This is a genomic window from Phaeobacter sp. JH204B, assembly GCF_048055755.1.
In the GTDB taxonomy this organism is placed as follows: Bacteria; Pseudomonadota; Alphaproteobacteria; order Rhodobacterales; family Rhodobacteraceae; genus Phaeobacter; species Phaeobacter bryozoorum.
On the sequence record NZ_JAYMXF010000019.1, the window covers coordinates 112,362 to 292,202 of the forward strand.

Annotated in this window: 173 protein-coding genes, 1 tRNA gene and 1 riboswitch (1 of these 175 cut by a window edge); of the genes, 81 read left to right on the forward strand and 93 right to left on the reverse strand. The window is 60.2% G+C overall.

Annotated elements, in window-relative coordinates:
- Positions 1-429 carry the beginning of a DMT family transporter gene (locus tag VXL81_RS10840; RefSeq protein WP_416554214.1) on the reverse strand. The gene continues 435 nt to the left of window position 1, outside the view, so only the first 429 of its 864 coding nucleotides appear in the window; its start codon is at positions 427-429; the stop codon falls past the left edge of the window.
- Positions 426-1,367, reverse strand: a complete 942-nt coding sequence (locus VXL81_RS10845; protein ID WP_416554216.1) for a transcriptional regulator GcvA — start codon at positions 1,365-1,367, stop codon at positions 426-428. Before VXL81_RS10845 ends, VXL81_RS10840 begins: the two co-directional genes overlap by 4 nt.
- 113 nt (positions 1,368-1,480) lie before the next feature.
- On the opposite strand from VXL81_RS10845, the gene VXL81_RS10850 reads away from it, so the two are divergent.
- Positions 1,481-1,627 carry a hypothetical protein gene (locus tag VXL81_RS10850; RefSeq protein ID WP_416543660.1) on the forward strand — a complete coding sequence of 49 codons (147 nt, stop codon included), beginning with the start codon at positions 1,481-1,483 and terminating at the stop codon, positions 1,625-1,627.
- 74 nt (positions 1,628-1,701) lie between these two features.
- On the opposite strand, the gene phbB is transcribed toward VXL81_RS10850, so the two are convergent.
- From phbB to VXL81_RS10880, 6 genes are all read right to left on the reverse strand, one after another.
- A complete protein-coding gene (gene phbB, locus VXL81_RS10855) occupies positions 1,702-2,424 on the reverse strand; it encodes an acetoacetyl-CoA reductase (RefSeq protein WP_416536434.1) in 723 nt (240 codons plus the stop codon).
- Positions 2,425-2,629: 205 nt separating this feature from the next.
- Positions 2,630-3,805 carry an acetyl-CoA C-acetyltransferase gene (locus VXL81_RS10860; RefSeq protein WP_340544269.1) on the reverse strand — a complete coding sequence of 392 codons (1,176 nt, stop codon included), beginning with the start codon at positions 3,803-3,805 and terminating at the stop codon, positions 2,630-2,632.
- A gap of 301 nt (positions 3,806-4,106) precedes the next feature.
- Positions 4,107-4,928, reverse strand: a complete 822-nt coding sequence (locus tag VXL81_RS10865; RefSeq protein WP_416537323.1) for an EAL domain-containing protein — start codon at positions 4,926-4,928, stop codon at positions 4,107-4,109.
- 135 nt (positions 4,929-5,063) lie between these two features.
- On the reverse strand, positions 5,064-5,999 hold the full coding sequence (locus tag VXL81_RS10870; RefSeq protein ID WP_416536435.1) for a sterol desaturase family protein: 936 nt from the start codon (positions 5,997-5,999) through the stop codon (positions 5,064-5,066).
- Positions 5,992-6,435, reverse strand: coding sequence for a hypothetical protein (locus VXL81_RS10875; RefSeq protein ID WP_416554218.1), 444 nt, complete (start codon positions 6,433-6,435; stop codon positions 5,992-5,994). The genes VXL81_RS10870 and VXL81_RS10875 overlap by 8 nt, the downstream gene beginning before the upstream one ends.
- A 166-nt stretch (positions 6,436-6,601) precedes the next feature.
- Positions 6,602-7,189 (reverse strand): TlpA disulfide reductase family protein, encoded by a 588-nt coding sequence (locus VXL81_RS10880; protein WP_340544275.1) that lies wholly within the window; start codon positions 7,187-7,189, stop codon positions 6,602-6,604.
- Here VXL81_RS10880 and argH point away from each other — a divergent pair.
- The 4 genes from argH to VXL81_RS10900 all read left to right on the forward strand — a co-directional run bounded on the left by argH (position 7,188) and on the right by VXL81_RS10900 (position 13,038).
- Positions 7,188-8,582: an argininosuccinate lyase gene (gene argH / locus VXL81_RS10885; protein ID WP_416554220.1), complete on the forward strand. Its 1,395-nt coding sequence runs from the start codon at positions 7,188-7,190 to the stop codon at positions 8,580-8,582. The genes VXL81_RS10880 and argH overlap by 2 nt on opposite strands.
- A 71-nt stretch (positions 8,583-8,653) precedes the next feature.
- Entirely contained in the window at positions 8,654-8,839 is a 186-nt protein-coding gene (locus VXL81_RS10890; protein WP_416554222.1) for a hypothetical protein, read from the forward strand.
- Positions 8,840-8,891: 52 nt separating this feature from the next.
- Positions 8,892-10,157 (forward strand): diaminopimelate decarboxylase, encoded by a 1,266-nt coding sequence (lysA, locus tag VXL81_RS10895; protein ID WP_340544278.1) that lies wholly within the window; start codon positions 8,892-8,894, stop codon positions 10,155-10,157.
- Between the two features lie 52 nt (positions 10,158-10,209).
- A complete protein-coding gene (locus tag VXL81_RS10900; protein ID WP_416554224.1) occupies positions 10,210-13,038 on the forward strand; it encodes a DUF4175 domain-containing protein in 2,829 nt (942 codons plus the stop codon).
- Between the two features lie 68 nt (positions 13,039-13,106).
- Here the strand turns inward: VXL81_RS10900 and VXL81_RS10905 are convergent, their stop codons facing one another.
- Entirely contained in the window at positions 13,107-13,967 is an 861-nt protein-coding gene (locus VXL81_RS10905) for a zinc-ribbon domain-containing protein (RefSeq protein ID WP_416554226.1), read from the reverse strand.
- Between the two features lie 216 nt (positions 13,968-14,183).
- On the opposite strand from VXL81_RS10905, the gene VXL81_RS10910 reads away from it, so the two are divergent.
- Genes VXL81_RS10910 through VXL81_RS10925 form a run of 4 tightly spaced genes read left to right on the forward strand, consistent with a single transcriptional unit; the run spans position 14,184 to position 17,086 of the window.
- The gene (locus tag VXL81_RS10910; protein ID WP_340544281.1) at positions 14,184-14,861 is read left to right on the forward strand and encodes a cell division ATP-binding protein FtsE; all 678 of its coding nucleotides are present in this window, start codon (positions 14,184-14,186) and stop codon (positions 14,859-14,861) included.
- Positions 14,858-15,757, forward strand: coding sequence for a cell division protein FtsX (locus tag VXL81_RS10915; RefSeq protein WP_416554228.1), 900 nt, complete (start codon positions 14,858-14,860; stop codon positions 15,755-15,757). The genes VXL81_RS10910 and VXL81_RS10915 overlap by 4 nt, the downstream gene beginning before the upstream one ends.
- The gene (locus VXL81_RS10920) at positions 15,754-16,503 is read left to right on the forward strand and encodes a lysophospholipid acyltransferase family protein (protein WP_416554230.1); all 750 of its coding nucleotides are present in this window, start codon (positions 15,754-15,756) and stop codon (positions 16,501-16,503) included. The genes VXL81_RS10915 and VXL81_RS10920 overlap by 4 nt, the downstream gene beginning before the upstream one ends.
- The gene (locus VXL81_RS10925; RefSeq protein WP_416536442.1) at positions 16,481-17,086 is read left to right on the forward strand and encodes a pyridoxamine 5'-phosphate oxidase family protein; all 606 of its coding nucleotides are present in this window, start codon (positions 16,481-16,483) and stop codon (positions 17,084-17,086) included. The genes VXL81_RS10920 and VXL81_RS10925 overlap by 23 nt, the downstream gene beginning before the upstream one ends.
- Before the next feature lie 67 nt (positions 17,087-17,153).
- Here VXL81_RS10925 and VXL81_RS10930 read toward each other — a convergent pair whose 3' ends face one another.
- From VXL81_RS10930 to sucC, 9 genes are all read right to left on the reverse strand, one after another.
- Positions 17,154-17,468, reverse strand: a complete 315-nt coding sequence (locus VXL81_RS10930) for an EthD family reductase (protein WP_416545569.1) — start codon at positions 17,466-17,468, stop codon at positions 17,154-17,156.
- Between the two features lie 116 nt (positions 17,469-17,584).
- Positions 17,585-18,982 carry a dihydrolipoyl dehydrogenase gene (lpdA, locus tag VXL81_RS10935; protein ID WP_416545567.1) on the reverse strand — a complete coding sequence of 466 codons (1,398 nt, stop codon included), beginning with the start codon at positions 18,980-18,982 and terminating at the stop codon, positions 17,585-17,587.
- A gap of 107 nt (positions 18,983-19,089) precedes the next feature.
- On the reverse strand, positions 19,090-19,500 hold the full coding sequence (locus tag VXL81_RS10940) for an MAPEG family protein (protein ID WP_340544289.1): 411 nt from the start codon (positions 19,498-19,500) through the stop codon (positions 19,090-19,092).
- A 7-nt stretch (positions 19,501-19,507) separates the two neighbouring features.
- Positions 19,508-19,915: a hypothetical protein gene (locus VXL81_RS10945; protein WP_416554232.1), complete on the reverse strand. Its 408-nt coding sequence runs from the start codon at positions 19,913-19,915 to the stop codon at positions 19,508-19,510.
- A gap of 6 nt (positions 19,916-19,921) precedes the next feature.
- Positions 19,922-21,475, reverse strand: a complete 1,554-nt coding sequence (gene odhB / locus VXL81_RS10950; RefSeq protein ID WP_416554234.1) for a 2-oxoglutarate dehydrogenase complex dihydrolipoyllysine-residue succinyltransferase — start codon at positions 21,473-21,475, stop codon at positions 19,922-19,924.
- A gap of 6 nt (positions 21,476-21,481) precedes the next feature.
- On the reverse strand, positions 21,482-24,439 hold the full coding sequence (locus tag VXL81_RS10955; protein WP_416554236.1) for a 2-oxoglutarate dehydrogenase E1 component: 2,958 nt from the start codon (positions 24,437-24,439) through the stop codon (positions 21,482-21,484).
- Positions 24,440-24,704: 265 nt separating this feature from the next.
- A complete protein-coding gene (sucD, locus tag VXL81_RS10960; protein ID WP_008559701.1) occupies positions 24,705-25,589 on the reverse strand; it encodes a succinate--CoA ligase subunit alpha in 885 nt (294 codons plus the stop codon).
- A gap of 74 nt (positions 25,590-25,663) precedes the next feature.
- Complete coding sequence (locus tag VXL81_RS10965; protein ID WP_416543360.1) at positions 25,664-26,182, reverse strand: hypothetical protein; 519 nt, start codon at positions 26,180-26,182, stop codon at positions 25,664-25,666.
- Positions 26,183-26,186: 4 nt separating this feature from the next.
- Positions 26,187-27,380: an ADP-forming succinate--CoA ligase subunit beta gene (sucC, locus tag VXL81_RS10970; protein WP_340544296.1), complete on the reverse strand. Its 1,194-nt coding sequence runs from the start codon at positions 27,378-27,380 to the stop codon at positions 26,187-26,189.
- A 360-nt stretch (positions 27,381-27,740) separates the two neighbouring features.
- Between sucC and VXL81_RS10975 the strand changes: the two genes are divergently transcribed.
- Positions 27,741-28,283 carry an AAA family ATPase gene (locus VXL81_RS10975; protein ID WP_416545563.1) on the forward strand — a complete coding sequence of 181 codons (543 nt, stop codon included), beginning with the start codon at positions 27,741-27,743 and terminating at the stop codon, positions 28,281-28,283.
- A gap of 103 nt (positions 28,284-28,386) precedes the next feature.
- On the opposite strand, the gene mdh is transcribed toward VXL81_RS10975, so the two are convergent.
- Positions 28,387-29,349 (reverse strand): malate dehydrogenase, encoded by a 963-nt coding sequence (mdh, locus tag VXL81_RS10980; protein WP_340544298.1) that lies wholly within the window; start codon positions 29,347-29,349, stop codon positions 28,387-28,389.
- A gap of 163 nt (positions 29,350-29,512) precedes the next feature.
- Between mdh and VXL81_RS10985 the strand changes: the two genes are divergently transcribed.
- Positions 29,513-30,268 (forward strand): sulfite exporter TauE/SafE family protein, encoded by a 756-nt coding sequence (locus VXL81_RS10985; RefSeq protein WP_416554238.1) that lies wholly within the window; start codon positions 29,513-29,515, stop codon positions 30,266-30,268.
- A 176-nt stretch (positions 30,269-30,444) separates the two neighbouring features.
- Here the strand turns inward: VXL81_RS10985 and VXL81_RS10990 are convergent, their stop codons facing one another.
- Positions 30,445-30,774, reverse strand: a complete 330-nt coding sequence (locus VXL81_RS10990; RefSeq protein WP_416537191.1) for a hypothetical protein — start codon at positions 30,772-30,774, stop codon at positions 30,445-30,447.
- 383 nt (positions 30,775-31,157) lie between these two features.
- Here VXL81_RS10990 and VXL81_RS10995 point away from each other — a divergent pair, with 383 nt between their 5' ends.
- The 13 genes from VXL81_RS10995 to VXL81_RS11055 all read left to right on the forward strand — a co-directional run bounded on the left by VXL81_RS10995 (position 31,158) and on the right by VXL81_RS11055 (position 42,635).
- Entirely contained in the window at positions 31,158-32,012 is an 855-nt protein-coding gene (locus VXL81_RS10995; RefSeq protein ID WP_416554240.1) for an HpcH/HpaI aldolase/citrate lyase family protein, read from the forward strand.
- Positions 32,013-32,047: 35 nt separating this feature from the next.
- Positions 32,048-32,596 carry an NnrU family protein gene (locus tag VXL81_RS11000; RefSeq protein WP_340544303.1) on the forward strand — a complete coding sequence of 183 codons (549 nt, stop codon included), beginning with the start codon at positions 32,048-32,050 and terminating at the stop codon, positions 32,594-32,596.
- 6 nt (positions 32,597-32,602) lie between these two features.
- Positions 32,603-32,806 (forward strand): DUF1737 domain-containing protein, encoded by a 204-nt coding sequence (locus VXL81_RS11005; protein WP_340544304.1) that lies wholly within the window; start codon positions 32,603-32,605, stop codon positions 32,804-32,806.
- On the forward strand, positions 32,806-33,837 hold the full coding sequence (locus tag VXL81_RS11010) for a MaoC family dehydratase (protein WP_416554242.1): 1,032 nt from the start codon (positions 32,806-32,808) through the stop codon (positions 33,835-33,837). The genes VXL81_RS11005 and VXL81_RS11010 overlap by 1 nt, the downstream gene beginning before the upstream one ends.
- Before the next feature lie 25 nt (positions 33,838-33,862).
- Positions 33,863-34,495, forward strand: coding sequence for a histidine phosphatase family protein (locus VXL81_RS11015; RefSeq protein WP_416554244.1), 633 nt, complete (start codon positions 33,863-33,865; stop codon positions 34,493-34,495).
- Positions 34,496-34,527: 32 nt separating this feature from the next.
- The gene (locus VXL81_RS11020) at positions 34,528-35,217 is read left to right on the forward strand and encodes a DUF1194 domain-containing protein (protein ID WP_416554246.1); all 690 of its coding nucleotides are present in this window, start codon (positions 34,528-34,530) and stop codon (positions 35,215-35,217) included.
- A 192-nt stretch (positions 35,218-35,409) separates the two neighbouring features.
- A complete protein-coding gene (sdhC, locus tag VXL81_RS11025) occupies positions 35,410-35,793 on the forward strand; it encodes a succinate dehydrogenase, cytochrome b556 subunit (RefSeq protein WP_416536455.1) in 384 nt (127 codons plus the stop codon).
- 18 nt (positions 35,794-35,811) lie between these two features.
- Positions 35,812-36,183 (forward strand): succinate dehydrogenase, hydrophobic membrane anchor protein, encoded by a 372-nt coding sequence (sdhD, locus tag VXL81_RS11030; protein ID WP_340544311.1) that lies wholly within the window; start codon positions 35,812-35,814, stop codon positions 36,181-36,183.
- A 15-nt stretch (positions 36,184-36,198) separates the two neighbouring features.
- Positions 36,199-38,004: a succinate dehydrogenase flavoprotein subunit gene (gene sdhA, locus VXL81_RS11035; RefSeq protein WP_416543355.1), complete on the forward strand. Its 1,806-nt coding sequence runs from the start codon at positions 36,199-36,201 to the stop codon at positions 38,002-38,004.
- A gap of 90 nt (positions 38,005-38,094) precedes the next feature.
- Positions 38,095-39,006, forward strand: coding sequence for a hypothetical protein (locus VXL81_RS11040; protein WP_416554248.1), 912 nt, complete (start codon positions 38,095-38,097; stop codon positions 39,004-39,006).
- A 150-nt stretch (positions 39,007-39,156) separates the two neighbouring features.
- A complete protein-coding gene (locus tag VXL81_RS11045; RefSeq protein WP_340544315.1) occupies positions 39,157-39,936 on the forward strand; it encodes a succinate dehydrogenase iron-sulfur subunit in 780 nt (259 codons plus the stop codon).
- A gap of 539 nt (positions 39,937-40,475) precedes the next feature.
- Positions 40,476-41,657, forward strand: a complete 1,182-nt coding sequence (locus VXL81_RS11050; RefSeq protein ID WP_416545555.1) for a type III PLP-dependent enzyme — start codon at positions 40,476-40,478, stop codon at positions 41,655-41,657.
- A gap of 102 nt (positions 41,658-41,759) precedes the next feature.
- Positions 41,760-42,635: an urea carboxylase-associated family protein gene (locus VXL81_RS11055; RefSeq protein WP_340544318.1), complete on the forward strand. Its 876-nt coding sequence runs from the start codon at positions 41,760-41,762 to the stop codon at positions 42,633-42,635.
- A 75-nt stretch (positions 42,636-42,710) separates the two neighbouring features.
- Here the strand turns inward: VXL81_RS11055 and deoD are convergent, their stop codons facing one another.
- The 3 genes from deoD to VXL81_RS11070 all read right to left on the reverse strand — a co-directional run bounded on the left by deoD (position 42,711) and on the right by VXL81_RS11070 (position 45,843).
- Complete coding sequence (deoD, locus tag VXL81_RS11060) at positions 42,711-43,415, reverse strand: purine-nucleoside phosphorylase (RefSeq protein WP_340544319.1); 705 nt, start codon at positions 43,413-43,415, stop codon at positions 42,711-42,713.
- A gap of 23 nt (positions 43,416-43,438) precedes the next feature.
- Positions 43,439-43,756 (reverse strand): H-NS histone family protein, encoded by a 318-nt coding sequence (locus VXL81_RS11065; protein WP_340544320.1) that lies wholly within the window; start codon positions 43,754-43,756, stop codon positions 43,439-43,441.
- A 119-nt stretch (positions 43,757-43,875) separates the two neighbouring features.
- Positions 43,876-45,843, reverse strand: coding sequence for a protein meaA (locus VXL81_RS11070; RefSeq protein ID WP_416554250.1), 1,968 nt, complete (start codon positions 45,841-45,843; stop codon positions 43,876-43,878).
- A 179-nt stretch (positions 45,844-46,022) separates the two neighbouring features.
- Here VXL81_RS11070 and VXL81_RS11075 point away from each other — a divergent pair, with 179 nt between their 5' ends.
- The 6 genes from VXL81_RS11075 (at position 46,023) to VXL81_RS11100 (ending at position 53,042) form a co-directional block, all read left to right on the forward strand.
- Complete coding sequence (locus VXL81_RS11075) at positions 46,023-47,477, forward strand: 1-acyl-sn-glycerol-3-phosphate acyltransferase (RefSeq protein ID WP_416554252.1); 1,455 nt, start codon at positions 46,023-46,025, stop codon at positions 47,475-47,477.
- 110 nt (positions 47,478-47,587) lie between these two features.
- The gene (gene ccrA / locus VXL81_RS11080; RefSeq protein ID WP_340544323.1) at positions 47,588-48,868 is read left to right on the forward strand and encodes a crotonyl-CoA carboxylase/reductase; all 1,281 of its coding nucleotides are present in this window, start codon (positions 47,588-47,590) and stop codon (positions 48,866-48,868) included.
- Between the two features lie 315 nt (positions 48,869-49,183).
- Complete coding sequence (locus VXL81_RS11085) at positions 49,184-49,903, forward strand: helix-turn-helix transcriptional regulator (protein ID WP_416554254.1); 720 nt, start codon at positions 49,184-49,186, stop codon at positions 49,901-49,903.
- A gap of 94 nt (positions 49,904-49,997) precedes the next feature.
- Positions 49,998-50,639, forward strand: a complete 642-nt coding sequence (locus tag VXL81_RS11090) for an acyl-homoserine-lactone synthase (protein ID WP_340544326.1) — start codon at positions 49,998-50,000, stop codon at positions 50,637-50,639.
- Between the two features lie 109 nt (positions 50,640-50,748).
- Entirely contained in the window at positions 50,749-52,287 is a 1,539-nt protein-coding gene (locus VXL81_RS11095; protein ID WP_416554256.1) for an ATP-dependent DNA helicase, read from the forward strand.
- On the forward strand, positions 52,284-53,042 hold the full coding sequence (locus tag VXL81_RS11100; RefSeq protein WP_416554258.1) for an SDR family oxidoreductase: 759 nt from the start codon (positions 52,284-52,286) through the stop codon (positions 53,040-53,042). The genes VXL81_RS11095 and VXL81_RS11100 overlap by 4 nt, the downstream gene beginning before the upstream one ends.
- Before the next feature lie 117 nt (positions 53,043-53,159).
- On the opposite strand, the gene VXL81_RS11105 is transcribed toward VXL81_RS11100, so the two are convergent.
- From VXL81_RS11105 to pcaF, 18 genes are all read right to left on the reverse strand, one after another.
- Complete coding sequence (locus tag VXL81_RS11105) at positions 53,160-53,927, reverse strand: TIGR02186 family protein (RefSeq protein WP_340546273.1); 768 nt, start codon at positions 53,925-53,927, stop codon at positions 53,160-53,162.
- Between the two features lie 112 nt (positions 53,928-54,039).
- Positions 54,040-54,963, reverse strand: a complete 924-nt coding sequence (locus tag VXL81_RS11110; RefSeq protein ID WP_340544330.1) for a sulfite exporter TauE/SafE family protein — start codon at positions 54,961-54,963, stop codon at positions 54,040-54,042.
- 240 nt (positions 54,964-55,203) lie between these two features.
- Positions 55,204-56,169 carry an ABC transporter permease gene (locus VXL81_RS11115; protein ID WP_340544331.1) on the reverse strand — a complete coding sequence of 322 codons (966 nt, stop codon included), beginning with the start codon at positions 56,167-56,169 and terminating at the stop codon, positions 55,204-55,206.
- A complete protein-coding gene (locus tag VXL81_RS11120; protein ID WP_340544332.1) occupies positions 56,169-57,263 on the reverse strand; it encodes an ABC transporter permease in 1,095 nt (364 codons plus the stop codon). The genes VXL81_RS11115 and VXL81_RS11120 overlap by 1 nt, the downstream gene beginning before the upstream one ends.
- A complete protein-coding gene (locus tag VXL81_RS11125) occupies positions 57,264-58,793 on the reverse strand; it encodes an ABC transporter ATP-binding protein (protein ID WP_340544333.1) in 1,530 nt (509 codons plus the stop codon). It lies immediately after the preceding gene.
- Positions 58,794-58,992: 199 nt separating this feature from the next.
- Positions 58,993-59,988, reverse strand: a complete 996-nt coding sequence (locus tag VXL81_RS11130; protein ID WP_340544334.1) for a BMP family lipoprotein — start codon at positions 59,986-59,988, stop codon at positions 58,993-58,995.
- Between the two features lie 129 nt (positions 59,989-60,117).
- Positions 60,118-60,534 (reverse strand): GNAT family N-acetyltransferase, encoded by a 417-nt coding sequence (locus VXL81_RS11135; protein WP_416537201.1) that lies wholly within the window; start codon positions 60,532-60,534, stop codon positions 60,118-60,120.
- A 54-nt stretch (positions 60,535-60,588) separates the two neighbouring features.
- The gene (gene tsaB, locus VXL81_RS11140) at positions 60,589-61,185 is read right to left on the reverse strand and encodes a tRNA (adenosine(37)-N6)-threonylcarbamoyltransferase complex dimerization subunit type 1 TsaB (protein ID WP_416536465.1); all 597 of its coding nucleotides are present in this window, start codon (positions 61,183-61,185) and stop codon (positions 60,589-60,591) included.
- A complete protein-coding gene (locus VXL81_RS11145; protein ID WP_340544337.1) occupies positions 61,175-61,738 on the reverse strand; it encodes a NifU family protein in 564 nt (187 codons plus the stop codon). The genes tsaB and VXL81_RS11145 overlap by 11 nt, the downstream gene beginning before the upstream one ends.
- Before the next feature lie 168 nt (positions 61,739-61,906).
- Positions 61,907-62,362 carry a universal stress protein gene (locus VXL81_RS11150; RefSeq protein ID WP_340544338.1) on the reverse strand — a complete coding sequence of 152 codons (456 nt, stop codon included), beginning with the start codon at positions 62,360-62,362 and terminating at the stop codon, positions 61,907-61,909.
- Between the two features lie 85 nt (positions 62,363-62,447).
- On the reverse strand, positions 62,448-63,314 hold the full coding sequence (locus tag VXL81_RS11155) for a branched-chain amino acid aminotransferase (protein WP_416536466.1): 867 nt from the start codon (positions 63,312-63,314) through the stop codon (positions 62,448-62,450).
- Between the two features lie 129 nt (positions 63,315-63,443).
- A complete protein-coding gene (locus VXL81_RS11160; RefSeq protein WP_416536467.1) occupies positions 63,444-64,211 on the reverse strand; it encodes a Phenylacetic acid catabolic protein in 768 nt (255 codons plus the stop codon).
- Between the two features lie 66 nt (positions 64,212-64,277).
- Entirely contained in the window at positions 64,278-65,351 is a 1,074-nt protein-coding gene (gene paaE, locus VXL81_RS11165; RefSeq protein ID WP_416554260.1) for a 1,2-phenylacetyl-CoA epoxidase subunit PaaE, read from the reverse strand.
- A 10-nt stretch (positions 65,352-65,361) separates the two neighbouring features.
- Positions 65,362-65,835: a 1,2-phenylacetyl-CoA epoxidase subunit PaaD gene (gene paaD, locus VXL81_RS11170; protein ID WP_416554262.1), complete on the reverse strand. Its 474-nt coding sequence runs from the start codon at positions 65,833-65,835 to the stop codon at positions 65,362-65,364.
- A 99-nt stretch (positions 65,836-65,934) separates the two neighbouring features.
- Positions 65,935-66,696, reverse strand: a complete 762-nt coding sequence (gene paaC, locus VXL81_RS11175; protein WP_416554264.1) for a 1,2-phenylacetyl-CoA epoxidase subunit PaaC — start codon at positions 66,694-66,696, stop codon at positions 65,935-65,937.
- The gene (gene paaB / locus VXL81_RS11180; protein WP_008562338.1) at positions 66,696-66,980 is read right to left on the reverse strand and encodes a 1,2-phenylacetyl-CoA epoxidase subunit PaaB; all 285 of its coding nucleotides are present in this window, start codon (positions 66,978-66,980) and stop codon (positions 66,696-66,698) included. The genes paaC and paaB overlap by 1 nt, the downstream gene beginning before the upstream one ends.
- A gap of 63 nt (positions 66,981-67,043) precedes the next feature.
- Positions 67,044-68,021: a 1,2-phenylacetyl-CoA epoxidase subunit PaaA gene (gene paaA, locus VXL81_RS11185; protein WP_416554266.1), complete on the reverse strand. Its 978-nt coding sequence runs from the start codon at positions 68,019-68,021 to the stop codon at positions 67,044-67,046.
- Positions 68,022-68,045: 24 nt separating this feature from the next.
- On the reverse strand, positions 68,046-69,248 hold the full coding sequence (gene pcaF / locus VXL81_RS11190) for a 3-oxoadipyl-CoA thiolase (protein WP_416554268.1): 1,203 nt from the start codon (positions 69,246-69,248) through the stop codon (positions 68,046-68,048).
- 316 nt (positions 69,249-69,564) lie between these two features.
- Between pcaF and VXL81_RS11195 the strand changes: the two genes are divergently transcribed.
- From VXL81_RS11195 to VXL81_RS11225, 7 genes are all read left to right on the forward strand, one after another.
- Entirely contained in the window at positions 69,565-71,211 is a 1,647-nt protein-coding gene (locus VXL81_RS11195) for a sulfatase-like hydrolase/transferase (protein WP_416554270.1), read from the forward strand.
- Positions 71,212-71,489: 278 nt separating this feature from the next.
- On the forward strand, positions 71,490-73,583 hold the full coding sequence (locus VXL81_RS11200; RefSeq protein WP_416554272.1) for a 3-hydroxyacyl-CoA dehydrogenase NAD-binding domain-containing protein: 2,094 nt from the start codon (positions 71,490-71,492) through the stop codon (positions 73,581-73,583).
- Position 73,584: 1 nt separating this feature from the next.
- Positions 73,585-74,760, forward strand: coding sequence for an acetyl-CoA C-acyltransferase (locus tag VXL81_RS11205; protein WP_416554274.1), 1,176 nt, complete (start codon positions 73,585-73,587; stop codon positions 74,758-74,760).
- 95 nt (positions 74,761-74,855) lie between these two features.
- Complete coding sequence (locus VXL81_RS11210; RefSeq protein ID WP_416554276.1) at positions 74,856-76,055, forward strand: acyl-CoA dehydrogenase family protein; 1,200 nt, start codon at positions 74,856-74,858, stop codon at positions 76,053-76,055.
- Positions 76,052-77,197, forward strand: coding sequence for an acyl-CoA dehydrogenase family protein (locus VXL81_RS11215; RefSeq protein WP_416554278.1), 1,146 nt, complete (start codon positions 76,052-76,054; stop codon positions 77,195-77,197). The genes VXL81_RS11210 and VXL81_RS11215 overlap by 4 nt, the downstream gene beginning before the upstream one ends.
- Positions 77,178-77,642, forward strand: coding sequence for a PaaI family thioesterase (locus VXL81_RS11220; protein WP_416554280.1), 465 nt, complete (start codon positions 77,178-77,180; stop codon positions 77,640-77,642). The genes VXL81_RS11215 and VXL81_RS11220 overlap by 20 nt, the downstream gene beginning before the upstream one ends.
- Positions 77,643-77,710: 68 nt before the next feature.
- Positions 77,711-79,228: a class I adenylate-forming enzyme family protein gene (locus VXL81_RS11225; protein WP_416554282.1), complete on the forward strand. Its 1,518-nt coding sequence runs from the start codon at positions 77,711-77,713 to the stop codon at positions 79,226-79,228.
- A gap of 128 nt (positions 79,229-79,356) precedes the next feature.
- On the opposite strand, the gene rpe is transcribed toward VXL81_RS11225, so the two are convergent.
- A complete protein-coding gene (rpe, locus tag VXL81_RS11230; protein WP_416537214.1) occupies positions 79,357-80,046 on the reverse strand; it encodes a ribulose-phosphate 3-epimerase in 690 nt (229 codons plus the stop codon).
- A gap of 177 nt (positions 80,047-80,223) precedes the next feature.
- Here rpe and phnC point away from each other — a divergent pair, with 177 nt between their 5' ends.
- From phnC to VXL81_RS11255, 5 genes are all read left to right on the forward strand, one after another.
- Positions 80,224-81,042: a phosphonate ABC transporter ATP-binding protein gene (gene phnC, locus VXL81_RS11235; protein ID WP_416554284.1), complete on the forward strand. Its 819-nt coding sequence runs from the start codon at positions 80,224-80,226 to the stop codon at positions 81,040-81,042.
- A 59-nt stretch (positions 81,043-81,101) separates the two neighbouring features.
- Positions 81,102-82,010 carry a phosphonate ABC transporter substrate-binding protein gene (phnD, locus tag VXL81_RS11240; protein ID WP_416543336.1) on the forward strand — a complete coding sequence of 303 codons (909 nt, stop codon included), beginning with the start codon at positions 81,102-81,104 and terminating at the stop codon, positions 82,008-82,010.
- 160 nt (positions 82,011-82,170) lie between these two features.
- Positions 82,171-83,040, forward strand: coding sequence for a phosphonate ABC transporter, permease protein PhnE (gene phnE, locus VXL81_RS11245; RefSeq protein WP_340544364.1), 870 nt, complete (start codon positions 82,171-82,173; stop codon positions 83,038-83,040).
- Positions 83,037-84,407, forward strand: coding sequence for a phosphonate ABC transporter, permease protein PhnE (gene phnE, locus VXL81_RS11250; RefSeq protein ID WP_416540694.1), 1,371 nt, complete (start codon positions 83,037-83,039; stop codon positions 84,405-84,407). The genes phnE (VXL81_RS11245) and phnE (VXL81_RS11250) overlap by 4 nt, the downstream gene beginning before the upstream one ends.
- 51 nt (positions 84,408-84,458) lie before the next feature.
- Entirely contained in the window at positions 84,459-85,073 is a 615-nt protein-coding gene (locus VXL81_RS11255; RefSeq protein WP_416554286.1) for a chloramphenicol acetyltransferase, read from the forward strand.
- Positions 85,074-85,119: 46 nt separating this feature from the next.
- Here the strand turns inward: VXL81_RS11255 and phnF are convergent, their stop codons facing one another.
- A complete protein-coding gene (gene phnF, locus VXL81_RS11260) occupies positions 85,120-85,854 on the reverse strand; it encodes a phosphonate metabolism transcriptional regulator PhnF (protein WP_416554288.1) in 735 nt (244 codons plus the stop codon).
- A 108-nt stretch (positions 85,855-85,962) separates the two neighbouring features.
- On the opposite strand from phnF, the gene phnG reads away from it, so the two are divergent.
- The 7 genes from phnG (at position 85,963) to phnN (ending at position 91,258) form a co-directional block, all read left to right on the forward strand.
- Complete coding sequence (gene phnG, locus VXL81_RS11265; RefSeq protein WP_416540692.1) at positions 85,963-86,439, forward strand: phosphonate C-P lyase system protein PhnG; 477 nt, start codon at positions 85,963-85,965, stop codon at positions 86,437-86,439.
- Positions 86,439-87,035, forward strand: a complete 597-nt coding sequence (phnH, locus tag VXL81_RS11270) for a phosphonate C-P lyase system protein PhnH (RefSeq protein ID WP_416554290.1) — start codon at positions 86,439-86,441, stop codon at positions 87,033-87,035. Before phnG ends, phnH begins: the two co-directional genes overlap by 1 nt.
- Before the next feature lie 3 nt (positions 87,036-87,038).
- Positions 87,039-88,148 (forward strand): carbon-phosphorus lyase complex subunit PhnI, encoded by a 1,110-nt coding sequence (locus tag VXL81_RS11275; protein ID WP_340544370.1) that lies wholly within the window; start codon positions 87,039-87,041, stop codon positions 88,146-88,148.
- A 220-nt stretch (positions 88,149-88,368) separates the two neighbouring features.
- Positions 88,369-89,226 carry an alpha-D-ribose 1-methylphosphonate 5-phosphate C-P-lyase PhnJ gene (locus VXL81_RS11280; protein WP_340544371.1) on the forward strand — a complete coding sequence of 286 codons (858 nt, stop codon included), beginning with the start codon at positions 88,369-88,371 and terminating at the stop codon, positions 89,224-89,226.
- Positions 89,226-89,996, forward strand: a complete 771-nt coding sequence (gene phnK / locus VXL81_RS11285; protein ID WP_340544372.1) for a phosphonate C-P lyase system protein PhnK — start codon at positions 89,226-89,228, stop codon at positions 89,994-89,996. The genes VXL81_RS11280 and phnK overlap by 1 nt, the downstream gene beginning before the upstream one ends.
- A 9-nt stretch (positions 89,997-90,005) precedes the next feature.
- A complete protein-coding gene (phnL, locus tag VXL81_RS11290) occupies positions 90,006-90,689 on the forward strand; it encodes a phosphonate C-P lyase system protein PhnL (protein ID WP_340544373.1) in 684 nt (227 codons plus the stop codon).
- Positions 90,686-91,258, forward strand: coding sequence for a phosphonate metabolism protein/1,5-bisphosphokinase (PRPP-forming) PhnN (gene phnN / locus VXL81_RS11295; RefSeq protein WP_416554292.1), 573 nt, complete (start codon positions 90,686-90,688; stop codon positions 91,256-91,258). Before phnL ends, phnN begins: the two co-directional genes overlap by 4 nt.
- On the opposite strand, the gene VXL81_RS11300 is transcribed toward phnN, so the two are convergent.
- Complete coding sequence (locus tag VXL81_RS11300; protein ID WP_416543327.1) at positions 91,240-91,923, reverse strand: DUF1045 domain-containing protein; 684 nt, start codon at positions 91,921-91,923, stop codon at positions 91,240-91,242. The genes phnN and VXL81_RS11300 overlap by 19 nt on opposite strands.
- 52 nt (positions 91,924-91,975) lie before the next feature.
- Here VXL81_RS11300 and VXL81_RS11305 point away from each other — a divergent pair, with 52 nt between their 5' ends.
- Positions 91,976-93,118 (forward strand): alpha-D-ribose 1-methylphosphonate 5-triphosphate diphosphatase, encoded by a 1,143-nt coding sequence (locus VXL81_RS11305; protein ID WP_340544377.1) that lies wholly within the window; start codon positions 91,976-91,978, stop codon positions 93,116-93,118.
- 25 nt (positions 93,119-93,143) lie between these two features.
- On the opposite strand, the gene VXL81_RS11310 is transcribed toward VXL81_RS11305, so the two are convergent.
- Genes VXL81_RS11310 through VXL81_RS11340 form a run of 7 tightly spaced genes read right to left on the reverse strand, consistent with a single transcriptional unit; the run spans position 93,144 to position 99,678 of the window.
- Entirely contained in the window at positions 93,144-93,620 is a 477-nt protein-coding gene (locus tag VXL81_RS11310) for a class I SAM-dependent methyltransferase (RefSeq protein ID WP_416536491.1), read from the reverse strand.
- On the reverse strand, positions 93,621-94,379 hold the full coding sequence (locus tag VXL81_RS11315; protein WP_416545508.1) for a polysaccharide deacetylase family protein: 759 nt from the start codon (positions 94,377-94,379) through the stop codon (positions 93,621-93,623).
- Complete coding sequence (locus VXL81_RS11320) at positions 94,376-95,518, reverse strand: glycosyltransferase family protein (protein WP_340544381.1); 1,143 nt, start codon at positions 95,516-95,518, stop codon at positions 94,376-94,378. The genes VXL81_RS11315 and VXL81_RS11320 overlap by 4 nt, the downstream gene beginning before the upstream one ends.
- On the reverse strand, positions 95,518-96,105 hold the full coding sequence (locus VXL81_RS11325; protein WP_416554294.1) for a histidine phosphatase family protein: 588 nt from the start codon (positions 96,103-96,105) through the stop codon (positions 95,518-95,520). Before VXL81_RS11325 ends, VXL81_RS11320 begins: the two co-directional genes overlap by 1 nt.
- The gene (locus VXL81_RS11330; RefSeq protein ID WP_416554296.1) at positions 96,102-97,214 is read right to left on the reverse strand and encodes a glycosyltransferase family 4 protein; all 1,113 of its coding nucleotides are present in this window, start codon (positions 97,212-97,214) and stop codon (positions 96,102-96,104) included. The genes VXL81_RS11325 and VXL81_RS11330 overlap by 4 nt, the downstream gene beginning before the upstream one ends.
- A complete protein-coding gene (locus VXL81_RS11335; RefSeq protein ID WP_416554298.1) occupies positions 97,211-98,470 on the reverse strand; it encodes a glycosyltransferase family 4 protein in 1,260 nt (419 codons plus the stop codon). Before VXL81_RS11335 ends, VXL81_RS11330 begins: the two co-directional genes overlap by 4 nt.
- Complete coding sequence (locus VXL81_RS11340; protein WP_416537228.1) at positions 98,467-99,678, reverse strand: glycosyltransferase family protein; 1,212 nt, start codon at positions 99,676-99,678, stop codon at positions 98,467-98,469. The genes VXL81_RS11335 and VXL81_RS11340 overlap by 4 nt, the downstream gene beginning before the upstream one ends.
- Before the next feature lie 441 nt (positions 99,679-100,119).
- On the opposite strand from VXL81_RS11340, the gene VXL81_RS11345 reads away from it, so the two are divergent.
- The gene (locus VXL81_RS11345; RefSeq protein ID WP_416554300.1) at positions 100,120-102,465 is read left to right on the forward strand and encodes a mechanosensitive ion channel domain-containing protein; all 2,346 of its coding nucleotides are present in this window, start codon (positions 100,120-100,122) and stop codon (positions 102,463-102,465) included.
- A 4-nt stretch (positions 102,466-102,469) separates the two neighbouring features.
- Here VXL81_RS11345 and VXL81_RS11350 read toward each other — a convergent pair whose 3' ends face one another.
- The 5 genes from VXL81_RS11350 to VXL81_RS11370 are packed head-to-tail and all read right to left on the reverse strand — an operon-like array spanning position 102,470 to position 109,793.
- On the reverse strand, positions 102,470-103,846 hold the full coding sequence (locus VXL81_RS11350) for a CoA transferase (RefSeq protein WP_416554302.1): 1,377 nt from the start codon (positions 103,844-103,846) through the stop codon (positions 102,470-102,472).
- 38 nt (positions 103,847-103,884) lie between these two features.
- Complete coding sequence (locus VXL81_RS11355; protein ID WP_416536500.1) at positions 103,885-105,039, reverse strand: ABC transporter permease; 1,155 nt, start codon at positions 105,037-105,039, stop codon at positions 103,885-103,887.
- Positions 105,036-106,064, reverse strand: a complete 1,029-nt coding sequence (locus tag VXL81_RS11360; protein ID WP_340544391.1) for an ABC transporter permease — start codon at positions 106,062-106,064, stop codon at positions 105,036-105,038. Before VXL81_RS11360 ends, VXL81_RS11355 begins: the two co-directional genes overlap by 4 nt.
- Before the next feature lie 14 nt (positions 106,065-106,078).
- Positions 106,079-108,022 (reverse strand): ABC transporter substrate-binding protein, encoded by a 1,944-nt coding sequence (locus tag VXL81_RS11365; protein ID WP_416554304.1) that lies wholly within the window; start codon positions 108,020-108,022, stop codon positions 106,079-106,081.
- Positions 108,015-109,793, reverse strand: a complete 1,779-nt coding sequence (locus tag VXL81_RS11370; protein ID WP_416554306.1) for a dipeptide ABC transporter ATP-binding protein — start codon at positions 109,791-109,793, stop codon at positions 108,015-108,017. Before VXL81_RS11370 ends, VXL81_RS11365 begins: the two co-directional genes overlap by 8 nt.
- Before the next feature lie 276 nt (positions 109,794-110,069).
- On the opposite strand from VXL81_RS11370, the gene VXL81_RS11375 reads away from it, so the two are divergent.
- The 3 genes from VXL81_RS11375 to VXL81_RS11385 all read left to right on the forward strand — a co-directional run bounded on the left by VXL81_RS11375 (position 110,070) and on the right by VXL81_RS11385 (position 112,102).
- Positions 110,070-110,579: a class I SAM-dependent methyltransferase gene (locus VXL81_RS11375; protein ID WP_416537232.1), complete on the forward strand. Its 510-nt coding sequence runs from the start codon at positions 110,070-110,072 to the stop codon at positions 110,577-110,579.
- Positions 110,580-110,686: 107 nt separating this feature from the next.
- Positions 110,687-111,316 carry a glutathione S-transferase family protein gene (locus tag VXL81_RS11380; protein ID WP_416554308.1) on the forward strand — a complete coding sequence of 210 codons (630 nt, stop codon included), beginning with the start codon at positions 110,687-110,689 and terminating at the stop codon, positions 111,314-111,316.
- A gap of 120 nt (positions 111,317-111,436) precedes the next feature.
- Positions 111,437-112,102 (forward strand): TetR/AcrR family transcriptional regulator, encoded by a 666-nt coding sequence (locus VXL81_RS11385; protein ID WP_340544397.1) that lies wholly within the window; start codon positions 111,437-111,439, stop codon positions 112,100-112,102.
- A gap of 9 nt (positions 112,103-112,111) precedes the next feature.
- On the opposite strand, the gene VXL81_RS11390 is transcribed toward VXL81_RS11385, so the two are convergent.
- Positions 112,112-115,534, reverse strand: coding sequence for an indolepyruvate ferredoxin oxidoreductase family protein (locus tag VXL81_RS11390; RefSeq protein WP_416554310.1), 3,423 nt, complete (start codon positions 115,532-115,534; stop codon positions 112,112-112,114).
- 140 nt (positions 115,535-115,674) lie between these two features.
- Between VXL81_RS11390 and VXL81_RS11395 the strand changes: the two genes are divergently transcribed.
- Positions 115,675-116,145, forward strand: coding sequence for an Lrp/AsnC family transcriptional regulator (locus VXL81_RS11395; RefSeq protein WP_340544400.1), 471 nt, complete (start codon positions 115,675-115,677; stop codon positions 116,143-116,145).
- Between the two features lie 44 nt (positions 116,146-116,189).
- Here VXL81_RS11395 and VXL81_RS11400 read toward each other — a convergent pair whose 3' ends face one another.
- Positions 116,190-116,582: a DUF3307 domain-containing protein gene (locus tag VXL81_RS11400; RefSeq protein WP_416554356.1), complete on the reverse strand. Its 393-nt coding sequence runs from the start codon at positions 116,580-116,582 to the stop codon at positions 116,190-116,192.
- Positions 116,583-116,874: 292 nt separating this feature from the next.
- Between VXL81_RS11400 and VXL81_RS11405 the strand changes: the two genes are divergently transcribed.
- Positions 116,875-119,832, forward strand: a complete 2,958-nt coding sequence (locus tag VXL81_RS11405; protein ID WP_416536548.1) for an ABC transporter transmembrane domain-containing protein — start codon at positions 116,875-116,877, stop codon at positions 119,830-119,832.
- Between the two features lie 100 nt (positions 119,833-119,932).
- Here VXL81_RS11405 and VXL81_RS11410 read toward each other — a convergent pair whose 3' ends face one another.
- The 9 genes from VXL81_RS11410 to VXL81_RS11450 form a co-directional block, all read right to left on the reverse strand.
- A complete protein-coding gene (locus tag VXL81_RS11410) occupies positions 119,933-121,165 on the reverse strand; it encodes a mandelate racemase/muconate lactonizing enzyme family protein (protein WP_416554312.1) in 1,233 nt (410 codons plus the stop codon).
- Positions 121,166-121,192: 27 nt separating this feature from the next.
- Positions 121,193-122,284, reverse strand: coding sequence for a zinc-binding dehydrogenase (locus tag VXL81_RS11415; protein WP_416537236.1), 1,092 nt, complete (start codon positions 122,282-122,284; stop codon positions 121,193-121,195).
- Between the two features lie 139 nt (positions 122,285-122,423).
- Positions 122,424-123,773, reverse strand: a complete 1,350-nt coding sequence (locus tag VXL81_RS11420; protein WP_416554314.1) for a class-II fumarase/aspartase family protein — start codon at positions 123,771-123,773, stop codon at positions 122,424-122,426.
- Positions 123,773-124,495: an alpha/beta fold hydrolase gene (locus tag VXL81_RS11425; protein WP_416554316.1), complete on the reverse strand. Its 723-nt coding sequence runs from the start codon at positions 124,493-124,495 to the stop codon at positions 123,773-123,775. The genes VXL81_RS11420 and VXL81_RS11425 overlap by 1 nt, the downstream gene beginning before the upstream one ends.
- Positions 124,488-125,279, reverse strand: coding sequence for a 3-oxoadipate enol-lactonase (gene pcaD, locus VXL81_RS11430; protein WP_416554318.1), 792 nt, complete (start codon positions 125,277-125,279; stop codon positions 124,488-124,490). Before pcaD ends, VXL81_RS11425 begins: the two co-directional genes overlap by 8 nt.
- A gap of 96 nt (positions 125,280-125,375) precedes the next feature.
- Entirely contained in the window at positions 125,376-126,578 is a 1,203-nt protein-coding gene (locus VXL81_RS11435) for an endonuclease/exonuclease/phosphatase family protein (RefSeq protein ID WP_416554320.1), read from the reverse strand.
- A gap of 52 nt (positions 126,579-126,630) precedes the next feature.
- Entirely contained in the window at positions 126,631-127,605 is a 975-nt protein-coding gene (locus VXL81_RS11440) for a threonine ammonia-lyase (RefSeq protein WP_416554322.1), read from the reverse strand.
- Positions 127,602-128,474, reverse strand: a complete 873-nt coding sequence (locus VXL81_RS11445; RefSeq protein WP_416540806.1) for an alpha/beta fold hydrolase — start codon at positions 128,472-128,474, stop codon at positions 127,602-127,604. Before VXL81_RS11445 ends, VXL81_RS11440 begins: the two co-directional genes overlap by 4 nt.
- 7 nt (positions 128,475-128,481) lie before the next feature.
- On the reverse strand, positions 128,482-129,168 hold the full coding sequence (locus tag VXL81_RS11450; protein WP_416536512.1) for a haloacid dehalogenase type II: 687 nt from the start codon (positions 129,166-129,168) through the stop codon (positions 128,482-128,484).
- 198 nt (positions 129,169-129,366) lie between these two features.
- Here VXL81_RS11450 and VXL81_RS11455 point away from each other — a divergent pair, with 198 nt between their 5' ends.
- Together VXL81_RS11455 and VXL81_RS11460 are read left to right on the forward strand one after the other, a co-directional pair.
- Positions 129,367-129,795 carry an FKBP-type peptidyl-prolyl cis-trans isomerase gene (locus VXL81_RS11455; RefSeq protein WP_340544413.1) on the forward strand — a complete coding sequence of 143 codons (429 nt, stop codon included), beginning with the start codon at positions 129,367-129,369 and terminating at the stop codon, positions 129,793-129,795.
- A gap of 83 nt (positions 129,796-129,878) precedes the next feature.
- The gene (locus VXL81_RS11460; protein ID WP_416554324.1) at positions 129,879-130,952 is read left to right on the forward strand and encodes an NAD(P)H-dependent flavin oxidoreductase; all 1,074 of its coding nucleotides are present in this window, start codon (positions 129,879-129,881) and stop codon (positions 130,950-130,952) included.
- A gap of 72 nt (positions 130,953-131,024) precedes the next feature.
- On the opposite strand, the gene VXL81_RS11465 is transcribed toward VXL81_RS11460, so the two are convergent.
- Genes VXL81_RS11465 through fabA form a run of 3 tightly spaced genes read right to left on the reverse strand, consistent with a single transcriptional unit; the run spans position 131,025 to position 133,608 of the window.
- Positions 131,025-131,816 (reverse strand): enoyl-ACP reductase FabI, encoded by a 792-nt coding sequence (locus tag VXL81_RS11465; RefSeq protein ID WP_340544415.1) that lies wholly within the window; start codon positions 131,814-131,816, stop codon positions 131,025-131,027.
- Between the two features lie 6 nt (positions 131,817-131,822).
- Positions 131,823-133,052, reverse strand: a complete 1,230-nt coding sequence (fabB, locus tag VXL81_RS11470) for a beta-ketoacyl-ACP synthase I (RefSeq protein WP_340544416.1) — start codon at positions 133,050-133,052, stop codon at positions 131,823-131,825.
- Between the two features lie 46 nt (positions 133,053-133,098).
- Complete coding sequence (gene fabA / locus VXL81_RS11475; RefSeq protein ID WP_340544418.1) at positions 133,099-133,608, reverse strand: bifunctional 3-hydroxydecanoyl-ACP dehydratase/trans-2-decenoyl-ACP isomerase; 510 nt, start codon at positions 133,606-133,608, stop codon at positions 133,099-133,101.
- Positions 133,609-133,842: 234 nt separating this feature from the next.
- Here fabA and irrA point away from each other — a divergent pair, with 234 nt between their 5' ends.
- Positions 133,843-134,259, forward strand: coding sequence for an iron response transcriptional regulator IrrA (gene irrA, locus VXL81_RS11480; RefSeq protein ID WP_260099685.1), 417 nt, complete (start codon positions 133,843-133,845; stop codon positions 134,257-134,259).
- 35 nt (positions 134,260-134,294) lie between these two features.
- Here the strand turns inward: irrA and VXL81_RS11485 are convergent, their stop codons facing one another.
- The gene (locus VXL81_RS11485) at positions 134,295-135,194 is read right to left on the reverse strand and encodes a LysR family transcriptional regulator (RefSeq protein ID WP_416554326.1); all 900 of its coding nucleotides are present in this window, start codon (positions 135,192-135,194) and stop codon (positions 134,295-134,297) included.
- A 125-nt stretch (positions 135,195-135,319) separates the two neighbouring features.
- Between VXL81_RS11485 and VXL81_RS11490 the strand changes: the two genes are divergently transcribed.
- On the forward strand, positions 135,320-136,117 hold the full coding sequence (locus tag VXL81_RS11490; protein ID WP_340544421.1) for a phytanoyl-CoA dioxygenase family protein: 798 nt from the start codon (positions 135,320-135,322) through the stop codon (positions 136,115-136,117).
- A 36-nt stretch (positions 136,118-136,153) separates the two neighbouring features.
- Here VXL81_RS11490 and VXL81_RS11495 read toward each other — a convergent pair whose 3' ends face one another.
- The gene (locus VXL81_RS11495) at positions 136,154-137,023 is read right to left on the reverse strand and encodes a glycosyltransferase family 2 protein (protein ID WP_416554328.1); all 870 of its coding nucleotides are present in this window, start codon (positions 137,021-137,023) and stop codon (positions 136,154-136,156) included.
- A gap of 142 nt (positions 137,024-137,165) precedes the next feature.
- Here VXL81_RS11495 and miaB point away from each other — a divergent pair, with 142 nt between their 5' ends.
- From miaB to trpB, 17 genes are all read left to right on the forward strand, one after another.
- Positions 137,166-138,488, forward strand: a complete 1,323-nt coding sequence (miaB, locus tag VXL81_RS11500) for a tRNA (N6-isopentenyl adenosine(37)-C2)-methylthiotransferase MiaB (RefSeq protein WP_416536518.1) — start codon at positions 137,166-137,168, stop codon at positions 138,486-138,488.
- 205 nt (positions 138,489-138,693) lie between these two features.
- A complete protein-coding gene (locus VXL81_RS11505) occupies positions 138,694-139,245 on the forward strand; it encodes an OmpA family protein (RefSeq protein ID WP_102876144.1) in 552 nt (183 codons plus the stop codon).
- An 11-nt stretch (positions 139,246-139,256) separates the two neighbouring features.
- Positions 139,257-139,553 carry a hypothetical protein gene (locus VXL81_RS11510; protein ID WP_340544426.1) on the forward strand — a complete coding sequence of 99 codons (297 nt, stop codon included), beginning with the start codon at positions 139,257-139,259 and terminating at the stop codon, positions 139,551-139,553.
- A gap of 153 nt (positions 139,554-139,706) precedes the next feature.
- Entirely contained in the window at positions 139,707-140,714 is a 1,008-nt protein-coding gene (locus tag VXL81_RS11515; RefSeq protein ID WP_416536521.1) for a PhoH family protein, read from the forward strand.
- Between the two features lie 127 nt (positions 140,715-140,841).
- Positions 140,842-141,372, forward strand: coding sequence for an rRNA maturation RNase YbeY (gene ybeY / locus VXL81_RS11520; protein WP_416537249.1), 531 nt, complete (start codon positions 140,842-140,844; stop codon positions 141,370-141,372).
- 5 nt (positions 141,373-141,377) lie between these two features.
- On the forward strand, positions 141,378-142,277 hold the full coding sequence (locus VXL81_RS11525; RefSeq protein WP_416536523.1) for a hemolysin family protein: 900 nt from the start codon (positions 141,378-141,380) through the stop codon (positions 142,275-142,277).
- Positions 142,274-143,785 (forward strand): apolipoprotein N-acyltransferase, encoded by a 1,512-nt coding sequence (gene lnt, locus VXL81_RS11530; protein WP_416554358.1) that lies wholly within the window; start codon positions 142,274-142,276, stop codon positions 143,783-143,785. The genes VXL81_RS11525 and lnt overlap by 4 nt, the downstream gene beginning before the upstream one ends.
- A 61-nt stretch (positions 143,786-143,846) precedes the next feature.
- A riboswitch (SAM-SAH riboswitch) is annotated at positions 143,847-143,895 on the forward strand.
- A gap of 6 nt (positions 143,896-143,901) precedes the next feature.
- Positions 143,902-145,083 carry a methionine adenosyltransferase gene (metK, locus tag VXL81_RS11535; RefSeq protein ID WP_340544431.1) on the forward strand — a complete coding sequence of 394 codons (1,182 nt, stop codon included), beginning with the start codon at positions 143,902-143,904 and terminating at the stop codon, positions 145,081-145,083.
- A 245-nt stretch (positions 145,084-145,328) separates the two neighbouring features.
- Positions 145,329-145,976, forward strand: a complete 648-nt coding sequence (locus tag VXL81_RS11540; protein WP_416554330.1) for an ATP-dependent Clp protease proteolytic subunit — start codon at positions 145,329-145,331, stop codon at positions 145,974-145,976.
- A gap of 105 nt (positions 145,977-146,081) precedes the next feature.
- Positions 146,082-146,846 (forward strand): tRNA (guanine(46)-N(7))-methyltransferase TrmB, encoded by a 765-nt coding sequence (trmB, locus tag VXL81_RS11545; protein WP_340544433.1) that lies wholly within the window; start codon positions 146,082-146,084, stop codon positions 146,844-146,846.
- 127 nt (positions 146,847-146,973) lie between these two features.
- Complete coding sequence (gene aroA / locus VXL81_RS11550; protein WP_416554332.1) at positions 146,974-148,323, forward strand: 3-phosphoshikimate 1-carboxyvinyltransferase; 1,350 nt, start codon at positions 146,974-146,976, stop codon at positions 148,321-148,323.
- Entirely contained in the window at positions 148,320-148,925 is a 606-nt protein-coding gene (gene cmk, locus VXL81_RS11555) for a (d)CMP kinase (RefSeq protein WP_416554334.1), read from the forward strand. Before aroA ends, cmk begins: the two co-directional genes overlap by 4 nt.
- 392 nt (positions 148,926-149,317) lie before the next feature.
- Positions 149,318-150,997 (forward strand): 30S ribosomal protein S1, encoded by a 1,680-nt coding sequence (rpsA, locus tag VXL81_RS11560; protein WP_340544437.1) that lies wholly within the window; start codon positions 149,318-149,320, stop codon positions 150,995-150,997.
- A 341-nt stretch (positions 150,998-151,338) separates the two neighbouring features.
- On the forward strand, positions 151,339-151,623 hold the full coding sequence (gene ihfB / locus VXL81_RS11565; protein ID WP_008560927.1) for an integration host factor subunit beta: 285 nt from the start codon (positions 151,339-151,341) through the stop codon (positions 151,621-151,623).
- Positions 151,623-151,973: a LapA family protein gene (locus tag VXL81_RS11570; RefSeq protein WP_340544448.1), complete on the forward strand. Its 351-nt coding sequence runs from the start codon at positions 151,623-151,625 to the stop codon at positions 151,971-151,973. Before ihfB ends, VXL81_RS11570 begins: the two co-directional genes overlap by 1 nt.
- A 6-nt stretch (positions 151,974-151,979) precedes the next feature.
- Positions 151,980-152,630, forward strand: coding sequence for a phosphoribosylanthranilate isomerase (locus VXL81_RS11575; RefSeq protein WP_416536528.1), 651 nt, complete (start codon positions 151,980-151,982; stop codon positions 152,628-152,630).
- Between the two features lie 135 nt (positions 152,631-152,765).
- Positions 152,766-154,019 (forward strand): tryptophan synthase subunit beta, encoded by a 1,254-nt coding sequence (gene trpB / locus VXL81_RS11580; RefSeq protein WP_416543303.1) that lies wholly within the window; start codon positions 152,766-152,768, stop codon positions 154,017-154,019.
- Positions 154,020-154,110: 91 nt separating this feature from the next.
- Here the strand turns inward: trpB and VXL81_RS11585 are convergent, their stop codons facing one another.
- From VXL81_RS11585 to VXL81_RS11615, 7 genes are all read right to left on the reverse strand, one after another.
- Entirely contained in the window at positions 154,111-154,494 is a 384-nt protein-coding gene (locus VXL81_RS11585; RefSeq protein ID WP_340544451.1) for a DUF2237 family protein, read from the reverse strand.
- Between the two features lie 9 nt (positions 154,495-154,503).
- Positions 154,504-155,667, reverse strand: a complete 1,164-nt coding sequence (locus tag VXL81_RS11590) for a serine hydrolase domain-containing protein (protein WP_416536531.1) — start codon at positions 155,665-155,667, stop codon at positions 154,504-154,506.
- Positions 155,668-155,744: 77 nt separating this feature from the next.
- Positions 155,745-156,497, reverse strand: a complete 753-nt coding sequence (pth, locus tag VXL81_RS11595) for an aminoacyl-tRNA hydrolase (protein WP_416554336.1) — start codon at positions 156,495-156,497, stop codon at positions 155,745-155,747.
- Between the two features lie 200 nt (positions 156,498-156,697).
- Entirely contained in the window at positions 156,698-157,327 is a 630-nt protein-coding gene (locus VXL81_RS11600; protein ID WP_416554338.1) for a 50S ribosomal protein L25/general stress protein Ctc, read from the reverse strand.
- Positions 157,328-157,455: 128 nt separating this feature from the next.
- Positions 157,456-158,619, reverse strand: a complete 1,164-nt coding sequence (locus VXL81_RS11605) for an alpha-hydroxy acid oxidase (protein ID WP_340544455.1) — start codon at positions 158,617-158,619, stop codon at positions 157,456-157,458.
- 153 nt (positions 158,620-158,772) lie between these two features.
- Positions 158,773-159,564 (reverse strand): tryptophan synthase subunit alpha, encoded by a 792-nt coding sequence (gene trpA / locus VXL81_RS11610; protein ID WP_340544456.1) that lies wholly within the window; start codon positions 159,562-159,564, stop codon positions 158,773-158,775.
- Between the two features lie 108 nt (positions 159,565-159,672).
- The gene (locus tag VXL81_RS11615; protein ID WP_416536534.1) at positions 159,673-160,185 is read right to left on the reverse strand and encodes an acyloxyacyl hydrolase; all 513 of its coding nucleotides are present in this window, start codon (positions 160,183-160,185) and stop codon (positions 159,673-159,675) included.
- Between the two features lie 297 nt (positions 160,186-160,482).
- Between VXL81_RS11615 and ychF the strand changes: the two genes are divergently transcribed.
- The 3 genes from ychF (at position 160,483) to VXL81_RS11630 (ending at position 162,922) form a co-directional block, all read left to right on the forward strand.
- On the forward strand, positions 160,483-161,580 hold the full coding sequence (gene ychF / locus VXL81_RS11620; RefSeq protein WP_416537256.1) for a redox-regulated ATPase YchF: 1,098 nt from the start codon (positions 160,483-160,485) through the stop codon (positions 161,578-161,580).
- A 154-nt stretch (positions 161,581-161,734) separates the two neighbouring features.
- Complete coding sequence (locus tag VXL81_RS11625; RefSeq protein ID WP_416545453.1) at positions 161,735-162,655, forward strand: nucleoside hydrolase; 921 nt, start codon at positions 161,735-161,737, stop codon at positions 162,653-162,655.
- A gap of 177 nt (positions 162,656-162,832) precedes the next feature.
- Positions 162,833-162,922: transfer RNA gene (locus tag VXL81_RS11630), tRNA-Ser, on the forward strand.
- Between the two features lie 613 nt (positions 162,923-163,535).
- Here the strand turns inward: VXL81_RS11630 and VXL81_RS11635 are convergent.
- From VXL81_RS11635 to VXL81_RS11695, 13 genes are all read right to left on the reverse strand, one after another.
- Positions 163,536-164,213 carry a DUF2461 domain-containing protein gene (locus tag VXL81_RS11635; protein WP_416554340.1) on the reverse strand — a complete coding sequence of 226 codons (678 nt, stop codon included), beginning with the start codon at positions 164,211-164,213 and terminating at the stop codon, positions 163,536-163,538.
- A gap of 9 nt (positions 164,214-164,222) precedes the next feature.
- Positions 164,223-164,567, reverse strand: a complete 345-nt coding sequence (locus VXL81_RS11640) for a TfoX/Sxy family protein (protein ID WP_416554342.1) — start codon at positions 164,565-164,567, stop codon at positions 164,223-164,225.
- Positions 164,567-164,965, reverse strand: coding sequence for an MAPEG family protein (locus VXL81_RS11645; RefSeq protein ID WP_340544464.1), 399 nt, complete (start codon positions 164,963-164,965; stop codon positions 164,567-164,569). The genes VXL81_RS11640 and VXL81_RS11645 overlap by 1 nt, the downstream gene beginning before the upstream one ends.
- Positions 164,966-164,977: 12 nt before the next feature.
- Entirely contained in the window at positions 164,978-165,364 is a 387-nt protein-coding gene (locus VXL81_RS11650) for a VOC family protein (protein WP_340544466.1), read from the reverse strand.
- A 67-nt stretch (positions 165,365-165,431) separates the two neighbouring features.
- A complete protein-coding gene (locus VXL81_RS11655; RefSeq protein WP_416554344.1) occupies positions 165,432-166,667 on the reverse strand; it encodes an RNA polymerase sigma factor in 1,236 nt (411 codons plus the stop codon).
- A gap of 4 nt (positions 166,668-166,671) precedes the next feature.
- Positions 166,672-167,178 (reverse strand): YciI family protein, encoded by a 507-nt coding sequence (locus VXL81_RS11660; RefSeq protein ID WP_416536539.1) that lies wholly within the window; start codon positions 167,176-167,178, stop codon positions 166,672-166,674.
- 262 nt (positions 167,179-167,440) lie between these two features.
- On the reverse strand, positions 167,441-169,045 hold the full coding sequence (locus tag VXL81_RS11665; protein WP_416554346.1) for an amidohydrolase: 1,605 nt from the start codon (positions 169,043-169,045) through the stop codon (positions 167,441-167,443).
- A gap of 10 nt (positions 169,046-169,055) precedes the next feature.
- Positions 169,056-169,979 (reverse strand): oligopeptide/dipeptide ABC transporter ATP-binding protein, encoded by a 924-nt coding sequence (locus VXL81_RS11670; RefSeq protein ID WP_416554348.1) that lies wholly within the window; start codon positions 169,977-169,979, stop codon positions 169,056-169,058.
- Positions 169,976-170,959: an ABC transporter ATP-binding protein gene (locus VXL81_RS11675; protein WP_340544472.1), complete on the reverse strand. Its 984-nt coding sequence runs from the start codon at positions 170,957-170,959 to the stop codon at positions 169,976-169,978. Before VXL81_RS11675 ends, VXL81_RS11670 begins: the two co-directional genes overlap by 4 nt.
- On the reverse strand, positions 170,956-171,813 hold the full coding sequence (locus VXL81_RS11680; RefSeq protein ID WP_340546277.1) for an ABC transporter permease: 858 nt from the start codon (positions 171,811-171,813) through the stop codon (positions 170,956-170,958). Before VXL81_RS11680 ends, VXL81_RS11675 begins: the two co-directional genes overlap by 4 nt.
- An 11-nt stretch (positions 171,814-171,824) precedes the next feature.
- On the reverse strand, positions 171,825-172,763 hold the full coding sequence (locus VXL81_RS11685; RefSeq protein WP_416536542.1) for an ABC transporter permease: 939 nt from the start codon (positions 172,761-172,763) through the stop codon (positions 171,825-171,827).
- 73 nt (positions 172,764-172,836) lie between these two features.
- Positions 172,837-174,399: an ABC transporter substrate-binding protein gene (locus VXL81_RS11690; protein ID WP_340544474.1), complete on the reverse strand. Its 1,563-nt coding sequence runs from the start codon at positions 174,397-174,399 to the stop codon at positions 172,837-172,839.
- 22 nt (positions 174,400-174,421) lie between these two features.
- Positions 174,422-176,404 carry a CocE/NonD family hydrolase gene (locus VXL81_RS11695; RefSeq protein WP_416554350.1) on the reverse strand — a complete coding sequence of 661 codons (1,983 nt, stop codon included), beginning with the start codon at positions 176,402-176,404 and terminating at the stop codon, positions 174,422-174,424.
- A 12-nt stretch (positions 176,405-176,416) separates the two neighbouring features.
- On the opposite strand from VXL81_RS11695, the gene VXL81_RS11700 reads away from it, so the two are divergent.
- A complete protein-coding gene (locus tag VXL81_RS11700) occupies positions 176,417-177,298 on the forward strand; it encodes a helix-turn-helix transcriptional regulator (protein ID WP_416554352.1) in 882 nt (293 codons plus the stop codon).
- Positions 177,299-177,366: 68 nt separating this feature from the next.
- Here VXL81_RS11700 and VXL81_RS11705 read toward each other — a convergent pair.
- On the reverse strand, positions 177,367-179,841 hold a 2,475-nt coding region (locus VXL81_RS11705), incomplete at its 5' end, for a Hint domain-containing protein (protein ID WP_416554354.1).

Sequence of the window (179,841 nt, forward strand, 5' to 3'; positions counted from 1 at the left end):
AAACTCGGCTCCGCCACCGGTGATGATCGTTGCGGCACCGGCGAAGCCGAGGAGGGCCCCCAGCAAATGCCCCGCGCGCAGTGTTTCCCCGGGCAGCAGGCCGGACAACAGCACAATCAGCAATGGCCAGAGATAGGCAATGAGCCCTGCTTCGGCTGCGGGGGCCATCCTCAGCGCGGAGAAGTAAAGCGCATGATAGCCAAAGAGACCGAGGCTGCCGAAGAGATAGACCCGCCATGACACTTGTCGCAGTGCCGTGAGGCCACCACTGCGCCAACACCAAATGAGGCCCAATGAACCGCCGATTGTGAAACACAAGGCGTTCAACAGGAGCGGTGGGGTCGGCGCAGTGCCAACGGTGAGAACAGCCAGTAGCGACCAAAGCAATACCGCGACAAAGCCGGTTGCCGTTGCGCGGTTCCTGGTCATGTGAGACTGTCTACCGACACGATGGTCAGCCCATCTGACACAGCGGCGGTCTTTTCGATTTCGGCCAGGATCCAGTCGCGGAATGCCACGATCTGCGGGCGCGTTTCAGCGCCTTTCTGACAGAGGAAACTAAATCGGGCCTTGCCGGTTAGCGCCGTTTTGAAGGGGGCAATCAGACGCCCTTCGGCAAGATCCTTTACCACCAGCGCGCGCCGCCCTAAAACCACCCCGGCCCCCGCCAAAGCGGCATCCACCGCGTGGTCGGCGTTGCTGAAGCGGGCGCCATGGGTGGGGTTGAACTCCTCACCCATCAACTTGAACCAGGCGGTCCAGTCGAGCTGCGGTGACATAAAGTTCAGTGAATCGTCGTGGATTAGCGGCGCGTCTTTCAGCGCGGCGACGGTGGGGTAACGCTGCGCGATATCAGGTGTCATGACCGGCATCACCCACTCCACAGGCAGCGGCATTGAATAGACGTCTGGGTATGGGCCGTAGCCAAAACGGATCGCCACATCAACGTCGTCGCGCATCAGATCGACACGGCGCAGGCTGGCCGAGAACCGAAGGTCGATTTCAGGGTGGGCGCGCGCAAACTCGTAAAAGCGCGGCGCCAGCCATTTCGCGGTAAAGGCAGGGCCGGCCGTGACCGTCAGGACCCCATCGTCCTGTAGCCGGATTGCCGCGCGCCAGGCTGCCGTCAGTGCCTGAAACCCATCAGACGCCCCGGGCGCCAGGGCAGCCCCTGCTTCTGTCAGCTCGACGGCGCGGTTCAGGCGGCGGAATACCGGTGTTCCCAAATGCTCTTCCAGGGATTTGATCTGAAATGACAGCGCTGCCGGGGTCACGTTCAACTCCTGTGCCGCACGGGCAAAGGACATATGGCGGGCGGCGGATTCAAAGGCTCGCAGGGCGGTCAGTGGTGGCAGGCGATCAGACATATGAGATAAGTAATACTTAAGTGAAGTGCTGAAAAGTCTCGTTTGTCTGTTGTCACGAAAAGGCGCATATCTAGGTCAAGTTAGCAACACTGATCTGAATGGAGGCCGAAACGATGGAATATTCTGCCAGTGCTACCGTGAAACTCGCCCTGCAACGCGCACATGAGGAGCGCGGCCAGGTCGTACGTGCGCTGTGGGCGCGTATATTTGCACCGCGTCGCGCCACGCGGCTGCGTGCCGGGGTTTCCCGCTGGGCATAGCGCGCATGTCCTTACGGGATTGGAAAAGGGCCGGCCCAGTGGACCGGCCCTTGCCATGTGTGCTTGGTGCGGTCTTACACGAAGAACTGCGCGCCATTGGCCGAAATGGTGGAGCCGTTGATAAAGCCCGAGTCCTCTGATGCGAGGAAGGTCACGCAGCGAGCAATCTCTTCCGGCTCACCCAGGCGGCCAGCTGGGATCTGGCCAATGATCGACTCGCGGACCTTCTCAGGAACGGCCATCACCATCTCGGTCGCAATATAGCCTGGGCAGATCGCGTTGGCGGTGATGCCCGCCCGCGCCCCTTCCTGGGCCAGAGATTTCACGATGCCGAGGTCGCCTGCTTTGGTCGCGGCATAGTTTACCTGAGCGAACTGCCCTTTCTGACCATTGATCGAGGAGATCACGATCACACGGCCGAACTTGCGTTCGCGCATGCCGGGCCAGATCGGGTGCACGGTGTTGAAGACACCAGTGAGGTTGGTGTCGATCACCTGCTGCCATTGCTCCGGTGTCATCTTGTGGAACGGAGCATCGCGGGTGATGCCTGCATTGGCGACGACGATATCGATCGGGCCGATATCCGCTTCAACCTTGGCGATGCCAGCGGCGCTGTCCTCGTAGCTGGCAACGTCCCACTTGTACGTCTTGATGCCGGTTTCATCGGTAAACTTCGCCGCTGCCTCATCATTACCGGCATAGGTCGCCGCCACAGTATGGCCTTCCGCTTTCAGCGCCTGTGAGATTGCAGCGCCGATGCCGCGAGAGCCGCCGGTGACGAGTGCGTTACGTGCCATGGAAAAGTCCTCCGTTATTTGACTTGGTAATCTTGCTACTATTTTGTTTTTGATTGCGCAATTATATTACTCCGTGAATCCGGGCGCTGGAGCCGATACGGAGTACGACGCTGCGTCGCCCTCTTCGACAAAGCTATCGTAAAATGCGCTCCATATAGAAAAGGGCGCCAATCGGGCGCCCTTGATATGGTCAGAATAATGCGCCTCAGGGACGCTCCACGCACATGGCAACGCCCATACCGCCGCCGATGCAAAGCGTGGCGAGGCCTTTCTTGGCACCCCGCCGCTTCATTTCAAACAGCAGCGTATTGAGGACGCGGCAGCCGGAGGCACCAATCGGGTGACCAATTGCGATTGCGCCACCGTTGACGTTGACGATTGCCGGATCCCAGCCCATATCCTTGTTCACGGCGCAGGCCTGCGCTGCGAAGGCTTCGTTGGCCTCAACCAGATCGAGGTCATCCACGGACCAGCCGGCTTTCTCCAGTGCCTTGCGCGAGGCGTAGATCGGACCAACGCCCATGATGGAGGGGTCCAGACCTGCGGTGGCATAGGAGGCGATCCGGGCCAGCGGTTCGATACCCCGCTTTTCGGCGTCATCGGCACTCATCAACAGGGTGGCCGCGGCGCCGTCGTTCAGGCCTGAGGCATTGGCGGCTGTGACCGAACCGTCCTTGGTGAAGGCGGGGCGCAGCTTCTGCATGGCCTCGATGGTGGCACCGTGGCGGATGTATTCGTCCTGATCCACAATGATGTCGCCCTTGCGGGTCTTGACGGTGAAGGCTGCGATTTCATCGGCGAATTTGCCCGCCTTCTGTGCCGCTTCGGCCTTGTTCTGGCTGGCAACGGCAAATTCATCCTGCATGTCACGGGAGATCTGCCATTTCTCGGCAACATTCTCCGCAGTCTGGCCCATGTGGTAGCCGTTGAAGGCATCCCAAAGGCCATCGCGGATCATGGTATCAATATAGCTCATATCGCCCATTTTGTGCCCGGCGCGCAGATTGGCGGCATGGGGCGAGAGGGTCATGTTTTCCTGACCGCCCGCACAGACGATGGCCGCGTCACCGAGTTGGATGTGCTGGGCGCCAAGTGCCACGGCACGCAGACCGGACCCGCAGACCTGATTGATCCCCCAGGCTGCCGATTCCTGTGGCAGGCCGGCATTGATATGGGCCTGGCGAGCAGGATTCTGACCCTGCGCCGCCGTCAGCACCTGACCCAGAATGGTTTCGGAAACTTCGGATTTGTCGATCCCGGCACGTTCAACCACAGCCTCCAGCACTGCGGCGCCAAGATCATGGGCGGGGGTATTGGCGAATGCGCCACCAAAGCTGCCGACGGCGGTGCGTGCGGCGGATGCAATTACTACATTGGTCATCAGTTAGGGTCCTCTGCCATTCATAGTCCCGGGAGGCCAACCGCGCAGTCCGCATTTCGCAGCCGCAGCAACCGGGATCCCCCTGCCTTTTTTTAAAGGCCGTGTGTTTCGCTGCAATTGCAGCACGTGCAAGGTGTCCCACAGGGAGAGCCTGTGTCAATCAATACTATGGCACATATTCTGAGGCAGGTCCGGTCGTTTGCCAAGCGATCATTCCCGACAGGAATTCTCCCTTAAGTTGCGCGGCGGGTATCTGGCGCAAAGATGCGCGAATTTACCCATAAGGCAACGTGCTGTGAGGTCAGGATGCGCGACTGTTCCTGCGCAGCTCTTCCAGCCATGGCGGGCTGACTGAGGGCGCGCCGAACAAATAGCCCTGCAGGCAGTCCACACCGATGGAGATCAGGAACTCGGCGTCAGCTGGGCTTTCGACGGATTCCGCAACCACCAGCATATCGAATTGCTTGGCGATCCCTACCAGCGCGCGGACAACAGCCTGATTGTCGTGGTTGGCATGAATGTTACGGATGTACTGCCCGTCAATTTTCACCGCATCAAAGAAGAACTGCCGGAAATAGCTGACGGCCGTTGCCCCGGCGCCGAAGTTATCAAGCGCAAAGGCGATACCGTGTTTCTGCATCCGGTCCATGAAGTCGATGACCAACTCGGGCGCAGCCATGGCAGAGGCCTCAGTGATTTCCAGCACCAGCCTTTCGCCTGCGGCGGCATCTTTCTTCAGATGTTTTTCAAGGACACGCATCCAGCGCTGATAGCCGATCGAGCGCGCGGACATATTGACGGAGAGGCGGATATTGGGGCTGCGCGCAAGTGCCTTCAGGCCATGTTCGAGGGCAAGACAGTCCAGTTCACGCCCGGTTTCCTTATCCTCGACCAGCGGCATGAATTCGCGCGCAGGTATCACGCGACCCGTTGAATCGAGAACCCGGATATACCCTTCGTAAAAGGCAACCCCTTGTGGCGGCATAGCCTGTATGATGGGCTGATAAGCAAGCATCGTCTGGTTGTGGCGAATCGCGTCGCTGACCATGTCGAGAGTCGACCGATCACGCGATACAACCGCAGAGGTCAGCGGGTTATCGCCGCCTTCTGGCATGTCGGCCATGACCTTTTGCTTCTTCTTCACGGGTATATCCCTTGGCGCTGGGGTGGTCTGATCAATATGGATCAGACCGGACCTTGGCGCAAAAGCGTTGAGCTAGGATTAAGGCGACAATTTTACCCAAATTGAGAGTTGCACTCAGGTCTTGTCAAAGCCAGCGCTGCCGATGTCCTCAGGATGACGTTGCAAATGCTTTGCGCGGATTGTGTCGGAGCTGTCGCGGCTGCCGTCATGGCTGTAGCCCGGCGGGGCAACCGCATATAGCAACCGCTGCCGGAACGTCAGCCCGGGTTGGGTCACATCCTTGAAGATGCTGACCCATTCGTGGAAGGCGACACGCAGTGGGTTGAAGGTGCCGATGTTGTGAACCAGGCCGTAATCCGGGCGGTCGTGATCCTGTTCGGGTACGAATGTGCCGAACATCTTGTCCCAGATGATAAAGACACCAGCATAGTTGCAATCAAGATAGCGCGGATTGCGGCCGTGGTGTGCGCGGTGATGGCTGGGTGTGTTCATCACGGCCTCAAACCAGCGCGGCATCCGGCCGATGGCCTCGGTGTGGATCCAGAACTGGTAGACCAGATTGATGCCTCCGACAAACAGTACCATGGCAGGATGGAAGCCCAGGAGAACCAGCGGCGCGCGCACCACCATCATAAAGGTGAATGTGCCCGTCCAGGTCTGCCGCAGAGCGGTGGTGAGGTTGTAGTGCTGGCTTGAGTGATGATTGACATGGCTGGCCCAGACCCAGCGCACCCGGTGGCCAAAGCGATGCACCCAGTAGTAGCGCAGGTCGTCCAGGACGAAGCACAGAACGATCACCCAGACCGATGTGCCCAGGTCCAACGGCGTGATCTGCCACAAAAGCATGAAGAAGGCCCAGGCGATGAAGCCAAGCGCAATGCCTGACGCCACGCTACCGGCGCCCATAACAAGAGATGTGACGGCGTCGCGGGTTTCATATCGCCCGCCACGTCCCTTGATGGCGATCCAGAGGAACTCAGCCAGAATCGCGGCGATGAAGAAAGGGACCGCCCACTGGGTGACATCAGGGTACGAAATCGTATCAGGCATGTGTCTGTCCTTCTGTCTGCGCTGTCACGGTCGGTGTGATTGGTGCGCTGTGGTCGCCCATGATGCGCCGTCGCCAATCGTTGCGCTCGGCATCCGACAGGTGGAGCACCACGGAGGGGGTAGCAAAATCGGCGAACCGCAGCTTCAGGCCCTTGGGGTGATCCAATAGTCGCACCCCGGCAAGTGGCCGGGCGATGGTATCGGCGCCAAAACACCAGACCAGACCAAGCCCGAGATCGGTTTCAATCAGGGCCGCCTGACCAAGAGTGCTTGGCCATGTGTTCAGGATTTGAGTATCGGGATCATGACGAGACCAGGCCTTGGCGGCGGTGTCTCGCGTCATCAGAACCGGAGCGGACCGCCCGGTGACATGAAGCAGTATAGCTATGACAACAATGCCGATCAGCACCATCGCCACCAAGATTTCCAGCGGCATTACGTCCTCCCTGCCGCTCAGATTGGCGGCAGGGTGACGGCTCTGTCAAAGGTGGCGTTGGGTCAAGCTCCGAAAGATGCCAGCTATCTGGCCACCGCCCGCGCACGCCCGGGAAAGCTGCTGCACTGCGGTACGGCCGCGGAACTTCTTAATGAGCGTCAATCAGTCATTCTGCGTCGATTAGAGTTTGCAGGATTGCCTTGGCACTGTCAGAGTTCCACTCTGCATCGCCACGCAGGCGGCCGATTTCATTGCCGTCGCGATCGAGGATCATTGTCATCGGCAGGCCAAATACGGCCATTTCCTTGGCCAGCGCACCCTTTGGATCCTGATGGCGGGGCAGATTGGTGATGCCCGTTTCATCAAAGAACTTCTGAATCCCGGCGGGCGAGTTGCGGCCGGTGGCTAGGGTCAGGACCTCAAAATCCTCACCGCCAAATTCACTTTGAAGTTCGGACAGCATCGGCATTTCTTTCCGGCAGGGAGCGCACCAGGTGGCCCAGAAGTTCAGCAGGACAACCTTGCCTTCATAATCGGCAAGCGAGGCGCTGCCCTTGCCGTCTTCCAGTTCAAAGCTGTTGCTGGAGGTCGGTTTTGCTTCCGGGTGGAGGATCAGACGGCGCATGTCACCTTCGCGGAGCTCGGAAAGGGCTGCGGGGTCCGCGGCAAAGGCGGCATTTGCACCGAGGGCAAGGGCCATATAAAGGGTTAGCTGACGAAACAGACGCATATTATCTCCGGGGTTCCACACCATGACAGATCAATCCTCGAACCAGATGTGGGGCGGCCGCTTTGCCGCTGGCCCGGACGCGATCATGGAGGCGATCAATGCCTCGATCGGGTTCGACAAGCGGATGGCAGCGCAGGACATTGCCGGCTCCAGGGCCCATGCGGCGATGTTGGCCGCGACAGGTGTCATTACGGATAATGATGCCGAGGCCATTCGGGAAGGGCTGCTCACCGTATTGTCAGAGATCGAGGGCGGAACCTTCCAGTATTCCACCGCACTGGAAGACATCCATATGAACGTGGAGGCCCGCCTGAAGGAAATCATCGGTGAGCCTGCGGGCCGCCTGCACACGGGCCGGAGCCGCAACGACCAGGTGGCAACCGACTTTAAACTCTGGGTGCGCGACCAGCTGGACGCCGCCGAAAGCGGCCTCTTGGCGCTGATCCGCGCGCTTCTGTCGCAGGCAGAAGCTGGCGCCGATTGGGTGATGCCGGGCTTCACCCACCTCCAGACCGCGCAGCCGGTGACCTGGGGCCACCACATGATGGCCTACGTGGAGATGTTCGGCCGCGATCTGTCCCGCGTCCGCGATGCCCGCGCGCGGATGAACGAATCGCCGCTGGGCGCGGCGGCGCTGGCCGGTACCTCCTTCCCGATCGACCGGGAAATGACCGCCAAGGCGCTGGGCTTTGACCGTCCGGCGGCCAATTCGCTCGATGCCGTCTCTGACCGCGATTTCGCGCTGGAGTTCCTGTCCTGCGCCTCGATCAGCGCCATGCACCTCTCCCGCTTTGCCGAGGAGCTGGTGATCTGGTCCTCCGCCCAATTCCGTTTCGTGACGCTCAGCGATCGTTTCTCCACCGGCTCGTCGATCATGCCGCAGAAGAAGAACCCGGACGCGGCTGAGCTGATCCGCGCCAAGGTGGGCCGGATTTTTGGCGCCAACACCGCGCTGATGATGGTGATGAAGGGGCTGCCGCTCACCTATTCCAAGGACATGCAGGAAGACAAGGAACAGGTCTTTGACGCTGCCGATAACTGGATGCTGGCGCTGGCCGCGATGGAAGGCATGGTCAAGGACATGACCGGCAACCGCGAGTCGCTGGCCGCTGCGGCAGGCTCCGGCTTCTCCACCGCCACAGACCTGGCCGACTGGCTGGTTAGGGTGCTGAAGGTGCCGTTCCGCGATGCGCACCACGTGACCGGCACCCTGGTGGCGATGGCCGAACAGCGCGGCTGCGACCTGCCGGACCTCTCCCTGGAGGATATGCAGGGCGTGCATGCAGGCATCACCGAGGACATCTTCACTGTGCTTGGCGTCGAAAACTCGGTAAACTCGCGCATGTCTTACGGCGGCACCGCACCCGCCCAGGTGCGCGCGCAGGTGGCCCGCTGGCAGAGCCTTCTGGCGGACTGATAGCAAGGCGGTTGCGGTTAAGCGGTGATGTGCCGGTTCAATCGCAACCGCCCAGATCGAAAGGGATCAATATGCAGAAAACCGTTCTGATCCTGGGTATGCTGGTGGCCTGCGTGGGTCTTGCGGCCTGCGGGGTCGACGGAGAGCCGGTACGACCCTCGCTCAATGCCGGAGTTGGCGTGTCCAGCAGCGGCGTCCACGCGGGCGGCAGCCTTGGCCTGCACAAAGGGCCACTCAGCGTCTATCTGGGCGTCTGACCCTGAGCGGAATCATTTGATCCGCGCCCCGGTTCTGGTCTAAGCGCGATCTATGGATCATTTTCTCTATCGTGACGGCGCTCTCTACGCCGAAGATGTGCCGGTGGCCGAGATCGCGGCTGCTGTGGGCACTCCGTTTTACCTGTATTCAACGGCGACACTGCTGCGCCATTTCCACCTCTTTGATGATGCGCTGAAGGAGATGGATCATCTGGTCTGCTACGCAATGAAGGCAGCCAGCAATCAGGCGATCCTGAAAACGCTGGCACAGGCCGGCGCCGGCATGGATGTGGTCAGCAAGGGCGAATATCTGCGCGCCAAGGCGGCCGGGGTTCCCGGTGACAAGATTGTGTTTTCGGGCGTCGGCAAGACCGAGGACGAGATCCGAACCGCCCTGAGCGGTGGTATCCGTCAGTTCAATGTGGAATCCGAGCCGGAAATGGACGTGATCAACGCGGTTGCGCAGGAACTGGGCGTTGTGGCGCCGATCACCGTACGCGTGAACCCGGATGTCGATGCAAAGACTCACGCCAAGATCGCGACGGGCAAATCTGAGAATAAATTCGGCATTCCGATTGCGCGGGCGCGGGAAGTCTATGCCCGTGCCGCCAGCCTGCCAGGGCTGAAGGTGATCGGCATTGACGTACATATCGGCTCGCAGCTGACCGAACTGGCCCCGTTCGAGCTGGCCTATCAGAAAGTGGCGGAACTGACCGAGCAGCTGCGCGCTGATGGTCATGAGATTCACCGTCTCGACCTTGGCGGTGGCCTTGGTATTCCCTACACCCGCTCGAACGATACGCCACCGTTGCCGGTTGAATACGGCGCTATGGTACAGCGCACCTTGGGGCATCTTGGGTGTGAGATCGAAATCGAACCGGGGCGTCTGATTGCCGGCAATGCCGGCATCATGGTGAGCAAGGTGATCTATGTGAAATCCGGCGAGGACCGGGATTTCCTGATCATCGACGGCGCCATGAATGATCTGATCCGCCCCGCCATGTATGAGGCGCATCACGAGATTGTTCCGGTGATCGAAGCCGACGCCGGAGTGGAGCAGCGTCCATATGATATCGTTGGGCCGGTCTGCGAAACTGGCGATACCTTTGCGCGCCATCGCGATATGCCGCCCCTGGAAGCGGGGGATCTGGTGGCTTTCCGCAGTGCCGGCGCCTATGGCGCAGTGATGTCGAGCGAATATAACTCGCGCCCGTTGATCCCTGAAGTGCTGGTCAATGGGGATCAATTCGCGGTTATCCGCCGACGTCCGGACTTTGACGAAATGATAAACCGCGATACCATCCCCGAGTGGCTCTGACGGGTACCGCGACATCTGACGCGGCGCAGGGCTGATCGGAGGCGCCGCCCGCATGGTCAACAACCCCAAGTTTCGCCGCAAGGCTGACGCGACATCTGCCGCCGCGCCGGGTCCACCGGCGCGCCCGCAGGCGGAGGGCGGGTACTCGCGGAAAGACGGCGGTTCCGATCTGCCGTCCGATCCGATCCCAACAGGTCGCGGCTCAGGCCCGAGGCTCTCAGATCCGCGCCTTGTGCGGCTTCGCTGGCCGGTGCGGCTGACCTGGGTGGGGCTGTTGTCGGAACGTCTGGTGCGCGCCTTCTGGCCGTTGGTTTCGCTGCTGATGCTGGCGCTTGCGGCTGTGATGTTGGGCCTGCACGAGCAGTTGCCGATCGAACTGGTCTGGGTGGGGGCCGTGCTGCTGGTGTTGGCTGCGGCAGTCGCGATTGGCTTTGGGGGCTGGCGGTTCAGAATGCCAGGTCTGTCCGACGCCCTGGCTCGTCTGGATATGACGCTGCCCGGTCATCCTATTGCGGCGCTGCTGGACGCGCAGGCCATCGGGTCGGATGATCCAGCCTCGCAAGCCCTGTGGCAGGCGCATCAGCGGCGGATGCAGGCGCGCGCCGCCACCGCAGTTGCCCCTAAACCCAATCTGTCAGTCGCGCGCGCTGACCCCTTTGCTCTGCGCTATCTGGCGCTTCTGGCGCTATCGGTTGCCATGCTCTTCGGTTCCATCTGGCGGGTTGGTAGCCTTGGCGAGATGACCCCCGGCGCGGTGAATGCGGCAGCAGGGCCGACATGGGAGGGCTGGATCGAACCGCCGCGCTACACCGGTCTGCCGGTGCTTTACCTCAATGATCAGTCCGAGCCGGTTCTGACCCTGCCCGAAAACAGCCGCCTGACCCTGCGGTTTTACGGTGAGGTCGGAGATCTTACACTGGATGAAACCCTCTCGGGACGCACCGGAGACGTGCCCTCTGCCGCCGCGGCTGAGCAGAGTTTCGTGATCACCCGCGACGGGACATTGACCATCAATGGCACCGGTGGCCGCAGCTGGGATGTGACGCTGATTGAGGACCTGCCTCCGACGATTGCCATTGTGGGAGAGCCGACGCTGGAGTCCGATGATACGACCTCGCTTGCCTATACCGCCAGTGACGATTACGGCGTGGCGGCTGGTCAGGTCGAAATCTCGCTGGATATGGCCGAGATTGATCGGAGCCATGGGCTGGCAGCCGAACCAGATACGCGGGAGCCGATTGTTCTGGACCTGCCACTGCCGCTGACCGGTGATCGCCACAGCTTCGATGAGCAGGTGATCGAGGCCTTCGCCAAACACCCCTGGGCCAACATGCCTGTCAGCTACCGTATGGTCGCACAGGACGCCAAGGGGCAGGAGACCGAGGCAGAGGTGCTCAGGGCGCCGCTGGTGACCCGGCGTTTCTTTGATCCGATGGCCGCAGCGGTGGCAGAGCAGCGGCGCGATCTGCTCTGGGCGCGTGCCAATGCGCCACGGGTGGCCCAGGTCCTGCGCGCCCTGTCGACCTATCCGGCCGAAGTGTTCCACGACCATGGGGATTATCTGCGTCTGCGCACTATCCTGCGTCGTCTGGAACAGCACAGCAACGCAGGAACGCTTGGGCCAGAGCAGCAGGACGCGTTGGCTGAAGCGCTCTGGGATTTGGCAATCCAGCTGGAGGAAGGCGATGTCGGCGACGCTCTTGCCCGCATGCAGCGCGCTCAGGAGCAGCTGAGCCAAGCGATGCGCGATGGTGCCAGCGATGAAGAGATTGCCCGTCTGATGCAACAGCTGCGCGATGCCACGCAGGACTATCTGCGTCAGTTGCAGCGACAGGCGCAGGAGCAGGGCAATGACGGGCAGCCGCAAGGCGCTCCGGATGAGAACGCCATGCAGCTCACTCAGCAGGATCTTCAGGCGATGATGGATCGTATTCAGGAGCTGATGGAACAGGGCCGGATGGCCGAGGCCGAGCAGGCGCTGCGCGAGTTCCAGCAGATGATGGAAAACATGCGTGTCACCCAAGGGCAGGAAGGTCAGGATGGCAGCCCCGGAGAGCAGAGCATGGAGGGGTTGGCCGAAACCCTGCGTGAGCAGCAGGGCTTGTCGGATCAGGCATTTCGGGATTTGCAGGAGCAGTTCAATCCCGGTGCACGCCGCGGCGAAAGTCAGGGAAATGAAGGGCGCAATGGCGGCCTGGGCCGTGGGGAGTCCCACGAGGGCGGTCAGGGCAATCAGGGTGGCCAAGGCGACAGGCCCGGCTCCGGCGACCCCAGCGGTGACCGGCAGCCCGGTCAGGGTGGTCAGGGACAGCGCGCGCCTGATAATGATGGGACCGGGCAGGGTGGCGGCGCCAACACTCCGCAGGGCGGCACACAGGGTCCTGCCGGGTCGCTGGCTGATCGCCAGCAAGCTCTTCGCGATCAGTTGCGGGCGCAGCGGGATGGCCTCCCGCTTGGCAATGGCGAAGGCGGTCAGGCGACGCGTGATGCGCTTGATGATGCCGGACGGGCCATGGATGGGGCGGAGGAGGCTTTGCGGCAGGGTGACCTCGCCGAGGCCATCGACCGCCAGTCCGACGCGATGGAAGCTCTGCGAGAGGGAATGCGCGCGCTGGGAGAGGCAATGGCCGAACAGCAGCAACCGGGTCAGGGACAGGGGCAGGGGCGCACCAGCAGCTCAAGCCAAGGCAACCAAATGGATCCGCTTGGCCGACGCAATGGGGAACAGGGTGATGGTGGTGTTTCCGACGGGCAGTTCAGCGAAGGGCAGGCCTATCGCCGCGCCTGGGATCTTCTTGAAGAGATCCGCCGCCGCGCCGGCGAGCGCAGCCGTAGCGAGACTGAGCGAAGCTATCTTGAGCGTCTTCTGGATCGCTTCTGACGACGGCGGTGGACCTGCGGGACGACCGTTCGTGTCCGATCGGTCGCCGGTACCGTCTGGTTGCGGTTCTACTGCTGCACTGTGAAGGCACGCACCTGCGTATCTAGCCACAGCCGCGCCGCGTCCACCTTGGCGACATAGGTGCTGAGGTAGGGATCCGCCTGTGGCAGCTTCTGGGCGATCAGGGGCGCGTTGTCATAGGCCATGGCAAGACCCAGCGCGATCAACAGTGCAAAGGCAAAGCCCCGCGCAAAGTTCCGCTTTTTCCTTGGGGCCGGTGCATCGACTGGTGGTGCGATCGGGGCCGCAGGCCCTTCACCGGATCGCAGGGTGGAGTTGATTTCGTCGATATTGGGCAGCAATCCGCGACGGGATTCGGTTTCCGAGGTGGAGAGCTGCTGGGGATCTTCGCCACGCATCCGGGCCATCTGCTCGCGGGCTTCGCGGGCACGGCGGGCGGATTCTTCTTCCGGCAGAGAATCCAGTCCCAAATCCGTCTGTGTTTGTAAGCTGTTGCTTTCAGCGGCGCGCAGCCGGGCTTCACGCTCAGCCTCCTCGCGCAGAATATCGCTGATCGTCGGGTCAAGACCTCGCGACGTGGCTGTGATCTCTGGCGGTTGATTCTGGATTTCATCCTGCTGATCAGGCTCTGCGGTCTCCTCCTCCGGCGCGTCTTCCACGATATCATCGTCTTGTGTCGCCGTAAGGGAAGCAGGATCAGGGGCGCCGATTTCGTCCTCAACCGGGGCTATATCGTCGCCGGTTTCCGCAGCGGGGGAAATGCTCGGGTCATCCTCCGCCTCAATCGCACGGCCAGCCTGAAACCACGTTTGCCCGCAGTTGGAACATTGCACGTCGCGCCCCTCATCGGGGATCACATCATCCGGCACCTCATATTGGGCGGCACAGTTCGGACATGTCAGTCGCATGGGTCACTCCTTGGGACCTGAGGTGGCTCCCGGGGGGGCCGGGCGGCTGTCGGCGGGTGATTGTTGAATAATCATAGGCAGTTCCGTCTTTCCACGAAAGAGCCAATCGCTCTCATCTGAACGGACTGTTTCAGCCGGGGTGGCGTGGCAACAGCGCGGACCATTGAAACTGGGCGCACAGTCGGGCAAAACACCGGTGACCAAAAGGGGACCGCCGTGATCGAGCTGGACAATGTGGGGTACAACTACGGTGGCGGGGAACTGCTGAGCGACGTGTCGGTGCAGCTGGCACCGGGGTCGTTCCATTTCCTGACAGGCCCATCGGGCGCGGGCAAGACCACCCTGTTGAAACTTTGTTACGGCGCGCTGACACCAACGTCAGGCCGCGCACGTGCTTTCAACATGGATATCAAGGGGCTGGATCGTGACCAGATGGCCTATCTGCGCCGCCGCATCGGGGTGGTCCACCAGGATTGCCGGTTCCTCGATCACCTGCCGGTGCTGGAGAATATCGCGTTGCCGTTGACGGTCTCCGGGCGGGATATCACCCAGGAAGAGGCTAATCTGCGCGAGCTGTTGAACTGGGTTGGCCTGTCGGAGCGCGCCCATGCCACCCCACCGGAGCTCTCTGGTGGTGAGCGGCAGCGCGCGGCGCTGGCCAGATCGGTGATCCTCTCGCCTGAGGTGATCATCGCCGATGAACCAACTGGCAACGTGGATTGGGACATGTCGCAGCGGCTGCTGCAATTGTTGGTGGAATTGAATCACATGGGCAAAACCGTTCTGGTCGCGACACATGATCTGTCGTTGATCCGGGCCGCCAAGAAGCAGGTTCAGGCACGAGTCCTGCGGATTTCGAACCGCCAGCTTCAGCAGGCCGGAGCGGACCTATGAAACTGACACGTTTGCGCAACCTGATTGTCGGGGATGCCCAGGCTGACCGTGTTGTTCCGCCCAGTGGATTTACCGCCCAGCTGACTTTGTTTGTCTCTGGTGCGATGGCGTTTCTGGCGGTTTTTGCCTTGGCGCTGTCGCTGGCCTCCGGCCGTTTGGCAGATCGCTGGGCAGAGGAACTGGCGCGCGCGGCCACGCTACGGATCAATGCACCGGCGGAGCAGCGTGCTGCCCAGACCGAGGCAGCAATGACCATTCTGGAACAGACGCCGGGTGTCGCCTCTGCTCGTGCGCTGAGTCGCGAGGAACAGGCGGCTCTGTTGGCGCCATGGTTTGGCACCAAACTGCCGCTGGATACGCTGCCGATCCCACAGCTGATCGAAGTGATCGAGGACGATCCGGGCTATGATGAGACCGGTCTGCGCTTGCGCCTTCAGGCTGAGGTTCCGGGCGCGATCTTGGATGATCACACGCGCTGGCGGGCGCCGCTGGTGGATGCTGCCCAGGCGCTGTGGCGGTTGGCCTGGGTGTCCATCCTGTTGATCGGCGGGGCCACCGCGGCGATGATCACCCTTGCTGCGAATGCAGCGCTCGCGGCCAATGCCCAGGTGATTGAGGTGCTGCGTCTCGTCGGCGCGCTGGACACCTATATCGCTCAGGCCTTTATCCGGCGTTTCACCCTGCGCGCGCTATTTGGTGCCGGCGTTGGCATGGCGCTGGGAATGCTCGGGGTCTGGCTGATGCCCGAAGCCTCCCGCGAGGGCGGGTTCCTTACCGGGCTTGGCTTTCAAGGCTGGAGTTGGCTCCTGCCACTCTGCATCCCTCTGCTTGGCGCGCTTGTCGCCTTTGCCGCGACCACCCGTGCGGCCAACAAACGTCTTGGAGATTTGGCGTGATAACTGCGTTTAGATGGCTGCTCTCGGCCGTGTTCATGATTCAGATCTATGTGATGATGCTGATCTTTGGTCTGGTCTTTGCGCCATGGGCCCTGGTCTCGCCGCGCGGTGCCCGGGTGGCCTGTCGCAGCTATGCCGGTTATGTGCTGTGGTGCGCGCGTTGGATGCTGGGCCTGCGTACGGAGGTGCGTGGCGAGGTCCCGACCGATGAGGTGATCATTGCGGCCAAACATCAGAGTTTTCTGGATATTCTGATTATCTTTCACGCCACGCCAGCAGCCAAGTTCATCATGAAACGTGAGCTGTTGTGGACGCCGATTATCGGCATTTATGCCAAGCGCCTGGGCTGTGTGCCGGTCAACCGTGGCAAGAAAGGCAATGCCATTGCCCGCATGGTCAAGGACGTGGCAGCAGAATTCGCAGAACCCGGCCAACTGGTGATCTATCCGCAAGGCACGCGGGTCGCGCCGGGGGTTGACCGGCCCTACAAGATCGGCACTGGCGTCCTTTATGCCGCGCTGGAGCAGCCCTGTGTGCCTGCGGCGACCAATGTGGGGTTGTTCTGGCCACGCACCGGGATCATGCGCAAACCGGGGTTGGGCGTTGTGGAATTTCTGCCTGCTATCGCCCCGGGACTGGACCGCGATGCCTTCATGGCCACGCTGGAGCGCGAAGTTGAGACACATTCAGACAAGTTGATGCAGGAAGCGGGGTTCAAGGTCGATGGAATTTCTCAGCACAGTTGATGAGTTGGAGGCGCTTTATGGCGCTCCGGGAACACCGTCCCTGCGCAAGGTGGCACGGCAGATGACGCCGCTGTACCGGCAGTGGATCATGGCATCGCGACTGTGCATGTTGGCCACCGTTGGGCCGGAGGGGACCGATGACAGCCCGCGCGGTGATGATGGTCCGGTGGTGCTGGAGCTGGATCCGGGAACGCTCGCGCTGCCGGATTGGCGCGGTAACAACCGTATCGACAGTTTGCGAAACATCCTGCGGGACCCCCGGGTTTCGCTGATGTTTCTGGTACCGGGGTCAAACAATGTGGTGCGGGTCAACGGGCGGGCACGGGTCACTGCGGATGCGGCGATGTTGGCCCGGTTCGACAAGAACGGCAAGCAGCCGCGCACAGTGATTGTGATCGAGATTGGCGAGATCTACAGCCAGTGCGCCCGCGCGCTGATGCGGGCGCGGACCTGGACCTCAGGCGACGAAAGCGCGGGGCTTCCTTCTATGGGCGAGATCCTGGCCGAGCAGACCGCAGGGCAAGAGGGCGGTGTAGCCTATGACGAGGCCTGGGCGCCCCGTGCAGCCAAGACCCTCTGGTAACCGGGAGCGGCTGTGAATGCCCCATCCGGGCTTTCACAGCAGGGTTCGCCCGGGTGGCAGAGCAGGGTCAGCTCATCAAGACCTCACCGACAAGGATCTGCGGACGCACATTGGTGAAATTGGCGACGTCGTCGATGATTGGTCCGCTTTTTTCGCCCATCGCGCGGTCCAATGTGTCCATATCTGGAAAGGTGATCGTGGCGATCAGCAGATAGGCCGGCGGAATATCCGGGCCGCTTGCAATCCCGCGCGATGCCTCGACGGTTTCCATCAGATCGCCAAAATGTTCTTCGACCAGCGGCAGGTGGGTGGTCTCATAATAATCATAGTCAAACGTCGCGTCGGCGCAGGCGGGGTAGATCACTTGCAGGCTGACAGTCATGGCAGAGGCTCCGGTTCATGAGAAAGCGGCCCACCATGGATGGGCCGCTCTGGTGTGGGTTAGATATCTAGCAGGCGGAGCCCGGGTAGGGCACCCGGTTTCCTGCGCTGCTCCATTTAGCTGTGGATCGGACCGTCACCGCAGGCCAGCGCCGCTTCGCGGACAGCTTCGGAATAGGTCGGATGTGCGTGGCAGGTCAGCGCCAGATCCTCGGCGGAGGCGCCGAACTCCATTGCTACACAGATTTCGTGGATCAGGTCACCGGCTGCCGGGCCAATGATCGAAGCGCCCAGGATGCGGTCGGTCTCCTTATCGGCGATCAGCTTGACGAAGCCGCCTTCTGCCTGATGCACCGCTTTGGCGCGGGCGTTGCCCATGAACATGAACTTACCCACCTTGATCTTGCGACCTTCGGCTTTCAGCGCATCTTCGGTCTGGCCGACGGTGGCCACCTCCGGTGTGGTGTAGACCACGCCAGGGATCACGCCGTAGTTGACGTGGCCATGTTTGCCCGCAATCACCTCGGCAACGGCCATGCCTTCGTCTTCGGCTTTATGGGCCAGCATAGGACCTTCGATGACGTCACCGATGGCATAGACGCCTTTGACATTGGTCGCCCAATGGGCGTCGGTGGCGATCTGACCCCGTTCGGTCATCTTGACGCCGAGGGCGTCCAGCCCCAGCCCCTCCGCAAAGGGTTTGCGACCCGTCGCTACCAGCACCACATCTGCGTCGATCACCTCTTCGTCGCCGCCTTTTTTCGGCTGGTAATTCACCTTTGCCTTGGTCTTGGCGGCGTCGACCCCTTGGACGGCCGCGCCCATCACAAAGGTCAGGCCCTGTTTTTCAAGGATCCGCTTGAAGCTGCGCTGAACGTCCTTGTCCATACCGGGGCAGACGGCGTCCATATATTCCACCACGGTGACTTCGCTGCCCAGGCGGGCATAGACCGAGCCCAGCTCCAGACCGATAACGCCAGCGCCGATTACCACCATTTTCTTTGGGATCTTCGGCAGGTCCAGTGCGCCGGTGGAATCCACCACGATGCCCTTGTCATTGTCGACCTCGACGCCCGGCAGAGCCGAGGGAACGGAGCCGGAGGCAATCACGATGTTCTTTGCCTCATGGGTGTCATCGCCCACCTTGACCTTGCCAGCCTCCGGGATGGAAGCCCAGCCCTTGATCCAGTCGATCTTGTTCTTCTTGAAGAGGAATTCGATGCCACCGGTGTTCTGGCCGATGACCTCTTCCTTGTAGGATTTCATCTGTGCCCAGTCGACTGAGGGGCTTTTGCCCTTGAGACCCATATGGGCGAAGTTGTGCTCGGCCTCATGCAGCAGATGGGTGGAGTGCAAGAGCGCCTTTGACGGGATACAGCCGACATTGAGGCAGGTGCCGCCGAGGGTTTCGCGGCCCTCGACCACTGCGGTCTTGAGGCCCAGCTGGGCGCAGCGGATAGCGCAGACATAGCCACCGGGGCCGGCGCCGATTACGATCACGTCATAGGATGCCATATTGATGTGCTCCTTGAGGGGTTAGCGATGAAGATCATGGGGAAAGGGGGCGCTGCCCCCGGCCCCTGGCGGGGCCTCCCCCGGAGTATTTTGGGAAAGATGACGGCTCATGTCAGGGCCGCAATCAGCATGAGGGTGGTTGCGAGGTAGCCCACAGACCAGATCAGCGAGCGCCACGGGACCCAGCCAAAGGCATAGGCGGGAATGTAGAGGACGCGCGCGCCGAGGTAGGCATAGGCGCAGGCCGCGGTGAACCCGGTTGACTTGCCCGCCAGTGACACCACCAGGCAGGCGATCCCGAAGAGGATCAGCCCCTCAAAGTGGTTTGACATCGCCCTGTGTAGACGCGCGGTGCGGGTCGAGAGCTGATCGCGCAGATCACCGCCGAGACGATCCCGGTCGCGCGGGCCAAGCGTTTTGCCCTGACCCAGCTCAAGGTTCGCAGGCACCGCCATCAGGGCGATCTGAAACACCTGCAAGAGCGCGGCGAGGGTGAGGGCGGTGAGTTCAGGGGGCATCTAGACCTTACACAATGCTTGTAGAGGTTGCAGATCGGTTTCGCAGCCAGATCACGATGCCGCACAGCGCCACGAAGTTCAGGATACTGGAAACGATGGTGCCAAGAGCGTAAAGCAAGCCCAACCCGATAAGATTGCTGCCAACAAAAAATCCTAGCAGAAGGTATCCACCGTAAAGAATGCCCACTACCGCCCAATCGCGGGCGAGAGCATAGAGAAAAAAGATATAGAATATGCAAACCGCTACCATCGCTTGCGAGTAGGGCGCAATCTCATTCCCAGCAGCAATCTCCAGCGTGCCCATAACGGCGAACAGCCCCCAGACAACGGCGAGCTGAACAAGAGTTGCGCGCGCTGCGAGGCGGCGGCCATCAGCCGCCCGGCCCTTCTCCGTAATCTGGAACAGCGCGCGCATGCTATCCTACAGATCCATCAGCAGACGGCGGGGATCTTCCAGCGCTTCCTTGACGCGCACGAGGAAGGTCACGGCACCTTTGCCGTCGACGATGCGGTGGTCGTAGGATAGCGCCAGGTACATCATCGGGCGGATTTCCACCTTGCCGTTGATCGCCATCGGGCGGTCCTGGATCTTATGCATGCCGAGGATACCGGACTGCGGCGGGTTCAGGATCGGCGAGGACATCAGCGAGCCATAGACACCACCGTTGGAGATGGTGAAGGTGCCGCCCTGCATTTCCGCCATCGACAGCTTGCCGTCGCGGGCGCGCGCGCCTTTTTCGGCAATCGCTTTTTCGATGTCAGCAAAGGACATTGCATCGGCGTCGCGGATGACCGGAACCACCAGTCCCGTGGGCGTGCCTGCGGCGATGCCCATGTGGACGAAGTTCTTGTAGACGATGTCGGTGCCGTCGATCTCGGCATTGACCTCGGGCACTTCCTTCAGCGCGTGACAGCAGGCCTTGGTGAAGAAGGACATAAAGCCCAATTTTACGCCGTGCTTCTTCAGGAACAGATCCTTGTACTCGTTACGCAGGGCCATCACCTCGGTCATGTCGACCTCGTTGTAGGTGGTGAGCATGGCCGCGGTGTTCTGGCTGTCCTTCAGACGCTTGGCGATGGTCTGGCGCAGGCGGGTCATTTTCACCCGTTCTTCGCGCGCGGCGTCGTCGGCTGCCACAGGTGCGCGCACCGGAGCGGCAGCTGCGGGCGCCGAGGCAGTAGCCGCCGGTGCCGCTGCGGCCGCAGCCACAGCGCGGGCGACATCGTCCTTCATGATGCGGCCATCGCGACCGGTGCCCTGGACCTGATCTGCGGACAGACCGGCCTCGGCCATGGCTTTCTCTGCGGAGGGCGCATTGGCGACATCCTTTGCGGGACCGCCCTGACCTGCAGGAGGTGTGGTGTATTGCGCACCACCGGCGGTTTCTGCCTTTGTCGGCTCGGGGGTGACGGCGCCGGCGTCGCCACCGGAGATCACACCGAGTTTGGCCGTTGCATCCACGGTGCTGCCTTCTGCGGCGGTGATTTCGGTCAGAACGCCGGAGACCGGCGCGGGCACCTCGACCGAGACCTTGTCGGTTTCCAGCTCACAGAGCATTTCATCCTGCGCGACGGTATCGCCGACCTTCTTGAACCAGGTCGAGACGGTGGCTTCGCTGACCGATTCACCGAGAGTGGGGACCATCACATCGGTGCTGGCCCCCGCCTTGTCACCGGTGTCTGCGGCTGGCGTGGTATTGCTCTTGGGCGCATCCGAGGTTGCGGCGCCGGAGGACGCACCTTTGGAGATGGTGGCCAGAAGGGCGTCGACCCCTACGGTCTCGCCTTCGGCGGCGACGATTTCACCCAGGGTGCCTGCGGCAGGGGCGGGGACTTCGACGGTGACCTTGTCAGTCTCCAGCTCACAGAGCATTTCATCAGCCGCTACGGCATCACCGGGTTTCTTGAACCAGGTGGCAACGGTGGCTTCGGTCACGGATTCGCCCAGGGTGGGCACGCGAACTTCGGTGGTCATAGGGTGTTATCCTTCGATGCTCAGCGCTTCGTTGACGAGCGCAGCTTGTTGGGCTTTGTGTTCGCTGGCCAGACCCGTCGCGGGTGAGGCCGATGTGGCGCGACCGACATAGATCGGGCGGCTGTTCTTGGCGCCGATACGGGTCAGCACCCATTCGATATTCGGCTCGATGAACGTCCAGGCACCCTGGTTCTTGGGCTCTTCCTGGCACCAGACCATCTCGGCGCCCTTAAAGCGCTCCAGCTCTTTTACGAGGGAGATGGCAGGGAAGGGATAATACTGTTCGATCCGCATCAGGTAGATGTCGTCGATGCCGCGCGCGTCACGTTCTTCCAGCAAGTCATAGTAGACCTTGCCAGAGCAGAGCACCACGCGCTTGATCTTGTCGTCGGCCACCAGCTTGGTGTCGGAGTTGCCGTGCTGTGCATCATCCCACAGCACCCGGTGGAAGCTTGAGCCGGTGGTGAATTCCTCGGCCTTGCTGACCGCCAGCTTGTGACGCAGCAGCGATTTCGGCGTCATCATGATCAGCGGCTTGCGGAAGGTGCGGTGCAGCTGACGACGCAGAATGTGGAAGTAGTTTGCCGGTGTCGTGCAATTCGCCACAATCCAGTTGTCCTGGCCGCACATCTGCAGGAAGCGTTCCAGACGGGCGGAGGAATGCTCCGGGCCCTGACCTTCGAACCCGTGCGGCAGCAGGCAGACGAGGCCCGACATACGCAGCCATTTGGACTCGCCGGAGGAGATGAACTGGTCGAACATGATCTGGGCGCCGTTGGCGAAATCGCCGAACTGGGCCTCCCACAGGGTCAGCGCATTGGGTTCCGCCAGCGAGTAGCCATACTCGAACCCGAGGACAGCATATTCCGACAGGGCGGAATCGATCACCTCATACTGCGACTGGCCGCTGCGGATGTTGTTCAGCGGATAGTAGCGCTCTTCGGTCTCCTGGTTCACGATGCCGGAATGGCGCTGCGAGAAGGTGCCGCGCGTGGCATCCTGACCGGCGAGGCGGACAGGGTAGCCTTCAGTCAGCAGCGAGCCAAAGGCGAGTGCCTCACCGGTCGCCCAGTCGATGCCTTCACCGGTCTCGAACATCTTGCCACGGGCTTCAAGGAAACGGCCGATGGTCTTGTGGATCGGGAAGCCCTCCGGCACGCGTGAAAGTGCGGTGCCGATTTCGTTCATGGTGTCCGGCTTGATGGCGGTACGGCCGCGCTGATACTTGGCGCCGTGCTTGTCGAGGTGCGACCAGCGTCCGTCCAGCCAGTCCGCCTTGTTCGGCTTATAGTTCTTTCCGGCTTCGAATTCCTCGTTCAGGCGAGCTTGGAACGAGGCTTTCATATCCTCAATCTCGCCCTCGGGGATCAGCCCGTCCTTCACCAGACGTTCGGTATAGAGCGACAGCGTGGTCTTGTGGCCCTTGATCTTCTTGTACATCAGCGGGTTGGTGAACATGGGCTCGTCGCCCTCGTTGTGACCAAACCGGCGGTAGCAGAAGATATCCAGAACCACGTCCTTGTGGAACTTCTGCCGGAACTCGGTCGCGACCTTCGCGGCATGGACCACCGCTTCCGGGTCATCGCCGTTGACGTGGAAGATCGGCGCCTCAACCACCAGCGCGTTGTCGGTGGGATAGGGGGAGGAGCGAGAGAAATGCGGTGCGGTGGTAAAGCCGATCTGGTTGTTCACCACGATATGCATGGTGCCGCCTGCCTTGTGGCCGCGCAGCCCTGACAGGGCGAAGCATTCCGCCACGACCCCCTGGCCGGCAAAGGCCGCATCACCGTGCAACAGGATCGGCAGAACCTTGCTGCGATCGCGGTCTTTCAGCTGATCCTGCTTGGCGCGCACCTTGCCCAGAACCACCGGATTTACCGCTTCGAGGTGAGAGGGGTTCGCGGTCAGCGACAGGTGGACGGAATTGCCATCGAATTCACGATCTGACGACGCGCCAAGATGATATTTCACATCGCCCGATCCATCCACGTCTTCGGGTTTGAAGCTGCCACCCTGAAATTCGTTGAAGATCGCCTTGTAGGGTTTCTGCATCACATTGGCGAGCACCGACAGGCGGCCCCGGTGCGGCATCCCGATCACGATGTCTCTGATCCCCAGCGCGCCACCGCGCTTGATGATCTGTTCCATCGCCGGGATCAGGCTCTCGCCGCCATCAAGGCCAAAGCGTTTGGTGCCCATGTACTTGACGTGCAGGAATTTCTCGAAGCCCTCGGCCTCCACCATCTTGTTTAGGATCGCCTTGCGCCCTTCGCGGGTGAAGGTGATTTCCTTGTCGTAGCCCTCAATCCGCTCCTTCAGCCAGCTGGCCTGCTCGGGGTCCGAGATGTGCATGTACTGCAGGGCAAAGGTGCCGCAGTAAGTGCGTTTCACGATGTTCACGATCTGGCGCATCGAGGCGACCTGAAGACCCAGAACATTGTCGATGAAAATCGGGCGATCCATGTCGGCTTCGCTGAAGCCGTAAGTGCGCGGATCCAGCTCAGGGTGCTGGGCGTCCTCGCGCATCCCGAGCGGGTCGAGGTTGGCCGCAAGATGACCGCGGATGCGGTAGGCCCGGATCAGCATCAAGGCCCGGATCGAATCCAGCACGGCGCGCTGGACCTGATCGTCGGTCACTTCGACACCCTTGGCTGCGGCCTTATCCTTGATCTTCTTGCCGGCGCTCTTGCTCTCTTCCGGGGCGGGCCATTCGCCGGTCAGCGCGGCCGTCAGGTCGTCATTGGGAGCAGGCGGCCAGTCGGAGCGCGCCCAGGAGGGGCCTGCGGCCTCGGCCTTCACGTCGAGCTCTGCATCCCCCATCTGCCGGAAAAACTCCGCCCAGGCGGCATCCACCGCGTTGGGGTCATTGGCATATTGGGCATAGAGCTGCTCCAGATACTCCGCGTTGTGCCCCTGCATGAAGGAGGAGGCATGGAAGAGATCGTTAGGGCTCTGGTCGGTCATGAGAGTACCTCTTGCGGGTTGGGACCGGTTTTGGTGCGACCTTGGGTCAATGCGTTGCAGCCTGATCAGAAGGCGTTTCGGAAGAGTAAAACGCCCTCGGAATCCTGCAGCAGATAAGAACGGCCTCTGGAGGTAACAATCTTATCTGCAAAAGGATCCCTGAAACGGGAAGACGAGCGGCCCGGACAGCCGCTCGGTTCCCGGACAGACAGGGTGTGCCCGTCCGGGATTTGGTCCTTGATGCCATATGAGGCAGCCTTCGGCATTATTTGCCGATAGCTTTCAGAACGGCCTCGCCCAGGGTGGCCGGGCTGTCAGCCACAACGATACCAGCGGATTTCATCGCTTCGATCTTGTCCTCTGCGCCACCTTTGCCGCCTGCGACGATCGCGCCGGCGTGGCCCATGCGACGGCCCGGAGGGGCAGTACGGCCTGCGATGAAGCCAGCGACCGGCTTCCAACGGCCTTTTTTCTTCTGCTCGGCGAGGAATTCTGCGGCTTCTTCTTCAGCGGAGCCACCGATCTCACCGATCATGATGATGGATTCGGTTTCCGGATCGTCCAGGAACATATCCAGCACGTCGATGTGCTCGGTGCCCTTGATCGGGTCGCCGCCGATGCCCACAGCGGTGGACTGGCCGAGACCGATATCGGCGGTCTGCTTAACAGCTTCATAGGTCAGGGTACCCGAGCGGGACACAACGCCGACCGAGCCACGCTTGTGGATGTGGCCGGGCATGATGCCGATCTTGCAGGCATCTGGAGTGATGACGCCGGGGCAGTTCGGGCCGATCAGACGCGATTTGCTGTCTTCCAGCGCGCGCTTCACCTTCATCATGTCCAGAACCGGGATGCCTTCGGTGATGCAGACAATCAGCTCCATTTCGGCGTCGATGGCCTCAAGGATGGAGTCAGCCGCGAAGGGCGGTGGCACGTAGATCACGGAGGCATTCGCCTCGGTGACGTGCTTGGCTTCGTGCACGGAGTTGAACACCGGCAGGTTCAGGTGGGTCTGGCCACCTTTGCCGGGGGTCACGCCGCCGACCATCTTCGTGCCATAAGCGATGGCCTGTTCGGAGTGGAAGGTGCCCTGCGAGCCAGTAAAGCCCTGACAGATCACTTTGGTGTTTTCGTCGATAAGGACTGCCATTTTAGGAGTCTCCTTATTAGTGCGGCTTGGCCGCTGTTACAGCGCTGTGGAATCTAAGCTCTCCAGCAAATGCCTTAGTTCGCGAGGTGGACAGAAACGATAGTCCCCGAGGTTGAAGCCTGAAGGCTGATCTCATTCGTGCCCTTGATGAAATAGGTGAACTTTCTGCCTTTTCTGAACGTCCTTACTTCCTTGCGGTAGCCCTGCGCAGAAAGAACACGTTCAGCTCTCGCGAAATATGAAACCATTTCATTGCGGGTTTTCGGGGTGATTGTCACAAAACACTCATCTCCCCGAACCGTGGTAACGTATACTTTGGGGTCCTCGAAGCTTGAGGACGCTAGGAAAGGCTTAGTTGACCAAGCGTCCAAACTTTTCCTGAAGCCGACATTGCTCAAGGTCTCAATAGGAGTTCCTGACTGCAAATAACCAATGCAAAATTTGACACCATGGTCAAAGGCTGCATCTGCTGAAACAGATGTTTGGCTGGACCCCGCTGCCGCAGTTTGAGGCTGCGTGTCTTGCGTGGCTGAGCCAGTGGTCTGGCATGCAGCAAGCGCTAAAATCGGAAGGGAGAAGATGAGCTTCCGCAAAGAATTACCCTTTCACCGCTTTCACGATCTTCTCGGCGCCGTCGGACAGGTTGTCGGCTGCGATGACATCAAGACCGGAGTTGTTGATGATGTCTTTGCCGGCTTCCACGTTGGTGCCTTCGAGGCGAACAACCAGCGGAACCTTCAGGCCGACTTCTTTCACCGCGGCGACCACGCCTTCGGCGATGACGTCGCAGCGCATGATGCCGCCGAAGATGTTGACCAGGATGCCTTTGACGTTCGGGTCAGAGGTGATGATTTTGAACGCTTCGGTCACTTTCTCTTTGGTGGCGCCGCCGCCAACATCGAGGAAGTTCGCAGGCTCAGCGCCGTAGAGTTTGATGATGTCCATGGTGGCCATCGCCAGACCCGCACCGTTCACCATGCAGCCGATCTCACCGTCCAGAGCGATGTAGTTCAGATCGTATTTGGAGGCTTCCAGTTCCTTGGGGTCTTCCTCGGTGGTGTCGCGCAGCTCGGAGATATCGGCGTGGCGGTAAACCGCGTTGCCGTCGAAACCGACCTTGGCGTCCAGGACCTTCAGATCGCCACTGTCGGAGACGATCAGCGGGTTGATCTCCAGCATTTCCATGTCTTTTTCGACAAATGCCTTGTAGAGTTGGCCCATCAGTTTGACGCATTGCTTGATCTGTTGGCCCTCAAGACCCAGCGAGAAGGCGATGCGGCGGCCGTGGAACGGCTGGTAGCCGGTTGCCGGATCAACGGAGAAGGACAGGATCTTCTCGGGGGTGGCTTCCGCCACTTCCTCGATGTCCATGCCGCCCTCGGTGGAGCAGACAAAGGAAATGCGCGAGGTCTGGCGGTCCACCAGCAGCGCGAGGTAAAGTTCGGTCTGAATGCCGGAGCCTGCCTCGATGTAGATGCGGTTCACCTGTTTGCCGGCCGGGCCGGTCTGGTGGGTCACAAGCGTGCGACCCAGCATTTTTTTGGCTTCGTCAGCGGCTTCTTCGACCGACTTGGTCAAGCGCACGCCGCCTTTTTCGCCCGCGTCGGCTTCCTTGAAGGAGCCTTTGCCGCGGCCACCTGCGTGGATCTGAGCTTTAACCACCCAGAGCGGGCCGTCCAGCTCACCAGCTGCGGTTTTGGCATCTTCTGCCTTGAGAACCACACGCCCGTCCGAAACCGGCGCGCCGTAGCTGCGGAGGAGGGCCTTGGCCTGATATTCGTGGATGTTCATCTGAAACTGTCCCGTCTGGCTGCAATTGTCTTGTCTAATACGCCGTCATGGCGCCAATGTTTAAAGGGTTTTCTCACAGCTGGTAAAGAATTCCCGAAGATTTATCGAATTTGTGATCACAGTTTTCCAGCGTGTGATCACAAATTTACGGAATGTGAATGCAGTTGATTCGATGGGAGGGGTTTGGATCCTGACCGACCGTAAGATGCCCGGATGCGGCATTCGACCGCCCGGACGCCGCGCGTGTGGCACGAACTGGGCATGTGGGGTCGCCGTCTCAGCGGGGCACGGCAGAGATTTCCAACACCCGAGCGCTGAGGCGACGGGCAGTTTCCATGATGCAAAAGGGGGGGGGGCTTCATGACCGAGGGGACAGCGCGGCATGTCATTCTTTCGGGATGTTCAGGGGGTGGAAAATCCACTCTACTGACTGAGTTGGGATGGCGCGGGTTTGCGACTGTGGCCGAGCCGGGGCGTCGGATCGTCGCCGAGGAAAAGCTGGGGAGCGGCGCTGCGCTGCCATGGGTGAATATGGAAGCGTTTTCGCGACGGGCGATGGATCTTGCGCGCGAAGATCGCCGCGGCGTTTCTTCTACCCGGGGATGGGTGTTCTTTGACCGGGGGATGGTGGATGCGGCGGTCGCGTTGTCGCATGTCACCGGACGGCCTGTTGGCGATTTTCTGGCCAAATCCGAACGCTACCACGATCTGGTGGTCCTAACGCCGCCCTGGGCGGAGATCTATTGCCAGGACGCCGAGCGGCAGCATGGTTTCGGACAGGCTGTTGAGGAGTATGACCGCCTGGTAATGGCTTATCGACGGCTCGGCTATCGTGTCGTTGTCCTGCCTAAAACGACTGTTGCGGCTCGAGCCGATATCGTGCTGCGCCTTCTTGGGATCTAACTGGGTACGGGAGGGGGCGGCTTCCTGCTGGAGGCCGTGCGGCAAGAAAAAGGCCCGCCAAGATGGCGGGCCTTCTAAAATGACGTGTTTCTTGCCGTCGAATTCAAGCCAATGAGCCGTCGATACCTTTGCAGGCTTCGACCAGGCCTTTGACTGCGTTGACTGAATTGTCGAACATTGCCTGCTCGTCTGCGGTCATCTTGATGTCGATGACGCGTTCGATACCTCCGGCACCAATCACCGTGGGCACGCCAACATACATGCCTTTAAGGCCCAGAGCACCATCAACATAAGCCGCGCAGGGCAGGACGCGCTTTTGATCTTTGAGGTAGGCTTCTGCCATTTCAATCGCCGAGGTGGCGGGCGCGTAGAAGGCCGACCCGGTTTTCAGAAGGCCGACAATCTCGGCGCCACCGTCACGGGTGCGCTGAACGATCGCGTCGAGTTTCTCCTGGCTGGTCCAACCCATTTTCACCAGGTCCGGCAGCGGGATGCCCGCGACGGTGGAGTAGCGTGTCAGCGGAACCATCGTGTCGCCATGTCCACCCAGCACAAAGGCGGTGACATCTCTCATGGAGACGTTGAATTCTTCAGCCAGGAAGTGACGGAAGCGGGCGCTGTCCAGAACACCGGCCATGCCGCAGACCTTCTCGTGGGGCAGGCCCGAGAACTCGCGCAGGGCCCAGACCATTGCGTCCAGCGGGTTGGTGATACAGATCACAAATGCGTCCGGCGCGTGGTCACGGATGCCTTCGCCGACGGATTTCATAACTTTGAGGTTGATGCCCAGAAGGTCATCGCGGCTCATGCCGGGCTTGCGCGGGACACCGGCCGTGACGATGCAGACGTCGGCGCCTGCAATGTCCTCATAGGACTGGGTGCCCTTCATTTTGGCATCGAAGCCCTCCGAAGGACCGGATTCTGCGATGTCGAGCGCCTTGCCTTCAGGGGTGCCTTCGGCAATGTCGAACAGGACGACATCGCCGAGTTCTTTCAGTGCTGCGAGGTGGGCAAGTGTGCCGCCGATCTGGCCTGCGCCGATCAGGGCGATTTTGGGTCGAGCCATTGGAATATCTCTCCGGTCCGGTTGTGATTGCCGGGAGGACTAAGCCCTTCTGTGTCTTGGCGCAAGATCCCTGCGTGGCTACGGCTGATCTGCCGCAGACTGTTCATTTCGGACGGATCTGTTTAAAAAATCGACATATGAGGCACTTAGAGGGATTTCTCAGATGCCCGAGATCACGGTTATGTTTTTTCTGGTGGCGGTTCTGGCAGTTACCTTCGCGGGTGTTTCCAAGGCGGGCTTTGGTTCTGGTGCTGCCTTTGCCTCATCCTCGATTCTTGCTCTGATTGTGGAGCCTGGTGTAGCACTAGCCTTTATGTTGCCGTTGCTGATGCTGATTGATGTGGCATCACTCCGACCGTACTGGGGGCGCTGGCGGATGCGCGAGTCGCTTTTGCTGATTGTCGGCGGTTTGCCCGGTGTGCTGTTGGGGGCTGTCTTCTACCGATCTGTCGACGCAGATGCCATGCGGATCCTCATCGGTGTCATCTCGGTGGGGTTTGTGGCTTGGCAGCTGTCGGGGCATCTGCGGGCGCGATTGGCAGAGCCGCGTGAGAACGCTGATGTGACCGGGCTGTTGGCCGGACTGGTTGCGGGGTTCACCAGCTTTGTAAGCCATGCCGGCGGGCCGCCGGCGGCGGTCTATCTGCTGGGGCGCAACATGACCAAGACGGCATATCAGGCCTCTACCGTATTGGTGTTTGGCGTTCTGAATATGGCGAAGTTCGTGCCCTATGCGATGCTTGGGTTGGTGACCCCGGCATCGTTGACACTTGATCTGATGTTGGCGCCCTTTGCCTTGCTGGGGGCCTGGATCGGGGTGCGACTGCACCACCGGGTATCTGAGCCGCTATTTTTTGGACTGACCTATGTTTTATTGCTGGCCACGGGGACCAAGCTGATCTGGGATGGGTTGACCTAATGATCGCCCCCGCCCCAAAGGTTTAAAATGCCGGAGCCAGAGAAATCCAGGTGTCTTTATCCGTGCCCGTAGTCCCGGTCAGCCAGATTGGCAGAGGGCCGTTTGCTGCTCCCCTCCGCCGCTAGACGAACCGACCAATTAGGCAGGTGGTCCTCTGTCTTCGGGTGGGCCGTCTGTCAGGCGTCACTGTCGACGGCCGGGAGCGCCTCAGCCAGGAACTCAAAGGATTGGCCCGAGGCAACAAGGCATGTCACCCCACCCGGCGTTGTGATCGTGATTGTCCAGCTGCCAGTGTCGGCCGAGGCGAATGTTTCCATCACGACACCACGTTGGCCAATCCCAATGCTTTGGCGGCTTTCACCGTAGCGCTCAGCCAGCCGTTTCACGACCTGATCGCGGGGCGCGCAGTTATTGCTGGTTTGTGCCGCCGCCGGCAGGGTCATAAGACCAAGTGCCGCCAGCGTGGCGCCTTTGAGAACTGCAACTTCAAACGTCTTCTTCAACATGGGTTTTACCCTTTCCGGAAGATCCGGCAGCGGGGCGGTCCCTCGGGTCGTGTGATCCGACCCGGGCGGGTCATGCATCGCGCCGGTATCGCGTCATCGTCTGCGCGGATCTGTTTGCCCGCTCCCGGAAGGGTCATGCCGTTTTGGTTCGGTCCTCATCCGGTCTGAAAAGTGTTGCAAATAGATGCTGACATCCCATTAACGCAGAGTTCTCCTTGATTTTTCTTTAAAATAATAAATCGTTCCAAGTATTTAGGTTTTCACGGTGACTCGCTTCCAACCGGTGTGATGTCGGGAATTCTGCGCTGCGGCGTAATTTCACTTGAAAGCTTCCTTTCACTTGGATACCCGTTTGCGCAACAAAATGTCTCAGGAGGTCGCTCATGGATCCGCGCACACGTCCCTATCGTTCGGTACTTTACATCCCCGGTTCCAAGCCTCGCGCGCTCGACAAAGCGCGCAGCCTGCCTGTGGATGCGATTATCTTTGACCTCGAGGATGCCGTTTCTGCCGATGAGAAGGAAAACGCCCGGGCGAGGCTGGCGGCGGCACTGGACGAAGGGGGGTATGGCGGTCGGATGAAAATCGTTCGGATCAACGGTCTGGACAGCCCCTGGGGCGCCGCGGATGCAGAGGCGGCGGCCGAGATGGATTGCGATGCAATACTGCTGCCCAAGGTGTCCTCTGCCGCTGACCTGGATCAGCTGTCCAAGGTCACAGGCGATACGCCGCTCTGGGCAATGATGGAAACGCCTCGCGGCATGTTGAACGCAGCAGAAATCGCCGCACACCCGCTGCTTCAGGGCATGGTGATGGGCACAAACGATCTCGCCAAGGAGCTACAGGTCCGTTTCCGCGCGGATCGGCTGCCGTTGATGGCCGGGCTCGGTCAATGTCTGCTCGCGGCAAAGGCGGAAGGGATCATTATTGTGGACGGGGTCTATAATGCCTTCAAGGATGGCGAGGGCCTTGCAGTGGAGTGTGCCCAGGGCCGCGACATGGGGTTTGACGGCAAGACGCTGATCCATCCGGCGCAGGTCGATGTGGCGAATACGGCCTTTGCTCCGTCAGAGGATGAGATTGACCTCGCCCGTCGTCAGATCGCGGCCTTCGATGCAGCCGAAGCAGAGGGGCAGGGGGTCGCGGTGGTCGATGGCAAGATCGTCGAAAACCTGCATGTCGCCACGGCCCGCGAAATTCTCGCAAAAGCGGATGCAATTGCGGCGTTTTCCGCCTAGGCGTTGGGTCAGTCATATTTCTTGGGGAGACTGACATGGCATTGTTGCTTCTAGGCATCCTGATCTGGTGGGGCGCGCATTTCTTCAAAAGGCTGGCGCCGGATGCGCGCGCCGCAATGGGGGGGCGTGGCAAGGGGATGATGGCGCTTGCGCTGCTTGCAAGCGTTGTCTTGATGGTGATTGGCTACCGCAGCGCCGAATCCTTCGATCTGGCGCTGCCGCCCCCGTTTCTTACCCATATCAACAACACTCTGGTGTTGCTTGGCCTCTACTTTACCAGTCCTGGCCCCAGCAAGGGGGCGCTGTTTTACAAGCTGCGTCACCCCATGCTGCTCGGCTTTGCGATGTGGGCCGTGGCGCATCTTCTGGTGAACTGGGATCCGGCCTCTTTTGTGCTCTTTGGCAGTATGCTCGTCTGGGCGCTGGCTGAAATGGTTGTGATCAACCGGTCCGAGCCGAACTGGACCCCGAACCCTAAAGGCAGCATCGCAAAAGATGGGATGTTCCTTGTCGCGTCGATCGTGCTGCTGGGGGTGATCGGCTATATCCACGGGCTGGTTGGCCCTTCGCCGTTTCCGGGGTGATCGCTGATGAAACTCTATCGTTTTCTGTCCGAGGACGACACCTCGGCCTTCTGCCACAAGGTGACCGATGCACTGAACAAAGGGTGGGAGCTTTATGGCAGCCCCACCCAGACCTTCGATCCGGTGAAGGGTATCATGCGCTGTGGTCAATCTGTGGTGAAAGAGGTGCCCGGCACCTATACCCCTGACACCAAATTGGGAGATCACTAATGGCCAAGACCAATCCGGGCCGGTTCTTTGAGGACTATGCCGTCGGCGACGTGCTGCATCATGCGGTGCCGCGGACGGTTTCAGGTGGGGAGCGCGCATTGTATCATGCGCTCTACCCGGCGCGACATGCGCTCTATTCCTCGGATGAATTTGCGCGCGGATGTGGTCTGGCTCAATCGCCGCTGGAGGATCTGGCGGCGTTTCACATGGTTTTTGGCAAAACCGTGCCGGATGTTTCGCTGAATGCGGTGGCGAACCTCGGTTATGCGGAGGGGCGCTGGCACCTGCCTGTTTACCCGGGCGACACCCTGCGCGCCGAGAGTGAGGTGATTGGGGTCAAGCAGAACTCAAACGGAAAGTCCGGCGTGGTCTACGTGCGGACGCGTGGCCTCAACCAACGTGATGACTGCGTGCTTGACTATGTTCGCTGGGTGATGGTGCGCAAAGGCGATCTGGACGTCCCTGCGCCGGAGACCTGCATTCCGGACCTGGCCCGGGTGATCTCTGCTGAGGAGCTGGTCATTCCTGCCGGGCTGGATTTTTCCAACTATGATTTCACGCTGGCAGGCGAGACGCATCGCTGGTGCGACTATGAGGTTGGCGAGCAGATAGACCATATTGACGGGGTCACTGTTGAAGAGGCTGAGCACATGCTGGCCACGCGCCTGTGGCAGAACACGGCCAAAGTGCATTTCGACACCACCGCGCGGCCTGATGGCTCACGATTGATTTATGGTGGTCATGTGATTTCCATGGCGCGGGCGCTGTCGTTCAACGGCCTTGCCAATGCACAGATGATCGTGGGGCTGAATGGAGGCGCCCACGCAAACCCCTGCACATCCGGCATGACCATTCGCGCCTGGTCGGAGGTTCTGGACAAGGCGGAAACTGCGGCTCCCGGGGTTGGGGCAATCCGGTTACGTCTAGTTGCGACGAGTGGCGGTGCTCCGTTCCAGCTGAAGGGGGATGACAACAAATATCGGCCCGAGGTCCTGTTGGATCTGGACTATTGGGCGCTGATGCCACGATGACCTACGCGGGATCAATGGGTGTGAAATGATCGAACTTGATCCCGCCACTGTTCTTTACATCACGCATCCGCAGGTGGAGATAGACGCGGCTGTCGCCCCGCCTGATTGGGGGCTGTCCGCGGTCGGCTCAGCGCGGGTGGCGCATCTGGCGCAGCGTCTGACGATATTGAAGCCGACAGGCAAGGCGGCGGTGATCGCCAGCGCCGAACGCAAAGCGGTCGAGACCGCCGCGCCGCTGGCCGCCGCGCTTGGGGCGCTGGTCAGCTGTCGACCGGACACGCATGAGAACGATCGCTCCAGCACAGGGTATCTTTTGCCTGAGGCCTTTGAGGTGCAGGCTGATGCCTTCTTTGCGAAGCCGTCGCAGTCGGTACGAGGCTGGGAGAGAGCTGTGGATGCGCAGGCGCGGATCCAGCGGGAGGTTCAGGCGGTGGAGCAGGATTACCCGGATTCAGCGCTAGTTTTCTGTGGTCACGGGGCGGTCGGCACACTGCTATACTGCGCCTTGAGGGGCGTGGCGATTGACCGGCGCTGGGATCAGCCCGCTGGTGGCGGCAATTGGTTCGCCTATGATCGGCACAGCCGCCAGGTGCTGGGTCACTGGGCGCCGATCGAGACCCTGTTTGCGGGACAGCGGGCGGGCTGCGAAAAACGATAGGGCAACCGCCCGGTTTTCGCTAAGCTTGGAATATGCGGATCCTTCGACTGTGCGTTTTTATGCTTGTGACACTGGCGCCGATGCAGGCGCGGGCGTGCGATCTTGCCTTGGTTCTGGCGGTTGACGTCTCCGGCAGCGTCGATGTCGAGGAATACCGCACGCAGATGGAGGGATTGGCTGCGGCGCTGCGCGATGGGATCGTCGCCGAGGCTCTGGTGCGGGCACAGGCGCGGGTAGCGCTAATTCAATGGTCGGGCAGCGGGCGCCAGGACCTGACGCTCAGCTGGCGCAGCGTCACAGATTTCCCGGCGGTCGACCGGCTGGCTGCGGAGATTGCCAGTGCTCCGCGCCCCTGGCGCAACTACGCAACCGGCATCGGTGAGGCACTGCAGCTGGCGTTGGAGCAGTTCCAGCTGGTGCCGAGCTGTCGCCGCCGGGTGATCGATGTTTCTGGTGACGGGCCGTCGAATGAGGGGATCGAGCCGACGGCGATGCGCGGTGCTCTCAGCGCGGCAGGCGTGACTGTCAATGCGCTTGCAATTGAGGAGAGCGAGCCGGATCTGACGGCGTATTTCTTTGAACAGCTCATTCACGGACCCGGCGCCTTTGTTCAGACTGCGGCCAGATTCGACGACTATCCAGATGCGATCCGCAAAAAACTGTTGCGGGAAGTGGCACAGCAAAATGCAGATTTGGGCAGCTTTGTCCCGTCAGTCCATTAAATTCGCGAACACCATGTGATTCTGTAAGGATTCACCTATGTGCTGTTTTGTGATCACTTACCGGAACCGTGTGATCACATATTGTTGTTTTCGTAGCATTCCCAAAAATAACTGCGCATTTTTACCGCTCGTTTGCGTGACAGGACGCAAAAAACCGCTAAAACGTCGTCAGCTAACCGGAAAGGAGCCAACATGGCCGATGTAAATCGGGGCAACCGCCCGCTTTCGCCACATTTGCAGGTCTACCGCCCGCAGATCACTTCGATCACCTCGATCCTGACGCGGATTACGGGCAATGCCTTGCTTGTGAGCGCGCTATTGATCGCCTGGTGGTTTCTGGCGGCGGCAACTTCTGAAGATTATTTCCGCACCGCAAATGCGGTGATGACCAGCTGGCTCGGCGACATCGTGATGAGCCTGTCGGTGCTGGGCCTCTGGTACCACACGCTGGCCGGTGTGCGTCACCTGATCTGGGACAACGGCAAGATGTTGGATCTGGAACCCGCGCAGAAACTGGGCTGGGCCGTCATTATCGGATCGGTTGTTCTGACCGTCCTCACCCTTGTTATCGTCTGAGCTGAAGGAGTCGTCGCAATGCGCTATTTGACAGATCGCAAGCGTGCCGTTGGCATGGGTGCAGCAAAATCCGGTACAGCACATCACTGGTCGATGCAGGTCAGCTCCATTGGATTGCTGATCCTGGTTCCGCTGTTTGTCTTCACCTTTGGCTCCGCGCTGGGGGGATCCTACGAAGAGATCACAGCCTATTACGCGCGCCCGTTCCCGGCGCTGGTTGCTCTGCTGACCATCTGGGTGGGCATGATGCACTTCAAATCCGGCGCGCAGATTATGATCGAAGACTATGTTCACGGTTTTGCAGGTCGTCTGACGATTATTCTGATCACCTGCCTGTCCTATGCCGTGGCCGCTGTCAGCGCCTATGCGCTGATCCGCCTGGCCCTGTAAATTCCGAGGTTCTCAATGGCTGCTTACGAATACGAAACACATGATTATGACGTGGTCGTGGTTGGCGCCGGTGGTGCTGGCCTCCGTGCGACCCTCGGCATGGCAGAACAGGGCCTGCGCACAGCCTGTGTGACCAAGGTGTTCCCGACCCGCTCCCACACCGTCGCGGCGCAGGGCGGCATCGCGGCATCGCTGTCAAATATGGGGCCTGATCACTGGCAGTGGCATATGTATGACACCGTCAAGGGGTCTGACTGGCTGGGTGACACCGACGCGATGGAATATCTGGCCCGTGAAGCGCCCAAGGCGGTTTATGAGCTGGAGCATTACGGCGTGCCGTTCTCGCGTACCGAGGAAGGCAAGATCTATCAGCGGCCCTTTGGCGGTCACACCACAGAGTTCGGCGAGGGTCCCGCCGTGCAGCGGACCTGTGCCGCTGCGGACCGGACCGGCCACGCCATTCTGCACACACTCTATGGTCAGTCGCTGAAGAACAATGCTGAGTTCTATGTCGAGTATTTCGCCATCGACCTGATCATGTCCGAGGACGGGCAGTGTCAGGGCGTTGTCTGCTGGAAGCTGGACGACGGCACCATGCATGTTTTCAACGCCAAGATGGTTGTGCTGGCGACCGGCGGTTACGGACGGGCGTACTTCTCTGCCACCTCGGCGCATACCTGCACCGGCGACGGCGGCGGCATGGTGGCGCGCGCAGGCCTGGCGCTGCAGGACATGGAGTTCGTTCAGTTCCACCCGACCGGCATTTACGGCTCCGGCTGCCTGATCACCGAGGGCGCGCGTGGCGAGGGTGGCTATCTTACCAACTCCGAAGGCGAGCGGTTCATGGAGCGCTATGCGCCCCAGTATAAGGACCTCGCACCGCGTGACTATGTTTCGCGTTCAATGACCATGGAAATCCGCGAAGGTCGCGGTGTTGGCGAGCATGGCGACCACATTCACCTGAATCTCAGCCACCTTCCGGCCGAGGCGCTCGCTGAGCGGCTGCCGGGCATTTCCGAAAGCGCCAAGATCTTTGCCGGTGTTGACGTGACCAAGGAACCGATCCCGGTTCTGCCCACGGTGCACTACAACATGGGCGGTATCCCGACCAACTATTGGGGCGAGGTGCTGAACCCGACCGCAGGTAACCCGACCGCCGTTGTGCCGGGCCTCATGGCTGTGGGCGAGGCGGGCTGCGCCTCGGTGCATGGTGCCAACCGTTTGGGGTCGAACTCGCTGATCGACCTCGTGGTCTTTGGCCGCGCCGCAGCGATCCGTGCGGGCAAGGTTGTCGACGCGGATGCCCCGAACCCGGTGCTGAACCAGGCACAGGTCGACAAGGCCTTTGATCGGTTTGATGGTCTGCGCCACGCGAAGGGCGGTATACCGACCGCTGATCTGCGTCTTGAGATGCAGCGCACCATGCAAAGCGACGCTGCCGTGTTCCGCACCTCGGAGACCATGTCAGAAGGCGTAACCAAGATGACAGCGATCGCTGCCAAGCTTGATGATCTGGCTGTGACCGACCGGTCTCTGGTGTGGAACTCGGACCTGATGGAAACGCTGGAGCTGACCAACCTGATGCCAAACGCGCTGGCCACTATCGTTGGCGCCGAGGCGCGCAAGGAAAGCCGTGGCGCCCACGCGCATGAGGATTTCACCAACCGAGACGACGAAAACTGGCGGGTTCATACCGTCAGCCGCGTCGATGGCAACAAGGTGGATCTGTCCTATCGCCCGGTGATCGTCGAGCCGCTCACCACTGAGGCCGAAGGTGGCATCAGCGAGGCGAAGATCGCGCCCAAAGCACGGACCTTCTAAGAGCGTGATGCAGGCAGCCCCAGCATATCAGATTGCAACATTTCCCCGCATACGCGGGGGAGTGGCGACATCTGTGCAGGTGGTCGCGTGATGGCGACAGGTCGGACATCGTCGGTGACGCCGGTTGCAGGCGTTGTTGGCAATGCGGGCTGTTGGCCAGAACTCGGCTGGCGGCCCGATGCTGCGCTGCGGATGTTCGGGATGCGTCGTTCCGGCAATCATGCGGTTGCCAATTGGTTGCAGCGCAATGCGCCGCACGGACAGGCGTTGTTCTTCAACAATTGCAAATCGGGCCGGGGGCCGCTGGCGCATCATCAGGGAGTGGAGCGCAACGCTGTGCAGCTGGCGCGCCATGATACGCGCGATCTGGCAGGGTTGGGGGCAACGCTGGGGGCCGGTGGCCTTTTGCTCATCTCATATGAGGATACGGTGCCGTCGGACTTCGGTCTGGAACGGCCAGTTTCCGGTGATCTGGATGAGACTCTTCTGAGCGATGATATCCTGTTGCTGCGTGGGTTTCTGAACTGGTCGGCCTCGCTTTTGAAGAAGCTGCAACGGAACCCGGATTTCACGGTAGCGTATCGTAGCGCTTCGGTGCTGCGGGCGATCGACAGCTACCGCAAGATGCTGGAGTTGGTCGCGCAGGCGGATGATCTCGCTCTGACCGTGATTGATTATGATGTCTGGATACATGACGCGGAATACCGCTCCGCTCTGCTGGATCGACTGGGGCTGCCCTGCGTTGACAATACCCTTGGCAAGGTTCAGCGCTATGGCGGTGGTTCGTCCTTTGATACGCCAGAGGCTGGCGCCGATTTTGATTTGCGGACGGATCAGCGCTGGCAGCGCATGTCCGGTGACGCTGAGTATCAGGCGATCCTGCATATCGCAGCGCGTGACACGGCACTGCTTGCCGCGCTGAGCCGACACTACCCTCACGATGCCAAAAGGCTTGCGTCGCTTGCAGATCAGACGCCGATAGCGGCGGGAGGGCTGCGCTGATGCTGCCCTGCGCCTACCAGATTGCGACCGACCGGGTCGCTACACCGACAGATCTTCGTTCCGGCCTTTCCGGAGCGCGGACACCGATCTCCTGCCAGCGCAGCGCTTTGTGCCTGTGGCTGGCGGGCAGCTAAGCAAGGAGAACGATCTATGGTCGAATTCGCACTTCCGAAAAATTCCAAGATCACCACGGGTAAAACCTGGCCCAAGCCCGAAGGCGCAACCAATGTGCGCAAATTCAGCATCTACCGCTGGAATCCGGATGACGGCAAGAACCCGCAGGTGGATACCTATTTTGTCGATATGGACAAATGCGGTCCGATGGTTCTGGACGCGCTCATCAAGATCAAGAATGAGATCGATCCGACGCTGACATTCCGCCGGTCCTGCCGCGAGGGGATCTGCGGCTCCTGTGCGATGAACATCGATGGGATCAACACTCTGGCCTGTATCTACGGCCTCGATGAGATCAAGGGCGACGTAAAGATCTACCCGCTGCCGCATATGCCGGTGGTGAAGGATCTGATCCCAGATCTGACCCATTTCTACGCCCAGCATGCCTCGATCATGCCATGGCTGGAAACCAAGACCAACCGCCCCGCGAAAGAGTGGAAGCAGTCCATCGAGGATCGCAAGAAGCTGGACGGGCTGTATGAATGCGTCATGTGCGCCAGCTGCTCGACATCCTGTCCGAGCTACTGGTGGAACGGGGATCGTTACCTTGGGCCGGCCGCGCTGCTGCACGCCTACCGCTGGATCATCGACAGCCGCGATGAGGCAACACCTGAGCGTCTGGATGAGCTGGAGGATCCGTTTAAGCTCTATCGCTGCCACACCATCATGAACTGTGCGAAGACCTGCCCAAAGGGGCTGAACCCGGCCAAGGCAATTTCGCATATCAAGCAGATGATGGTTGAACGCGCGGTTTAAGCCCTGCCAAGCTTTGATTAGGGAGAACGCCGCTCACCTGCTGTGGGCGGCGTTCTGCGTTGTCGAGCAGCCACTGCGCCCCGAAGTTGCGGCTGACAGTGGGGATCGGTAAACAGGCGATATGCCAGTGTTGATCCTCTTTCTGTTGCTCGGTGTCCTTGGATATTTCCTTTGGCGCCACAATACATCCACCCTCAGCCGGGATTGTCGCTGGCGTCAGGAAAAGTCGGCGAGCCAGTGGCGCTGTGCATCCTGTGGTGCCGTCCAACCAGGAGACGGTGCGCCGCGTGCATGCCTCAGACTCCGAAACACCGGGTAAGTGTTGCAATAGGCGCATGGCTTAAATCTGATCAAATTACCCATGAAAATAAGGGCTTCAGTGGCCCAGAAAACTCTTGATCGACTCGTGTGTTTGGTAGATATGGCGGACAGACGCCAACGCACGCGCCTCTGTCCCAAGGGTTATCCCCCATGGTTACGTAGCGACGGTAACGTCTCTGATTGAAGTGAGCGGTCATAGATGGCCGGGTCTTTTGGAGATGACCATGAACGCAAACGTAACCGGGCAACTTGCCCGTCAAGATGCTATTGTCCCCGTTTCTCGCCACCTGTCCTATATCGCACAGACCGCGTTTGACCGCCCGACACTGGTGATTGACAGCCAAGCTGTTGCCCGGCAATACGCCGCCCTGGCCCAAGGCCTTGGGCGTGCCCGAATCCACTATGCGGTAAAAGCCAATCCAGAAGCGCAGATTCTGCGTCGGCTCACCACTATGGGGGCAAATTTCGATGCGGCCAGCCGCGCCGAGATTGAAATGTGTCTGGCTGCAGGCGCAAGGCCTGGCCAGATTTCCTTCGGCAACACCATCAAACGGCCGAGCGATATCGCCTTTGCTCATGAGATCGGGATCACCCATTTCGCGGTTGATGCCTTGGCCGAGTTGGACAAGCTGGCCGCCCATGCGCCTGGTGCCCATGTCTGCATCCGCCTGCTGGTCGAAGCCACCGGGGCGGATTGGCCGCTCAGCCGCAAGTTCGGCTGCTCCAGTGCGATGGCGCTTAGCCTGATGGACCGCGCCCGCGAGCTTGGGTTGATTGTCTCCGGCGTATCCTTCCACGTTGGCTCGCAAACCCGCGAGCCGCAGATGTGGGCTGGTACGCTTGATCAGGTTGCCCAGGTTTGGCAGGCCGCAAAATCCGCCGGTCATGAGCTGACCCTGCTGAACATCGGTGGCGGTTTCCCGGCGAGCTACGGCACCGAGGTGATGGCCCCTAATCGCTATGCGCAGGAGGTCATGGCGCTCGTGGAGGCACGTTTCCCCGACGCAATCGAGATCATGGCGGAACCCGGTCGTGGCCTGGTGGCTGAGGCTGGCGCGATCGCGGCCGAAGTGTTGCTGGTCTCGCGCAAGGATGCGCACGATCTGCACCGCTGGGTCTATCTGGATATCGGCAAATTTTCAGGCCTGGCAGAAACCATGGACGAGGCTATCCGCTACCGGATCACCACCGATCATGGGGATGAGCAGACCGGCCCCTGCATTCTGGCGGGCCCGTCCTGTGACAGTGCTGATGTGCTCTATGAAAAGCAGCTTTACCAGCTGCCGCTTGATCTGAAAGCAGGGGATCGCGTTGTGATCCATTCCTGTGGAGCCTATACGACGACCTACGCCTCCGTTGGCTTCAACGGCTTTCCACCGCTCGATGTGGTGGTGATCTGATTTCGGATCTTTGATCAGCAGGGCCTGAGCACCCTGCAATGTCGGCTTGTTTCCGGCGGCTGCATTGGATTTCATGGCGCAAACAACAGAGAGGTTTGCGCCATGTCCGCTACTGATTTTCCCGGCACCGAGGCACAGCCTCCCGAAGATGCAGAGCAAAGGCGTGCCGTGGCGCCAGTCATCTGCTACCCGAACGAGACATTGCCCAAGCCGGATCTGTCGCGATATGGGACTGCTCGTGAGACGGCGCAGAAAACCGCCGAAGTATTGGTCTCGCCGCGGGAGGCGGCCTGTTTCAGCGTCGCGGCTGGAAGCTTCTTTCGTATCACCTCGGTCGAGGGGCCGCAGGTCGGGGACCTCAATCTCTGGAACAGTGCTGATCTGACCGAGCGCTTTTTCTCCGGCAAGACACGTGCGCTGCATGGAACTCATGTAACCACGGGGGAGAGGCTGTGGAGCAGCCTGCCGCATCTGCGTCCGATGGCGACCATTGTAGCGGATAGCCTTGGCTGGTACGGGATCGACGGCTATGGCGGCTCGGTTCATGACGTGATCGGCACCCGCTGCGACCCCTATACCGGTAATCTGCTGTCTGGCGGTCACTATCATCATTGCTGCCATTCCAACCTGACCCGGGCGCTGGCAGATCATCTGGATATGCCACTGGACGCAGCCGAGCCGCATATTCACGATGTCCTGAACGTATTCATGTGTACCGGATTTACACGTGACACCGGGCAGTACTTCATGAAAGCGAGCCCAGTGCGCCCAGGCGACTATCTTGAGTTTTTTGCGGAAATTGACCTCTTGGGCGCATTGAGCGCCTGTCCGGGAGGCGATTGTGGTGACGAACACACCAGTGACACCGCGTCCTGTCATCCGTTGTTGATTGAGGTCTTCACCCCCGAAAGCGGTGCATTGGGAGATTGGCGGCCACCTGCGCGCAACGGGTATGACCGTAGTCACGGGCGCGGTTGAGCCTGGCTGCTGGCAGAACGAAAAAGGCAGCGCGATCGGCGCTGCCTTTTCTATGGGTCTTTGCGATTTCTCAGTTCAGGCAAAGGCCGCTTCGAGAGCGATTTCCACCATGTCGCCGAAACTCCGCTCACGCTGATCGGACGGCAGCGCCTCGCCTGTCCCGAGGTGATCGGATACCGTCAGCACCGCCAGCGCGCGGCGTCCGTAGCGGGCCGCCAGGGTATAAAGCTCGGCTGCCTCCATCTCGACGCCCAGAATGCCATGACGCACCATCTGCTCGTTCAGGTCCGGTCGCTCGTCATAGAAAACATCGGATGAGTAGATGCCACCGATATGCGGCGTGAGCTTATGCGCCTCTGCGGCCTTCGCGGCAGCCTGAAGCAGGGACCAGTCGGCACAGGGGGCGAAATTGACCTCTTTGAAAATCCCACGCGAAGGGGAGCTGACAGTGGTTGCCGTCATGGCGAGGATCACGTCACGGATTTTCACCTTGTCCTGCATTCCGCCACAGGACCCAATGCGGATCAAGGTTTTGGCGTCGTAGTCACGGATCAGCTCATTCACATAAATAGACAGGGAAGGCATGCCCATTCCGCTGCCTTGAATGGTGACCGGATGCCCATTCCAGGTGCCGGTGAAGCCCAGCATTCCGCGCACTTCATTCACGAGGCGGGCATCTTTCAAAAATGTTTCGGCGGCCCATTTCGCGCGATAGGGATCGCCGGGCAGCAATACCGTTTCGGCAATCTCGCCCTTGGCGGCTCCGATATGAACAGTCATACTTTGTCCTCAACTTCTGGAAATCAGATTTCCAGATCGGAAATATCAACGCCCGATGTCAGCGCTGCATGGACCCAATGAGGTTTGCGACCGCGACCGGTCCAGGTTTCTTCCGGGTTCTGCGGGTTGCGGTATTTCGGAGCTGCCTTGGTTTTCTTGGCAGTGCCCCGGTTGTTGCCTGCAATCTCGTCAAGCGAGAAACCATATTTTGCGGCAGCTTCTTCAGCGGCTTTCAATGCTTCGATGCGCTCGCGCTGCTCGGCTTCTTTCAGTGCCTTTTCGACATTCGCCTGCAATTCCAAAAGCTCTTTTCGTGACATCGTTGTGAGGTCAACGGCCATTTTCTTCTCCATAAATGAATGCGCATCGTGATGCTACGAGGCGCATTCATTTATGACCCTATTCCCAAGGTGATTTCACCAAGAAAATTGTGTCGATTAAATTGATTTGCGAAAATCCGCTAATGTGAAGTCGTTTGCGGTTGTTTTGCAAGTTCAACAATATCACCCATGATTGCGTTGAGTTCGAAATCCTTGGGGGTATAAACACGGGCCACACCCATCTTTTTAAGGCGGGCAGCGTCGTCGTCGGGAATGATTCCACCAACGACAACTGGAATATGCGACAGGCCCGCGTCATTCATCCGACCCATCAGCTCCTCAATCAGGGGCAGATGGCTGCCGGAGAGGATGGACATGCCGACCACATGTGCATCGTCCGCCAGTGCCGATGCTACCAGTTCTTCGGGTGTCATGCGGATCCCATCGTAGGTGATATCCATACCGCAGTCGCGTGCGCGAAAGGCGATTTGTTCGGCGCCGTTGGAGTGGCCGTCTAGGCCGGGCTTGCCGACGAGGAATTTCAGGCGGCGTCCCAGTTGGTCGCTTACGGCATTGACCTTTTCGCGCAGCTCATCCAGCCCCTCTGTCTTGTTGGAGGCGGACCCGGACACGCCGGTCGGGCCGCGATATGTGCCGTAGACCTTGCGCATTTCCTCGGCCCATTCGCCAGTGGTGACGCCGACCTTGGCCGCGGCAATCGACGGCTCCATGACATTGGCGCCGCTTTGCGCTGCTGCGCGCAGCGCGGCCAGGGCCGATTGCACAGCGTCATTGTCACGCTCGCCGCGCCAGTGGTTCAGGCGGCTGATCTGCTCCTGCTCCACCGCGGGGTCGACCACCATAATGCCGCCGTCCTCGGTCTGCAGCGGCGATGGCTCGCCCTCGGTCCATTTGTTGACGCCCACCACGATCGTCTCGTTCTTCTCGATCCGGTTCAGCCGGTCGGCATTGGATTCGACCAGCCGGCCCTTCATGTACTCGATCGAGGCGACAGCGCCGCCCATGGATTCGAGGTTGGCCAGCTCGGCGCGAGCGCCGTCCTTCAGTTCCTCGACCTTGGCATCGACCGTCGGGTTGCCGTCGAACAGGTCGCCGTATTCCAGCAGGTCGGTCTCATAGGCCAGGATCTGCTGCATCCGCATCGACCATTGCTGGTCCCAGGGGCGGGGCAGGCCAAGCGCTTCGTTCCAGGCGGGCAGCTGCACCGCGCGGGCGCGGGCTTTCTTGGAGAGCGTCACTGCCAGCATCTCGATCAGGATGCGGTAGACGTTGTTTTCCGGCTGCTGTTCGGTCAGGCCGAGCGAGTTCACCTGCACGCCATAGCGGAAGCGGCGGAACTTGGGGTCCTCGACGCCATAGCGGTCGCGGCAGATCTCGTCCCACAGATCGACAAAGGCGCGCATCTTGCACATCTCGGTCACGAACCGGATGCCCGCGTTCACAAAGAAGGAGATGCGTCCGACCATGGCTGGGAAATCCTCCGGCGCGATGCGCGGTTTCAGCTCGTCCAGCACCGCCTGCGCGGTCGCCAGAGCAAAGGCTAGCTCCTGCTCCGGTGTCGCGCCGGCCTCCTGCAGGTGATAAGAACACACGTTCATGGGATTCCACTTGGGCACGTTGGTGTAGCAGTACTCCGCCACATCCGCGATCATCTTGAGGCTGGGCTTGGGCGGGCAGACATAGGTGCCGCGGCTGAGGTATTCCTTGATCAGGTCATTTTGCACCGTGCCCTGCAGCTTGGACACGTCTGCGCCCTGTTCCTCGGCCACCGCGATATACAGCGCCAAGAGCCACGGCGCTGTTGCGTTGATGGTCATCGAGGTGTTCATCTGCTCCAGCGGGATCTGGTCGAACAGCGCCCGCATGTCGCCCAGGTGGCAAACCGGTACGCCGACTTTGCCCACTTCGCCGCGGGCCAGCACGTGGTCGCTGTCATAGCCAGTCTGGGTCGGCAGGTCGAAGGCGACCGAGAGGCCGGTCTGCCCCTTGGCCAGGTTGGCGCGGTACAGCGCGTTGGATGCCGATGCCGTGGAATGGCCGGCATAGGTGCGGATCAGCCAGGGGCGGTCTTTTTGCATCTGCGGCATGTCGGGCCTCGCGAGTCAGTGTTGCGGTAATTTTATTTCGTCAAGCTGATGTAGACTGCAATTTTAAACCCATGTCAATTCGCTGCGTTGCGGCATTTCATGCCAGCTGCTAAATATGGGGCCTCTGCAGATCCGGCAAAGTGCTTGTAATGACAGCAAGCATGGGGAAGGGTCTCAGGATGACGCAGACCGTGGAACTCCCGCTTTGGCTTTTTGTGCTTATCGTGCTGTTTGCCGCGATCACCTTTGCCTCGCATTTCCTGTTTCCGTCGGTGCGGTGGTTCTTCCGTCGTCGTTTGGAGCGGGCTGTGGCGCGGTTGAACCGCCGCCTGGAACGACCAATTCAACCGTTCAAACTGGCACGCCGTTACGACATGATACAGCGGCTGATCTATGACCCGCAGGTGGCCCAGGCGATTGCAGACCATGCACGTGCGCAGGGCATTCCCGAAAACGTCGCCTTCGAGGAGGCCCGGCGTTATGCCCGCGAGATCGTCCCGTCGTTTTCCGCAGTTGCCTATTTCAGCATCGCGATCCGTCTCGCGCGGTTTTTGTCCAATGCGATCTATCGTGTTCGCCTCGGTCATCTGGATGAAGCTGCAGTGAAGGCAATAGACCCTGAGGCGACGGTGGTTTTTGTCATGAATCATCGCTCGAACATGGATTATGTCCTGATCACCTATCTGGTGGCGGACCGGTCGGCCTTGTCCTATGCGGTGGGTGAATGGGCGCGGGTATGGCCGTTGTCGCGATTGATCCGGGCCATGGGTGCCTATTTTATCCGCCGTAAGTCACGCAATGACCTCTATCGTCGCGTTCTGGCGACCTATGTGAGGCTGGCGACGCAGGGCGGGGTGACCCAGGCGATTTTTCCCGAAGGCGGGTTGAGCCTAGATGGCGCTTTGGCACAGCCGAAGGTGGGGCTACTGAAATACATCGTTGACGGTCAGGCGGCACAGGGCGAGGGCGGGCGTGATGTGGTGTTTGTGCCTGTTGCGCTGAACTACGACCGCGTGCTGGAAGACAAGATCCTGACATCGGCTGCGAAATCCGGTGATCGACGATTCCGCGCACGCATCCATGTGGTGGCGGTTCGTATGCTGCGTCAGCTGTGGCTATGGGCGACGAGGCGCTACCAGCGATCCGGGTATGCGGCAGTCAGTTTTGGGCGCCCTCTCTGCCTGCGCGACTTTGTTCTTTGCAGCGGGGGAGAGGACACGCCGACGAGTCTTGCGCAGGAGCTGATGGGTCGTATCGGCGAATGTGTTCCGGTATTGCCGGTGGCCTTGGTCGCCGCCACTGTGGAGTACCTCCCAAAGGGTAAACAGCCGCTCAGCCGTACGGATATTGAAGCTGGGATGGACGCGCTGCTGTCGCGATTGCCCTATGCTTATATCCATACATCGCGCAACGACCGCGGTTCCGCCGCCGTGTCGGGGCTACGTCAACTGACGATGAGAGGCATCCTGCGACAGACAGCGGGCGGCTACGAGGTGGTGGCCGACCAACACGATCTGCTTGTCTACTACGCAAATTCAATCCGTCATCTGATCCCGGAGCCTGACACTGACGGGCCAAAAGAGGCTGGTATTGCTGCAGGTGCAAAAGGTTATTCTGCATCCGCTGGGTCATAAAATTACCCAAATCAAATAAATGATGTTGCATTGTTGCTTGGCGGATCTTATTCCCTAGGTAGCAGCTGCGATTCTGCATTGCGGCAAACAGCGGAAAAAAGGAGGCCAGCATGGCTTTGGACACGCAGAACGGCGCCCTCTCCTACGAGGCCCCTGAAAAAGAGCTTTATGAGATCGGTGAACTGCCGCCGATGGGCTATGTGCCACAGAAGATGTATGCTTGGACCATCCGCAAAGAGCGCCATGGCACCCCTGATACTGCGATGGTGCAGGAAGTGGTCGATGTGCCCGAACTGGACAGCCACGACGTGCTTGTGCTCGTGATGGCGGCGGGTGTGAACTATAACGGTGTGTGGGCGGCTCTCGGCACACCTATCAGCCCCTTTGATGGTCACGGTGCGCCGTTCCATATTGCCGGTTCCGACGCCTCGGGCATCGTTTGGGCCGTGGGCGACAAGGTTAAGCGCTGGAAAGTCGGCGACGAGGTGGTCATTCACTGCAATCAGGATGATGGCGACGACGAAGAATGCAACGGTGGCGATCCGATGTACTCTCCCAGCCAGCGCATCTGGGGGTATGAGACGCCCGACGGCTCCTTTGCGCAGTTCACCAATGTTCAGTCGCAGCAGCTTATGCCCCGCCCCAAGCACCTGACTTGGGAAGAAAGCGCCTGCTATACGCTGACCCTTGCGACCGCCTACCGGATGCTGTTCGGCCACGAGCCGCACGATCTTAAGCCGGGCCAGAACGTGCTGGTCTGGGGCGCTTCGGGCGGCCTCGGCTCCTACGCGATCCAGTTGATCAATACGGCTGGTGCAAATGCCATTGGCGTGATCTCGGACGAAAGCAAACGTGATTTTGTCATGGGGCTGGGCGCCAAGGGTGTGATCAACCGCAAAGACTTTGACTGCTGGGGTCAGTTGCCGACAGTGAACACGCCCGAATATGCCAATTGGTTCAAGGAAGCCCGTAAGTTCGGCAAGGCTATCTGGGACATCACCGGCAAAGGCGTGAATGTCGACATGGTGTTTGAACATCCGGGCGAAAGCACGTTCCCGGTTTCGACCTTTGTCTGTAAAAAAGGCGGCATGGTTGTGATCTGCGCAGGCACCACTGGCTATAACCTGACGTTCGATGTGCGTTACATGTGGATGCACCAGAAGCGTTTGCAGGGCTCGCACTTTGCGCATCTGAAGCAGGCCGCCGCTGCCAACAAGCTGATGGTCGAGCGCCGCCTAGACCCCTGTATGTCGGAGGTGTTCTCCTGGAACGATCTGCCGGAGGCGCATATGAAGATGCTCCGCAACGAGCACAAGCCGGGTAATATGTCTGTTCTGGTTCAGGCGCCCCGGACCGGTCTGCGCACACTGGAGGATGTTCTGGCAGGGTAAACACCCTCGAGAGACACATTATTTCACCCGTCAGTCGCTCCTGTGACTGGCGGGTTATTGTTTTTCTGGTGCGAACGTGGTTGTCGAACATTTGTGCGGAATGACCAGCGGTCATGCGCTGATGGTGAAGACATTTTGTGGCCGCGCCCTAGATAATCGCTTATGAAATAAAAACCTGATCATTATGCGGGCTTACCGTTGACGCTGCATCGATGATCGCGGCACAAAGGCCAGAGCTGCGGCAATTTGGATCTGCCGACAGCCAAATAGGTGCAGAGGTTCTGCGCTGAGACCAAGTGAGAATTCAGGCATTTCATGGCAACCAAAGTTAATCTTGATCTTATCCTTGAGGTTTTGGACGCCACGACAACGGTCGATGGTCTGCAAGAGATCATTGAGCGGGTCTGTGAGACCTTTGAGGTTGATCACGCCATGTATCACTGGGTCGACAGCGCTGGCGATCACTATCACTTTGGCACCTATTCGCAGGAATGGGTCGAGCGCTATCAGGAAAAAGCCTATGTGCGTGTCGATCCGGTCATTATCGGCTGCTATCAGCGGTTTCACCCGGTTGACTGGCGCCGCCTTGATTGGTCGTCTAAGCCTGCGCGCGAGTTTCTGCAGGACGCCCTTGCCCATGACGTAGGCAATCAGGGGTACTCAATCCCGATCCGTGGGCCAAACGGGCAATTCGCTTTGTTCACGGTCAGCCACAACTGCAACGATGAGACCTGGACGAAATTCACGGACAGACACAGCCGTGACCTGATCCTGATCGGGCATTACTTCAACCGCAAGGCGCTGGAATTTGAACCGGATCGCAGCCCGGAGCACGTCCAACCCCTGTCCCCACGTGAGATTGACGCGTTAACCTTGCTTGCGATGGGATACAGCAGAGCCCAGGTGGCCAAGACGCTGACCATTTCGGAGCATACATTGCGGGTCTATATTGAGAGCGCGCGATTCAAACTGGGGGCGATCAACACCACGCATGCCATCGCACGGGCACTGAGTCTCGGGTTGATCATCATCTAACACGTTGAAGCTGTTGGTGTTCATTAACCCTATAGTTGAAAATATCTTCTGATCGTAATCTGGTCCCACTTTTCTATCTAAAGGGGACTAAGTTATGCTTCGTTACGTATATGCACACGACCTGTATAAGCACCGTGAGCTTGCCCATTCGATGTTCGTGGATCGCGCGGATCAGTTCAAGACGCGGCTGGGTTGGGAGGTCTCGGTAGATGCCTGCGGGGAAGAACGCGATGAATACGATGCGCTTGATCCGCTATATGTGATCTGGCAGCAGCCCGATGGCAGCCACGGTGGGTCAATGCGTTTCCTGCCCTCCACGGGGCCAATCATGGTAAATGATGTCTTTCCTGAGCTGACCGGCGGGGAGGCGATCCGCAGCCCTCTGATCTGGGAATGCACCCGGTTCTGCCTGTCCCGACATGTCAGCGGCAATGTGGCCGGGGCGCTGACCCTGGCCGGGCTTGAGATCATGCGGAACTTCAATATCGCGCATTTTGCCGGGGTGTTTGATCGGCGGATGGTGCGGATCTACCGCTCTCTTGGGTTTAGCCCGGAAATTGTCGGCACCATGGGCGCGGGGCGGGACCGGATCTGCCTTGGCCTGTGGGACTATTCTACCGAGGCGTATCACCGGGTCGCGCAGAAGGCAGGCATTCAGCCGGAATTGTCGACACTCTGGTTCGACCGCTCCTTTGGCGGTGCAGGCGCGCCAGGACCCGTTGCGCTGACGGGGTGAACAGGGTGTCGATGGGCATAGCGCTGAAGGAGGGCGAGCTGCGCTGAAACGATATGATGTGGGGCCGTCTGCTCTGGTGCAGCCGGCCCGGCGGCTGTAGTGTCGCCGAATGAGCGCAGCACCCATTAAATTCTCCGACGATCAGGCCGTCGCTTTTGATCGTGTCAGCAGTCTTCTTCGTGACGCAGGGGTCGATCTCGAAGACGATCTGCTTCACCCGCCCCGCGGTGACGGTGGCGCAATGGCGGTTATTGGCAAAGCCGGATCTGGTAAGACGCTGTTGTTGGCGGAGCTCTATAAGGCGTTGGAAAAGGCCGGTGTCGAGGTTGTTTCCGGGGACTATGAGAGCCGCAGGAAGAATGAGGACCGGCGCACGCTCGCAATCCTTGCGCCCACAAACAAGGCCGCCAGCGTGCTGCGCCTTCGTGGTGTTCCCGCAACCACGATCCACCGGATCCTCTATACGCCTGTCTATGATCCGGAATATGAGCGGATAGCGGAATGGCTGGCCGGTAGTGGCGATGAGCCCGAAATCGAGGGGTTAACCGAAGAAGCCCTGGCGCGGGCGAAGGCGTTTTATGAACGCAACAAGTCGATCCCTGGTGCGTTGGCTGCTGCCGGTCTGCGCGGATCTGACTTCATCACCGGTTGGAAACGGCGGGAGGAGCCGCTGGATATCGGCTTTATCGATGAAGCTTCGATGCTGGATGACCGCCAGTTCCAGGACCTTCAGGAAATTTTCCCGACATTATTGCTGTTTGGCGATCCCGCACAGCTCGCCCCGGTGAACCAATCCGGTGCCATGGTTTTTGAAACGCTGCCAGAAGAGCGCAAACTGATCCTCAACCGCATTCACCGCCAAGAGGCAGGCAATCCCATTCTGGACCTCGCTCATGCTCTGGCTGATCCGAACATCGGGTTTGAGGATTTTGAGCGCATGGTTGAGGACCTCTCTCGCCAGGATGATCGCGTCGTCTGGGGGCAACGGGTCGAGGTGGATCTGATGGCACGTTCTCCGGTTCTGGTCTGGCGCAACAACACCCGGATTCGGCTGATCAATGCGTTTCGTAACGTGCACGGTGCGCCGGAGGACAGTTTGCTGGCTGGCGAGCCGCTGATCTGCGACGGAATCGAATTGCCGATGAAACATCGCAAGAAAAGGCTGGATCTGGAAGCCCGCGGCCTGATCAAGGGGGCCCAGGTCATCTACCTCGGACCGGGTCGCAAGCCTGGATTTTCGCGCCTTCACGTCATGGGGGCAGAGGACCCGCAGGTCTCTGCGGCCTCTATCGTGAAGATCGAAAAACCGGATGAAGAAGAGCCCTTCATTCCATTTGCTGCGCGTATGGGGGCGGCGTTTCTGCACGGGGCGGCCGTCACTATTCACAAGGCGCAGGGCTCGCAATGGCCCACGGCGCAGGTTTTTGCGCCTGATATCTATGCCGCGGCGCGCATGGGCCGGGTGGAGGCCGGGCAACCGCTCTGGAAGCGGCTTGCTTATGTGGCCATTACGCGGGCGCAGGAGCGCCTGATCTGGGTGGTGCGCAATCGTCTGGCAAAGCCGACAGGCCCTCTGCAGGTGGACGACCTGCGGGCCGCGCCCGTAGGCGCCCTGACCCTGGAACTGCAAGAGGACAGCCCACTATGACGATCCAAGCTCCAGATTCTAGACGCACGATCCTGATCACCGGAGCCAGCTCCGGAATCGGCCGTGCCGTGGCGGAGCTGTTTCTGGACGAAGGTTGGCAGGTGGGCCTGCTTGCCCGCCGCGCAGAGGCGCTGGAGGCCGTGGCGCAGGGGCGCGACACGGCTCATGTCTTGCCGGCGGATGTCACCGATGCTGAGGCTGTCGATCATGCCGTGGAGACCTTTGCAAAGCGGGCCGGGCGGTTAGATGTGTTGTTCAACAACGCAGGCATCTTTACCCCTTCCGGCACGATTGATGAGATTGCGCTGGAGGATTGGTTTGCAGCCGTCAATGTAAACTTGAACGGCATGTTCCTTTCGGCCCGAGCGGCCTTTCGCCAGATGCGCCAGCAGGCCCCGCAGGGCGGGCGGATCATCAATAACGGATCAATTGCGGCCCATGTTCCGCGCCCACATTCGGTCCCCTATGCGGCGACCAAAGCCGCGATCACCGGGCTGACCCGTTGCCTGTCGCTGGATGGGCGCCCGTTTGATATTGCCTGCGGGCAAATTGATATCGGCAACGCACGCACGCCGATGGTTGCGGATTTGAGCGCCCGGCAGGCCGAGACGGATCCGGCAGCGGGCGCGATGGAGACCTTCGCCGTTGAGGATGCTGCACGGTCGGTGCTGCATATGGCAAATCTTCCGCCTGAGGCAAATGTGCAATTCATGACCGTGATGGCAACCAAGATGCCTTACATCGGGCGTGGATAGACACTGCAGAGGTCTCCCGCCCGTTGTGACACCAGCAAGCTGGCACCACGCCCGTTGGGCGTAGCGCCGCGCTTTGCGCGGCGGTCTGGGTCTGGGTCTGGATCTGGTTCGTGGTCGTCAGCTGTTGCGCAGCAGGCGGAAGGCGGCAGAGGCACCCCAACCTGCGGCAATTGCAATGGCCAGTGACATAAGGCCGTAGAGAAACGGCTGTTCGCGTGAAAGTGTGTAAAGAAACCGTTCCAGCCCGACTTTGCGCACGTCGATGCTGGTTTCGTACTGCGCGACAACCGACCCGCCTCGTGTGAGCAGGATGCGGGTCCGATAGGCCCCTTCGGTCAGGTCGGCGGGCATCTCGATCGCAGTGCGAAACAGCGTTTGCTGATCGACGGCGACAGTGTTCTCCCGCAGAGAATAGAGATTGTTCTCGGACCGGATGCGGATCACGGCTTCGGCGAATTTCTGTGCCCCGCGGATGTGCATTCCGGCACCGACCGAGCGGATGGCCCGCCCCACGGAGACTCGATACCGCAGGTCCTCAGTATCGCTCAGCACCTGAGAGAGCGGCGCGCTTGTCGCAACTGCGTAGAAGCTCGGTGCCGAGTCTACCAGCACGCTGTCGGTGTTGACCCAGATCCCAAGCTTTTTCTCCTTGCGGCGTACCATCACGGGCGAGGCCGGACCGGATACGGCGACGATCACCTGAAGAGGGTCGTCCTGCGGGATAGGGGCTTCCCGCTTCACGGCCCCAAAGACGAGGATTTCAGATCCGTCGAAGTCGGCGGTGATGGCAACACGGTCTTGGCTCAGACCGAGCACGACTTCCTCGCGCGGGCCAGCGGGAGGGTCGCTATCTGCCGGATCGGTGGAGGTCTGAGCGGTGGCCATCGACCCGAGTGGCAGGACCAGGAGGAATGCAATCCAGAGCCGCGCGGAGCCGCAGGCCGGCTGGGATTGCGGCTCGCGACGGAGGCGTTGCCTGATGACGCGATGGAGCATCTCAGTGCCCTCCATCGCTGCCGAGCGAGTAAAGCTCAGATGGCATCAGCAACAGGTCCAGCCCGAGTTTGACGCAGACAATAATTACCATCAGCGCCAACAGAATGCGGAGCTGTTCAGCCTTGAGATAGACGCCGATCCGGGTGCCGATCTGGGCACCGATCACCCCGCCGATCAGCAATAGAACCGCCAGAACAATATCCACGGTATAATTCGTGGTGGCGTGCAGCATCGTGGTAAAGGCGGTGACCAGAATGATCTGAAACAGCGATGTACCAACCACAACCTTGGTTGGCATCCCGAGGATGTAGATCATGGCTGGCACCATGATGAAGCCACCACCAACACCCATGATTGCCGCGAGGATGCCGACGACGACACCGACCAGCAAGGGAGGAATCACGGAGATATAGAGGCCGGATGTGCGGAACCGCATCTTGAAGGGCAGGGCATGGACCCAGCCACGCTGCCGACGCGGCGCGGGGGCGCCACCTGCGGAGGCTTTGGATTTGCGGATCGCATTCAGGCTTTCGATGAACATCAGCCCGCCGACAACGCCAAGAAAGACGACGTAACAGAGTTTTACCAGCAGATCGACCTGGCCCAATGCTTTGAGATAGTTGAAGACCACAACCCCAAGCGCCGCACCGAAAAGACCGCCCGCTTGAAGAACCAGGCCCATCTTGATGTCGACGGTTCGGCGCCTGAAATGAGCAAGCACACCGGAGAATGAGGAGGCCACGATCTGATTGGCTTCGGTGGCAACGGCCACTGCCGGCGGGATGCCGATGAAGAACAGGAGCGGTGTCATCAGGAAGCCGCCACCGACACCAAACATGCCGGACAGGATGCCGACCATGCCGCCAAGCCCCAGCAGCAGGAATGCGTTGACCGAGACTTCGGCGATGGGAAGATAAATCTGCATATCAGTGTTAGAGCGCAGCAATTGGCTAAAATCAACTGCCGATGCCGCTCCGCAGAAAACAGGACTGACGCTAGGGCAAAAACTGGACCTATGAAAGTTGGCCGGAACTCGGATGGCGAGAACTGGTTTCCGAAAAATCTGACTCTGGCTGTGTCAAAACGGCAAGCGCCCGGCCGGAGCCGGGCGCTTGCAGATACCTTTGGTACAGCCCCTGCGGGCTGTACCAAATTGATTGCTCTATCAGCGCTCCTTGACGTAGGGCTCTCCACCGGCTTTGGGCGGAACCGCCTTGCCGACGAAGCCTGCCAGGATCACCACAGTCAGGATGTAGGGCAGGGCGTCCATCATCTGCACCGGAATCACAAAGTTGCCGATTTCGATGTTCTGAAAACGCAGGGCCACCGCTTGAAGCAGGCCGAACAGAAGGCAGGCACCAAGCGCGTGCCAGGGGCGCCATTTCGCGAAAATCAGCGCTGCCAGAGCGATAAAGCCGCGACCGGCTGTCATGTCCTTTACGAACCCGGCCTGTAGTGCTGTTGCAAGATAGGCGCCGGCAATGCCGCAGAGCAGGCCACAGATCATTACCGCCGCATAGCGCAGACCGACCACGGACACACCGGCGGTATCGACAGCTGCGGGGTTTTCCCCGACCGCGCGCAGGCGTAGGCCAAAGCGCGTACCAAAGAGGATCCAGGCGGTAGCAGGCACCGCGAGGAACGCCAGGTAGACCAGCACGGAGTGACCGGAAAGCAGCTCGCTATAGATCGGGCCTAACACAGGGACATCCGCCAGCGCATCTGCAAACGGCAGGCTGAGAGGCTCAAACCGGCCGCCCGAGAACAGCGAGGGTGTGCGCCCGCCCTGCTGGAACCAGTCTTGCGCGATCAGTACGGTCATGCCTGCGGCCAGGAAGTTGATTGCCACACCGGAGATCAGCTGGTTGCCACGGAAGGTGATCGAGGCGAGCCCGTGCAGGCCGCTGAGAACCAGCGATGATGCGATACCGGCCAGGAGGCCCAGCCAGACATTGCCAGTGGTCGCAGCCACCGCCGCCGAGAAGAAAGCGGCCATCAGCATTTTGCCTTCAAGGCCGATATCGAAGATCCCCGCCCGTTCGGAGAACAGTCCAGCCAGACAGGCCAGCAGCAGCGGTGTTGCGAGGCGAACGGTGCTGTCGAGCACCTGGATCAGAGTCAGAAAATCCATCACGCTTTCCCCCGGCGCAGAGCAAGGAAGATCCGTTCAAGCGGTCCTCGTACCATATTGTCCAGCGCGCCTGTGAACAGGATCACCAGTGCCTGAATGACGACGATCAGTTCCCGCGGGATGCTGGTCCATAGCGCCAGCTCCGCGCCGCCCTGATAGAGGAACCCGAACAGGATCGCGGCCAGAAACACGCCAAAGGGATGGCTGCGCCCCATGAGTGCCACGGCGATGCCGATGAAACCGGCGCCCTCGGTTGAGTTCAATACCAGGCGCTCGGCCTCGCCCATCACATTGTTGGTGGCCATCATGCCCGCCAGACCGCCAGAGATCAGCATCGCAATCATGGTGATCTTGACCGGCGAGATTCCGGCGTAAAGCGCGCCATATTCGGAGTTGCCATAGGCCCGGATCTCGTAGCCCAGTTTGGTACGCCAGATCAGCAACCAGACCGCAACGCAAGCAGCAAGCGCGACGAGGAAGCTCACATTGGCAGGTGCCGCCTTGGAAAACTCGATCCCGATAGGTGCGAGGAGCTCATGCAAGGACGGCAGGTGGACAGCTTCGGCAAAACGGGCTGTCGCCGGGTCCATCGAGCCTTCTGGACGCAGGAGATTGACCAGCACGTAGTTCAGAACGGCCGCCGCAATAAAGTTGAACATGATTGTGGTGATCACGATATGGCTGCCGCGCTTCGCCTGAAGATAGGCGGGGATCGCGGCCCAGGCCGCACCGAACAGGGCTGCACCAAGGCTGGCAAAGATCAGCGCCAGCGACCAATGCGGCCAGGGGATATAAAGGCATACGAGGGCCACACCCAAACCACCGAGCATCGCCTGACCTTCACCACCGATGTTGAAAAGCCGGGCGTGGAAGGCCACGGAAACGGCCAGACCCGTGAACAGGAAGTTGGTGGCATAATAGAGCGTATAGCCCCAGCCATAAGTGGATCCAAGCGCGCCCGAAACCATCAGCTTCACGGCGGCAATCGGGTCTTCGCCAATGCCAAGAATCACCAAGGCAGACAGAATAGCGGCCAATACGAGGCTGATCAGCGGGATCAGTACGACATCGGCCCATTTAGGCATTTTATCCATTTACGCGGCCTCCCCCGCGACACCGGCCATCAACAGGCCCAGCTCTTTCTCATCGGTCTGATCGGCCGGGCGCTCGCCCATGATCATTCCGTCAAACATCACTGCAACACGGTCGGCGAGTGACAGGATTTCCTCCAGTTCAACCGAGACCAGCAGGATCGCCTTGCCCTGATCGCGCAATTCGACGATTTGCTTGTGAATAAACTCAATGGCGCCGATATCGACGCCCCGTGTCGGCTGCCCAATCAGCAACAGGTCAGGGTTGCGCTCGATTTCGCGGGCAACAACGATTTTCTGCTGATTGCCGCCGGAGAAATTCTTGGCCGCAAGCCAGGGGTCCGGGGGGCGTACGTCAAACTTGGCCATCTTGGCCTCGGTATCGGCGCGCAGCGCAGCATTGTTCATTAACAGGCCGCGTTGGTATTCGGGCGCGTGATGATAGCCGAACGCCACGTTTTCCCAAGCGTGGAAGTCCATGATCAGACCTTCGCGCTGACGGTCTTCGGGAACGTGGGCAACATGTGCTGCGCGACGGGCGCGGGCATCGGATCCGGCACCTGACAGGGGCAGCGGCGATCCATTGAGACGAATGGTGCCCTGACCTTCGCGCATGCCACCGAGCACCTCCATCAGTTCGGACTGACCGTTGCCGGCCACCCCGGCGATGCCAAGGATCTCTCCCGCACGCACGGTCAGGTCGATATTCTTCACCCGCGCAACGCCCGCCTCATCGACGACACTGAGGTTCTCGATCTCAAGGATCGGCTTGCCGGGAGTGGCGGGAACCTTGTCCACCCGCAGCAGCACCTTGCGTCCCACCATCAGTTCGGCCAGATGTTCGGGGCTGGTTTCAGCGGTTTTCACGGTCGCGGTCATCTGGCCGCGGCGCATCACCGACACCGTATCGGTATACTCCATGATTTCGCGCAGTTTGTGAGTGATCAGGATGATCGTTTTGCCCTCGGCACGCAGCCTGTCCAGAATGCGGAACAGCTGGTCGGCCTCTGCGGGGGTCAGAACCCCTGTCGGCTCGTCCAGAATCAGAATGTCGGCCTGGCGGTATAGCGCCTTCAGGATCTCGACACGCTGCTGCATGCCGACACCGATTTCGTCGATACGGGCATCGGGATCAACGTTCAGCTCATATTCTGCTGCCAGGTCTTTCAGCGAATTTCGGGCCTTGCTGAGAGAGGGCTTCAACAGTTTGCCATCCTCGGCGCCGAGGATGATGTTCTCCAGTACCGTGAAATTCTCAACCAGCTTGAAGTGCTGGAACACCATGCCGATCCCTGCCGAGATCGCCGCCTGGCTGTCTGGAATCTCGGTACGTTTCCCGTGAATCCAGACCTCACCCTTATCGGCTTTGTAAAAACCGTACAGGATACTCATCAGCGTTGATTTGCCTGCGCCATTCTCGCCGATGATCCCATGGATCGTGCCGGGGGAAACACGGATTGAGATATCCTTATTGGCCTGAACGGGGCCAAAGGCCTTGGAGATGCCTTTTAGTTCAATTGCTGGTGCCGTCATTCGGGCTCCCCTTATTCATCCTGGATCGGTTGGCACAGATCCACGCCGAAGCGAGCGGCGGTTAACATGTGCAATTTGGCCAACCTAGGAAAAACCAAACCCGGAGGCGGCAAAGGCGCAGCCTCCGGGCAATATGAAACCCCCGGTCACCACCATAATCATCAAGAGGATCACGGTGGGCCGGGGGGCAGTTCAGTACTTAGAAGGACAGAGCCGGGCAGCTGTCATCCGACATATAGTCATGCACGGTGATTTCGCCGGTTGCGATCTTGGCTGCGGCTTCATCAGCGGCAGCCTGCATCTCTTCCGTGATCAGCGATGCGTTGTTATCGTCAACCGCAAAGCCGACGCCGCCGTTCGACAGGCCCATGACGGAGAAGCCGGTTTCCAGGTCAGGACCGTCGGAGAAGGCTTCAAACACAGCGTTGTCGACGCGCTTCATCATGGACGTCAGAACTTTGCCCGGGTGCAGGTGGTTCTGGTTGCTGTCCACACCGATTGACAGGATGCCTTCGTCGGCGGCGGTCTGCAGTACGCCAACACCAGTGCCGCCCGCAGCTGCATAGACAACATCAGCGCCCTGGCTGATCTGCGCCTTCGTCAGTTCGGAGCCCTTGACCGGGTCATTCCAGGCCGCAGGGGTGGTGCCGGTCATATTGGCGATCACAGTTGCGTCCGGGTTTGCGGCCTTCACGCCCTCGGCGTAGCCGCAGGCAAATTTGCGGATCAGCGGGATATCCATACCGCCGATGAAGCCCACTGTGCCCGATTTGGACGCTTTGGCCGCCAGCATGCCGACAAGGTAGGAGCCTTCATGTTCGTTGAAGACAACAGAACGCACATTCGGCGCATCAACAACCATGTCGATGATCACGAATTTGGTGTCGGGGTAGTCGGCTGCAACCTGGCCCAGAGCGTCGGCAAAAGCAAAACCGGCCATGACGATCGGGTTCGCGCCCGCTTCGGCAAAGCGACGCAGGGCCTGCTCACGCTGAGCTTCGGATTGCAGTTCGATTTCGCGAAAGCTTTCGCCGGTTTCCTCAGCCCAACGCTGCGCGCCGGTGAAGGCGGCTTCGTTGAACGATTTGTCGAATTTGCCGCCCAGATCAAAGATCAGTGCAGGCTCTGCCAATGCGGCACCCGCTGTCAGCGCCACGGCCGCCGCGGCGCTCATCAGGGATTTCATCAGGGTCATAGGGGTACTCCCAATTTGTTGTTCTTGTTGCGGCCAGTTTGACCGCCCCAACCCATGTGTTTTTAAAAAGGTGCGACAATTTAGGCCGTAGCCTGCGGAAAGGGTCAACCGTTTTTTGACCTTTTGGTGTTATTCTGCGGTTTCGGCCTTGCGTAAACTGACGCACATGAGCACTGCGTCCACTGAAGACGCGCCTTCGCGCGGGTAGTAGCCGACCCGCCGCCCGGTTTCGGCGAATCCATAGGAGTGATACAGGGCACGCGCCGATCGGTTGTCTGCGGCAACTTCCAGAAAGCCATCGGTTGCATCTCTGGCCAGCGCGGCTTCCTGCCAGCTGTCCAAGACCATACGCGCAAACCCCTGACGCCGGTAGTCGGGGTGGGTCGCTATGGTCAGCAATTCGGCCTCTCCAGCGACAACGCGTCCCAAGGCAAAGCATCGTGTATCGCCGACAGCATAGCTGAACGGGCTGTCGAGCAGGGCAGAAAATTCATCCGCAGACCACGGGCGCCCCTGCACAAAGGCAGCCCGATGGGTGTGGGCCATGTCCTGTGGTGTCAGATTTGAGGGACAGTTTCGTAGCATGGTCGACCGAAGGTATCAGCCATCAATCAGCGTTGGTGGGGCGTCTCTTGCCGGCGCGGCATCAGCAGCCCGCAGGTACAGCGGGGCAGGGGCAACTGCTTCTGTTTGGTAACGGTCGGCGGCGTTGCGGGCGATGGCTTCGGCGATATTCGGCGGAGTTGCCTCGGCCAGCAACTCTAGATCATGCGCGGCGGCAACCGCCTGCGCTTCAACAAGTGGCATCAGCCGGGGCTCGCCTCCGGGAGGCAGTGCATAGACATGATCGCGAGGTGCGGGCACCGCAGCGAGAGTGCCGGGGTGATGGCGTGCGTCAAATCCGTTTACACCGACTGCCGGAATATCCAGCCCCAGCGCCAAACCGCGTGCAGCGGACACGGCGATGCGAATGCCTGTGAAGTTTCCGGGTCCGATACCGACACCAATGGCATCAAGATCCGCCCAAGCTGCGCCACCTTCGGCGAGCACCTCGTCCAGCAACGGCATCAATCGTTCGGCCTGGCCGCGAGTCATCTCCTCCAATCGGGAGGCCAGCACCGTGTCCCCACGCAACAAAGCGGCCGCGCAATGCGCGGCCGATGTATCAAAGCCAAGGACGAGAGCGTCAGACGGCAACGGGGCGAACCTCGGTCACTTCGGGGATGTAGTGGCGCAGCAGGTTTTCGATGCCCATCTTCAGCGTCAGTGTCGACGAAGGGCAGCCTGCGCAGGCGCCCTGCATATGCAGGTAGACCACTCCACGGTCAAAGCCGTGGAAGGTGATATCGCCGCCATCCTGAGCCACAGCAGGGCGCACGCGGCTGTCCAGAAGCTCTTTGATCTGGTTGACGATTTCGCCATCCTCACCGGTGTGTTCCGCGTGGCCAGAGGTCTGTTCGCCACCTTCGGAAATCACCGGCTGACCGGACTGGAAATGTTCCATCACCGCGCCGAGGATCGCCGGTTTGATGTGGTCCCATTCAACTGTCTCTGCCTTGGTCACGGTTACGAAATCGTTGCCGAAGAACACGCCAGTCACGCCTGCAACAGCAAAAATGCGCTGCGCCAAAGGCGATGAGCCTGCGGCCTCTGCGCTGGGAAAATCAGCTGTGCCCATTTCCAGTACGGTCTGGCCCGGCAGGAATTTCAGCGTCGCCGGGTTGGGCGTGGATTCTGTCTGAATGAACATGTCGGGCCTCCTTAAAGCGTGGCAGAGATATGCGCCTCCGGTGGGCTTAAGTCAAGATTTGGAACGGTTCTAAAATTGCGGAACCTTGTGGCGCGCGCTGGGGCCTTTCGCTTCGGATCCACTCGCGGCGAGTTCGTGCAACCCGCAGATCGGTCAGCTTGGCAGCGATCAGGTGATCGCTTCCAGTTTTTCTTTAGACAGATCGCCGGGTACGATTGTGATCGGCACCGGCAGGCTGCCGGATGAGCGACTTAGCTGGGTGACGAGGGGACCAGGGCCTTTGCGGTCGTCACCGGCGCCCAGTACCAATACGCCGATTTCGGGATCAGATTCGATCTGGGCGATAATCTCTGGCACCGCTTCGCCTTCGCGGATCACGAGTTTGGGTTCGATACCTTGCCGGTCGCGCATCCACTTCGCGAATACTTCAAAATGGGCGTGTATGCGTTCGCGGGCCTCTTCGCGCATCACTTCGCCGACGCCAATCCAATGATTGAATTCGTCGGGGGGAATCACCGAAAGGATTTCAACTCCGCCGCCAGTCTTGGCGGCACGCATGGCGGCGAACCGCATGGCGTTCAGGCATTCGCGGCTGTCATCCAATACCACAAGAAATTTGCGCATATTGATCCTCTGGTTGTTCCGTCTGGATCATGGCGCAAGCCATCCCCCGGCGCAATAGATGAGCACAAATGCTAGTCGCACGCAGCTATCCACGGCTGCTTGTTGCCCAATCCCAATAGAGATCCCGTGTGCGCTTGGCGATTGGTCCGATCTGGTATTGCCGATCGTCAAAGGCGGCAACTGGCGTGACCTTGCTCATATTGCCGGACATGAAAACTTCGTCGGCGTCTTCAAAGTCTTTATAGCCAAGCACCGTTTCATGAACGGTGACACCATCTGAGCGCAGGTTTGCGATGTGACGAGCACGGGTGATCCCTGCAAGGAAGGTGCCATTTGCAATCGGAGTAAAGACCTCTCCGTCACGCACCATGAAAATATTGGCCGTGGCGGTCTCAGCGACATTCCCCATGGCATCGAGGGCGAGCGCGTTACTGAATCCTTTTGCGCGCGCTTCACGCAGCATGCGGGCGTTGTTCGGATAGAGGCAACCGGCCTTTGCATTGACCACAGAACTCTCCAGCACGGGCCGGCGGAAGGAGGTGCGTGTCAGAGTCGCTACAGCTGTCGGGGCAGCCATAGGGATTTCTTCCAGACAAAGAGCAAACTGGGTGCTTGCGGGTTCCGGCGCGATCATCGTGGAATCGCCCTCGGTCGCCCAGTACATAGGGCGGATGTAGACCGCGGCATCTGGTGCAAAGAGAGCGAGACCCTCTTTGGCGATGGCGACCATATCGTCGACGCTGACGGTTGGAGCCATCATCAGCGCGTGGGCCGATGCGTTGGCTCTGGCGCAGTGCAGATCAAGGTCGGGCGTGACACCATCGAACAGCCGCGCACCGTCGAAAACCGACGATCCAAGCCAAGCCGCATGGTCAGCGGCCTTCATGATAGCCACATCGCCCTCATGCCAGCTGCCGTTGAAATAGGTGCGAATGGTCTTGCTGATCGCCATGTCGGGCCTCGTTTTTGGGGTGCTGGAACAGGCTGACCCTAGGACGCAATGGGTCAGTCGTCCAGACCTTTTCCGCTGGGTTCTTCCGCCATATGGGTGGGTGTCGGGGGGTGCCTTGATGCCGCCGCTTCAGGCCGGTTCTGGGGCTTCCAGCCCCAGCTCTCGCAACACGCCACGCATCTCGCTTTGCCACCGTGCGCGCAGCTCTGCGTTGCTGCGATGGCGCAACCCCAGTGTGCGAAGGGCTTCGAATTTGTCGGAGTCATCGACCCCAAAGCTGATGGCGACACGTGGCCACCAGTAACCGATGGACTCCTGCAACATGCCGATGTCGCCTTCCTGGACGAGACGCGACAGGCCCTCATGGGCAAGCCGCGCGTGATGCGCCTCAATCGGTTGAATGGCGCGGAAGGCCTCGGCCAAGGGCTGGTAGGAGATCATGGACAGTTCTGCCAATTGCACGGCAACGGCGCGTCCCATCAAAAGGTTCATCACCACTGCATCGGCCCAGCCTTCAAGCGGATAATTGAACACAGCAAGGCGCCGGTCATGTTTGGATCTGGCCTGATCCAGTCCAGCCTCGCGGTCCAGTCGGGCTGTCCAGGGGTGGTGGTCGACATAGCGCTCCGTGTCGGCCCCGAAATCGCCCATGACCTGCAAGACCCGGTCTGCATTGGCGGTTTTTTCCAATACGATCCGGGCGGCAGCCATGCGCGATTTGATCCCCGGGCCTTCGTTTATGATATCGACAAACCCCGCCGCTCCCGCCAGCGCGCTATCCACGAAACTGGCCATGATGGTCATCAGCTCAGCGCGATAGCGTGGCGGTACGTTGGAAGGATTGCTGAGGACGCCACCGGCCGCCAGATAGCTCTCAATGCTCATCTCGTCACTCATGCGATTGTCCTCTTGAGTCTGTTGCTGTGTGTTTCGTCCTGATCGCTCGGGCTCTAACCTAGTGGGCTATTGATCGTAGTCCACCACCACCTGATCACTCAGCGGATAGGCCTGACAGGACAGCACATAGCCTTTTTCGACCTCGTAATCCTCCAGCGCGTGGTTGGCGACCATTTCGACCTCGCCCTCCAGCACCTTGCAGCGGCAGGTGGAGCATACACCTGCCTTGCAGGCATAGGGCGCGTCCATGGCGTTCTCGAGCGCCGCGTCCAGCAGGGTCATGTCCTTGCCCATTTCGATGGTCTGGGTGGCGCCGTCCAGCGTAATCGCGGCCTTGGTCTGGTTGGCGCTGCTGGCCGCATCCGTTGCGGTGGCCTTGCGCTTGGCGCGGCCCGGCTGAGCAGAGGCGAACAGTTCGAACTTGATCTGGCTATCGCCTAGACCGGCGGTGCGCAGTGCCGCAGCGATGCCCAGCATCATCGGCTCCGGGCCGCAGATAAAGGCGGTGTCGACCGACTGGATGTCAATCCAGTGCTCGAACAGCTGGGCGCATTTCTCCTCAGTCACCAGACCGGTGAACAAGTCGATTTCCTGAGCGTCGGATTCCAGTACATGGATCACATTGAAGCGGCCCATGTAGAGGTTTTTCAGATCCTCCAGTTCCTCGCGGAACATGATCGTGTTCACGCCCTTGTTGGCGTAGACCAGCGTGAAGGAGGATTTGGGCTCCGCCGCCAGCGTGGTCTTGAGGATCGACAGCACAGGGGTAATGCCGGAGCCGCCGGCGAAGCCCAGGTAGTGCTTTTCGGCGGTACCATCGAGCGGGGTGAAGAAGGTCCCCATCGGCGCCATCGCCTGCAGGGTATCACCTGCCTTCAGCTCGGTGTTAGCCCAGGTCGAAAAGGCGCCGCCGTTGACGCGCTTGATGCCGACCTGCAGGATGCCTTCGTCCTTGCCGGCGCAGATCGAGTAGCTGCGGCGCAGTTCCTCGCCGTCGAAGTCGCGGCGGAAGGTCAGGTACTGGCCTTGGGTGAAATCGAATTCCTCAGCCGCGCCACCCGCGGGCTTCAGGGTGACAACCACCGCATCGCGGATGGTCTTGCGGACGTCGGTGACTTCAAGGTCGTGAAAGCGCGCCATCAGGGTCTCCTCAGATGCACTTGAAATAATCAAAAGGTTCGAGGCAGTCCTGGCAGCGCCAGTGGGCCTTGCAGGGGGTCGAGCCGAACTGGCTGACCTTGGTGACATGTTTGCTCCCGCAGTGCGGGCATTTCTCGGGGCCGCCTGCGGGCTGGGGCGGGGCGATGCCGTAGGCCTCCAGCTTGGCGCGGCCTTTTTCCGACAGCCAATCGGTGGTCCAGGCCGGCGAAATCTGCGTTTTGAGCCGCAGATCAGTGATGCCGCGGCCGCGCAGGGCGGTCTCAATATCCATGGCGATCACCGCTGTGGCCGGGCAGCCTGAGTAGGTCGGGGTTACGGTGACCACCAAAGTCTCACCCTCCCAGGCCACATCGCGGATGATGCCGAGATCCACCAGCGAGATCACCGGGATCTCCGGGTCCGGCACGGCGTCGAGCCAGTCCCAGATTTGGGTGATGCTTGGCTGAGTTGTCACTTGGCTCATGCGGTTACCCTCATTGGCTGTTCCGCCCGAACTTCCCAGCGGAAGCGGGCCTCACCCCCGTTTGACGCCGGGGATGCCCTCAGTTCCTTGGCCGAGGCCTTACCACTTGGCGCCGGGATAGGCGCGCTGCAGCCATTGCATCTGGGTCAGCAGGTGGCCCAGATGCTCTGTGTGCATCGCACCGGTGCGCCCGCCTTTGTGGGCGAAGCGGCTTTCGGGAATGGTCAGCGTCGCATCACCCAGGATGCGGGAGATCAGCGCGTCGTATTCTTCGCGCAGGGCCGCGGGATCGGGGGCGATGCCAGCCTTCATCATTTCGGCGTCCACATCGTCGGACTGGAACATCTCGCCCACATAGGGCCAGAGGTAATCCAGCGCTTCCTGCATCCGGCGGTGGCTTTCCCCGGTGCCGTCGCCCAGGCCCACCACCGTGTCGGCAGAGCGTTCCAGGTGATAGGCCACCTCTTTCGAAGCTTTTTCGGCGATTGCTGCAACGCGTTCGTCCGACGACTTCATCAGCCGGCCCAGCTGGATCGAATGCCAGGCGTCAAACAAGAACTGGCGCATCAGGGTGCGGCCGAAATCGCCGTTCGGCACCTCGCACAAGAGCACGTTGCGGAAATCCCAGGCGTCGCGCAGGAAGGCGAGATCGTCGGCGGATTTGCCGTCGCCTTCAACTTCGGCGGCAAGGCCGAGCCACATCTGGGTCTGGCCGATCATATCCAGCGCAGTGTTGGCCAGCGCGATGTCCTCTTCCAGCACCGGCGCGTGGCCGCACCATTCGCTGACCCGGTGGCCGAGGATCAGGGTGTTGTCCCCCATCCGCAGCAGGAACTGGAAAAATGCGTCTTCGCGGGCCATTACATCGCCCCCACTTCTTCGGGGATGTCAAAGAAGGTCGGGTGGCGGTAGACCTTGCTCTCCGACGGCTCATAAAGCGGGCCCTTGTCGCTGGGCGAGGAGGCGGAAATGTGGTTCGCCTCGACCACCCAGATCGACACGCCTTCGTTGCGGCGGGTGTAGACGTCGCGGGCGTTCTTGATCGCCATTTCGGCGTCCGGTGCATGCAGGGAGCCGACGTGGCGGTGGCTCATGCCGTGCTGGCCGCGGATGAAGATTTCCCAGAGGGGCCATTCGTTTTTCATGTTTCAAATCCTCCTGGCTGAGGGGGCGCTGCGCGTCTGGGCGGAGCGCCGGAATGCTTGGGGTTATTCGGCGGCGTGCCGGCGTGCGGCTTTCTTTTTGGCGTGGGCCAGCAGGCCGTCGCGGACCCAGGTGCCGTCGTCCCAGGCCTTGTTGCGGGCAGCGAGACGGTCCACGTTGCACGGGCCGTTGCCCTTGATCACCTCAAAGAACTCGCTCCAGTCCGGATCGGTGTAGTCGTAGTGGCCGCGCTCTTCGTTCCATTTCAGGTCGGGATCAGGGATCGTCAGGCCCAGGTATTCGGCTTGCGGCACGGTCTGGTCGACGAACTTCTGGCGCAGTTCGTCGTTGGTGTTCATCTTGATCTTCCAGGCCATCGACTGGGCGGAATGGACCGAGTCCTTGTCGGAGGGGCCGAACATCATCAGCGACGGGTACCAGAGGCGGTTCAGCGCATCCTGGGCCATCTTCTTCTGCTCCGGGGTGCCCTCCGCCATCTTGCGGATCGCGTCATAGCCCTGGCGCTGGTGGAAGCTTTCCTCCTTGCAGATGCGGATCATTGCGCGTGAGTAGGGGCCGAAGGAGGTCCGCTGCAGCGGCACCTGGTTCATGATCGCAGCACCATCAACCAGCCAGCCGACCGCGCCGATGTCGGCCCAGTTCAGCGTCGGGTAGTTGAAGATCGACGAATACTTCATGCGGCCGTCCAGCAGCATCTCGGTGATCTCGTCGCGGGAGACGCCCAGCGTCTCCGCCGCGCAGTAAAGGTAGAGGCCATGACCGGCCTCATCCTGAACCTTTGCGAGCAGGATCGCCTTGCGCTCTAGCGTCGGCGCGCGGGTGATCCAGTTACCCTCGGGCAGCTGGCCGACGATTTCCGAATGCGCGTGCTGCCCGATCTGGCGGATCAGCGTTTTGCGGTAGCCTTCTGGCATCCAGTCCTTGGGCTCGATCTTCTCGCCCGCGTCGATGCGCGCCTGGAAGGCCGCCAGCTTTTCCGGATCGTCCTGGGTCGCTTCGGATTTGATCATCTGAGCATACATGTCTGGGACCTCCCCTAGGGTTCGTTACACGCGTTCGAGGATCAGGGCGGTGCCCTGACCGACGCCGACGCACATGGTGCAGAGCGCATACCGCCCGCCGGTGCGCTGAAGCTGATAGGCAGCGGTCAGCACCAGCCGCGCCCCGGACATGCCGAGCGGGTGGCCCAGTGCAATCGCACCGCCGTTGGGGTTAACATGGGGCGCATCGTCCGGAAGGCCAAGCTCGCGCAGGGTGGCAAGGCCCTGCGATGCGAATGCTTCGTTCAGTTCGATCACGTCCATCTGTTCGATGGTCAGGCCGGTGCGGGCCAGAACCTTGCGGGTCGCGGGCACCGGGCCGATGCCCATGATGCGCGGCTCGACCCCTGCGGCGGCCATGCCGACGATGCGGGCCATCGGTTTCAGGCCGTTCTTCGCCGCAGCCGCTTCATTCGCCATCAGGATCGCCGCAGCGCCGTCGTTGACGCCGGAGGCATTGCCTGCGGTCACGGTCTTGTCCGGGCCGTTGACGCCCTTGAGGCCCGCCAGCTTCTCGGCCGAGGTGCCGGGGCGGGGGTGTTCATCGGTGTCCACCACCAGATCATCGCCCTTGCGCTGGGGGATGGAGACCGGGGTGATCTCGTCCTGGAAGATCCCGGCCTCATGCGCGGCGGCCCAGCGGGCCTGGCTGCGGGCGGCGAAGGCGTCCTGATCGGCGCGGGAGACGCCGTAGTCCTCTGCAACATTATCGGCGGTTTGCGGCATCGAGTCGGTGCCGTACATCCCGTGCATCTTCTTGTTCACGAAGCGCCAGCCGATGGTGGTGTCATAGACCGCATTGGCACGGGTGAAGGCAGAGGTGGCCTTGGGCATCACGAAGGGCGCGCGCGACATGCTTTCGACGCCGCCGGCGATGGCCATGTCATAGTCGCCGGCCTTGATCCCGCGGGACGCCATGCCGACCGCATCCATGCCGGAGGCGCAGAGGCGGTTGATGGTGGTGCCGGGCACAGAGGTGGGCAGACCCGCCAGCAGCGCCGCCATGCGGGCCACGTTGCGGTTGCTTTCCCCGGCCTGGTTGGCATCGCCAAAGATCACATCGTCGAGGGAGCCCCAGTCCACATCCGGGTTGCGTGCCGCCAGCGCGGCAATCGGCAGGGCGGCAAGATCATCGGTGCGCACCTGGCTCAGCGCGCCGCCGTAGCGGCCGATCGGGGTGCGGGTGGCATCGCAGATGAAAGCATCCATGGGTGTTCGCGTCTCCAAGTCGCGGCAGTAGATAAGCCGACCATTTAGTCGGTGATACGCGCAGAAGTGATTCTGGGCAAGAGAGATGTAACCAGATCGAACAAAGTGGTGGAATTCTGTAACATATTAATGGTTCTCTTGCTGATCCTTCATATTTCGGTCGCTCTGCGCCTTTGCGCGTATGATCCATTCAGCGTCGCAGTGGCTGTCGAAAATAGTTTACATGTTGACTAATTGCGAGTGTCCGCTCTGATTGGAGAAGCGCGAGGTATCCGTTCGCTGCGATCTTTGCGGTGATCGGAAAGGGGAGGGGTGAATGAATATTCTCTATATCATGTTTGACCAGCTGCGGTTTGACTACCTCAGCTGTGCTGGGCATCCACATCTACAGACGCCTCATTTGGATGGGCTGGCACGGCGTGGGGTCCGGTTCACCAGAGCCTATGTGCAGTCGCCTACCTGCGGTTCCTCGCGTATGTCGAGCTACACCGGGCGCTATCCCTCAAGCCACGGAGTGCAGTTCAACGGTTACCCGCTGCGGGTGGGCGAATGGACAATGGGTGACCACTTGCGCAAGGCCGGGATGAGCTGCCACCTGATTGGCAAGACGCATATGGTTGCCGATGCCGAGGGGCTGGAGCGTCTGGGTCTTGCCCCTGACAGCATCATCGGTGTGCGCCAGACGGAATGCGGTTTTGACCCATTTGTCCGTGACGACGGGCTGTGGGCTGAGGGGCCGGACGGTTTTTATGACAGTAAGCGGAGCCCCTATAATGAGTATCTCAAATCGCGGGGCTACCCCGGCGACAATCCCTGGAGCGATTTTGCAAACGCCGGCGTGGATGGTGACGATATCGCCTCTGGCTGGTTCATGGTCTACGCAGACAAGCCCGCCAATATCGCGGAGGAGGACAGTGAGACGCCTTGGCTCACCCGTGAAGCCATGCGGTTTATCGAAACTGCGGAGAGGGAGGGCGATCAGCCGTGGTGTGCGCATCTGAGTTACATCAAGCCGCATTGGCCATATATTGTGCCTGCGCCTTACCACGATATGTATGGTCCTGAGCATGTTCTGCCCGCAGTTCGTTCGAGCGCCGAGCGCGAGAATGCGCATCCGGTATTTGCCGGTATGATGAACAATCAGATTGGTCAGGCCTTCTCCCGTGAGGAAGTGCGTCAGAAGGTGATCCCCGCCTATATGGGGCTGATCAAACAGGCTGACGATCAGATGGGTCGGCTGTTCTCCTGGCTTGAGGCAACCGGGCGAATGAAGGATACGATGATCGTGGTGACCTCGGACCATGGCGACTACCTCGGCGATCACTGGCTGGGCGAGAAGAACCTTTTCCATGAACCGTCGATCAAGGTGCCGCTGATCATCTACGATCCGCGGCCCGAGGCCGACGCCACCCGCGGCACCACCTGCGATGCACTGGTCGAGTCGATTGATCTGCTTCCGACCTTTCTGGAGGCAGCGGGCGGCGCGGCGGCGCCTCATATCCTGGAAGGGCGCTCATTGATGCCCTTGTTGCGCGGCGAGACTTCAGAGTGGCGCGACTACGCGGTGGCCGAGTTTGATTATGCGACGCTCCCCCTGTCCGAAACACTTGGCCTGGCTCCGAAAGATGCGAGGCTGTTCATGATCGTGGATGCGCGCTGGAAGTTCATGCACGCTGAGGGCGGGCTTCGGCCCATGCTGTTCGATTTGCAGGAGGATCCAGATGAGCTCGTGGATCTTGCCAAAACGAAGGCGCATCAGGAGGTGATCGACCTCATGTACGATCGACTGCTCGAGTGGGGGCTGCGGATGTCGCAACGCATTACCCTTTCTGACGAGCAGATTGCCAAGCGCCGAGGGAAATCGGCGCGCAAAGGGATCCTGTTGGGCGTCTATGAGCCGTCGGAGGTGGATGCAACCCTGACCGAGGCCTATCGTCGACCGGTTCCGAAAGCTGAGAGCTGACCGTCTAGCGCCCAAATACCGCGAGACGCACCGTCACGACCCGCAGGCAAATCGTGATGCTTGGCAAGCGGCGCAGACGCGCGGCATGATATCTCTTGTCAGGTCACGAAGCCGGATTTAGGGTCGGCATCAAGTTTGCGGAATGATGTTCCGCATGGCGAAATGTGCGGGGGTGACGTCTGCGTCCTGATCCGTGCCTGCCGCAAGGCAGCTGCGTTCCCGCGGTTGGAGCCTGTCGAAGTTTTGCTCGGCATCGCTCGCAATAAGAGGAAAGATCCATGACTGAAGCCGTTGTTTATGAGCGTATTGGCGATATTGCAGTGCTGGGCGCGCAGAACCCGCCAGTGAACGCTCTTGGCGTTGACGTGCGCCGTGGGCTTCTTGCCGGGATTGAGCGCGCCGAGGAAGAAGGCGCACGTGCCGTACTGATCTACGGCGAGGGGCGAACCTATTTCGCTGGCGCCGATATCCGCGAGTTCGGCAAGCCGATGCAAGAGCCCGGATTGCCTGACCTGTGCAACCGCATCGAAGCCGCCAAGCTCATCGTGGTTTCTGCCCTCCACGGCACCGCGCTGGGCGGCGGGTTGGAAGTGGCGCTGTCGTCGCACTACCGGATTGCAGTGCCGAGCGCCAAGATGGGCTTGCCTGAGGTGCATCTGGGCATCATCCCGGGCGCTGGGGGGACGCAGCGGCTGCCGCGCGTCACCGGAACCGAGGCGGCACTGGAGATCATCACCACCGGCCGCCATGTGTCGGCGGCAGAAGCCTTCGACAAGGGGGTCGTTGACCGTATTGCGGCGGGCAGTCCCCGCGAAGTCGGTCTGGCTTACACCCGTGAATTGCTGGACCAGGATGCGCCGCGTCGACCGGTCTGTGATATGTCGGCACCGGAACCCATCGATTTCGATGAAGCCTATGAGCGGGTGCTCGCCCGGTGCCGCGGTCAGCTGTCCCCGGCCGTCGCGGTGCGTGCCGTTCAGGCTGCATGTGAAGCCAAGAGCTTTCTTGACGGGGTGCGCCAGGAGCGAGAGCTGTTTAAGAAGCTGATGGAGAGCGATCAGCGACAGGGTCTGATCCACGCATTCTTTTCGGAGCGCGCGGTCAGCAAGCTGCCAGAGCTGGCCGATGTGACCCCGCGCGACGTCGCCTCGATGGGGGTGATTGGTGGCGGCACGATGGGCGCAGGCATTGCAACCGCCGCCCTGTTGTCGGGGCTGCCCGTAGTACTGATCGAACGTGATGATGCGGCGACGGTCGCAGCTCATGAACGGATCGAAGGCAATCTGAAAGGGGCGCTTAAACGCGGCAAGATCGATCAGTCGCAGTTTGATACCATGATGAACGAGGCGCTGCAGCTGGCGACGGATTATGCAGCGCTGTCGCAGGTCGATCTGGTGGTCGAAGCAGTGTTTGAAGACATGGACGTCAAACGCGACGTTTTCTCGGCGCTGGATACGCATTGCAAACCCGGCGCAATTCTCGCCAGCAACACGTCATATCTCGATATCAATGAAATCGCTGCTGCGACGCGCCGACCGGCGGATGTGATCGGGTTGCACTTCTTCTCCCCGGCGCATGTGATGAAACTGCTTGAGGTCGTGGTTGCAGATCAGACCGCGCCTGATGTGATCGCCACCGGAATTGCCCTTGGCAAGCGGCTGAAGAAGATCTCTGTGCGTTCAGGTGTCTGCGATGGCTTCATCGGCAACCGGATCATGAACAGCTACCGCAAGGCTGCCGATTACATGGTGCTGGACGGAGCCTCACCCTACCAGATTGACAAGGTGATGACCGGGTTCGGATTTGCGATGGGGCCATTTGCGGTGGCGGATCTGGCAGGGCTTGATATCGGCTGGGCAGCCCGCAAACGGCGAGCGCCGACACGCGATCCCCGTGAGCGGATTGTGCATTTTTCCGATATGCTCTGCGAAGCTGGAGATTTCGGGCAGAAGACCGGCCGGGGTTTTTATGTCTACGAAGAGGGCAAGCGCGGCGGGACCCCAAATCCACAGGTATCCGAGTATATCGAACGCGATCAGCGGGATCAGGGCGTGACGCCGCAGGTCTTGGCCAATGACGAGGTCCTGCGGCGCTACATGTGCGCGATGGTCAATGAGGCGGCGAAGGTTGTCGGCGAGGGCATAGCCCGGCGTCCGCTGGATGTGGATATGGTATTGCTGTTCGGCTATGGCTTTCCGCGGTTTTGGGGCGGCCCGCTGAAATGGGCTGACCTGCAAGGTTTGGATAGCATCCTCAAGGACATCAAACGCTATGCCAAGGAAGATGCGTTTTTCTGGCAGCCGGCGCCTTTGCTGGAAGAGCTTGTCGCCAAGGGCCGCAGCTTTGACGATCTCAACAAGGAGGCCCGGTGAGATGAAACAGGCTGTCATCGTTTCCGCTGCCCGCACTGGGTTGGCCAAGTCTTTTCGCGGATCGTTCAACCAGACCCATGGCGCGACTTTGGGCGGCCATGCCGTAGCTGCAGCCGTCGAGCGGGCTGGCCTAGATGGTGGCGAGATCGAGGATTGCATTATCGGCTGCGGGTTCCCCGAACAGGCTACGGGTCACAATATCGGACGTCAGATTGCACTGCGCGCGGGATTGCCGCAGACCGCAGCAGGCATGACTGTGAACCGGTTCTGCGCCTCGGGTCTTCAGACCATCGCGCTTGCGGCCCAGCAGATTACGGCCGAAGGGGCTGGCCCGATGGTTGCAGGTGGGGTCGAGAGCATCTCCATGGTGCAGCCCAATGTGAAGCAGGTGCAGGACCCCTGGCTGCAGGCGCACAAGCCAGACGTTTATATGGCCATGATCGATACCGCAGATATCGTTGCCGAGCGTTACGGGATCAGCCGGGAAGCGCAGGATGCCTACGGGCTGCGCAGCCAGCAGCGGATAGCAGCGGCGCAGGGTGCAGGGCTGTTTGACGACGAAATCGTGCCCATGCAGACCGTTATGGCTTTAAAAGATAAGGAAACCGGTGAGGTTGGCACCCGCGAGGTGACTGTGGATCGCGACGAATGTAATCGCCCGCAAACCACTTTGGACGGGCTTGCCGGATTGGACCCGGTGCGTGGCGAGGGCAAGTTCATTACCGCAGGAAACGCCAGCCAGCTTTCCGATGGTTCGGCGGCGGTCGTGATGATGGAGGCCACCGAGGCAAGCCGTCGAGGGCTGAACCCGATGGGGGCGTTTCGCGGGTTCTGCGTTGCCGGCTGTGCGCCTGACGAAATGGGCATCGGCCCGGTACATGCGGTGCCGCGCCTGCTGGAGCGGCACGGGCTGACAGTCGCGGATATCGATCTGTGGGAGCTGAATGAGGCTTTTGCCAGCCAGGCGCTCTATTGCCGTGACCAGCTCGGTATCCCGGATGAAATCTGCAACGTGAACGGCGGATCAATTGCCATCGGCCATCCCTTTGGCATGACAGGCGCACGAATGGTCGGGCATCTGCTGCGTGAGGGCCGTCGACGTGGGGCCAAGCTGGGTGTTGCAACCATGTGCATCGGCGGCGGCATGGGTGCTGCGGGCCTGTTCGAGATCTACTGACTATCTGGGTACGGCTTCGCCGGTAGGTGCGGTCCAAGTAGATCCCGGATGAGAGCAGCGGGCACTATCGAAATAGCGCGGGGAGGTACGCGGAGATGGATCTGAATTACTCGACCGAAGAGTTGGCCTTTCGCGCGGAAGTGCGCGCCTTTCTGGAGGCGAAGCTGCCTCAGGATCTGTCGGACGCTGTGCGCCTGGGGCGGGGTATCGGCAAAGAGGGGCATGATCGCTGGCACCAGATCCTGAACGATCAGGGGTGGCTGGCACCGACCTGGCCGCAGGAGTCTGACGGCTGCGGCTGGAATGCGGTCCAGCGCCACATCTTCGAAGAAGAATGTTGTCGCGCCCATGCGCCGCGCATCGTTCCGTTTGGTTTGACCATGCTTGCGCCGGTTCTGCAAAAATTCGGATCCGATGCGCAGCGCGCGTATTTCCTGCCCAAAATTCTGTCCGGTGAACACTGGTGGTGTCAGGGATATTCCGAACCGGGCGCGGGGTCCGATCTGGCCAGCCTGAGCACGCGCGCAGTTCGCGATGGTGACCATTATATCGTCAACGGACAAAAAACTTGGACCACGCTTGGCCAATTCGCCAACTGGATTTTCTGTCTCGTCCGCACTGATCCTCAGGCCAAGCAGCAGGAGGGGATCTCCTTTCTGCTGATTGACATGGCGACACCAGGCATCGAAGTGCGGCCGATCATCCTTCTTGATGGCACCCATGAGGTCAACGAAGTCTGGTTCAATGATGTGCGCGTGCCTGCTGAAAATCTGGTTGGTGAGGAAAACAAAGGCTGGACCTATGCCAAATATCTACTGACCCATGAACGCACCAATATTGCAGGTGTCGGGTTCAGCCAGGCAGGGCTGGAGGCGGTGAAACGTCTCGCGCGTCACCAGCTTCATCGCGGTCGCCCGCTGATCGAAAATCCACATTTCGCCGCGCGACTCGCCCGCGCGGAAATCGATCTGATGGCCATGTCCACCACCAATCTGCGCATCATCTCAGCTGCGGCCCAAGGGCAGGCGCCCGGCGTCGAAAGCTCCATGCTCAAGGTGAAAGGCACCGAAATACGTCAGGAGATCAACGATCTCGCACGGCGCGCAGCGGGCGTTTATGCCCTGCCGTTTGCGTCGGAGGCGGTAGCCGGTGACAACAACGCGCTTTCTCCACCAGAGGGGAGCGAAGCTGTCGCGGCCCAGTATTTCAACAATCGAAAACTGTCGATCTTCGGTGGATCGAACGAGATCCAGAAGAATATCATTGCCAAGGTTTCTCTGGGAGGCAGGACATGAACTTTCAGCTGACAGAAGAGCGCCAGATGCTTCAGGACAGTTTGCGCCGGTTTCTTCGCGATCGGTATTCTGTCGCCGCCCGAAACCAGGCGCTTACCGATCCTTCGGGGTACTCTCCGGCAATTTGGGGACAGCTTGCTGACCTCGGGGTGATTGGCGCGCTGTTGCCCGAGGCCGCTAATGGATATGGCGGGGCTGGATTCGACATTGCGACGGTGTTTGAGGAATTGGGCCGGGCCGGCGTTGTTGAACCGGTGCTTGACAGCGCCGTTCTTTGTGGCGTGCTGCTGTGTGGCTCTGGCACAGATCCGATTTCGCCGCGTGATCAGAAAATGATTGATCGGCTGATCGCTGGAGATCTGCAGCTGGCCTTTGCCCACGGCGAGCCTGCCAGCCGGTATGAGCGTACCTGGATCGAAACCAAGGCTGTCGACGAGGGGGATGACATTCTGCTCACCGGGCGGAAATCCGTGGTGGTGAATGCAGAGGCGGCCGACTTGCTGATTGTTGCCGCGCGCGAAGCAGGGTCACCCGGAGATCGTGACGGTCTGTCCCTATTTTGTGTTCGCCCCGATGCACCCGGTCTGCGAATGCGGGGTAGCGCATTGCTGGCAGGCGGCAGAGCCGCCGAGATGGAACTGGATGGTGTTCGGCTGTCGAAATCAGCGCGGATCGGCGCAGCTGGCAATGCTGCGGACCGTATCGAAGGCGCCATTGCCGCGGCGGAGGTTGCGCTCGCCGCAGAGACGCTTGGCGCGATGGAAACAGCCGTACGGCTGACGATGGGTTACCTGACTACACGGCAGCAATTCGGACGTCCAATCGGCACGTTTCAGGCCTTGCAGCATCGCGTTGCAGAGATGTTGATCGAGCTCGAACAGGCGCGTTCTGCCGTGATCAATGCAGCAGGCCACCTGGAGGATCTGCCACTGGTGCGGGATCGTCATATCGCCGCCGCGCGCAATCTCATCGGGCGGACGGGGCGCCATATCGCGGAAGAGGCGATCCAGCTTCACGGAGGCATCGCGATGACTGCCGAATATGAGCTGGCCCATATCGCCAAACGCATCGTCTTGGCGGAACACCGCTTTGGTGATGCTGATACCCAGTTGGAGCGGTTCATTGACCTCACGGCGGCCTGATCCGATATCGCAGGCCACCGAGGCTGCGGCAGCACATGGGTCCGGGGGCACCAAGCGCATCATTGACGATCCAGGTTGTCAGCAGATGGTCGGGTATCGCACCGAGATCGATGCGCAGACCGGGGCGTGCCTTGTGATGCTGGAGCTTGCTCCACAGCACCTTAACCGCAATGGCCTACTGCATGGTGGCATCGTTGCGACCCTGATGGATGTGGTCTGTGGCAATACGGCATCTCAGCATTTTGACGCAGCCTTGCACCCGCCGGTGGTGACCGTCTCACTGACCTTGTCCTATATCGCGGCTGCACGGTCCGGGCAGGTTGTGGCATCGGCAACGGCAACAGGCGGTGGCGCCTCCCTGGCCTATGTGGCGGGAGAGCTGGTGGATGGTCGCAGGCAGATCTTGGCCACCGCGAGCGGGGTCTTCAAAAGGATACGGGGCTGAGGCCCCCGCGGCGCAGCTTTGTCTGCGGAGGGGGGGACAGATATCAACACGACCACGGGGAATCGAACATGACGCTTTGGCACGAGTATCTTGAGCAACATGCGCGCCATCGTCCGGGGTCTCCGGCCTTCAGCGACAGCGGCGGGACGAAGTGGACCTATGGTGAGCTTGCCCGCGTCTGCGATGAACTGCGATCTCATCTGGTGGCCGCTGGAGTGGGGCCGGGTGACCGGGTCATGTTAGTCTGCGAGAACTGCTGCGTCGCCGTTGCAGCCCTGTTTGCTACCTCACAATTGGGCGGTGTTGCAGTTCCCGTGAATGCCCGGATGCGAGCGCCCGAGGTCGAGCGTATCCGTGCCCATGCCGAGCCGACAGTGATCCTGCTGACGGTGGCCGCTTCGCCGGATGCTGCGGCTCACGCGGCCCGATTGGGCGCACACCCGATGCCGGGCGATCTGGGCAGCTTGCAGATCGTGATGTCAGCCCCCGGAGAGGGTGTTGCGGCGGGCGATCGAGGCGATGAAACGATACCGTCCGATCTGGCCGTGCTGCTCTACACAACCGGTACGACCGGTGATCCAAAGGGGGTGATGCTCAGCCATGGAAACCTGAGTTTCGGCGGCGGTGCCTCGGCTCGCTTGCGCGATATGACCGTACGAGATGTGATCTATGGCGTTTTGCCACTTAGCCATGTGTTTGGCCTCGCGTCCGTTCTGACCGCCTCCGTGATGATCGGGGCCGAGGTTCGTCTTGAGGCGCGCTTTAGCGCGGCGCGGTTTTATCAGGCGTTGCGGAGCGGCGTCACCTTGGTTTCCGCCGTACCGCAGATGCACGCGCTGGTGATGCAATACGCTAAGGAACAGGGGTTGGCGCATCTTGATAGTCCCGATCTGCGCTATGTCTCGTCTGGCGCGGCTCCGCTCGACCCGGATTGGAAACGGCGGGCGGAAGATTTTTACGGCGTTGCCCTGCAGAACGGCTATGGGATGACCGAGGCCACGGCAGGGATCTGCGCGACACGCAACTGCCTGGGTGACCCTGATACATCGGTTGGCCCACCGCTATCGGGGGTTGAGGTGCGTCTGGATGAAAATGTTCCGGGCGGCGGCGGCGGGCTGGGAGAGATCTGCCTGCGCGGAGACAACGTTATGCTCGGCTATTTCCGCAACCCGAACGCCACGCGGGCGGCTCTCGATCCCGAAGGTTGGCTGCGCAGCGGCGATATGGGGCGTTGGGACCAAAGCGGCAATCTGCACATCGACGGACGCGCCAAGGAGCTGATTATCCATGGCGGTTTCAATGTCTTCCCGCCGGAGGTCGAAGCAGCTCTGAATGCCCATCCGCAGGTGGTTCAATCCGCTGTTGTCGGCCGCCAGATGGACGGGGACGAACAGGTAGTCGCCTTTGTGCAGGTGGCCACTGCCGATGCGCCTCGGGTTGAGGACTTACGTCTCTTCGTGGCAGAGCGTCTGGCAGGCTATAAACGGCCCGGCCTTATTGTGCTCACAGAACAGCTGCCAGCGGCACCGACAGGCAAGATCCTGAAGCATCTTCTGCTGTCCCATTTCGCGGACCGGCTGGCGTGAAGCGCCCGCGCCGCGCAACGCGCGGCGCTTGGCCCAACGGCTTCAGCGCCTTTCTTGAAAGGCGTCGCAGCGGGCGGGAGTTCCTTGTGTCCGCCCTACTGAATGCGCGCTGCTGTGATGTCGCTCGCTCAGGCCCAGACGCCAGCAGCAGCGGCTCGGATGCTGCGGATATTTTCTCCGTAAACCTCCGGCGTATCGACGGAGCCGCCCTTGAACACTGCTGATCCGGCGACCAGCACGTCCGCCCCGGCTTCTGCCACCAGCGGTGCGGTCTTGGGGTCAACGCCGCCATCAATCTCGATATGCACCGGGCGATCACCGATCATGGACCGCAGGCTGCGAATCTTGGCGGTCATATCGATGAACTTCTGACCGCCGAACCCGGGGTTCACCGTCATGACGCAGATCAGATCGGTCAGATCCAGCAGATGGGCAACCGCCTCGGCAGGGGTGCCGGGGTTCAGGGCCACACCGGCTTTCATACCTGCCCCACGGATCGCTTGCAGGGTGCGATGAATATGCGGCCCGGCCTCGACATGTGCGGTCAGCACGTCGGCCCCGGCATCTGCATAGGCGTCGATATAGGGGTCAACCGGTGCAATCATCAGATGCACATCCATCACGGTTTTGACATGTGGGCGAAACGCCTTCACCGCCATCGGACCAAAAGTAAGGTTGGGTACAAAATGCCCGTCCATCACATCGATATGAACCCAATCGGCGCCTTGGGATTCGATGGCCTGAATCTCCTGACCAAAATTGGCAAAGTCGGCAGACAGGATCGAAGGTGCGATTTTGATGGAGCGGTCGAAAGACATGGCAGCAGTTCCTTGGTTTCGTGGGCAGCGTTTCGTCGCCGTATAGCGGCTTGTTGTCGGCGCGCCTAGGGGCGTGCTGGCTGTTGTCATGCCGGCCGTTACAAAAGCTTCACCGCGATGACACACAAGTTTTGATCTGGCAGCTTAGTCAGTCCCGCAAAGAGACGGGAGCCTCAGGTGCTGCGAATTGACAAACTGACCAAGAGATTCGGCGACAAGATCGCGGTGGATGCCGCGACGCTGGATATCGACAAGCCCTGCATGATCGGCATCATCGGCCGCTCGGGTGCGGGGAAATCCACGTTGCTGCGGATGATCAACCGGCTTGGGGACGCCAGTGAGGGGCGCATCCTTTTCGAAGGGCGCGATGTGACCCAGCTGCGCGGCAAGGAGAAACGCGCCTGGCAATCCGATTGTGCGATGATCTTTCAGCAGTTCAATCTGGTTCCGCGGATGGATGTCGTATCCAACGTGCTGCACGGCACGCTCAACCGTCGCTCGACCCTTGCAACGTTGTTCAATCTCTACCCGATGGACGACATCCATCGCGCGATTGATATCCTTGACCGGCTTGGTATCGCCGAACACGCCGCCAAACGGGCCGAGGCGCTCTCGGGTGGTCAACAACAGAGGGTCGCGATTGCACGGGCTCTGATGCAGGATCCGAGGATCATTTTGGCGGATGAACCGATTGCCTCGCTTGATCCGATGAATGCCCAGACAGTCATGGAGGCACTGCGCCGTATCCACGAGGAGGACGGCCGCACTGTCATCGCCAATCTGCACACACTGGATACCGCACGTCGCTACTGCGACCGTGTTGTCGGCATGCGGGATGGGCGCATCGTGTTCGATGGTCTGCCGGAGCAGCTGACGACCGGTGTCGCCCGCGAGATCTACGGAGCAGGCGCGGACTTCTCCGAGGCCGCTACCTCTACAGAGATTGAGACATTGAACCGTATTCAGCCGCGCCGACAGCCTGTTCCGGCGAACTGACAGTTTTTTCCAAACCCGGCGGTTCGTTCGCCGACATGACCAACCAGAGAGATTGACTAATGAAAAACCTTATTGCTGCCATTCTGGCGACCACCGCGCTGACCGCACCGGTTCTTGCTGAGACCTCGGAAATTCAGGAATTCCGTATCGGTATTCTTGGTGGTGAAAACGCTCAGGATCGCCTGAACAACAACGAGTGCCTGCGTCAAAAGACCGAGGATCTTCTGGGGGTCGAAACCAAACTCTTTGCCCCGGCCGACTACAACGGGGTGATCCAGGGGCTGCTGGGCGGCACCATCGACATGGCGTGGCTGGGTGCATCCGGCTATGCCAAAACTTATCTCAGTGATCCGGCGGCGGTAGAGCCGATCCTGGTAAAGGTGAACAACGACGGTGGCTATGGCTACTATTCCATCGGTTTCACGCGTAAGGATAGCGGCATCACATCGCTCGATGACATGCAGGGCAAGACATTTGGTTTTGGTGATCCAAACTCCACCTCCGGTTTCCTGATCCCTTCGATCGAGATTCCACAGGTAACCGGCGCGACCATGACCTCCGGCGATTACTTTGGCGAGGTTAAATTCACGGGCGGGCATGAGCAGACAATCGTCGCTGTTGCGAATGGCGATGTGGACGCCGGCGTCAGCTGGGCAGACGGTCTGGGCGAATGGGAAGATGGTTTCAACTCTGGCGCGCTGCGTCGCGCGGTTGATGCAGGTCTCGTCGATATGAACGATCTGGTGCAGATCTGGCAGTCCAAGCCTATTCCCGAGGGCCCGGTTGTTCTGCGCACCGAACTGCCCGAGGACGTGAAGCTGAAGATGACTGGCCTGATGGCCTCTCTGAAGTCGATGGATGCTGAATGTTTCTATGGTGTGGCCGCCGGTGAGGCGAAAGGCTTCATGCCGATCACCCACGAGGCCTACGAGGTTATCATCGAAGCGCGGAAATTGAAGTCCAACTAATTTCAGTACCTAAGCGCGCGGGGTTCGGAGCATTCGTGCCGAACCCCGCCATTTTATCTGCCAACTGCCCTGGTTCGGAACTGACTGCGCGCAGTCTCCACCACGTGAAACATCGAAAGCCCAGCCGTTCGGCTGTTTTCGACGACACAGGATCCCATTCATGACAGATGCAACAGCCTCGGCCCCTTCGGTGTCCGACATTCAGGCCGATTACCAGGCGCTGATACAGCGCAAGCGCCTTTATGGCGGGATCCTTCTGGCCGTATTTGTGGCGATGATGGCCGCCGGTTTCAGGATCGCCGACGATCGCAACGCAGGGTCTTTCTGGAATGGGATTACCCATGTTTTTGACTACCCCTCTGAGGTGCTTTCGGAAGCGGTCGAGAAGGTGGCCCTATTGCCCGGGCATGTGTTACAGTTTTCACCGGCCCTGATCGAGACCTTGAACATCGCTGCCGCTGCCACGCTGATTGGGGCAATCTTCGGAACCATCCTGTCTTTGTTGGCAACACGGGGGCTGGCGCGCTGGCCGCGCCTTATCCCGCTGTTCCGCCGGATGCTGGATATCTTTCGTGCGATCCCGGAAATCGTCATCGCACTGGTGCTGATCTTTCTTTTGGGTGGTGGACCGGTGCCTGCGATGATCGCGATTGCGATCCACACTGCGGGCGCTCTGGGCAAGCTGTTTTCCGAGGTGAATGAAAACGCATCGCTGAAGCCTGTCGAAGGACTGGCCTCTGTCGGGGCCGGTTGGGCGCAGCGCATGGTGCTGGGCGTTTTTCCCCAGGTCGGCCCGAACTATGTGAGCTACGCACTTCTGCGGTTCGAAATCAATATCCGCGCCTCCGCCATTCTCGGCTTCGTCGGGGCAGGCGGTATCGGCTACGAGCTGCGTAACGCCATGTCCTGGGGGCAGGGGCGGTATGATGAAGCTGCGGCGATCTTTCTTTTGCTGTTTTTTACCATCGTCCTGGTGGATCAACTGTCGGGCCTGCTGCGCGACCGGCTGACCCACGGAGCCAAACAATGACGACCTTTGACACCACTGTTCCGCCGACCTTGCGCAAACTGGACATGGAGCGCCTGTTCATCCGCAAGCGCGTCCTGAGCCTTTCTCTGCCGCTCTTGGTACTGGTCTATCTCGCCTATGTCTTCGTCGCCTTCGACGTTGCGGGACTGGCCGCGCGGATGAATCCGCAGAATGCCCGCACGCTGGTGGCGGATAGTTACAGCTACAAAACCCACGTCACGCGCGACAATCGGACAGGTGACGTTAGCGTCGCCATCGAGGGAGAGCGCAAAGGGGCCTATCCCGATGGGCAAGCGCCGGAGTGGGTTTCCCTCGCGACGACACCGTCCGACGTTACCGTGATTGACCTCGAAGATGGTCATCAGGTTCGCTTCGGCCCCGAGAGCATTGTTTTTGATATCCCCGGCTATGGTAGGATCCGCGCAACCCCAAGTCGCAGCGCTGGCGTGCAGGCCGAATTTCCGGCAGGCGATCTGCCGGATTGGATCAATGTCTCAAAGAACCGGTTGGCGGTGACGACCGATGCCGGGCGTCTGACGGTGACCCGTAACCGTGCGGAGGTGTTTCGGTATTTTGCTGGTTGGGAGCTGTTCTTCTTCACCCTCGACAGCCGTTACCACGGTCTGGGGCCCGGTGAGCTGATGACCCGGGCCGCAACCGGTGAAGCGGGCGCGATCTTCCACGATTTCTGGACCAACAAGATGTGGCGGCATCAGGATGTGGCCTGGGCCATTTTCGAAACGCTGCTGATGGCGTTCCTTGGCACGATGGGCGCGGGGCTGATTGCGCTGCCGCTCGCATTTGCTGCTACCCGGAACTTCATGCCGCTGCGCGCGGTCCGCTTTGCAACCCGTCGCCTTTTTGACTTCGTGCGCGGCGTCGACTCTCTGATCTGGACCGTGGTCCTTGCCCGGGCCTTTGGACCCGGTCCGCTGACTGGCGCTTTGGCGATCCTGGTGACCGACACTGGTACCTTTGGCAAGATTTTCTCAGAGGCGCTGGAGAATGTGGACGAGAAACAGATCGAAGGCGTTGCCTCCACAGGCGCGAAGCCGGCGCAGCGCTATCGCTTCGGTGTCATTCCACAGATCACGCCTGTCTTGCTGAGCCAGCTGCTCTATTTTCTGGAATCAAACACGCGCAGCGCAACGATCATTGGCGCCATCACCGGTGGCGGTATCGGCTTGCTGCTGACCCAGGCCATTATCACCCAGAAGGACTGGGAAGAGGTTGCCTATTACATCGTGCTGATCATTCTCATGGTGATGGTCATGGATTGGGTGTCCGGTTGGCTGCGCCGCCGCCTAATCAAGGGCGAGCCGGGCCGCAAGGCCCGCCGTCAGGGTGGCGCGATGCTGCTGCCGTGACCGTTGGCGGTGCTAAGAACCTGTCTCTTCAATATCTTCGAAAGCCACCCAATGCCCCGTCTCTCTGCCGATCAGCCGTATCTTCATTCCAACTGTTCGATCGCAAACAGCCAGTTTGGCGCCTTCGTCGAAATCGGGGCGGAAAGCCGGGTACTGAACAGCCGGTTCGGCGATTACAGCTACTGTGATCGCTACTGTGATATCGCCAATGCTGAGATCGGGAAGTTCTCGAATATCGCCAGCGCCACGCGTATTGGCGCCACCGATCATCCGCTGCAAAAGGCCTCGCTGCATCATTTTCTCTACCGCTCGTCGGCCTATTGGGACGACATCGAAGATGACGCGGACTGGTTTCAGCATCGTGCCAGTCGGCTGGCACATATCGGCCACGACACCTGGATCGGGCATGGTGTGCTGATCAAGCCCGAGGTGACCGTTGGCCACGGTGCCGTGGTGGCGGCCGGGACTGTCGTCACCAAGGACGTTGCCCCCTATACGATCGTCGGGGGAAACACGGCGCGGCTCATCCGGCGTCGGTATACCGAAGCAGTCGCTGAGGCGATGATCGCCTTGGCCTGGTGGGACTGGGACAATGCCCGGTTGAAGGCGGCGGTCCCCGATTTCCGAGCGCTAGGCGCCGAAGCCTTCTTAGAGAAATACGCCTAGCACCTGCCTGCGGATCAGCCATCAACGAGGGCGTCATGCAGGCAGGTCACCCGTCGGCCAAACCCGCGTCATCCTGATCGCTGACGGTCAGGGTCACCCGGTCCCCGGCAAACCAAGTTCGGCCAAATTCGACAGGGGTCCCGTCTGACGCTGCGTTGATGCCGGTTGTCCGCAGGATCGGGCTGCCCTCGGAGATCCTGAGGTGCAGTGCCTGCGTGGCAGTTGCGAGTTTGGCCGTGATACGGGTCTCCACCCTCGTATAGTCGGTGACCCCGCAGATCTTCAGCGCCGCTGTTACCGATTGGGTCTCTTGCAACGCGGGGAGCAGATCAGGCAGGTCTTCGGCGGGGAACACGCTTTGGAAGAGGGCAATCGGCTGGCCATCCGCCAGTGACAACCCATCATAGACATGTACGGCTGTTCCTGATTCCAGCCCCAGTGCCTCGGCTTCTCGGCGGTCGGCAGCCCGGGTCTCCAGGCTGAGGATTTTCTTTGCTGGAATACGTCCCAGCCGAGCGACGTTCTGGTGAAAGCGGACTCTTTTGCCAATCGGGTAGTCTGTTGGCTGAGCCGCAACAAAGACACCGGCGCCCCTGCGGGCGTGAACCAGCCCCTGGTCTGCCATCTCCGACAAGGCGCGACGGACAGTGTGGCGGTTGACCCCAAATCGGCCTGCGAGCTGCACCTCTGGCGGAAGCTTGTCGCCGGTCTGATAGCGCCCCTGTGCGATGTCATCGGTGAGGCTGATGGCGATGGATTTCCAGACCGGGGTGCGGGGCATGTCACGAAACTTTCACAAGGTTGTCGTTGCGCCGCGTGGGGCGACTCAGGTAGCATTTGTCTAGTTGTATAGATAAGCTAGACAAACAGGCCAAGAGGCTTCGACAAGATGAACAGAGAAAACAGCATGACAGCGGGTGGTACCGGCAGCGGGGTGGACCGCCAAGCATGGATGAGCCTTCTTGCCTCTGCAAATGCCGCGGCATTGCAGGAGCTCTGGCAGAGCTATGGGCAGAACCCCGATCACGCATGGCTGCGCCCACCCGAAGTTGGCGGCGTGATGGTGCGGGGGCGCATGGGGGCCAGCGGAGCGGCCTTCAACCTAGGTGAAATGACGGTTACCCGCTGCGCGCTGACATTGGCCGATGGCGTTGTCGGCCACGGCTATGTTCAGGGCCGTAACAAGGTACAGGCTGAGATCGCCGCCAAGATTGATGCGCTGATGCAGACCGGGGCGGCGGCTGACGTGCAGCGTCAGATCCTGGCACCGCTGCGCGAGGCAAAGCAGGCGAAAAAGGCGGCTCGGGCTGCAAAAGCCGCCGCTACGAAAGTTGATTTCTTTACAATGGTGCGGGGGGAAGACTGATGTCGACGCAAGCCCAGGCTTCTCATTTCTCTGGTGGTTTTGCTTCTCCTGCGGTGCAGTCGGCGCATGCGTTTCGCGCTGCGATGACCGCCATGGCACGTCCTGGCCAGATCATGGACATCACTGGCGCAGCGCCACCCGATGACCTGTCTGTCGCCGCTGGCTGCCTGTTGCTGACGCTGTGTGATCCCGACACGGGTCTCTACCTAGCGCCGGATGTTGACACGCTGGCGGTGCGGGAATGGGTCACCTTTCATACAGGCGCGCCGCTGGTGGCGGCTGATGTTGCAGATTTTGCGCTGGGCGGCTGGGCTGCGCTGGCACCAATTGATGCCTATCGTATCGGCACGGCTGAATACCCGGATCGCTCGGCCACTCTGATCGTTGAAATGGACGAACTTGCACGACCTAACGCTGAATTGAGCGGCCCCGGCATTAAAGACACCGGCCAGATCCACCTGCCTGATCTGGGCGCATTTCAGGATAACTCTGCGCTCTTCCCTCTGGGGTTCGACACTTATTTCACCGTCGGCTGCCAGCTTTGCGCGCTGCCACGTTCCAGCCGGATTGCTCCGCTGTCCAAGAAGGAGGGCTAAGACATGTATGTTGCCGTAAAAGGGGGCGAACGGGCGATTGACAACGCCCATGCGTGGCTGGCCGAAGAACGCCGGGGCGATACATCGGTGGCCGAGCTGAGCCTGGCCCAGATTCGCGAACAGCTGAGCCTGGCGGTGAACCGGGTGATGGCTGAGGGCTCGCTTTACGATCCTGACCTGGCGGCGCTGGCGATCAAACAGGCGCGTGGGGATCTGATTGAAGCGATTTTTCTGATCCGCGCCTATCGCACAACGCTGCCGCGCTTCGGCGCATCTGAGCCGGTTGAAACGAGCCGTATGGCCTGTGACCGACGGATCTCTGCGACCTTTAAGGATGCGCCTGGTGGTCAGGTGCTTGGACCGACCTTCGATTACACCCATCGCTTGCTGGATTTCAAACTGGCGGCGGAGAGTGATGCCGGAGATCTGCCGGAGGCCCAGACAGCTGAGCCGCGGAGCGAAGACACGCCACATATCCTGACTTTCCTCGATGGCGAGAACATTATTGAACAGGAGCCTCAGGACGATACCGAACCGGGCGACCTGACGCGCGAGCCGATGTCATTTCCGGCGGGGCGGGCGGTGCGTCTACAGTCGCTCACGCGCGGGGACGAAGGCTTCATCCTTGGCATGGCCTATTCGACCCAGCGTGGCTATGCGCGCAACCACGCCTTTGTGGGGGAGCTGCGCATCGGCACCGTACCAGTCGAAATGGAGATCCCAGAGCTGGGTTTCGCGATTGAGATCGGAGAGGTTGAGCTGACCGAATGCGAGACCGTGAACCAGTTCAAGGGGTCGAAAACCGTGCCACCACAGTTCACCCGCGGTTACGGTCTGGTATTTGGTCAGTCAGAGCGCAAATCCATCGCCATGGCCTTGGTTGATCGGGCGCTGCGCTGGAAGGAGCTGGGCGAGGATAACCTCGGCGCCGCGGCCCAGGACGAGGAATTTGTTCTGAGCCACGCCGACAACATTCAGGCCACAGGCTTTCTGGAGCACATCAAACTGCCACATTATGTGGATTTCCAGTCCGAGCTGGAACTGGTGCGCAAATTGCGCCGCGAGGCAACCGAGCTGGCAGAAACACTTGCTGCGCAGGAGGCTGCGGAATGACGTTAGTCGCAGCCGCCATCTCCTCCCCCACAGCCATGATCTCCTCCATCGTATTGCCCCTCGGCACCAGCGTAACTGCCGTTCTGTGGTCGCGACTTAAGCGGTTGAACACGGAACAGTTTGACGACCAACAGTATTGCGACCACAGCCAGAACGAGGGTCGTTACGGAAAATTCCTGCAAAACAAATGCTCCCAAATACGGGCCGTGAGGGAAAAGTAATGACCGACTACAACTTTGCATATCTCGATGAACAGACCAAGCGGATGATCCGCAGGGCGATCCTGAAGGGGCTGGCGGTACCGGGCTATCAGGTCCCCTTTGCCAGCCGTGAAATGCCAATGCCCTATGGCTGGGGTACAGGTGGCGTGCAGGTGTCGGCAGCGACGCTGACGCCGGATGATACGTTGAAAGTGATCGATCAGGGTGCCGATGACACCACCAACGCGGTCTCGATCCGGAAGTTCTTCGAAAACACCGCAGGCGTAGCCACCACTGAAGAAACTGCGAAGGCCAGTGTTATCCAGACCCGCCATCGTATCCCTGAGGCGGAGCTGAGCGAGGATCAGATCCTGGTCTATCAGGTGCCAATCCCGGAGCCGCTGCGCTTTCTCGAGCCGCGGGAGACCGAGACCCGCAAGATGCACAGCCTGCAGGAATATGGGCTGATGCACGTGAAACTTTATGAGGACATCAGCCAGCACGGCGCGATTGCGACCTCCTATGCCTATCCGGTGAAGGTCGCAGGCCGATATGTGATGGACCCCTCGCCGATCCCGAAATTTGACAACCCGAAAATGAACATGGCGGCGATCCAGCTGTTTGGCGCAGGGCGCGAGCAACGCATCTACGCGGTGCCGCCTTATACCGAAGTGGTCTCCCTGGATTTTGAGGACTATCCGTTTGAAGCCAGCAAGGCGGATCACCCCTGCGATCTCTGCGCGGCCGAAGACAGCTATCTGGATGAGGTGATCCTCGACGACGCGGGCAACCGGATGTTTGTCTGCTCGGACACGGATTATTGCCGATCCCGGCGTGACGCTGGCCATATTGGCCGCCTGAGTGAGGAGGCCGCGTGATGACACCGCTGCTGCAAGTAAAGAACCTGGCCAAGATGTATGGCGCGCGGATTGGCTGCACAGATGTCAGCTTTGATCTTTATCCGGGCGAAGTCATGGGCATTGTTGGTGAAAGCGGGTCGGGGAAATCGACTCTGTTGAACAGTATGGCGGGGCATCTGACGCCGGATCGTGGTGAAGTGATCTTCGACACCCGTGCAGACGGGCCGGTGGACACAGTCACCATGTCGGAACCGGCACGTCGTATGCTGGGGCGAACGGATTGGGCGTTTGTCCATCAGCACGCCCGCGATGGGCTGCGGATGTCTGTGTCAGCCGGTGGCAATATCGGTGAACGGTTGATGGCTGTGGGGGATCGCCACTACGGCAGCATCCGCGCCCGAGCGGCCGATTGGCTGGGCCGCGTCGAGATTGCCGAAAGCCGCATCGATGACCGGCCCACAGCTTTTTCCGGCGGGATGCAGCAGCGACTTCAGATTGCCCGCAATCTGGTCACCGGGCCGCGCCTTGTCTTCATGGACGAACCCACTGGCGGGCTTGATGTTTCGGTGCAGGCGCGGCTGTTGGATCTGTTGCGCGGGCTGGTGCGGGAAATGGGCCTGAGCGCCATTATCGTGACCCATGATCTCGCGGTGGTGCGTCTCCTGGCGGATCGGCTGATGGTCATGAAAGACGGTCATGTCGTCGAGGCTGGTCTGACCGATCAGGTGCTGGATGACCCGCAGCACGCCTATACCCAATTGCTGGTTTCCAGCGTTCTTCAGGTCTGAGGATCCGAGATGATTGAACTTCAAAACGTCAGCAAGAGCTTCACCCTGCACAATCAGGGCAGTGCGGTCATCCCGGTCATGGAAGGTGCAAATCTAAAGGTGGCCCCCGGAGAGTGCATTGGCCTGATAGGCGCATCCGGGGCGGGAAAATCCACCCTGATGCGGGTAATCTACGGGAATTATCTGGCGGCATCTGGCAGGGTTATGGTGGGCGGCGTGGATGTGGCGAAGGCGGCTCCGCGCGAGATCTTGGCGCTGCGCCGCGAAACGCTGGGCTATGTGAGCCAGTTCCTGAGGGTCGTGCCGCGAGTACCAACGCTCGATGTCGTGGCTGAGCCGCTTCTGTCGGTGGGCGTTGATACAGCTGCGGCGCGCGACCGGGCCGCGACCCTGCTTGCCGGATTGAACATACCGGAACGCCTGTGGCAGCTCAGCCCGACCACCTTCTCGGGTGGGGAACAGCAGCGGGTGAACATTGCTCGCGGTTTCGCCCATACCTACCCGGCGATGCTCTTGGACGAACCAACGGCGAGTCTCGATGCGCAAAACCGGGCGACCGTTCTGTCTCTGATCGAAGACGCCAAGGCGCGCGGCGCCGCCATTATCGGTATCTTCCACGATGAGGCCGCACGCGAGCAGGTCTGCGATCGTTTTGTCGATGTTTCAGCCTTTACCCCAAAGGCTGCTGCATGATCCTGGAGCCTTCGATAGCCCCTGTTATCGCTGTGGTTGGCCCCTCAGGGGTTGGCAAGGATAGCCTGATGGATGCGCTGATGGCCCGTCTGCCGGGCGTGCAGAAGCAGCGGCGCGTCATCACGCGGGCGCCGGAACTGGGTGGTGAAGACTATGAGGCTGTAAGCGAGGCCCGTTTTGCAGCGCTCCGTGCCGAGGAGCGGTTTGCGCTCCATTGGCAGGCGCACGGTCTGCACTATGCGATTCCACGAGAGATAGACGAGGCGCGTGGGGTCGCATCGGGCGTCTTGGTGAACCTTTCGAGAAAGGTGCTCCTCGAAGCGCAGGGTGTTTTTGGGGTCCTGATTGTTCTGTCTGTCACAGCCACCCCAGAGGCGCTGGCGGCGCGGTTGGCCGAGCGCGGGCGCGAGGATGGCGCTGAAGTCAGCCGCAGGCTTGCCCGCGCGGCAACGCCGTTGCCGACCGGGCTCGAGCATGTAATCGACATCGACAACAGCGGTGAACTGGACGGGGCGATCAAGGCCGCAGAAGCAGCCCTGACACCCTGGCTTCAGCCAGTGAGGGCATGACGATGGATCAGCTGAAAACGACCGTCGCTGCCCTCGCCGACCAGAGCCAGATCTCCAAGAACAAAGGGCGCTGGCACCAGCGGCACGAGCCGGTCCTGCAACATGCTTTCGATGGCAGGCAGTTCCGCCTTAGGCCGTTTGCCGGTCAGCGTGATGTGGAACCGGAAGCTGTCGCCGACATAGGGGTAGCCCCAGGTGAGAAGCGCCTGTTCCTGAGCGGGCGTCAGACCTCCAGTGCGGCGCCGATCCAGTTCAGCTGCCGAAGGTGGAGAGCGGAAATCGTCCAGATCCCGCACGCAGTTAAACGCAAGGCGGTTCAGCGACAGCTGATCCCCGGTCGGACAAAGGGCGAGGAAACGGCCAAGCCGTGTGAGCGTCAGCCCGTCCAGCCTAACTGGTGCCATCTCAGTTGCGAACTGCGCAAACCGCTCAGCCAGAGCGTCCGCTGTCTTGCCCTCAGCGAGCCGAAACGGCGGCTTGATGGTCGCGTGAAGCCCGTATTTGCGCGGCACGTCAGTGATTGCAGCAACGTCCAGACCGGTGTTCGGGGGATGATCCAGCGGACGCCCTTCGCAAAGGTCCCAGCCCAGCCAACTGGATGCAAATCGGCTCCATTCCGCCTGCTTGGGCGGCACATAATAGATCGCGTATCGCGTGAATGTCACAATGGCCTCCTAGGTGTGGCCCGTTCTATAGCTCAAACCGTGTGAAACTCAGATGACAGAACCTATGATCCTTGCCAATGCCACGCTCGTTCTTCCCGGAGAAACCCGCACCGGTTCCGTCACCCTGAAAGATGGGCAGATCGTGGATATCGCCGATGGCGCATCCGTACCGAATGGGGCTATTGACCTTGAGGGAGACTTTCTGTGCCCCGGTCTGATTGAGCTGCACACCGACAACTTGGAGCGACATATTCAACCGCGACCGAAGGTCGACTGGCCCCATGCCGCGGCCATTATCGCTCATGATGCCGAGCTGGCGGGAACCGGGATTACCACAGTTTTTGATGCAATGCGCGTTGGCTCGATCAAGGCGGCTGAGTCCCGCTACGGCGCCTATGCCCGTAGTCTTGCATCTGAATTGCTTGAGCTTCGCGATCAGGCGGCGCTCAAGATCAGCCATTTTCTACATCTGCGCGCCGAGGTGTGTTCTGAAACCCTGGTACAGGAGTTGAACGAATTTGGGGAGGAGGACCGGGTCGGTCTGGTGTCCCTGATGGATCACACGCCGGGACAGCGCCAGTTCCGCGACATGTCAAAGCTGGAAGCCTATGTGAAGGGCAAGCATGGCTTTGATGACGACGGCTTCCGAGCGCATGTAGCGGGACTGAAGCAAATGCGCGAGACCTATGGCGACCTGCACGAGGTCGAGGCGGTGAATGCTGCGCGCCGCTTTGGAGCGGTTCTGGCGAGCCATGATGATACAACTGCAGACCAGGTGGCGGTTTCAGCCGGTCACGGCATCCATCTTGCTGAATTCCCCACCACCGTCGTGGCGGCACAGGCCTGCCATGCGCACGGCATCAAGGTGATGATGGGCGCGCCGAACCTGATCCGCGGGGGTTCGCATTCCGGCAACGTTGCGGCAAAGGAGCTTGCGGAACTAGAGCTTCTTGACGTGCTGTCCTCCGATTATGTGCCTGCGGCCCTGTTGCTGGCAGCGGCGCAGCTTGGCGATATCTGGGGTGACATGTCGCGAGGCCTCGCGACCGTCACTTCGGCACCGGCGGACGCGGTGAACCTGACGGATCGTGGACGTATCGACATCGGCAAGCGCGCAGATCTGATCCGCTTCCGAATGCGGGCAGGGGTGCCAGCCTTGTCTTCCGTCTGGTCACAAGGAAACCGCGTCGCCTAGTGCCTGCGCGGTAGGGCTGCGCCAGTCAGGCGCGATAGAACAGGTAGCGCCCCGGTGGAATATCCGCCGGGCCTTGCAACTCTTCAAATCCGACCAGCGGCTGACCTGAAACGATGACCCCGCCCGGCGTCATCACTGCCGCAATGGCCGGTGACAGAGCCGCAGCCTCGGCGATGTCCCGCTCCGGGACGCCGAAACCCAGATCATAATGGGCCAGCGCTATTGGGCTGTTCTCGCCGGCCAGCTGGTCCAGCATCGGGCGCGCTTCCCCTTGGAGGAAGTCTGCTTCTGGCGGCACGCAGGAGGGATGGCACTGCAGCACCCGGTCGATGACCCGCACCCTGCGGTCAGGCAATGTTTCGCGCAGGTGGTCATAGGTGCGGCCGTTGCCCAGCCCGATATCAAGAACATCACCGCTCAGGCCACGAATTTGGTCTGCGGCCCAGTTGAGCCCATCTCGCTGCGCGGTCAGGCGACGCAGCATGGAATCCAAGCGGCTCATTCAGTTAATCCTTTCATCAAAAACCCAAGCACGCCCCGGGCCGTCCAGCAGGCGGCGTATCACATCGCTGCAGAACGTCCATGTCACATCGTCCTGCACCAGATGATGGGTCAGGATGCCATAGGGTTCGGCGACATCGGCCTGCCCCTTGCGGCGCGCTGCGAGCTGCGTGACCAGCTGTGAAAGAAGCAACGCTGGCGGTACGAGTGAGCGCGTGCCCTTCCAGTCGATCGGGTCCAGATGCGTATTGATCTGCCATAGACCCGGGGCTGCCTTGGCCCGTCGCCGAGGAGCAAAGGTCGATAGCGCGCTATAGCCGAGTCCGGCCAGCCAGGGTTCAACTTCGGCGTCGATCCGGTTCCAGGGAGGGACGAACATCGGTCTTAGCCGATCGCCAAAAAGGTCACGCAGAAGGGTCAGGGCGTTCTCTGCATCCTCCAGCACGTCATCTATCGGTCGATGGGTGCCGAACTCGGCCTTCTTTTCACCATGCGGGGCATGGTTCTGATGCGCCCAGCCATGAACCACCGGCACCAGCGTGTCGACCTGAGCCAGCCGATTGGCAAGGGAGGAGGTTGCGTCACGTCCCACAACCGCGAGATGGGCAGGTAGCGCCAGTTGCTGCGATTGTTCGATTAGCCGGTCGAGCTGTGGTGTCGCCGCAATCGCGTCGTCATCGCGCCACCACAGCGGCAGGATCAGCCCATCCTCCTGCCACCTGGCAAGCTCTCGGTCCAAATTGGTCCAATCGGGTGTCATGAACGCTCCTTTGCCATTTCGCGGGCAATCTCTACCGTTCGGGAGGCGCCGTCAAACCGGAAGCCATCTGTTGGCCGTGCGGGTGCCGCCATAACCGCGTCAACGGCCCTGCAAAGCGCCTCCGGCGTCAGATCGGCCGAGGGTATCGCCGCGATGCCATCCAGCTGCGTGAGACTGCTGGCGCGCAGGGTCTGTTCGACCTCATTGCCCGCATCGAATGGAACGATCACTGCGGGCACCCCTGTTTGCAACAGATCGAGCGCAGTATTGTAGCCACACATGCTGACCGAAGCGGCTGCGCCTTTTAGCATCTGCCTGAAATCTGGCCGTGCGGGTTCCAGATGTGCGAGTGTTTCGCCGTGCTCCGCCACCAGCTGGGCGATTTGCTCCGCTGCGGACGGGCCGCCCACCAGAATCCGCCAGCGTAGAGCGGGACGCAGCGCAGCGGCTTTGAGCGCGATCCGGTAAAGCGTTTCACCGACGGCGCCGCCACCGGCGCTGACAAGGATCTCGCCTTTGCCGGTTCCTTCTGGGTGCGGTGCTGGCGGGGGCGGTGCGACATATCCGGTATAGTGCAGCATTGACGAGATCGCCGGTGTGACAGGCCATGAGGCCTCCAACTGCGTGGCCTGGGGATCTGAATGAACCAGCACACCATCATAGCGTGTTGTCAGAATGGCCGCGGCGTCATCGGCCTTCTTGGGTTTCGAGGGTGGTGCCAGGATATCGCGCACGGACGCCAACACGACAGGTCGTTTCGGCAGGTCGTGAGCCGCATCGAGCAGTGCCAGAAACTCCTGCCGCAAGCTGCGCCGTCCAAAGGGGAATAACTCAGTGATGACAATATCCGGCTGGATCCGTTGAACCGTGTCGCACAGCATTTCGATCCGGCTGTCGAAATAGGCATCGTCGGCCACTTCACCGGTTGGTGTCAGCAGGCGCGAGAAGCTGACGCCGTCTGATCGCAAAGGAGGCAGCTGCACGAGATCAACACCGCTATGATCAAGCTGACGCGCCGACCCGCCGCCGGAGACGACACAGGGCTGCTGTCCGGCAGCGCTGAACGCCCGGCCCAGTGTCAGGGCGCGTGACAGATGCCCAGTGCCCAACAGATGCGTGACGGCGATGAGGACTTTCATCACATGTCACGTTTGCTGAGACGCACTGGTTCAGCGACGGGTGTGAGCCTGCCGTCAGCGTGTCGCTCCACCACGAACAACCGGTTGCGCTTGATCTGAAACGGGGCTGGCGAGTCAAAGTTCCAGCCATATGCCCGCGCCAGGATCATCCGCATGATCCCGATATGGCACACGGCCAGGGCGTCCTCTGTCAACTGGGCGAGCCATGGCACGATCCTCTCCCAGACCTCCTGTGGGGTTTCGCCGCCGGGCGGGCGGTAGTCCCAGCCCCACTCCTCGATGTCGCGAAATCCGCTGGTCGGGTCGGCTCTTAGATCCTTGCCGTGCCGGCCTTCCCAGTCTCCCCAGTTCATTTCGATGAGCGCCGGGCTGGTCTGGGGGGGACGGTCTGCAACCAGCTTGGCGGTCTCGGCCGCGCGTTTCAACGGGCTCGACCAAAGCGAAGCTTGATCCCAAGGGGCAGGCAGGGCCTGCACGGCGAGTTCGGCACGTGCCGTGTCGTCCAACGGGATATCGCTGCGACCTTGAATTCGGCCGGCACGGTTCCAGTCGGTGTGGCCGTGGCGCAGGAGGGCAAGCCTGATCATGATGAAATCTCCAGCAAGGGTGAGAGCGTGGCCCACAATTTTTGTGCCGCCACCGGTGCGAGGTGTCGCGTGGCAATCCGGTCGCGGGCGCGTTTGGCCTGCCGGTTCCGCAAGGCTCCATCATCCAGCGCCCGTTCGAGCGCCCGGGCGTAGCCCGCAGCGCCGCTGTCTGTCGTTGGATTAAGGTCTGGTTCCTCCCATTGGGTGACGACATCGCACAGGCCAGGGCGATCCTGCGCCACGACAGGCACCCCATGCGCCTGGGCTTCAAGATAGACCATTCCAAACGCTTCGTTGACACCGGGCCAGAGAAAAAGGGAGGCCTGTTGATAGAGCGCCTCCAATGCCTCCCAGTTCAACTCACCAAGAAATCGGACATGCTCGCCGAAGGGGCGCATCAGGGTTTCGACCTCGGGGCGGGCCGGGCCGTCGCCGACGATGTCCAACCGCCAGGGCTGGGATACCCTGGCGAGCGCATCCGCGAGCAGACGATATGAGGCGAGCTTGTCGCCCGGTCGCATCATACCGACGCTCAACAGCGGGCCGGAGTGATCGCTGGCGGTTGGCAGCGTCTTCGCTGTCAAGAACGGGGGCAGGTGGACCAGCCTCTGGTCCGCGTATCTGTCGCGCAGCAAGGTCTCGTGGTCCTGTTCGGTCAGATAGAAGATGACCGCAGCCGCATCGGCCGCCTCATGGGCTGCCCTGGCGAAATCCGACCATGGACCTTCGAGCCTTTTGTTGGCGCGTGTCGATTCTACCTGAACATAGGGGATGCCGAGACGCTCCGCGACGGCAGGGCCGATCAGATCGGGGGCCTTGTAATAGTTGTGGTAGGTAAGCCAGAGCGCAGGCCGGTCGGCCTCGGGAGTGGCGCGAATCTCGGTACAGATGCGGTCGATCTCATGTGCTGCCTTGCCGCGCAGTGTGGCTTGGTGTTCGGTGTCACCGGATCTGTCATACACCCGAAGCTCGCTGGCCAGAGTGACGGTTGCCCCAGTCCCGGCGAGTAATCCCATCAGATTGCGGGCCATCTCTCGATCACCTGAAGGCACCGGGTGGCGCGGTGACTTCATCGGCGCATAAAAGGCAATCTTGTGGCCCCGGCTCATGTCTCGCGTATCATCGTCTTCAGCCGCTCCGACAGGCGGGCGATGCCGGGGTCCATGCCAAAATCATGACGCAGTCGAACGAGTGCCGCTTCTGCCATTCGGGCGGCTTGCTCGGGATTCCGGCTCAGGGTCAGGATGGCCTCTGCCAAGGCTTCGGGGGTATCTTGGCTGAGCACGCCGTGGGTGCCATTTTCGATGAACTCCGGGATCGCAGAGACCGCGGTGGACAGGATCGGCAGGCGCTGCGACGCGGCTTCCATCAGCACGTTAGGTAGCCCGTCCCGATCACCATCGCTGGCGATGCGGCTGGGCAGGACGAATATGTCACATGCGCGCATGGCCGAGATAACCTCTGGCTGATCGCAGGCGCCGCGCCAGGTGATCCGATCGACCACGCCTAGATCCTCTGCCATGCCTCGTAGCAGGTCTTTCAGGGCGCCGCCGCCGATGTGGGTCCAGTGCCAGTCAAGCGAACTGGGCAGGAGGGCGAGCGCGGCGATCAACCGGTCAAAGCCCTTCTTCTCGACCAAACGGCCGACCGACATCAGATGCAGCGGGTCGCCCGGAGCACGCCATCTGCGCTGGGGCGGAGAGGGGAAACGCGAGAGATCCAGACCGTGATAGATCAGGTCAACCCGGTCAGTTCTGTCCGAAAGCGCTTGCAGGTGTTTCGCCCCAAACCCGGTGCAAGTGGCACCAAAGGCAGCGCCATGTGTCGCGGCTGCAAGCTTTTCTTTCAGTTCCCACTCGGGGGATGTCCAGATGTCCTTGGCATGGGCGGAAAAACTCCAGGGCAGACCGCGCATGATGGCGGCATAGCGCGCCACTGAAGACGGCGTGTGCAGGAAATGAGCATAAAGCCCGAGGACCTGCTCCGGCATTTCCGCAGCCAGGACGCAAGCCTGGCCAAATCGGCGGATCCGGTTGCGGGAGGGATCGCGGCGCAGGTCCTGCCGCCAGATCCGATAGGCGGTCTGATAGCCGGGCATGGCCTGTGCCTGTTGCCGCGCGCTCCAGACACGATCAGGTTCCTGATAAAGATACTCCGGCAGGTAGTGGACCGCGGCGCTCAGCTTCTCATGTAAGGGGTGACGTTTGATATCCGTGGGATGACGAAGGGACCAGATTTCAAAACTATGGCCTGCGGCCTCCAGCGCGACCAGTTCCTGCGCGATGAACGTTTCGGACAGGCGCGGCCAACCTTTGACGATCACGGCAAGAGGCGGGCGCGACGGCGTGGTCTTGCGAGAGTTCATTCGGCGGCCTTCCCGCTGGTCTTATGCAGAAGTGCATCGACCCGGTCGGTTACATAGTCGAGACCGTCTAACAACCCGTCGGGAATCGCCGCCGAGGGCGGTGGTTGGTCGGCGAGCGCACGGATCGCACGGATCATCGCCTCTGGTGTCCAGCCGTCTCGACGCTCATCCAGCATGGCCGTCAGCCCAAGTTCTTCGGCGCGGCTGGCGCGGATCCACTGCTCAAGCCTCGGGGTGGTGCGCGGTACAATGACGGCGGGTTTGTCAAAGGACAAAACCTCGCAGAACGTGTTGTAGCCGCCCATGCAGACAACGCCCTGCGCCCCGGCGAAGAGGGTTTCGATCTCGGATTCGAACCCCACTGCTGTGACGCGGCCGTTCAGAGCGGCAACACGAGTCTCGAACTCGGTTCGGGTCTCGCCCGACAGGAAGGGGCCGTAGACCAGCATGGCCCGGGGTGCCAGGCCCGGGTCGCGTTCATAGGCGGTCAGGACAAGGTCGACCATCATCGCGCCATCGCCACCGCCGCCGGGGGTGATCAGGACATATGGCTGTTCTGGAGGGGTTCCCAGCTCGCCAAGATCGCGGCGCAGATACCCGGTCCAATGCATCCGCGCCTGTGCGTCCGCGCTGAGGGGAAGCCCGGCGGTGGGATCATAGACGGAGCGGATGCCATAGACCCAGATCTCGTCATAGAATTGTTCAGTGGCGGCAACGGCATCCTTGCGGGCCCACTCGGTGGCCAGCACCTCCGGCTCATCCAGAACATCGCGCAACCCGAGGATCAGGCGTGTTTTGCCCTTGCGCTGCAGCTCTTCCAGGGTGGGCAGCAATTCGCCGCGAAACCCGGTTGGTTCCTTGTCGACGATCAGCACATCGGGGGCGTATTCCATCGCGGTAGATCGGATAAGACCTGCCCGCAGCGTGGTGGTCTCTTCAATCGACATTCCCATTGTCCGTGACGCATAGGAGCCGTCCGACCGCTTGATTACACCGGGTAGCCGCACATGGTCGACGCGTGAGGGAAAGGCGAAACGCCCGGCCACGGGAGAGCCGGTCAGGATCAAGGCCGAGGCCGACGGGTCCGCATCGGTAATCGCACCGGCCAGGGCCCTCGACCGTCGCAGATGACCCAGCCCGAAGGTATCGTGGCTGTAGAGCATGACACGGGGGCCGCGAGGGGTGCTGGAGGGTGCGTTGACTGTCATCGCTGGGCCTGCGTCTGGTACAAGGATAGGAGAGATGAAACACCGGGCAACCCAAGTCGGGAGGACGTGCAGAGATGTTCTGGACACGGGTGCCCATCCTCCGCATCAGCGGCTGTGCGTAACAGCTCGGCCAGGGTCCGCCTCAGCATAGTATCGCCTCAGGTTGCTCAGCCTGACACGCTACGGGCCAAGGCACAGATCATCGTTGCGTCAGATCCAGAACGTCGAAGGGAGAATCCTGCGCCCGTCGGCGTGGTCTGCCCTCCTGCGCTCTGTGTGGTACGCTGAATTTTCTATAACGTGCAGAGGTATAAGTTGCAATCAAGCGCTTGCGAACCGCACTTTCACCACTGAAACGCCGTGCCAAGGTGCAAAGACTTGATATTTTCACCGTTTTGCGGCCTTGGTGAAGGGATGGTTCCAAAAAATCGGGTTGTTCTCATGTGGCGAATGGTATCGCAGTATCTTGTCTGTTTGACGCTGGCGCTGGTTGTGGCGGCCTTTGGTCCGGCAGCAACATGGGCGCAATCGACGTCACCTCAGGGTGGGGATGATCTAGCCAAGGCGATTGAGCAGGCAGCTGAGAGCGGCGTCGGCGTCATCATCGTTGATGGTCGCGGCCAGCTGGTTTCGCCCTCGGATGCGCAGGGTGGAACGATACCTGTTCCCGCCACGGATCAGATGGAAGGGGCCTCGGCGCTGATGAAAGCGCAATCGGAGGTGGAGCAATTCGGGGATGCCCTGAAAAGTCGTCTGGAGGCGATGCCCTATTCGATCTTTGAGGTGCAGTACATCCTGCGACAGACGAGCCCGGATGGCCGCATTATCACCTACGTGAAGGTGCTCGGCTGGAGCTTGTTTCTGCTGTTCATCGGTCGCTGGGTCTCAGTCGAGATTTACGGCAAGCGTATAGCCAAGAAACATGTGGTGTCGCGGATCAAGGAACAGCCCGAAGGCTATCAGGATAAAATGCCGTTCCTGGTCTTCCGTTTCATTATGGGGGTCGGCGGTACAGTTGTCGCCATGGCGTTTGCGTTGCTGACGTCCTATCTCATCTTCGGAACTTCCGGCAATTCATCGGTGAAATTCACCGTCACCGCGATCTACACGGCGTTTTTCTTGTCGCGGACAGTTTCGGACCTGTGGCGCATGGTGCTGTCGCCTTACCTCAGCCAATACCGCATTCCCGTGTTCTCAGACCGGGACGCTCGGCGTCTGTATTTCTGGGCCTCCGGGCTGGCGACCTACGATATCTGTTCGGTGCTTTTTGCGACTTGGGTTGGCGATTTCGGGCTCAATTACAATGTATATGCGCTTGTCTATGGCGTGTTGGCATTGGTTGGCACGTTCGGCAATCTTTTGATGGTTGTGATCAATGCGCGACCCATTTCCAACGCCATACGTGCAGGCCGCGCCCCGGAAACCTGCTCCTGGCTCGTCCGGCTTCTGTCTGTTGCCTGGGCACCTGTTCTGGTGGTCTACATCATATTTGGATGGCTGGAGCTCGCCTTCGATCTGGTGTTGGAGCGCGATATGTCGCTGCCGCTCATGGCGGGCAGCTATTCGGTGCTGACCTCTATTCTGGTTGTCTACGGCCTCATCAACTATGTGATCGAACGCTTCTTCAATCGGTCGCAGCGACGGGTGCTGGTCAACGCTGCCGATGGAAGCGACGAAGACAGTGACGCAGAGACCAACGACGATGCCGAGATGCTTCCGCAACAGCAGCGGCACCCGATAGCCACTTTCGAAGATCTCGCGCGCCGCATCGCCGGTATACTGGCCTTTACCGTCGGCTTTCTCGCCATGGTCACGATCTGGAACCCCGAAGCAGCCTGGATGGAAAACTCCCGTCTGGACCGGATGAGCGATATAATCGTGATCCTGTTCATCGGTTATATTGTCTACCACATCGCCCGGATCTGGATCGACAGCAAGATCGACGAAGAGGTTGGCGACATGCCGGTTGGCGAATTAGGGGACGAGGGCGGCGCGGGCGGTGCCAGCCGGTTGGCAACCCTGCTGCCGCTGTTCCGAGGCGCGATCTTGGCGGTTGTCGTGGTCTCCATCATCCTGATCGTTCTGCTGGAACTGGGGATCAACGTCAGCCCGTTGTTCGCCGGTGCCGGTGTAGTCGGTCTGGCGGTGGGTTTTGGGTCGCAGACCCTGGTCCGGGATATCTTTTCGGGTGCCTTCTTCCTCGTGGACGACGCCTTCCGCAAAGGCGAATACATAGATATCGGCGATGTCAAAGGCACGGTCGAACGTATTTCGGTGCGATCCTTTCAGTTGCGCCATCACCTGGGAGCGTTGCACACCATTCCCTTTGGTGAGATCCGCGTGCTGACCAATTATTCCCGCGACTGGGTCATGATGAAGCTGCCGCTACGGGTGACCTATGACACCGATGTGGAAAAGGTTCGCAAACTCATCAAGAAACTGGGGCAAGAGCTGCTGGATGATCCGGTGATCGGAGACACCTTCATACAGCCGCTGAAGTCGCAGGGTGTGATCGAGATGCAGGATTCTGCAATGATCATTCGGGTCAAATTCATGACCAAGCCTGGCGACCAATGGCTGGTGCGCAAGAAGGTGTTTCAGGAAATCCGCGATCTCTTTGCGCGCGAAGGTATCAAATTTGCCCATCGCGAGGTTACCGTGCGTTTGGCTGGGGATCAGGTCGAGCAAACCCCCAAAGAGAAGCGCGATCTGGCTGTCGGGGCTGTTCAGGCGGCCATCGATGAGGATCTGATGGATGTGAACGATGGCGACGGCGACGATCGCTAGTAGTTCAGCGAGGCCAGTCCGGCGCTGCTGTTCCTGATGCCGTCGCGGGCAGGACCCACTGCATCTGCGTCTTACCAACCGCCAGCGGCGCCAGCAGCCGCTGTCCGGGTCCCCAGCTTGTCTGCTCCACTTCCGGTGAGAAGTCGTGATCGACTGCGCCCGCCAGTTCCTGGCCGGGTGCGCTGTCATCGCCATGACAGTCGGTTAGGGATGTGAGCTCATGCGCGGTGCGGGCCAGCGACAGGCGCGCATCGGCAACAGGCTCGCCTCTGCTTGCCTTGCTCAATGCCTGTAGAACTGCTGCGGCCATCAGATAACCGGTTGCGTGGTCCAGTGCCTGTACAGGGAGCGGAACCGGTTTTGCCGCTGGGTCAGATGTCGATGGAAATCCGGCGACCCATTGGCGCCCACGTTCGGCGATCCCGCTGCTCATCTGCACAAGGCTGTCAAATCCCCTGCGCTGCGCCCACGGGCCGGTCCAGCCATAGGCATTCAGGCGCACATCAATGAGGTTCGGCGCGAGTTCCTGCAGCTTTGCGGTATCATATCCCAGCCCGTCCAGCGCGCCGGGACGAAAGCCATGCACCAGAACATCGGCGTCGGCTAACAGAGTTTCAAAGCGATCACGCCCGCTGGCGGAGCGCAGATCCAATGACGCCATATGTTTGCCCAGCGAGATATCCTGAAGCACGCCGGGTTCGTCCCAGCCCGGCGGATCAATCCTGAGGACAGTTGCACCGAAGGCGGCCAAGGTCCGGGTCGCTACGGGGCCTGCCAGCACCCGCGTGAGGTCCAGCACCCGCAGTCCCGCCAAAGGCCGAGCCCCTGTTGCCAATGGTTGCCTCCGAAGGTTGATGTGACGGGGCCGCCCCCAGGCGATCAAGGGCTCGGAACCGACTGCCTGCCCCTGTTGATGGGCCTGCCAGTGTGCATGGCTGCGCATCGCTGCCGCGACACCGCCCGCACCAACGATGGCCTGCTCCAACGTATCCGCGGATCTGCTAGCAACAGCGTCGCGTACCGCCTCCGGGGTAGGTTGGCAGCCGAGGGTCGTCAGCGCCGCGTCGCGATGATGGGGAAGGTTGGTATGAAGCCGGATCCATCCGTCGGCTGTGCGATAATCGCCGGCCAAGGGGTCCCAGAGATTGGGCATCTCCCAGCCCATGGGACGGAAGCTGTAGCGAAACCATAGCGCAGCCCGGCGCTGATCGACGGTAACGGCCAGATCTTCGGTGCTGAGGTTCATCGCGGTCATCAGTTCGGCTAGGGCGACCCCGACCGCAGCCAGCGAGCGGTTGGCCAGTTCCGAAACAGCATAGCAGCTGGGCCAGCGAGCACCTGCGATCACGGAGTAGGTTTCAGGGTCTGGTAGCGCCTGCATTGGGCTCTCCTTTCGCGGGTCAGTTGATCACCTGGGGGTTATTGCTGGTAGGGATCCAGGCTGTCGCGCAATCCGTCGCCGAGGAAATTGAATGCAAGCACAACAATGATGATCGGAAGCATGGGAATAGCGGTCCATGGGTAAATCTCGATCGAAGCAAGATTTTGCGCGTCGTTCAGCATGACGCCCCAACTAACGGCCGGGGCGCGCAAACCGAGGCCAAGGAACGAGAGCGCCGTTTCACCAAGGATCATCGCCGGGATCGACAGGGCAGCAGAGGCGATAAGATGTGACATGAAATTCGGCAGCAGGTGTTTGCGTATCACCCGCCCCGAGGACGCTCCCATCATTTCTGCAGCGCGGACGTATTCTTCTTCGCGCAGGGACAGGAACTTCGCTCTGACGGAGCGCGCCAGTCCGGGCCAGTCAAGAATGCCCAGAATGATTGAGATGACAAAGAACACCGCGACTGGCGACCAGTTGGATGGCACAGCGGCGGAGAGCGCCAGCCACAGCGGCAGTTCAGGCAGCGAGCGCAGGATTTCGATCATCCGGTTGATCATCCAGTCCAGCTTGCCGCCGAAGTATCCCGCGAGGGAGCCAAAGAATATCCCCAGCACAAAGGAGACGGTGATGCCAATCAGACCCACGGTGAGTGACAGCTGGGCGCCATAAAGAATACGGCTGAAGACATCCCGGCCCAGCCGGTCGGATCCCCAGATAAACAGAGTTGCGCCTTCGGGGGGGCAGAACAGATGGGTGTCGGAGGGGAACAGCCCGGCAATCTTGTAGGTTGCACCCTCGCAGAAGTATCGCAGCGGTTGCGGGTTTTCCAGATCTGGCTTGAAGACCCATTGAAAGGTTTCGAGATCCGCCTCCGAGGTCATCGGATAGATAAACGGCGCGCGCAGCTTGCCCTCATGGAACAGGTTTATGGATTGAGGCGGCGAGTAGATATGCTCGCTGTCGCGCTCATTCGGGCCGTAGGGTGCTATGAAGCCGATGACAGGAAGAAGCAGGTAGCAGACCAGCAGGAAGATACCCGAGGTGAGGCCCAGTTTGTGCGTTTTGAACTTGCGCCAGATCAACACCCAATTGGGGGCGTCGAGATCCTTGCGCTCCAGCTCTTGCAGGGCCGTATTGGGATCATAGGGCGTGGTATCGACGTAGCGATTGTCGGGTTGGGTGCTCATCGCTTGCGCTCCTCATAGCGGATGCGGGGATCGAGCATCACCAGCAAGACATCGGAAATCATGGTCCCGATCAGGGTGAGCAGTGCGACGAACATCAAGACGAACCCGCTCAGGAACATATCTTGTGTTTTGAGTGCGGTGAGTAGGGTAGGCCCAATGGTCTGCAGGCCCAGAACAACGGAGACCAGAACCGAGCCGGAGATCATGGCTGGCAGCAGGTTGCCAATGTCCGCAACAAAGGGGTTGAAGGCCACACGCAGCGGATATTTTGTCAACATCCGGGCCGGTGCCATCCCCTTTGCTATGGCGGTTTCCACATAGGGTTTGCCGAGTTCATCCAGCATATTGGCCCGCAGCCGCTGCATCATGGCCGAGGCGCCGGAGGTTCCGATCACGAAGGTTGGCACAATCAGGTGGATCAGAATGGATTTCACCTTTTCCCATGTCATCGGCTCTCCCTCATAGGCGGGATCCATCAGGCCACCGATTGGCAGATCGAAATATTTATGCCCATAATAGAACAGGATAAGCGCCAACAGAAAGTTCGGCGTTGCGAGCCCGAGGTATCCAACGAAGGCAGAGGTATAGTCGACCCAGGTGCGAGAGCGCGCTGCCGCCAGGACCCCCAGCGGAAGTGCAACGAGGTAGACGAACAGCACTGCTGCAACATTGACCAGAACGGTGAGCCAGAGGCTCTCGCCGACGATCTCGGCAACCGGGCGGTCAAATTCGAAAGACCAGCCAAAATTGCCCTGTATCATCCCGGAGAACCCATGCGGGCCGGGCATGAACCCCATCCAGATCATGTACTGCTGCCACAGCGGGCGATCCAGCGCATATTCCTTGCGAAGGAATTCCGCCTTGTCCACGCCGGACGACTGGCCGGAGGCTCGCAGCTCCGCGATCTGGTTGGACAGGTAGTCACCGGGGGGCAGGTTGATGATGACGAAGATCAGCACTGATACCACAAGCAGCGTCAGCAACATGGTTCCAAAGCGATAGATGGCGTAGCGCAGGATCTCCATCTGGTCGTGGTCCCTCAGCCTTTGCCGTCTTCGAAGAAGAACTCATCCGGGCGGTAGATGCCAAAATGGGCGCCCGGATCCCAGGCCCAGGTGCCTTTTGTCGGCACATTGCGCAGACGATTGCTGACAACAACAGGTTGCGGGGCCGCAGCGACCAGACCGATTGCATAGACTTCATCAGCGTGGATCTTCAGCATTTCCTGCCAGACCTTGGTGCGGGTTTCGTCCGTTGTTGCGGCTTCCCAGGCGTGCCAGAGTTCCATCAGTCGCTGGGCGGGTTCGAGGTCCGGTGCCTCCCCAACGTCACCTCCGGTCTGATGGTATTGGCCCCATTTCGGCCAAGACAGAAACACCTGATCGGTCGGTGCCAGATAAGCAGGCGAGGTATAGGTTTGCGGCAGCCCGTTGTCCCAGCCATACCAGACCGAGGCCATTGTGGTGCCGGAAAACACCCGGTTGCGCAGGATGTCTCGATCAAGGGGCCGCATCACCAGTTTGACGCCAACATCGCGCCAGTCATCGGAGATGATCTGTAGCGCGTTTTCTACCTCCTGACGTTCGCCGGCGGTCTCCACGACAAGTTCCATGGGGCGGCCATCGGGCAGTTTACGGATGCCATAGCTGTCACGCTCGCTCAGCCCGGCTTGGTCCAGAAGCTGGTTTGCCAGCTCGGGGTCATATTGAGCCCAGGCCTCGCGCAGGGCGGGATCAAAGAAGGGGCTGGCCTCAAGCACCGTCATCGCCCCCGGCTTTGCCAGTTTGAAATAGAGCGCCTTGTTGATGCCGGCCCGGTTGATCGCGACAGAGAGGGCCCGGCGTACGCGCGTGTCGCGCAGAACCTGGCGCCATTGGTCGTCGTTTACGTTGAGATTTGGATAGATGGCGATCTGAGAAGCAGTTCCATTGCCCCAGAGATAGGTCTTGTAGGCGGCGCCATCGCTCTCTCCCTTGCGCAGGATCGGAATATCGCGAAAGCCAAGTCCGCGGGCTTGCAGGTCCGCTTCGCCGGCATTGGTCTTGGCGGCGACCAGGCCGCCTGCCACGATTTCCATCTCGACCGTGTCGATATAGGGCAGCTGCACGCCCTTGCTGTCGACACGATGGTAATAAGGATTGCGCACGAAGAGATGCCGGATCTTCTTGCCCGAGGTTGCATTGATCCAAGGCTGCAAAGTCGGCAATTCGTGGTTGTCGAACTTATACATATTGTCGAGCTTGTTGTGCAGGGCGGCCCAGCTCTTGACCCGGGCATAGTCCACTTCCTCAGCGAGCTTTTCGGGGTCGGCGTAATCGGCATGAAACTGTTTCAGATAGGCCGATGGGCGATAGATGAAGGGCGGGCTGGCCTGCGCAAGACTGTGCAGGAAACTGGGATTGGGGGCAGCCCATTCGTAGATGATGGTTGTTTCATCAGGAAAACTGACGGTTGGCAGCGCCCCATCCACCCGCAGATAATCCGGGGCGCCAGTAGGGTTGAGCAGCAGGTTATTGGCGACGTCTTTCCACCAGTATTCAAAATCGGCAGAGGTGAAGGGATCACCATTTGACCAGCGGTGACCCGGACGCAGTTTCAAGGTGAAGCGGCGATTATCCTCAACCTCGAAATCCAGCAGGATGTCTGGCTGTAGCTGATAGGTCTCGTCATAGCCCGCCAGTCGGGCGTAGCCGTACACCACCATCTGCCGGATGTCCTTGGACCGCGTCACCATGGTGTTGAGCGTGCCGCCCTGGACCCCGAACTGACGGCCCTTGGCTTTCAGATCGACGATCAACGGGACCTCGGGCACTCGTTCGGCGACAGGCGGCAGGTCGCCGGATTGCACCTCCTGTTCCCAAAACCCGCTTTCGATCAGTTGTGCGGGCGTGGCGAGGGCAGTCGAGGCCATTGCCAGACTGAGGGCATGGGCCAGAACCGCGCCAGTTGCGAGGGTTTTCAGAGATGAGCGCAGATTAAACATGACAACGTACCTTATGTCCGGGCTCCACTTGTACCAAAGGCGGTGCCGTGATGCCGGAGAATTTGAAACGGTCTGGCCAGCTGTCGGGCGATCCGGCGCCCTGTGCTACCAATTTGAGATTGATCGGGCGCTTGATGCTCGGTTCCGGCTGCGCAGCAATCAGTGCCTTGGTGTATGGATGCTGAGGATTGTAAAACAGCGTTTCAGGCGGCGCCTGTTCTACCACCATACCACGGCGCATTACAGCGACCTCATCGGCGATGCGTGCCACCACAGCGAGGTCGTGGCTGATAAAGAGATAGGACAGCTGCTGCTGATCGCGGATGTCCTCCAGCAGTCGCAGGATCTGTTCCTGCACCGAGACGTCCAGGGCCGATGTCGGCTCGTCGCAGACGATCAGCGATGGATCGAGCATCAGCGCGCGGGCGATCGACAGGCGTTGGCGCTGACCGCCCGAGAACGCATGTGGATAGCGAAGCAGCATTTCAGGTTGCAGGCCCACCAGCCGCAACATCTCTTCGGCGCGATCCCGGCGGCTGCTGCGATTGCCCAAACCGTGGATCTCCAGCGGTTCCGTCATGGCATCCTGAACACGCATCCGCGGCGACAGCGATGAATAGGGGTCCTGAAACACCATCTGGGCGGCTCGTTGAAACGCCGTCCGGCTGCTGCGGTCCATGTCATGAACAGAAATCGGTGCGGCATCTGCTGCGGGTCTGAACAAGACTTCCCCGCCGGGGTCGGGGGCTTCGGCGCCAAGCGCAATACGTGCGGCTGTTGTCTTTCCCGAACCACTTTCGCCGACGATTGCCAGCGTCTTGCCGCGCGGGAGCGCTAGATTCAGCTCTTTGCAGGCATGAATAAGGGTGGGTGCAGACCAGCCTTTGCCAGCCCGCAACGCGTATGTCTTGGAAATGTTGCGCAGTTCAAGGATCAGATCGTCCTGCGGCACAGGGGAGACGGGTTCTGGTGTCTCGGGGATCTGCGGGGCCGCCCTGAACAAAGCCTGAGTGTAGGGATGCGCGGGCGCGCCAAGGACAGCTTCGGCACTGCCGGATTCCATGACGCGGCCTTTGTGCATGACGACGACTTGCTCTGCCATATTGGCGACAACACCCAGATCGTGGGTCACCAGGATCATCGCCATGCCGGTATCGCGCTGGAGGTCTTTCATCAGGCCCAGTACCTGTGCCTGGGTGGTTACGTCCAGCGCCGTCGTCGGTTCGTCCGCGATCAAAAGATCAGGCTTGGCGACCATCGCCATCGCAATCATCGCGCGCTGACGCATCCCGCCGGACAGCTCAAAAGGATAGGATTTATAGGTGCGCTCAGGATCCGGGAAGCCCACCCGTTCAAAACAGGTCAAGACCTCGCGCTTGGCGGCGCTTTCGCTCTTGCCACCATGCAGCCAGAGTACTTCGGCAACCTGATTGCCGATCCTGTGCAGTGGCGAAAGAGAGCGCATCGGCTCCTGAAAGATCATTGCGATTTCATTGCCGCGAACGTCTCGCATCTGCCGCTCGCCCAGCGTGCGCAGATCCCGTTCGCCACCGCCGTTGGCGCCACGCCACAAGATCCGGCCCTGCCTGATCTGCGCGGCCTTCGGCAGGATCCGCAGGACAGCACGACAGGTCACGGTTTTGCCCGAGCCGCTTTCTCCGACAAGCGCAACGGTTTCACCTGTGGAGACGGAAAAATTCACGTCTCTCACAACCGGGTCACCCTGGCCAAATCCGATACTGAGGTTCTCGACAGACAGCAGAGGCGTCATTTAGCCTAAGCCGCCAAGCCGTTGCGGCGCTTGCATAGCGGTTCCATATCCCCTGTTTTTTTCGCCCACTGTCGCGCGCCACTGGGGCAATAGTCAAATCCCATTTCCATACCCTAAAGATTGATGCCAAAAAATTGAGTGCGCGCGAGCAGCCCAGGTTCGTGCAAAAGCGCAGAGACGCATAGCTTCCGGATGCTACACATTCGCGACAATCTCTGTCACAGCTGTCGCAACTTGCGGCCTTAGTGCTGCCACGGTCATCTAAGGGAGAATGTCATGAACGCGCAGAATACCACCACACGGCTTGATCTGTTTATCGACCGGATGGTGTCGCAGCGGGCCTGTCTGGATGCGGCTATTGCGCAGACCGCGGGCCGGACAGAGCCGGTGTTTGAACTGGGGTTAGGCAATGGCCGTACCTTTCACCACATGCGCGAACGCATTCGTGATCGTGACGTCTATGTGTTCGAGCGCGCCGTCGCCTCGCATCCCGACAGCACGCCAGCGGAACATCTGACCATCCTTGGTGACGTTCGTGAAACACTGCCCGCAGCCGCAGACCGGTTTTCGGGAGGCGCCAGCCTGATCCACGCCGACCTGGGCGGGCATGACCGCGAAAAGAACGACGCCTTCGCGAGGATGATCTCGCCTCTGGTCGAGCCGCTTCTGGCGGTGGGCGGCCTTATGGTGTCCTCAGACCGGATGTATTTCGACTCGCTGGTGGAACAGCCTTTGCCAGCGGGGGCGGTTCCGGGGCGGTGTTTCATCTATTGCCGTGTGAGCTGATCCGCGCGTGTCAGCTGCGGTTGCGACGTCGGGTTTGACTGGCGCCGTGGCCTTCCGGCGACCTAGGCTGCTTGAGACGTTCCGAAACGCAGATGAGAGGCCGCACTATGATATTTTACGATTGCAGCACCGCCCCCAACCCCAGACGAGCGCGGATGTTCATCGCAGAAAAGGGGCTGGAGATCGAGACGCGCGACATTTCGATTGCAAAGGGCGAACAATTGTCTGAGGCGTTTCGGGCGGTCAATCCGCAGGCGACGCTGCCGGTTCTGGTGACGGATGACGGGCTGACCTTGACTGAGAACCTGGGGATTGCGGCCTATCTGGAGGCGCTCCACCCGGAACCGCCGTTGATGGGGCGCACTCCGGCGGAAAAAGGGCAAGTCTTGATGTGGCATGCGATAGTAGAGGCGCAGGGCGGACTGCCGATCGCCGACGCGCTGCGAAACAGCCACCCGGCCTTTGCCCACCGGGCCATTCCCGGCCCCGAAAATCATGCTCAGATTCCAGAGTTGGCAGAACGAGGTCTTGCCCGAACTGCGAGGTTTTTCGATCTGCTGGAGGCGCGCTTGCAGCAAAGCGTCTTTGTCGCTTTGGACGATCTGACCCTGGCCGACATTGCCGCCTTTGTTTTTGTCGACTTCGCCCGGGTCATCAAGATGCGTATCCCGGCAGACAATACTGCGACCCGCGCGTGGTACGATAGGATCGCCGAGCGCCCAAGCGCCCGATTGTGAGAACACTTGTAGGACCGGATGGACAGCCTGTACAAACAGCGGCAAGTTGTGCGGTCAGATCATTCGTGTCGTCTGCGGCCCGCCCGCCGAGGTTTCAATCCAAGTATTCAGAGGTCAGCCATGGCTGAAAAACCGATCCTGCACCGCGATGATCCCGAAGCCATCCCATTGGTTGGCAACGTCAAGGTCACGCGTGCAGATTGGCTGAATGTGGCAATGGATGTGCTGATTACCGACGGGGTCGAGCAGGTCAAGGTGCTTGCGCTGGCGGAACGCATGGGGGTTTCTCGGTCTTCGTTCTATTGGTATTTCAAGTCACGGCAGGATCTGTTGGACGCGCTGCTGACCAATTGGGAACAGACCAATACGGTTGGCCTGATGGGGCAGGCTGAAGCTGCGGCAGAGACCATTACCGCCGCTGTCCTGAATGTGTTTCGCTGTACGGCGAACCCGCAGTTGTTCAACACGGCTCTTGATTTCGCGATACGGGACTGGGCGCGCAGATCCGGCCATGTGCGCAATATTCTGGACATGTCGGATGCCCGCAGGATCGATGCGTTGACCTCGATGTTTCGGCGCTATGATTACCCTGAACGCGATGCAGAAACGCGGGCCAAAGTGCTCTATTACATGCAGCTGGGCTACGACATGGCGGGCCTTAATGAGCCGTACGAGCAGCGGCTCAGCATGACGGGGGCTTATCTGGAGGTCTTTACCGGCCAGTCGGCCAGCCCCGCAGAGCTGGCCGAATTTGCGGAATACGCCAAACAGTACTGGCGCCCCTGAGACGCGGTCTCACATCGCAGTGAGCAGATTGTCGACGTCGGCCCTGGTCTTTTCGGCGGCGGCCATGCGCACCGGTCCGTATCCACGGATATCCATCGGTGCAGTCAGCACGGACAGCCATTTGTCGTGATCCTCTGCTGTATAGCGTACGGCGGCCTGCTGGAGGATGCCCTGATACCAGCTGAGCAGATCACGGTGCAGACGTGCCTCTTCGTGATGACCGAAGGGGTTCCAGCGATGGGCTCTCAGGCGGCGTCCCTTCGCCAGAAGGCGGAGTGCCGGACGCATCCAGCCGCCGAACTGGATTTTGCGGGGCCGGCCCCGCGCATCGGTTTTGCGGCTGAGGAGAGGCGGGGCAAGGTGATAGTTCACCTGAAAGTCGCCCTCAAATTCGGTTTCGAGCTGATGCGTAAAACGATCGTCGCTCAGAAGGCGGGCCACTTCGAATTCGTCCTTGTAGGCCATCAGTTTGAACAGCGATCTTGCGGCCGCCTTGACCAGCTCTTCAGACCGATCCGCAGGAAGGGCATCGCGCAGGGTTTCCAGCTGGGCAGTATAAGATTGTGCATAGGCAACATCCTGATAGCCGGTCAGAAACGTGGCACGGCGGTCAATCAGCTCGGCCAGGGTTTCTGTGCGCGCCTCCTCTTCGGAGTAGAGATCTGACAGGCGCGCCGGATCATGAGCGAAGGCCCGCCCGATGGCCAGGGCCAGGCGGTTCTTCTCGATCGCAACACCGTTCAAGACAATAGCCTGATCAAGGGCGACGAGGCTGACCGGAACCAGTCCCTTTTGCCAGGCAAAGCCCAGCATCATGACATTGGCCAGAACGGCATCGCCAAGCAGAGTTTCTGCCGCTTCATTCGCGTTGAAGCCCGACAGGTTGTCGGCGCCGATGACATCGGCGATGGATTTTTCGCGCAGAGCGGCCATCAAGTCGGCATCACGGCGCAGGACCAGATCGCCTGTGGGCATTTCGGCGCGGTTCAGCACCATTTTCGTGCCCTCGCGATAGTGGGCTGACGCTTTCGGAGCGGAACTGACCACCACGTCGCAACCGATTACCGCATCTGCCGCACTTTGGTCGATACGCACCTGATGCAGCGCGTCCGGTGCATTTGAAAGGCGGATGTAGCCGAGTACGGTGCCGAACTTCTGTGCGAAGCCGGTAAAGTCCAGGACGCTGGCGCCTTTCCCTTCCAGATGCGCGGCCATAGTGATCAGAGCACCTACCGTGACGACGCCCGTACCGCCGACACCGGTCACCAGAAGATCGAACGGATCCTCCAGCGATGGCAAAGCAGGCATAGGTAGGCCAGCGGTCAGCGTACCAATGTCCAAAGCGGCAATTTCTTTCTTGCGCCGCGTTGCACCTTCCACGGTTACGAAGCTTGGGCAGAAACCATTCAGGCAGGAGAAATCCTTGTTGCAGCTTGAAAGGTTGATCTTGCGTTTTCGGCCAAAGGGGGTCTCTTTCGGCTCGACACTCAGGCAGTTGGATTCCACCGAACAATCGCCGCAGCCCTCACAAACCAGATCATTGATAAAGGCAAACCGCTTTGGATCCTCCATTGTGCCACGCTTGCGGCGGCGGCGTTTTTCGGTGGCGCAGGTCTGTTCGTAAATCAAGACGGTAACGCCGGGGATCTCCCGCAGCTCGCGTTGGACGGTGTCCATTTCGGCACGGTCGTGAAAACTGGTGCCCGCAGGGAAATCGGAGGAGGAGAACTTGCCGATCTCATCGGACACCAGCGCAATCCGGTCGACGCCTTCTGCGCGGCAGGTCTGGGCGATGCCTGAGACACTGACCGGTCCATCCACCGGCTGGCCGCCGGTCATCGCGACCGCATCATTATAGAGGATTTTATAAGTGATATTTGTGCCCGCAGCGACCGCCTGACGGATTGCCAGAGAGCCGGAGTGATACCAGGTGCCCTCGCCAAGGTTCTGGAACACATGCTTGCCGCCGTTGAATTTCGAGGCAACTGTCCAGGGCACCCCTTCGCCTCCCATCTGGGCATAACCGGCCGTGTCGCGGTCCATCCAGCTGGCCATGACATGGCAGCCAATTCCCGAGTTGGCCTTGCTGCCTTCAGGCAGTTTAGTGGAGGTGTTATGAGGGCAGCCCGAACAGAAATAGGGGGTGCGGGTGGCACCGGGGATATTCAGCAACTGAGGGGGCTTGGCGGTCAGGCTATCTGCCCGCTCCAACAGGTTTTCCTCTGGGAAGAACCGGTTCAGGCGTTCCGCCACGATCGGCACCAGCTGCAAAGGCGACAGCTCACCTGTCCAGGGGATCAGCGGGTTGCCCTGACTGTCATGTTTGCCGACCATCCGTTCCGGTTTGTCGCCTGGCCAGTCGTAGAAATATTCCTTGAACTGGCTCTCGATGATGCCGCGTTTTTCCTCGACTACCAGAACTTCCTGTTTGCCTTTTACAAAACGCAGCGCCTCGGTGCGGGCTAGGGGCCAAACCATCCCAACCTTGTAGATATCAATACCGAGACGTTTGCAGGCGGCGGCATCAAGTCCGAGCAGGCGCAGCGCCTCCATCAGGTCCAGATGTCCCTTGCCAGTGGTGACAAAGCCGAATTTTGCCTCCGGCAGATCGTAGATCCGCGTATCAATCGGATTTGCCTCGGCGAAGGCACGCACCGCACGCAGCTTGGCGTGGATCCGGGTCTCGATCTCCGGCGAGGGCAGGTCTGATCTGCGGATGTGCAGCCCGCCTGGATAATCGGGCAGTTCGGGGTAGGAGAAAGCGCGGTCCGGGCGCAGGTCCACGGAGCGTGCGCTTTCCACGGTTTCCGAGACGGCTTTGAACCCCACCCAGGTGCCCGAATAGCGCGACAGCGCAAAGCCGTATTCGCCAAACTGCAGGAATTCCCCGACATCGGCCGGGTTCAGGACCGGCATGAACCAGGACATGAAGGCCACGTCGGACTGATGTGGCATTGAGGAGCTGACGCAACCATGGTCATCGCCGGCAACGACCAGAACGCCGCCCTTCTCGGATGAGCCATAGGCGTTGCCGTGCTTCAGCGCATCGCCGGACCTGTCGACCCCCGGTCCCTTGCCATACCACATGGAGAACACGCCCTCGACCTCGCAGTGAGGGTCAAGAATGGCCTGCTGCGCGCCCAAGACGGCGGTTGCGCCCAGATCTTCGTTCACTGCGGGCATGAAGGTGATGTTATTGGCGTCCATGCGTGTGCGGCTGCGCCAGAATTCCAGATCAACGCCGCCCAGCGGAGAGCCGCGATAGCCGGATACAAAGCCTGCGGTATTCAATCCGGCCGATCTGTCGCGCCGTGCCTGATCCAGCATCACGCGCGCCAGTGCCTGGGTGCCGGTCAGAAAGACGCGGCCCGTCGTCATCTCATACCGGTCATCCAGCTGGTAACTGCGAAAATCGTGGCTGAGCTGGGTCATTGGAGTATCCCTTGCAATGATACGATCATATGCGCGAAATGATAATCCACATTGTCTGGATATTCTTGCCAGATTACCTCTGTTTTACTCCATTCATGAATGATATTTCCATGTGATGTAAGAATTTGGATGATTTTACCATGGATGATGATCTCACCCTTGATGATCGGGACCGTCGGATCCTGACGCTGCTGCAACAGGATGCGCGGATGTCGAATGCGGATCTGGCAGAGGCGGTGGGGATGTCAGCTTCGGCGTTGTGGCGGCGGGTGCGCGCACTGGAGGAGGCGGGTGTCATTGAGCGCTATGGCGCGGTGGTGAACGCGGCGGCTATGGGGCTGGGATTTCACGCGATTGTCCATGTGCAGCTGACCCGTCACGACCGCGAAAAGCTGGCGGACTTCATCAAGGCGGTTGAGACCAGCCGTCTGGTTCAGGAATGCTATGCCACCACGGGGCAGTCGGATTACCACCTGCGGGTATTGGCGCCTGATCTTGACGCCTACAATCGGTTTCTTGAGGAGTTTCTGTTCCGCCTGCCTGCGGTTGCCAGTGCGCAAACAAACGTGGTGCTGCGGACCATCAAGCGCGACGAACCTGTCACGCGCTGAGCTTTGTCCCGGCGCCAACAGCTTAGGTCGCGCTGCTTCGGCTTTCAGCCGAAACTGACATGCGCCCAGGCAGCTGCCATCGCAAGATAGGTGAGTTGGTGTAAGGCCTGGTCGGTGCCCATCGCGCGCCAGTAGACAGCCATATTCGGTGCCAGTTCCTTGCGTTTGGAATAGCAGGCCTTGCAATAGTCGATGTTGAAATGTGCCACCCATTCCAGCGCGCAGATGATCAAGATGAAGCCAACCGGAGCCCCCATGATAACAAAGGCAATAATGGATCCCATCACATGCACCCCCGCATGTTGTGCCCGTCCGGCATGCAGATATTCACTACGACCCGAGAGCATCTTGGGTGTTTGCAGGTAGAAATCCGCAAACATGTGTTTGATCTGAAGCAGGCAAAGCAATCCCAAAAGGGATGCGAGGTGGTCTGTCAAAGCAATGGCCCCGTTTTGTGTCGCGCGCTGAAAGCTTACGTATTTTTTCGAAACAGGCAAATGGCCTGTGGCACTAATCGCCACGACGCTCCGTCATCTGGATAGGCTTTGGGCAAGGTCAGCTGGATTGAACCGGACGACACGGCGTGCGACGTCCGTCTTGCCATTGCCTGCAACTGGCAATCCGGGCTAGGCATATCGGGATCAGTTTCCGTAACATTTTCCATTTCGGAGCCGTCCCATAGAACGCACTCTTTTTCGGTTTATCTGGAACTACTCAAAGCGCGACCAACTGGTTCTGTTGGTGGTCACGGCCTGCCTGTTTCCACTTCTCTATCTCACTCTGGAACTGCCAAAACGCATCATCAACGATGCTATCGGGGCGCAGAGCTCCACGATTGACCTGCTTGGGTACGAGTTGAACCAGCTGCATTATCTCTGGCTTCTCTGCGGTGGATTTCTTCTGGCGGTTCTCGCGCATGGTCTGCTGAAAATGCGCATCAACACGATGAAGGGGGTTCTGGCCGAGCGGATGCTGCGGCGGTTTCGCTATCGGTTGATCTCGCGTGTTGTGCGGTTCCCACAGCCGTATTTCGAGCGGGTAAGCCAGGGCGAACTGGTGTCTATGATCACCTCGGAAAGTGAGCCGATGGGGGGGTTGATGGGGGATGCGGTCAGCCAGCCGGTGCTACAGGCCGGTCAGATGCTGACGATCCTCTATTTTCTGTTCATGCAGAGTGTCTGGTTCGGTCTGGCGGCGGTTGCGCTAATTCCCTTGCAGGGCTGGTTGATCCCGATGTTGCAGCGGCAAATCAACCTGTTGAACAAGAAGCGTATTCATCAGATCCGCGCTTTGGCCTCCGAGATCGGCGAAAGCGCCGCTGGCGCATCTACCCTACGTCTGAACGGCGGTTGGCGTTACCGGATGGCTGTGATCACGGATCGGCTCGGATGGCTCTATGACATCCGGTTTGCGATCTATCAGAAAAAATTCTTCATGAAGTTTCTCAACAACTTCATTACCCAGCTGACACCGTTCCTGTTCTATGCAGTTGGCGGCTATCTGGTGCTTGAAGGCAAGGTCTCGCTCGGTGCACTGGTTGCAGCCCTTGCCGCCTACAAGGACTTGGCATCGCCCTGGAAGGAACTTCTGGCCTATTACAACCAGACGCAGGATATGGCGTTGCGCTGGGATGTGATCCTGGAGAGATTTGACCCGCCCGGCATGGTCGATGAGGCCTTGATGACGGGCGCTCCCGAGGATTTGAAACGGCTTCGGGGCGATATCGTCGTGGAGGGGGTCAACGTCCGCGATGCGGATGGCAATCTTGTTCTGGAAGATCTCAATGCCCGCTTCCCGGCAGGCAAGGTGATCGGGGTTGCCGCGCCCTCGGAGGAGGATCGCCGTGCGTTGGCGGGATTGTTGACCCGCGAATTGCTGCCTTCGGCGGGCAAGGTCTGTATCGATGACCAGAACATGCGTGACATTCATCAGGCGGTGATCGCTGCCCGCATCGGTCATGCCACGTCCCGCCCGGTGCTGTTTCAAGGCTCTTTTGGCGACAATGTGATGATGCCGATCAGGCAGCGGCCGCTTGGTACCGCGCAGGACCTGCGGCGCTATGATGTGGCGCAGCGTGCGGGTAACAGCCCAGATCCACTGGACGCCTCCTGGCTGGACCCGAGCCTGGCCGGGTTCTCCAGCGAGGCGGAGCTGCGCGACTGGTGGCTGCGGTTGGTGTCGGGGATCGGGTCCGATACCGCCCTGTTCCGTCGTGGCGTCGAACAGCGTTTTGATGCCAAGAGTCATTCAGAATTGGCGCATCAGCTGGTCGAACTGCGGCCAAAGGTGCAGCAGGCGGTTACCAAGGCGGGCCTGGAACAATACGTGCACTTTCTGGCGGCAGATCGGTACAATCCGGCCCTGCCGGTGGCGGAGAACCTTCTCTATGCAACCACGCAAGCGCGGATCACCGAAGACGTCCTGAGGCAACAGAATGATTTTCTGGATCAACTCAGGGCACTCGATCTTGACGTCGATCTCGTCGCGCTCAGCCGTGACGTGGTGGAAATGCTGCGGCAAATCTTTGGCATTGACGGTACCGATCATCCGCTCTTCCGCAAGCTTGGGCTGGAGGCTTCGGCCTATGAGGGGGCGCTGGCGCTGGTCGACAAGACCCGGAACGATGGCGTCTCTACGCTGAGCCATGAAGAACTTGCGCGGTTACTTATCGTGCCTTTCAGCATCTCTGCCGAACAAATCGGTGCTGCGTTCAGCGATGAGATAGAAGAGCGCATTCTTGCGTTCCGCCAAAGCCACTCCAAGCAGTTGATGGCGACGCTGGGTGATATTTTCGAGCCGCTTGATGAGGCGGCCTTTGCTCCGGGTCTGACGGTGCTCGAGAATGCCCTGTTCGGCAAGATTTCCGATAGCGCCGGCGGGCGAGCCGAGGAGGTGCAGAAGCTGGTCTCAGAGGTTCTTGTCGAGAACGGCGTGCGTGATCGGGTTGTTGAGCTGATTTTTGATCTGCCGATTGCGATAGGCGGGCAGGGGCTTGCAGCCAGCTTTGCCGAGCCGCTTGCCTTCTCGCGCGCTTCGATCAAGCGCCCGGATATCCTGATCCTAGACGCTGCAATGGCGAGCTACGATCTGGATACACGCATCGCCATTCACAAGAACCTGCGCCATCTTTTGCCAGAGACGACGCTGATCTATCTGGGCAGCAGTTTTGAAAGCCCGGATGTCTTCGACAGTTATTATGAGCTTCGCCAGGGCCGGTTGGTGAGTGACACCCCCGCTGCGGATGCGGTCAGTGATGGTGCGGGCAGTGCTGATCTTGCACGGAAACTACGGGCGCTTGAGCAAACGGAGCTGTTCTCCGAGCTCAACCGTCGCCAGCTCCGGCTTCTTGCCTTTGGGGCGCGCTGGTATACCGCCAAGGCTGGTGACACGGTGTTTCTCAAGGACGATGAAGCGAGTGACGGCGCTTATATGATTCTGGAGGGCGAAGCGGGCCTATATCTGCCGCAGGAAGGTGATGACAGCCGTCTCGTAGCCAAGGTCGGTGCCGGTCGTCTGGTTGGCGAACTGGGATTGATCCGGAAGGAACCCAGGGCGCTGAGCATGATTGCCGAAAGCGAGCTGACGTGTTTGCGGATCGGTGAGGAGGAGTTCCTCGCAGTTGTCGAGAACGATGCCGCAACGGCTTTCAAACTGTTGCAGGTGGTTGCTGGCTACGTGTCGAGCTAGCGCGGCCGAGACTTGTGGCAGGGCAAGCGCAGGCCGGATGGTCAGACAGGCGGCGCGCATGCGCGACAGGGTCGAAATCCTACTGCGACGGGTAGTTCTGTTATTTGGTTTTGGGCGGCGCGCCGCCGACAAAACTGTTACCATCGGCGTAGTTGCAGGGGGCGTCTTGCATATTGAGGTGCAAATCGTCTCCCTCGAATGGATGGGCGCGGGCGAGATCTTCGTCTACCTCGATACCAAGGCCGGGGGCGTCCGAGGGGATGACGAACCCAGCTTCGATCGTGATGCTCTGCTTGATCAACGACATGTGGAACGGCGTTTCAATGGTCTCGATCATCAGAAGGTTGGGGATCGACGCTGCCAACTGGATATTGGCAGCCCATTCCACCGGACCGGCGTAGAGATGCGGGGCCATTTGGGCACCAAAAACCTCGGCGATGGCCGCAATCTTCTTGACCTCCCAGATGCCACCTGCCCGCCCCAATGCGGGTTGCAGGATTTCGGCCGCGCCAGCGCGCAGCACAGCGGCAAACTCAGCCTTGGTGGTCAGTCGTTCTCCGGTGGCAACGGGAATGCGCACCCGTTCAGCGACACGGGCCATATCCGCGACCAAATCGGGGGGGGTCGGCTCCTCGAACCATAAGGGACTATAGGGTTCAAGAGCCTGCCCCAACCGAATGGCGCCGGCGGGCGTGAACTGGCCATGGGTTCCGAATAGCAGGTCGGCACGATCTCCCACAGCCTCACGGATCGCTCGGCAGAAGGCGACGGATTTCGTGATGTCAGATTGTGCCGGCATATGCCCGCCGCGCATCGTATAGGGACCGGCGGGGTCGAATTTGATCGCTGTATATCCGTTCTCCACAGCTGAAATGGCGGATTCAGCTGCCAGCTCGGGGCTGTTCCAGAACGCATCCATGTCGTGATGGGGTTGCGGATAGAGATAAGTATAGGCGCGCAGCCGCTCGTTCATTCGCCCGCCGATAAGTGCGTGAACCGGACGATTGCGATCCTTTCCGAGAATGTCCCAACAGGCGATTTCCAGTCCTGAGAATGCGCCCATGACGCTGAGGTCGGGCCGCTGGGTGAAACCTGACGAGTACGCCCGTCGGAACATCCATTCGATGTTTTCTGGCGATTGTTCCAGCATGTGGCGGTCAAATACATCACGGATCACGTGGCTCATCGCGTCTGGGCCGATCGAGGCCGCGTAGCATTCGCCCCAGCCGATGATGCCGGTATCGGTGGTCAGTTTGACGAGGATCCAATAGCGCCCTCCCCAGCCGGGCGCGGGTGGGGCTGTGACGATGATGTCGAGGTCTTGCAGTTTCATGTCATTTCCTCGTGGCTACTGAACGGTTTATTGGTCGAAAACGATGATGTTGCGGCGCGCCGAGCCCGTCTTGGTGTCTGCGATCGCTGCATTAATCTCTTCAAGCCGCCACCGGCCGGAGATCAGCTCGTCCAGCTTCAAACGTCCTTGTTTGTAGAGGTCTACCATCCATGGAATATCGCGCTGGATAACGACGTCGCCCATTTTCGACCCGATCATGCCCTGACCTATAGCCGCCATGATCACGGGTTCGTAGCTGGCTTTCGCGCCGGAATGGGGCATGCCGATCATCACCATGCGCCCACCGACACCGAGATACCTTGTGGCCTGATCGTAGGCGGGGATCGCACCAACGGTGACCAGGACGACATCTGCACCGCGACCGCCAAGCGCTTTGTAGGCTGCCTTCCAAGGGGCATCCAGACTGCCGAGAACCGTATGGGTGGCCCCGAACTCTTCGGCAATGGCCAGCTTGTCCTCGCTGAGGTCGACAGCGACGATGCGGCGGGCGCCGGCGATACGGGCGCCCTGAATCGCATTGAGGCCGACACCGCCTGCACCAATCACCACAACATCCTGGCCTGCGCGCAGCTGGGCGGCGTTCACCGCAGCGCCGACACCGGTGATCACGCCGCAGGACAGAAGTGCGGCAACGTCTTTACCCAGATCTGCCGGAATTTTCACAATCTGGCGTTGGTCAACCACCACCCGCTCTGCAAATGCACCGCAGGCCATGGCCTGCATCAGGGGGGAACCTGCAAGGGTTTTCAGCGGGCCATTGATAGCATCATAGGGGGTCTCGCACAGCGTTGGAGCGCCCCCTGCACAGCTGGGACAGCTGCCGCAGGAGCGGATCAGGGTCACGACCACGCTGTCGCCTTCGGCGAAGCCATGAACATGCTCGCCAACGGCGCTGATCACGCCGGCAGCCTCGTGACCATAGACAGCGGGCAGGAAACCGCCCCAGGCACCCTCCGCATAGGAGATATCACTGTGGCAGATTGCGACGGCATCCAGTGTGACCTCCACTTCACCGCTACGCGGCGCGGCAAGCTGGACATCCTCGATCACAAGCGGGCTGCCGAACTGATGGCATACGGCTGCTTTAACGATAGGCATGTCGCGTCTCTCCCCTTTTAGTGGTCACGGTGGACCGGGGGAAGCGAGCCCGCAAGCCCGAAACCGTCTGTGACGCGTCGTATCTTGAAGACGAATTGGCGCAGGGGGCAGGGAAACGGTTGCGCCGATCACCGCCGGGTCAGGAGGGATTTCGTCTGGCTTGCAGGGCGGTGACGCTTCTCGCAAATTGCTGTGCTTCTTCCGGGGCAGAGCCAAGTTGCCGTGCTGCGTCAAAGATCGCGGTGTGATCAAGCTCTGGATAATGCGCGACCGTGATCTCCTGCAACGACTTTCCGTCTTGGGCGGCCTTGGCACAGAGCTCCTTGACCATCGCCTGCGCCTCACCGCGCCGCATATGCTCAGCCAGAGCAAAGCTCAACGCTTCGGCATGAATGGTACCGTTGGCAGCGTTCAGATTGTGCCGCATGCGGTCGACATCCGGTGTCAGCCCCCGGGTCATGGAATTGGCAATCCGCACGGCACTGGCGGCGCAGAAAACGGTCTGCGGCAGGCTTAACCATTCGCCGAACCAGCTTGTGCCGTCCCGTTGGTGCTGATGACCAGCAGAATGATGCAGGGCCGAGAGCTGGGCGTTTGCCTGCGACGTCAGCGCAACCAATGCGGAGGCGCCTACCGGGTTTTGCTTCTGTGGCATTGTGGATGAGGCGCCGCGACTGCTGATCGCAATCTCATCAATACCACTCTGACGGAGGGCGAGGCAGTCAGTACCCAGTTTGCCCAATGCAACGCAGACCCGGGTAAACCAATCGGCAATACGTAAGACCGGCGTGCGGTCGGTATGCCAGCTGCGACCCGGATCGGCGAGCGACAGACCGGCGGCCAGTTCTGCGCGCAGCTCCGCAACCCGTGGGCCAAGCGCGCCAGAGGTGCCCGCGGCGCCTGAAAGTGACACCAGCAGACAGCTGTCGCGCAACCTTGGCAATTCGTCCAACAGCCCAAGCAGGGGCTGTCCCCAGGCGGCCACGACAGCGCCAAAACTTGTTGGCGTGGCCAGCTGGCCGTAGGTGCGTGCGGCCATCGGCAGGCTGGCATGGGCTTCAGCCAAATCGGAGAGCTGGGCCAGCAGCGCCATCAGATCTCCTTCCACCGCCGCAAGCGCCTGTCGCAGGCGTAGCATCAGCGCGCTGTCCATGATGTCCTGCGAGGTTGCGCCCCAATGAACATACTGTGCATGTTCCGGCGCGCTCATCTCGCTCCGCAGCGCTGCGACCAGACCTGGAACCGGCACGCCGTTCTGCCCAGCCGCGGCAGCCAGTGCCCCAGGATCAAGAGCGACCTCCATCACGGCGCGTCCGATCGCGGCGGCGCTGTCTTCGGGGATAATGCCGACTTTGCCCTGCGCCTTCGCTAGAGCACCTTCGACCAGTAGCATGGCACGGATTTCAGCACTGTCTGAAAACAGCCGGGAGACATCTCCGGCAGGAAAAAGCGCGGCATAGAGCTGACTGTCAAAAAGAGAAGCGGCCATCAGAGATCTTTCACTATGGTTGCCATCACCGTTGCCAGTTGATCGGGCGCGGCAAAGAACGGCGAATGTGACGTGTCGAGATTTTTTATCCGATCAGTGGGCCAATCCGCCACCATTTCTGCCTGATATTCTGGCGGGATGACGCGATCTTGGGTGCATCGAATATAGGCTTTTGGTGTCGCGGCCCATTGTGGACCCAGTTTCACGGGCGTGTCTTGCGGCCTGATCGGCTGCGGTGCCAGTCGCGACAGCGCATAGTCCACCACTGACCTCGGGCAATCGTGGTATAGCAGATCCGGTGCGGCTTCGGGGTCGAAACAGTAGCTTTGCCCGTCCGCGGTTTTCAAAACCTTGCCGATGAGCGGTTGGCTTGGGCCGCGTTTGCGCATGTCGATCATCGACAGGCCATTCCGGGGGACATAGGCGCAAAGGTAAATCAATCCACGCAGCGGTGGGCCGATATCGGCTGCGGCTGACATCGGGTAGCCGGCCCAGGAATGGCCCACAACGATAGTCTCTGATCGCGCGGCGTCGCGGACAGCGGCTACGGTTTCCTCCAAAGTGACAGCGACTGGATCGCACCCCCGCGCGTTGCCGCCTATACGAGGGCCGGGAAGGTCGATGGTTCGCGCGTTGATCCCGCGTGCTTCCAGTTGAGGCAGGACGTCGCGCCAGCACCACGAACCGTGGCAGGAGCCGTGGACCAGCAGCAGATCAGTCAATATGCCCGAGCTCCTTCAGGAAGGTCACCAAACGGTCAGCAAAGATATCGGGCTGTTCGACACAGGGAAGATGTCCGGCTCGGCGGATCAGCTCGAACCTTGATCCGGGGATTAAATCCACCGTTTCGCGAACCAGATCTGCCGGCGTTGCACCATCATCCGATCCCGCGATGCCCAAGGTTGGCAGGCGCAGGCCGCTGGTTGGGGTGTAAAAATCAGTTCCGGCGATGGCCGCGCAGCAGCCGATATAGCCTTCGACCGATTGCCCAAGCAGCTGGGCGCGCCAATGGGCCAGCTCCGGGGACCTGTAGAAGGCCGGAGCAAACCAGTTCTGCATGATCGTGTCGGCGACCGCATCAAGCCCATCCTGCTTGATCGCATCAATGCGCTGTTGCCATTTGGCGGCGGTGCCAATCTTGGCCGCCGTATTCGAGAGCACCAGTCCGCGTATCAGATCCAGCCGCTTGACGGCCAGCCCCTGCGCGATCATCCCGCCGATCGACAAACCAACAAAAATACAGTCCCGCACCCCCAGATGATCCAGCAGACGCTCGGCATCGCGTACCAGAGCGCCCATCGAATAGGGAGCGGGCGTGGCCGACGTGCCGCCATGGCCGCGCAGGTCATAGCGAATGATGCGCAGCGACGGCGGCAAGCGCGTCACCACGTCGTCCCAGACATGCAGATCGGTGCCGAGGGAATTGGCGAACACCAGCGTCGGGCCGTCAGGCGGTCCATCCAATTGATAGTTCACCCGGATGTCACCCAGATCTGCAAGCGGCATGGAACTCCTCCTGAGCTTATTCGATGCGCTTCCCTAGCCTGCGTGTTTCAGGACGTAAACCCGATCCTAGCACCGCCATGCGGCTGGATCGCGGCTCTATTCGGCAGTCTCGAGCCGCATATGGGCCATGATTTGCCCATGGTCGGAGGCCAGCTTGTTATAAGGCGCTTCGGGGTGGCTGCCATCAGTAAGGTGGTCGTTGAAGACGCTGAAATATTGCATTTCGCCGATGGCCCCTGTCCATCCGGGATCAAAATGGCGGGACATATAGATCTGATCGATGCTCTGGTGCACGCCTCCGAATGTGGTGGTGTATACCACGTCACGGAGAGATTTCTTGAGAAACAGCTTTTCCGCCGAACGCAGGCGAACCCGGTCGATCATCTCCCGGATCTGACGGTCTTCGTCCGGATTGTAGCGATCTCCCGAGTGGCGAGCGTCATGCCGCAGCATCCAGGAGTAGTTGCGAAACGGTGTCTCGCCGCTGATGATTTCAGAGCTGACAGCATCCTCGCCATCATTGAAGTCTCCCAGGACCATGACCGGCCGGTCCTGTTCCAGCTCGTCCAGGATGGCGCGGCGCAGAACCCAGGCCTCGGCCATACGCCGCAGAGCTGCCCGCAACGCGCCCATGGCCCGCCCACTGGCATCATAAGCCGTGAGCACGGTTTCGGGCGCATAAGGCGCCCCAAGTGGTGTTATGAACTCGCCCAGTTTCGATTTCAGGTGGCAGTTGAATACGCTGATGATCTGGTTCGCGACGGGAATGCGGGCCTTCATGATCGGTCGAGACAGCCGTCGCAGCGTGTAGTAGCCTGCGTCATCCTCGCCGCCCAGGCAGGCCATCGGGATATCCAGCGGCAGCGGCAGGTCCTGAATAATCTCGACCGGTTCCACAAAACCTGTACGTGACAGAATCGCGAGACCGGGGCGACGCTTGCCCGGAGTGTCGTGGTCATTCGTATTGGCAGCATAGGCCAGCTTGGCATCGGTATAGGGCGTATAGACCAGTTTGCGGAATATGGCCTTGCGGTGATAGCGTTTGGAGCGATCGGGCAGGGTCGCGGCGTTTACCTGTTTGCCACGCCGATCGGTTTCGGCGACCACCTCGCGCAGCGTCGCCTCATCGAAGATTTCCTGAAACCCCACGATATCGGCATCGAGCGTCAGCAGCTGATCGGCCAACCAATCGGATTTCCAAGCATATTCCTCGGGCGTGTAGCTTTGAAACCTGTAGTATTCTTGATCGGGACCAATCAGGTTCTTCACATTGAAGGAGGCGATAGTGAACTCGGTCATAGGGGCACTCCAGGGGCGAAGGGCACCGGATCGACCGGTGCGAGTGTGAAGCCTATCCGAACTTTTGTAGCGCTTCGGCAAAAATGGCGGGGTCGACATTACCACCGGTCGCAATGGCAATCGCGCTCGATCCGTTGAGGTGGTCTGCGTGAAACAATGCTGCCGCCAGCGAGACAGCACCGCCAGGCTCCAGCACGATTTTGAGCCTCGAATAGGCCAGCGCCATGGCGTGCATGGCCTCGTCTTCGCTGACAGCAATTCCGGAACCGCAGAGCCGTGACAGGATCGGGAAGGTGATTTCGCCGGGTGCAGGCGTGAGAATAGCGTCACAGAGTGAGCCGGCCGTGGTCTCATTGCGACAGATCCGCCCGGCGGCCAGTGACCTGGCAACGTCATCGAACCCCTGCGGTTCGCAGGGGCGAACCCGCATTTTTGGCGCAGCTTGTTCCAGCGCCAGGGCAACACCCGAAGTCAAACCACCACCGCCGCAGCAGACCAGAACATCCGCCTCGGTCACGTCTTGTTCAGCAGCCTGTCGGGCGATTTCCAGACCAACTGTGCCCTGACCGGCGATGACCTCGTTGTCGTCGTAGGGCTTGATCAGGGTGAGGCCGCGAGTCTCTGCCAGCTCTGCCCCAATGGCATCACGATTATCGGTGGCGCGATTGAACAGCACCACCTCTGCGCCGAGCGCACGGGTGTTGGCGATCTTAATTCTTGGGGCGTCCTGCGGCATCAGGATCACGGCGGGTGTGCCATGGGCGGCCGCCGCTGCGGCCACACCCTGCGCATGATTGCCACTTGAATAAGCAAGCACGCCTTTCTTGCGCTGATCCTGGCTGAGCGCAGACAGCGCGGCCCAGCCCCCCCGGAACTTGAACGATCCGGTATGTTGCAGGCACTCGGCCTTGATCAGTACCCGGCGACCCGCGATGTCGTCCAGAAAGGGGGAGGAGAGCAACGGCGTTTCGCGGGCGTGGCCCCGCAGGCGCTCCGCAGCGGCACTGATTGCGGCAAAGGATGTCATTGGGCGACCTCGAGAATTCGGTGGATAAGGGCAAGTGCTTTGGGTTCGTCCAGAAACGGGACATGGCCGCGATCCTGCACTTCCATGGCGATCAGGTCCGGCAGACGGCGCTGCATGTTCTCATAGGTCTCAGCCGTCAGAATGTCGGAGTTCGCGCCTCGGATCACGCCGCAGGGCAGACCTTCAAGTGATTGAAACAACGGCCAGAGATCCGGCGCTGGCCCCGCTGCAGCCTGCGCCAAGAGAGCTTCACGCAACCGGGCGTCATAGCGCAGCGCCAAACCCGTCCGGGTCTGCGTGTAAAAAACCTCGGCTTCTTCGCGCCAGCGTGTCATCGGCACATCGGGAAACGCTGGCGCCATATGGGTCGCAAGCGCCGAGGCGGCTTCTTCGTGGGTTTTGGCTGCCGGACGATATCCGACATAGGCCATAATCCGGGTGATCCCATCTGCCGGAATTTCTGGCCCGACATCGTTCAGGATGACACCGGCCAATCGCTCCTTGTGTAGAGCGGCCAGTGCCATCGCCACCAACCCGCCACGCGAGGTGCCGAGCAGCGTCACGCGATCAATGCCCAGATGGTCCAGCAGCTCGATCACATCCTGCGCCTCGCGCGGGACCGAATAGCTATGGATATCGTCTGCATATTGAGACCGGCCCCGACCCCGGGCGTCCAGGGTGATCAGGCGATGGCCATGAATATGCGGCCGCAGGTAGCGAAAGTCCTGCCCGTCGCGTGTGAGCCCTGCCAGGCACAATAGGGGTGGGCGGGAAATGGCTGTTGTCTGGGGGCCGAAGTCTGGATCGTCATAGGCCAGCTCCAGCCCGTCAGAGCTGGTAAAATATGAGAGTGCGCGTGGCGTGTTCAGCACGGGTTTATCCCCCCGCCAGGTCAGGGATACTGGCCAGATTCCTCAGCACGTGATGCGGCCTCCACGGCAGGCGATCCATAGGTTCACCACTTCGGTTCACCCAAGCCGTGGTAAACCCGTATCCCGCCGCACCGGCAGCGTCCCAGCCGTTGGAGGACACGAAAAGCACTTCATCGCGCTGGCAGCCAAAGCGTTTGCCGACAAGATCATAGACCTGCGGGTCCGGTTTAAAGACACCAACGCTTTCGACAGAGAGCACATCGTCCAACAGGTCGCCGACCCCTGCGGATTGAACGGCTCCGTCCAGCATCTCGGGTGATCCGTTGGAGAGGATTGCGGTCTGCAGGCCCGCAGTCTTGAGGGCGCGCAGCATCTGCGGAACCTCATCATAGGCCTGAAGCTGCCAGTAGAGATCCAGCAGGCGCTTTCGCAGCTGCGGGTCACCGCTCAGGCCGGTGGCCTCCATGGCCCAATCCAACCCGTCCTGGGTGACCTGCCAGAAATCGGCATGTGAGTTTGTGATTACACGCAGCCAAGTGTATTGTAGCTGCTTCAGCCGCCAGTGGTTGGCCAGCTCTGCCCAATGGTCGATCAGATGCGGAAATTCCGGCTCACCTGCAGCTTGCCGTGCGGCCGCTGTCACATCGAACAATGTGCCATAGGCATCAAAGATACAGGTGCTGATTGCCATGGGGCCTCCGGTTCGATGTCCTGCGGTTGACCCAGCCTAGGCGCAAACGGGGCGCAAATTCCAGCCACAATCATCTCCCGCCGCTCTGCTGACGCCCGGGCACGGTGCGACCGGGGCTGCTTCGGATCATCGGGTTTACATCACGGTGGTGTCCTATACTGTGCGCGCCTTTGTAACGTGAAAGCAACTGGAGGTCCCATGACCGAGGTAAAAAGCGGCGATACCGTACGCATCCACTACACAGGCAAGCTGACAGACGGCAGTGTCTTTGACAGCTCTGAAGGGCGCGAGCCGCTTGAGTTCACCGTCGGCTCTGGTCAGGTTATCGAGGGTATGGACGCCGGTCTGCTCGGCATGGCCGCAGGCGAGACGAAAACGCTCAACATTCCCGCGGATCAGGCCTATGGCCCCAGCCACGACGAGGCGCGGCAGAGCATTCCGCGTGAAGGGATCCCTGATGACATCCCGCTTGAGGTCGGAACACAATTGCAGATGCAGGCTCCGACGGGCGAAGTGCTGCCGGTGACCGTGGTTGAGGTGAGCGAGGCGACTGTGACCCTTGACGCCAATCATCCCCTGGCAGGCAAAGACTTGATCTTTGATATCGAGCTGGTCTCGATCAACTGATTGCATCTGAGGCGGTGCCTCTTGCGCCGCCTCGTCAAACCGGCTCTTTTGCAGCGGGATATGCCGTGGTGAAAGAGGACGGAATGACTGATATTTCTACGTCAGCCGCATTGATGGATCTTCTGGGTATATCCGTGCCGATTCTCCAGTCTCCCATGGCCGGCGTCAGCACGCCCCAGATGGCGGCGGCTGTCAGCAATGCCGGTGGGCTGGGCGCCCTGGGTATCGGAGCGGCAAGCATCGACCAGGCTGAGGAGATGCTGCGTCAAACGGTGGCACTGACTGGCCGACCCTTTAACGTCAATGTGTTCTGCCACCGGCCAGCGCTTGAGGATCCCTCCCGCGAGGCGGCCTGGCTCAGCGCCTTGGCACCGGTGTTTCACAGCTACAATACGGCGCCGCCGGAGGCGCTGCGCGAAATCTACACCAGCTTCTGCGTTGATACCGATATGCAGGAGATGCTGATTGCGCAGCGCCCGGCAGTTGTCAGCTTCCACTTCGGTTTGCCGCCGCAGGGGGTGATCTCGGCTCTGAAGTCAGCCGGCATCATCTTGCTGGCCACAGCAACCTCACTTGCCGAGGCTGCTGTGTTGGCGAGCGCCGGGATCGACGCCATTGTTGCACAGGGGTGGGAGGCCGGAGGCCATCGGGGTATCTTTGATCCGCGCGGCGCGGATCCCAGGCTTGGAACTCTTGAACTGGTCCGCGAACTGGTCACCAACCTGAACCTGCTGGTGATCGCCGCAGGCGGGTTGATGACCGGTGCCGATATTGCAAAGGCGCTGGTAGCAGGTGCCGCTGCTGCGCAGTTGGGCACCGCGTTCATCGCCTGCCCCGAGAGCAGTGCCGATGCGGGCTATCGGGCCGCCTTGCTGGCCGCGGATCCGAAAACAGAGATGACAACGGTAATTTCAGGGCGCCCGGCCCGCTGCCTGAGAAACCGTTTCACCGACCTTGCGCAGAAGCTCGATCCGACGATCATTCCTGATTACCCCATTGCCTATGATGCCGGGAAAGCCCTGAATACTGCGGCGAAGCAGGCTGGCGAGCCCGGATATGGGGCGCAATGGGCCGGGCAGGGCGCTGCCGGAGTTCGTGCTATGCCCGCGGCTGATCTCATGCAGCAGCTTCTTTCAGAACTGGCTGCGGAACAGTGATTTCAAGCGGAGACAGCAACAAGAAAGGGCATCCGCTGGGTGCCCTTTTTTGTGACAGGGATTGGCAGCAGGTCAGAGATTGTCCTGCTGCGGCATGCCAAGGACATGAAAACCACCGTCGACGCGGATGATCTCGCCCGTCGTGCAGGCCCCTGCGTCGGAGGCGAGATAGACGGCTGTACCACCAACCGCTTCCAACGTGGCGTTATCGCGCAATGGGGCGTTCTGCGCCGTATGTTTAAACGTCTTGCGGGCACCACCGATGGCGGCCCCTGCCAGGGTTTTCATCGGGCCGGGGGAGATGGCGTTCACACGGATGCCTTCGGGGCCGAGATCATTGGCCAGGTAACGCGTGGCGCTTTCCAATGCCGCCTTTGCGACACCCATCACGTTGTAGTTGGGCACCACTCGGTTCGATCCCTGGTAGGTCAGGGTCAGCAACGTGCCGCCATTGGCCTTCATCAGCGGGTAGGCGCGGCGCGCCACCTCGACAAAGGAATAGGCGGAGATATCCATCGAATTCTTGAAGTTCTCGCGGCTGGTGTCGAGGAAACGTCCGGTCAGCTCGGTCTTGTCCGAATAGGCGATGGCGTGCACCACAAAGTCGACGCTGTCCCAGCGTGCCGCCAATTGCTCGAACGCGGTGTCGAGCGACGCATCATCGGTGACGTCCACATCGACCATAAAGTCGCTGCCAACGCTCTGGGCCAGCGGTTCCAACCGTTTACCAAAGGCTTCACCCTGATAGGTGAATGCCAGTTCGGCCCCCGCATCGGCCATGGCCTTAGCGATGCCCCAAGCGATCGAACGGTCGTTTGCGACCCCCATGATCAGGCCACGTTTGCCCGTCAATACTCCTGACATCCGCCGTTATCCTTTGTATTTGCTCAATACCATTGAGCCATTGGTGCCGCCAAAGCCGAAGCTGTTGGTCATTACGCTGTCAAGGCCCGCGTTTTCCACCAGCTGGGTTGCGACCTCTCCCGGCTCGATGCCCTCGGCCAGCGTGTCGACGTTGATCGACGGCGTGATGAAGTCATTGTCCAGCATCAGAAGGCAGAAGATCGCCTCCAGTGCGCCCGCCGCGCCCTGCGCATGACCGGTCATTGATTTGGTCGAAGAAATCGGCGGCACGTTGCCCGCGCCGAAAACCCGGCGGGCCGCTTCGATCTCGCCGACGTCGCCGACCGGGGTCGAGGTGCCGTGGGCGTTGATATAGTCCACCTTGCGGCCGTCCGGCAGGGATTGCAGGGCCAGACGCATGGCGCGCTCGCCGCCTTCGCCGGAAGGGGCGACCATATCGTGGCCATCGGAGGTGGCGGCAAAGCCGGTCACTTCGGCGTAGATCTTGGCACCGCGCGCCAGGGCGTGATCCAGATCCTCCAGCACGACGATACCGCCGCCACCAGAGATCACGAAACCGTCACGGTCCTGATCAAACGCGCGGGAGGCTTTCTCCGGCGTGTCGTTGTATTTGGACGACATCGCGCCCATCGCATCGAACAGGCACGACAGGGTCCAGTCCAGTTCCTCGCCACCACCGGCGAACATCACATCCTGCTTACCCATCATGATCTGCTCAGCCGCATTGCCGATACAGTGCAGCGAGGTCGAGCAGGCCGAGGTGATCGAGTAGTTGATACCTTTGATTTTGAAGGCTGTGGCCAGATTTGCCGAGATCGTGGAAGACATGCACTTGGGAACAGCAAACGGCCCGATCCGCTTCGTGGCTCCGGTTTTCAGCACGGTCTGATGGGCTGCCAGCATGGCCGATGTGGACGGCCCGCCCGAACCGGCCACCAGACCGGTCCGCTCATTCACCACTTGATCTTCGGAGAGGCCGGCATCGGCAATTGCCTGGCTCATCGCTATATGGGCATAGGCCGCGCCAGCCCCCATAAAACGCAGGGTACGCTTGTCGACATGGTCAGCAACATTCAGCTTGAGCGTTCCCGCAATTTGGCTGCGAAAGCCATGCTCGACCATTTCGGGGCTGGCCTCGATGCCAGATTTTCCTGCTTTGAGAGAGGCAAGAACCTCTTCGGCATTGTTCCCGATGGACGAGACGATGCCCAGACCGGTGACGACGACGCGACGCATGATGCGTACTCCTATTTCTTGTTCAAGGGGCGGGGAGAGCTGCGGATCAGCTCTCGGAGAGGGCCACCTTCATGTCCTTGACCTGGTAGATAACTTCACCATCGGCTTCCACGATGCCGTCGGCAACCCCCATGGTCAGGCGACGGGTCTGGATCGCTTTGGTGAAATCGATCTTATAGGTCAGCATCTTGCGGTCGGGGCGCACCATCCCAGTCAGTTTCACCTCGCCTACACCCAGCGCATAGCCGCGACCCTGCCAGCCACGCCAGCCCAGGTTGAAGCCAGTGAGCTGCCAGAGGCCGTCAAGACCCAGACATCCGGGCATGATCGGGTTGCCGGGGAAATGACAGTCAAAGAACCACAGGTCAGGCGTGATATCGAACTCGGCCGTAATGTGACCCTTGCCGTGGGCGCCGCCATCGGCCGACACATCGGTGATGCGATCCATCATCAACATGGGAGGGGCGGGCAGCTGTGCGTTGCCAGGGCCGAACAGCTCGCCTCTGGCGCATTTTAGCAAATCGTCTTTGTCAAAGCTGCTGGGGTAATCGGCCATGCTGGCGCTTCTCCTGCCTATGTTATGATCGTGTATCTGGCTCCCTGTAGCACCCGTTTCGACTCTCCTGCAAGGGTTCCGGGTGCCGAGGGCACACCAGCATTCAGCCTGTGGCCTTCAGGTTTTTCAACTGTGACAGTCTACAGATACAGATCGGAGCTACGCAAATTGAATTGAATGCAAGGACCCTTTCGGCCTATAAATGCGGCCAGCAACGCTATGCAGGACCGCTACATGACGCCAACACCAGCAGATATCGCTACCAACTGGCTGGAAACAGCCGGATTGCGCCCGACCCGTCAGCGGGTGGCGCTGGCAGAGTTGTTGGTGGGCGACGGCAAGCATCGCCATGTGACCGCCGAGAGCCTGTTTGACGCGGCAAAGGACAAGGGTGCAGCTGTTTCACTTGCGACGGTCTACAACACGTTGCGCGCCTTTTGCGATGCTGGCGTCTTGCAGGAAATCACAGTCGATGGGTCCAAAAGCTATTTTGACACCAATACGCACGACCACCCCCATTTTTACTGGGAAGACGAGGGGCGTCTGTCGGATGCGCCATCCGATCAGCTGGTGATCAAGAGCCTGCCCGCGGCGCCGCAGGGCGTTGAAATCGCGTCCGTCGACGTTGTGATCCGACTGCGCAAGGTCTGATCGTAGGAACGCCGGGCGCTGCGCTCATGTGCGTGCTAGAGTATTTCCGTAACCGTTTTCGCCAGAATCTGCTGCGCGGTCTCTATCACGCTGCCTTTTGACGGCGGGCTGTGGCTGATCAGGACCAAGGGCTCCTCTGCCGATGTGTCGCTGATGGATATCGCGACCAGTGGCTTGCCATCGTAGGAGCGTAAATCGGGGGGCCTGCTGTAGGTGATGCCGATCCCTTCGCCATGGGCGGCCAGGCTGCGCAGCAGCTCGACCGATGCCGCCCGGTGGGCAATTCGGGGCAGCGCGCCAATGGATTTGAACAGCCCAAGCATGTGGCGCACGGACAATCCTTCTTCGGACAGAATCAGGGGCTGTTCGGCCAGATCGGCCAAAGACAGGCGGTCACGATCTGCAAGTGGGTGACCATTGGGCATCAGCGCTACGGGGCCGCGCCGCAACACCTCCTGCCGGACGAAGCTTGCATCCACGCCCAGGTCATAGCTGATCGCCAAGTCGATATTCCCGGCGGTCATCGAGGCCAGCAGTGGTTCAAAGTGATCCGTCCTGTAGCGGATGGCCACACCGGGCAAGCCGATCCGAAGGCGCTGCAGCGCTGGGGCCAACAGAAAGGGAGCCAGATCGGTAAAACATCCCAGGGTCAGCTGCTGGCCGTCGGTTTGATCTGCGCCCCGACGTTCCAGCCGCGCGGCCTGATCCAGGAGCGCTTGCGCACGGTCTGCGAAACTGCGGCCTTGTGGAGTCAGGATCATGCCGGCCCCGCGACGCCTCAGGAACAGGGGCTCTCCCAGCTGCGCCTCAATCCGGGCAAGCGCTGTGGACAACGCGGGCTGGCTGACATGCACGGCGGCAGCCGCCGCCGACAGGCTGCCGTGCTGAGCGATCGCGCAGACATATTCGTAGTGGCGTAGAGTTAAGTATAACATCAGTTTATTTTCTGCATACTAAGATATTATTTGAGCACGCCGCCCCGCCGGGTGCAACATCGGCCCGAAACGGGTGACTGCAACCAGATGCTGTCACCCGTACTCCCGATACTAAGGATTGATCGATGCCCCATCCCCTCATCACCCGAGACCATATTGACGATTTCCAACGCGATGGCGTTGTGTTGATCCGCGGTCTCTTCGTCGATCAGGTCGATATTCTGCGCGACGGCGTCGAGGCGAATATGGCGCAGCCCGGTCCCTATGCTTCCAACAATGAAAAACCCGGGCAGACCGGGCGGTTCTTTGATGACTATTGCAATTGGACCCGGATCCCTCAGTTTCAGCAGGCAATCGAACAATCGCCCGTTGCGGAGGTGGCCGCAGATCTGATGCAGTCCAAACGGGTGCAGATGTTCCACGACCACGTGCTGGTGAAAGAGCCGGGCACCTCCATGGCGACGCCCTGGCATCAGGATGGGCCTTATTATTTCGTCGAAGGGCAGCAGACCATCAGCTTCTGGTCGCCGCTCGATCCTGTCACGAACGCCTCGCTGCGATGCGTTGCAGGCTCGCACCGCTGGGAGAAGGAGGTGTTGCCAACGCGCTGGGTCTCCGAGGAGGGCTTCTTTGCTGATGAGGGGCAGTACATGCCGGTGCCGGATCCCGATGCCGAAGGGATGACAATCCTGGAGTGGGAGATGCAGCCAGGTGACGCCGTCGCCTTTAATTACCGGACGCTGCACGGCGCCCGTGCCAATACCAGCGAAACCCGTCGCCGCGCCTTTTCGTTGCGTCTGGTCGGGGAGGACGCACGCTATATTGAACGCCCCGGCCCAACCTCGCCGCCCTATCCGGGCCATGACATGGTGTCGGGTCAGACCCTCCGCGAGGATTGGTTTCCCGTTCTATTGCAGCGCTAAGCTATGACAGGGTCGCGCTGCATTGGCGCTCGGAGCCTAGAACCACTGTCCCGGCTCCATCAGGCCCAGATCAAGCAGCTGACGAGAATGCCAGTCAAAGGGGGCCGAGTTGTGCCATCGAAAACTGTCGATCTCAAAGGAGGATCCCGGGTTGCGTTTCAACGCCTTTGCGGTGCGAAAAGAGCAAATCGCGGCGGTCAGATTGTGGTGCCAGGGGCAGGCGTAGGTGTTGTACTCCGGTTCGTTGAACCGGTGATCCTCAAACAGCCATAGTTCCGGTTTTGCACGGAACAGCGAAATCCGGTCGATCTTTCGGCTTGCTGCGGGGATATGTTCTTCATAGCGCCAGCGTATGCCGCCGTAGAAATCCAGCTGGCGATCAAGCGGATGGCCGGTCTGTGGATCAATGCGGGCCTGTGCATAGTAGCCGGATTTATCCAGATGCGCGGTTTCCAGCGATACGCCGTTTGGTGCTGCGTCCAGATCGGCGGCATAAAGATCAATGACATAGGTCAGCATGGCCGAGCGCCGCTCTTCGCCATGAAACCCCAAGAGTTCGACAACATTGCGGCTCTCACAGAAGGGGTAGAACAGGTACTCTGCATTATAGCAGTAATAGAGCCAGCAACCCGGTGCGGCTCTCGCGATCACCTTGTTGATGGCCTCAATCACCGCTTCACGCGCGCTACAGTCAAACGGCACACGGTGGATGCGCGTCTCCAGATCGTAGGGGATGTCGAAAGCGTCCGGCATAAAGGCCACAACGGTTGTAAAGCCGAGATCAAGATGGTGGCGCAGGGTGGTCGCAATCTCCACCTTATCCTCGACAAAGATCAGAGCGACGGGCCCTGTTGTCAGGATCTTGTCCCCGGCGCCAAGAAACCCTTCGAGTGATGAATGCATCATATCTGATTGCCTGCTGTTCTCTGCCGACTTCCCTGTCTGGCGATTGCTGCTAAAGTCGGGTAATCCGCGCGCCATTGCAAGCAGAGCCGTTTCCGGCTATGCCACGCCGCTGTTGCGACCCTCCGGTGAAAAGGTTGTCCCCATGAGCGCCCCGAAGAAGCTGTTTATCAAGACCTATGGCTGTCAGATGAATGTCTATGACAGTGAACGCATGGCCGAGGCGCTGGGCGGCGAAGGTTACGTTGAAACCAAATCGCCGGATGACGCCGACATGATCCTGCTGAACACCTGCCACATCCGGGAAAAGGCGGCGGAGAAGGTCTATTCCGAACTGGGGCGCTTCAAGGGGCTGAAAGCGCAGAAGCCGGACCTGAAGATTGGCGTCGCGGGCTGCGTCGCCCAGGCCGAGGGCGAGGAGATCATGCGCCGCCAGCCGCTGGTCGATCTGGTGGTCGGCCCGCAGAGTTATCACCGGCTGCCGGAGATGGAAGCGAAGGCCCGCAAGGGGGAGAAGGTGCTGGACACCGATTTCCCCGAGGAAGACAAATTCGAGAAGCTGAAGAACCGCCCCAAAGCCAAGCGCGGCCCGACGGCGTTTCTGACCGTGCAGGAGGGCTGCGACAAGTTCTGCGCCTTCTGCGTGGTGCCCTACACCCGCGGCGCCGAAGTGTCGCGCCCGGCGGACCGTATCCTGCGCGAGGCTCAGGAATTGGTGGAGCGTGGCGTGCGCGAAATCACGCTCCTCGGCCAGAACGTGAACGCTTATCACGGTGCTGGCGCCAACGGCGACCTGACCCTGGCCCAGCTTATCTGGGAGCTGGACAAGATCGACGGGCTGGAGCGCATTCGCTTCACCACCTCGCACCCCAATGACATGCAGGACGACCTGATCGAGGCGCATGGCACCTGTGCCAAGCTGATGCCCTATCTGCACCTGCCGGTACAGGCGGGTTCCGACAAGATCCTCAAGCGGATGAACCGCGCACATACCGCCGAGAGCTATATCCGCCTGATCGAGCGGATCCGCGCCGCGCGCCCAGACATCCTGATCTCAGGCGACTTCATTGTTGGCTTCCCGGAAGAAACCGAAGAAGATTTCCAGGCCACCATGGACCTGGTGGAAGAGGTGAAATACGGCACCGCCTATTCCTTCAAATACTCCACCCGGCCTGGCACCCCGGCGGCCGAGCGTCCCCAGGTTGACCCGGCTGCGGCTGACGACCGGCTTCAGCGCCTGCAGGCCCTGCTGACCAAGCAACAGCGCGAGGTTCAGGACAGCATGGTTGGCCGCGAGGTTGGTGTTCTGTTTGAAAAGGCGGGCCGCTTCGCGGGCCAGATGGTTGGCAAATCCGATTACCTGCATGCGGTGCATGTTGCGGATTGTGATCGCGCCATCGGTGATCTTGCCCGCGTGCGGATCCTGTCCTCTGGGGCCAACTCACTGGCGGGCGCTCTGATCGATTGATCATGGGCGGGGGCGGTCGCGCAGCCGATTGCGCCCCCAGCGCGACATGGCGTCGTGAAACTTCTGATTTCCTTAAGCAAATGATTGCAATTTGCGTTCTATACCTGCGAATATCACGGTAACGGCCCGAATAAAGCCTGCGTGGCCGCAAGAATGACGCCTGCGAATGACTGGTGTAAGGGGGATATTGGGTGTGTTGAAACCAATGAGGAAACAACTCTGCGGACTCGTGGCCACCGTTGTCGCGACTGTCGGCTTGAATGTGGGCGCTTTGCTGGCGCAGGACGCCGGTGTGATCGGTCAAAGCTATATTCCAACCATCTGGGTTGATCCCGACGGTTGCGAGCATTGGGTGATGGACGATGGCGCCGAAGGTTTCATGACACCCCATGTCACGCGAGACGGGAAACCGGTTTGCCGTCGGGGCAATATCTGCGGCGTGATGCCCAGCGATCAGTTCTTTGCCACCAACAGGCATCACATCAGCGCCGCCGGGCAACAGCGCCTGCGCGAGTTTTTCCAGTCCGCGAATGCCCGATCCTTCATCATCACGGGCCATACCGACAGTCGCGCATCAGATGAATATAACATGCGGCTGTCTCAGCGCCGTGCCGATGCGGTCGCAAAAGTCGGCCAATCGGTTGGCGCCCGCATCCTTGAGGCGCGGGGTTACGGCGAACGCGATCCGCGTGTCCCCAATGATTCTGCCGCCAACATGGCGCAGAACCGTCGCGTCGAAATTATCTGCCTGCGCTGAGGAGCATCGTTATGTCATTCACCAGAACAGCGCTTCTTGCGTCCTTGGCGATCGGTCTGTCTGCCTGTGGCGACAAGGTCGACAAAACCGTGGATCGTGGTTTTGACAGCAAGGATCTGTCTCAGCTGAAGGCGGGGATTTGGGTTGATCCGACCGGCTGCGATCATTGGATCATTGACGACGGGGTAGAAGGTTACCTGTCGCAACGGCTGGCGCCGGATGGCCGCCCGGTCTGTTCCGGCGTCGCTCCTCCGAATACGGCGGTTGGTCCGTTCAAATCCGGGTCCAGCATCGAGGACCCGATTTGACGGAATTTCGTTACCACTGCAAACAACTGCCTATTGGCCGTCCTTTTCGGGCGGCCATTTTGTTTCAATCGCGTGAAATTGCCGACGCGTAGCTTGCGCCGGGGCGACCGGAGAGGCACACTGAAAGAGCAACGTCAAAGACAGGAGACCGGATTGGCCATTGGCACTTTGACCCCATCGCATGAGCAGGATTCCTCACATGAGGCGCTGCTCGAATTTCCTGATAACCGACTGCTGATTGATCTGTGCGGTGAATACGACCGCAATCTCGCGACGCTCGAGCAGACGCTTGGTGTTCAGATTGTCCGGCGCGGCAACCAGCTTTCGGTGCTGGGAGAAGAAGCCGCCCGCGATCAGGCCGCGGCGGTTCTGGCAGCGCTGTATGACCGGTTGGAAACCGGCCGCAGTGTTGAGGCCGGCGATATTGATCGTGAATTGCGGATGGGACAGGAACAGGTGGAAAATCCCGGCAGCCAGCTGGAGATGTTTCGGGGCGGCAAGGTCGAGATCAAGACGCGTAAGAAACTCGTCGAGCCACGTACCGACGCTCAGAAAGCCTATGTCCAGTCGCTGTTCGAACATGAGCTTGCCTTTGGGATCGGTCCGGCTGGCACGGGCAAAACCTATCTTGCTGTTGCTGTTGGCGTGAGCATGTTCATTACCGGGCATGTCGACAAGATCATCCTCAGCCGCCCTGCGGTGGAGGCGGGCGAGAAGCTCGGCTATCTGCCCGGCGACATGAAAGATAAGGTCGATCCTTATATGCAGCCGCTCTATGACGCGCTGAATGATTTCCTACCCGGCAAACAGTTGGCGAAGCTGCTGGAAGAAAAACAGATCGAGATCGCGCCGCTGGCCTTTATGCGGGGGCGTACGCTATCCAATGCTTTTGTTGTTCTGGATGAGGCGCAGAATGCCACCACCATGCAGATGAAGATGTTCCTGACACGTTTGGGTGAGGGATCGCGCATGGTCATCACCGGCGACCGCAGCCAAGTTGACCTGCCGCGCGGCGTGGCGTCGGGGCTGGCGGATGCGGAACGTCTGCTGAGCAAAATCCCCAAGGTGAGCTTTAACTACTTCACATCTCGTGACGTGGTGCGACATCCGCTTGTGGCGGCCATCATCGAGGCCTATGAGGCGGATGAGAAATCCGTCTGAACCAGCCTTCGGTTGCTGAACGAGGGGGATGCAAATTCATATTGGGTTGGGGCCTTCATGGAAAACCACCCAAGAAACGCCCTCCCGGACCTGTCGGAACGGGCTGCCTTGGCATTGAGACTGGACTATGACTCTCGACATCTCCATTGAAGACGCTCGCTGGCAGGACATCGGCTTGTCAGCGCATGCCGAGCAGGCCGTTGATGCGGCGCTGTCGCATTTCAATCTCGATCCGGACGACTGCGAACTATCCCTGCTGGCCTGCAATGATGCGCGGATCATGGAATTGAACACTGAGTTCCGTCAGAAGGCCAAGCCGACAAATGTGCTCAGCTGGCCAGCCGAGGAACTTGCCGCCGAGGAACCGGGGGGTGACCCGCTGCGACCCGAGGCGGATTTTACCGGCGAAATACCGCTCGGCGACATTGCGATTGCCTATGAGACCTGCGCAGGTGAGGCCGAGGCCGCTGGCAAGCCATTGGCCGACCATTTGCGTCATCTGATCGTTCACGGAGTGTTGCATCTTTTGGGTTACGATCACATTCGTGACCCGGACGCCACTTTGATGGAAGGTCTTGAGGTGGAGATACTTGGCAAAATGGGTATCGATGACCCATATACATTGGATGACAGCCCCAATCACGGGCGTATCGGATAGGAACGATGGACGATATAGACGGAAGTTCTAACGCAGCGCAGGGCGCGCTGGAGAACAAGGACAGCGCTGGCGACACCGCAGCGGCTGCACAATCGACGGGGTTTCTGGGGCGTATTTTCAGCTCCTTTACTCCGACCGAAAGCGAGGAAGACGTGGATTCCGGACCGGAAACACGCCTGGCGAACCAGCCGCACGGGATGATCAATCTGCGGCGTTTGCGGGTCGAGGACGTTGCCATTCCCGCAGCGGAAATCGTGGCAATCCCGGCCTCGACTCCGAAAGATGAACTTGTTCAGGTCTTCCGCGAAAGCGGTTTTACCCGTATCCCCGTCTACGAGGGCACGCTGGATACACCCATCGGCTTTGTCCACCTCAAGGACTTTGCCCTGATGCACGGTTTCAACGGCACCGATGCCGATTTCGCGCTGGACGCTATGGTGCGTCCTTTGCTGTTTGTCCCGCCGTCCATGACGATTGGCGTTCTGCTGACAAAAATGCAGGCAGAGCGCCGCCACATGGCGTTGGTGATTGATGAATATGGCGGCGTCGATGGTTTGCTGACCATCGAAGACCTGATCGAGCAGGTTGTTGGCGAAATTGAGGACGAGCATGACGCGGGCGAAGATCAGACCTGGTTCCGTGAGAAACAGGGCTGTTATGTCGCGCAGGCACGTACCCCGCTGGATGAGTTCGAGAATGAAATCGGTCGGTCGCTGACCAGTCACGATGACGTCGACGGCGAGGAGATCGATTCCCTTGGCGGTCTGGTCTTCATGCTGTCAGGACGCGTCCCTGCACGGGGTGAGGTCATTCAGCATCCCGACGGGCCTGAGTTCGAGGTTATGGACGCCGACCCGCGCCGGATCAAACGCCTGCGGGTGCGGTTGCCCGATTGTTCGGGATGATTGCTGCGGTCCGGCGGCGTGCCGGGCTGCGGCCGGTCATTCTGCCATTGGTCACGGCGGTTGCTGCGGGTGGTCTTCTGGCCTTCGCGCTTGCACCGTTCCATATGCTCTGGCTGGCTCCGTTCTGCCTGGGCGCAGTGGGATATCAACTGCTTCAGCTTTCGACCTCCCGGCAGGGCGCATTTTTCGGCTGGCTTCTGGGGACGGCCTATTTTTCCGTCGGCATGATCTGGATCTACGAGCCGTTTCAGATTGATGCAGAACGCTACGCCTGGATGGCGCCCTTTGCCGTCGTCGGTCTTGCCGCCGGATTGGCGCTGTTTTGGGCGCTGGCGTTTGGTCTGGCTGTTCGGCTCAGGCGCGGTGGCAACCGGATTGTCCTGCTGATTGCCGCGCTGTCGCTTGCCGAGTTTGCACGGGCCTATGTCCTCACAGGGCTGCCCTGGGCAGCGTTCGGGCAATTCTGGATTGATACGCCTGCCGCAGGGCTGCTGCCCTGGATCGGGCCACATGGTCTAGCCTTCTTCACCCTCGTTGCGACTTTACCGCTAGGGCTGATATCGCGTCGTCCGGTCGTTGCGCTGCTGCCCATGCTGCTTGTCGGTGGGGCTATCCTGCTGATGCCGCAGCAGCCCTCTGCCATGCTGACGGGTAAGATTATTCGTCTCGTTCAGCCCAATGCGCCGCAGGACGAGAAATGGCACCCGGATCTGCGCTGGTCGTTTGTTGATCGCCAGCTGGACTATTCGCGCGCGCCAGCTCGCAGCGGACAGCCCGTCGATCTGATTGTCTGGCCTGAAACAGCCGTTCCGTTGATGCTGAATTATGCGGATGACGTGTTGAGCGAGATTGCGGATGCGGCTGGAACTACCCCAGTTCTGCTGGGCATTCAGCGCCGGGAAGAGGGCCGCTATTACAATTCAGCAATCGTACTGGATGGCGCTGGTAACGTTGGCCAGATCTACGACAAGGCGCATCTGGTTCCCTTTGGTGAGTATATTCCAGCTGGCAATCTGATGGCGCGTATTGGCGTCCATGGGTTCGCCTCTCAGGCCGGGGCAGGTTACGCATCGGGGCCGGGACCGCGGCTGTTGGATCTGCCGGTCGGCAAAGCGCTGCCACTGATCTGCTACGAAGCGGTTTTCCCACAGGATGTGAACGGGGCACCGGACCGGGCTGATCTGCTGATTCAGATCACCAATGATGCCTGGTTTGGCACCTATTCCGGTCCGTATCAGCATCTGGTCCAGGCGCGGATGCGTGCTATTGAGCAGGGGCTGCCCATGGTGCGGGTTGCCAATACCGGCATCTCGGCAATGATTGATCCACATGGCCGCGTCCTGGATGCGCTGCCTTTGGGGGAGGCCGGCTATCTGGACGCAGCGCTGCCTGCGCCGCTGCCGCCTACGCTCTATTCGCGGACCGGTGACCTGCCAGTGTTTCTCGGCTGCATTCTCCTCGGCGGGTTGGCGCTGCGACGCAGAACCACAGTTGCGCGCGGGTCATAGCTGCTTAACCTCTCGGCTTTATAGATTGACGACACACGTCTCCCCGCGTACTGCGGATCGATTACTGCCACAACGGCTTCCTGGCGTGGCAGGCTAAACCCAACGGAGCACCTTTCATGACCCGCACGAACTATACCTTCACCTCGGAATCGGTTTCCGAGGGCCATCCGGATAAGGTCTGTGACCGTATCTCGGACGCTGTTCTTGACGCCTTTCTGAGCGAAGAGCCTGAGGCCCGCGTTGCGGCCGAAACCTTTGCTACCACCAATCGCGTGGTGATCGGGGGGGAAGTGGGTTTGTCGGATCAGGACAAACTGCACGACTACATGGGCCGGATCGACGAAATCGCCCGCGCCTGTATCAAGGACATCGGCTACGAGCAGGACAAGTTTCACCACGAAACCGTCGAAATCACCAATCTGCTGCACGAGCAGTCTGCCCATATCGCACAGGGTGTTGATGCGGCCGCCGACAAGGAAGAGGGTGCCGGCGATCAAGGCATCATGTTTGGCTTTGCCACGAATGAGACCCCAGCGCTGATGCCGGCCCCGATCCAGTACAGCCATGCGATCCTGCGCCGGCTTGCGGAAGTGCGCAAGAATGGCTCCGAGCCGACGCTTGGCCCGGACGCAAAATCGCAGCTGTCGGTGGTCTATGAAAACGGCAAACCCACACGCGTCAGCTCATTGGTTCTGTCGACACAGCATCTCGATGAAACGCTGACCTCCAACGATATCCGTGCCATCGTCGAGCCTTATATCCGCGAAACCCTGCCGGATGGCTGGCTGACGGATGAGACGGTATGGCACGTCAACCCGACGGGAAAATTCGTCATCGGCGGACCGGATGGGGATGCGGGGCTGACCGGTCGCAAGATTATCGTGGATACCTACGGTGGTGCGGCGCCTCATGGCGGCGGCGCGTTTTCCGGCAAGGATCCGACCAAGGTCGACCGTTCGGCCGCCTATGCCGCGCGCTATCTGGCCAAGAACGTCGTCGCTGCGGGCCTCGCCGATAAATGTACAATCCAGTTGTCCTATGCGATCGGCGTGGCCAAGCCGCTGTCGATCTATGCGGATACCCACGGCACCGGCGATGTTGATGCGGCCCGGATCGAGGCGGCCATTGATCAGATCATGGACCTCACGCCTCGTGGCATTCGTCATCACCTCGGCTTGAACAAACCGATCTACGAGCGAACAGCGGCTTATGGGCATTTTGGCCGTGAGCCTGACACAGATGGCGGGTTCAGCTGGGAGCGCACCGATCTGGTCGACGCGCTGACAAAAGCGATCTGACGCCATTAGGCGATAAGACAAGAACGACAAAGGCGGGGAAGTCCCCGCCTTTTTTTCATCCAGCCGTAGCCGCTCATAACGGCCTTGGCAAAAGACGTGGAAGATCGGGCGCTTTGCTGGCAATATAGCTGCGAACCCGGATCTACATGGAATTGCGTTTGCCCTGTCTTCGTCATGTTCTGTTATTTTCTCAACGCGCCCCTGCCAGGGCTGCGCAATGCGGCTTGCTTGGACTTGTCGCTCTGATGTCTGTCGGCCTCACCGGGCTTGGCCCCGCCATGGCCCGCGAGACGCTGCCCGCGAAGTTCAAGATAGACGGCAATACGCTGATCTATGACACCGACGCCCAGTTTGCTGACAACGGGGATGGCACATCTCAGGAGACAGCCGGTGAGATTACGGATGATGATATCGAACCCTTCCGTGAAATCCTTGATGCGAACCCGGCCATAACACGGCTGCAGCTCAATAGCGGCGGCGGCAGCGTCTACGCAGGTGAAACGATTGCCGACATTGTTCAGGGCCACGCGCTTGATACCTGGGTGGTCGGCGAATGTATCAGCGCCTGCGTCGATATCTTTCTGGCCGGTGATCGTCGCCAGATGACGCTGGGATCAAAGATCGGCTTTCATCAGCGTGATTGGGCGCCCAAAGCGGTGCAGAGCTATTATCGCCTGTGGCGCAAGGATGAGAACTGGGCGACGCCCTTTGAGTTCGGCACCTGGATCTATCGCGACACGCAGTCGGAGGTCTTTCGGCATCTGAAGTATATGATGCAGCGCGGTGTTGATCCGGCCTTTGCGATCGAAACGTTCAAGACCGAGCCCGAGGACGTCTGGTACCCGACACGGTTGCGGCTGATGGCGGCCGGGGTGCTGCGCGAGAAGCCTTGATAGGGCCTGCCCCGAACCGCATCTATTGCCGGCTGACTTGACCCAGACGCAAGCATGGGGCAGAGGGGCGGCCAGGTTTTGAACGCGCGATAGGAAAGTCTCCCGATGTCTGATGACAGCAAACCCACCCAGGCGCCTACTGGCGACAGCCGGCCCAATGCGGTTGACAAACATCAGAGCGGTGCGCCCTGGCGGAACTTTTACGGGCGGCTCAAAGGCAAGCAGCTGAAAGACAGCCAGCAGCGCTACATCGACGAAGATCTCGCCTCACTCAGCCCGGGCGCTGTTGGCTGGGACGTGAACCCCGATCGCTCCGATCTTGATCTGGCGGCGATGTTCGGAGGGCGCGATGTCTGGCTGGAAGTTGGTTTCGGCGGCGGCGAACATCTGGTGCATCAGGCGAAGTCGAACCCGGATGTCGGGATCATCGGCGCAGAACCCTATATCAACGGTGTCGCTATGCTCTTGGGCAAGATCCGCCGCGCGGGGGTGGACAATATAAAGGTCCATCACGGCGATGCACGCGACCTGATGGATGTTCTGCCGGAACAGTCGATCTCCCGTGCCTTTTTGCTCTACCCCGACCCCTGGCCTAAGGCCCGCCATCACCGTCGCCGTTTCGTGACCCAAGAGCATCTCGAGCCGCTGGCAAAATGCCTAAAACCGGGCGCGATCTTCCGGGTGGCAACCGATATCCCCGATTATGTCCGCCAAACCATGGAAGAGGTGCCGCAGGCCGGATTCGAGTGGCTGGCAGAGGGGCCGGATGACTGGCGCGTGGCCTGGGATGACTGGATCTCGACCCGCTATGAGCAAAAGGCCCTGCGCGAAGGCCGTACGCCCCACTATATGACCTTTCGTCGCCTCTGATCTCATTCGGCCCGCTCGACGAACACGATATTCTGCCGGGAATGGCGGCAGCGGGAAAACACGCTGGACCGAAACCGAGCGATTGGGTAGGTCCAATTGTGAACGCTAGCATTTCGAAAGGTTCCTCATGTCCGGACACGGTACGCCCATCCCGATGACCTCGCACCGCGCCGATCCGCTGACCGGCATCGCTGAGGTTCCAGGCGACAAGTCGATTTCGCATCGCTCGCTGATCCTTGGTGCGCTGGCCGTTGGCGAGACCAAGATTTCGGGCTTGCTGGAAGGTGAGGATGTCCTGGATACAGCCAAGGCGATGCAGGCGATGGGGGCGGAGGTCATCAACCATGGTGGCGGAAACTGGTCGGTGCACGGCGTCGGCGTCGGTGGTCTGGCTGAGCCGGATCAGGTGATCGACTGCGGCAACTCCGGTACGGGCGTACGCCTGATCATGGGGGTTATGGCGACCTCTCCCATCACAGTAACATTTACCGGCGATGCCAGCCTCAACAAGCGGCCTATGGCGCGGGTGACCGATCCGCTGGCCCTGTTTGGTGCGCAGTCTGTTGGCCGCTCGGGCGGACGTCTGCCGATGACGATTGTCGGTTCCGCGGATCCAACCCCCGTGCGCTACACCGTTCCAGTGCCCTCGGCGCAGGTGAAATCCGCAGTCTTGCTGGCTGGTCTGAACGCACCCGGAAAGACGGTGGTGATCGAGAAAGAGGCGACCCGCGACCACTCTGAGCGCATGCTGGCAGGCTTCGGCGCCGAAATCACTGTCGAGGATACCGATGAGGGGCGCGTTATCACGCTGACAGGACAGCCCGAATTGAAGCCGCAGGTCATTGCGGTGCCGCGTGATCCTTCCAGCGCGGCCTTCCCGGTATGTGCTGCGTTGATCACTCCCGGATCTGATGTGCTGGTCCCCGGTATCGGCCTGAACCCGACGCGGGCAGGGCTGTTCTACACGCTTCAGGATATGGGCGCGGATCTCACCTTTGAAAACATGCGCGAAGAGGGTGGGGAGCCGGTGGCCGACCTGCGCGCACGCTATTCGCCCGAAATGAAGGGGATTGATGTCCCGCCAGAACGCGCCGCCTCGATGATCGACGAATATCCGGTTCTGTCTGTGGTGGCGTCTTTTGCCACCGGCAAAACGATGATGACCGGTGTGAAGGAGCTGCGTGTCAAGGAAAGCGACAGGATCGACGCGATGGCCCGTGGCCTGCGGGCCAACGGCGTGATGGTCGAGGAGGGTGACGACTGGTGGGCGGTCTCTGGTCTCGGTCCGGAAGGTGTGCCCGGTGGCGGCACCTGCGAGAGTTTTCTCGATCACCGCATTGCAATGTCCTTCATGGTCATGGGCATGGGAGCGCAGAAACCGGTGACGGTTGACGATGGCACGCCAATTGCCACCTCCTTTCCGATTTTCACGTCCCTGATGACCGGTTTGGGGGCACGGCTAGAGACACCGTCATGAGCTTCACGGTCGCAGTTGATGGCCCCGCTGCTGCAGGTAAGGGCACGATATCGCGGGCGGTTGCGGCTCATTTCGGCTTTGGTCACCTGGACACCGGGCTGCTCTATCGTGCCGTTGGCGCGCGGATGCTCGCAGGTGATAAGCCGATTGAGGCCGCGCTTGCGCTGCTGCCTGAGGATCTTGAGCGCCCTGAACTGCGTACGGCACAGGTGGCCCAGGCCGCCTCAAAGGTTGCTGTGATCCCTGAAGTGCGCGCGGCCCTGGTCGATTTTCAACGCGCCTTTGCCCGTCGGGCTGGCGGCGCGGTGCTGGACGGGCGGGACATCGGCACCGTGATCTGCCCGCGTGCGCAGGCAAAGCTTTTCGTGACGGCAAGCGCCGAAGTGCGCGCGCAGCGACGTTTGCAGGAGCTGATGGCTGCTGGAAACCCCACTAGCTTTGCCGAGGTGCTGGAAGATGTGAAGGCCCGCGATGCACGCGACACAAACCGTTCCGAGTCGCCTCTGAAACCTGCCAGCGATGCGGTGATCCTGGACACCAGCGCGTTGAGCATTGTGGAAGCTGTGGCGATGGCCATTGCAGCCATTGAGGCACGCCGCTAGCGGCCGTTGGCAATCCCTAATCCGCAGTTTGCAGGGCAGATCAGATAGCCATGTCACGGCGATAAGCCGCTGTTGCGTCCCATGGCAGAGTGAAACCTCGCGTGTTTTTGCTCGTTCCAGCGGTTATTGTCGGTGTGCCGGCCCTTCCTTTGCGGAGATTTATGACGGTTTCCCTTGCGCCGAAGGGGGAATCCGCATACTAAGCGCGCTGTCACTATAGAGGCGGTTAACGCACGGGCGGCATTCTGAGCAGGGTCGGGGCATACCTCGGCCCTTTGTGTTTGTCTGATCAGACCGGCATGTGCTGCGCCTCATACGGACCAATCTTCAAGACCGGCGGAGACAACCGCCCGGCCAGATAAAACCGATTTGTAAAGGAAACCTGAGACCACATGGCTCAAGACACATCGATGGAGGAATTCGAAGCCCTCCTGAACGAAAGCTTCGAAATGGACACACCCGAAGAAGGGTCTGTCGTAAAAGGCAAGGTCATCGCAATCGAAGCGGGCCAGGCCATCATCGACGTCGGCTACAAAATGGAAGGCCGCGTTGAGCTCAAAGAATTCGCAAACCCTGGCGAAGCTCCCGAAATCTCTGTTGGCGACGAAGTCGAAGTCTTCCTGCGCGCCGCTGAGAACGCCCGTGGCGAAGCAGTTATCTCCCGCGAGATGGCCCGCCGCGAAGAAGCATGGGATCGCCTGGAAAAAGCATACGCAGACGACCAGCGCGTCGAAGGTGCGATCTTCGGTCGTGTCAAAGGCGGCTTCACCGTCGATCTGGGCGGCGCAGTTGCCTTCCTGCCCGGTTCGCAGGTTGACGTGCGCCCCGTGCGCGACGCTGGCCCGCTGATGGGTCTGAAGCAGCCGTTCCAGATCCTGAAGATGGACCGTCGTCGTGGCAACATCGTTGTGTCCCGCCGTGCGATCCTCGAAGAGTCCCGCGCCGAGCAGCGCGCCGAAGTTATCGGCAACCTGTCCGAAGGCCAGGCAGTGGACGGTGTCGTCAAGAACATCACCGAATACGGTGCGTTTGTTGACCTGGGCGGCGTTGACGGCCTGCTGCACGTCACCGACATGGCATGGCGCCGTGTGAACCACCCCTCCGAGATCCTGTCGATCGGCGAAACCGTCAAGGTTCAGGTCATCAAGATCAACAAAGACACCCACCGCATCAGCCTCGGCATGAAGCAGCTGCAGGAAGATCCGTGGGATCTGGTTGGCGCCAAATACCCGCTGTCCTCCGTGCACAAGGGTCGCGTCACCAACATCACCGATTACGGTGCATTTGTTGAGCTGGAGCCGGGCGTCGAAGGTCTGGTTCACGTCTCCGAGATGTCCTGGACCAAGAAGAACGTCCACCCGGGCAAAATCGTCTCCACTTCTCAGGAAGTCGACGTCATGGTTCTGGAAATCGACGGTGCCAAGCGCCGCGTGTCTCTGGGCCTCAAGCAGACCATGCGCAACCCATGGGAAGTCTTTGCTGAGACTCACCCCGAGGGCACCCAGGTCGAAGGCGAAGTCAAGAACATCACCGAATTCGGTCTGTTCATTGGCCTCGACGGCGACATCGACGGCATGGTTCACCTCTCCGACCTCAGCTGGGACGAGCGCGGCGAAGACGCGATTCAGAACTACCGCAAAGGCGACATGGTTTCGGCCGTTGTTTCCGAAGTGGATGTCGAGAAAGAGCGTATCTCGCTGTCGATCAAAGCCCTGGGCGGCGACAAGTTCGCAGAAGCCGTGGGCGGCGTGAAGCGCGGCTCCATCGTGACCGTGAACGTCACCGCCATCGAAGAAGGCGGCATCGAAGTGGAATACGAAGGCATGAAGTCCTTCATCCGCCGCTCCGATCTGTCGCGTGACCGTGCCGAACAGCGCCCCGAGCGCTTCTCGGTTGGTGACAAGGTTGATGTGCGCGTGACCAACGTGGACAGCAAGACCCGCCGTCTGGGCCTGTCGATCAAAGCACGCGAAATCGCGGAAGAAAAAGAAGCTGTCGAACAGTACGGCTCCTCGGATTCCGGCGCATCGCTGGGCGATATCCTCGGCGCAGCGCTGAAAACAGGCGACTGATTTCAGCAGCCAGCCTAGGCTGACGAGTACGAACGGTCCTGCCCTGTTGGGTGGGGCCGTTTCTTTTTGTCGCAGGCCAATCCTCTCTCCCGTGGCGGCAGGCGGGGGGAAAACACCGCCGGGCCTGACTGCGAATCACAAAATCTGTCCCGACCCTTGCAGATGAATCCGGCGTGCCCCATCTCTGCTTTGTGGGTGAAAGTCGCCTGAACGAGCCTAATGATAGGCAAACGCTGACTTATTTGCGGGGCAGGCCCGTATCCACTGTTCCCGGTTTGAGGTTTTGTACCTATAGTCGGTGGATAGAAACTGTGCCTAGCTTGGCTTGGGAGGGCCGAGAGATGATCCGCTCGGAATTGATCCAGAAGATTGCAGACGAAAACCCGCACCTGTATCAGCGTGATGTGGAGCGGATCGTGAATACCGTGTTCGAAGAGGTGACCGACGCAATGGCGCGCGGTGATCGTGTGGAGCTGCGGGGCTTTGGCGCCTTTTCGGTGAAACAGCGGGATGCGCGGGTTGGTCGCAATCCCCGTACCGGCGAAACGGTCCATGTTGAGGAAAAACACGTGCCGTTCTTCAAGACAGGTAAACTCTTGAGGGATCGCCTGAACGGAAAAGCCTGATGCGCTATATTCGCTATGCCTATCTTGGGGTGATTGCTATCGCCCTTATCTCTGTTTCTTTGGCGAACCGGGGGCTGGTTGAACTCAAACTGATGCCCACGGCTTTTGCCGAACTTCTGGGATATAATTTTCAGATCACGTTGCCGCTGTTTGTGGTGGTTCTGGGTGGCATTGCGGTTGGATTGATCATCGGCTTCATCATCGAATGGCTGCGTGAACACAAACATCGCCGCGAAGCAGATCTGAAGGCTCGCGAGGCGAAGAAGCTCTCGCGCGAGGTCAATCGCCTGAAGAAGCAGAAACACGAGGGCAAGGACGAGGTCCTCGCTATTCTCGACGAAGCGAGCTGACGCCCCATGGACATTCGGGTCAAGATCTGTGGGCTGAAAACGCCGGGCGACATCGCGGCTGCGGCTGAGGCGGGCGCCGCCTATATTGGTTTCAACTTCTTTCCGAAATCCCCCCGGTCTGTGACCCCGCAGGAGGCGGCAGTACTTGCTGTTGAGGCGCCGATGGGCTTGTGCAAGGTCGCGTTGGTGGTCAATCCAGATGACGCCCTGCTGGATGAAATCACCAGTGTTGTACCATTGGACATGATTCAGTTGCACGGGCAGGAAACGCCGGAGCGGGTTGCGCAGGTCAAAGCACGCTACGGCCTGCCGGTGATGAAGGTTCTCGGAGTCTCGAATGCTGAGGATATCCAGGGGATCGAAGCCTACGAATCCGTTGCGGACCAGATTCTCGTCGATGCCAAGGCGCCGAAGGGGGCCGTTCTTCCCGGCGGCAATGGGGTCATCTTTGACTGGGGTCTGCTGGCGCGCAAGAAATACTGGCGGCGGCCCTGGATGCTGGCAGGCGGCTTGACGCCTGAGAATGTCGCCGAGGCGATCCGGGTCACCGGTGCGCGCCAGGTCGATGTGGCCTCCGGTGCAGAGAGCACGGTTGGCGTGAAGGATCCGGCCCGCATTCGTGCATTCTGTGAAGCCGCCGGTGCGCCACGCCGCTGAGCGGCACCTTGGCTCCGGCGATCCAACGCCAGCGCCGCGACATTGCGCATCAGCCCCGATAATCCGCTGCACCTCTCTTTACCCGGGGCAGGCTGCGCTATACTCATATCGAGCGCCGCGAAGAAGGAAAGAACCATGGCCGAAGATCTATTCAACAGCTTCATGAACGGTCCCGACGAACAGGGACGGTTTGGTATTTTCGGGGGACGGTTTGTCAGCGAGACCCTGATGCCGCTGATCCTCAGCCTGGAAGAGGAGTATGATCGCGCCAAGGATGATCCAAGCTTCTGGGCGGAGATGGATGACCTTTGGAAGAACTATGTGGGTCGCCCCAGCCCGCTCTATTTCGCCGAGCGGTTGACGGACCATCTCGGCGGTGCCAAGGTTTATCTGAAGCGTGATGAGCTGAACCACACTGGCGCGCATAAGATCAACAATGTTCTGGGGCAGATCCTGCTCGCCCGCCGCATGGGCAAGAACCGGATCATCGCCGAGACGGGCGCCGGGCAGCATGGTGTTGCTACAGCAACGGTCTGCGCTAAGTTCGGCCTGAAATGCGTGGTCTATATGGGCGCTCATGATGTGCAGCGTCAGGCGCCCAATGTCTTCCGTATGCGGCTTCTGGGTGCTGAGGTGATCCCGGTCACCTCGGGGCGTGGAACGCTGAAAGATGCCATGAATGACGCGCTGCGCGACTGGGTGACCAACGTCCACGACACCTTTTACTGCATCGGGACGGTGGCTGGCCCACACCCCTATCCGGCGATGGTGCGCGACTTCCAGGCGGTGATCGGCAAAGAGGTCCGCTGGCAGCTCGCTGAGCAGGAGGGGGAGGGTCGCCTGCCTGACACTGTGATTGCGGCCATCGGTGGCGGATCGAACGCCATGGGCCTGTTCTACCCCTTCCTTGATGACAAATCGGTCAACATCATCGGGGTCGAGGCCGGCGGCAAGGGTGTCGACGAGAAGATGCAGCATTGCGCATCTCTAACTGGCGGTCGCCCGGGGGTGCTTCACGGCAACCGAACCTACCTGTTGCAGGACGACGACGGGCAGATCCTTGAGGGCTTTTCGATCTCTGCCGGACTGGACTACCCGGGGATCGGGCCGGAACACGCCTGGCTGAATGATATCGGCCGCGCCAACTACGTCTCCATCACCGATAAGGAGGCGCTGGAAGCGTTTCAGCTGTCCTGTGCGCTGGAGGGGATCATCCCGGCGCTTGAGCCAAGCCATGCACTGGCGCATGTGATGAAGATCGCACCGGATCTGCCAAAGGACCATATCATCGTGATGAATATGTGTGGTCGTGGCGACAAGGATATCTTTACCGTCGCCCGTCACCTCGGCTTTGACATGTCTGACACCGAAGGCCGCGACAGCGACTGAACCTGCCACAATGCACGAATAATCAAAAAAGGCGCCTCGCATCGCGGGCGCCTTTATTCGTGGCTCTAGGCTCGCAGGCGGTCCGCTGCGCCTAAGAGGTTTCCCCTGATGCAGCATGGTTTTTCAGCACGCTGAGCGGAACGATCTCCAAAGCACGCTTATGTGTCGCCGCAAGGTTGACCTGTGGTGCGCAACCTTCGTCAGCCGCCTGAAGGAAACGCGCGGCACAAAGGCACCAGCTGTCCCCGGCCTTCAGCCCGGCAAAGCCGAATTCGGGGCGCGGTGTGGAGAGGTCATTGCCGACGTATTTGGAATAGGCCAGAAACTCATCCGTCATCACCGCGCAGACCGTATGGCTGCCCTGATCCTGCGCGCAGGTGTTGCAATGGCCGTCACGAAAGAACCCGGTCATCGGAGCGGTGGAACAGGAGGCCAGGGCTCTCCCGAATACGTTTATGCTGTCGTCTTGGTCCATGGTCGGATCCTACAGAGATTTGGCAAGGGCCCGCAGTATTCTGACGTTTTCATCAGCGACACCGGGATCACGGAACCGCCGATCAGCGCTGGTTACCACAATCACCACCTCGCGGGCCTGATTGATATAGATATACTGCCCGTAGACCCCTCTGGCCAGAAATTCGCCCGGTACGGCATTCTTGGGGATCCACCATTGAAACCCATACCCGATACGACCGGCCTTTGTCGGCGCCGATGGCCGGGTGGAGGCGGTGATCCAGGCCTGCGGAACCACCTGCATGCCGTTGTAGCGGCCGTTCTGGGCAATCATCTGACCAAAGCGTGCATAGTCGCGCGTGGTCTGGTTGATCCCTCCCAGCACAAAGGCAACGCCCTCGCCATCCGTCAGATAATAGCCCGCCTGTTCCAGGCCGAGATGCCTCAGTATTTTCTCTGACAGGAGGTCCGGGACGGTGCGGCCCGTTGCCCCGCGGATGACCATTCCCAGCACATGGGTGTCGATGGAGACATACTGCCAGGCCTCGCCCGGGGCTCCGATTGTTTCGGTCAGGCCAGCGGCGAACTCATCCAGCGTGCCGCCAAGCGCCAGCGTGCGCCCCATACGGTTGATGTCGGAGTTATAGTCCAGATAATCCTCGTTGAACTTAACTCCGCTGGCCATATTCAACACATTGCGGATGCTGGCCCGCTCATAGGCACTGCCCTTCAGCTCGGGCGCATACTCGATGACAAGATCATCGAGCGAGCGGATCTTATCCTCCTGCAACAGAATGCCCAGCAGCGCCGAGAGGTAGCTCTTGGCCATCGACCAGGAAATCCGCAGATCACCCGGCTTGGTCCCCTGATAATAGCTTTCGTGACGAAGCTGACCGCCCTTCAGTACCAAGAGAGACGTAACCGTCCGCTCATTGATCCAGTCTTGGGCGCCGGCTGGCAGTGTCATTTCGACGCCGCGCGGCAGGGGGCTGACCGCAGTGTCGCCACGATCAAGGGGGACCGTCAGGAATGCCGCCTCCATATTTGAGAAATTAGAAACAATACGATCTGCATCAAACAGCCTGTTCACGGCCATCAGACGGCTCAGCGACTCTCGCTGCCAATAGGCAAGGGCGGCCGCGCAGATCAGTAAGGTTATGAGAAAATAGGAAAATAGCTTTAAATATCGACGCATAAAAATCCTCCTCGGGCGCGGCTGAGCCTAGCCAGCCGGAGCCTGCCCGCGCAAACAGGACGCAACGGAAACTTTGATTACTTGAACTTGTTCAGCAGCCGCTCCATGGCGGATGGCTGGGGTTGATTGCCGGTGTCAGTTCTATCGGCTTGTGAAGGCTGGGAGGGCTGCGACTTGGCCGTGTCTCCGGATTTTGCCGCTTTTTCCGAAGGTACGGCAGCTTTCTGCCCCTTTGGCGCCGACCCGGCGCTCGAGCTGCGCGGTGGAGCCACGCGCAGGGCAACAGCATTCATGAATTTTCCGCCATCTCCCGCCGCCAAATGGGCGGCGCCGTCGGAGATACCGCGCATTAGATCATCGAGCCAGACCTCATCTGCCTTCGCGAAATCGCGTAGCACATATCCTGCAACGGCGTCCTTGTGACCCGGGTGACCGATACCGAGCCGCACGCGACCGTAATCTGCACCGATATGAGAATGGATCGAGCGCAGCCCATTATGGCCTGCATGACCGCCGCCCTGTTTCACCCGCGCCTTCCCCGGTGCAAGGTCCAGCTCATCGTGCAGGACAATCACATCGGCGGGGGCGAGTTTATAGAACCGCATAGCTTCACCGACGGACTGACCGGACAGGTTCATAAAGGTCTGCGGTTTCAGCAGCAGGACCTTGGTTTCGCCAAGCATACCTTCACTGATCTGGGCCTGGAACTTTGATTTCCAGGGCGAAAACCCGTGGTCGCTTGCAATCTGATCCAGCGACATAAAGCCGATATTGTGCCGGTTGCCTGCATATTTCGCGCCGGGGTTTCCGAGGCCAACAAAAAGTTTCATGGACAATTCTACGATGTGTTTGGTGTGGGGCTCTATCTCATCAGGCTACATGGCGCGTTTGCGAACAAAAATCCAGCCCCTGACGCGATTCGACATCCGTTTGAAAGGTGGCGACCTGCCAAGACTGCCGCCCATATCTACAAAAAAAAGCGAGGCCAAAGATGGCCTCGCTTCGTCGTTCCGGACCTTTCGGTCGGAGCTTATTCTTCTGCGGTCACTTCGGCTTCGTCTTCAGACGCTTCGTTGTCAGCGGACTTCAGGCCCGACGGAGCGGAGATGTTGGCTACAACGAAATCGCGGTCGATGGTCGGCTTTGCGCCTTCCGGCAGTTTGATTGAGGAGATGGTGACGGTGTCGCCAACATTCAGACCGTCAAGATCAACAACCAGCTTCTCGGGGATGTCGCCAGCGGTCACAACCAGCTCAACCTCGGGACGGACGGCGGTCAGAACGCCGCCACGCTTGATGCCGGGGGCTTTGTCTTCGTTGATGAACTCTACGGGAACGAAGAGATTCACCTTCGAGGTGCGACGCAGACGCATCAGGTCGAAGTGTGTCGGCAGGTCCTTGACAACGTCACGCTGAACGTCGCGGCAGATCACGCGCACGTCTTCCTGGCCTTCCACTTTCAGGTTCCACAGGGTGGACTTGAAGCGGCCGGCTTTCAGTTTTTTCAGCAGTTCGTTGAAGGGGATCTGGATCGACATCGGTTCGGCATCGCCACCGAAAACAACACCAGGAACCATGCCAGCACGACGTGCTGCACGAGCGGCGCCCTTGCCCGACCCCGTACGTTCTTGGCAAACAAGATCAGGAATCTGACCAGCCATGATAATTCTCCAATTTGATAATGGGGGTGCCTCCAAGGCTGTCACCCCGCGTGAAGCCGTGCGCATAGACCGGATTGGCTGATATTGCAAGTCGCAAACCGGAAATACGGCTGTCGCCGCACCGTATGTTACTGCCAGCGTCCGCCGAAATCTTCGGGGATCAGCAGGTTGTGACGACCCAGATTGGCGACGGATTTCTCACCGCATAGCGCCATTGTTGTATCCAGCTCCTTGTGCAGCACCTCCAGTGCCCGGGTGACGCCGGCCTGTCCCATAGCGCCGAGCCCGTAAACAAAGGCGCGCCCGATCATGGTTCCCGTCGCGCCAAGGGCAAGTGCCTTCAGGATATCCTGGCCGGAGCGGATGCCGCTGTCCAAATGAACCTCGATCTGATCGCCGACAGCCTCCATGATTGCCGGAAGCATCTGAATGGAGCTCAGTGCGCCATCCAGCTGGCGGCCACCATGATTGGAGACCACGATTGCGTCGGCACCAACTTTTGCTGCCATCCTGGCATCTTCTACATCTAGAATTCCCTTAAGGATGACCTTGCCATCCCAAAGCTCGATCAGCTTGGCAATCTTGCCCCAGTCGAGCGAGGGGTCGAATTGTTCCGCTGTCCAGGCACCCAGTGACGAGGCGTCCGAAATCCCGTCCACATGGCCGACGATATTGCCGAAGTTACGCCGCTTGGCGCCCAGCATCTGCAGGCCCCAGGTCCATTTGGTCATCAGGTTGGCGATGGTCTTTGGGGTCAGCTTCGGCGGTGCGGAAAGGCCGTTTTTCAGATCCTTGTGCCGCTGGCCAAGAATTTGGAGGTCCAGCGTGATTACCAGGGCGGAGCATTTGGCGTCTTTTGCACGCCGGATCAGACGACGGACATAATCCTCATCCTTCATCGTATAAAGCTGAAACCAAAAGGGTTTTGTCGTAGCCTCGGCCACGTCCTCGATCGAGTTGATGGACATTGTCGACAGCGTGAACGGCACGCCGAAAGCCTCGGCGGCGCGGGCTGCTTTTATCTCGCCGTCGGCATGTTGCATACCGGTCAGACCAACCGGCGCGAGGGCAACAGGCATCGACACTTCCTGCCCGATCATCCGGCTTGCGGTGCTGCGGCCAGCCATATCGACCGCCACCCGTTGGCGCAGTCGAATCTTTTCAAAATCGCTGGTGTTGTCGCGAAAGGTCTGCTCGGTCCAGCTGCCACTTTCTGCATAGTCATAGAACATGCGCGGGACACGCCGTTCATAGATGCGTTTCAGATCGTCGATATTGGTAATGACTGGCACGGTGTCATCCTCGCCCTTGTTTGGTAATAATTTATTACCAATCCATTGGGTGAGATGCAATGCAGGATGCTCGCGCGCGGATGTGAACGGCAAAAAAGCCGCACCCGATGGGATGCGGCCTGATGATTGTTGGCGGCGATCAGCTGATTGCGATCAGGCAGCGTGTGCCCCGTCAGAGAGAGACTTTACGAAACTGAGGACCTCGGCGACGGATTTGCCTGCGCCAATCTGGCCGACAATGGCAGAGCCGACCACCGCGCCATCGGCGACGGAGGCGATGGCCTTTGATTTTTCAGGCGTATTGATGCCAAAGCCGACGATAACAGGCAGATCGGTATTGGCTTTGATCCGTGCCACTTCCGGTCCGACATTGGTCGCTTCGGCTTCGGCTGCACCTGTGATCCCGGTGATCGAGACGTAATAGACAAAACCGGAGGTGTTTTGCAGGACGCGGGGCAGGCGCTTGTCGTCGGTGGTAGGAGTGGCCAGTCGAATGAAATTCAGCCCTGCCTCCTGCGCGGGGAGGCACAATTCGCTGTCTTCTTCCGGCGGCAGGTCAACCACGATCAACCCGTCGATGCCGGCTGCCTTGGCGTCTTTGAGGAACTTATCAACGCCCCGGCTATAGATAGGGTTGTAGTATCCCATCATCACAATGGGTGTGGTGTCGTCTTCGGCGCGGAACGCACGCGCCAGCTCAAGTGTGCGCTCAAGGGTCATACCGGCTTCCAGCGCGCGCTGTCCGGCCAGCTGAATGGTCGGGCCATCGGCCATCGGATCGGTAAAGGGTAGGCCCAGTTCGATCACATCGACGCCCGCCGCGGGCAGCCCCTTTACCAGTTCAAGCGAGGTGTCGAAGTCAGGGTCACCCGCCATGACATAGGCGACAAAGGCCTTTTTGCTGGCAGCTTTCAGTTCGGCGAATTTGGCATCAATGCGGGTCATGATCGGGCCTTTTGAATGTGTCCGCTTCGGTGTGCCGAATGTTGCGGCGGAAATCAATCCCGCTCGCCTTATTGCCACGCTGCTCCTCCGCCAGGCGGGCGCCTGCCTCTAGCCTTTGAAGGGGACGTGCCAGCGCAGCAGTAGCGAATTTACCCCGGGGTTGATATCGGCTGTGGATGCGTTTGATTTATGGGTCAGCGCCAGCGACAGCGATTTGCCATTTGCGAATTCCTTGCCAAGGGCGATTGCGCTGCGAATTTCAAATGTTGAGCCCAGATCGTTGAGCCGGACACTCTCGGCGTAGGCACCGGGCATTACGCTGGTTTCAATGAACCAGCCGCGCTGGAGATGCCACGTGCCGACCGCACCTGCGCCGATGAACAGATCGCCAGTGGTTTGCACATCAAGTGCGGCACCAAAGGCTGCGTCGAAGTTGCCACGCTGCCAGAACGCATCATGCTGGTATTCCACCGAGATCAATGCGCTATCCTCTGCGCCTTCACGGGAAAAGCTTGAATATCCTGCACCAAAGATCCAGTCGGCGGCAGCCGAAGGGAGGGCGCTGGCAAGCGTCAGGGCGCAGGCGAGGGGCGTCGCGGTAACGAAGGTGCGTAATGTCATTGTCAATAGTCTCGTTTTGGTCAGCCTAGCTGAAATGAGCCGTTAAATCATAAGAATGTCCACCTTCTGGCGGGGCAAAGGGATCACATTCCGATCAAAGGAACGCGAGTGTCGCCAATTGGTTGCACCTTGTTTTGAAATTTTCCTTGTTCAGAACCTCCGCATCGGGACTGGGTCTTCACGGCTCTTTGCACCAGCCTCGACCGGGGCGCTTGGCGGAGGGGGCGGGAGATGCGCGCTTGCGTCACTTCGAAATGCTGCCTAGAAGCACCTCCCAAGTGGCATCAGGAGGCCGAAATGGGCTTTAAAATGGGAATCGTGGGTCTGCCGAACGTCGGCAAGTCGACCCTGTTCAACGCATTGACGAAAACCGCATCGGCGCAGGCGGCGAACTTTCCGTTTTGCACGATCGAACCGAATGTCGGTGAAGTCGGCGTGCCCGATGCCCGGCTGGACAAGCTGGCGGCCATTGCGGGCTCTAAACAGATCATCCCGACGCGGATGACATTTGTTGATATCGCAGGCCTGGTCAAAGGCGCTTCGCAGGGCGAGGGTCTGGGCAACCAGTTTCTCGCCAACATCCGCGAAACCGATGCCATCGCCCATGTGCTGCGCTGCTTTGAAGATGGCGATGTGACCCATGTTGAAGGGCGCGTTGACCCGGTTGCCGATGCCGAGGTGATCGAGACTGAACTGATGCTGGCCGACCTAGAAAGCATTGAAAAACGCCGCGCCAATCTGGTGCGTAAGCTGAAGGGCAACGACAAGGAAGCTCAGCAGCAGGACCGCCTTCTGGCGGCGGCACAGGCGATGTTGGAAGATGGCAAACCCGCGCGCCTGGTCGAGGTCGATGCAGAGGATGCCAAGGCCTGGAAAATGCTGCAACTGCTGACAACCAAGCCAGTGCTTTATGTCTGCAACGTCGGCGAGTCGGAATCGGTCGAGGGCAACGAGCATTCGGCCAAAGTGGCGGACATGGCTGCGGCTCAGGGCAACAGCCATGTGATCATCTCGGCCCAGATCGAAGAAGAAATCAGCCAGCTGGAGCCGGAGGAAGCAGAGATGTTCCTCTCCGAAATGGGGCTTGCCGAGGCTGGTCTCGACCGGCTGATCCGTGCAGGCTATCAGCTGTTGCATCTGGAGACCTATTTCACCGTTGGCCCCAAGGAAGCACGCGCTTGGACCATCCGGTCCGGTACTGCGGCACCACAGGCGGCGGGCGTCATCCACGGCGATTTCGAGAAAGGTTTCATCCGCGCTGAAACCATCGCCTATGACGATTTCATCGCCCATAACGGCGAACAGGGTGCCAAGGAAGCGGGCAAGATGCGCGCCGAGGGCAAAAGCTACATCGTCAAGGATGGCGATGTGCTGCACTTCCTGTTCAACACCTGATCTTTCTGCTCTCCGCGACAATATTGGTGCCCGTCTTCCAGTGAAGGCGGGCATTTTCTTGATACAGCTGTTGTCTATTCCTGAAAGTGGCAGGCTTGAGTTGCCGCTAACGGAAATGCTAAACCCGCACGATTAATTAGTCGGAAGGATAAAAATGACAAAGCTGATCATCGACACGGATCCCGGTATCGACGATGCCATGGCGATTTTCTACGCGGCCGCGGCCCCGGATATCGAGCTACTCGGGCTGACGACAATCTTTGGCAATGTGACCACCAAAACGGCCACCCGTAACGCGTTGCGTTTGCTGGAAGCTGCGGGTCTGGACCTGCCTGTCGCCCATGGCGCCGAGACCCCGCTGGTGCTGCCGCCCTTTACGCCCTCTGCCCATGTGCATGGCGCCGAAGGGTTTGGCGACATTCCGGCCAAGACGCCGAAAGGGCAGGCTCTGGAGGAGGATGCAGCTGACTTCCTGATCCGCATGGCGCGCGAGCACAAGGGTGAGCTGGTGATCTGTCCGATTGGTCCGCTGACCAATATCGCCCATGCGATTCAGCGCGACGCCGAGTTTGCAAAAAATGTGAAACGGATCGTGATCATGGGTGGCTCGCTGGAAGAGGGCGGCAATATCACCCCCCACGCCGAAGCCAACATCTATCATGACCCCCACGCGGCCGACGTCGTCTTCGGTTCCGGCGCGCAGGTCGAGATGGTCGGTCTGGATGTCACGCATCGCATTCTGTGCACCGCCGAGGATTTCTCCGCCATTGCCGCGCAATCCCCGGAGCTGGGTGGGATGTTGCAGGAAATGTCGGTCTTCTACCTGCATTTCTATGAAACCGTCGGCAAGTTTGACGGCTGCTCGCTTCATGATCCGGCCGCAGTCATTGCCTGCACGCATCCTGAGTTTTTCACGGCGCGCTCGGTTGCAATGGAGGTGTCCTGCGACGGTGAAACGTCAGGCGAAACCCGCCTCGCCACAGACAGCGACCGCAAGCCGATCGACGTCTACATGGCAGTTGACGCCGATGCGGTGAAAACTCTGTTCCTGAAGCGGCTTGCCATCCTGCCCTGAAGCGGTGCGCGACGATGGTTTCCTTCGTCCGAACAGCGTCTCACATCGCCCCGCTGCAGCACGCCTGCGGCGGGGCGATTGCTGTTTTTGTCCCCCTGGTCAAGGGCTGCAATTTTTTTGCCGAAAACAGCATTTCGCCCTTGTTCTTGGCTTGGTTGCGCTGATAGACGGGTCAGCGGAGACGTGGCCGAGTGGTCGAAGGCGCTCCCCTGCTAAGGGAGTAGGCCCGGAAGGGTCTCGTGGGTTCGAATCCCATCGTCTCCGCCATCTTCCTCAATATTGTCGTATTCTGTTTCTCTTAATGTTGGGGTGGAATAGGGCGCTCACGATGGATTTCCATCCGGCTGATGAGCCGCACATATTGGGGATCGCTCTGCCCTGAGGGCCGTGAATGTGGTCCTCTTGACCACCTTCGCTTTCGCGTCGGGCGCCGGTATCGCAGGTGCGGGCCGCGCGAAACGGTCTGGATCAGCCTGTGTCTTGGATCGAGCGGCGGGCTGCCACTATCTCGCTCAAGGCGCCATGCTCCAAGCGGACAACGTCGGCAATCGCGCCGGAATCCTCTCTGTGTCCGTGAAGCAATCCGCTTACCGGTCGCGCCTCGGCTGTAAGCACATGGCCATGGATGAAAATAGTCGTTCACCGAGGCCTTCGCCAAGCGACTTGGCGGCCGGTCGCCCGATATGGTTTTGCGGCGATAAGCAAGCCGAGTAACTTCGTTATGGTCACCGCGCCACGCTGAGATCGGCCTCCGCTCTGCCGCCGTCTATCGGGCTCTGTCATCTAGAGGTGCTTCAGGCCTATCAAATGACGCGCGTCAACCGCCTGTATTCCCACACAAGTGTCATATTGCGACCGTGCCGATGATACTGCGGATTCTTTAGCAGGGGCCGGTAGGGGAACCGATGTCGGAAAGCAGGTCAAATACCGGGATGAGCTTTTGAAACGTCGCAGTGGTACGTTCGACGAGATCTGGCTCCGTGACAAAGGCTGTGTCGGTGATGTCGATCCATGCGGCAAACCCCTTGCGTCGCAGTGCAACCTCGTTCGGATGATCCTTATCAAAACCTTTGGGGACCCGTTTCAGGTCCGGCTCACCGATGCGGATACCTGAGGCACGCAGTTCGTCCGTCAATGCGATCAACTCGGCCCCTTTAGGACCCGCCATCGCCCTGCGGAAATTGGCGAGTGCTTCGTTGTCGTATTGAAACACGCCACAGCCCAGCGTCAGCTTCTCAGGCGAGAGACCGAAGAACCACATGGGCGGCTGCGCTGTTGTTCTTTCTGGTCTCAAGGCGACGTGGATATGAGCGTTGTAGGGCGTCTTGACCTTGGAGAAGCGGACGTCGCGATGGATACGGAAGATCTTGCTGCTATGCGGTTGACCGGTCAGCGCACCAAGTGCGCTCTCCATGTGAGCCGCAAAGACCTTGGTGGGATCTTTGATGCAGTGTTCATATGTCGTTTTATGTGCCGTGAACCAGTCTTTGGTGTTGTTCGCCTTCAGATCGCGCAGGAATTGCAGCGCATCGGGGCTGTAGCTGTCGAATGTATTCATGATTGTCCCTCACTTTTTGGCGGGCAGGGTTGCTGCATGTTCCAGGCATTGCTGCAGCCAGCGCTTCATTGCGGGGTCCGGGCAATCGGCCTCATCTACCAGGACGAAGCCACCCAGCTTGCGCTTGCCGTGGGTGACGACGCGGGCGGTCGGGTCTTCAAGGGCGGCCGCTTCGTTCTCCTTGCCGATACGGAACATAAACCGCCCGACACCATCTTTGTGCCGTCGCGCACCGCAAAGCATATTGCCGTTCAGGAAAAAACACACACCGCCCATCATCCGCTTTTCAGTGATCCCCACATGCGCGGCGAGTGCGCCGCGCATGTGTTGGCTAAGGCCTTCGTCATAAGGCATCAGGCAGCCCCAAATAGTTGCCACAGGATGGCGATGGCGAGCATGAACATCGCCAAGGTTGTCAGCGCGGCACCGACGGCGCGCCCTTTGCTATCCGCCGATGCAAGCAGGCCAAAGTAGTGGATGAGCCGCGCCAGGATGAGCACGGCACCGCAGAGGGCCACCAGCCAAGCTGCGGTTCCGGCGATTTCAGCACCGGCGAGGGCCAGAAGCGCAAGCGGGACATATTCGACAAAGTTGCCATGGGCCCGGATCCGACGCAGCAGCACATCATCGTCACCATGCAGCAGCAGGATGCCGGTTTTGGCCCGGCGCACCCCGACCGAGATCGCCATCGGGATGCTGAGAAGGACGAAAATCGCCGTTACGGCCAGCGCGATCTGTGGTGTTTGTTCCATCTGAGCGCGTCCTTAGGCCGGGTTCTGGGCATAGGTGATCACTGCAAAGCGGGCGCCCTGCGGATCTGTGAGCGTTGCCATGCGACCGACACCGGGCATATCCATGGGGGCTTGCAGGACGGTTGCGCCTTTGGCCTTTGCGGTGGCCACGCAGCTGTCCACATCGGCAACGGTAAAGAAAATCGTCCAACTTCCGCTCTCCTCGGGCATGGGAGAAAAACCGCCAATCGCCGTTTCGCCCACCGCAATCGCCGAGTAGCTGGACCCGTCCTGCATCGGCATATTGTTGATCGTCCAGCCTAGCACCTCCTGATAAAAGGTTTTGGCCTTCTCCTGATCCGGCCCGGAGTGCCCGATCCAGCCGGCGTTTCCAATTGCTGTCATCTCAAGAATGCTCATATGTCTTCTCCCTGTTTGCCTGCCCGAATGCAGGTCTGACCCAAGGACGCATGACCACTCCCAACCCCTACACGTCGGGCAGTTCTTTTTTGCTGAGCGCGATTTTTCCTTGAACGGCGGCGCGTTCCGGTGCTGTCGGGTTGAGTGAAAGCGCTGCTTCAAACGCCTTGATGGCCGCTGGATGATTGCCGGTGTCCTGCAACAGCCGGCCTCTCATGGCATGAAACCAGCGGTATTGCGACAGATCGTCAGCCAGCGGCTCCAACGCGGCCAACGCGTAGGCAGGGCCTTCAATCCGTGCCTCCGCTGCGATGAGGTTGAGACGCACAACGGGCGAAGGCTGCAGGGCATAGAGCGCGGCGTAATGCGCAGCGATCAGTGACCAATCGGTCTCTTCTGCGGAGGGCGCGCGGGCATGGACCGCAGCAATCGCGGCCTGAATGATGTAACCCCCCCGATGATTGATCCTCTGGGCCTTTTGTAGCAGCGCCGTCGCCTCGGCGATTTGGGAGAGATCCCATCGGCTGCGGTTCTGATCCTCCAACGGGACGAGCTGGCCATCAGCATCCATGCGCGCGTCACGCCGCGAATGTTGAAACAGCAGGAGCGACAGAAGCGCCGCCTGCTCGCCCATGGCAGGGAACAGGTTTGCCAGCAGACGAGCGAGGCGGATTGCCTCTTCGCAGACTGTGAGCTTGATCTGGGTCTCACCACCAGAAGCCGACCAGCCCTCGTTGAACATCAGGTAGACCATCAGCGAGACCTCACCCAGCCGCGCGCCCCGCTCCTGCGGGCTGGGTGTTTCAAAGGCGACGGTGCCACTGGCGATTTTCTTCTTCGCGCGGGTGATCCGTTGTTCCATGGCCTTCGGTTTGATCAGGAAGCCGCGTGCAATTTCCGCAACGCTGAGCCCGGCGACGATCCGCAGCGCGATGGCAATCTGATCGCGCCGTTCCAGCTCCGGGTGGCAACAGATGAATAACAGGCGCAGGACGTCATCGCGCAGTTCATCGGGATCAGGGGGTGCCTCTGTCATGGGTTGAAACTCTGCACAGTGCCGCGCCAGGATGGCATGGTGCCGCTGGGACTTGCGCAGCGTGTCGAGCCCCGCGTTGCGGGCGGTGGCCAGCAGCCAGGCCAAAGGATCACGGGGTGCGCCGATGTCCGTCCAGACCTTGAGGGCTTTGAGACAGGCCTCTGCAAAGGCGTCCTCCGCGATGTCTATATCGCGGAAGTAGCGGGTCAGCGCGGCCAGCGCCTGCGGACGCTGTCTGGTGATTGTTGCTTCTAGCCAGTCCGACACATGCCTATTCCGATGAAATCGCACCTCCAGCCCAGGCCACGGGCCGCACTTCTAGCCGAACCACCGGGGATGAGATCATCTTGGCATGGGTTAGAGCATCGTCCAGGTTTTCAAAGTCGGCGGCGTAAAATCCCAAGAAACTCTCTTTGGTCTCGGCATAGGGCCCATCCACAATCAACGGAGGCTGATCGACCGCCGGTGCAGGGTCAAGCATCACTGCCGAGGTTGGCGGCATCAGCTTGATCGAGATGAACTCCCCTCGTTTCTTCAGCGCCTCCTGCAACGCGCCATGTCCGGCCAGTACTTCGTCCTGCCGTTCTTTGGGGAGTGTTTCAAAAAGCCCGGCTTCTCCGTAGATTGTAATTGCATAGATCATGGTTTTCTCCAGTGCACTGATCACATGCTGCAAGAACGCGCGGGCCAATGCAAATCCGACAATACCTGCGTGGATTTCTGAAAAAAGATGATTGCTGGTCGCGCGGCTGGATCGCGAACCCTTGTAATCGCCCATGACGCTGCGCTTGCGCGGCGGGTATTCTAGCAGGTCTGCGTCCTATTGGTTCTTTGCAACGCTTGAGCGTGGCATCCCCTCCCAATGCAACAGCGCAATGGAGATGAGGCATGTTGCGGGCGCACACGCATACGAGATTGGGTAATTGCCAAATGCAAAGCTGCTGCAATCTGTGTCCTCGGCTATGGTCTCTCTGAATAGGTTGTGAAGCGATCAAAAATGAACCCGTCACGACCACAGTCACACAGACCTCGTCGGAGGGTCAGTCTCCCGACACCATTTTGCCCGCTCGAATTGTCGCCGTCACTTTCAAATCCAGAAGGTTCTCTGAGGCCGCAATCGGATTGCCTGAGAGAACTGCAAGATCGGCGCATTTTCCCGGCTCTATTGATCCACGAATATCTTCCTGGAAGACCTGCCAGGCCGCGTCTATCGTTTGTGCCCGCAGGGCCGAGAGGACGCTGATTTTCTGGCTTTCCCCGAGCACCCGCCCGCTTGATGTGGTGCGGTTGACGGCGCAATGGGCCAGATGCAGCGGCCTGGTTGGCGTTACGGAGGCGTCATTGTGCAGGGTGTAGCGGACCCCAAATCGCTCGGCCGACGCGGCGGGGGACAGGCGGCTGGCGCGCTCGGGGCCGAGAAACGTACTGTAATGGCGATCGCCCCAGAAATGGATATGGGCCGAGAAGAAGCTGACCGTGATGCCAAGCTCAGCCATACGGCCAAGCTGGTCGTCGCGCAGGGTCTGGCCGTGAATGATCGTGTGGCGGTGATCCGCGCGCGGGGTGTCGGCCAAGGCGGCGGCCACGGCATCGATGAACATGTCGGCCCCGGCATCACCGTTGCAGTGGCAATGGATCTGGTGGCCGAGGTCATGGAGTTTCCTGACTTCGCGGCGGTGTTCCTCAGCGGCCACATAGGGCATCCCGCAGGAATGTTTCGGGTCAATTGGCCGGTGATAGGGCGCAGAGAGATAGGCGGTCTGAAGCTGGAATGCCCCATCGGTAAATAGCTTGCGCGGGCCAAGGGTGAAATGCCGATTGCCGGGCCAGTCGAGAGTGTCCCAAAGCCCCGGTTCAAGCTCTCCAATGGGCAGCAGCATCAGGTCGATACCGGGATCATTGTCTGACCCGAGCGAGGCAAAATGCTCCAGCATTACCCGCGAGGTCCAGGCGTTCTGCGCATAGGTCACGCCATGGGCGAGGTAATCGTCGCGGCAGACCGCGAAACCCTGCCAGAATCTATCGCGATTGATCAGGAAATCGGTATCGCCCATTTCGCCCATGGCGGACAGGCCTTCGATGAGACCTGTCAGCGCGCCGTCATCCCGGCGGCCATAGCGGCCGCCCAGTGGGTCCGGCGTATCGCGTGAGATGCCGCGCATTTCAAGGGCGGCGGAGTTCGCGACGCCATTGTGGCCCGAGGCATGAAGCACCCAGATGGGATGATCTGTGGACACGTCGTCCAGTTCAGCCCGGGTCGGCATCCGACCCTCGGCGATTGCGGTGTTGTCAAAAAGAACCCCCATGACCCATTCGCCTTTTGGGGTGTCGGCTGCCTTGGCACGCAGGCGGTGCAGCGCCGTTGCCATATCGATGCAGTCGCCACGTGGCGGTGACGCAAGATCGACACGGAAAAGCGCAATGAACCCCGGATCGGGAAAGTGCCCATGCGGGTCGATAAAGGCCGGGATAAGCGTCTGGCCCTGCAGGTCATGGAGCCGCGTGCCGCCGGGCATCTGGGCGCGCAGGACGGTTTCGTCGCCGACGGCACGGATCAATCCGCCTTCGGTCAGCACCGCCTCGGGCTGAGAGTTTTCGGCGTCCATCGTCAAGATGATGCCGTTGGAATAAAGCGTGGCTGTCATTGCGGGCTCGCTACGAGAGTGGCGCGAGGCAGCGCAGGCCGTGGCCTGCGGTCACCTCCCATCTGGGTGTTTGGGTGCAAATGTCCTGGGCAAAGGGGCAGCGCTCGCGGAACTCGCATCCCTTTGGCCGGTTCAGCAAACTCGGCGGTTCGCCCTTCAGCGCGATGCGTTCCAGCCGGGCGTCAGGGTCAGGTTCCGGGTTCGCGCTGAGAAGGCAGCGGGTGTAGGGATGGCGCGGGCTTTCGAATATTGCTTCGGTGGTGCCTTCTTCCACCAGCCGCCCCAGATACATGACCCCCATACGGTCGGCCACATGGCGCACGACGCTGAGGTTATGGGTGATGATCACCATGGCCAGCCCCAGCCGTTCGCGCAGTTCATTGAGCAGGTTCAGCAACTCGCCCTGCACGGAGACGTCCAATCCCGCTGTCGGTTCGTCGGCCAGGATCAACCTGGGTTCCAGCGCCAGTGCGCGGGCCACCCCGACACGCCGTGCCTGACCGCCGGACAATTGATAGGGATAGCGGTCGGCAAAATGCGCAGGCAGGTTGACCATCTCCAGCAGGCGCTTCGCCTCGGCGTGCTGATCGCGGCTCTTCATGCCCTGAATCCTGTAGGGTTCCGTGATCAGACTGCCGATGGTCAGCCGCGGAGACAGGCTTCCGACCGGATCCTGAAACATCATGGCGATGTCCTTGCGCAGGGGGCGCAGCTGCCGTTCGGGCAGGCCGCGGATTTCCCTGCCGTCGAATTTGACCGAACCGGCCTGCGCCGGGGCCAGCCCGGCAATTGCTCGAATGACGGTTGTCTTGCCCGATCCGCTTTCGCCGACAAGCGCGTAGGTTTCGCCCGGGGCCACGTCAAAGCTGACGCCAGCCAGTACATTGACCTGACCGTAGCTGGTTTGAAGGTTATCAACAGACAGAAGGCTCACGCCGTCATCTCCTCATGGTTCAGCCAACAGGCAGCCAGATGACCGTCGTCTCCCAGTCGCTCAAGTGGCGGCACGTCTGCCGCGCAGCGGGCGATTGCCTGATCGCACCGGTCGCGAAAAATGCAGCCGCCGGGCAGGTTCGCCAGATCGGGAACTTCGCCCGGAATGGTCGGCAGGACACGGGCGCGGGTCTTGATGTGGCCCGGATCACATTCGATCAGGCGGCGGGTGTAGGGATGTTTCGGGTTGTGAAAGATCTCGCGCACATCGCCGCTTTCGACGACTGCGCCCGCATACATCACCACCACCCTGTCACAGAGTTCCGCAATCACGCCCAGATGATGCGAGATGAATAGGATCGCGCAGTTCATTTCGCGCTGAAGCTCCTGCAAGCGTTCGATAATCTGTACTTCAAGCGTGGCATCCAGTGCCGTTGTGGGTTCATCGGCGATCAGCAGGTCAGGCTCGGACATCAGCGCCATGGCAATGGCGATCCGCTGGCGCATCCCGCCGGAGAATTCATGCGGGAACTGGTTCAGCCGCGCGTCGGGATCGGGAATGCCCACAGCCCCCAGCATTTTCGCGGCGGTTGCGCGTTTTGCGGCCTTGGATGCGGAGGACCGGTGCTGGATATCGACCATCTGCTGACCGACGGTCAGCACCGGGTTGTGGGTCTGCATCGGGTCCTGGAAGACGATTGAGATATCGTCGCCGCGCAGGGCGCGCATCTGACGCTCGTTGGCCTGCAACAGGTCCTGCCCCTTGAACCGCACCGCGCCCTCACGGAACCGCGTGTTCGGTGCCGTCAACCGCAGGATCGACGAGATCAGCGTCGACTTTCCGCAGCCGCTTTCGCCGACGATCCCGACGATTTCCCCTTTGCGGACGTCAAAGGTGATATCGCGCAAGGCTTTCAGGTCGCCGCGTTCGGTTTTATAGTCGACGCTGAGATGGTCGATCTCCAACAAGGTTTCGGTCATCGGTTCTTTCTCAATTTCGGGTCAACCACGTCGCGCAGGGATTCGCCGAGGAAGGTGAAGCCCAGCGTTGCGATGATGATCGGCAGGCCGCCTCCGACCACCAGCCACGGCGTTTGCCGGATCAGGGCATAGCCATCTTTCAACAATGCACCCCAGCTGGGTGTCGGCGGTTTTACCCCGAGACCGAGGAACGACAGACCGGCCTCAAGCGCGATCACCGTGGGGATGTCCATGGCAGCCAGAACCGCCAGGACGCCAATGATATTGGGCAGCAAATGGACACCCAGAATACGGGCCATGCTGGCCCCCATGGAGCGTTCGGCCAGTATGAACTCCGAGTTGCGCAATGTGAGCGTCTGCGTGCGCGCCACACGGCCATAGGTCGGGATCGAGGTCGCCATGACCACGAAAACCACAGTTTGCAGGCTGGGACCCACCAGCGCGACGACGGCCAGCGCGAACATCACGGTTGGGAATGACCGGATGGTGTCAAACAGAAGCATCAGCAGATTGTCGAGCCATTTTGGTCCGTAGCCCGCGATCATTCCCAGTGTCAGACCGATCACCATGGCCCCAAAGACCGCAGGCAAGGCGACCTTCAGCGCCACCTGTCCGCCCATGATCACGCGGCTGAAGGTATCTCGGCCCAGCTGGTCGGTGCCCAGCCAATGGCTGGCCGATGGGCCTTGCATACGGTCCTGAATATTCATGGCAATCGGATCGTAGGGCACAATCCATGGCGCGAAGATGGCGCTGAACACGATGGCCCCGACGATGATCAGCCCCATCAGGCCCAGCGGGTTCCCGGCGACGCCTTTGAGAATAATGCCGAGTTCGGAGCGCGGTTTACCCATGGTCGAGGCCGTCATGTCGAGGTCCTCGCGCGCGGGTCCAGCCAGGCGTTGACAAGGTCCGCAACGGCGGTCGAGATAACGAACAGCCCCGTTGAGATGAGCACCGAGCCCATGACGATCGGGTAGTTGCGGGTGGTGATGCTATCGATCACCAATTTGCCCAGACCGGGCCGGGCAAAGACGATCTCGGCAAAAACGGCAGCACTGAGCAGAAAGCCCATCCCGACGCCGATCACGGTGACGACCGGCAGAACGGCGATCCGCAAGGCGTAGACCATGACGATCCGTCGCTCGGAGAGACCAAAGGCGCGGGCGGTCCGGATGTGGTGTTCACCAAGCACTTCCAGCATCGAGGCACGTACAAGCCGCGCGATATACCCGACCCAACTCAGCCCGATTGCAAACGCGGGCAAAACCAGATGATCCAGCCGGTCCCAGAACCCGTCACCGACACCAATCGCCGGGAACCACTGGAGCTGCACGGCAAACAGCAAAAGCGACAAAAGCGCAACGACAAATGCGGGGGCCGCGACGAAACTCACCGACAGCACCGCGACGCTTCGGTCGATCAGGGTGTTGGGATGGGCCGCGGCATAGGCGCCAAGCCCGATGCCGAGGGCGGCAGACCAGAGGATCGACGCAAAGATCAGCTCAAGCGTGAAGGGAAGCTGTTGAAAGACAATCTGGGTGACCGAGCGGCCCGAAAACACGTCGGTGCCCAGATCGCCCTGCATCATGTTGCTGTAAAAGATCACCAGTTGCCGCCAAATCGGCTGATCCAGCGCCAGTTCGGCGGTGAGCCGGGCCTGAAGCTCCGGGGTCGCTCGCGGACCAAGCATGATCTGCACCGGATCGCCGGGGACTGCACGGATCATCAGGAACATGAGTGTTACCGCAACAAAGAGGATCAGCGCCGCAAGCGCAAACCGCCTCAGAGCAAAGTTGAACATCGATCGGGCCTTTCTGGGCGGGGTAATCACGTGCGGCCGCCCGAGGGCAGCCACACGCAGAGACGTAGGGAGGTTACGCCTTGCCGAAGTATCTGAGCAGCGAAAGCCCATCCGGGCGCAGGGCCGGAACAACACGCGAGGAATGCACGACCGGCGTTGCTTCATGGGTGATAAAGCGATAGGCGCCGCTTTCTTCCATCAGGTCCTGCGCTCGCTGATACATTGCAGCGCGTTCTGCATTGTCGGTTTCCGCAGATGCGGCGGCGTGGAGTTTGTCGAATTCGTCATTGCGGAAACGTTCCCAGTTCCAGATGCCTGCCTGTTCAGTGGTGAACCAGGCCGTTGCATAGGAGGGATCAGGCGCCATCGAGAAGCGGTTCAGCACCAGTTGCAGATCTTCGTTTTCGCCGCTCGCCCAGAACGCACCGGATTCCAGAACGTTGATTTCCAGCGTGATCCCGATTTGCGCCAGCATCGCCTGAATGACCTGAGCCATCGTCGTGTAGGTCGTCTTGTTCAGGATATCGAGCGTGAGGGAAACATTTGTCTCGCCGGATTCCGCAAGCAGTGCCATTGCCTTTTCAATGTTGGCCTGCGGCGCCACAAGACCCTGAGCACGGTTTCCTGCCAGACCCGGTGCGATGATGCCTGTCGACGGGTCCGCCGCGCCAAAATAGGAGGCCTCCAGGATTGTCGGCACGTCGATGGCATGCTGGATCGCCTGCCGCAGTTTCTGGTTCTGTAGTTTCGGATGATCCAGATTCATCCCCAGCCAGACATAGAACAGCGAGGGGTTTTCGACGAGGGTCCCGCCGTTTGGAACGCCACCACGGTAGCGCGCGACCGATCCTAGCGAGACGCGGGTCAGGTCCAGCTCGCCTGCCTCGAATGCGATCTCGGCGGTGTTTTCATCGTCGATCGGGTAGACTTCAATCGTATCCCAGGCCGGTGCGTCCCCTTTCCAGTTGGGGTTTCGCTGCAACACTGTCTTCTCCTTGGGGCTCCAGCTCGCGCGCAGATAGGGGCCGCTTTCGGCGACCGGGTCGGAGCCGATCCGCCCGCCAGTGGCCTCAACCGCGGCCTTGGACACGATGTTGCCGGTGATATAGGGCAAGGCAATAGACCAGAGCGGCGCGAAGGGCTCGTTCAGCACAATGGTGCCTTCGCGCTCGCCAGTGACCTCAACATGGCTGAGCGGTCCCATATCCGGCTTGTTCGGGCTTTCGGTGGCCTCGGCCACGATCCGTTCGAAGCTGAATTTGACATCCTCGGCTGTCATCGCGCCATGGCCGTTGGTAAAGCCGATGTCATCGCGCAGGGCGAATTTGATATGGGTCGGGTCCACCTGTTCGATCATCGACGCCGCATCAAGTTGCCAGCCCCATTCGGAGCCGGGCTTGTACTGGATCAGCTTGTTGTAAATTGCGGCGTGGATCTCCTCTTCCACAACGCCGACACTATGCGCGGGATCCATGTTCGGAGCGTCGCCATAGGCGCGGACGCGCAGGACGCCATCATCCTGGGCAAAAGCGGTCCCCGCCCAGCCCATAGGCATTGCGGCGGCCGCACCAAGCGCTGTCGCGCCTTTTAGGAAGTTTCGGCGTCCTGTTGGTGCCTTCATCCATTCGATCTTCATTGTGATCTCCCCGTTGGGTTGTTCAGAGAAGCCCGCGCGGAATGGTCCGCGACCATTCTTTTGACAGGACTTCGGTTTCATCGGGCCCTTCCGTGGCCCGCAAACTGCGGTGCAGGTAGAAATGCGTCTCGTCGCAGGACATGCGCGAATGCGTGTCGATCCGAACCTGCCAGTCGTCGCGGCGGAACTCGAACCGCCAGTCGGCCACCATCTTGGCGCTGGCGGGATCATCGGGATGGATGGAATAATGCGTCGCTACATGGCTGCCGCTGATAAGGCCGTGATAGGGATCGCGCGACATGCCGAAATCGTCAAATGCGTCGAGCGTTGTCCGTCCTTCATCGTCGGTTCCACGCCGTGACGTGCTCGACGGATCACGCAGGACATCCGCAGCCAATGTCGGAAATTTGTCTGGCGGTCCGGGGTTGGCAGGCTCCGGTTCACCAGCCACGCGGCGCTGAGGCAGTGTCAACTGGCTGCCCGCGCAGTCCAGCGTGATCGTCACAGGTTTGGGCGAGGGCCAGACGATCGGCCAGTAGGATGTCGACAGCGCCAGACGGAGGCGATGCCCCGCACGCAGCCGATGGGCACAGGCATTCAGTTCGAACTCAACCTCGTAGCGTTCGCCCGGCCCCAAAGCGTCCGGGGTTTCGTGGCTGTTGTGATGGGTCAGGTTGAAGGGCCGATAGGTGATGCGTTGCGACACGCCATCCGGCGCGACATCACAGAGCCGGGCCACCACCTGGGCAACCGGTTGATCAACACGAAACGCCAGCTTCAGACGCGGGCGCCCAACGATCTCAAGCGGCGCGTCCAGCGAAATGTCAAAGCAGGTGGAGTGCCTGTCGTCCTCGACCTGATCGCCCGGCAGCTCGTTGTCGATCCGCATCCCCGGGCAGAAATAGCCGCTGGCGGACCCGACGCTGGCAGGATTGGCAATATCGACCTCCCCGGATTTGGCTGCTGGGCACAGCGCACCATCGCCGAGAAAATAAATGCGCTCCTGAATCGTGTTCGATGGCCAGCTTTCCTCTGACACCCACCGTCCCCTGCGTGGCTGGTTCTTGCCGGACGGGTTGTCATGTTCCTGCACGAATGTTCGCAAGGCAGGCAGTGTTTCAGCCCCGTTCAACTCGCCTTTCAGCCATCGGTCGAACCATCCGATGATCTCCGAATGGGCGTCTGCGGCCTCGATCTTTGAGATATGCGGATAGCGGTGCTCCCAGGGGCCGATCAGCGCCTTGGTCGGCGAACTCAGGTTCTCAACCAGGGTAAGGGGCGTGTTGACATAAGCGTCCGCCCAGCCTGTGATTGCCAGAACCGGCACCTCGATCCGTGACCAGTCTTCGCAAACCGATCCGTGTTTCCAGAACTCATCGCGTGTGGGATGCGCCAGCCAGTCGGCGGCAAGATCAGGCAGCAGCTCCATCCGCGCGATCCAGTCATCGCGCCAGTCGGGCCGCAGGTCGGGGTCAGCAGGGCGAGACAGATAGGCAAACATCTGTGCTGCCCAATTGACGTTATCGCTGAGCAGGCAGCCGCCCATGTAGTGAATGTCATCGGCATAGCGGTCAGCCGTCGAGGCCATGGTGACAACCGCCTTCAATTCCGGCGGTCGGCGATACGCAAGCTGCAAGCCGTTGAAGCCACCCCAGCTGATCCCGATCATTCCGACGTTGCCATCACACCAGTCCTGGCCTGCGATCCATTTCAGAACCTCTTCGCCATCGCAGAGCTCCTGTTCGGAATATTCATCGTCAAAACGGCCCTGGCTGTCGCCGGTCCCGGCAATGTCGACCCGCACACAGGCATAGCCATGGGCGGCAAACACCCGATGTGTGGTTTCATCACGCGCTGCGGTTCCGTCCCGCTTGCGATAGGGGAGATACTCCAGGATCGCCGGCGCAGCCCCCGGCAGAGCGGGAAGCCAGACCCGTGCCGCCAGTTTTCGCCCGTCCGGAAGAGGGATCCACTCATTCTCTAGTGTCTTGATTTCGTTTTGCACGCCGATCACCGTTTGCGACTCACAAGCGAAAATTGGAACGAAAATCAAAAACCACCTAGTAAGCGACTGTACGCAGGTTTAAGCTTTTGTAAGCATCAATGCGTCTATGTGCGAAGGACTTGTCGCATGTCGGAAAACTTTTCGCGGAACCTGCGATCCCTCTGCGCTGACTACGGCAGCATTGCGCAGGTCTGCCGCGATATCGGCTTGAACCGTCAGCAATTCAATCGATACCTCAATGGCGGTGGAATGCCCTCGGCGCACAACCTTCGGCGCATCGCCCGGCATTTCAATATCAGCGAACAGGACCTCGACCTGGATCACCCGGCCTTCTTGGGCAGGATGAACAGATTGACGGCGCCCTCCCGCAAAAGCCCGGCGCGCGTGCTGTCCAGAATTTTCGAGAACCAGGCCGGTCCGCTGCGTCGGTACCTGGGGTTCTATCACGGCCATTTCACAACGCCGACCTGGGAAGGCAAGATCATGCGCACGCTGATCTGGCTGCGTGAACAGGACGGCTATATCGTTTCGCACACCTTCGAACGTGCCTTGAGCGATGATCAAAGCATCGTTCAACGGACGAAATATACCGGGCTTGCAGCCTATAAGGGCAATCGCATCTACCTGTTGGAAAGCGCAAACAGCGAGGATGGATTCTTGTCGGAGTCCATTCTGTTTCCCGCGCATCGCCAACAGGTCAGATATCTGAACGGGATGACAATGGGCGTCGCCACCAAACCGCGTATGGCCCCATACTCGTCGCCGACCGTCTGGAAACGGCTATCTGAAAGCACCTCGGTCCGGGATGCTCTGAAGCAAACAGGTATCTTTCGCTTCAACGACACAAGGATCGACGTAATCGTGCGCAACCAGCTGGCGGACGCGCAGGACTGAATAGGACTGCGATTTCACCGTGTCTCTTCCGGGTGAGGGCCAACTGGCAGAGAGCCGTTAACCGGCTGTCACCTGTCGACGTTTTCGACACAAAAACTGCGGTTGGTTATCGGGTGAAACCTTAGTGGGCTGCCAGTTTCGCGCCCCCTGTGGCTGTGAGTCCAATAGGGTGGGGTGCCCGCCAGCCGCCTGCCTTGAAGAAGTCCAAGGCGCCCGTTGAGTTTTTGCAGTTCATTGCGTGACAGAACGGTTGCGGCCCGCGCCCCGAAGGCTTGTTCGACAGGCATCTGATCCAATTCAGGGAGTAGGGCGTATAGTTCCAGGCGAGTTACGGCCGACATCATCTTCATAGCCATCGGCCCAGGATAGAAGCTTTCGCTCGGAATATCATTGGAGATCAGCGTCGCATGTTTGTCGAGCATAAGATGGATATACGTGACGCTCTGACGACCCCGCGCAAAAGAAGCCAATGCAGTTTCTTCAGCCAGATGCTTAGCCCGCACATAGTAGGACGCATTCGTGAGCTGATCTGTCAGCAGGACGCAGTGCTGCGGCGACACCACCAGCGCACGTGCATTGCCCAGCACGCCCGGCCTGATCCGGACCGGCGTGAGGTTCTGCGGTAGAGACGCAGTTTTAACTGCGACTTCCGACAGGGCCAGCCAGCGTATCGGCATCGGGCCGTATTCAAGAGTTGTGACCAGATCGCCGGGCTTCAGCGTTTCTATCTTGGTTTCACCGCTTGGGGTTGCGATCATCGTACCGGGCGTGAAACACGGGATGCCCATCGAATTGAGTTTCTGGGCGTTGTCCACCTGCGAACGCTGAACGCCAACCAGCGTCACCGACTCGCCGTTGACAAAGGTCAGCACCGCATCACCTGTCCCGTCGCCATTGGTGTCGCTGACGACAACATCCCAGGCATTGACCGGATTGCCATCTGCATCGACCAGATTCGAGACATCGAATTGGTCTACCGTGGTGCCATCGCCGCTGTCGGTCATGTCGAAATTCGTCACGATATCCGACCCGGCAAGATCGGACACTCCCAGGGTATCCCTGTCGCTATCGGCACCAAGGTCAATAACGTCGTCCCCGGTGCCACCCTCAATCGTGTCGGCACCGGTGCCGCCGGTGATTGTATCGGCACCCGCGCCGCCGTCGATCACGTCATTATTGTTGCCGCCGTCGAGGGAATCCGCGCCATTTCCGCCTTGAAGGGTATCCTGACCATCACCACCGGCGATACTATCGTTTCCATCGCCGCCGGTGAGGCTGTCTTTGCCCAGACCGCCGTCGATGGTGTCATCGCCCAAGCCACCGTCTATTGTGTCATCCGATAGGTTCAGGCCTGAGTCGATGATCACGTCGTTGCCGTCACCGCCCAGAATCAGATCGCTTTGGTTGCCGCCGTCAATCGTGTCCGCCCCGGCACCACCCGAGATAGTGTCGGCACCGAGTCCACCATGAAGGCTGTCATTGCCCGCGCCACCGTCGATGGTATCCTCGCCATCGCCACCGTCGATTGTATCGTTCCCGGATCCGCCGGTCACGGTGTCGTTGCCGCCGCCTGCGATAATCTCGATCCCGCCTGCGTCGTTGGTGGCGTCCACCACATCGGCTGAGTCGCCCAGGATTACGCGCTCGATTTCGGAGAAGGTGAGCGTGCTGGTGCCGTCGCTGATCGTGCCCGCGCCGGTACCGGTAAAGGTTACCGTGACCGGAACGGTGACGGCCGACAGATCAAGCGTGTCGTAATCCGTGCCGGTGGTGACCCCTTCGCCGCCGATGATCGTGTCCGCGCCAAAGTTGTCCTCGATGACAAACGTGTCAGCATCGTCGCCACCCGACATACTGTCGGCGCCAGTGCCACCGACCAGCCTGTCATTGTCAGCACCGCCTTCAAGCGTATCGTCGCCGTCGTTGCCTTCGAGCGTGTCATTGCCGCCGGTGGCAACGATGCTGTCATTGCCCGCACCACCGACCAGGCTGTCATCGCCGTCGGAGTTCATCAACGTGTCATTGCCGGAGCCACCGATCAGGGTATCGTTGCCAAGGCCGGTTGTGAGGAAGTCGTCACCATCACCGCCGTCGATCAGATCATCCCCGTCGCCGCCCGCAATCGTGTCGTTGCCGGAGCCGCCGGTCACGGTGTCATTGCCGGCCCCGGCGATAATCTCCATTCCGCCTGTGTCGCTGGTAATATCCACCACATCGGCTGAGGCGCCCAGGATCAGCCGCTCGATCTGCGAGAAGCTGAGCGTGCTTGTCCCATCGCTGATCGTGCCCGCGCCGGAGCCGGTGAAGGTCACGGTGACCGGGTTGGTCACGGCGGAGAGGTCGATGGTGTCGTAATCCGTGCCGGTGGTGACCCCTTCGCCGCCGATGATCGTGTCCGCGCCAAAGCCGTCCTCGACCACAAACGTGTCGGCATCGTCCCCGCCTGACAGGCTATCAGCGCCAGTACCGCCCGAAATCGTGTCCGCGCCCGCGCCGCCGTCCAGCAGGTTATTGGCGCCGTCGCCTGTCAGGCTGTCATTGGC

Coding starts and splice junctions, on each gene's coding strand:
- trmB (WP_340544433.1), top strand. CDS start 146,082: ATGTCTGATGACAGCAAACCCACCCAGGCGCCTACTGGCGACAGCCGG.
- VXL81_RS11110 (WP_340544330.1), bottom strand. CDS start 54,963: ATGCAGATTTATCTTCCCATCGCCGAAGTCTCGGTCAACGCATTCCTG.
- odhB (WP_416554234.1), bottom strand. CDS start 21,475: ATGACCACCGAAGTTCGCGTGCCCACCCTGGGCGAATCCGTGACCGAA.
- VXL81_RS11485 (WP_416554326.1), bottom strand. CDS start 135,194: ATGTTATACTTAACTCTACGCCACTACGAATATGTCTGCGCGATCGCT.
- paaD (WP_416554262.1), bottom strand. CDS start 65,835: ATGAGCCAAGTGACAACTCAGCCAAGCATCACCCAAATCTGGGACTGG.
- sucC (WP_340544296.1), bottom strand. CDS start 27,380: ATGAACATCCACGAATATCAGGCCAAGGCCCTCCTCCGCAGCTACGGC.
- VXL81_RS11380 (WP_416554308.1), top strand. CDS start 110,687: ATGATATTTTACGATTGCAGCACCGCCCCCAACCCCAGACGAGCGCGG.
- ihfB (WP_008560927.1), top strand. CDS start 151,339: ATGATCCGCTCGGAATTGATCCAGAAGATTGCAGACGAAAACCCGCAC.
- VXL81_RS11305 (WP_340544377.1), top strand. CDS start 91,976: ATGACAGAACCTATGATCCTTGCCAATGCCACGCTCGTTCTTCCCGGA.
- phnH (WP_416554290.1), top strand. CDS start 86,439: ATGTCGACGCAAGCCCAGGCTTCTCATTTCTCTGGTGGTTTTGCTTCT.
- VXL81_RS11375 (WP_416537232.1), top strand. CDS start 110,070: ATGAACGCGCAGAATACCACCACACGGCTTGATCTGTTTATCGACCGG.
- VXL81_RS11435 (WP_416554320.1), bottom strand. CDS start 126,578: ATGACCGAGTTCACTATCGCCTCCTTCAATGTGAAGAACCTGATTGGT.
- VXL81_RS11575 (WP_416536528.1), top strand. CDS start 151,980: ATGGACATTCGGGTCAAGATCTGTGGGCTGAAAACGCCGGGCGACATC.
- pth (WP_416554336.1), bottom strand. CDS start 156,497: ATGAAACTTTTTGTTGGCCTCGGAAACCCCGGCGCGAAATATGCAGGC.
- VXL81_RS11365 (WP_416554304.1), bottom strand. CDS start 108,022: ATGTTTAATCTGCGCTCATCTCTGAAAACCCTCGCAACTGGCGCGGTT.
- paaC (WP_416554264.1), bottom strand. CDS start 66,696: ATGGCCCGCGAAGACGCATTTTTCCAGTTCCTGCTGCGGATGGGGGAC.
- VXL81_RS11330 (WP_416554296.1), bottom strand. CDS start 97,214: ATGAGCCGGGGCCACAAGATTGCCTTTTATGCGCCGATGAAGTCACCG.
- VXL81_RS10845 (WP_416554216.1), bottom strand. CDS start 1,367: ATGTCTGATCGCCTGCCACCACTGACCGCCCTGCGAGCCTTTGAATCC.
- VXL81_RS11590 (WP_416536531.1), bottom strand. CDS start 155,667: ATGCGTCGATATTTAAAGCTATTTTCCTATTTTCTCATAACCTTACTG.
- VXL81_RS11625 (WP_416545453.1), top strand. CDS start 161,735: ATGACAAAGCTGATCATCGACACGGATCCCGGTATCGACGATGCCATG.
- VXL81_RS11020 (WP_416554246.1), top strand. CDS start 34,528: ATGCGGATCCTTCGACTGTGCGTTTTTATGCTTGTGACACTGGCGCCG.
- VXL81_RS11200 (WP_416554272.1), top strand. CDS start 71,490: ATGACTGAAGCCGTTGTTTATGAGCGTATTGGCGATATTGCAGTGCTG.
- VXL81_RS11225 (WP_416554282.1), top strand. CDS start 77,711: ATGACGCTTTGGCACGAGTATCTTGAGCAACATGCGCGCCATCGTCCG.
- metK (WP_340544431.1), top strand. CDS start 143,902: ATGACCCGCACGAACTATACCTTCACCTCGGAATCGGTTTCCGAGGGC.
- VXL81_RS11280 (WP_340544371.1), top strand. CDS start 88,369: ATGACCGACTACAACTTTGCATATCTCGATGAACAGACCAAGCGGATG.
- phnE (WP_340544364.1), top strand. CDS start 82,171: ATGACAGATGCAACAGCCTCGGCCCCTTCGGTGTCCGACATTCAGGCC.
- VXL81_RS11525 (WP_416536523.1), top strand. CDS start 141,378: ATGGACGATATAGACGGAAGTTCTAACGCAGCGCAGGGCGCGCTGGAG.
- VXL81_RS11320 (WP_340544381.1), bottom strand. CDS start 95,518: ATGAAAGTCCTCATCGCCGTCACGCATCTGTTGGGCACTGGGCATCTG.
- VXL81_RS11600 (WP_416554338.1), bottom strand. CDS start 157,327: ATGGCTGGTCAGATTCCTGATCTTGTTTGCCAAGAACGTACGGGGTCG.
- VXL81_RS11585 (WP_340544451.1), bottom strand. CDS start 154,494: ATGGACCAAGACGACAGCATAAACGTATTCGGGAGAGCCCTGGCCTCC.
- VXL81_RS11645 (WP_340544464.1), bottom strand. CDS start 164,965: ATGGAACAAACACCACAGATCGCGCTGGCCGTAACGGCGATTTTCGTC.
- VXL81_RS10945 (WP_416554232.1), bottom strand. CDS start 19,915: ATGCGCGCGCTGTTCCAGATTACGGAGAAGGGCCGGGCGGCTGATGGC.
- VXL81_RS11410 (WP_416554312.1), bottom strand. CDS start 121,165: ATGAAACTGCAAGACCTCGACATCATCGTCACAGCCCCACCCGCGCCC.
- VXL81_RS11345 (WP_416554300.1), top strand. CDS start 100,120: ATGTGGCGAATGGTATCGCAGTATCTTGTCTGTTTGACGCTGGCGCTG.
- trpB (WP_416543303.1), top strand. CDS start 152,766: ATGGCCGAAGATCTATTCAACAGCTTCATGAACGGTCCCGACGAACAG.
- VXL81_RS11675 (WP_340544472.1), bottom strand. CDS start 170,959: ATGACCGAAACCTTGTTGGAGATCGACCATCTCAGCGTCGACTATAAA.
- irrA (WP_260099685.1), top strand. CDS start 133,843: ATGACGCCAACACCAGCAGATATCGCTACCAACTGGCTGGAAACAGCC.
- VXL81_RS10940 (WP_340544289.1), bottom strand. CDS start 19,500: ATGCCCCCTGAACTCACCGCCCTCACCCTCGCCGCGCTCTTGCAGGTG.
- VXL81_RS11440 (WP_416554322.1), bottom strand. CDS start 127,605: ATGACATCCTTTGCCGCAATCAGTGCCGCTGCGGAGCGCCTGCGGGGC.
- mdh (WP_340544298.1), bottom strand. CDS start 29,349: ATGGCTCGACCCAAAATCGCCCTGATCGGCGCAGGCCAGATCGGCGGC.
- VXL81_RS11570 (WP_340544448.1), top strand. CDS start 151,623: ATGCGCTATATTCGCTATGCCTATCTTGGGGTGATTGCTATCGCCCTT.
- VXL81_RS11325 (WP_416554294.1), bottom strand. CDS start 96,105: ATGATCAGGCTTGCCCTCCTGCGCCACGGCCACACCGACTGGAACCGT.
- VXL81_RS11350 (WP_416554302.1), bottom strand. CDS start 103,846: ATGCAGGCGCTACCAGACCCTGAAACCTACTCCGTGATCGCAGGTGCT.
- VXL81_RS11650 (WP_340544466.1), bottom strand. CDS start 165,364: ATGAGCATTCTTGAGATGACAGCAATTGGAAACGCCGGCTGGATCGGG.
- VXL81_RS11055 (WP_340544318.1), top strand. CDS start 41,760: ATGTCCGCTACTGATTTTCCCGGCACCGAGGCACAGCCTCCCGAAGAT.
- VXL81_RS11490 (WP_340544421.1), top strand. CDS start 135,320: ATGCCCCATCCCCTCATCACCCGAGACCATATTGACGATTTCCAACGC.
- VXL81_RS11070 (WP_416554250.1), bottom strand. CDS start 45,843: ATGCCGCAGATGCAAAAAGACCGCCCCTGGCTGATCCGCACCTATGCC.
- VXL81_RS11510 (WP_340544426.1), top strand. CDS start 139,257: ATGTCATTCACCAGAACAGCGCTTCTTGCGTCCTTGGCGATCGGTCTG.
- deoD (WP_340544319.1), bottom strand. CDS start 43,415: ATGACTGTTCATATCGGAGCCGCCAAGGGCGAGATTGCCGAAACGGTA.
- rpe (WP_416537214.1), bottom strand. CDS start 80,046: ATGTCTTTCGACCGCTCCATCAAAATCGCACCTTCGATCCTGTCTGCC.
- fabB (WP_340544416.1), bottom strand. CDS start 133,052: ATGCGTCGCGTCGTCGTCACCGGTCTGGGCATCGTCTCGTCCATCGGG.
- VXL81_RS11090 (WP_340544326.1), top strand. CDS start 49,998: ATGCTTCGTTACGTATATGCACACGACCTGTATAAGCACCGTGAGCTT.
- VXL81_RS11000 (WP_340544303.1), top strand. CDS start 32,048: ATGGCATTGTTGCTTCTAGGCATCCTGATCTGGTGGGGCGCGCATTTC.
- VXL81_RS11370 (WP_416554306.1), bottom strand. CDS start 109,793: ATGACGCCTCTGCTGTCTGTCGAGAACCTCAGTATCGGATTTGGCCAG.
- sucD (WP_008559701.1), bottom strand. CDS start 25,589: ATGGCAGTCCTTATCGACGAAAACACCAAAGTGATCTGTCAGGGCTTT.
- VXL81_RS11680 (WP_340546277.1), bottom strand. CDS start 171,813: ATGGGTAAACCGCGCTCCGAACTCGGCATTATTCTCAAAGGCGTCGCC.
- lysA (WP_340544278.1), top strand. CDS start 8,892: ATGGATCATTTTCTCTATCGTGACGGCGCTCTCTACGCCGAAGATGTG.
- VXL81_RS10850 (WP_416543660.1), top strand. CDS start 1,481: ATGGAATATTCTGCCAGTGCTACCGTGAAACTCGCCCTGCAACGCGCA.
- VXL81_RS11205 (WP_416554274.1), top strand. CDS start 73,585: ATGAAACAGGCTGTCATCGTTTCCGCTGCCCGCACTGGGTTGGCCAAG.
- VXL81_RS11275 (WP_340544370.1), top strand. CDS start 87,039: ATGTATGTTGCCGTAAAAGGGGGCGAACGGGCGATTGACAACGCCCAT.
- phnK (WP_340544372.1), top strand. CDS start 89,226: ATGACACCGCTGCTGCAAGTAAAGAACCTGGCCAAGATGTATGGCGCG.
- VXL81_RS11145 (WP_340544337.1), bottom strand. CDS start 61,738: ATGTTCATTCAGACAGAATCCACGCCCAACCCGGCGACGCTGAAATTC.
- VXL81_RS11050 (WP_416545555.1), top strand. CDS start 40,476: ATGACCATGAACGCAAACGTAACCGGGCAACTTGCCCGTCAAGATGCT.
- ccrA (WP_340544323.1), top strand. CDS start 47,588: ATGGCTTTGGACACGCAGAACGGCGCCCTCTCCTACGAGGCCCCTGAA.
- VXL81_RS11460 (WP_416554324.1), top strand. CDS start 129,879: ATGACTGATATTTCTACGTCAGCCGCATTGATGGATCTTCTGGGTATA.
- VXL81_RS11135 (WP_416537201.1), bottom strand. CDS start 60,534: ATGGCCCACACCCATCGGGCTGCCTTTGTGCAGGGGCGCCCGTGGTCT.
- VXL81_RS11465 (WP_340544415.1), bottom strand. CDS start 131,816: ATGTCAGGAGTATTGACGGGCAAACGTGGCCTGATCATGGGGGTCGCA.
- trpA (WP_340544456.1), bottom strand. CDS start 159,564: ATGACCCGCATTGATGCCAAATTCGCCGAACTGAAAGCTGCCAGCAAA.
- VXL81_RS11690 (WP_340544474.1), bottom strand. CDS start 174,399: ATGAAGATCGAATGGATGAAGGCACCAACAGGACGCCGAAACTTCCTA.
- VXL81_RS11150 (WP_340544338.1), bottom strand. CDS start 62,362: ATGCGCAAATTTCTTGTGGTATTGGATGACAGCCGCGAATGCCTGAAC.
- VXL81_RS11155 (WP_416536466.1), bottom strand. CDS start 63,314: ATGGCGATCAGCAAGACCATTCGCACCTATTTCAACGGCAGCTGGCAT.
- phnF (WP_416554288.1), bottom strand. CDS start 85,854: ATGCCCCGCACCCCGGTCTGGAAATCCATCGCCATCAGCCTCACCGAT.
- VXL81_RS11095 (WP_416554256.1), top strand. CDS start 50,749: ATGAGCGCAGCACCCATTAAATTCTCCGACGATCAGGCCGTCGCTTTT.
- VXL81_RS11310 (WP_416536491.1), bottom strand. CDS start 93,620: ATGAGCCGCTTGGATTCCATGCTGCGTCGCCTGACCGCGCAGCGAGAT.
- VXL81_RS11195 (WP_416554270.1), top strand. CDS start 69,565: ATGAATATTCTCTATATCATGTTTGACCAGCTGCGGTTTGACTACCTC.
- VXL81_RS10955 (WP_416554236.1), bottom strand. CDS start 24,439: ATGACCGACCAGAGCCCTAACGATCTCTTCCATGCCTCCTCCTTCATG.
- miaB (WP_416536518.1), top strand. CDS start 137,166: ATGAGCGCCCCGAAGAAGCTGTTTATCAAGACCTATGGCTGTCAGATG.
- VXL81_RS10880 (WP_340544275.1), bottom strand. CDS start 7,189: ATGGTGTGGAACCCCGGAGATAATATGCGTCTGTTTCGTCAGCTAACC.
- VXL81_RS11005 (WP_340544304.1), top strand. CDS start 32,603: ATGAAACTCTATCGTTTTCTGTCCGAGGACGACACCTCGGCCTTCTGC.
- cmk (WP_416554334.1), top strand. CDS start 148,320: ATGAGCTTCACGGTCGCAGTTGATGGCCCCGCTGCTGCAGGTAAGGGC.
- pcaF (WP_416554268.1), bottom strand. CDS start 69,248: ATGGATGCTTTCATCTGCGATGCCACCCGCACCCCGATCGGCCGCTAC.
- paaA (WP_416554266.1), bottom strand. CDS start 68,021: ATGTATGCTCAGATGATCAAATCCGAAGCGACCCAGGACGATCCGGAA.
- VXL81_RS11335 (WP_416554298.1), bottom strand. CDS start 98,470: ATGAACTCTCGCAAGACCACGCCGTCGCGCCCGCCTCTTGCCGTGATC.
- VXL81_RS11455 (WP_340544413.1), top strand. CDS start 129,367: ATGACCGAGGTAAAAAGCGGCGATACCGTACGCATCCACTACACAGGC.
- VXL81_RS11495 (WP_416554328.1), bottom strand. CDS start 137,023: ATGATGCATTCATCACTCGAAGGGTTTCTTGGCGCCGGGGACAAGATC.
- phnD (WP_416543336.1), top strand. CDS start 81,102: ATGAAAAACCTTATTGCTGCCATTCTGGCGACCACCGCGCTGACCGCA.
- phnE (WP_416540694.1), top strand. CDS start 83,037: ATGACGACCTTTGACACCACTGTTCCGCCGACCTTGCGCAAACTGGAC.
- sdhC (WP_416536455.1), top strand. CDS start 35,410: ATGGCCGATGTAAATCGGGGCAACCGCCCGCTTTCGCCACATTTGCAG.
- VXL81_RS11210 (WP_416554276.1), top strand. CDS start 74,856: ATGGATCTGAATTACTCGACCGAAGAGTTGGCCTTTCGCGCGGAAGTG.
- VXL81_RS11355 (WP_416536500.1), bottom strand. CDS start 105,039: ATGAGCACCCAACCCGACAATCGCTACGTCGATACCACGCCCTATGAT.
- VXL81_RS11685 (WP_416536542.1), bottom strand. CDS start 172,763: ATGTTCAACTTTGCTCTGAGGCGGTTTGCGCTTGCGGCGCTGATCCTC.
- VXL81_RS11040 (WP_416554248.1), top strand. CDS start 38,095: ATGGCGACAGGTCGGACATCGTCGGTGACGCCGGTTGCAGGCGTTGTT.
- VXL81_RS11075 (WP_416554252.1), top strand. CDS start 46,023: ATGACGCAGACCGTGGAACTCCCGCTTTGGCTTTTTGTGCTTATCGTG.
- VXL81_RS11010 (WP_416554242.1), top strand. CDS start 32,806: ATGGCCAAGACCAATCCGGGCCGGTTCTTTGAGGACTATGCCGTCGGC.
- VXL81_RS10990 (WP_416537191.1), bottom strand. CDS start 30,774: ATGTTGAAGAAGACGTTTGAAGTTGCAGTTCTCAAAGGCGCCACGCTG.
- VXL81_RS10930 (WP_416545569.1), bottom strand. CDS start 17,468: ATGACTGTCAGCCTGCAAGTGATCTACCCCGCCTGCGCCGACGCGACG.
- paaE (WP_416554260.1), bottom strand. CDS start 65,351: ATGGCGCGCTTTCACGACCTTGAAGTCACCGACGTCCGCAAGACCATC.
- VXL81_RS11385 (WP_340544397.1), top strand. CDS start 111,437: ATGGCTGAAAAACCGATCCTGCACCGCGATGATCCCGAAGCCATCCCA.
- VXL81_RS10925 (WP_416536442.1), top strand. CDS start 16,481: ATGGAATTTCTCAGCACAGTTGATGAGTTGGAGGCGCTTTATGGCGCT.
- VXL81_RS11120 (WP_340544332.1), bottom strand. CDS start 57,263: ATGGATAAAATGCCTAAATGGGCCGATGTCGTACTGATCCCGCTGATC.
- pcaD (WP_416554318.1), bottom strand. CDS start 125,279: ATGCCGCTTGCAGATCTGGGTGACATCCGGGTGAACTATCAATTGGAT.
- VXL81_RS11450 (WP_416536512.1), bottom strand. CDS start 129,168: ATGGCAATCAGCACCTGTATCTTTGATGCCTATGGCACATTGTTCGAT.
- ychF (WP_416537256.1), top strand. CDS start 160,483: ATGGGCTTTAAAATGGGAATCGTGGGTCTGCCGAACGTCGGCAAGTCG.
- VXL81_RS10890 (WP_416554222.1), top strand. CDS start 8,654: ATGCAGAAAACCGTTCTGATCCTGGGTATGCTGGTGGCCTGCGTGGGT.
- phnL (WP_340544373.1), top strand. CDS start 90,006: ATGATTGAACTTCAAAACGTCAGCAAGAGCTTCACCCTGCACAATCAG.
- rpsA (WP_340544437.1), top strand. CDS start 149,318: ATGGCTCAAGACACATCGATGGAGGAATTCGAAGCCCTCCTGAACGAA.
- VXL81_RS11360 (WP_340544391.1), bottom strand. CDS start 106,064: ATGGAGATCCTGCGCTACGCCATCTATCGCTTTGGAACCATGTTGCTG.
- VXL81_RS11340 (WP_416537228.1), bottom strand. CDS start 99,678: ATGACAGTCAACGCACCCTCCAGCACCCCTCGCGGCCCCCGTGTCATG.
- VXL81_RS10860 (WP_340544269.1), bottom strand. CDS start 3,805: ATGACCAATGTAGTAATTGCATCCGCCGCACGCACCGCCGTCGGCAGC.
- VXL81_RS11105 (WP_340546273.1), bottom strand. CDS start 53,927: ATGGCCACCGCTCAGACCTCCACCGATCCGGCAGATAGCGACCCTCCC.
- VXL81_RS11160 (WP_416536467.1), bottom strand. CDS start 64,211: ATGAGTGACGAGATGAGCATTGAGAGCTATCTGGCGGCCGGTGGCGTC.
- aroA (WP_416554332.1), top strand. CDS start 146,974: ATGTCCGGACACGGTACGCCCATCCCGATGACCTCGCACCGCGCCGAT.
- VXL81_RS11395 (WP_340544400.1), top strand. CDS start 115,675: ATGGATGATGATCTCACCCTTGATGATCGGGACCGTCGGATCCTGACG.
- VXL81_RS11215 (WP_416554278.1), top strand. CDS start 76,052: ATGAACTTTCAGCTGACAGAAGAGCGCCAGATGCTTCAGGACAGTTTG.
- VXL81_RS11130 (WP_340544334.1), bottom strand. CDS start 59,988: ATGACCCTGATGAAATCCCTGATGAGCGCCGCGGCGGCCGTGGCGCTG.
- VXL81_RS11390 (WP_416554310.1), bottom strand. CDS start 115,534: ATGACCCAGCTCAGCCACGATTTTCGCAGTTACCAGCTGGATGACCGG.
- VXL81_RS10905 (WP_416554226.1), bottom strand. CDS start 13,967: ATGCGACTGACATGTCCGAACTGTGCCGCCCAATATGAGGTGCCGGAT.
- VXL81_RS11085 (WP_416554254.1), top strand. CDS start 49,184: ATGGCAACCAAAGTTAATCTTGATCTTATCCTTGAGGTTTTGGACGCC.
- VXL81_RS10875 (WP_416554218.1), bottom strand. CDS start 6,435: ATGCCGCTGGAAATCTTGGTGGCGATGGTGCTGATCGGCATTGTTGTC.
- VXL81_RS11505 (WP_102876144.1), top strand. CDS start 138,694: ATGAGGAAACAACTCTGCGGACTCGTGGCCACCGTTGTCGCGACTGTC.
- lpdA (WP_416545567.1), bottom strand. CDS start 18,982: ATGGCATCCTATGACGTGATCGTAATCGGCGCCGGCCCCGGTGGCTAT.
- VXL81_RS11640 (WP_416554342.1), bottom strand. CDS start 164,567: ATGCCTTATGACGAAGGCCTTAGCCAACACATGCGCGGCGCACTCGCC.
- VXL81_RS10995 (WP_416554240.1), top strand. CDS start 31,158: ATGGATCCGCGCACACGTCCCTATCGTTCGGTACTTTACATCCCCGGT.
- VXL81_RS10915 (WP_416554228.1), top strand. CDS start 14,858: ATGAAACTGACACGTTTGCGCAACCTGATTGTCGGGGATGCCCAGGCT.
- VXL81_RS11125 (WP_340544333.1), bottom strand. CDS start 58,793: ATGACGGCACCAGCAATTGAACTAAAAGGCATCTCCAAGGCCTTTGGC.
- ybeY (WP_416537249.1), top strand. CDS start 140,842: ATGACTCTCGACATCTCCATTGAAGACGCTCGCTGGCAGGACATCGGC.
- VXL81_RS11015 (WP_416554244.1), top strand. CDS start 33,863: ATGATCGAACTTGATCCCGCCACTGTTCTTTACATCACGCATCCGCAG.
- VXL81_RS11635 (WP_416554340.1), bottom strand. CDS start 164,213: ATGAATACATTCGACAGCTACAGCCCCGATGCGCTGCAATTCCTGCGC.
- VXL81_RS11615 (WP_416536534.1), bottom strand. CDS start 160,185: ATGACATTACGCACCTTCGTTACCGCGACGCCCCTCGCCTGCGCCCTG.
- VXL81_RS11100 (WP_416554258.1), top strand. CDS start 52,284: ATGACGATCCAAGCTCCAGATTCTAGACGCACGATCCTGATCACCGGA.
- VXL81_RS11065 (WP_340544320.1), bottom strand. CDS start 43,756: ATGGCCGTTGACCTCACAACGATGTCACGAAAAGAGCTTTTGGAATTG.
- fabA (WP_340544418.1), bottom strand. CDS start 133,608: ATGGCCGATTACCCCAGCAGCTTTGACAAAGACGATTTGCTAAAATGC.
- phbB (WP_416536434.1), bottom strand. CDS start 2,424: ATGGCACGTAACGCACTCGTCACCGGCGGCTCTCGCGGCATCGGCGCT.
- VXL81_RS11665 (WP_416554346.1), bottom strand. CDS start 169,045: ATGACAGCCACGCTTTATTCCAACGGCATCATCTTGACGATGGACGCC.
- VXL81_RS11540 (WP_416554330.1), top strand. CDS start 145,329: ATGTCTGTCGGCCTCACCGGGCTTGGCCCCGCCATGGCCCGCGAGACG.
- VXL81_RS10985 (WP_416554238.1), top strand. CDS start 29,513: ATGCCCGAGATCACGGTTATGTTTTTTCTGGTGGCGGTTCTGGCAGTT.
- VXL81_RS11315 (WP_416545508.1), bottom strand. CDS start 94,379: ATGACACCCGATTGGACCAATTTGGACCGAGAGCTTGCCAGGTGGCAG.
- VXL81_RS11420 (WP_416554314.1), bottom strand. CDS start 123,773: ATGGCCGCTTCTCTTTTTGACAGTCAGCTCTATGCCGCGCTTTTTCCT.
- VXL81_RS10975 (WP_416545563.1), top strand. CDS start 27,741: ATGACCGAGGGGACAGCGCGGCATGTCATTCTTTCGGGATGTTCAGGG.
- VXL81_RS10865 (WP_416537323.1), bottom strand. CDS start 4,928: ATGGCCGACATGCCAGAAGGCGGCGATAACCCGCTGACCTCTGCGGTT.
- VXL81_RS11115 (WP_340544331.1), bottom strand. CDS start 56,169: ATGGATTTTCTGACTCTGATCCAGGTGCTCGACAGCACCGTTCGCCTC.
- sdhD (WP_340544311.1), top strand. CDS start 35,812: ATGCGCTATTTGACAGATCGCAAGCGTGCCGTTGGCATGGGTGCAGCA.
- paaB (WP_008562338.1), bottom strand. CDS start 66,980: ATGAAAAACGAATGGCCCCTCTGGGAAATCTTCATCCGCGGCCAGCAC.
- phnG (WP_416540692.1), top strand. CDS start 85,963: ATGAACAGAGAAAACAGCATGACAGCGGGTGGTACCGGCAGCGGGGTG.
- phnN (WP_416554292.1), top strand. CDS start 90,686: ATGATCCTGGAGCCTTCGATAGCCCCTGTTATCGCTGTGGTTGGCCCC.
- VXL81_RS11255 (WP_416554286.1), top strand. CDS start 84,459: ATGCCCCGTCTCTCTGCCGATCAGCCGTATCTTCATTCCAACTGTTCG.
- VXL81_RS11415 (WP_416537236.1), bottom strand. CDS start 122,284: ATGCCTATCGTTAAAGCAGCCGTATGCCATCAGTTCGGCAGCCCGCTT.
- sdhA (WP_416543355.1), top strand. CDS start 36,199: ATGGCTGCTTACGAATACGAAACACATGATTATGACGTGGTCGTGGTT.
- VXL81_RS10900 (WP_416554224.1), top strand. CDS start 10,210: ATGGTCAACAACCCCAAGTTTCGCCGCAAGGCTGACGCGACATCTGCC.
- VXL81_RS10870 (WP_416536435.1), bottom strand. CDS start 5,999: ATGCCTGATACGATTTCGTACCCTGATGTCACCCAGTGGGCGGTCCCT.
- VXL81_RS11660 (WP_416536539.1), bottom strand. CDS start 167,178: ATGGGCGATTACAAGGGTTCGCGATCCAGCCGCGCGACCAGCAATCAT.
- VXL81_RS11045 (WP_340544315.1), top strand. CDS start 39,157: ATGGTCGAATTCGCACTTCCGAAAAATTCCAAGATCACCACGGGTAAA.
- argH (WP_416554220.1), top strand. CDS start 7,188: ATGACAGATCAATCCTCGAACCAGATGTGGGGCGGCCGCTTTGCCGCT.
- lnt (WP_416554358.1), top strand. CDS start 142,274: ATGATTGCTGCGGTCCGGCGGCGTGCCGGGCTGCGGCCGGTCATTCTG.